The sequence below is a fragment of the Streptomyces sp. NPDC030840 genome, assembly GCF_055572015.1.
The window spans coordinates 56777-220500 of sequence record NZ_JBVIEE010000016.1; the positions used below are offsets into that span (position 1 = coordinate 56777).

The 163724-nt window shown below is 72.1% G+C and carries 137 protein-coding genes and 3 pseudogenes (1 of these 140 cut by a window edge); 69 read left to right on the plus strand and 71 right to left on the minus strand.

Features of this window, described 5'->3' with window-relative positions:
• Positions 1 to 148, minus strand: the start of a protein-coding gene (locus ACZ49J_RS29665) for an aminoglycoside phosphotransferase family protein (protein WP_467453419.1). Its footprint begins 752 nt before the window's first position; 148 of the gene's 900 nt are visible here — the first part of the coding sequence; its start codon is at positions 146 to 148; its stop codon lies beyond the left edge, outside the window.
• Between the two features lie 391 nt (positions 149 to 539).
• Here ACZ49J_RS29665 and ACZ49J_RS29670 point away from each other — a divergent pair, with 391 nt between their 5' ends.
• From ACZ49J_RS29670 to ACZ49J_RS29700, 7 genes are all read left to right on the plus strand, one after another.
• Positions 540 to 1547 (plus strand): hydroxyacid dehydrogenase, encoded by a 1008-nt coding sequence (locus tag ACZ49J_RS29670; RefSeq protein WP_467453418.1) that lies wholly within the window; start codon positions 540 to 542, stop codon positions 1545 to 1547.
• A 334-nt stretch (positions 1548 to 1881) separates the two neighbouring features.
• Positions 1882 to 3201 carry a radical SAM protein gene (locus ACZ49J_RS29675; RefSeq protein WP_467453417.1) on the plus strand — a complete coding sequence of 440 codons (1320 nt, stop codon included), beginning with the start codon at positions 1882 to 1884 and terminating at the stop codon, positions 3199 to 3201.
• Between the two features lie 306 nt (positions 3202 to 3507).
• The gene (locus ACZ49J_RS29680) at positions 3508 to 4998 is read left to right on the plus strand and encodes a cellulose binding domain-containing protein (RefSeq protein WP_467453416.1); all 1491 of its coding nucleotides are present in this window, start codon (positions 3508 to 3510) and stop codon (positions 4996 to 4998) included.
• Between the two features lie 148 nt (positions 4999 to 5146).
• A complete protein-coding gene (locus tag ACZ49J_RS29685; RefSeq protein ID WP_467453415.1) occupies positions 5147 to 6955 on the plus strand; it encodes a glycoside hydrolase family 15 protein in 1809 nt (602 codons plus the stop codon).
• Between the two features lie 330 nt (positions 6956 to 7285).
• A complete protein-coding gene (rsgA, locus tag ACZ49J_RS29690; RefSeq protein WP_467453481.1) occupies positions 7286 to 8350 on the plus strand; it encodes a ribosome small subunit-dependent GTPase A in 1065 nt (354 codons plus the stop codon).
• 221 nt (positions 8351 to 8571) lie between these two features.
• A complete protein-coding gene (locus ACZ49J_RS29695; protein ID WP_467453480.1) occupies positions 8572 to 10017 on the plus strand; it encodes a DNA-3-methyladenine glycosylase 2 family protein in 1446 nt (481 codons plus the stop codon).
• A gap of 1 nt (position 10018) precedes the next feature.
• Entirely contained in the window at positions 10019 to 10516 is a 498-nt protein-coding gene (locus ACZ49J_RS29700; protein ID WP_467453414.1) for a methylated-DNA--[protein]-cysteine S-methyltransferase, read from the plus strand.
• A 206-nt stretch (positions 10517 to 10722) separates the two neighbouring features.
• On the opposite strand, the gene ACZ49J_RS29705 is transcribed toward ACZ49J_RS29700, so the two are convergent.
• Positions 10723 to 10929 carry a hypothetical protein gene (locus ACZ49J_RS29705; RefSeq protein ID WP_467453413.1) on the minus strand — a complete coding sequence of 69 codons (207 nt, stop codon included), beginning with the start codon at positions 10927 to 10929 and terminating at the stop codon, positions 10723 to 10725.
• A gap of 10 nt (positions 10930 to 10939) precedes the next feature.
• On the opposite strand from ACZ49J_RS29705, the gene ACZ49J_RS29710 reads away from it, so the two are divergent.
• The 6 genes from ACZ49J_RS29710 to ACZ49J_RS29735 all read left to right on the plus strand — a co-directional run bounded on the left by ACZ49J_RS29710 (position 10940) and on the right by ACZ49J_RS29735 (position 15677).
• Entirely contained in the window at positions 10940 to 11197 is a 258-nt protein-coding gene (locus ACZ49J_RS29710) for a hypothetical protein (protein ID WP_467453412.1), read from the plus strand.
• A gap of 308 nt (positions 11198 to 11505) precedes the next feature.
• Entirely contained in the window at positions 11506 to 12066 is a 561-nt protein-coding gene (locus ACZ49J_RS29715) for an RNA polymerase sigma factor (protein ID WP_467453411.1), read from the plus strand.
• Positions 12063 to 12881, plus strand: coding sequence for a zf-HC2 domain-containing protein (locus tag ACZ49J_RS29720; protein ID WP_467453410.1), 819 nt, complete (start codon positions 12063 to 12065; stop codon positions 12879 to 12881). Before ACZ49J_RS29715 ends, ACZ49J_RS29720 begins: the two co-directional genes overlap by 4 nt.
• A complete protein-coding gene (locus tag ACZ49J_RS29725) occupies positions 12878 to 13711 on the plus strand; it encodes an ABC transporter ATP-binding protein (protein ID WP_467453409.1) in 834 nt (277 codons plus the stop codon). Before ACZ49J_RS29720 ends, ACZ49J_RS29725 begins: the two co-directional genes overlap by 4 nt.
• Positions 13708 to 15105 carry a hypothetical protein gene (locus ACZ49J_RS29730; RefSeq protein ID WP_467453408.1) on the plus strand — a complete coding sequence of 466 codons (1398 nt, stop codon included), beginning with the start codon at positions 13708 to 13710 and terminating at the stop codon, positions 15103 to 15105. The genes ACZ49J_RS29725 and ACZ49J_RS29730 overlap by 4 nt, the downstream gene beginning before the upstream one ends.
• The gene (locus tag ACZ49J_RS29735; RefSeq protein WP_467453407.1) at positions 15102 to 15677 is read left to right on the plus strand and encodes a hypothetical protein; all 576 of its coding nucleotides are present in this window, start codon (positions 15102 to 15104) and stop codon (positions 15675 to 15677) included. Before ACZ49J_RS29730 ends, ACZ49J_RS29735 begins: the two co-directional genes overlap by 4 nt.
• A 10-nt stretch (positions 15678 to 15687) precedes the next feature.
• Here ACZ49J_RS29735 and ACZ49J_RS29740 read toward each other — a convergent pair whose 3' ends face one another.
• The 3 genes from ACZ49J_RS29740 to ACZ49J_RS29750 form a co-directional block, all read right to left on the minus strand.
• Positions 15688 to 16230, minus strand: coding sequence for a hypothetical protein (locus ACZ49J_RS29740; RefSeq protein ID WP_467453406.1), 543 nt, complete (start codon positions 16228 to 16230; stop codon positions 15688 to 15690).
• A 208-nt stretch (positions 16231 to 16438) separates the two neighbouring features.
• A complete protein-coding gene (locus ACZ49J_RS29745) occupies positions 16439 to 18853 on the minus strand; it encodes a glycosyl hydrolase family 95 catalytic domain-containing protein (protein ID WP_467453405.1) in 2415 nt (804 codons plus the stop codon).
• Positions 18854 to 18978: 125 nt separating this feature from the next.
• The gene (locus ACZ49J_RS29750) at positions 18979 to 19461 is read right to left on the minus strand and encodes a DUF456 domain-containing protein (RefSeq protein ID WP_467453404.1); all 483 of its coding nucleotides are present in this window, start codon (positions 19459 to 19461) and stop codon (positions 18979 to 18981) included.
• A gap of 1359 nt (positions 19462 to 20820) precedes the next feature.
• Here ACZ49J_RS29750 and ACZ49J_RS29755 point away from each other — a divergent pair.
• Positions 20821 to 21855, plus strand: coding sequence for a protein phosphatase 2C domain-containing protein (locus ACZ49J_RS29755; RefSeq protein ID WP_467453403.1), 1035 nt, complete (start codon positions 20821 to 20823; stop codon positions 21853 to 21855).
• 339 nt (positions 21856 to 22194) lie between these two features.
• Entirely contained in the window at positions 22195 to 22677 is a 483-nt protein-coding gene (locus tag ACZ49J_RS29760; protein ID WP_467453402.1) for an ATP-binding protein, read from the plus strand.
• Between the two features lie 154 nt (positions 22678 to 22831).
• Here the strand turns inward: ACZ49J_RS29760 and ACZ49J_RS29765 are convergent, their stop codons facing one another.
• Both ACZ49J_RS29765 and ACZ49J_RS29770 read right to left on the minus strand, forming a co-directional pair.
• Positions 22832 to 23875 carry a DUF2637 domain-containing protein gene (locus ACZ49J_RS29765; RefSeq protein WP_467453401.1) on the minus strand — a complete coding sequence of 348 codons (1044 nt, stop codon included), beginning with the start codon at positions 23873 to 23875 and terminating at the stop codon, positions 22832 to 22834.
• 351 nt (positions 23876 to 24226) lie between these two features.
• Positions 24227 to 25069 carry a (2Fe-2S)-binding protein gene (locus ACZ49J_RS29770; protein ID WP_467453399.1) on the minus strand — a complete coding sequence of 281 codons (843 nt, stop codon included), beginning with the start codon at positions 25067 to 25069 and terminating at the stop codon, positions 24227 to 24229.
• A gap of 178 nt (positions 25070 to 25247) precedes the next feature.
• Between ACZ49J_RS29770 and ACZ49J_RS29775 the strand changes: the two genes are divergently transcribed.
• A complete protein-coding gene (locus tag ACZ49J_RS29775) occupies positions 25248 to 26126 on the plus strand; it encodes a GntR family transcriptional regulator (RefSeq protein ID WP_467453398.1) in 879 nt (292 codons plus the stop codon).
• A 200-nt stretch (positions 26127 to 26326) separates the two neighbouring features.
• On the opposite strand, the gene ACZ49J_RS29780 is transcribed toward ACZ49J_RS29775, so the two are convergent.
• Both ACZ49J_RS29780 and ACZ49J_RS29785 read right to left on the minus strand, forming a co-directional pair.
• Entirely contained in the window at positions 26327 to 27085 is a 759-nt protein-coding gene (locus ACZ49J_RS29780; RefSeq protein WP_467453397.1) for a hypothetical protein, read from the minus strand.
• 179 nt (positions 27086 to 27264) lie between these two features.
• Positions 27265 to 29022 (minus strand): PucR family transcriptional regulator, encoded by a 1758-nt coding sequence (locus ACZ49J_RS29785; RefSeq protein WP_467453396.1) that lies wholly within the window; start codon positions 29020 to 29022, stop codon positions 27265 to 27267.
• Positions 29023 to 29344: 322 nt separating this feature from the next.
• On the opposite strand from ACZ49J_RS29785, the gene ACZ49J_RS29790 reads away from it, so the two are divergent.
• The 4 genes from ACZ49J_RS29790 to ACZ49J_RS29805 are packed head-to-tail and all read left to right on the plus strand — an operon-like array spanning position 29345 to position 34438.
• Positions 29345 to 30235 carry an FAD binding domain-containing protein gene (locus ACZ49J_RS29790; protein ID WP_467453395.1) on the plus strand — a complete coding sequence of 297 codons (891 nt, stop codon included), beginning with the start codon at positions 29345 to 29347 and terminating at the stop codon, positions 30233 to 30235.
• Entirely contained in the window at positions 30235 to 30840 is a 606-nt protein-coding gene (locus ACZ49J_RS29795; protein ID WP_467453393.1) for a (2Fe-2S)-binding protein, read from the plus strand. The genes ACZ49J_RS29790 and ACZ49J_RS29795 overlap by 1 nt, the downstream gene beginning before the upstream one ends.
• 3 nt (positions 30841 to 30843) lie before the next feature.
• Positions 30844 to 33249: a xanthine dehydrogenase family protein molybdopterin-binding subunit gene (locus ACZ49J_RS29800; RefSeq protein WP_467453391.1), complete on the plus strand. Its 2406-nt coding sequence runs from the start codon at positions 30844 to 30846 to the stop codon at positions 33247 to 33249.
• A gap of 10 nt (positions 33250 to 33259) precedes the next feature.
• Entirely contained in the window at positions 33260 to 34438 is a 1179-nt protein-coding gene (locus ACZ49J_RS29805) for an XdhC family protein (RefSeq protein ID WP_467453390.1), read from the plus strand.
• 112 nt (positions 34439 to 34550) lie between these two features.
• Here ACZ49J_RS29805 and ACZ49J_RS29810 read toward each other — a convergent pair whose 3' ends face one another.
• Both ACZ49J_RS29810 and ACZ49J_RS29815 read right to left on the minus strand, forming a co-directional pair.
• Entirely contained in the window at positions 34551 to 35003 is a 453-nt protein-coding gene (locus ACZ49J_RS29810; RefSeq protein ID WP_467453389.1) for an SRPBCC family protein, read from the minus strand.
• 49 nt (positions 35004 to 35052) lie between these two features.
• The gene (locus ACZ49J_RS29815) at positions 35053 to 36408 is read right to left on the minus strand and encodes a Gfo/Idh/MocA family protein (protein WP_467453388.1); all 1356 of its coding nucleotides are present in this window, start codon (positions 36406 to 36408) and stop codon (positions 35053 to 35055) included.
• A gap of 66 nt (positions 36409 to 36474) precedes the next feature.
• On the opposite strand from ACZ49J_RS29815, the gene ACZ49J_RS29820 reads away from it, so the two are divergent.
• The 6 genes from ACZ49J_RS29820 (at position 36475) to ACZ49J_RS29845 (ending at position 43173) form a co-directional block, all read left to right on the plus strand.
• Positions 36475 to 37770 carry an ABC transporter substrate-binding protein gene (locus ACZ49J_RS29820; RefSeq protein ID WP_467453386.1) on the plus strand — a complete coding sequence of 432 codons (1296 nt, stop codon included), beginning with the start codon at positions 36475 to 36477 and terminating at the stop codon, positions 37768 to 37770.
• Positions 37767 to 38705 (plus strand): carbohydrate ABC transporter permease, encoded by a 939-nt coding sequence (locus ACZ49J_RS29825; protein WP_467453385.1) that lies wholly within the window; start codon positions 37767 to 37769, stop codon positions 38703 to 38705. Before ACZ49J_RS29820 ends, ACZ49J_RS29825 begins: the two co-directional genes overlap by 4 nt.
• Complete coding sequence (locus tag ACZ49J_RS29830; RefSeq protein ID WP_467453384.1) at positions 38702 to 39571, plus strand: carbohydrate ABC transporter permease; 870 nt, start codon at positions 38702 to 38704, stop codon at positions 39569 to 39571. Before ACZ49J_RS29825 ends, ACZ49J_RS29830 begins: the two co-directional genes overlap by 4 nt.
• A gap of 5 nt (positions 39572 to 39576) precedes the next feature.
• Positions 39577 to 40179 (plus strand): hypothetical protein, encoded by a 603-nt coding sequence (locus tag ACZ49J_RS29835; protein WP_467453383.1) that lies wholly within the window; start codon positions 39577 to 39579, stop codon positions 40177 to 40179.
• A gap of 86 nt (positions 40180 to 40265) precedes the next feature.
• Complete coding sequence (locus tag ACZ49J_RS29840; protein WP_467453382.1) at positions 40266 to 41993, plus strand: hypothetical protein; 1728 nt, start codon at positions 40266 to 40268, stop codon at positions 41991 to 41993.
• Positions 41994 to 42186: 193 nt separating this feature from the next.
• Complete coding sequence (locus tag ACZ49J_RS29845) at positions 42187 to 43173, plus strand: glycosyltransferase family 2 protein (protein WP_467453381.1); 987 nt, start codon at positions 42187 to 42189, stop codon at positions 43171 to 43173.
• A gap of 206 nt (positions 43174 to 43379) precedes the next feature.
• Here the strand turns inward: ACZ49J_RS29845 and ACZ49J_RS29850 are convergent, their stop codons facing one another.
• Genes ACZ49J_RS29850 through ACZ49J_RS29860 form a run of 3 tightly spaced genes read right to left on the minus strand, consistent with a single transcriptional unit; the run spans position 43380 to position 46076 of the window.
• Complete coding sequence (locus tag ACZ49J_RS29850; RefSeq protein ID WP_467453380.1) at positions 43380 to 44276, minus strand: polysaccharide pyruvyl transferase family protein; 897 nt, start codon at positions 44274 to 44276, stop codon at positions 43380 to 43382.
• Positions 44277 to 44332: 56 nt separating this feature from the next.
• The gene (locus tag ACZ49J_RS29855) at positions 44333 to 45586 is read right to left on the minus strand and encodes a cation:proton antiporter (protein WP_467453379.1); all 1254 of its coding nucleotides are present in this window, start codon (positions 45584 to 45586) and stop codon (positions 44333 to 44335) included.
• A 4-nt stretch (positions 45587 to 45590) separates the two neighbouring features.
• Complete coding sequence (locus ACZ49J_RS29860) at positions 45591 to 46076, minus strand: cation:proton antiporter regulatory subunit (RefSeq protein ID WP_467453378.1); 486 nt, start codon at positions 46074 to 46076, stop codon at positions 45591 to 45593.
• Between the two features lie 374 nt (positions 46077 to 46450).
• On the opposite strand from ACZ49J_RS29860, the gene ACZ49J_RS29865 reads away from it, so the two are divergent.
• Entirely contained in the window at positions 46451 to 46891 is a 441-nt protein-coding gene (locus ACZ49J_RS29865) for a hypothetical protein (protein ID WP_467453478.1), read from the plus strand.
• A 21-nt stretch (positions 46892 to 46912) separates the two neighbouring features.
• Here the strand turns inward: ACZ49J_RS29865 and ACZ49J_RS29870 are convergent, their stop codons facing one another.
• Both ACZ49J_RS29870 and ACZ49J_RS29875 read right to left on the minus strand, forming a co-directional pair.
• Positions 46913 to 50188: an AfsR/SARP family transcriptional regulator gene (locus ACZ49J_RS29870; RefSeq protein ID WP_467453377.1), complete on the minus strand. Its 3276-nt coding sequence runs from the start codon at positions 50186 to 50188 to the stop codon at positions 46913 to 46915.
• Between the two features lie 124 nt (positions 50189 to 50312).
• Entirely contained in the window at positions 50313 to 51320 is a 1008-nt protein-coding gene (locus ACZ49J_RS29875; RefSeq protein WP_467453376.1) for an alpha/beta hydrolase, read from the minus strand.
• A 276-nt stretch (positions 51321 to 51596) separates the two neighbouring features.
• Here ACZ49J_RS29875 and ACZ49J_RS29880 point away from each other — a divergent pair, with 276 nt between their 5' ends.
• The 3 genes and pseudogenes from ACZ49J_RS29880 to ACZ49J_RS29890 all read left to right on the plus strand — a co-directional run.
• Complete coding sequence (locus ACZ49J_RS29880) at positions 51597 to 51812, plus strand: hypothetical protein (RefSeq protein WP_467453375.1); 216 nt, start codon at positions 51597 to 51599, stop codon at positions 51810 to 51812.
• Positions 51813 to 51841: 29 nt separating this feature from the next.
• Positions 51842 to 52504 (plus strand): hydrolase, encoded by a 663-nt coding sequence (locus ACZ49J_RS29885; RefSeq protein ID WP_467453374.1) that lies wholly within the window; start codon positions 51842 to 51844, stop codon positions 52502 to 52504.
• A 42-nt stretch (positions 52505 to 52546) separates the two neighbouring features.
• Positions 52547 to 52917, plus strand: a pseudogene (locus tag ACZ49J_RS29890) (DoxX family protein); the annotation flags it as partial.
• Positions 52918 to 52943: 26 nt separating this feature from the next.
• Here the strand turns inward: ACZ49J_RS29890 and ACZ49J_RS29895 are convergent.
• The 3 genes from ACZ49J_RS29895 to ACZ49J_RS29905 form a co-directional block, all read right to left on the minus strand.
• The gene (locus ACZ49J_RS29895) at positions 52944 to 53864 is read right to left on the minus strand and encodes a helix-turn-helix domain-containing protein (protein WP_467453372.1); all 921 of its coding nucleotides are present in this window, start codon (positions 53862 to 53864) and stop codon (positions 52944 to 52946) included.
• A 118-nt stretch (positions 53865 to 53982) separates the two neighbouring features.
• Complete coding sequence (locus ACZ49J_RS29900) at positions 53983 to 55986, minus strand: AfsR/SARP family transcriptional regulator (RefSeq protein ID WP_467453371.1); 2004 nt, start codon at positions 55984 to 55986, stop codon at positions 53983 to 53985.
• Positions 55987 to 56081: 95 nt separating this feature from the next.
• A complete protein-coding gene (locus ACZ49J_RS29905; protein ID WP_467453370.1) occupies positions 56082 to 57188 on the minus strand; it encodes a sugar ABC transporter substrate-binding protein in 1107 nt (368 codons plus the stop codon).
• Positions 57189 to 57718: 530 nt separating this feature from the next.
• Between ACZ49J_RS29905 and ACZ49J_RS29910 the strand changes: the two genes are divergently transcribed.
• Positions 57719 to 59935 (plus strand): alpha-L-fucosidase, encoded by a 2217-nt coding sequence (locus ACZ49J_RS29910; RefSeq protein ID WP_467453369.1) that lies wholly within the window; start codon positions 57719 to 57721, stop codon positions 59933 to 59935.
• Between the two features lie 57 nt (positions 59936 to 59992).
• Here ACZ49J_RS29910 and ACZ49J_RS29915 read toward each other — a convergent pair whose 3' ends face one another.
• Positions 59993 to 61162, minus strand: a complete 1170-nt coding sequence (locus ACZ49J_RS29915) for a hypothetical protein (protein ID WP_467453368.1) — start codon at positions 61160 to 61162, stop codon at positions 59993 to 59995.
• Between the two features lie 155 nt (positions 61163 to 61317).
• Here ACZ49J_RS29915 and ACZ49J_RS29920 point away from each other — a divergent pair, with 155 nt between their 5' ends.
• Positions 61318 to 62631: a metallophosphoesterase gene (locus ACZ49J_RS29920; protein WP_467453366.1), complete on the plus strand. Its 1314-nt coding sequence runs from the start codon at positions 61318 to 61320 to the stop codon at positions 62629 to 62631.
• Between the two features lie 88 nt (positions 62632 to 62719).
• Positions 62720 to 63325: a GOLPH3/VPS74 family protein gene (locus ACZ49J_RS29925; RefSeq protein WP_467453365.1), complete on the plus strand. Its 606-nt coding sequence runs from the start codon at positions 62720 to 62722 to the stop codon at positions 63323 to 63325.
• 37 nt (positions 63326 to 63362) lie between these two features.
• Here the strand turns inward: ACZ49J_RS29925 and ACZ49J_RS29930 are convergent, their stop codons facing one another.
• Positions 63363 to 64421 (minus strand): L-idonate 5-dehydrogenase, encoded by a 1059-nt coding sequence (locus ACZ49J_RS29930; protein ID WP_467453364.1) that lies wholly within the window; start codon positions 64419 to 64421, stop codon positions 63363 to 63365.
• A gap of 27 nt (positions 64422 to 64448) precedes the next feature.
• Entirely contained in the window at positions 64449 to 65219 is a 771-nt protein-coding gene (locus ACZ49J_RS29935; protein ID WP_467453363.1) for an SDR family oxidoreductase, read from the minus strand.
• Positions 65220 to 65411: 192 nt separating this feature from the next.
• Here ACZ49J_RS29935 and ACZ49J_RS29940 point away from each other — a divergent pair, with 192 nt between their 5' ends.
• A complete protein-coding gene (locus tag ACZ49J_RS29940; RefSeq protein ID WP_467453362.1) occupies positions 65412 to 66179 on the plus strand; it encodes an IclR family transcriptional regulator in 768 nt (255 codons plus the stop codon).
• Positions 66180 to 66186: 7 nt separating this feature from the next.
• A pseudogene (locus ACZ49J_RS29945) lies at positions 66187 to 66648 on the plus strand (potassium-transporting ATPase subunit C); the annotation flags it as partial.
• A gap of 101 nt (positions 66649 to 66749) precedes the next feature.
• Here ACZ49J_RS29945 and ACZ49J_RS29950 read toward each other — a convergent pair.
• Genes ACZ49J_RS29950 through modA form a run of 3 tightly spaced genes read right to left on the minus strand, consistent with a single transcriptional unit; the run spans position 66750 to position 69600 of the window.
• Complete coding sequence (locus ACZ49J_RS29950; RefSeq protein ID WP_467453361.1) at positions 66750 to 67898, minus strand: ABC transporter ATP-binding protein; 1149 nt, start codon at positions 67896 to 67898, stop codon at positions 66750 to 66752.
• Positions 67895 to 68785, minus strand: a complete 891-nt coding sequence (modB, locus tag ACZ49J_RS29955; RefSeq protein WP_467453360.1) for a molybdate ABC transporter permease subunit — start codon at positions 68783 to 68785, stop codon at positions 67895 to 67897. The genes ACZ49J_RS29950 and modB overlap by 4 nt, the downstream gene beginning before the upstream one ends.
• Positions 68782 to 69600, minus strand: coding sequence for a molybdate ABC transporter substrate-binding protein (gene modA / locus ACZ49J_RS29960; protein ID WP_467453359.1), 819 nt, complete (start codon positions 69598 to 69600; stop codon positions 68782 to 68784). Before modA ends, modB begins: the two co-directional genes overlap by 4 nt.
• 220 nt (positions 69601 to 69820) lie before the next feature.
• Here modA and ACZ49J_RS29965 point away from each other — a divergent pair, with 220 nt between their 5' ends.
• Complete coding sequence (locus ACZ49J_RS29965; protein ID WP_467453358.1) at positions 69821 to 70510, plus strand: M24 family metallopeptidase; 690 nt, start codon at positions 69821 to 69823, stop codon at positions 70508 to 70510.
• A gap of 6 nt (positions 70511 to 70516) precedes the next feature.
• Here the strand turns inward: ACZ49J_RS29965 and ACZ49J_RS29970 are convergent, their stop codons facing one another.
• A complete protein-coding gene (locus ACZ49J_RS29970) occupies positions 70517 to 72214 on the minus strand; it encodes a PucR family transcriptional regulator (RefSeq protein ID WP_467453357.1) in 1698 nt (565 codons plus the stop codon).
• Positions 72215 to 72477: 263 nt separating this feature from the next.
• On the opposite strand from ACZ49J_RS29970, the gene ACZ49J_RS29975 reads away from it, so the two are divergent.
• Genes ACZ49J_RS29975 through ACZ49J_RS29985 form a run of 3 tightly spaced genes read left to right on the plus strand, consistent with a single transcriptional unit; the run spans position 72478 to position 78070 of the window.
• A complete protein-coding gene (locus ACZ49J_RS29975) occupies positions 72478 to 73746 on the plus strand; it encodes an aspartate aminotransferase family protein (RefSeq protein WP_467453356.1) in 1269 nt (422 codons plus the stop codon).
• Positions 73743 to 76634, plus strand: coding sequence for an FAD-binding and (Fe-S)-binding domain-containing protein (locus ACZ49J_RS29980; RefSeq protein ID WP_467453354.1), 2892 nt, complete (start codon positions 73743 to 73745; stop codon positions 76632 to 76634). The genes ACZ49J_RS29975 and ACZ49J_RS29980 overlap by 4 nt, the downstream gene beginning before the upstream one ends.
• A complete protein-coding gene (locus ACZ49J_RS29985; protein ID WP_467453353.1) occupies positions 76631 to 78070 on the plus strand; it encodes an NAD-dependent succinate-semialdehyde dehydrogenase in 1440 nt (479 codons plus the stop codon). The genes ACZ49J_RS29980 and ACZ49J_RS29985 overlap by 4 nt, the downstream gene beginning before the upstream one ends.
• Before the next feature lie 25 nt (positions 78071 to 78095).
• Here ACZ49J_RS29985 and ACZ49J_RS29990 read toward each other — a convergent pair whose 3' ends face one another.
• Together ACZ49J_RS29990 and ACZ49J_RS29995 are read right to left on the minus strand one after the other, a co-directional pair.
• A complete protein-coding gene (locus ACZ49J_RS29990) occupies positions 78096 to 78839 on the minus strand; it encodes an IclR family transcriptional regulator (protein WP_467453351.1) in 744 nt (247 codons plus the stop codon).
• A 318-nt stretch (positions 78840 to 79157) separates the two neighbouring features.
• Positions 79158 to 79904, minus strand: coding sequence for an IclR family transcriptional regulator (locus tag ACZ49J_RS29995; protein WP_467453476.1), 747 nt, complete (start codon positions 79902 to 79904; stop codon positions 79158 to 79160).
• A 276-nt stretch (positions 79905 to 80180) separates the two neighbouring features.
• On the opposite strand from ACZ49J_RS29995, the gene solA reads away from it, so the two are divergent.
• From solA to ACZ49J_RS30085, 18 genes are all read left to right on the plus strand, one after another.
• On the plus strand, positions 80181 to 81317 hold the full coding sequence (solA, locus tag ACZ49J_RS30000; protein ID WP_467453349.1) for an N-methyl-L-tryptophan oxidase: 1137 nt from the start codon (positions 80181 to 80183) through the stop codon (positions 81315 to 81317).
• Between the two features lie 2 nt (positions 81318 to 81319).
• Complete coding sequence (locus ACZ49J_RS30005; RefSeq protein ID WP_467453347.1) at positions 81320 to 82396, plus strand: succinylglutamate desuccinylase/aspartoacylase family protein; 1077 nt, start codon at positions 81320 to 81322, stop codon at positions 82394 to 82396.
• A gap of 79 nt (positions 82397 to 82475) precedes the next feature.
• Positions 82476 to 83582 (plus strand): ABC transporter substrate-binding protein, encoded by a 1107-nt coding sequence (locus ACZ49J_RS30010; protein ID WP_467453346.1) that lies wholly within the window; start codon positions 82476 to 82478, stop codon positions 83580 to 83582.
• Positions 83575 to 84714, plus strand: coding sequence for an ABC transporter ATP-binding protein (locus ACZ49J_RS30015; RefSeq protein ID WP_467453345.1), 1140 nt, complete (start codon positions 83575 to 83577; stop codon positions 84712 to 84714). The genes ACZ49J_RS30010 and ACZ49J_RS30015 overlap by 8 nt, the downstream gene beginning before the upstream one ends.
• Positions 84715 to 84717: 3 nt before the next feature.
• Complete coding sequence (locus tag ACZ49J_RS30020) at positions 84718 to 85614, plus strand: ABC transporter permease (protein WP_467453344.1); 897 nt, start codon at positions 84718 to 84720, stop codon at positions 85612 to 85614.
• Positions 85614 to 86477, plus strand: a complete 864-nt coding sequence (locus tag ACZ49J_RS30025; RefSeq protein WP_467453474.1) for an ABC transporter permease — start codon at positions 85614 to 85616, stop codon at positions 86475 to 86477. The genes ACZ49J_RS30020 and ACZ49J_RS30025 overlap by 1 nt, the downstream gene beginning before the upstream one ends.
• Positions 86474 to 87856, plus strand: coding sequence for an aminotransferase class III-fold pyridoxal phosphate-dependent enzyme (locus ACZ49J_RS30030; protein WP_467453343.1), 1383 nt, complete (start codon positions 86474 to 86476; stop codon positions 87854 to 87856). The genes ACZ49J_RS30025 and ACZ49J_RS30030 overlap by 4 nt, the downstream gene beginning before the upstream one ends.
• Positions 87857 to 87879: 23 nt before the next feature.
• Complete coding sequence (locus ACZ49J_RS30035) at positions 87880 to 88833, plus strand: succinylglutamate desuccinylase/aspartoacylase family protein (RefSeq protein WP_467453342.1); 954 nt, start codon at positions 87880 to 87882, stop codon at positions 88831 to 88833.
• The gene (locus ACZ49J_RS30040) at positions 88830 to 90287 is read left to right on the plus strand and encodes an aldehyde dehydrogenase family protein (protein ID WP_467453340.1); all 1458 of its coding nucleotides are present in this window, start codon (positions 88830 to 88832) and stop codon (positions 90285 to 90287) included. The genes ACZ49J_RS30035 and ACZ49J_RS30040 overlap by 4 nt, the downstream gene beginning before the upstream one ends.
• Positions 90284 to 91222: an aldo/keto reductase gene (locus ACZ49J_RS30045; protein ID WP_467453339.1), complete on the plus strand. Its 939-nt coding sequence runs from the start codon at positions 90284 to 90286 to the stop codon at positions 91220 to 91222. Before ACZ49J_RS30040 ends, ACZ49J_RS30045 begins: the two co-directional genes overlap by 4 nt.
• 53 nt (positions 91223 to 91275) lie before the next feature.
• Positions 91276 to 91941 carry a haloacid dehalogenase type II gene (locus ACZ49J_RS30050; RefSeq protein ID WP_467453337.1) on the plus strand — a complete coding sequence of 222 codons (666 nt, stop codon included), beginning with the start codon at positions 91276 to 91278 and terminating at the stop codon, positions 91939 to 91941.
• A 48-nt stretch (positions 91942 to 91989) separates the two neighbouring features.
• Positions 91990 to 93273 carry an NAD(P)/FAD-dependent oxidoreductase gene (locus ACZ49J_RS30055; protein ID WP_467453335.1) on the plus strand — a complete coding sequence of 428 codons (1284 nt, stop codon included), beginning with the start codon at positions 91990 to 91992 and terminating at the stop codon, positions 93271 to 93273.
• Between the two features lie 132 nt (positions 93274 to 93405).
• Positions 93406 to 94818, plus strand: coding sequence for an aspartate ammonia-lyase (gene aspA / locus ACZ49J_RS30060; protein ID WP_467453333.1), 1413 nt, complete (start codon positions 93406 to 93408; stop codon positions 94816 to 94818).
• 143 nt (positions 94819 to 94961) lie between these two features.
• Positions 94962 to 96479: an ABC transporter substrate-binding protein gene (locus ACZ49J_RS30065; protein ID WP_467453332.1), complete on the plus strand. Its 1518-nt coding sequence runs from the start codon at positions 94962 to 94964 to the stop codon at positions 96477 to 96479.
• A gap of 6 nt (positions 96480 to 96485) precedes the next feature.
• The gene (locus ACZ49J_RS30070; RefSeq protein ID WP_467453331.1) at positions 96486 to 98300 is read left to right on the plus strand and encodes an ABC transporter permease subunit; all 1815 of its coding nucleotides are present in this window, start codon (positions 96486 to 96488) and stop codon (positions 98298 to 98300) included.
• Between the two features lie 264 nt (positions 98301 to 98564).
• Positions 98565 to 99161 carry a hypothetical protein gene (locus ACZ49J_RS30075; protein WP_467453330.1) on the plus strand — a complete coding sequence of 199 codons (597 nt, stop codon included), beginning with the start codon at positions 98565 to 98567 and terminating at the stop codon, positions 99159 to 99161.
• A 1-nt stretch (position 99162) separates the two neighbouring features.
• Entirely contained in the window at positions 99163 to 99588 is a 426-nt protein-coding gene (locus tag ACZ49J_RS30080; RefSeq protein ID WP_467453329.1) for a phage holin family protein, read from the plus strand.
• Complete coding sequence (locus ACZ49J_RS30085) at positions 99564 to 100271, plus strand: DUF3618 domain-containing protein (protein ID WP_467453328.1); 708 nt, start codon at positions 99564 to 99566, stop codon at positions 100269 to 100271. Before ACZ49J_RS30080 ends, ACZ49J_RS30085 begins: the two co-directional genes overlap by 25 nt.
• 83 nt (positions 100272 to 100354) lie before the next feature.
• On the opposite strand, the gene ACZ49J_RS30090 is transcribed toward ACZ49J_RS30085, so the two are convergent.
• The 7 genes from ACZ49J_RS30090 to ACZ49J_RS30120 form a co-directional block, all read right to left on the minus strand.
• On the minus strand, positions 100355 to 100630 hold the full coding sequence (locus ACZ49J_RS30090; protein ID WP_467453327.1) for a hypothetical protein: 276 nt from the start codon (positions 100628 to 100630) through the stop codon (positions 100355 to 100357).
• 100 nt (positions 100631 to 100730) lie between these two features.
• Positions 100731 to 100889, minus strand: a complete 159-nt coding sequence (locus ACZ49J_RS30095) for a hypothetical protein (RefSeq protein ID WP_467453326.1) — start codon at positions 100887 to 100889, stop codon at positions 100731 to 100733.
• 5 nt (positions 100890 to 100894) lie between these two features.
• A complete protein-coding gene (locus ACZ49J_RS30100) occupies positions 100895 to 101374 on the minus strand; it encodes a DUF3618 domain-containing protein (protein WP_467453324.1) in 480 nt (159 codons plus the stop codon).
• Positions 101371 to 101742: a phage holin family protein gene (locus ACZ49J_RS30105; RefSeq protein WP_467453322.1), complete on the minus strand. Its 372-nt coding sequence runs from the start codon at positions 101740 to 101742 to the stop codon at positions 101371 to 101373. The genes ACZ49J_RS30100 and ACZ49J_RS30105 overlap by 4 nt, the downstream gene beginning before the upstream one ends.
• 197 nt (positions 101743 to 101939) lie before the next feature.
• Positions 101940 to 102494, minus strand: coding sequence for a phosphatase PAP2 family protein (locus ACZ49J_RS30110; RefSeq protein WP_467453321.1), 555 nt, complete (start codon positions 102492 to 102494; stop codon positions 101940 to 101942).
• A 90-nt stretch (positions 102495 to 102584) separates the two neighbouring features.
• Positions 102585 to 103649, minus strand: a complete 1065-nt coding sequence (locus ACZ49J_RS30115) for a YihY/virulence factor BrkB family protein (protein WP_467453320.1) — start codon at positions 103647 to 103649, stop codon at positions 102585 to 102587.
• 133 nt (positions 103650 to 103782) lie between these two features.
• On the minus strand, positions 103783 to 104055 hold the full coding sequence (locus ACZ49J_RS30120) for an XRE family transcriptional regulator (protein ID WP_467453319.1): 273 nt from the start codon (positions 104053 to 104055) through the stop codon (positions 103783 to 103785).
• 192 nt (positions 104056 to 104247) lie between these two features.
• Here ACZ49J_RS30120 and ACZ49J_RS30125 point away from each other — a divergent pair, with 192 nt between their 5' ends.
• Positions 104248 to 105003, plus strand: a complete 756-nt coding sequence (locus ACZ49J_RS30125) for a ZIP family metal transporter (RefSeq protein WP_467453318.1) — start codon at positions 104248 to 104250, stop codon at positions 105001 to 105003.
• A gap of 52 nt (positions 105004 to 105055) precedes the next feature.
• Here the strand turns inward: ACZ49J_RS30125 and ACZ49J_RS30130 are convergent, their stop codons facing one another.
• The 6 genes from ACZ49J_RS30130 to ACZ49J_RS30155 form a co-directional block, all read right to left on the minus strand.
• Positions 105056 to 106264 carry an ROK family protein gene (locus tag ACZ49J_RS30130; RefSeq protein ID WP_467453317.1) on the minus strand — a complete coding sequence of 403 codons (1209 nt, stop codon included), beginning with the start codon at positions 106262 to 106264 and terminating at the stop codon, positions 105056 to 105058.
• 13 nt (positions 106265 to 106277) lie between these two features.
• Positions 106278 to 107558 (minus strand): sugar ABC transporter permease, encoded by a 1281-nt coding sequence (locus ACZ49J_RS30135; RefSeq protein WP_467453316.1) that lies wholly within the window; start codon positions 107556 to 107558, stop codon positions 106278 to 106280.
• Positions 107555 to 108331, minus strand: a complete 777-nt coding sequence (locus ACZ49J_RS30140; RefSeq protein ID WP_467453314.1) for an ATP-binding cassette domain-containing protein — start codon at positions 108329 to 108331, stop codon at positions 107555 to 107557. Before ACZ49J_RS30140 ends, ACZ49J_RS30135 begins: the two co-directional genes overlap by 4 nt.
• Positions 108332 to 108440: 109 nt before the next feature.
• Positions 108441 to 109535, minus strand: a complete 1095-nt coding sequence (locus tag ACZ49J_RS30145; RefSeq protein WP_467453312.1) for a sugar ABC transporter substrate-binding protein — start codon at positions 109533 to 109535, stop codon at positions 108441 to 108443.
• Positions 109536 to 110288: 753 nt separating this feature from the next.
• Positions 110289 to 113264, minus strand: a complete 2976-nt coding sequence (locus tag ACZ49J_RS30150) for an aminotransferase (protein ID WP_467453311.1) — start codon at positions 113262 to 113264, stop codon at positions 110289 to 110291.
• 366 nt (positions 113265 to 113630) lie between these two features.
• Positions 113631 to 114071: an Lrp/AsnC family transcriptional regulator gene (locus ACZ49J_RS30155; protein ID WP_467453472.1), complete on the minus strand. Its 441-nt coding sequence runs from the start codon at positions 114069 to 114071 to the stop codon at positions 113631 to 113633.
• Between the two features lie 548 nt (positions 114072 to 114619).
• On the opposite strand from ACZ49J_RS30155, the gene ACZ49J_RS30160 reads away from it, so the two are divergent.
• Positions 114620 to 115588, plus strand: a complete 969-nt coding sequence (locus ACZ49J_RS30160) for an NAD(P)-dependent alcohol dehydrogenase (protein ID WP_467453309.1) — start codon at positions 114620 to 114622, stop codon at positions 115586 to 115588.
• A gap of 169 nt (positions 115589 to 115757) precedes the next feature.
• On the opposite strand, the gene ACZ49J_RS30165 is transcribed toward ACZ49J_RS30160, so the two are convergent.
• Genes ACZ49J_RS30165 through ACZ49J_RS30185 form a run of 5 tightly spaced genes read right to left on the minus strand, consistent with a single transcriptional unit; the run spans position 115758 to position 120279 of the window.
• Complete coding sequence (locus ACZ49J_RS30165) at positions 115758 to 116966, minus strand: phytanoyl-CoA dioxygenase family protein (protein WP_467453308.1); 1209 nt, start codon at positions 116964 to 116966, stop codon at positions 115758 to 115760.
• Between the two features lie 10 nt (positions 116967 to 116976).
• Positions 116977 to 117486: a flavin reductase family protein gene (locus ACZ49J_RS30170; protein WP_467453307.1), complete on the minus strand. Its 510-nt coding sequence runs from the start codon at positions 117484 to 117486 to the stop codon at positions 116977 to 116979.
• A 27-nt stretch (positions 117487 to 117513) separates the two neighbouring features.
• Complete coding sequence (locus ACZ49J_RS30175; RefSeq protein ID WP_467453306.1) at positions 117514 to 117960, minus strand: hypothetical protein; 447 nt, start codon at positions 117958 to 117960, stop codon at positions 117514 to 117516.
• Between the two features lie 26 nt (positions 117961 to 117986).
• On the minus strand, positions 117987 to 119024 hold the full coding sequence (locus tag ACZ49J_RS30180; protein WP_467453305.1) for an NAD-dependent epimerase/dehydratase family protein: 1038 nt from the start codon (positions 119022 to 119024) through the stop codon (positions 117987 to 117989).
• A 34-nt stretch (positions 119025 to 119058) separates the two neighbouring features.
• A complete protein-coding gene (locus ACZ49J_RS30185; RefSeq protein WP_467453304.1) occupies positions 119059 to 120279 on the minus strand; it encodes a class I SAM-dependent methyltransferase in 1221 nt (406 codons plus the stop codon).
• Between the two features lie 295 nt (positions 120280 to 120574).
• Here ACZ49J_RS30185 and ACZ49J_RS30190 point away from each other — a divergent pair, with 295 nt between their 5' ends.
• Positions 120575 to 122440 (plus strand): AfsR/SARP family transcriptional regulator, encoded by a 1866-nt coding sequence (locus ACZ49J_RS30190; protein WP_467453303.1) that lies wholly within the window; start codon positions 120575 to 120577, stop codon positions 122438 to 122440.
• Between the two features lie 51 nt (positions 122441 to 122491).
• A complete protein-coding gene (locus tag ACZ49J_RS30195) occupies positions 122492 to 123691 on the plus strand; it encodes an MFS transporter (protein WP_467453302.1) in 1200 nt (399 codons plus the stop codon).
• A 7-nt stretch (positions 123692 to 123698) separates the two neighbouring features.
• Here ACZ49J_RS30195 and ACZ49J_RS30200 read toward each other — a convergent pair whose 3' ends face one another.
• The 14 genes from ACZ49J_RS30200 to ACZ49J_RS30265 form a co-directional block, all read right to left on the minus strand.
• Entirely contained in the window at positions 123699 to 124760 is a 1062-nt protein-coding gene (locus ACZ49J_RS30200; protein ID WP_468350879.1) for a Gfo/Idh/MocA family protein, read from the minus strand.
• A gap of 182 nt (positions 124761 to 124942) precedes the next feature.
• A complete protein-coding gene (locus tag ACZ49J_RS30205) occupies positions 124943 to 126541 on the minus strand; it encodes an amino acid adenylation domain-containing protein (RefSeq protein ID WP_467453301.1) in 1599 nt (532 codons plus the stop codon).
• Entirely contained in the window at positions 126504 to 127310 is an 807-nt protein-coding gene (locus tag ACZ49J_RS30210) for a 4'-phosphopantetheinyl transferase family protein (RefSeq protein ID WP_467453300.1), read from the minus strand. Before ACZ49J_RS30210 ends, ACZ49J_RS30205 begins: the two co-directional genes overlap by 38 nt.
• 43 nt (positions 127311 to 127353) lie before the next feature.
• A complete protein-coding gene (locus ACZ49J_RS30215) occupies positions 127354 to 128811 on the minus strand; it encodes a condensation domain-containing protein (protein WP_467453299.1) in 1458 nt (485 codons plus the stop codon).
• The gene (locus ACZ49J_RS30220; protein WP_467453298.1) at positions 128811 to 129884 is read right to left on the minus strand and encodes a glycosyltransferase family 2 protein; all 1074 of its coding nucleotides are present in this window, start codon (positions 129882 to 129884) and stop codon (positions 128811 to 128813) included. Before ACZ49J_RS30220 ends, ACZ49J_RS30215 begins: the two co-directional genes overlap by 1 nt.
• On the minus strand, positions 129877 to 131202 hold the full coding sequence (locus ACZ49J_RS30225; protein ID WP_467453297.1) for a DegT/DnrJ/EryC1/StrS family aminotransferase: 1326 nt from the start codon (positions 131200 to 131202) through the stop codon (positions 129877 to 129879). Before ACZ49J_RS30225 ends, ACZ49J_RS30220 begins: the two co-directional genes overlap by 8 nt.
• 267 nt (positions 131203 to 131469) lie before the next feature.
• A complete protein-coding gene (locus tag ACZ49J_RS30230; protein ID WP_467453296.1) occupies positions 131470 to 132384 on the minus strand; it encodes a LysR family transcriptional regulator in 915 nt (304 codons plus the stop codon).
• Between the two features lie 147 nt (positions 132385 to 132531).
• Positions 132532 to 132783 carry an acyl carrier protein gene (locus tag ACZ49J_RS30235; protein WP_467453295.1) on the minus strand — a complete coding sequence of 84 codons (252 nt, stop codon included), beginning with the start codon at positions 132781 to 132783 and terminating at the stop codon, positions 132532 to 132534.
• Positions 132759 to 133931 (minus strand): 3-dehydroquinate synthase family protein, encoded by a 1173-nt coding sequence (locus ACZ49J_RS30240; RefSeq protein ID WP_467453293.1) that lies wholly within the window; start codon positions 133929 to 133931, stop codon positions 132759 to 132761. The genes ACZ49J_RS30235 and ACZ49J_RS30240 overlap by 25 nt, the downstream gene beginning before the upstream one ends.
• A 9-nt stretch (positions 133932 to 133940) precedes the next feature.
• On the minus strand, positions 133941 to 135554 hold the full coding sequence (locus ACZ49J_RS30245; RefSeq protein ID WP_467453292.1) for an AMP-binding protein: 1614 nt from the start codon (positions 135552 to 135554) through the stop codon (positions 133941 to 133943).
• Positions 135555 to 135579: 25 nt separating this feature from the next.
• Positions 135580 to 136560: a DUF4158 domain-containing protein gene (locus tag ACZ49J_RS30250; protein ID WP_467453291.1), complete on the minus strand. Its 981-nt coding sequence runs from the start codon at positions 136558 to 136560 to the stop codon at positions 135580 to 135582.
• A gap of 15 nt (positions 136561 to 136575) precedes the next feature.
• Entirely contained in the window at positions 136576 to 137736 is a 1161-nt protein-coding gene (locus tag ACZ49J_RS30255) for an acyl-CoA dehydrogenase family protein (protein WP_467453290.1), read from the minus strand.
• Entirely contained in the window at positions 137733 to 138014 is a 282-nt protein-coding gene (locus ACZ49J_RS30260; RefSeq protein WP_467453289.1) for an acyl carrier protein, read from the minus strand. Before ACZ49J_RS30260 ends, ACZ49J_RS30255 begins: the two co-directional genes overlap by 4 nt.
• Before the next feature lie 21 nt (positions 138015 to 138035).
• Positions 138036 to 138905 (minus strand): hypothetical protein, encoded by an 870-nt coding sequence (locus ACZ49J_RS30265; RefSeq protein WP_467453288.1) that lies wholly within the window; start codon positions 138903 to 138905, stop codon positions 138036 to 138038.
• A gap of 230 nt (positions 138906 to 139135) precedes the next feature.
• Between ACZ49J_RS30265 and ACZ49J_RS30270 the strand changes: the two genes are divergently transcribed.
• The 4 genes from ACZ49J_RS30270 to ACZ49J_RS30285 all read left to right on the plus strand — a co-directional run bounded on the left by ACZ49J_RS30270 (position 139136) and on the right by ACZ49J_RS30285 (position 144488).
• The gene (locus ACZ49J_RS30270; protein WP_467453287.1) at positions 139136 to 140518 is read left to right on the plus strand and encodes a KamA family radical SAM protein; all 1383 of its coding nucleotides are present in this window, start codon (positions 139136 to 139138) and stop codon (positions 140516 to 140518) included.
• Positions 140515 to 141795: a pyridoxal phosphate-dependent aminotransferase gene (locus tag ACZ49J_RS30275; protein WP_467453286.1), complete on the plus strand. Its 1281-nt coding sequence runs from the start codon at positions 140515 to 140517 to the stop codon at positions 141793 to 141795. The genes ACZ49J_RS30270 and ACZ49J_RS30275 overlap by 4 nt, the downstream gene beginning before the upstream one ends.
• On the plus strand, positions 141795 to 143249 hold the full coding sequence (locus ACZ49J_RS30280; RefSeq protein WP_467453285.1) for an acyl-CoA dehydrogenase family protein: 1455 nt from the start codon (positions 141795 to 141797) through the stop codon (positions 143247 to 143249). Before ACZ49J_RS30275 ends, ACZ49J_RS30280 begins: the two co-directional genes overlap by 1 nt.
• A gap of 279 nt (positions 143250 to 143528) precedes the next feature.
• Positions 143529 to 144488, plus strand: a complete 960-nt coding sequence (locus ACZ49J_RS30285) for a hypothetical protein (protein ID WP_467453284.1) — start codon at positions 143529 to 143531, stop codon at positions 144486 to 144488.
• Positions 144489 to 144492: 4 nt separating this feature from the next.
• On the opposite strand, the gene ACZ49J_RS30290 is transcribed toward ACZ49J_RS30285, so the two are convergent.
• Both ACZ49J_RS30290 and ACZ49J_RS30295 read right to left on the minus strand, forming a co-directional pair.
• On the minus strand, positions 144493 to 145416 hold the full coding sequence (locus ACZ49J_RS30290) for a histidinol-phosphatase (protein WP_467453283.1): 924 nt from the start codon (positions 145414 to 145416) through the stop codon (positions 144493 to 144495).
• Positions 145409 to 145768: a hypothetical protein gene (locus ACZ49J_RS30295; protein ID WP_467453282.1), complete on the minus strand. Its 360-nt coding sequence runs from the start codon at positions 145766 to 145768 to the stop codon at positions 145409 to 145411. Before ACZ49J_RS30295 ends, ACZ49J_RS30290 begins: the two co-directional genes overlap by 8 nt.
• 213 nt (positions 145769 to 145981) lie before the next feature.
• Between ACZ49J_RS30295 and ACZ49J_RS30300 the strand changes: the two genes are divergently transcribed.
• Entirely contained in the window at positions 145982 to 147142 is a 1161-nt protein-coding gene (locus ACZ49J_RS30300; protein WP_467453281.1) for a glycosyltransferase family 4 protein, read from the plus strand.
• A 5-nt stretch (positions 147143 to 147147) separates the two neighbouring features.
• Here the strand turns inward: ACZ49J_RS30300 and ACZ49J_RS30305 are convergent, their stop codons facing one another.
• A complete protein-coding gene (locus ACZ49J_RS30305; RefSeq protein WP_467453280.1) occupies positions 147148 to 148116 on the minus strand; it encodes an LLM class flavin-dependent oxidoreductase in 969 nt (322 codons plus the stop codon).
• A gap of 92 nt (positions 148117 to 148208) precedes the next feature.
• Between ACZ49J_RS30305 and ACZ49J_RS30310 the strand changes: the two genes are divergently transcribed.
• Positions 148209 to 149111, plus strand: a complete 903-nt coding sequence (locus tag ACZ49J_RS30310) for a glycosyltransferase family 2 protein (protein WP_467453279.1) — start codon at positions 148209 to 148211, stop codon at positions 149109 to 149111.
• A gap of 59 nt (positions 149112 to 149170) precedes the next feature.
• Here ACZ49J_RS30310 and ACZ49J_RS30315 read toward each other — a convergent pair whose 3' ends face one another.
• Both ACZ49J_RS30315 and ACZ49J_RS30320 read right to left on the minus strand, forming a co-directional pair.
• A complete protein-coding gene (locus tag ACZ49J_RS30315) occupies positions 149171 to 150061 on the minus strand; it encodes a fructosamine kinase family protein (RefSeq protein WP_467453277.1) in 891 nt (296 codons plus the stop codon).
• Between the two features lie 54 nt (positions 150062 to 150115).
• Entirely contained in the window at positions 150116 to 150403 is a 288-nt protein-coding gene (locus tag ACZ49J_RS30320) for a hypothetical protein (protein WP_467453276.1), read from the minus strand.
• A gap of 203 nt (positions 150404 to 150606) precedes the next feature.
• On the opposite strand from ACZ49J_RS30320, the gene ACZ49J_RS30325 reads away from it, so the two are divergent.
• The gene (locus ACZ49J_RS30325) at positions 150607 to 150795 is read left to right on the plus strand and encodes a hypothetical protein (RefSeq protein WP_467453274.1); all 189 of its coding nucleotides are present in this window, start codon (positions 150607 to 150609) and stop codon (positions 150793 to 150795) included.
• 1063 nt (positions 150796 to 151858) lie between these two features.
• On the opposite strand, the gene ACZ49J_RS30330 is transcribed toward ACZ49J_RS30325, so the two are convergent.
• The 3 genes from ACZ49J_RS30330 to ACZ49J_RS30340 are packed head-to-tail and all read right to left on the minus strand — an operon-like array spanning position 151859 to position 155521.
• Positions 151859 to 153217, minus strand: coding sequence for a thymidine phosphorylase (locus tag ACZ49J_RS30330; protein WP_467453273.1), 1359 nt, complete (start codon positions 153215 to 153217; stop codon positions 151859 to 151861).
• Positions 153214 to 154491 carry a DegT/DnrJ/EryC1/StrS family aminotransferase gene (locus ACZ49J_RS30335; RefSeq protein ID WP_467453272.1) on the minus strand — a complete coding sequence of 426 codons (1278 nt, stop codon included), beginning with the start codon at positions 154489 to 154491 and terminating at the stop codon, positions 153214 to 153216. The genes ACZ49J_RS30330 and ACZ49J_RS30335 overlap by 4 nt, the downstream gene beginning before the upstream one ends.
• A complete protein-coding gene (locus ACZ49J_RS30340) occupies positions 154397 to 155521 on the minus strand; it encodes a Gfo/Idh/MocA family protein (protein WP_467453271.1) in 1125 nt (374 codons plus the stop codon). The genes ACZ49J_RS30335 and ACZ49J_RS30340 overlap by 95 nt, the downstream gene beginning before the upstream one ends.
• 1091 nt (positions 155522 to 156612) lie before the next feature.
• Here ACZ49J_RS30340 and ACZ49J_RS30345 point away from each other — a divergent pair.
• Positions 156613 to 157222 (plus strand): annotated as a pseudogene (locus tag ACZ49J_RS30345) (transposase); the annotation flags it as partial.
• A 648-nt stretch (positions 157223 to 157870) separates the two neighbouring features.
• Here the strand turns inward: ACZ49J_RS30345 and ACZ49J_RS30350 are convergent.
• The 3 genes from ACZ49J_RS30350 to ACZ49J_RS30360 all read right to left on the minus strand — a co-directional run bounded on the left by ACZ49J_RS30350 (position 157871) and on the right by ACZ49J_RS30360 (position 163173).
• Positions 157871 to 158884 (minus strand): magnesium and cobalt transport protein CorA, encoded by a 1014-nt coding sequence (locus ACZ49J_RS30350; RefSeq protein ID WP_467453270.1) that lies wholly within the window; start codon positions 158882 to 158884, stop codon positions 157871 to 157873.
• A 389-nt stretch (positions 158885 to 159273) separates the two neighbouring features.
• Entirely contained in the window at positions 159274 to 160065 is a 792-nt protein-coding gene (locus ACZ49J_RS30355) for a S1 family peptidase (RefSeq protein WP_467453269.1), read from the minus strand.
• A 282-nt stretch (positions 160066 to 160347) separates the two neighbouring features.
• Positions 160348 to 163173 carry an ATP-binding protein gene (locus tag ACZ49J_RS30360; RefSeq protein ID WP_467453268.1) on the minus strand — a complete coding sequence of 942 codons (2826 nt, stop codon included), beginning with the start codon at positions 163171 to 163173 and terminating at the stop codon, positions 160348 to 160350.
• Positions 163174 to 163724 lie beyond the last annotated feature (551 nt).

A 163724-nucleotide genomic window follows, 5' to 3' on the forward strand; every position in this document is an offset into this window, starting at 1 on the left:
CCACCATGTCCTCACCCAGCCGGTACATGGCGTTCTGGGTTCCGGCGGAGCCGACTCGCTCGACGGGCAGGCCCGCCCACCGGGGAAACTGCGCGGTGAGCAGGCGGCGTACGAGGCCGGTGTCCGTGCGGGAGGCGGTGGTGTGCATCCGGTCATGGGAGCGGCCGGGCGCCGCGGACGTCAACCGGTTTGATCGGGTGGATGCTCGTCCGCGTCCTCTCCTGACCGGAGTACGAGGTGGCGGACAGCGGGGGACATCTGACACCCCCCTACGGCATCCGCGGCCCTCGTAGTCGCCGGCCGCCGGCGAAATTTCTGTTATCGGGCACCGGCTGCCGCGTCTCCGGTGCGGATGACGGATTTACCCCACCCGTCGTCCGCAGCACCCCCGGCTCTCTTCTCCCCCTCCGCCGGGGGTGCTTTCCTGTCCGCGCAAGGGCCGACTCCCCGGTGTGCGAGGCGTTGACCCCGTCACACGCCGCCGCCTACGTTGGGGCCGACTTGCTGTCCCTGTGCCGACGAGCCGGAAGGCCCCTTCCTTGCCCCAGCGTCCCGTGGCCCTGTTCGCCATGACCGCCGAGAACGTTCCCCGGGTCTTCCCACCGGACGTGATGGCTCGCCTGCGAGACGCCGTGGACATCGACCCCACTCTGGTCGCCGAGGACTTCGCCGACCCGCGGGTACGGGACGCGCTCGCCGGTACGGAGGTCCTCGTCACGGGCTGGGGGTGCCCCGCGGTCGACGGGGCGGTGCTCGACGCGGCACCGAAGCTGCGTGCGATCCTCCACTCCGCGGGCTCCGTGAAGGGCTTCACGACACCGGCGGTATGGGAACGCGGGATCAGGGTCTCCTCGGCGGCCGGCGCCAACGCGCTGCCCGTCGCCGAGTACACGCTCGCCATGATCCTGCTCGCGGGCAAGGACGTCTTCGTCAGCAGGGAGCGCCTGCGGACCGAACGCGTGCACCCCGGCTGGGAGGTCGTCCCCGGCATCGGCAACCACGGCCGGCGCGTCGGCATCGTCGGCGCCTCCCGCATCGGCCGCCGCCTCATCGAGCTGCTGCGCCCCTTCGACCTGCGGCCGAGCCTGACCGATCCGTACGTCGACGAGGCCGGGGCCGCGGCGCTCGGCGTCCCCCTGGTGCCGCTCGACGAACTCCTGCGCACCTCCGACATCGTCACCCTCCACGCCCCGGACACGCCCGAGACCCGGCATCTGGTCGGCCGTCGCGAACTCGCCCTGATGCCGGACGGATCGGTCCTCATCAACACCGCGCGCGGCGCGCTCGTCGACCACGACGCGCTCGCCGACGAGCTGCGCGCCGGGCGCCTCAGCGCGATCCTCGACGTCACCGACCCCGAGCCGCTGCCCGCCGACTCCCCGCTCCTCGACCTGCCGAACGCCTTCATCACCCCGCACCTCGCCGGCTCGCAGGGGAACGAGGTGGCCCGCCTGGGAGTCGCCGTCGTGGAGGAGGCGGAACGGCTGGCCGCCGGGCTGCCGCTGGCGCACGGGATCGAGGGGGCCGTGCTGGAGCGCATGGCTTGACGGGGTTTGCCTCGCCCCCGCCGCCCCTGCCCTCCCCCACTCTCGGCTTCGCTCGAGCGGGGGGACCCCCACCATCCCTGGGGGCTGCGCCCCCAGACCCCCGCGTATCGGCCTTCGGCCTCGTCCTCAAACGCCGGACGGGCTGGAAATCCAGCCCTACGGGGGCACCTCCCAGCGGTAGCTGGGGGAGTTTGAGGAGCGGGGTCCGGGGCGGAGCCCCGGGATGGGACGGGCAGGGGCGACGGGGGCGAAGAAGGACCCCCTCACCACCCACGCCCACCCCGGGGCATACCGTGAGGAGTGGAGCACCGAGCAGGGAGCGAGGAGAAACGGGATGGGCAGCCGCACCGCGCTGGTCGAGGATCTGATGGAACGGTTCCCGCACGTACCGCGGGAGGCCGTCTTCAAGGAGGACCTGCTCAGGGGCGGCGTGGCCTTCGACGCGTCGGCGCTGAGCGACAACGAGGACGGCGAGGTCAAGCCGAAGTCGTACTTCATCTTCTCCTTCGACCACGGCACCCTGCCCGAACTCGGCGAGGCCGCGCTGAGGCGCCCCCCGGAGGAGATCATCCTCACCGGAGGCCCCTACGACCTGCGCCGCACCGTCGTGTCCGTGCGCGTCAACCCGTCCTCGCCGTACCGGGTCGCCGCCGGAGAGGACGGGGTCCTCGGGCTCTACCTCGACGGGAAGCGCATCGCGGACGTCGGTGTGCCGCCGATGCCCGAGTACTACCGGCACACGCTCGCCAACGGGAAGTCCGTGATGGAGGTGGCTCCGACCATCCAGTGGGGCTACCTCATCTATCTGACAGTCTTCCGCGTGTGCCAGTACTTCGGCGCCAAGGAGGAGTGCCAGTACTGCGACATCAATCACAACTGGCGCCAGCACAAGGCGGCCGGGCGCCCGTACACCGGCGTCAAGGACGTCGAGGAGGTCCTGGAGGCGCTGGAGATCATCGACCGGTACGACACCGCGAAGGCGTCCACGGCGTACACGCTCACCGGTGGTGCCATCACCTCGAAGGTCGCCGGGCGTGACGAGGCCGACTTCTACGGGCACTACGCCAAGGCCATCGAGGAGCGGTTCCCCGGGCGGTGGATCGGCAAGGTGGTGGCCCAGGCGCTGCCCCGCGACGACGTGCAGCGCTTCAAGGACTACGGCGTCCAGATCTACCACCCCAACTACGAGGTGTGGGACCGGCGCCTCTTCGAGCTCTACTGCCCCGGCAAGGAGCGGTACGTCGGCCGTGACGAATGGCACCGGCGCATCCTCGACTCGGCGGAGGTGTTCGGCGCGCGCAACGTGATCCCCAACTTCGTCGCGGGCGTGGAGATGTCCGAACCCTTCGGCTTCACGACCGTGGACGAGGCCATCGCGTCGACGACGGAGGGGCTGCGCTTCTTCATGTCCCACGGGATCACACCCCGGTTCACCACCTGGTGCCCCGAGCCCACCACCCCGCTCGGCAAGGCGAATCCGCAGGGCGCGCCGCTGGAGTACCACATCCGGCTGCTGGAGGCCTACCGCGCCACCATGGACGACTTCGGGCTGTCGTCCCCGCCCGGATACGGCCCGCCCGGTCCCGGCCGCGCGGTCTTCTCCGTGAGCTCGTTCATGGACAGCCTGCCGGCCGACGAGCGCGTGGGCGCGTAGGCGCGGCGCCTTCCGAGGCTCACGAGCCCCCTTGCACGCCCCAGGGCGTGCAAGGGGGCTTGCTTTATCGAGTAACTTCTGTGGCGGGTGAGTCGATCGGTGCCGCCGTACGTACAACCCACCAGCCACGACCGGCGGTAACCACATTTGAACATGTGGCTTGTCAGTTGTGTGAGAACCGTGAAAAGCTCGGGGCCTGTCGTGAGACACCCCCAACTCCCTTGGTTCTAAGGCGAGTTGTCCTTTGCATTGTGGATGCGCACCGTTTCAGACGAACGCCCTTTGCTCTGTGGATGCAGGAGAACCATGCCCGACCTGCCGAAGCCCCAGGACGCCACCGAAGCCGCGCTGCTCTCGGAGTGCTGGGACGCGGTCCTCTCTTACGCCGACCTGTGCACCTCCGGGTCGGCCTCGGCCACTCAGCTGGCGACGGAGGCGTTCACGCACGGCATCCAGGAGGCCCGCGCCGACGAGGCCAGAGCCGGGCGGAGTGCGGGCCGGCGGGCGATGCGGCTGCCCAGGATCCCGTTCCTGCTGAGCTCGGTCCGCAGCACGGCCGCCTCCTGGGAGGCGCACGGGCGGGGCCCCCGCCTCGACCCCGACCTGCGGCTGTGGCTCAACTCCGACAAGGCCGCCCGCTACACCGGACCGCCCCTGCACCGGCCGCTCGCGCTGCGCGGCCTGAGCGACATGCAGGAGCCGGACGCCGCCCTGCTGTGGCTGGCCGAGGTGGAGGCGCTGCCGCTGCCCGTCGTGGCCCGGCGGCTCGGGCTCGACCCGGCGAACGCGGAGGGCGAACTCGCCCAGGTGCGGTCGCTGTTCCGGGAGCGCTGCCAGCGCGACCACCTCGACACGCCCATGGACGCGGAATGCCGCACCTACGCCCGGCTGCTGGACGCCGTCACCCGCTCGTCCGGCACGGAGACCCCCGAGGACCTCTCGCGCCACCTCGCCGTCTGCGTCGAGTGCGCCGAGGCCGCCGCATGCCTCCGGCTGCAGGGCGGCCAACTCGCCTCCGCGCTCGCCGGCGGCGTGATCGGCTGGGGCGGACACGCCTACCTGGAGCGCCGCCGCCGGGCCGCCGAGGCCGGGCTGATCCCGGGCCGCGCCGACCTGTCGGGAGCCGACCGGGGCCTGTCGCCGAGCAGGGAACACAAGCCCCGCGTCGGCCGCACCGGCATGCTGGTGGCCGCGGGAATCGTCTCCGTCCTGGCCCTCGCCGTCTCCCTCATGCCCTTCGACTCCGAGGGCGGCGAGCTGGCTCAGGGCGACCCGTCGAGCCGTCAGCCCGTCGCGGACCCGGACGTCTCGCTGCCGACCGTCGCGCCCCTGCCGTCCGACACCACGGGCGACCCCTCGGAGGCGCCACGCGCCGACGCCAGCCGCACGCCGTCCGGCGTCTCCGACCCGGCGCCGCAGGGCGAGGGCTCCTCCCCGGCACGAATATCCCACCGGCCGGTCGAGCCCGACGAGTCGGAGTCCTCCTGCCGCCTGCGCTATGAGATCGTCAACGAGTGGCCCGACGGCTTCCAGGCGACCGTCACGGTCACCTCCGCCAAGGCCCTCGACGACTGGCGCATCGGCTGGACCTTCAAGGACGGTCAGCGGATCACCCAGATGTGGGACGGCTCCTACGACCAGGACGCCGCCCGCGTGACGGCTACCGCCGCGGACTACAACCGGTCCGTGGACGCGGGGGGCACCTTCGGGGTGGGGTTCCTGGCTTCGTGGGAGGGGGACAACTCCGCGCCGGGTGACTTCACGTTGAACGGGCGGAGCTGTACGAAGGTGAGCTGACGCGCACCTGCCGCGTTGCTCCGGTCCTGCGGCTGCGGGTTGTCCGTGGGCGGTCGCGCAGTTCCCCGCGCCCCTGGCGGGGTGCGGCCCTCACCCCGAACGCCCCGTCCCGCATGCCCGCCCCCGCGTGCGCCCCGACACTGGGCCCATGCCGGGACGCATCGAGGACTACGCCCTCGTCGGGGACCTCCTCACCGCGGGGCTCGTGGGGCGGGACGGGAGCCTGGACTGGCTGTGTCTGCCGCGGTTCGACTCGCCCGCGTGCTTCGCCGCGCTGCTGGGGGGCCCGGACAACGGCCGCTGGCTGATCGCCCCGGCCGAGCCGGACGGCCCACGCGCCCGCCGCCGCTACCGCGGCGACACGCTCGTCCTCGACACCCAGTGGGAGACGGGCACCGGACAGGCCCTCGTCACCGACTTCATGCCGCCCCGCGAGGACGCCCCCTGCGTCGTCCGCGTCGTCGAGGGCCTGTCCGGCAGCGTCGACATGCGGGTGGACCTGCGGCTGCGCTTCGACTACGGGCGCGTCCTGCCCTGGATGCGCCGCGCGGACGGCGCCCTGACCGGGATCGCCGGACCGGAGTCGGTGTGGCTGCGTACCCCCGTGCGGCTCACCGGGCGCGGCGAGGCCCATACCGCCCGCTTCCGCGTCCGCGCCGGCGAACGGATCCCCTTCGTGCTGGCCTGGCACCCCTCCCACCTGCCCGCCCCCGGCCCCGTGGACGCCTTCGAGGCGCTGCGGGTCACGGAGACGTACTGGAGGGACTGGCTGCGCCCGCTGACGTACGACGGTCCCTACCGCGACGCGGTGGCCCGCTCCCTGATCACGCTCAAGGCCCTCACCTACGAGCCGACCGGCGGGATCGTCGCCGCCCCCACCACCTCCCTCCCCGAGGAGATCGGCGGCTCGCGCAACTGGGACTACCGCTACTGCTGGCTCCGCGACGCGGGCCTCACCCTGGAAGCGCTGCTGCGCAGCGGCTTCACCGCGGAGGCCGACGCCTGGCGGGGCTGGCTGGAACGGGCGGTGGCCGGGCGGCCGGGGGACGTCCAGATCATGTACGGCCTCGCGGGCGAACGCCGGCTCACCGAGTGGGAGGCCGACTGGCTGCCCGGGTACGAGGGCTCACGCCCCGTACGCATCGGAAACGCGGCCGCCGGACAGCGACAGCTCGACGTCCCCGGCGAGCTGATGGAGACCGTCCACCTCACCGTCCGCTCCGGACTGCGCCCCCGGCACCATCTGGTCTCTCTCCAGCAGCTCCTGCTCGACCACCTGGAAAGGGTGTGGACCGAACCCGACCAGGGGCTGTGGGAGATGCGCGGTGCCCCGCGCCACCACGTCCACTCCAAGGTGATGTGCTGGGTCGCCTTCGACCGTGCGGTCCGCCTCGCCGAGGAGCACGGGCGTCCCGGGCCCACAGGCCGCTGGCGCCGGGTCAGGGACCGTATCCGTGCCGAGGTGTGCGAGCGCGGCTTCGACCCCGCCCGCGGCACCTTCACCCAGGCCTACGGATCGGCCGGACTGGACGCGGCCCTGCTGCTCATCCCCCAGACCGGCTTCCTGCCCGCGGACGACCCCCGGGTCCTGTGCACCGTCGAGGCGGTACGGCGCGAACTCGCCGCCGACGGGCTGGTGCTGCGCTACTCCGCCGGCCGCGGCCTCTCCCCGGACGGGCTCGCCGGGCCCGAGGGCGCCTTCCTGGCCTGCTCCTTCTGGCTCGCGGACGCGCTGCTCCTGATCGGCCGCGAGGACGAGGCCCGCGAACTGTTCGAGCGGCTGCTGTCCCTGCGCAACGACGTCGGCCTGCTCGCCGAGGAGTACGACCCCGTGGCCCACCGCCAACTCGGCAACTTTCCCCAGGCGTTCACCCACGTCCCCCTCATCCGGGTGGCGTACGAACTCGGCGGGCACGCCGCCGAGCACCGGCGCGGAGTGCCGCGGAAAACCGGTTGACGCCGGTCCGTACGGCCCCGCTAGGGTGAGGCGCGAACCGCACGAGGAACGGAGGTGTTGACCGATGGCTGTCATTGCGATGGGCGCTGCCCACACTCAGGAATCCATCAAGTCCACCTCCGTGGTCACCGGCTGACACCTCGACGACTCCCGCGACTTCTCCGCGCGTGCGCGCGCCCGCCGGGGCCACCCTGTGAAGGGTCTCCCTTGACTTCCTCTGCTTCGCCCTCGTCCACTCCTTCGTCCTCGTCTGCGTCTACGGCTTCGTCTGCAGCTTCGTCTGCAGCTTCCTCTTCTCCCGCGGCTCACTCCTCCGCCGCTTTCCCGGCCCTGACGCCCTACGGCTGGGACCAGGCGTGGGCGGACGAGTTCGCCCCGTACGACGCCGAAGGGCTCGTCGCCGGGCGGGTGATCCGGGTCGACCGGGGGCAGTGCGACGTGATCACCGCCGACGGGGTCATGCGCGCCGACACCGCGTTCGTGACCCCGCACGATCCCCTGCGCGTCGTGTGCACCGGCGACTGGGTCGCCGTCGAACCCTCGGGCAGTCCCCGCTACGTACGCGCGTATCTGCCGCGCCGTACCGCCTTCGTGCGCTCCACCTCCTCCAAACGGTCCGAGGGGCAGATCCTCGCGGCCAACGTCGACCACGCGGTCGTCGCCGTGTCCCTCGCCGCGGAACTGGACCTCGGCCGCGTCGAACGGTTCCTGGCGCTCGCCTGGGAGTCGGGCGCGCAGCCCGTCGTGGTGCTGACCAAGGCCGACCTCGTGCCGGACGCCGTCACCCTGGCCCACCTCGTGCAGGACGTGGAGACGAGCGCGCCCGGAGTGCCGGTGCTGCCCGTCAGCGCCGCGCTCGGGGAGGGCCTGGACGTCCTCGCCGCGGTCATCTCCGGTGGGACGTCCGTACTGCTCGGGCAGTCCGGCGCCGGCAAGTCGACGCTCGCGAACGCGCTGCTCGGCGAGGACGTCATGGAGGTCCAGGCCACGCGTGACGTCGACGGCAAGGGCCGCCACACCACCACGACGCGCAACCTTCTCGCGCTGCCCGGCGGGGGCGTGCTCATCGACACGCCGGGGCTGCGCGGGGTGGGGCTCTTCGACGCCGGCACCGGGGTCGGCCAGGTGTTCTCCGAGATCGAGGAGCTGGCCGCCGAGTGCCGCTTCCACGACTGCGCGCACGTCGCGGAGCCGGGGTGCGCGGTCCTGGCCGCCGTCGACTCCGGCGGCCTCCCGCAACGGCGCCTCGACAGCTACCGCAAGCTGCTCCGCGAGAACCAGCGGATCGTCGCGAAGACGGACGCCAGGGTCCGGGCGGAGATCCGCCGGGAATGGAAGCGGAAGGGGGCGGAGGGACGCGCGGCGATGGAGGCCAAGAGGGGGCGCTGGATGTAGGTGGCCCGTCAATTTCAGCCCCTCCGGCGTTTGAGGAGCGGGGGTCCGGGGGCGGAGCCCCCGAAACGGGGCCAGGGGCGGTGCCCCGAGCGGGGTGGGCGGAGCCCCTGGGGGATGGGACGGGTGGGTAGGGGGCGGGGGCGAGAAACCCTCCGCCCCCCAACGTCGCGTCCGAAACCCGCCAGCCCCGCTGCGGACGATCCCGCAGACTGGACGACGTGATCGACGAAGAGACCAGGTACGAGGCCGTGCGCAGCAGGGACGCCCGGTTCGACGGGGAGTTCTTCTTCGCCGTGCGGACGACCGGGATCTACTGCCGCCCGAGCTGCCCCGCGGTGACGCCGAAGCGGCGCAACGTGCGGTACTACACGACCGCCGCGGCCGCCCAGCGCGCCGGATTCCGGGCCTGCCGCCGGTGCCGGCCGGACGCGGCGCCCGGCTCCGCCGAGTGGAACGTACGCGCCGATGTCGTCGGTCGTGCCATGCGCATGATCGGCGACGGCGTCGTCGACCGGGAGGGCGTCGCGGGGCTGGCCGGGCGCCTCGGGTACAGCGCCCGCCAGGTGCAGCGGCAGCTCACCGCCGAGGTCGGCGCGGGACCGGTGGCGCTGGCCCGCGCACAGCGGGCGCACACCGCGCGGGTGCTGTTGCAGACCACGGATCTGCCGATCACGGAGATCGCGTTCGCGTCCGGGTTCGCCAGCGTGCGGCAGTTCAACGACACGATCCGCGCCGTGTACGCCGCCACACCCACCGCGCTGCGCGCCGCGGCGCCGCGCCGGGGCGGTGCGGGCAGTCGGGCCGCCGCCCCGTCGGCGGGAATTCCGCTGCGGCTCGCCTACCGGGGACCGTACCGGTCCGGCGCCGTCTTCGATCTGCTGGCCGAGGAGGCGGTCGCGGGCGTCGAGGAGGTCAGCGGGCCTCCCGGGCGCCGCACCTACCGGCGCACGCTGCGACTGCCGTACGGCCACGGGGTCGTCGCGGTCGACGAACGGCCGGGCGGCGGGTCCGGCGGGGGTGGGAGTGACGGGTCGGGCGGGGGCCAGGAAGCCGGGCACGGTGGCTGGCTCGACGCGCGGATCCGGCTCGGCGACCCCCGTGACCTCACCACCGCCGTGCAGCGGCTGCGGCGGCTGTTCGACCTCGACGCCGACCCCTACGCCGTGGACGAGCGGCTCGGCCGCGACCCCCGGCTGGCCCCGCTGGTCGCCGCGCGCCCCGGCCTGCGGTCACCCGGCGCCGCCGACCCGGAGGAACTGGCCGTTCGTGCCGTCGTGGGCGTGGCGGAGGCCGAGCGGCTGGTACGCGGCTACGGGAAGGCCCTGGACGCCCCCTGCGGGACGCTCACCCATGTCTTCCCCGAGTCCGCCGCGCTGGCGGAGGCGGAGGGCGGCCGCGGCCTCCTCGGCGCGCTCGCCACCGCGCTGGCCGACGGGTCGCTGCGGCTCGACGCCGGGGCCGACCGGGACGCCGCGCAGGACGCGCTGCTCGCGCTCCCGGGCATGGACGCCGGGACGGTCGCCGTGATCCGTACCCGCGCCCTCGGTGATCCGGACGTCGCGCCCGCGGGTGTGGACGTCCCCGAGAACTGGCGTCCCTGGCGTTCGTACGCCCTCCATCACCTCAGGACCGCGCACAGTCCGGAGCGAGAGGAAACCGGAGTCTGACATGTCCGAGCTCACCTACTACACCGAGGTCGACAGTCCCGTCGGCCGGCTCCTCCTCACCGGTGACGGCTTTGGGGCCCTGACGTCCCTGTCCGTACCCGGGCAGAAGGGCGGGCGGGCCGTCCAGCCCGGGTGGCGGCACGCGCCGGGTGTCTTCCGCGCGGCGGAGGAGCAGCTCGGCGCGTACTTCGCCGGTGAACTCAAGGACTTCCGGCTGGAGTTGCGCGCTCGGGGTACGGCGTTTCGTGAGCGCGTGTGGGCTGCGCTGGACGAGGTTCCCTATGGGGCGACCACGACGTACGGGGACATCGCCGCGCGCATCGGGGCGTCCCGGGCGGCGGTTCGGGCGGTCGGCGGGGCGATCGGGGCGAACCCTCTGCTCATCGTCCGGCCGTGCCACCGGATCATCGGGGCGAGCGGTGCGCTGACGGGGTACGCGGGCGGCCTGGAGCGCAAGCTGCGGCTTCTGAGCCTTGAGGGTGGGGTTCCGGGCCAGTAGTGGGGCCAGGGGGATTCGCCCCCCGCCGCCCCTACCCGTCCCATCCCCGGGGCTCAGCCCCCAGGCAGCGGTGTGCATCGTGAAGTCGCAGGTCACGGGTCTGGTGTGAATGGCGAGTGGGGTACTCGTGCCGGTCGGCGGCTGATGACCATGGCGTAGATCATCGGGCAGGTCCGGCTCCGGCGGGATGCCGTGTTCGGCTGCGCTCACGACCGGCCCCCGCCTACGTCCGTCAGCAGGTCGACACACCGTGAGAACGCGGGAGGGCGCGGGGGATGCAGGAGCGGCAGTGGATCACCACCCGCCGGTGCGAACTGGACGCCCTCGCCGAGGAGTCGGCCAAGTAACTCCAGGAGGTCCAGGCCGAGCGGGATGAACTGGCGATCGCTGTTGGCGATCGTGGTGTCGCGCACGGAGCGGGTGTTGAACCGTCTGGCCGAGCAGGCCCTCGCCGGCGCCGGGACTGTCGCTCCGGTGCCGGCGAAGGTGGCCGGGCGGGCAGTCCTGCTCATCCCGCACCGCGGCGACACGGCCGACGAGGGCGCGCTGCCTGACGGCTACGGCAAGATCCTGGCGATCGTGCGTGAGCCGACGGCCCGGTGCAGGTCAGGGCGGTCGGCGAGCGGCTGGGCCTGGACGCCTCGGGGCGCGGCAAGCTGGAACCTCTGCGGGCGAAGATGACCAGGCTCGCCGACCGCGGCCGGCTGCACAAGCGGGGCGACGGGCGGTTCACGGCACGTCGGTAGTCGCGCGGGGCGCCCATAACTGACGGGCCCCCGACGGCAGTTGAGTTTGGCGTGAAGAAAAACAACAGTTCCGTCGAGGGCCCTGACGGCCTTGTCTGCACCGTGTTCCGGTTCGGCAAGGCATGAGCCGGACGTAGAGGAGTCGGCGAGGTGGCCGCTCGCGGGAGGCGCGGCCGCCGGCTTCATGTGGCGGGGATCACGTCGGGGAGAAAACCCGCGGGACGGCTCGGGCGTCTAGCGGGTGTGAGATCAGTCAGAGCAGCGCTGCACGAGTTGGACGAGGAGCGTCTCGTCCGGCTGGTGGCCAGAGGCGACTGTGCCGCGTTCGAGGAGCTGTACCGGCGGACGTCGCCGTGGATGGCGGTGCGGCTGCGGCGCCGGTGCGGGGACGAGCAGATCGTCGCAGAGGTCATGCAGGAGACCTACCTGGCGGTGTGGCGGGCGGCGGGGGCGTTCGCCGGGGCCGCGGTCGGAGGGTCGGCCACTGGCTGGCTGTGGACGATCGCGGCGCGCCGTCTGGTCGACGCGTTCCGCCGCAGGGCTCATCACGCGGAGCCGCCGCCCGCCGCCGCCACGGCCGAGGCGGCGCCCGCCGCGGAGGAGGAGGCGCTCGCGGCGACCGTCGGCGGTGATGTCGGGGACGCGTTGCGATGCCTCGCGCCGGAACTGAGACAGGTACTGCAGGCCATGGTGCTCGACGGGCTGTCCGTCCGGGAGACCGCGGTCCTGCTCGGGCTGCCCGAGGGCACGGTCAAGACCCGTGCGCGGCGGGCCCGGACCGCGATGCGGAGGGCGCTGGCATGAGTGGGGAACACGCGTCGAGGCGGATCATCGAGGGTTACGCGCGGGGCGGCGCCGACCTCGCCGCCGACGAGGTGTGGGCCGTAGAGGCCCATCTGGAGACGTGCCGGGGGTGCCGTGACCGGCTGTCGGCCGCTGTCGATGCCGGGGCGCCCGCCGTGGCAGCGCTGGTCGACACCGTGTGGTCCGGTCTCGAACCGCAGTTGGCGGTCACCGCCCCGATGCCGCACCGACCGCCCTGGTCGGCGCGTCTGTCGAGGTGGATGACGCCCACCATGGTGCCGTGGCTGGCCATGGTCGTGGCCGTGACGCTGCTCGCGCTGCTGCTCGACCTGGTCGGCACCGGTTCCGGCGAGGTGTCGCCGGTGCTGCTGCTGGCGCCGGTCCTGCCCGTGCTCGGTGTCGCGGCGTCGTGGTCCCGCGGTCTGGACCCGGCGTACGAACTGACCGCCTCGGTGCCCAGGGCCGGTCTCCGTCTGGTGCTGCGGCGCACCGCGTCCGTGCTCGCCGTGGTCGTCCCCGCGCTGCTGGTGGGCGGATGGGCGACGGGGGTGATGGTGGCTCAGTGGCTGCTGCCCTGTCTGGCCTTCACCTCGACGACCCTGGCTCTTGGGGGTGTTGTCGGCGTGACCCGCGCCGCTGTCTCACTGGCGGCCGTGTGGGCCGCCGTGGTCGTGGCGCCGACCCTCGCCACCAGCCGTACGACCTTCGCGCTCCAGACGGGCGGTCTGCCCGTGTGGGCGCTGATCCTCGCACTCGGCATCGGTGTCGTGATCGCCCGAAGGGGCGCCTACACCGTGCTGGGAGCCCATCGATGACCACAGGAAAGGAACACCACATGACGTCCGCGGTGAACGCGCCCGACATCGCACCGACGGCCTACGCCTGGGAGATCCAGGCCACCGGGCTGAAGGTCAGGGTCGGCAGGAAGCGAATGGCCGTCGACGGCCTCGACCTGTCCCTGGGCACCGGCGTGCACGGACTCCTCGGCCCCAACGGGGCGGGCAAGACCACCCTCATCCGGACGCTGGCCACCGTGCTGCGCCCCACCGAGGGCGCCCTGGAACTGCTCGGCGAGTCCGTGGGCGGTACGGGCGAGCTCCGTGCGCTGCGCCGCCGGATCGGCTATCTGCCGCAGGAGTTCGGCTACTACAAGCGCTTCACGGTGCGCGAGTTCGTGGAGTACATGGCTTGGCTGAAGGAGGTGCCCAAGGCGGAGATCCCCGCGGCGGTGCAGCGCGCCGTGGAGCGGGTGGGTCTGGCGGACCGCGCCGACGACAGGATGAAGGCGCTGTCAGGCGGCATGGTGCGCAGGGTCGGCATCGCGCAGGCCATCGTCAACGACCCGACGATCCTGCTGCTGGACGAGCCGACGGTCGGCCTGGACCCGGCACAGCGGCTGCGCTTCCGCGAACTGCTGCAGGAACTGGGCAAGGACACCTGCGTGGTCGTCTCGACCCATCTGGTGGAGGACGTCGCCGCCGCCTGCACCGACGTGGTGCTCTTCGCCGAGGGCCGGCTGGTCTTCCAGGGCACCCCGGACGAACTGGCCGCGGCGGGCGGCCCCGAGCACGTGGGCGACAGCCCGCTGGAGCGCGGCTACTCGGCGCTGCTCCTCAAACCCCAGCAGGAAAGGGGTAGTTGGTGAACGTCCGCGTCCTTCGCACCGAGCTGAAGCGCTCGGTCGCCCCGTGGGCCGGCGTCGTCGTCCTGACGACCGCGCTGACGTTCCTGTATCTGCCCAACGCCGCGTGGTCGCTGGGCACCACGGCCTGGACGGCCCAGTGGACGTCCCTGGCCATGTGGACCCGCGGCCTGCTGTTCTATCTGTGGCCACTCGCCGTGGGACTCGGCGCTCTGCAGGGCCTGCGCGACCACCGTTCGAAAATGACCGAGCTGCTCACGACCACATCGCGTCCCGCCTGGCACCGCGCGGCCAAGCCGGCGGGCGCGACGGCGATCACGCTGGCGTCGGCCTATGCACTGCTCGTCCTCGTGGGCGGGGTTCAAGTGCTCGCCCACACCGAGTACATGCACCTCGGGTGGCTGCCGATCTCGCTGGTGGGGGCGCTCTTCCTGGTCGCGGGCGCCGTGCTGGGCATGGGCGCCGGGCGGGCCCTGCCGTCCGTGCTCACCCCGCCCGTGCTGGCCATGGTCGCCTTGGTGTTCACGGCCCTCATGCACATGTCGTTGGGCCGGACCCGGACGACCACGGGGGACGGGGTGACGAGCACGGAGCCGAATCTGCTCTCCCTGCTGTCACCCGAGGTGGAAGAGGTCAGCAACGTGCTCGTCACGGTCTCCGCCTCCGTGCACGTCGGGCAGACGATCTGGCTGCTCGGGATGGCCGCGACCGGGTTCGCGCTGCTGGTCGCCGCGACCCCACGCGCCCGGCTGGTCGCCCTGACGCCCGTCCTGGCGGGCGCCGCGCTCGCCTTGCTCGTCCTGCCCTCCGACCCGCGCCGGATGTACGTCGTCGACGAGGCCGCCGCCGAGTTGGTGTGCGACGGCCCGGTGTGTGTGACCAGTGCCCACCGCGACCGACTCGCCGACCTGGAGGGCCCCGCCAAGGAGGCGCTGCGACTGCTGCACATCGCCCTGGGTGACCGGGCACCGGACTCGGTCCGCGAGAACACCGCCGTACTGCCGAAGGGCGCCACGCCGCAATGGTCCCGCAGGACTGTGCTCCTCGACTTCGACGACGACATCATCGCCGCCGCGAAGGGCGAGGAGCTGACCCGGGCGCTGATCGCCAAAGGCATGGTGCCGGGGTGTGATCCTGTCGGCTGGACCAGCGTGGGAGGAGACCTGTACGCGCAGACCGTCGCGGCCGGCTGGGTCCTCGGCGACCTCAAGCCACTCCCCGGCACGCTGTCGGCCGTTCTGCGCCGCGAGGTCGACGCAGAGAGCCGCTCGGTGTGGAAGGAACTCAAGGCGCTTCCGCCGGCCGAGCAGCTCACACGGATCAATACGATGCGCACAGCCGCGCACTCCTGCAAGGGCGACGCGTTCGACGCGCTGAGCGGCGGTGCGTCCCGGTGAGATGGCTGACGCTGTACGCGCGCTCGCGGCAGGTGCCCGCGTCGCTCGCCGCTGTCGTGATCAGCGCGGTGGCGGTCTGGGCACTCGGCCGAGGCGGGGATGAGGGGCCCGCTGACCCGCGGCTCCCCGTGCTGGTCCTCGCTGCGGGGGCGATGGCGGCCTCGACCGGGCTCGGCGGGCAGGACCCGGCGCTGGACCGGACGGCCGCGATCCGCTGGGTGCCCCGCAGGGCAGGGCATGTGCTGCTCGCGGGCGCTGTCGTCGCCGCGGTGCTGATGGCCGTGCAGACGATGGGCGAGGACATGGCCACCACCGCGTTCGTCGTCCGGGACGCTGCGGGCCTGATGGGACTGGCCGCCCTGGGCGCGGCGCTCTCAGGCGGCCCGTACGCGTGGACGCTGCCGTTCGCCTGGGTCTCGTTCTCGTTCTTCGCCCCGCCGGTGACGAGTACGCCGATGCAGGTGGCGACCTGGATGCTGCTGCCACCCGGCACGGCGGCGGGTACCTGGACGGCCCTGGGCCTCGCGGCCGCCGGGACGGCCGCCTATGCGGTCGCGGGACCGAGACGGTGAGCGGACCCGCTCAGGGTCGGGTTGTCGTCGTTCGGAAAGGCCATGCTCCGCCGCCCTGGCGATCTCGGCGCGCAGCCCGCCACAGTCGGCCATCGGTGGTGCCCTGTGCGGTGTCGTGGAAGTACGCGTTCTTGACGGAGAGGTTGTAGCCCATGAGGCGGACGGCGGCGGCGACGTTGGGGTCGGAGGCGGAGTAGTTGGCGCTGCCTTCGTTGATCTTCCAAGTGGTGTGCTCGAGTTCGACGCAGGCCTTCAGGTTGTCCACGGCACCCGAGCCGCCCGGCCAGTTGTTGAAGGCGGTGGACTGGATCTCGGGCCGGACTTCGCCTCCCATGAAGGCGGTGGTCCACCGGTTCTCCATCCCGTGCTCCAGGGCCTTCTGCAGCTGAGCCCAGGACGCTCCGCCCATCGACTGAGGGAGCGTGACGCCCTGTGCCGGGTCGCCTTCGCGGTAGCAGAAGGAGTCGTCGTGGTAGCCGATGGCCGGAAGGTTGTCTGCGGCGCCTCCGGCGGACGCCGGGTACCCGGTCGTGAGCGCAGCCGAACACGGCATCCCGCCGGAGCCGGACCTGCCCGATGATCTACGCCATGGTCATCAGCCGCCGACCGGCACGAGTACCCCACTCGCCATTCACACCAAACCCGTGACCTGCGACTTCACGATGCACACCGCTCAGGGGACGGATGGGGGTCCCCCCCGCTCGAGCGAAGCCGAGAGCGGGGGAGGGTGGGGGCGGCGGGGGCGCAACAACCCCGGCCACTCACCCCTCCGCCGGCAACCCCCACCTCGGCGCGTCCTCGTTCGGCCGCACCGGCGCGACCGTCAGGTCCGGCCGGTCGCCCCGCGCGGTGATCAACGCGGACTCACCCTTTCCCAGAGCGATACGGATCGCACCCTCACCCGCGTCCGAGTAGCGCAACCGCCGCCCCGACCCGTCCCGCACATCGACCGCCCCCTCGATCCCGTGCCGCACGACGCACGGCGCCCCCGCCTCACTGGTCAGCCGGATCCAGCGGGTCACACCGCCCTTCCGCACCGCGGAGAGCAGGAAGGCACCCTGCGTGCGGAAGTCGTGGACGGTCAGGTCCGCCCACGCGGCCGGCAGCGCGGGGAAGACGCGGATGACGCCGCCCCAGGACTGGCAGATCATGTCGTGCAGGGACTGCGCGGCCGACAACGGTGTCTCGATGACCGGGCCCGACTCCTTGTACATGGTGTTGGGCTGGATGAAGCGGGACATGAGCTGGCCGAGATAGCCCAGCGCGTCCTCACCCTTGCCGAGCAGCGCCGACATGGAGGCCGCGCCGGTGAACGTGTACCCCTGGAGCGCGCCCTCGAAGCCCACCCAGTGAGCCAGCGACTTCTCGATCAGGGCCCGTTCGTCGGGGGTGCGGCCGGTCACCTCGTACAGGGGGTACACGGCGAGCAGATGCGAGTAGTGGCGGTGCGACTTCGCGAAGGGGATGTCCGCGCCGATCATGTACCCGTTCGCGTCGGTCGGATACGGCGCCCGCTTGGCCAGCACCTCGCGCCAGCGCGGCGCCAGCTCGTCGTTGATGCCGAGGATTTCGGCGGAGTCCAGCAGCGTACGGCAGCCCCAGGTCAGCAGCATCAGGTCGTAGTTGCAGTCCCGTGAGTTGCCGCCGTACTCGGGGGAGAAGGTCGCGGGCAGGTGCAGCCTGCCGTCCGGGCCGGGCTCCAGGAAGTGCAGGTAGTAGTTGACCGCCTTGCGGAGCAGGGGGAAGAGCACGTCCCTCAGGATCGACCTGTCCATGGTGTGGCGGTAGCTGAGCCAGACGTTGTGCAGGGCCCAGGTGAGGTTGCCGACCTCGGGGGTCGGCGGGTCCTGGCCGGGGATGCCGACGCCGTACCCCATGAGCGTGCTCTGCGCGCCGTTGACCAGGTGCGGGTCCGTGGTGCGCGGAATGCCCATCGAGTCGGCGTCGTACGGGGCGGCCACCTCCTTGACCAGGTTCTCCCGGAACTCGCTGAGCGACCGGGTGATCGCGTCGAGTTCGAGGTGGTTGGAGCCGTGGATGAGCCAGTACTCCAGCTGCGCGTTGAGGTTCCACCAGGTGTTGGGCCACGGCGTGGACTCCAGCCAGGGCCCGCAGGTCGCCATCACGGGTGCGTCGCGGCGCGCGGCGGACGCCGTCTTGTACAGCTGGATCCAGTAGAAGCGCTGGATGCGGGCGTCGGGCAGCGACAGGAAGCTCTTGCGGTAGTAGGCGTGCCACCAGGCGCGGTGCGTCAGCGCCGTCTGCGCGTAGGGGAGCTTTGAGGCGTCCCGGACCGTGCGCACCGCCTGCCGCAGCGCCGTGCTCCGCGGGTACGAGTACGCCACGTTCACGTACAGCGTCCGGCCGGCGCCCCACGTCCGCTCCCGCCACGCCGTCACGTGCTGCCCGCCGGACAGCAGGGGCTGTACGGACGTGGAGACGCCGTCCTGCTCGCCGACCTCGGCGGGCGGATTGCCCTGGTAGCCGTCGGGCAGCGGCCTGAACGCGGCGCGCGGGCTGATCGCCTCCGCCGGATGGAACACCCACTGGAAGCCGCGCTCGCCCGCGCTGGGCGTCACCTCCACGGCGAGCACCGAGCGGGAGGTGTGCACCAGGGCCCGGATCGTGAGGGTGCCCCGGTCGGTGGTGAGCGTGCCGGTGAGCTCCGCGTCGCGCAGCCGCAGCCGCCAGTCCAGGCCCGTGATGCGGCCCACGGGCTCCAGCGTGAAGTGGCCGATCGGGAGCCGGGCCAGCCCGAACAGCGAGCCGAACTCGGGGCGGTGGTCCTGGACCTCGGAGTGCTGCACGTTGAAGCGCACCGCCCGGAACGTGCCGTCCTGCTGGTCGTCGCCGGGCTCCGCGTAGATGCCGGAGCCGAGGAAGCCGTTGCCGAGGAACGGGCCCTCGTACCAGGTCGTCGGCATACGCTGCCAGACCAGGTCGGCGTCGTCGAGGACCGTGCGCCAGGGGTCGGAAGGGGAGAGTTCCGGGGCGGAGGGTCCGGAGCCGGACGGTTCGGGGGCTTCGGGAGCGGCCGCGCTCGCCGGGGCCGGGAGCCCTCCGGCGAGAAGTGTTCCGCCGAGGGCGGTACCAGTGGCGAGGACAGTACGTCTGGAGGGGCTGGGCAACGCGTCGGACGGGCGGGGCATGGTGCCTCCCGGCGGCTCGAACGGCATGATGCGTACGGTGATTGGCGATGATTCATCGGAGCTATCCCGCGAGGCAACGTAGAGAAGGTGCGTGTGCTCGTCAACAGGGAGAGAGAGATCCGATGTGTGAAGTAGCCCTGAACGGCGGGTCGTCAACCCCAGATCACCGCACACATCCAGGTCATCGCGATCAGCAGGCAGGCGAACAGTTCCGTCAGCACGCTCCAGCCACCGGACCGCATCGCGGTGCGCAGCGCCGCCCTGGCCTCGCGGTGGCGGCCGAGCCGCAGCCGTTCGGAGAGGTAGATACCGGCCATGAAACCGGGTATCGCCCCGACCACCGGTATCAGACAGAAGCCGAGAAGCGCTCCGGCCCCGGCGAACACCGCCATGCGGGGGGTGGCGCCGCTCGCCCGCAGCCGCCGCGGTGGCAGGATCCACCGGACCGCCTGGGAGAGCAGCATGACCACGGTGGCGCCCACGAGCACGAACCAGGCGAGACCACTGGTGTCCTCCAGCGCCCACCACGCGACCGCGGCCCACACCAGCCATGATCCCGGTACGCCGGGCACCAGCACTCCGCAGAGGCCGAGCAGGAGCACCACCCCGACCAGGAGGAGTTGCCACGCTCCCATAAGCCCAGGGTGCTGGAGCGGGAGGGGAGACGCAGGTCGCGAGAGCCCGGACCGTGGTCAGTCCCGTGTCTCTCAGGAGAATGCCTCCGCATCACAGGGGAACCCCAGGAGCGTGGGTCACACTCAGGGCGAACGCCGGGGCCGCTCACACGCCGCCGGGCGGTTCTCCTGTGGGGGGTGGGACCGCCCGGCGGTACGCCGCGCCGGACGGTGCGCCGGGGTCTGGAATCACCGGAGGTCGCACGGCAGTTCGAGACTGTCTCCCAGGTGTCGTTCCGGGTCAGCCGCCTGGCCGGTTTTTCCGGAAGCCCCGTTTTCATCCGGCTCCCGCGGTGGACAATTACGGGCATGAGCCAGCAGGGGGAGAGGCCCACCGGTCACGATGACGACTGGTGGGGGCAGTTGTACGACGACTCCACCGACGACACGGGGCCCACGGCCGCGGCCGATTCCCTCGACGACCGCTTCGCCTCGGCGGCGGGCACGGTGGGGCAGGGCCCGGAGCCCTCACCCAGCGGTGCCCCGCCTCCGGGCGGAGAGGCGCCGACGGTGCCCGGTCAGCGCACCGCGACCTCACCGGACACCCCGCCCCGTCCCGCCTCCGGCTCCACCGGGCCGACGGGAAGCCGGGGCCCGTCCGGGCACGACGAGCGTCCCCGGACGGAACGGGAGCCCCGTTTTCCCGAGCCGGGCGAGCGCCCCGCATCGGGCGAGCGCCCCGCACCGGACGACCGGCGCGAGGCGGGCCTCCGGCCTGCCGCGGGTGACGGGCGTGAACCGGGTGATGGGTCTGTCGCGGGTGATGGGTCTGTCTCGGGTGATTGGCGCGGGTCGGGTGATGGGCCTGTCTCGGGTGATCGGTCTGTCTCGGGTGATTGGCGCGGGTCGGGTGATGGGCCTGTCGCGGGTGATCGGTCTGTCTCGGGTGATTGGCGCGGGTCGGGTGATGGGCCTGTCGCGGGTGATCGGTCTGCCACGGGTGATAGGCGTGAACCGGGTGACCGGCCCGTCACGGGTGATAGGCGTGAACCGGGTGACCGGCCCGTCACGGGTGATCGGCGTGAGCCGGGTGACCGGTCTGCCACGGGCGGGCGGTCCACCGCGGGCGGACAGCCGCCCCATTCCGGTGACGGCGACCGGGCGGTTCCCCACAACAGGGCCACCGAGGCCGCCCGCACCGACCCGCACGAGGCGTCCGCCTCCGGCGACCGCTCGGCCCTCTATGCCGAGGGGCGGGCCGCGTGGGGCGCGTCGGCCGGTGATGCGACGGCGACGGGGCCCGCGGTCTTTCCGCCCGGGCCCAAGCCGCCGGGCTTTCGCGCGGAGGCGTCACCGGGCGGTGGCCCCGCACGCCCGGACGTGCCGGAGGCCCCCGTTCCCGCAGCGCTCCAGCCGCAGGACGTCACCTTTGTCACCCGCTCCGAACCGGCCGACATCGCTTACGTCGGTTCCGGGCCACCCACGTACGACGCGGAGCCCACCGCGTTGCCCGCCGCCGACCCGGAGGACCTGCGGGACCTGGTCGCGGACACCGTGCTCGACGGGGCGCGCTACGGGGCGTGCACGCTGCGGGCCGCCTCCGTGCGCGGCGACTCCGCCCGGTTCCGGGGCGAGCCGCGCCGTGACTCGCTGCTGACGGCCCGGTTCGGCTCGGGCGAGGCGGCACTGGTGCTCGTCGCCATGGCGACCGGCGCCCGCGCCACACCGGGGGCGCACCGGGCGGCGGCCGAGGCGTGCGAGTGGATCGGGCAGGCCGTCGGACGCAGCCACGCCCGGCTCGCCGAGGACATCCGGGCCGCCCGGCGCGGCGAACTGAAGTCGGGGCTGCACCGGCTCACCGACCGCAGCCTCGGCAAACTCCGGGCCAGCGCCGCCGCACAGGGCATCGAGCCCGAGGAGTACACGGCCGGCCTGCGCTGTCTGCTGCTTCCGGCCGACCCACAGTGCCGTACGCGCGTCTTCTTCGGCGTCGGCGTCGGAGGCCTGTTCCGGCTGCGGGACGGTGAGTGGCAGGACATCGAACCCCGGGTCGCCGCGACCACCGGCGCACCGGTCGTCGGCTTCGGCTCGCAGCCCCACGAGACCCCCGAGGGGGACCGCCTGACCATGGACCTCGGCATCGCGACGCCCCCGAGTCCGTACGAGCCGGCCCCAGCACCGCCCCAGGAGCCCTTCCGCTTCCGCGCCTCCGTGGCCCGCCCCGGGGACACACTGCTGCTGTGCACGGCGGGCCTCGCCGACCCCCTGCGCGACGAACCCCGGCTGGCGGAACACCTGACGGATCGCTGGGCGACCGGGGAGCCCCCGGGGCTCGCCGCATTCCTCGCCGACACCCAGGTGCGGGTGAAGGGATACGCCGACGACCGCACGGCAGCGGCCGTCTGGGAGGCGTGACCGGGCGGTGCCGGTGGCCACATCCCGTGGCCACGAGCGGCTGGTCGGATACGGCCGGATCGGCAGGCGGGCGTGGACGGTGGGGACCGCGGCGCGCGGTCGGGTTTCGCGCCCCGCGCGCGGGTATGGGGTGTCCGTTTCGTTGCCCTGCGTGATGGTTTCGCGCTGGTGGTGAGGGGGGCCGGCTCCTTCACCAGCGTGGCTTGACTGTGTGCGTTTGAACGCCTACCGGCGGTGCTTGACGATTCAGCATGACTGTCGCCTTCCGGACGGGGGCATGGATCCCCGTGAGGGTGTTCGAGCAGGAGGGGAATCGTCATCGGCGTGCGGGCGGGGGTCATGAAGAGGCAGGCGCGAGGCGGCGGTCCCGTGGCGATCGGGGCCACCTCGGCGAAGACGGTGGAGGAAGCGACCGACAGTGCTACGGAGCAGGCGGGGGCGGGGGAGCTCAGGCGCAGGCTCGGACGGGCCGACCTGCGGGCCGTGCCCGAGACCCGGAGGGCGCTCAGGGAGTTCCTGCGGCACTGGGGGCGCCCCGGGAGATCGGAGATAGCCGAGCTGCTGACCAGCGAGCTCGTCACCAACGCACTCATCCACACCGACCGTGACGCGGTCCTGACGGCGACTGTCTCGCCGCAGGAACTCCGCGTGGAAGTAAGGGACTTCGTGGGCGGCAGGCCCCGGTTGCGGGCGGTGGCCCCAGACGACGGTACGCACGGCAGGGGCCTTGTCCTCGTGCAGTCCCTCGCGGACTCGTGGGGTGTGCAGGCCCACGGGGTCGGCAAGGCGGTGTGGTTCGAACTGGGCGCAGAGGCCGCCTGATCGCCCGAACGCCGGACGCCCCGGGCGGACTGGGACGGGCCCGGACGGACGCGGGACGGACACGGGAACGGGGCGGGGGCGCGGCTCGTGCGCCGCGCCCCCGCCCCGTTCGGCTCGTGAAGGCGATGCGGGCCTGCACGAGCGGGAGTGTGTTCTAGCCGAACTGCTGCTCCAGGTCCTTGAGCTTGCGCTCCAGGGAGTCGAGCCGGGGCAGCGCCATTGTGTCGTCCTCCGCGGTGAGGTCGACGGTGATCTGCTTGTCAGAGCTCCCGCGAACGGGCTGCAGGGAAGGGCGCGTACGGACGGGCAGGGGTTCCGCCGCGGATATGGCAGGCTCCGCGGTGGCCTGGGCGGGGGCGCGTTCCACGGTGGTCACGTCCACCTGCCGGCCGCCGCCGCGGCCGGGCAGACCGCGGTGGCCGCGGCTGATCGCCTTCAGGTGGGCGCGCTCCAGGCGCTCCTGCTCGCGCTTGCGCGTCCGCGTCTCCTCCTTGATGCGCTTGTCCTCGCGCACCTCCTCCACGGCCTCGTCCAGGCTGCGGACGCCTTCGAGGAGCATCAGCGACCAGGCCTTGTAGGTCTCGCGGGGGGCGCGGAGCCAGCGGACCACGCGGATCTGCGGGAGCGGGCGCGGGACCAGGCCCTGCTCGCGCAGCGCGGCACGGCGGGTCTGCTTGAGCGCGCGGTCGAACAGCACGGCGGCCGAGAGGGACATGCCCGCGAAGAACTGCGGGGCACCGTCGTGGCCGAGGCCCCTGGGCGCGTGCACCCAGTTGAACCAGGCCGCCGCGCCCGCGAACGTCCAGACGAGTATCCGGGAGCCGAGTGCCGCGTCACCGTGGCTGGCCTCGCGGACCGCGAGCACGGAACAGAACATGGCGGCGCCGTCCAGGCCGAACGGAACCAGGTACTGCCAGCCGCCGGTGAGGCCCAGGTTCTGCTCACCGAAGCCGACCAGGCCACGGAAGGAGAGCGCGGCCGCGACCGCGGCACAGCAGAAGAGGAGGACGTAGGAGGCCGTGCCGTAGAGGGCCTCCTTGCGGCGGCGGCGCTCCTCGCTGCGCTCCCAGGAGTCCTCGGTCTTCGCGTGCTCCCCGGACCGCTTGCCGCGCGCGAGCACCGCCACCGCCGCCAGCATGCCCAGGAGCAGTACGGCGCCCGGAAGCAGCCAGTTCAGCGATATGTCGGTCAATCTCATCAGGGGTCCCTTGCATTGGGATAGGGCGTAACGCCCGCCATATTGGCCCAATCCCCACTGCCCTCAGGGGGTTTCGGGGCAAGAGACCGCCAAGGAAGTGCAAGAAGATGCGCAAGGCGGCATTCTGCTCGAACTACCGCGCGAGGGACGGGAGTTGAGTGCGAGCAACACTACCCGTACGGGTGGTTCCTCGGAAAGTTCCCGTGACGAGTGAGGAAGTTGTGAATCTCCTGTAACCCGCGCACGGTCCGCACCGCGAGTGGATCTTACGGCAGGAGTCGCGCCCTGTTGCGCCTGGCGGGTTGCGGATCGGTTACGGATGCGCTGAGGGGCGCCCCTGGGGAGGGGGTGTCAACTGGTGGCTGCGGCCGTCAGCTTGGCGACGCGCTCCGCGTCGCAGACGCGCGGGCAGCTGGGGCAGGTGTCCTCGGGGCGCAGTGTGTAGAACATGCAGCAGCTCACCCGGTCCCGGGTGGGCAGTGACTGGCCGTCGGGGCCCGTCAGTTCGCGGAAGGCCGCGGAGCCCACGTACGGCTTCGTCGTACCGGGCAGCAGCAGCTCCAGCTCGCGCTGGGCGCGCTCCTCCTCGCCGAGCAACTGGGCGACGTACCAGACTCCTTCGACGACCTCGTCGGTCGCCATGCCCCACAGGGCGCGCCCGCGGCGCCGCATCCGCGGGCCGAAGCCGGCGAGGACCGGTTCGATGTGCTCGGCGACCGCCGCCCGCAGCTCGGCCCGCAGGGCCTCCTCGTCCGGTACGACCCGCGCGCCGGGCAGGCCGCCCGCCGGGTCGCCCGGAAGGCACGCGAACGTACCGACGCGGACGGCCAGGCGGCCCTCGGTCCGCTGGAAGGCGACGTGCTCCACGGGGAGGCGCGGCACCCGGCGCGCCAGGAACCACGGCACCGTGAACAGCAGGCAGGCCGACCAGGCGTACCGGTGCAGACCGAAGCTCGCGATGACGTCCGGGCGCCCCTTCTGGCCGTAGTCGCGCAGCACCTGCTCGTCGTCCCAGGCGAGGAACGCGTCGAGGTCGGCCCCGCCCTCCGCGAGCCGCGCGGCACGGACCCAGCCGTCACCCCGCGGTGTCGCGTCCGTGGGAGAGAGTTCCGTCACGCTCAGATAGGGATACACGTCGGTGAGCCGGGTGTACGCGTCCTCGACCGGCGACGTGGCCGGTGCAGGGAGCGGCATGGGGGACCCCCGTTTCGCGGTCGTCGAGCCGGGCGGTGATCGACAGGTAAGGCTTACCTTACCCGAAGCGGTCGATATTTGAACTGACGCTCGGTGCGCTTATGGTGCTTTACGACCGGTAACAACCCCGGCGGCGCATGTGAGCACCTCGCGCACCAACGACCCCTGAGGAGAACCCGTGGAGCAGGCCGGACCGCGCCCGCGCGACCCGCGGGGCTCCACCGGGGCCGCCTCCGGAGCCGGGGCCGGGTTCCCCGAGGCGCGCGGCCGGGCCGCCCGGGTGCCGCAGCAGCCCGGGGTGGCTGACGTCAACCGGGAACGGGGAATCGCCCCGGGCGCGCCTCGCCGCGGGGGAGGTGACGCGGTACGAAGTGACGCGGTACGAGGTGACGCGGTACGGGGTGAGCACACCCACAGTGAGGCGCCGATCCCGCGTCCGGTCGTGCAGCGGGCCTCCGTCCGCGGGCAGATCCTCGACGCCCTGCGCGCCGCGCTCGTCGCGGGGGACCTCACGCCCGGCGAGGTGTACTCGGCGCCCGCGCTCGGCGAGCGCTTCGGGGTGTCCGCCACTCCCGTACGCGAGGCCATGCAGCAACTCGCCCTGGAGGGCGCCGTCGAGGTCGTGCCCAACCGCGGCTTCCGCGTCGTCGAGCGCGGCGCCCGGGAGCTCGCCGAACTCGCCGAGATCCGGGCGCTGATCGAGATGCCGGTCGTGCTGCGGCTGGCGCGCACGCTGCCGGCCGAGCGCTGGGACGAGCTCAGGCCCCTCGCGGAGGAGACGGCGCGGGCGGCGGCGTCCGGCTGCCCCGCGGCGTACGGCGAGGCGGACCGGGCGTTTCACCGCGCGGTGCTCGGGCTTGCCGGCAACGAGCAGCTCGTGCGGGTCGCGGACGACCTGCATCGGCGGTCCCAGTGGCCGTTGGGGGGTGAGCCGGTGCGGTGCCGTAGCGGGATGATGGCGGACGCGGCGGTGCATCTCGCGTTGCTCGACGCGCTGGTGGGGCGGGACTTGGGGGCGGTGGAGGGGTTGTTGCGGGAGCACTTCTCCGGCGCGTAGGCGCTCTGCGGGGCCCGCCGTCGGGGTTCGGTCGATTTCCGGGTGCGGGTTGTGTGTGGTTGCTCGCGCAGTTCCCCGCGCCCCTTGTCGGGGCGTGTCGTGGGGCTTTCGGATCGATTCCGGGTGCGGGGTGGTTGTGGCTTGTCGCGCAGTTCCCCGCGCCCCTTGCCGGGGTGCGCCCTCAGGTGTTCAGTTGCCGCTCATGCCGTTGCCGCCGGTGGGGCCAGTTGCCTGGCCAGCCATGTCGGGACGCCGCCCAGGAGGCGGAAGAGGCGGGTGGCCTCTGCTCGGAGGCGGGTGGCTTCCGGGTCTGTTTCCGTGTCTGCCAGGGACGCCAGCGCCGGGGCCGTGCCGACGAGGTAGCCCAGCTCCTCGCGGATGCGGAGGGACTCGGTGAAGCCGTGGCGGGCCTCGGCCAGTTCGCCCTCACGGAGGGCGAGCCCGGCGAGGTGGCGCCAGGTGAACGAGAGCAGCAGCAGGTCGCCGTGGGCGGTGGCGCCCGCGTGGGCGCGGCGGTAGGCGGCGCGCGCGGCCTGCGGGGAGCCGGTCAGGTTCTCGGCGAGCAGGCCGCGGCGGAAGTCCAGCAGGGCCCGGGCCGGTGCGCCCGGAGGGATGAGGGCCGCCGCCCGGCCCAGGGCCGCGCGTGCCTCGTCCGCGCGGTCCCGCACGTGGAGCAGCGTGGCCGCGTACGCCAGTTGCCCGCGCTCACAGGCCGCCGCGCCCCGCTCGTCGTCGCTCTGGGCCTGCGCCTCGGCCGTGCGCAGGGCGTCCTCGGCGTCCTCCCAGCCCTTCTCGGTGTAGAGACAGCGTTCGACGAGGAGCGAGGCCCGCTGGAGCGACGCCGCCGGCGTGACCGGCTGGAGCAGGGCGGCCGCGTCGGCCCAGCAGGCGCGCGAGCGCAACCGCCATACCGCGGTCTGGAGCGGATCGTCACCTGCGGTCGTTCCCGTACCAGACATGGCGGGATGCGCCACGTTGCCCTCCCCTAGCGCGCCTTCGAGCTGTTGAGTGGTGGCCGCATCTCAGCACGGATCTCCGTACCCGGCCAAGGGGTCGGGTGAAGGATTTCACAAAGTCATGGGGTGAGACGGGGCGCACGGAAGGCACCGCGTGCCTCCCCCCGCGCGACTCCGTGACCTCAGCTCATGCGCAACGCCAGGAAGAAATCCAGTTTGTCCTCGAGACGCGAGAGGTCCCGGCTCGTCAACTGCTCGATTCGGCCCACCCGGTACCGCAGCGTGTTGACGTGCAGGTGCAACCGGGTGGCGCAGCGCGTCCAGGAGCCGTCGCAGTCGAGGAACGCCTCCAGGGTGGGGACCAGTTCGGCGCGGTGGCGGCGGTCGTAGTCGCGCAGGGGGTCGAGGAGGCGGGCCGTGAACGCCCGGCGCACGTCGTCCGGGACGAACGGGAGCAGGAGCACGTGCGAGGCCAGCTCCTGGTGGCCGGCCGCGCACACCCGGCCGGGTCGCGCGGCCGCCACCCTGCGTGCGTGCCGCGCCTCCTCCAGGGCCCCGCGCAGCCCCTCGGCCGAGTGGACCGCCGCGCTGACACCGAGCGTGAGCCGCCCGTCGTCGTGCAGACCGGCCGTCAGCGGGTCCCGCACGGACCGCAGGAGGGTGTCGGCGAGAATGCCCGACTCGGAGCCGTCGTGCTCGGAGGAGACCGCCGGGAGCGGGACGAGGGCGACCGCCTCGTCACCGGTGTGGGCCACGGCGATGCGGTCGGAGTGCTCGGCTCCCGCCGCCTGGGAGTGCAACTTGCCCGGAGACCCCGGAGGGCCCGAGAAACCCGGTGACCCCGGTGACCCCGGTGTCCCCGGAGTCCCCGGAGAAGGATCGACGAGGATCTCCTCCAGCAGCGCCTGAGCCACCGGCCCGCCCTCGATCTCTCCGTCGTCCCACTCCACCCGGGCCACCACCACCTGCCAGTGCGGGGCGGCGCCCAGGCTGGGGAGCAGCACCGGGGCCGCCACCCGCAGCCGGGCCGCGATCTCGGCCGGCGCGGCACCCGCCTGCACCAGCTCCAGGACCTCCTGGGCGAGCCGCCGCCGCACCGTACGGGCCGCCTCCCGCCGGTCCCGCTCGACCGCGATCAGCTGGGTCACCCCGTACAGCAGGTCGAGCCGCTCCTCGGCCCAGTCCCCGGCGTCCGCCTCGACCGCGAGCAGCCACTCGGAGAGCACGCTCTCGCGCACGTCGCGGGCGGCTGCCGTGGTCCGGCCGGTGCTGCGGACCGGGAAGAGCGAGTACGTCGTCGTGCCCACGGTCACCCGGTGCGGTCCGCGCCGGCCCGTGCGCGTGGCCGCCAGGTGCTCGGCGGCCAGGGCGGCGCGTACGTCGGCGGTCAGGGCGGTGCCGCCGGCCTTCGGGCCCGCGACGAGCCGTCCGGCGGGGGAGAGCACCCAGGCGCGCAGGTCCAGGTCGGAGCCGAGCAGGTCCAGGACCACGTCCGGGCCGCCGCCCGCCGGTCCCGACGTCATCATCCGGCGGTGCCGGTCGACCACGGCCGCCAGGTCACCGGCCCGCTCACCCGAGACCTGCCGGACGACGTGCTCGGTGATCGTGGCGAAGGCCACCGACTCGTTGACGGCGAGCAGGGGCAGCCGGTGCCGGGCGCAGGCCACGATCAGGTCCTCGGGCACGTCTCCCAGCTCGGCCTCACCGGCGGCGAGCGCGGTGACCCCGGCGCCCACCAGGATCCGTACGAAGGGCTCGGAGTCCGCGGCGTCCCGGCGCCAGGCGAGCCCGGTGAGCACCAGCTCACCACCCGAGAGGTAGCGGCTGGGGTCGCGCAGGTCCGTGGTCATCACCCCGCGCACCGTGCGGTCCAGCTCGTCCTCGCCGCCTAGCAGCCGCAGGCCCAGCGCGTCGGTGTCCAGCAGTGCGCGCAGCCGCATGTGTCCTCGCCGCCGTTCTTGTCGGGTCGTCGTGTCCGGGTGTCCGGAAAACTACGTTCGGTCGGTGTCCTGGGGATTTCGTGGCCGTGCTCACTGTTTCCAACGGGAGACGGAGGGGTTACCGATGCCCTCCGTTCATACGAATCTACAAGATGAGTGTCCTGGCCAGCCAACTCCTTCATGTTTTCGGTGACTGACCTCGTTGGAGTACGGCGCTGTGTACTTGGCTCGACCCACGTGTACAGCTCAGATACGAGCCGGGCCGCCCGCACCCGATCTGGCTCAAACGGAACGACCCACGAGACGAAGAAGAGAGCCGGTCATGGACTTCCTTCGCCCCGCCAGCTGGGAGGAGGCGCTCGCCGCGAAGGCCGAGCACCCCACCGCTGTGCCGATCGCGGGCGGCACCGACGTGATGGTCGAGATCAACTTCGACCACCGCCGGCCCGAGTACCTCCTCGACCTGACCCGCGTCGGCGACCTCTACGAGTGGGAGGTCGGCGAGGACGGCGTCCGCCTGGGGGCGTCGGTCCCCTACACGAGGATCATGGAGAACCTACGGGCCGAACTGCCGGGCCTCGCCCTCGCCTCCCACACGGTCGCCTCCCCGCAGATCCGCAACCGCGGCGGCGTCGGCGGCAACCTCGGCACCGCCTCCCCGGCCGGCGACGCCCACCCGGCCCTCCTCGCGGCCGGTGCCGAGGTCGAGGCCGAGTCCGTACGGGGTTCGCGGCGCATCCCCATCGACGACTTCTACACCGGCGTGAAGCGCAACGCCCTCGCGCCCGACGAGCTGATCCGCGCCGTCCACATCAGGAAGGCGGACGGCCCGCAGCAGTTCTCGAAGGTGGGTACGCGCAACGCGATGGTGATCGCGGTGTGCGCCTTCGGTCTCGCGCTGCACCCTCAGACGCGCACGGTCCGCACGGGCATCGGCTCGGCGGCTCCCACGCCCGTCCGCGCCACGGCCGCCGAGGAGTTCCTGAACGCGGCGCTCGACGAGGGCGGCTTCTGGGACAACGGCCGGATCATCACCCCGTCCGTCGCCCAGCAGTTCGCCGAACTCTGCTCCGCAGCCTGCAACCCCATCGACGACGTCCGGGGCACCGCGGACTACCGCCGCCACGCGGTCGGCGTCATGGCCCGCCGGACGCTGATGTGGACTTGGGATTCGTACCGCGGCACCGCCCGCGTCTCGGAGGGAGCCGCGTAATGCGTGTCAACTTCACGGTCAACGGCCGTCCGCAGCAAGCCGACGACGTCTGGGAGGGCGAGAGCCTGCTGTACGTGCTGAGGGAGCGGCTGGGACTGCCCGGCTCCAAGAACGCCTGCGAGCAGGGCGAGTGCGGGTCGTGCACCGTACGGCTGGACGGCGTGCCGGTGTGCTCGTGCCTGGTCGCGGCCGGGCAGGCCGAGGGACGCGAGGTCGTCACGGTGGAGGGGCTGGCGGAGTTCGCCAGGCAGCGGGCCTGCGGGACCGGCGGATGCGACGCCTCCGCGGAATGCGGCCCATCGCAAGGTGGCACATCGCCGGCCGAGGCCAAGCGGTGGTCGGCGCGGGGCACGGACTCACAGACCGGCGAGGGCACCGAACTGGCTCCCGTCCAGCAGGCCTTCATCGACGCGGGCGCCGTCCAGTGCGGCTTCTGCACCCCGGGCCTGCTGGTCGCCGCCGACGAGATGCTGGAACGCAACCCCAACCCCACCGACGCGGACATCCGCGAGGCCCTCTCGGGCAACCTCTGCCGCTGCACCGGCTACGAGAAGATCATGGACGCGGTCCGCCTGGCGGCCGCCCGGCAGCAGGAGGCGGTCTGAGCCATGCCGACGAACGGCGCTCCCACGAAGATCACCCAGGGCTCGCGGAGCAGGGGCGGCATCGGCGAGTCCACGCTCCGCCCGGACGGCACCCTCAAGGTCACCGGTGAGTTCGCGTACTCGTCCGACATGTGGCACGAGGACATGCTCTGGGGCCAGCTCCTGCGCTCCCCGGTCGCCCACGCCGAGATCGTCTCCATCGACACCGGCGAGGCCCTCGCCACACCGGGCGTGCACGCCGTCCTGACGTACGACGACCTGCCGGCCGAGGTGAGGAACTACGGCCTGGAGATCCAGGACACCCCGGTTTTCGCCCACGGCAAGGTCCGCCACCACGGCGAGCCCGTCGCCGTCGTCGCCGCCGACCACCCGGAGACCGCCCGCCGTGCCGCGGCGAAGATCAAGGTGGAGTACCGGGACCTGCCGGTCATCACGGACGAGGCGTCCGCGACCGCGCCCGACGCGGTCCTCGTCCACGACGACCGCACCGACCACCACGCGGCGCACGTCCCGCACCCCAACATCGTCCACCGCCAGCCGATCGTCCGCGGGAACGTGGCGGCGGCCCGTGAGCGCGCCGACGTGATCGTCGAGGGCGAGTATGTCTTCGGCATGCAGGACCAGGCCTTCCTCGGCCCGGAGTCCGGTCTCGCGGTGCCCGCCGAGGACGGCGGCGTCGACCTGTACGTCGCCACCCAGTGGCTGCACGCGGACCTGCGTCAGATCGCGCCCGTCCTCGGCCTGCCCGAGGACAAGGTCCGTATGACGCTCGCCGGCGTGGGCGGGGCCTTCGGCGGCCGCGAGGACCTGTCGATGCAGATCCACGCCTGTCTGCTCGCCCTCCGCACGGGCAGGCCCGTCAAGATCGTTTACAACCGTTTCGAGTCCTTCTTCGGCCACGTCCACCGCCACCCGGCGAAGCTGCACTACGAGCACGGCGCGACGAAGGACGGGCGGCTCACCCACGTCAGGGCCCGCATCGTCCTCGACGGCGGCGCGTACGCCTCCTCCTCGCCGGCGGTCGTCGGAAACGCCGCCTCACTCGGCGTCGGCCCGTACGTGGTCGAGGACGTCGAGGTGGAGGCCCTCGCCCTCTACACCAACAACCCGCCCTGCGGGGCCATGCGCGGCTTCGGGGCGGTCCAGGCGTGCTTCGCGTACGAGGCGCAGATGGACAAGCTGGCCGCGAAGCTGGACATGGACCCGGTGGAGTTCCGGCGGCTGAACGCCATGTCGCAGGGGGCCGTGATGCCCACCGGCCAGATCGTCGACTCCCCGGCGCCGGTCGCCGAACTCCTGCGCCGCGTCAAGGCGATGCCGCTGCCGCCCGAGCGGCAGTGGCTCAGCGCGGGCGAGGACGCGGACGTGCGGCAGCTCCCGGGCGGCCTGTCGAACACCACGCACGGCGAGGGCGTCGTCCGCGGGATCGGCTACGCGGTGGGCATCAAGAACGTCGGCTTCTCCGAGGGCTTCGACGACTACTCGACGGCGAAGGTCCGCATGGAGGTCGTCGGCGGCGAGCCCGTCGCGACGGTGCACACGGCCATGGCGGAGGTCGGCCAGGGCGGCGTCACCGTCCACGCGCAGATCGCCCGCACGGAACTGGGCGTCGCACAGGTGACGATCCGTCCGGCGGACACACAGGTGGGCTCGGCGGGCTCGACCTCGGCCTCCCGCCAGACGTACGTCACCGGCGGCGCCGTGAAATACGCCTGCGAGCTGGTGCGCGAGAAGGTCCTCGACATGGGCCGCCGCAGGTTCGGCACCTACCACCCGGCCTGGGCGACGGCCGAACTCCTCCTGGAGGGCGGCAAAGTCGTCACCGACGGCGGTGAGGTCCTCGCCGACCTGGTGGACGTCCTCGGCGACGAGGCCGTCGAGGTCGAGCAGGAGTGGCGCCACAGGCCCACCGAACCCTTCGACCCGCGCACGGGACAGGGCTTCGGTCACGTCCAGTACTCGTTCGCGGCGCACCGGGCCGTCGTCGAGGTCGACACCGAGCTCGGCCTGGTCAAGGTCATCGAACTGGCCTGCGCCCAGGACGTCGGCAAGGCACTCAACCCGCTCTCCGTCGTGGGCCAGATCCAGGGCGGCACCACCCAGGGCCTGGGCGTGGCCGTGATGGAGGAGATCGTCGTCGACCCGAGGACGGCGAAGGTACGGAACCCCTCCTTCACCGACTACCTCATCCCCACGATCCTGGACACGCCGACCATCCCCGTCGACGTGCTGGAACTCGCCGACACGCACGCGCCGTACGGACTGCGCGGCGTGGGCGAGGCCCCGACCCTGTCGTCGACACCGGCCGTCCTCGCGGCGATCCGCGACGCGACGGGACGGGAACTGAACAGGACGCCGGTGCGGCCGGAACACCTGACGGGCCTGACAGGCCCGACGGGAACGGCGTAGGGGAGCAGCCATGCTGGACCTCGCCGAGGAGCTGGACCGGTGGGTGGCGCAGGGCCGGGACTTCGCCGTCGCCACCGTGGTGGCCGTCAGCGGCAGCGCACCGCGCGGGCCCGGCGCGGCCCTCGCCGTGGACGCCGACGGCACGGCGATCGGCTCGGTGTCCGGCGGGTGCGTGGAGGGCGCGGTGTACGAGCTGTGCCAACAGGCGCTCGTGGACGGCGAGACCGTTCGGGAGTGCTTCGGCTACAGCGACGACGACGCCTTCGCCGTCGGCCTGACCTGCGGCGGCGTCATCGACGTACTCGTCACTCCGGTCCGCTCCGGCGACCGGGTACGCCCGGTCCTCGCGGCCCTGCTGTCCGCCGCCGCGCGGGGCGAGGCGGCGGCGGTGGCCAGGATCGTCTCCGGACCGACCGAACTGCTGGGCCGCGCGCTCCTCGTACGGCCCGACGGCTCGTACGAGGGCGGCTTCGGTGACTCTCCCGAACTCGCCCCTCCCCAACTGGACCGTACGGTCGCGGCCGAGGCGGGCGCCTTCCTGGACGCGGGCCGCACGGGCACCCTGGAGATCGGAGAGCAGGGCTCGCGCTGCGGCGCACCGCTCACGCTGCTGGTGGAGTCCTCGGTCCCGCCGCCCCGGATGATCGTCTTCGGCGCGATCGACTTCGCCGCGGCCCTCGTCCGCGTCGGGAAGTTCCTCGGCCACCACGTGACGGTCTGCGACGCCCGCCCGGTGTTCACGACCCGGGCCCGCTTCCCCGAGGCCGACGAGGTGGTGGTCGAGTGGCCGCACCGGTACCTGGAGCGCACGCCGGTCGACGCCCGCACGGTCCTGTGCGTCCTCACCCACGACGCCAAGTTCGACGTCCCGCTGCTGAAGCTCGCCCTGCGGCTGCCGGTGGCCTACGTCGGCGCGATGGGTTCCCGCCGCACCCACCTCGACCGCGACGAGCGCCTGCGCCAAGCCGGCGTGACGGAACGGGAGCTGGCCCGCCTCCGCTCCCCGATCGGCCTGGACCTCGGCGCCCGCACCCCGGAGGAGACGGCCCTGTCCATCGCCGCCGAGATCGTCGCCGTCCGGCGAGGCGGCAGCGGGGTGCCACTGACCGGGGCGCATACGCCGATCCATCACGACGTCAGGCCGACCGCGACAGCGGCCGCGGCGGGGCGGGACGGGTCGGTGACCTGACCGGGAAGGGCGCGGACATCGCCCGTGAGGAGCCGCACCTCGTGTGCGTCGGCGCGACGGAAGCCGTGGCCCGCCGCGAAGCAGGACTCGTGATCGGCCCGTTGAGGAGCCGTCAAGAGGCCTGCTCCCGCCCCCCCAGCAGGCGGTCCATCGCCCGCCCGAACATCCAGCGGGCCGCCCGCCTCAGGGGCGGGTCGAAGGCGTGGGGCAGGAGCCGTACCGACAGGTCCTCGCGCCAGACCGCCCGGGATCCTCCGTCGCCGTGCGGGTGGACCTCGATCTCCGCCCAGCCGGTGACGAAACGCCCCCGCTTGGCCAGGCGGCACACAGCGGCGGTGTGCTCCGCGGGTGGTCGCCAGGTGACGACCTCCATGGGGTCGTCGAACGCGAGGGGGCCCGCCCCGGAGCGGGCCACGAAGACCGTGCCCTCGCGGGTCGGCGGAGGTGTGCGCACGGTGACGCGGGTCAGGGGGACCACATCGGCGTGGCGCTCCCAGTCCGTGAGGCGCAGCCAGGCCTGGTCCACCGGCAGCCGGGTGACGCGTTCCAGGAGAAAGAGGACCACGCGGCGATCGTAGTCAGTCGTGGGGGCAGCCGCCGCTCACCGCCACGCGTCACACGTCCAGCACGTCCCGCACCACCACCGGCATCCCCGTCTCGAACGACCGATTCGCCGCCAGCCCCGTCACCAGCGACCGCGCCCCGTCCACCCCGTCCGCCGCACGACCCAACGGATCGCCGGCCGTGGGCCGTTCGCCGAACAGATCCGCCAGCATCCGCACGTCACCGCCCCCGTGCCCGCCCTCACCGGTGGGGACCTCGATCTCGCGCGGGCGTTCCCAGGAGCGGCGCACCAGGAGTTCCGTGCGTCCGGCCTCGTCCCCGACCGCCGCCCCGTGCATTACCGCGCTCGCGCCGTCCGTCCGCACCTCGGGCCGGGTCCACGTCGACTCCTCGACCAGGAGCTCGATGCGGCCCTCGCTGCCGTTGAAGGCGATGCGGTAGCCCTCCCAGGGGGCGTAGGCCGTGAGGTGGTACGTCAGCGTGGCCCCGGACGCGTACCGCACGAGGACCGCCATGTCGTCCTCGATGGTCACGCCGGGGGCGAAGACGTTCTGGTCGCGGTGGTAGCCGTCCTCGTGCTCGGCGTCCAGGTAGAGCGAGGTGAGGACCGAGGAGTCGGCGAGGTGGACGGCGAAGGGGTCGTCCTTGGCCGCCGCGGAGCCGTGGGCACGGTCGTAGTCACGGGCGAGGCCACGGCGCCGGCCCGCCTCGTCGCCGTAGAAGAAGAGGCCGCCCTGGGCGTAGACCGTCTCCGGGCGCGAGCCGAGCCACCAGTTGACCAGGTCGAAGTGGTGGGTCGCCTTGTGGACCATGAGGCCGCCGGAGTTGGCCTTGTCGCGGTGCCAGCGGCGGAAGTAGTCGGCTCCGTGGCGCAGGTCGAGCAGCCACTCGAAGTGCACCGAGCCGACCTCGCCGATCTCACCGGCCGCGATGAGCTCCCGTACCGCCGAATGCACCGGGTTGTAGCGGTAGTTGAAGGCCACCCGCACCGAACGGCCCGTGCGCCGCTGCGCGTCCAGGACGCGTCGGGCGCGTTCCGCGCCGATGGTCATCGGCTTCTCGGTCACCACGTCGCAGCCCGCCTCCAGGGCGCGCACGATGTAGTCGTCGTGCGTGCGGTCCACGGTGGTGACGACGACGAGGTCGACGCGTTCGCGGCGCAGCATCTCGTCGAAGTCCTCGGCCGCGTACGCCGGTACGGGCGCCCGGCCGGGGTGCGCCGCCGCCAGCCAGTCGTTGTGGACGGCCATGCGGTGCGTGTTGACGTCGCAGAAGCCCACCAGCTCGATCCGGTCCGCGTAGGGGCCCGCCAAGGCGTTGGTGAAGAGCTGGGCGCGGGCGCCCAGCCCGATCACGGCCGCGCGGCGGTGTCGTGGGGATGCGGTGCAGGGGGCTTGTTGTGACATCCGGATCTTCCCTAGGGTCGAGCGGGCGTGGTGGAAGCGCTTTCTACCGTAAGGGGTGACCCACTCATGCCCGGAAGCAGGACAACGAAGTCCTTCAGGCCCCGAGCCGCGGCCACGGCACTCGCGCTCTGCGTCGTGCTGGCCGGCTGCTCCGACGGGGGCGGATCGAGCAGCGCCGGCGGCAAGGTCGTGCTGCGCTACACCTGGTGGGGCAACCCGGACCGAGCGGCCAGGACCCAGGCGGCCGTCGACCTCTTCGAGAAGAAGAACCCGGGGGTCGAGGTGCAGACCAGTTTCTCCGGATACGACGCCTACAAACAGAAGCTCGCCACCCAGGCCGCCGGCGGCGACGCCCCCGACGTCATGCAGCTCGACTACCGCATGATCGACCAGTACGCCTCCGGAGGCGTGCTCATGGACTTCGCGAAGCAGCGAGGAACCCTGGACACCAGCGAGTTCGACAAGGGGCTCCTCGCCACCGGCGTGGTCGACGGCAAGCAGTACGCCATCCCGCAGGCCCGCGGCACCGAGACCGTCGTGTACGACACCGAGCAGTGGAAGGCCACCGGGGTCCCGCTTCCCCGCGACGGCTGGACGTGGAGCGAGTGGGCCGACGCCATGCGCGCCCTCGCCGAGAAGACCGGCAAGCCCGGCGCCATCGACCCGGGACAGAGCGAGGACGCCTTCGAGGTGTGGCTGCGCGGCCGGGGCAAGGCGCTCTACACGAAGGACAGGAAACTCGGCTTCACCGCCGACGACCTGGCCCGCTACTGGACCTTCACCGACAAGCTGCGCCGCGAGGGCGCCGTCTCGTCCGCCGAGCAGACCACCCAGTTCGACGGCACCGTCGAGAACACTCCGCTCGGACGCGGCACGGCCACCGCCGACACCAACTGGGACGCGCCGTCCAGCGGCTTCCTCGCGCTCATCCCGGGTGGGGTCACCCTCGCCCCGATGCCCACCGGCGAGGACGGCACGCCGGGGCAGTACTTCAAACCCTCGATGTTCATGGGCGTCGCCGCCAACACGGGTCACCCCAAGCAGTCCGTCGAGCTCATCGACTTCATGCTGAACGACCCGGAGGCCGCGAAGATCCTCGGCGCCACCCGCGGCATCCCCGTCAACGAGACCCTCCGCGACGCGATCGCCCCCGACCTCCAGGACTTCGACAAGACGATCTACGACTTCCAGGCCTCCCTCGAAGGCAAGCTCAAGGCCCCGCCCCAGGCGCCCCCTTCGGGCGACAGCGCGCTGCAGACCACCTTCCAGCGCGACTACGACCAGGTGTCCTTCGAGCGCATGTCGCCCCGTGAGGCGGCCGAGAACTACATCACCGAGGCGAAGGCGGAGCTGAGGTCATGACCACCACGCAGATACCGACGGCCGCACCCGATAGGCGAGTCGGCAGGCCGCAGAAGCCCGCCCGGCGCCGTCGCGAGGGCGCCGCCTGGGTGTTCCTCTCGCCCTGGGTGCTCGGCGCCTGCGTCCTGACCCTGCTGCCCATGGCCGTCTCGCTCTACCTCTCCTTCACCGACTACGACCTGTTCAACTCGCCGAACTGGGTGGGCCTGCGCAACTACACGCAGATGTTCACCGAGGACCCCCGCTACTGGCGTTCGGTGGTCGCGACCCTCACGTACGTCGTCCTCGCCGTGCCCCTGCAGCTCGTCCTCGCCCTGATCGTCGCGCTCGCCCTGAAGAACATGAGGCGCGGACGGGCCTTCTACCGCTCCGCCTTCTACGCGCCCTCCCTGCTCGGCGCCTCGATGTCCATCGCCCTGGTCTGGCGGGCGATCTTCAACGACGGCGGCACCGTGGACAACCTCCTCGGCACCGGCGGCTGGGTCAACAAGCCCGGCTGGGCGCTGTTCGCGGTCGCCCTGCTGACGGTGTGGCAGTTCGGCGCCCCCATGGTGATCTTCCTCGCCGGACTCCAGCAGATCCCGGGGGAGTTGTACGAGGCGGCCGAGGTGGACGGGGCGAGCCGGTGGCGCCAGTTCCTGTCCATCACCGTGCCCATGCTGTCCCCGGTGATCTTCTTCAACCTGGTGCTCCAGACCATCCAGGCCTTCCAGGTCTTCACCCCCGCGTTCGCGGTCAGCGCGGGCAAGGGCGGCCCCGCCGACTCCACGCTCTTCTACACCCTCTACCTCTACGACCGCGGCTTCGTCGCCTCCCACATGGGCTACGCCTCCGCCATGGCCTGGGTGCTGCTGATCGCCATCGGCGCGGTCACCGCCGTGCTGTTCCGCACCTCGCGCTCCTGGGTCTTCTACGCCTCCGAGGGGGACCGATGACCACCACGACATCAACTCCCGCCGCCCGCAGGCCTATCGCCTGGCGCCGGGTCGCCCTGCACGCCGGCTGTCTGGCCGCGCTCCTCGTCATGCTGTACCCGCTGGCCTGGCTGCTCGCCACCTCACTCAAGCCCGCGAGCGAGGTCATCGCCAGCCTCGACCTGCTGCCGGGCAAACTGGAGTGGTCGAACTACGAGACCGCCCTGGAGGGCGTGAACGACGTCTCCGTCACCCGCCTGCTCACCAACTCGCTGCTGATCGCGGGCGGCGCGGTCATCGGCAACGTCATCAGCTGCTCGCTGGCCGCGTACGCCTTCGCCCGGCTGCGGTTCCGTTTCCGCGGGCCGCTCTTCGCGTTCATGATCGCCACGATCATGCTGCCGCACCACGCCGTGCTGATCCCGCAGTACATCATCTTCAACCAGCTCGGCATGGTGAACACGTACTGGCCGCTGATCCTGCCCAAGTTCCTCGCCACGGAGGCCTTCTTCGTCTTCCTCATCGTGCAGTTCATGCGCGGGCTGCCGCGCGAGCTGGAGGAGGCGGCACGGATCGACGGGTGCGGGCCGTTCCGCAGCTTCTTCAGCGTCATCCTGCCGCTGACCCGCCCCGCCCTGATCACCACGGCGATCTTCACCTTCATCTGGACCTGGAACGACTTCTTCACCCAGCTGATCTACCTCTTCTCACCCGAGAAGTTCACGCTGACGCTGGCCCTCAGGTCGTTCGTGGACGCCTCCAGCACCTCGGCCTTCGGCCCGATGTTCGCGATGTCGGTGATCGCGCTGCTGCCGATCGTGCTGTTCTTCCTCGCCTTCCAGCGGTTCCTGGTCGAGGGCATGGCGAACTCCGGGATCAAGGGGTGAGAGGGATGCGGACGACGAGGGAGGCGGGCGAGCTCTTCGGGCCCCGCATGACGCTGTTCGCGGACGTCCTCAGCGTCGGGCTCGCCACGGCCTTGGCCTGTCTGCCGCTGGTCACCGCGCCCGCCGCGCTGTCCACGGCGTGCGCGGTCCTGCGGGGCGTACGCGAGGACCGGCCGGCCACCGCCGGACGGTACGTCGCGCTGCTGGGGCGGCGGTTGCGCGCGGGTGACCTGGCCGCCGGAGCCGTCGCCGTGGCGGGCGGGCTGCTGGCCCTGGCCGACCTGGCGCTCGCGCGCGCCGGGCTGCCCGGCGGCCCGGCCTTCGCGGTGGTCGCCGGGGCCATCAGCGTGTTCGCCGTCGTGGTCGGTCTGCGCGCCTGCGGCCGTCCCGAGTCCGTCACCGACTGGCCCGCCGCCGTCTCCGCGGCCGCGCGCGACACCGTACGGGACGCGGGCGGCAGCGGACTCGTCCTGCTCGCCCTGGCCGCGGCCGCGCTCTGCGCGTGGGCCCTGCCGCCTCTGCTGTTCCTGGCGCCGGGCCCGCTGGCCATGGCGCTGACCGCCGTCCACGTACGGGACACTGGAGCGAACACGCGGGAGAGCACGTGATGGGCCGAAGGTCCTTCCTCGCCACGACCGCCACGACCGCGACGACTGCCGCAGGGGTGGGCGAGGCCCCGGAGAGGACCTTCCGCGTGACCGACACCGAGGACCATCAACTGGACGCCGACTTCCTGGAGTTCCTCACCACGGCGGCCGACACCCGCGCCGCCGCGCTCCTGACCGGCTACCACGAGCACATCACCGAGCTGAGGGAGAGGGGCAGGGCCCGCTCCACGGCCCGCGCGCTGCGCACGCTCACCTCCGTCCACGTCCACGACGGCTCCGCGTACCACCACTCGGCCGGACTCCTCGCTCCCATGGCCGAGCTGGCCGACGCGCTCGCGGACGAGCAGGAGGACGGCCTGTGGGACCACGGCACGGACGGCTCGCCGCCGGACACCGCGTTCTCCATCGTCGACCTGAACATCACCCACCACCTGCTGGACGCCGACGGCCACCGGTCCACAGCCGCGCTGCGCGAGGTGATCGAGCGGATCCTGCGCGCGGCCGGCCCCGCCCTCGCCACCGGCGGACTGCACACCGCCAACCACCGCTGGCTCGTGTGCGCGGCCCTCGCCCGCATCCACCACAGGTGGCCGCACCCCTCGTACCGCAAGCGCGTCGACGACTGGCTGGCCGAGGGCATCGACCAGCTGCCGGGCGGCGAGTACAGCGAACGCAGCCCCACCTACTCGGCGGTCGTCACGAACCCGGCGCTGCTCGTGCTCGCCCGGCACCACGGACGGGACGACCTGTACGAGAACGTACGCGCGAACCTCGCCGCCACGCTGTACGTCATCGAGCCCAACGGTGAGATCGAGTCGGTCCATTCTCGGCGCCAGGACCAGACGGCGCTGCGGTACCTGCCCGAGTTCTGGATGCAGTACCGGGAGATGGCGATCCGCGACGGCGACGGGCGGTTCGCCGCCGTGGCGCGGCTGCTGCGGGAGCGCGGCGCCGGGCAGACCATGGGGGAGACCCCGCTGGGCGACCGGCTCGCCCAGGTCCTCGACCAGCCCGAGCTGGCCCGGCGGCTTCCCGCCACCACCGAGCCGCCCACGGACTTCGAGCACCACGACGAGGCCTGCGGGCTGGTGCGCGTGCGCCGTGGCGCGCGCACCGCGACCGTCTTCGGCGGCACGGACTTCCCCCACGTGCGCGCGATCTCCTCCGGGCTGTCCTCGAACCCCACCTTCTTCAAGCTGCGCAAGGGTGCGGCCATCCTCGACTCGGTGCGGCTCGCCCCGCAGTTCTTCTCGCTCGGGCATTTCCGGGCGGAGGGACTGGAGCGCACCGACGAGGGCTGGCGGCTGTACGCCGAGATGCGCGGCGCCTTCCACCACCCGCTGCCCCCGCAGCACCGCCGCGAGGACGGCATCTACCCTCTCACCGACGACGGCCGCTTCTGGTCCGCGATGGACTTCCCGCACCGGCCCAAGGACTACCGCACGCTGCGTACGGAGATCCTGGTGAAGGAGGCCGGTGACGGGGCCTGGGACCTGGACGTCGAGCTGTCCGGGGCCGCGTGCCCGTTCGCCCTGGAGCTGTGCTTCCGGCGCGGCGGCACCCTGAGCGGGGACGGGCTCGAACCCGTCGGCGGGTCCCCGGACACGTACCAGCTCGTCACCGGCGAGGCCTCGTACACCGTCGGTGACGACCGCATCACCTTCGGCCCCGGCAACGGCAAGGGCGGACGGCAGCCGGCGATCGTGGACGCCGGGGAGCGGTACTCCTGGATGAACGGGTCGAACACCCCGAACGGTGTCCGCGTGCTGATCACGGGCCGGTCGCCGCTGTCGTACCGGCTGGGACTGCGCTGAGCGGCCGCGGAGCGGGTGGCGCTGCCGTCACACAGGGTGAGAGGCCAGGGAACGCGCGGGTGATGCGTGGGTGCTTCGCCGGCGATTGACGGGCGATGCGCGGGTGAAGGGGCCTGGCGGTGTTTGAGGCGGGCTCGGCGGGGCGACCCGTGTGAGCCCAGGGTCCCCTACGCCGTCCGGGACGGAGCCCCCGATGACCCCCTACGCCGTGGTGATCCCGACGCTCGTGCGCGACACGCTCGCCGACTGCCTCGCCGCGCTCGCCGCCGCGATCGGGCCGGCGCCCGCCGAGATCGTCCTCGTCGACGACCGTGCCAGGGCCGTACCCGGGCCACTGGAGCACCCGTTGAGCGTGCTCGGGAACCTGCGGGAGCGCACGACCGTGGTGAGCGGCGGTGGCCGTGGCCCCGCCGCCGCGCGGAACGCCGGGCTGTGGCGCGTCGCGTCACCGTGGGTCGTCTTCCTCGACGACGACGTACAGGTCGGACCGCACTGGTGCGAACAGGTGGTCGCGGACCTGGACGAGGCGTCGCCCGACACGGCCGGGGTGCAGGGCGTGATCTCCGTGCCGCTGCCGGCCGAGCGCCTCCCCACCCACTGGGAGCGGTCCACGGCGGGGCTGGCCCGGGCGAGGTGGAGCACCGCCGACATGGCGTACCGCACGGACGTCCTCAAACAGGTCGGTGGCTTCGACGAGCGTTTCCGGTACGCCCACCGCGAGGACACGGATCTCGCCCTGCGGGTCCTGGACGCGGGCTGGCGCGTCCGGCGCGGCGGGCGGAACACCCGGCATCCCGTGCGGCCCACCGGCCGCTGGGCGTCGGTACGGGCCCAGCGCGGCAACCTCGACGACGCGTTGATGCTGCGGCTGCACGGGCCGGGCTGGCGGGCCGGGGCGGCGGCGCCGCGTGGACGGGTCCGCCGCCATCTGGCGATCACCGCGGCCGGGGCCGCCGCGTGCGTCCTCGCGGCGAGCGGGCGGCGGGCGGCTGCCGCCGTCGCCGCGGTGGGGTGGGCGGTGGGGACCGGTGAGCTCGCCTGGGGGCGGATCGCGCCGGGGCCGCGGACGCGGTACGAGGTCACTACCGTGCTGGCTTCCAGTGTGGTCATTCCGCCGGTGGCCACGGGGTACTGGCTTGTCGGGTTGTGGCGGCATCGGGGGGTGGAGGCTTGGCGGTGAGGGCGGGGCGGTGAGGGCGGGGGCCGCCGTTGGTGGTTCGGTTTCAGGGCGGGTGCGCGTTCGTTGTGGCTGGCCGCGCCCACGCGGCGGAGCCGCGCAATGTCACAGTCCCGCGCCCCTGAGGGGCCGCTGCGCGGCCCCTCTCGCTGGTTGCGCCCACGCGCGGAGCCGCATGTCAATACAGCCCCGCGCCCCTTCGGGGCGCTCTAGCCGCCCAGGGCCGTGAGGAGCTGATCCGCGCTGTCCGGGACCGCTCCGGCCGTGAAGTCGGCGCGGACTCGCAGGGCTGCCGCGCGGCCCGGGGCCGAGCGGCACCAGCGCCACCAGCGTTCCAGCTGCGCCTCGTCGAGGTGTTCCGCGGGGATGACCGCGGGCCAGCCGCAGGCCCGTGCCTGGGCGCTCAGCTTCGCGCCGCCCGCCACGGGGTCGACGGCCAGCACGGGCACCCCGGCCCGCAGGCCGAGCACCAGACCGTGCAGGCGGTCGGTGACCACGAGGTCCAACCGTGCGAAGACGGACTGGAGTTGGCCCGGCGTGGCGCTCAGGTGCCAGTCGTGGGTGTCGAGACGTGTGTCCAGCTCCAGGCGCGCGCAGTCCTTCCCCGCCAGCCACCGCGTCACCTCGTCGGCGACCTGTCCGTGTCGCCGGAGGGCCCCGTACTCGCCCTGCCCCTGTGTCAGGACCACACCGACGACGGGTGTCGCGGGCATCGCCGGTGCCCGGGCCGCCAGGTCCTCCACCGGCTCGGCGCCCGGCGCGTCCCGGGCCAGGACCTGGTGGAACCCGGTGACCGCCGGGTCGTCCGCGTCGATCACCGAGACGCCCACCGCGATCCGCACACAGTGCCGGAACCGCCGGTGCAGGTTGGTGATCTGCTTCCCGTGCAGAGGGCCGCACACGAACACCAGGTGCGAGTAGGCCCGGGGCCGTACATGGTCCAGATCCAGGTCGCCCGGCCGGAACGCGGGGCTCCAGGCCACGTCGTACGCCAGACCGTCACGGCGCAGTACGTCCTCCACGCGCCGCAACGCCAGGACGTCTCCGGCGGTGGCCTCACCCTCAAGAAAGCTGAACCATCCGGTCAGCAGAATCCGCTGTCGCACAGTGCCCGACGAGTTCCCCGTGTTCACCGAGTCAGTCGGCGGGCGTCGCCGGCGGCTCACTTGCGGCCGCCCACCGTGCCCTGGCCGTCGAGGGCCTCGTGCGCCCCCTCCGCCGCCCGGGTGCCGTCCGCCGCCGGGCGCGTGGACCGGTGACGGCGGGCGGTCAGGCGCAGGGCGACCGGTTCGGTCCAGCGGGCGGTGAGCGGGCCGAGGATCACCAGGATCAGGACGTACGCGGTGGCCAGCGGGCCGAGGGAGGGCTCGATGCCCGCCGTGACGGCGAGCCCGGCGATGACGATGGAGAACTCGCCGCGGGCGACCAGGGTGCCGCCCGCCCGCCAGCGGCCCTTCGCGGAGATCCCGGCGCGGCGGGCGGCCCAGTAGCCGGTGGCGATCTTCGTGGCCGCGGTGACCACGGCCAGGGCCAGCGCCGGCAGCAGGACGGGCGGGATGCTGGCGGGGTCGGTGTGCAGGCCGAAGAAGACGAAGAACACCGCGGCGAACAGGTCCCGCAGCGGGGCGAGCAGGCCGTGCGCGCCCTCGGCGACCTCACCCGAAAGGGCGATGCCGACGAGGAACGCGCCCACGGCGGCCGACACCTGCAGCTGCTGGGCCAGTCCGGCGACCAGCAGGGTCAGCCCGAGCACGACCAGCAGCAGCTTCTCCGGGTCGTCGCTGGAGACGAACCGCGAGATGTGCCGCCCCCAGCGCACCGCGATCAGCAGGACGAGTCCCGCCACCCCGAGGGCGATGGCCAGGGTGAGGCTGCCCGCGGCCAGACCGGCCCCGGCCAGCAGCGCCGTGACGATCGGGAGGTAGACGGCCATGGAGAGGTCCTCCAGGACCAGGATGCTCAGCACCACCGGGGTCTCCCGGTTGCCGAGCCGCCCCAGGTCGCCTAGCACCTTGGCGATGACACCGGAGGACGAGATCCAGGTGACGCCGGCCAGGACGACGGCGGCGACCGGACCCCACCCGAGCAGCAGCGCCATGGCGGCGCCCGGCAGCGCGTTGAGCGCGGCGTCGACGAGACCCGCCGGGTACTGGGTCTTGAGGTTGGAGAGCAGTTCGCCGGCCGTGTACTCCAGGCCGAGCATGAGCAGCAGCAGGATCACGCCGATCTCGGCGCCGATCGCCACGAACTCCTCACTCGTGCCCAGCGGCAGCAGCCCGCCCTCCCCGAAGGCGAGTCCGGCCAGCAGGTACAGCGGGATCGGCGACAGCTTGAAGCGCCCGGCGAACCGGCCGAGCAGCCCCAGACCCAGGATGATCGCGCCGAACTCGATCAGGAAGATGGCGGAGGAGTGCATCCGTTCACTCCCGCCCGAGGATCGCCGCGGCCGTCTCCACGCCCTCGCGGGTGCCGATCAGGATCAGCGTGTCGCCGCCCGCCAGCCGGAAGTCCGGCGCGGGGGAGGGGATGGCCCCGGCGCGGCGCAGCACCGCCACGATCGAGGCCCCGGTCTCGGTGCGCATCCGGGTGTCGCCGAGGACGCGGCCGTTCCAGTACGAGGCAGCGGACAGCTCGACGCGCTCCGCGACCAGGCCCAGCTCGGACGTGTACAGCAGGTTGGGGCTGTGGTGGTCCGGCAGCAGAGCGTCCACGAGCGCCGCCGACTCGCCCGCGGTCAGCCGCACGGACAGCGCGCACGCGTCCGGATCGTCGTCGCGGTACGCGTTGACCGTCCGCGCCCCGTCCCGGTGGGCCACCACCGACAGCCGGCGCTGCTCCCGTGTCGTCAGGTCGTAACGGACCCCGATCCCCGGCAGGGGCGTCCTGCTCAGGCGTGGCGCACCCACGACTGTCCTCCTGTCTGGCCGGCGTTGTCCGGCCGGCGTTGTCCGGCTCGTGCTGTCTGGATCGTGTGTGTCCCGGCGACGCCGGTAGGGACAACCGGGAGCGAGGGCCCCGCCGGCGGAGCGGCACACCCGGCCGCCCCAGGGCCGTCGGACCGTTCGGCCGCGGTCTCCGCAGAGGTACCGCGGATCCTCCGTGGCAGTCCTCGCGGGCCGTCCGTCGGACCACCCTAACCGGGGCCGACTCCGCCCGCGGGGGCGCCTCCCGGCGAGGAGGGTGGGAGAATCCGCTTGCGGGAGGCGCGGGTTGTGGCCCTACGGCGGTCGGACCGTGACCACCGGTGGACGGGCAGGCGGGCAGGCAAGGGGGCGTGACCGTGGTCGAGTGGGTGCGGGTCGGCAGCGGGGCGCGGGCGGTTCCGGAGCCCGTCGCCACACCGTTCGTCTGGTCGGCGGCCTTCGGCGGCGCGCTGCTGCTGATGGCGGTCTTCACGCTGCTCGGAGGGATCGGGCGCCCCACGCCCGCCCTGGTGGCGCTGTCCCTGCTGGCCGCCCTTCTCGGCCTGTGCGCGCGGTTCGTCGCGGCTCCCGGAACGGCCGTACTGTGCTGGCTGTTCCTCAACGGCTTCGGCATCCCGCCCGCGGGCACCCTCAGCTGGGCCGGTCCGCGAGACGCGTTCTGGCTCGGCTGTCTGCTCGCCGCGGCCCTCACGGGCACCGCCGTCGCCCGCGTCGTCAACGCCCGCGCCGCGTACCGCCGCGTCACCCCGCAGCACGGTCCGTCGTACCGCACGCCCATGGACGGGGACTTCTTCTGATGGACGGGGACTGCTTCCTGCTCAGGCGAGCCCGCGTCGTTCGTCCCGCCCGTGGAGCCTGGCCATGACCTGGGTGGCGTCGGGGTGACCGAGGCCGACGAGCAGGGTCAGGGCGCGCCGCCAGGCGGTGCGGGCCGCCGCGTGGTCGCCCGTGACGCGGTGCGTGTCGCCGATGCCGGTGAGCGTCGTCGCCTCCAGGTAGGGCACGCCCAGGTCCTGGTAGAGGGTCAGGGCGTTGCGGTAGCCGATGAGGGCCTGGGGGTGGCGGCCGAGGTGGTGGTAGGAGTGGGCGACGCTGTGCCAGGTCGCGGCCTGACCGTAGCGGTCGCCGATCTCCCGCAGCGTGTCCAGGGCGTCCAGGCAGTGGCCGAGGGCCTGTTCGTACTCGCCGAGCAGAGCGTGGTACCAGCCCACGGAGTTGAGGACGCTGGCCTGTGCGGCGCGGTGGCCGACGGCCCGGAACAGCTCCAGTGCCCGCTGGTTGTGGCGGAGGGCGCCGGGGAGGTCACCCTGCTGTTCGCTTTCCCAGCCGAGGCTGCGGTGGGTCTGCGCCCGGCCGATGTCGTCGCCGAGTCCGGTGAAGAGGTCCAGGGCGCGGTGGAGGCGGGCACGGGACGCGTCGTGCAGGCCGAGCCGGCCCTCGGCGCGGGCCAGTCCTCGGAGACCCCGGGCTTCCATGGCGGGGTCGGACAGGCGCAGTGCGGCGTCCAGGGCGGTGCGCTGGGCGGCGGCCCAGTCGTGCCAGTGGCCCCGGCGGTCGAAGTACGGCTCCAGGGCCCAGGCCAGCAGGCAGGCGAGGCGGTCGTGACCGGAGTGCGCGGCGGTGCCGATGACGGCGAGCAGCACGGGGTACTCGGCCGTCAGCCAGGTCAGGGCCTGCCGGTCGTCGGCGAGCGGTACCGCGGCGGCCTCCGCCGCGGCGGGCGGGGGCTGCATCAGGTCCGCGTGCGGGGCGAGCAGGAGTCCGGCGGTGTGCGCGGTGTGCAGGTGGTGCGCGTACAGCCGCTCGGTGGCTGCCCGGCGCTCGGTCTCGGGGTGGCGGTCGTGGACGAGTTCGGTGGCGTGGGCGCGCAGCAGGTCGTGGAAGGCGTACCGGCCGGGGACCGGCTCGCTGATCAGGTGGCCGTGGGCGAGTTCGGCCAGCCGCCGCCGCACCTCGCGCACGGGCAGGCCCGCGAGGGCCGCCGTGGAGGCCACGGAGAAGTCCGGGCCGGGATGCAGGGACAGCAGGGGGAACAGCCGCGCCGTCCCGGGGGAGAGGGCGCGGGAGGACCAGGAGAAGACCACCCCGACGTCGGCGGACGCGTCGGCCCTGGCGAAGGCGTCGAGGCTGCCGTGGGCCTCGCGCAGTTCGGCGGCGATGGCCGACAGCGCGAACCCGGGGTGGGTGGCGGCCCGTGCGGCGACGCACGCCAGTGCCAGAGGGAGACCGGCGCACAGTGCGGCGATCTCCGCGGCCGCTTCCGGTTCCGCCTCGACGCGTGAGGCTCCCAGGCGGCGGGTGAGGAAGTCCCGTGCCTCGTCGGTGTCGAGCGGGTGCAGGGTGAGCGCGCGGGCGCCGTGCGCGGCCACCAGCCCGGACAGCTGGTCGCGGCTGGTGACGATGGCGAGACAGCCGGGTGAGCCCGGGAGCAGCGGACGTACGTGCTCGGTGTCGCGCGCGTTGTCCAGCAGGACGAGGAAGCGCCGCCCCGCCAGCAGGCTGCGGTAGAGCGCGACCTGGGCGTCCAGGCCGTGCGGGACGCGCTCCGGCGGGACACCCAGCGTGTCCAGGAACCCCCGGACCGCCTCGCCCGGACTCATCACGGCACCGGACGGGTCGTACCCCCGCAGGTTGACGTAGAGCTGCCCGTCGGGGAACCGGTCGGCCACCTGGTGGGCCCAGTGAACGGCCAGCGTGGTCTTGCCGATCCCGGCCATGCCGCCGATCGTCTGGATGGCCACGGTCCGGGCCGGCGGGCCGGCCGCCGGGTCGGCCAGCGGTCCGGGCGCGGGGTCGGGTGCCGGGTCGGCCGCTGTGTCGCCCACGGTGTCGGCTGCGGGGGCGTTCGTCGTGTCGGCTGGTGTGTCGGCCGCGGTGCCGGCCGGTGTGTCGGCCGCGGTCTCGGTCACGGTGTCGCTCGTCGTGTCGGCTGCTGTGTCGGCCACGGCCCCGGCTGCGGGGCCGGCTGGGGGGTCGCTCGGCGTGTCGGCCAGTGCGTCGGCCACGGCCCCGGCTGCGGGGTCGCTCGTCGTGTGGGTCGGTGCGTCGGCCAGGGTGTCGGCCGGTGCGTCGGCCGCGGTCCCGGCCGCCGGGTCGCTCGTCGTGCCGGTCGCGGGGCCCTTCGGGCGCGCGTTGCCCAGCAGAGGGGCCAGCGCCTCGTCGAGTTCGGTGCGTCGGCCGGTGAACGTCGACAGGTCCGGCGGCAGTTGGGCGGGCACGGGCAGGCGGGCCGCCTCCGGGCCGTCGGTACCGGTGCCGCAGAACGCCGTGCTCCGCTCGGAGGGCACCCCTCCGGTGCCCTCTCGCATACCGCGCGGTGCCTCACGGCCGGTGTCGACCAGCATCGTCCGCCGGGCGTCGCGCAGTTCGGGGCCGGGGTCGATGCCCAGTTCGTCGGCGAGCCGGGAGACCGCCGTGTCGTACGCGCGCAGCGCCTCGGACGCGTGACCGGTGGCGGCCAGCACGTGCACCAGCCTGGCCAGCAGCGGCTCGTCCAGCGGATGGTCTCCGGCCGTCTCGCGCAGCTCGCCCAGGACCGCGCCCGGCAGCCCGGCCCGCAGAGCGGCGTCGGCCGCTTCCTTCACGGCCTCGACCCGCTCGCGCGAAGCCGCGGTGAACGTCGCGTGCGCACGCACCCGTTCGGGAAGCCCGGCCGCGACCGGCCCCTGCCACAACGACAGCGCCCGGGTCAGCGGGGGCACGGCCCGAGCATGGTCCCCGGCCGTGGCGGCCCGCCGTGCCTCGTCCCGCAGCTCACGGAAGCGCAGCAGGTCCAGGGAGCCGGCATCACTCGCCAGCCGGTATCCGCCCGGACCCCGGACGATCCACCGCCCCACCGCCCGTACGGGCAGCCCCGGCTCCAACAGCCGCCTCAGGGCGCCTACATGACGGCGGATCACATTGGCCGCGCTGTCCGGCGGACGCCGCCCCCACAGAACCTCGACCATCTCGTCCACGGCGACCGGCTGCCCCGCCCGCACCAGCAGCAGCGCCAGCAGCGCCGTCTGTTGCGGGCCGCCCAGCCGCAACTCCGTTCCCGCCCGCCAGGCCCGCACCGTGCCGAGCACGGCGAACCGCACCGCCTCCGGTGCCAACGCGCCCCCCTTGACTCCCGCCCCTCCCCTTCACTCTATGTCACGGACGGGGGTACGCGGCGCTACGCGGACCGCTCCGGGGCACCCGGGCGGAACGGGGGCCCCGCACATGGACCTCGGTGTCTCAGCGACCGTGGAGCGCGGTGCGCAGCGTGCCGGCGGCCATCGTGATCGCGGCCTCGGCGGCATGGGTCTCCCGCAGGGCGTTGAGCATCACGAAGTCGTGGATGATGCCCTGGAACCGCACGGCGGTCACCGGGACACCGGCCTCCCGCAGCTTGTTCGCGTACGCCTCGCCCTCGTCGCGCAGCACGTCGGCCTCGCCGGTGATGACCAGGGCCGGCGGCAGCCCGGCGAGCTGCTCCGTGGTCGCTCGCAGCGGGGACGCGGTGATCTGGGCGCGCTCCGCCTCGTCGGTCGTGTACTGGTCCCAGAACCACTGCATGCCGTCGCGCCGCAGGAAGTAGCCCGTGGCGAACTGGTGGTAGGAGCCGGTGTCGAAGTTCGCGTCCGTCACCGGGTAGAACAGCACCTGCTGGACGAGGGGGACGTCACCGCGCCGCTTGGCCATCAGCGTGAGCGCGGCGGTCATGTTGCCGCCGACCGAGTCGCCGGCCGCCGCCAGCCGGGAGCCGTCCAGGTTCTTGGTCGCGCCCTGGTCGACGATCCACTTCGCGACCGTGTAGTTCTGCTCGATCGCGACCGGGTAGCGGGCCTCGGGCGAGAGGTCGTACTCGGGGAAGACCACGGCGGCGTTCGCGCCGACGGCGAGTTCGCGCACCAGCCGGTCGTGCGTGTGGGCGTTGCCGAACACCCAGCCCGCGCCGTGGATGTAGAGGATCACCGGCAGGGTGCCCCCGGCTCCGGCGGGCTTGACGACGCGCGCCCGGACGCTGCCGGTGGGACCGCCCGGGACGGTGACCCACTCCTCGTCGATCCGCGGCTTGCCGATCTCGCCGGACTGCACTTCGTCGACCGCCTTGCGGCCCTCGGCGGGCGGCAGTTCGAAGAGGTAGGGCGGGTTGGCGGTGGCCTTGGCGAACGCGGCTGCCGCCGGCTCCAGGACCGGCTGAACGGGCTGAGCGGGCTGCACCGGCTGAGTGGGCTGCACCGGCTCGATGGTTTCGGACATGTCAATCTCCTGGGCTTCACGGGATACCGGTGGGCGCGACGTCCGGCCCGCCTCGCCGCACGCTAAAACCGTGCGCACGGCGGGAATTGCCCGTCAGCGCACCGATACCGGTCCCACCGTGCACGGAAGAAGGGGCATTGCGCTGTCGGTGCGAAACCAGTGCGCTGCCGGAGCGGAGAGCCCTGGCGGGCCGCAATAGTGTGACGGCAGGCAGTCGCGAGCGGGAGGCAGTCGCGAGCGGGCGGTGCGCACCGCGCATCACGTGTACCGCATCACGTGTCGTCATCAGGTGTCGTCAGCCCGGCGTGGAGCCCGGCGGCCCACTTCGGCGGCTACCAGGCCGCACCCCGTACGGGCCTGTCGGGCGCCCGGCAGGCCGAGTCGGTCGGCGAGGCCGTCGCCGAGGCAGAGCAGCACCGCCAGTGGCGCGCCCGCCGAGGACTCGCCCCCGAAACCGCGGGCACGGCTTTCGACCCGTGCTTCGTGCTCTGACTGATCACTTCCTGCAGAAAGGCACACCCATGGTCGACATCACCGAAGTCACCGCTGTCCCCAGCCCCGACCTCCTCACGCCCGACAACTGCGCGGTGCTGTTCGTGGACCACCAGCCGCAGATGTTCTTCGCCACGACCAGCGGCGACCGCGCCGCGATCATCAACTCGACCGTCGGCCTGGCCAAGGCCGCGAAGACCTTCGACGTGCCCGTCGTGCTGAGCACGGTGGCCGCCGAGTCCTTCTCGGGTCCGCTCCTGCCGCAGCTCGCGGACGTCTTCCCCGACCACAAGGTCATCGACCGCACCACGATGAACGCCTGGGAGGACGTCTCCTTCGTCGAGGCCGTCAAGGCGACCGGCCGCGAGAAGCTGGTCCTCGCCGGGCTGTGGACCGAGGTGTGCGTGGTCCTGCCCGCGCTGTCCGCGCTGTCCCAGGGCTACGAGGTGTACGTCGTCACGGACGCGTCCGGAGGCGTCAGCCCGCAGGCCCACGAGCACGCCGTCCAGCGCATGATCCAGGCCGGTGCGGTCCCGGTGACCTGGGTGCAGGTGCTGCTGGAACTCCAGCGCGACTGGGCGCGCGCGGAGACCTACGGTCCTGTCACGGAGGTCGTGAAGGAGCACGCCGGCGCCTACGGACTCGGAGTCGTCTACGCGCAGGCCGTCATCGGGGCGCACGCCGCGGGCTGAGGCTTCGCCATCCGCTGAACGTCAGGAACGGACAGGAACAGAATGGACACCGGACTGTTGGTCCTCCGGCTGGTGGTGGGGCTCCTCATCGCCGGCCGCGGAGTGCAGAAGGTCAGTCGCCGGCTGGGCGGCAGTGGCCTGGCGGGCGGAACCGAGGAGTTCCGGCACGACGGCTTCCCGGCGGCCGGCTCACCGCGCTCACTGCGGGCGGCAGCCAGATCGGTGCCGGTCTGTTCCTGGCGGCCGGGTTACTGACCCCGGCGGCGGCGACGGCCGCGATGGGAGTGATGACGGTCGCCGGCACCGTCAAGTGGCCCAACGGGCTGTGCGTGCAGCACGACGGCTACAAGTACCCGCTGGTGCTCGTGGCCGTCTCCGGCGCCCTGGCGCTCACCCCCGACGCCACCTGGGCCAGACAGGAGCCCTGCACCCGCGGGGCCTACCGGAGGCGGGACCGTGCGCCCCGGCCCGCCGTGTCCCGCCACTCGCTGGGCGACATGCCGTACGCGGCCCGGAACACCCGGCTGAAGTGGGTGGCGCTCAGGAAACCCCAGCGGGCCGCGACCGCGGCGATGGTCTGCCGGCCGCGGACCCGGTGCATCAGGTCGCGCCGGCACTCCTCCAGACGGCGGCGCTGGATCCAGCGGCCGACCGTCGTCCCCTCGTCCTGGAACAGCTTGTGCAGATACCGCACCGAGATGTGATGGGCCCCGGCGATCCTCTCGGGTGACAGGTCCGGGTCCGCCAGATGCAGGTCGATGAACTTCATGATCCGCGCCACCATCGGCGAGCAAGCGCCGCCCCCGGATGCCGGCGTGCCCGCGCCGTCCCTGCCCAACTGGTCCGTGGCCAGCGTGGCCAGGAGGTTCACGGCGTTCCACGCGAGCATCTCGCCGACCGACGGCTGGGAAGAGGTGACCGTGTCGGCGAGCTCGGACAGGAACGGCGACAGCAGGGCGCCCAGCCGGGACGACCGGCCGACCGGAGCCGCCATGACCCTGTGCACGTCACGCTCCTGGAGCCCCAGCGCCTCGCGCTGCACCAGGAAGACCTTCAGCCGTGCGGCCCCGGGGACGTCCAGTACCGGTGGGTGGTCGGCGGCGTAGAAGCAGAGGTCCCCCGGGTCGAGGAGCACCTCCCGGGCCTGGTGCGTTCCGGAGGCGCCGGGCATGCCTCCCCGTATGCCCACGAAGAGGTACTCTCCGCCGCCCCGCGCGACCAGGCGATCGGCCCGAGCCGAGGGCCACTTCCCGGGTAAGCGCGCGGACGCCCCGTGGGTGATGAGGACGTCCAGTCCCATGGGCGTCCGGCACACCGTCCCGTCGTACTCGGCCGCGAGCGTGCCCGTGTCGTGCGTCATCCGTTCGTCGCCTCCGAGGCCAACAGAGCAGAACCGTCTTCCACTTCCCTCGGAGCGTAGGAACGTGGATGTGCAAAAGAAGTGACGACGGAGTGACCGCGGTGAAGGGCCTGTGTTCCTAGGTGTTCCCGGCGCCCGCGAGCCGCTCGTGCAGGCGCCGCCGCGCGGCCTCCCGCTCCGCCGGAGAGTCGTGCTCCTCCGCGAGTTCGGCGGCGTACACGCGTAACAGGTCGTGCAGGGCGTAGCGGCCCGGAGCGTGTTCGGTGACGAGGTGGGCGTCGGCGAGTTCGTCGAGGACGATCCGCGCCCTGCGTACGGACAGTCCGGTGAGCGCGGCGGCCGCGGCCGCCCCGAGGTCAGGGCCGGGGTGCAGGGACAGGAACCGGAACAGCCGGGCGCTCCCGGGCGGCAGGAGCCGGTAGGAACAGGCGAACGCGGTACGGGCGTCGGTGGCGCCGTCCGGCCCGGCGAAGGCGTCGAGACGGTCACCGGAGTCGCGCAGCTCGGCGGCGATGACCGCCAGGGGGGAGCCGGAGCCGGTGGCGCGGGCGGCCACGTTGGCGAGGGCCAGCGGGAGCCGGCCGCAGCGCGTGATGATCTCGTCGGCCGCCTTGGGTTCGGCCGCCAGGCGCCCCCGGCCGACGCGCAGTTCCAGCACGGCCCGCGCGTCCGCGCCGGACGGCAGGTCCAGTCGCAGGGAGCGGGCCCCCGACGCGATCAGGCCCGGCAGGCCGTGACGACTGGTGACCACGGTCAGACAGCCCGGAGAGGCCGGGAGCAGCGGCCGGACCTGCTCGGTGCCGACGGCGTCGTCGAGCAGGACCAGGAGCCGCCGGCCGGACACCACGCTCCGGTACAGGCCGGAGAGTGCGTCCAGACCATCCGGCAGCCGACGGGCCGGCACCCCGAGCGTGGTGAGCATCCCGCGCAGCGCCTCCGCCGGTTCCCGGGGCGCCCGGGAGGGATCGGAACCCCGCAGTCCCACGGAGAGCTGACCGTCCGGGAAGCGGGGGGCGGCCTGGTGCGCCCAGTGGACCGCGAGCGTGGTCTTCCCGACGCCGGCCATCCCGCTGATCAGAACCGTCGCTGCGGGCCCGGCGGGACCGTCCGTCACGGCCTCGGCGATCGCCAGAAGACCGGCGAGTTCGGTCCGCCTGCCGGTGAACACCCCCAGATCGGGCGGCAACCGGGCGGGTCGTACGACGGGCTCCGGAACGTCCTGCCGGGCCGCCTCCGGCCGTACGGCGTCACTCCAGCGGCCGACGGCCGACCCGGCCGGCCGTGGTACGACGGGCCCCGTCGCGTCCTGCCGGGCAGTCTCCAGCCATGCGACGTCCCTCCAGCGGCCGCCCGCCGTCCCGGCCGGCCGCAGTTCCTGCCGGAGTACCCGGGTGTGGGCCGTGGACAGCTCCGCGCCGGGCGGGACCCCCAACTCCTCGGCCAGTGACCGCCGTACGTCCTCGTACGCGGCCAGCGCCTCCGCCTGCAGCCCGGCCGCGGCCAGCGCCAGGACCAGCCTGGCGTGCAGCGACTCGTTCATGGGGTCCAGCGCCACGGCCTGGCGGAGCCGCGGCAGCACCCGCTCCGTCCCGCCGCACAGCAGCGCCGCGTCGGCCGCCATCACGGTCGTCCGTACGAACTCCTGCTCCACCGCGGCGAACACGGCGTGTTCCCGTACGAGTGCGGGGATGCCCGTCGCCACCGGGCCGCGCCATTCGCCCAGGGCCCCGGTGAAGTGCCGCAGCGCCACCTCGGGCCGTCCGGTCGCCGCGGCTCGCTTGCCGCGCCGGGTGAGGGCGCGGAACCGCGGCAGGTCGGCCTCGTCCTCGTCCACGTCCAGCAGGTAGCCCCCGGCGCGGCGGAGCAGCCGGCGGCCGGGGGCCCGCGGTGGCAGACCGGGTTCGAGCAGGCGCCGCAGTGAACCGGCGTACCGGCGTATCACGTTCATCGCGCTGGCGGGCGGCCGCTCGGCCCAGAGCACGTCCACGATCTCGCCCACCGGAACGGACCGGCCCGCCCGCACCAGCAGCAGAGCCAGCAGGGCGCGCTGCTGGGGGAAGCCGAGATCGAGCTCGCTCTCCCCACGGCACACCCGCAGGGGGCCCAGTACCTCGAACCGCATCAGCGTCGTCGCCCTCCGCCCTGCCACCGCGCACGAGGGCGCCCCCACCTCCGGTCGCCCCAGCCCGGCGCACCCCGCCCGCCCTGTCCGGGCCCTTACTTGAGGCCGATCGCCTCGCAGTCGGCCTCGTACGCCGGCGTACAGATGTCGTCGACCGTGTAGACGTCGTCGCGGAGCACCGTCTCCTTGATGTTGTCCTTGGTGACGGCGACCACCGGCACCAGCATCGACGGAATGTTGTCCTGCGTCGGACTGTCCACCTTGTCGCGGGTCAGCGCGTCGAACTCGATGGACCGCCCCTGCACCTTGGCCACGGCCATCTCCGCGGCGTTGTTCGCCTCCAGCAGGAACGACTTGTACACGGTCATGTACTGCTCGCCCGAGACGACCCGCTGCACCGCGTCCAGGTTCGCGTCCTGCCCGGTCACCGGCGGGACCTTGCTGACGCCGGCCTCCTTCAGCGCCTCGATGGCGGCGCCCGCCAGGCCGTCGCTGGCGGTGTAGACGGCGGCGATGTTGTTCAGCCCGATGGCCTTGATCGCCTTCTCCGTGTTCGCCTTCGCGACCGCGGGCGACCAGTCCTTGGTGTAGTAGGACTTGGCGACGACCACGCTGTCCTGCAGCTCGCTGTCCGCGCCCTCCTTGACCAGCGCCGTGTTCGGGTCGGTGAGCGAGCCGTTGATCATGACGACCTTGCTGGTCGCGGCCTTGCTGCCGAGCGCCTGGACGATGGCACGGCCCTGCACCTGGCCGACGAGTTCGTTGTCGTGCGAGATGTACGCGTCGATCGGGCCCTGGGCGAGCCGGTCGTACGCGATGACGGGTATGCCCGCGTCCTTGGCCTTCTGGATGTCCGGGGCCACGGCCTTGGCGTCCAGGGCGTCCACGAGGATGACGTCGACCTTGGCGTCGATCATCTCCGCGAACTGCTTGCTCTGCTTGGCCATGCTCGCCTCGGCGTTGCGGTAGATGACCTTGCCCTTGTTCTCGGTCAGGTCGGCGACCCGCTGTTTGATGAGGGGATAGTCGAACTTCTCGAAGCGGGACGTGTCCTTGTCGGGCAGGAGGAGACCCACTGTGATGTCGTTGCCCTTCTTCGGGGTCGCGGCGTCACTGCTGGCGCCGACCTCGTCCATGACCCCGCACGCGGCGAGGAGGAGAGCCGCGTTCGACGCGGCCAGGGCCATGGCGAAACGACGCACAGCGCTTCTGCGGGGGGAATGAGCGTTCACATCAGGTGCCTTCCAGGGGGGAGAGCGGCAGCATGGCAACCAGGTGACTGCACAGCCAACGCGGCCAGGGTACGAAGCGTCAAGCAGCGCTGGTGAAGGGGGTGTCCACAGGTGCCCGCGGCGCCGCGAGGAAGGTCCCCAGTTGCTCACGCGAAGGGGTCGGCGTACGCCACCGAGAGCTGCGTCGGCGCAAGTCCCCCCTGGATGCGAAGAGATGACGGGCAGTCGCCCGGGCACGGGCCCGGCGGACCGTCGTACGGGGAACGCGCATGCGGCCAACGGGCGCCGCAGCGGAGCCGTTTGTGACTCATCACCGCGATACATGTGATGTCTCCCCAAGAAAAAAGGGGACTTCACGGGCGAACAGCTCAACTTCGCAGTCCTGCCGGGGTCATTCATCCCTGCGCCCCCGTTGACAGTGACGCGTCCCATGCCCGACCTTCGTCCGTAACACCAGGCACTCAAGCCCCCTGAGTACCGCGTTGCCGGAGGTATCCGCAGTGTCGCAATCGATCAGCAGGCGCAGGTTACTGGCCGGTGCCACGGCCGTCGCGGCGGCCGCGGCGGCCACCGACGCAGGGGCCTCCGGCCGTGCCCTGGCAGCTCCGCGCACCTACACACCCACCTGGGATTCGGTGAACCAACACCCCGCGGCTCCCGAGTGGTTCCGGGACGCCAAGTTCGGCATCTACTTCCACTGGGGCGTCTTCAGCGTGCCCGCGTACGACAGCGAGTGGTACCCGCGCAACATGTACGTCCCCGACAGCAAGGCCAACAAGCACCACACCGCCACCTACGGCAGCCCGGCCGACTGGCCGTACCACAACTTCATCGACGGGGCGGAGGACCTGGCCGGGAACCACAAGGAGTTCGCGCCGAAGCTCAAGTCGGCCGGCGGCGGCTTCGATCCCGACGAGTGGGCCCAGCTGTTCGTCGACGCCGGCGCCAGGTTCGCCGGGCCGGTCGCCGAGCACCACGACGGCTACTCCATGTGGGACAGCCAGGTCAACGAGTGGAACTCCGTGAACAAGGGCCCACACCTGGACCTGCTGCGGCTGTTCACCGACGCCATCCGCGCCCGGAAGCTGAAGCTCCTGGTGGCGATGCACCACGCGTACAACTACACCGGCTACTTCGAGTACGCGCCGGGGCAGTCCGACCCGAGCCTGAAGAAGCTCTACGGACAGCTGAGCCCGGAGCAGGAGAACCAGCTCTGGTACGACAAGCTCAAGGAAGTCGTCGACCGGGCCCGGCCGGACATCCTGTGGCAGGACTGGCGGCTGGACCACGTCGACGAGACGCAGCGGCTGAACTTCCTGGCGTACTACTTCAACCAGGCCGACAAGTGGGGCAAGGAAGTCGTCGCCACCTACAAGGACGGGTTCAACAGCCACGGCGCGGTCTTCGACTACGAGCGGGGCGGCCCGGCCGACCTCACCGCGCCCTACTGGCTGACCGACGACAGCATCTCCAACTCCAGCTGGTGCTACACCGAGGGCATCGGCTACTACTCGCTCGCGCAGATGCTGCACTCGTTCATCGACCGCGTCAGCAAGAACGGCAACGTGCTGCTCAACATCATGCCGAAGGCGGACGGCACCATCCCGCAGGGCCAGCGCGACCTCCTGCTCGGCATCGGCGACTACCTGAAGAGGTTCGGCGAGTCGGTCTACGGCACCCGGGCCTGGACCGCGTACGGCGAGGGGCCGACGAAGATGGGCGGTGGCTCCTTCACCAGACCCACAGCCGGCACCGCGCAGGACATACGGTTCACCCGCGACAAGGCCGGCACCGTCCTGTACGCCACGGTCCTGGGCTGGCCCGGAGGGCCGCTGACCATCAGGACGCTCGGCTCCGACCGGATCGACCTGCGCTCGCTGTCCTCGGTGAAGCTGCTGGACTCGACGGCCGGCACGTACATCGACCTCCCCGCCCCGGCCCAGGAGGCGACCGGTCTGAAGGTGGCCCTTCCGCGGACCGCGCCGTTCGACGCCCCCGCGTACGTCCTGAAGTTCCGCTTCTCCGGCCGGATTCCCACGCTGCGGCCTCTCACCGGAGCCCTGGTCTTCGAGGACGCCCACTACCGGGGCGACAGTGCGGTGCTCGCCCTCGGCAGCCACACCGGCGAGGAGCTGACCCTCGCCGGGATGCCGCCGGGCACCCTCTCCTCGCTGAAGCCGGCCCCGGGCTACCAGTCGGTCGGCTACTCCGGCGACGACTTCACCGGCACCGCCTGGACCTTCACGGCCGACACCCCGCGGATTCGGCACAAGATCAGCTCACTGAAGGTCGTGTTCGACCCCTCGGCGTACTTCCGGATCACCAACGTCACCAACGGCCTGTCCCTGGACGGCGGCGGCGACGTCCCCGGCGGCTCCGACCTCAAGCAGGGGACCTGGAACGGTCACGCCGACCTGCAATGGCACGCGGTCGAACTAGGCAACGGCTACTACAAGCTGCACAACCGCACCAACGGCATGGTCGCCGACGGCGGGGGCGCCACCGGCGACGGCACGACGGTCGGGCAGCAGCGGTGGAACGGCGGCACCGACCAGCAGTGGCTCATCACCCACCGCGGCGACGGCCGGTACTCCGTCACCAACCGCACCACCGGCCTCGCCCTGGACGGTGGGGGCGACGTCTCCGCGGGCTCCGCCGTCAAGCAGTGGACCTGGGGCAACAGCACCAACCTGCTGTGGACGTTCACCGCCCTGTGACCGACGGGCCTGCCGGGGCGCCCGGCAGGCCCGCGACGCGCTCCCGTCCGGCTCCCCCTACGCGGTGGCGCGGCCGCCGGTGACGGTCAGGGCTCCCCGGGAGGCGCGCGCGCCGAAGAGGGCCGCGGTGCCGTCGGCGATCTCCCCCACCCCTATCCGTCCGCCGGGGGAGTGCGCGTGCAGCCAGGCCGCCAGGTCCGCCGAGTCCAGGGGCCCGTCGAGGCCGGTCACGGTCCACGCGGCCGGTCCCTGGAACACGGCGTCCTCGATCCGCCGCAGCCAGCGGGCCAGACGGCGACGCTCACCGGCCGGAACGGCCTCGTGCACGGCGGGTTCCAGCAACGGGGCGGCCCACCGGGCGAGTTCGGCCGCCGGGCCCCGCACGATCGCCTCGCTCATCCCGTTCCGGCGCACCATGAGCGTCGGCGCTCCGTGCTCGACGGACCACACCTGGGCACGGCTCATGGGCGGCATCGGCGTCGCCCCCGCCCGCCTGCCGGGCTTCGGCAGCGGCACGGCCCGCCACGCCCCGGCGAGCCGGTCCAGCCAGGAAGCCAGGTCGGCGATGGTCTCCACACGCCACGTCTGCACCACGGCGCGCTCCCCGAGCAGACGCGCGTGGCCGGGCAGCCGTGTGACGTCGGAGCGCAGCAGTACCTGCCGGGTGGCGTTGCCGCCCAGTCGGCGCCCCGACTCCAGGGGATGGACGCACACCAGGACCTCGTCACGCCGATGGACGAACACAGCCGACAGCGGCACGCCCAGCGCAACGCCCGGCCACCCGGGGTCGGGCAGGGCGCTCGGCAGCAGCGGGGACAACTGCCCCAGCCAGGCGCCCAGATCGGCGAGGGAGCGGACCTCCGCCGACAGCCGGACCCGCCCGGCGGACGGACCCAGGGGCACGGCCTCGGCGACCCGGACCGGACTGTCCTGTCGATCGCGCTCCTGCCACACCAGGGGCTCGATCCACACCCTGCCCGTGCCGGGCGTGGGACCGTAGTGAGTCAGTGCGCACAGGGCGTCGACGCCCTCGGCGGCGAGCGCCGCCGCCAGGCCGGGAACATCGAGACCCCGGTGGATCTCACGACCGTAGGGCTGATCGGGCCAGTGGACTTCGCCGCGGACCGCGTAGCCGTCGGGCTGCGGACCGGCGAGCAGGTCCAGCACCCGCTCCAGCCACCGCACCAGCGGCCCGTCACCGGCCCGCCACACGAGCACGCCCTCCACCGTCCGCCCCCTCCCACCCACGGCTGCCGAGCGTACAACCGGCACCGGCCACGACAGGACGCCCGGAGCGAAACCATCTGACGGGCCCGGAGGGCACGGTGCGAGGATGGAGCGAGTCAACGTGTGGTGTCGCGAGCGGATGGGGAGCACCGGCCGTGCTGGACGATCAGTCGACGAAGTCCGCGGAACACAGTCCCGCCGAGCCTGAGTTCGGGCCCGCGCCCGAGTCCGGGCCCGAGTCCGGGCCCGAGTCCGGGCCCGAGTCCGGGCCCGAGTCCGGGCCCGAGGCCGCGCCCGCGGGCCCCGCCGCGCGGGAGCGCTCCGCGGCCCGGCGCCGGTGGGCCGGTGGCCTCGTGGCCGTCACCGCGCTGGTGTCGCTGTTCGGTCTGCCGTGGTGGCTGCTGCTGGCGTCCGGCACCCACTGGCCGTCCCCGGTCGTGCTGATCGGAAGTGCCCTGTTCGGGGCCGCGCTGCTCGCGTTCCCGGTGCTGATGGTCCTCGGTCACGGCCACCGGCAGCTGGACTGGGCGGCCCGCACCGGCGACACCCTCCTCGGCGTGGTCTGGGTGCTGTTCGCCTGGTCGGCCCTCGGTGGTGTGCTGCGGCTCGCCCTGGCCGCCTTCGGGGCCGACGGCCGGGGCCCGGCCAGGGGTGTCGCCGTCGCTGTGGCGGCGGTCGCCGTGCTGCTCCTGGCGTGGGGTTGCGCCGAGGCCATGAGGGTTCCCCGGATCCGGCGGGTCGAGGTAGCGCTCCCCCGTCTGGGCCCGGGGCTGGACGGGACCCGTGTGGTCGTCCTGGCCGACACCCACTACGGTCCCATCGACCGGTCCCGCTGGTCGGCACGGGTCGCGGACGCCGTGAACGCCCTGAACCCCGACATCGTCTGCCACGCGGGCGACATCGCCGACGGCACGATCGCCAAGCGCCGGGCGCAGGCCGCGCCCCTCGGGACGATCCGGCCGAACCTGGCGCGGGTCTACGTCACCGGCAACCACGAGTACCTCGGCGAGGCGCAGGGCTGGCTCGACCACATGAGCGGGCTCGGCTGGGAGTCGCTGCACAACCGCCACCTCGTCGTCGGACGCGGCGGCGACCGGCTCGTCCTCGCGGGCGTCGACGACCGCACCGCCGCCTCCTCCGGCCTGGCAGGACACCGCCCCGACCTGCCCGACGCACTCGCGGGCGCGGACCCCGGTCTGCCGGTTCTCCTGGTCGCCCACCAGCCCAAGCAGGTGGCCCAGGCCGTGGCCGCCGGCGTCGACCTCCAGGTGTCGGGCCACACCCACGGCGGGCAGATCTGGCCGTTCCACTACCTGGTGCGCCTCGACCAGCCCGTGGTGCAGGGCCTCAGCCGCCACGGCGACCGGACCCAGCTCTACACCAGCCGCGGTACGGGCTACTGGGGACCGCCATTCAGGATCTTCGCGCCGAGCGAGATCAGCCTGCTCGTCCTGCGGTCGTCCGCGTGACGTCCCAGGTGTTCGATGGAGAAGGACCGGCACAGCCGGTCGGACCCCCTCCCCACCTCCGAGACCACCTCTGTGACCTGGAGCCGTCATGACCACACCGCGGGACCTGCTGATCACCACGATGGAGGTCGCACCGGACCGGCCGGTCGAGCAGGGCGACCTCTCGCTGGCGCTCGCGGGCGCCGAACTCTGCGACCTCATCATCGCGGAGGCCCTCACCCTGGACGGCGACCGCATCGTGCCCGGCCTCCCGCCCGCCATGGACGACCGGCTGCTGGACGCGGCCTCGTCGTCCCTCGTCCGGGAGCCGCCGTACGAGTCCGTCGAGGACTGGCTGTGGCGCCGGGGCCGGGGCCTGTACGCGACCTACCTCGCCGACCTGGAGACGCGCGGAGAGGTCACCAGGCGACGCAACCGCTGGCTTCCCGTCCCGGCCGGCCCCACGGCACTGGCCGACTCACCCGCCCGCCGGCACGCGGCCGAGCGCCGCTCCTCGGGCGACCCCGTCCTCGCCGTCCTCACGGCCGCCGTGGGGGCCGGCCCGGAGCCGGCGGAGGATCTGGCGGATCTCGTCGACGACGCGCTGGTGACCGTACTGGCCGCCGTCAACGACGCGTTGCTGGAACTGGAGGCGGTACGGCAACGCCGGAGCATCGAGAAGGCGGCCTTCGACAACGTGTGGCGGGGGCTGTGAACCGCGTTCAGGCTCCGGAGTACCGCCCAGGACACGCCTAGGACAGGTCCAGCAGGACCTTGGAGGCGACCGTGCGGTCCTGGGCCAGGGCGAACGCGGCGGCCGACCGGCCCAGTGGGAAGGTGTGGGTGACGACGGGCTCCACGTGCAGGCCCTGGGCCAGGAGGGACAGCGCGTCGTCGAACTCCGTGTCGAAACGGAAGGCCCCGCGCAGGTCGAGTTCGCGGGTGACGGTGACATTGCCCAGCAGGCCCACCTCGCCGGGCGGCAGCAGGCCCAGCAGGACGACGGTGCCGCCGCGGCGTACCCGTTCGACGCAGGTGCGCAGGCCCGCGGGGGCCCCGGACGCCTCGACGGCGACGTCGAAGTCACCGGACCAGCCCGGATCACCGGGCCGGTCCGCGCGTGCCGTCGCCGTGGCGCCCACCTCGGTGGCGAGCCGCAGCGGCTCGTCGAAGAGGTCGCTGACGACGATCTCGGCGGCGCCGCCGTGCCGCAGCGCCGCCACCACGAGGCAGCCGATCGGACCCGCGCCGGTGACGAGGACCCGCTTGCCGCTCACGTCGCCGGCCCGGCGTACGGCGTGCAGCGCCACCGACAGCGGTTCGGCGAGGACGGCGCGGCGCAGGCCCAGGCCGGGCGGCAGCGGACGGACCTGCTCGGCGGGCACGCTGATGAGCTGGGCGAACCCGCCCTGGACGTGCGGGGTGTGGGCGGCGCTGCCGAGGTAGCGGGTGCGGGCGCAGATGTTGCGCCGGCCGCCGGCGCACTCGTGGCAGGTGCCGCAGGGCGTGGCGGGATGGACGGCCACGGCGGTGCCGACGGCCGGTCCGCGCGGGGCGTCGGTGCCGGGCCCGAGGGCGGCGACGTCGGTGCCGGGCCCGAGGGCGGCGACGTGGCCGACCACCTCGTGGCCGAGCACCATGGGCTCGCGCAGCGCGAAGTCACCCACCCGCCCGTGGTGGTAGTAGTGCAGGTCGGACCCGCAGATCCCGCCGAGCGCGACGGCGACGGCGATCTCGCCCGGTCCGGGGTGCACGGGCGGCCGCTCGTCGACCCGCAGATCGCCGGCTCCGTGGACAACACACGCTTGCACAACAGGCTCCTTGTGAGTCTCGGGGCGTCACAGGACGGAGAGCATGCCGCCGTCGACGTACAACACCTGCCCGCTCACGAAGTCGGAGGCCGGCGAGGCGAGGAAGAGCAGGGCGCCGACGAGGTCCTCGACGTCGCCCCAGCGGCCGGCGGGCGTCCGCTTCCGCACCCAGGCGCTGAACTCCTCGTCCGCCACCAGCGCGGACGTCAGCTCGGTGTCGAAGTAGCCGGGGCCGATGCCGTTGACCTGGATGCCGTGCGGGCCCAGGTCGGCGCACATGCCCTTGGTGAGCATCTTCAGGCCGCCCTTGGTCGCCGAGTAGGGCGCGATACCGGGACGTACCGCCTCGCTCTGCAGTGAGCAGATGTTGATGATCTTGCCGTGGCCCCGGGGCGCCATGCGCCGGGCGACCTCGCGGCCGACGAGGAAGGCGCTGGTGAGGTTGGTGTCGAGCAGACCGTGCCAGTCCTCGTCGGTGAAGTCGAGGAAGGGGGCTCGCCGTTGGGCGCCGGTGTTGTTCACCAGGATGTCGATGGGCCCGGCCCGGTCCTCGACGCGGGTGACGGCCTCGGCGACCGCGGTGGAGTCGGTGACGTCGAACGCCTCCGCGAGGACGGCGTCGCCGAACGTCCCGGCCAGCTCCTCGCGGGCTTCCTCCAGCGCGACGCCGTCACGGCCGTTGAGGACGACCGTGCAACCGGCTTCGAGCAGGCCCTTGGCCAGTGCCCGGCCGATGCCGCGGCTGGATCCGGTGACGAGGGCGACCTTGCCGGTGACGTCGAAAAGAGGGTGGCTCATGAGGGCCTTCCAGGCGTGGGCAGGGCGGTGGGAGCACACACCGCGGCATCGCCACCCCCCGTTCTTTTCCACTCAGTGGGAAATCTGTCTGCTGAACGGAAAACATCGTCGGCAGCGGCGGCGGGCACTGTCAACCACTGAGCGAGAATCCTTTCCGTTCAGTGGGAATCCGTTCAGTGGTAATTTGCCGCCGTGAGTACCAGCGAAGTGCCGACCGACGTCCTCGGCAGGGCGATCCGGCTGCTCGTCCTGGTCGGCGAGCATCCGCACGGCATCACGCTGTCGGTACTGGCCCGCGAGAGCGGCGTCCCCGTCAGCACCGCGCACCGGCTGGTGAACTCCCTCTGCCGGGAGGGCCTGGTGGAGTTCGAGGCCGGCGACAAGCGCTACCGCCCGGGCCTCAGGCTGTTCCAGCTCGGCCAGCAGGCGGGGCAGGCCTACGGATTCGCCGGTACCGCCCTCCCCGTGATGCAGCGCGTGACGCGGCAGACCGAGGAAGCCACCCTCATGTCGGTGCTCGACGGCGCGCGGCACCTCTACGTGCACTACGTGGACGGCCCCCTGCCGGTCGGAGTCCGCAGCGAGCCGGGCCGTCACGGCCCGCTGCACTGCACCTCGATGGGCAAGGTCCTGCTGGCCTTCGCGGCCGACGACGTGCGGGCCGACCTCCTGGACCGCGTCGAGCTCACCCCGCACGGACCCCACAGCATCACCGACCGCGAGGTCCTGCGCGCCGAGGTCGCCCGCGCCGCCGAACGCGGCTACGCCACCGCCGACGAGGAGCACCACGCCGGCCTGCGCGCGGTGGCGGTGCCGATCCTGCGGCCCGACGGCACCGTCTTCGCCGCCCTGTCCACCGCCGCGCCCGCCTTCCGCCGCAGCATGGACGATCTGGTCGCCATGGTGCCGCTGCTCCAGGCGGCGGCCTCCGAGCTGGGCGTCAGGCTGCCCGCGCGCTGACCCGGACAACCTGCCGCCCAAGCAGGGGCAGCAGACCCCGGACCCGGACCTGAGGTGGTTCCAGGGCCGCCCCGCAGGCGGACTCGGCAGCAACAGCGTCAACACCCGGTACAAGCTGCTGCTGTCCGGCGCCACCAACCTCGCCGCCGACAACAAGGACCTCGTCCAGCAGGTCAAGGACGCCAAGGCCGCGGTCATCAGGGACAACTCGGTGCCCGGCTGCACGGTCGAGGCGTCCGACGTCCCGGCTGACGCGGTGACGTCCTCCGCCTCCGGCCTGGACCCGGACATCTCCCCGGCCTACGCCGACATCCAGGTCCACCGGGTCGCCGAGAGGAACGGCCTGTTCGCCGGGCAGGTCCAGAAGCTGGCGGACGAGCACACCGAAGGCCGCACCCTCGGCTTCCTGGGTGAGCCCCGGGTGAACGTCCTCGAACTCAACATCGCGCTCAAGGACCTCCTGGCGAAGCGGTGCGGGCCTGACGCGGCCCGGACGGGAGCGGGGGCCGGGGAGCCAGCCGGCTCGTACGGCCCTCGCGCCCACCCTGCGGGCACGCCCCCGGCTTCCCTTCAGGCGGGGTACGCGTGCGTCTGGGCCGCCTTGACCGTGGCCCAGACCGTGGCCCCGGGATGGAGACCGAGTTCGGCGGCGGCGACCGTCGTCAGGTCCGCGACGAGGGCGAGTTCGCCGGTCAGCGCGGCGCGGATCTGGTCGCCGTGGGTCTCCATGCCGGCCACCTCGCAGCGCCACAGGTTGCGGGCGCTGGAGCCGGAGGGCCGGTCGCGGTGGAGGGTGACCGCGCTGGGCGGGAAGGCGACGAAGGCCGGGCCCGTGAGGTCCTCCGTCGTCGTGATCCCGGGTCCGCCGTCGACCCGGACCGTGTGCCCTTCGGCGGCGCCCCGGTACAGGTTGAGGCCGACCAGGTGGGCGATGTAGTCGGTGCGAGGGTGGCGGGCGATGTCGGAGGGCGCCCCCTCCTGGACGACGTGGCCGTCCTCGATGACGACGAGGCGGTCGGCCAGGACCATGGCGTCCAGCGGGTCGTGCGTGACCAGGACGGCGACGGCCTCGAAGTCGGCCAGATGGCGGCGGAGCTGGGCCCGCACGTCGAGGCGCGTGCGGGCGTCGAGGGCGGCGAGCGGCTCGTCGAGGAGCAGCAGGCGCGGATGGGTGGCCAGGGCGCGGGCCAGGGCGACGCGCTGGGCCTGGCCACCCGACAGGCGGCGGGGTTTGGCGCCGGCGTGGGCGGCGAGGTCCATGCGCTCCAGCCACTCGGCGGCCCGGGCGCGGGCCTCCGCCCTGGTGGCGCCGTGGCAGCGCGGCCCGAAGGCCACGTTGTCCAGGGCGGTCAGGTGGGGGAAGAGCAGGTAGTCCTGGAAGACGACGCCGACCGGGCGGGACTCCGGTGGGGTACGGGCCAACTCCGCGCCGTCGAGGCGCAGATGACCGCCACTGAGCGGGACGAGACCGGCGAGCGCGCGCAGGGCGGTGGTTTTGCCGGCGCCGTTGGGGCCGAGGAGGGCGACGACGTCACCCGGTGCCGCGGCCAGTGCCACGTCGAGGCGGAAGGAGCCGCGCTCGACCACCAGCCGGGCCTCAAGCCCTTCACCGGCCGGGGCGGGACCAAGTCCCTCACCGGCCGGTGAGGGAGCAGGGACGGCGTCCCGCGGGGCCTCCGTGCTTCCCGTGGTCTTCGTGGCCTTCCCCCTGGAGGTCATGAGGCGGTCATCCAGCGATCACGCAGCCCGGCCAGGACCGCGATCGACACGGCCAGCAGGACCAGACTGAGGGCGATCGCCGCCTCCGGGTCGCTCTGGAGGGCGAGGTAGACGGCGAGGGGCATGGTCTGGGTACGGCCGGGGAAGTTGCCGGCGAACGTGATCGTCGCGCCGAACTCGCCGAGCGCCCGGGCCCACGCCAGGACGGCACCGGCCGCGACACCGGGCGCGATCAGCGGCAGCGTGACCCGGCGGAACGCGGTGAAACGGGAGGCGCCCAGGGTGGTGGCGGCCTCCTCGTAGCGGGGATCGGCCGCCCGCAGGGTGCCCTCCACGCTGATGACGAGGAACGGCATCGCCACGAACGCCTCGGCCACCACGACCCCGGTGGTGGTGAACGGCAGCGTGATCCCGAACCAGGAATCCAGCCACTGCCCGACGACCCCGTTGCGGCCCAGCGCCATCAGCAGGGCCACACCGCCGACCACCGGCGGCAGCACCAGCGGCAGGGTGACCAGGGCCCGGACAAGGCCACGCCCCGGGAACTCGACCCGGGCCAGCAGCCAGGCCAGTGGCACCCCGAGCACCAGACTCACCGCGGTCGCCGCCGTCGCGCAGACGAGGGACAGCCGCAGCGCCTGCCACACCTCGGCGCTGGTCAGCAGGTCGGGCATGCTCCGCCACGGGGCCCGTACCAGCAGGGCGACGAGCGGGACGACGAGGAACGCCAGGCCGATCAGCGCGGGCAGGAGGAGGGGCAGTGGGACGCCCGGGCGGAGGCGGCGGCCCTCGGGGGACCCGCGGGCACGGCGCCGCCGCGGACCGCCGGTCAGGGTGTCCGCGAGGCCGGCCTTGGCCAACGGCGGGGGCGGGGACGGGGAGGTCACGGCTTGAGGAACCCGGCTTCGGTGAGGACCCTCTGCCCCTCGGCGGACCGCACGAGCGCGATGAACGCCTTGGCGGCCCCGGCGTTCTTCGAGCCCCTGAGCAGGGTGATCGGGTAGTCGTTGACGGCGTCGGCCGACTCGGGGAACTCCACGCCCTCCACCTTGCCACCCGCCGCCCGCACATCGGTCCTGTAGACGATCGCCGCGTCGGCCTCCTTCAGCACCACCTTGTTCAGGGCCGCCTTGACGTCCTCCTCGTAGGAGACAGGGGTGAGCTTCAGCCTGCTCGCGTCGAGGGCCTGCTGGGCGGCGGCACCGCAGGGCACCGCCCTGTCGCACAGCACGACCTTCAGATCCGGGTCGTTGAGGTCCCTGAGCGAGGAGATCCTGTCCGGGTTCCCCGGCGCGGTGGCGATCTCCAGCTGGTTGCGCACGAAGGTGGCGGGCGTGCCGGAGGCGTCTCCCGCGTCCGTGACGGTCTTCATGGTCTTCGGGCTCGCGGAGGCGAACACGTCGGCGGGCGCGCCACCCGTGATGCCGGCGGCGAGGGCGTCGCTTCCGCCGAAGCTGAAGGTGACCTTCGTGCCCGGGTGTGCCTTCTCGAACTCCTCGCCCAGCGTCGTGAAGGTCTCCTTCAGCGAGGCGGCGGCGAAGACCGTCACCTCACCGGACAGCTTGTCCGAACCGGAGCCCGACGTCTTGTCGCCGGAGGAGGAGTCGTCGGAGGAGGAACAGGCGCTCAGAGCCAGCAGAGCGGCGGCACCCGCGCCGGCCACCAGCGGCGTCCGACGGCTCCGGCGCACGGAACGGGTCATCACGGGTCCACTCCCTCTGGTCCTCGACTGGTCCTCGACGGACCCGGCCACGGTCTCCCGACCTGGTGTCCACTGCGCCGATGATAGTGCCGCAAACGCGAGGGGGAAGCCTTCTGCGCCATCGCAGGAGCAGGGTGCTGAATCTGTTCGCATGGCATGTGCGGCCCAGGGCGAACAAATGCCGTTGCCGCCGGCGATGCGCGTGGTTACGTTCGGCACCATGGCGGACGACGAACCGACGCGCGCCGCGCGTCTGCTGGATGCCCAGGCCAAGGCCGTGCGGCTCTTCGCCGAGATCGAGGAGCGGGGGCTCGTGACGCCGGGCGCGGGGGAGCGGGCGGTCAGCGACCTCGTCCGGGACCTCGCGAACGAACTGTTCGGCACCACCCGCCACTGGCACAAGCGGATCGTGCGCTCCGGGCCGAACACCCTCCTGCCGTACAGGGAGAATCCGCCGGACCGGGTGATCGGCGCGGACGACATCGTGTTCGCCGACTTCGGGCCGATCTTCGAGGAGTACGAGGCCGACTTCGGCCGGACCTTCGTGCTCGGTGACGACCCGGTCAAACACCGGCTGCGCGACGACCTGTCCGAGGTCTTCGCCGCCGGCAAGCGGTTCTTCGAGGCCGACCCCGGCATCACCGGCAAGCGGCTCTACGCCGAGGTCGAGCGGCTGGCCGACGAGGCCGGGTGGGAGTTCGGCGGCTGGCACGCGGGGCACCTGGTCGGCGAGTTCCCCCACGAGTGGATCGACGGCGCCGACGTCGAGTCGTACATCACCCCCGCCAACGACACACCACTGCGCCGCACCGACAAGGCGGGGCGCCGCTGCCACTGGATCCTGGAGGTCCATCTCGTCGACCGTGAGCGTGGCTTCGGCGGCTTCCACGAGGAGCTGCTCACCCTCTGATCGAATTCAGCGCACCCGCAGGACGTCGAGCGCTGTCAGTGCCACATGGAGTTCGGTGCGCTGTTCTCCGGACTCCAGGTCGCAGCCGAGTATCCGCTCGATGGTGCGCAGACGCTGGTAGACGGTCTCGCGGGACAGGCCGCCCGAGCGGGCGGCCGCCGTCTTGTTGCCCGCCCCGTCCAGGTAGTGGCGCAAGGTGGTCAGCAGGTCGGTTCCGTGGCGGGCGTCGTGGTCGGCGAGCGGGCCGAGCCGGCGTTCGGCGTAGTCCTGGATCCGGACGTCGTCGCGGAGCGCGAAGAGGAGCCGGCGCAGGCCGATGTCGGACCGTTCGTGGTACGAGCGCCCCGGCGGCAGCGGGCGGCCGGGCTCGGTGGCTTCGGCGACGCGGGTCGCCTCGCGGAAGGAGCGGGCGACGCCGGAGAGGCCGGTCGTCTCGCTGCCCGCACTCACCGTGGTCCCCGGCACCAGGTCGAGCGCGGTGCGGCTCAGGTGTTCGGCGGCGGGACGCCACGGCTGGTCCGGGCGCAGGCACAGGAGGATGCCGAGGCGGGTGGGGCCCACGACGCCGACGAGGCCCTGTGTTCCCTTCTTCCGGAGCTCCTCCCCGAGCAGTGCCTCGGCCTTGGGCGTGTCGTCCTCATGAGGGACGTCCGCGAGCACGGCGACGAAGCGGGAGTTCTTCGTGGGCAGGCCCAGCGCCGCGACCCGGGCGTCGGTGTCCGCGGGCGAGCGGTGGCGCTGTTCGACGAGGTCGCGCAGGAGGCCGCGGTGCGCGGTGCGTTCCCAGGGCGTGGGGTGGGTGAGGCGGGCGATGGTGAGGGCCATCGCGGTTCTCTCCAGGACCGTGACGTCCTCGGGACTGAAGGGAACGGAGGCCGGGGGATCGGCCGGGCCCGGCGCGGCCGGGAGCATGACCACCCGGCCCCAGCGTTCCCCCTGGTACTCCACGGGTGCCACGAGCCAGCCCTCGGGGCCGGAGACAGCGGGGTGGCCGGGGGCGGGCCGTGTCGCCCGGGACCGCTGATCCCAGCCCGTGAGAGCGGCCTCGACCGTGTCGCCGGAGGGCGCGCAGATGAGTGCCTGGTGGACCAGGTTCTCCAGTACGACGGTGTGGCCGCTCATCTCGGCGGCGGCACGCAGGACGTCCTCGGGTCCGGCCCCGCGCAGGGTGAGCGCGGTGAACGCCTCGTGGACGCGCTGGGTACGCCGCATCACCTCGGCCTGGTTGCCGAGGATGAGGGCGTGCACGACCTGGGTGACCTCCAGGAAGTTGACGTCCCTGGCCAGGGTGACCAGGGGGAGGCCGCGGGACCGGCAGGCGTGGACCAGGGCGTCGGGCGGGCGGTGGTAGCGGCGGACCAGTTCGATGACCAGGGCCGCCGCGCCGATGTCGGCGAGCTCGTCGACGTAGCGCCGTACGCCGGCCGGCTCCTCCGGCAGGGGCACGCCGGTGGTCAGGACGAGCTCGCCGCCCTTGAGGAAGGAGGCGGGGTCGGTCAGCTCGGTGATGTGGACCCACCGGACGGGCCGGTCGAGCTGGGACCCGCCGGTGACGACCAGGGGCCGGCCCGCGGCCAGCACAGGGAGGGCAAGGACGTCGGCTACCGTGAGCGGGCGGCCTGCTGTGGCCGTGTCCGGGCTCTGCGCGGAGGCGCCGGGGCCGTCGGTGGCAGGCCCCGGAGCCGTGTGCTGGTCATCGCTCACAGTGCCTCCATCGGGGTCCGGCGTTCGAGCGGAGCCCGAGAGCTCGGACAGTGCCCCGTCACTCTGGCAAGCGCCGCTGACCTGCGCAAGGGCGTTGAGAGCGCGTCCGGGAGGCGTACGGGCGGAGCACGGGGCCCGGGAGCGCCTGACACAACGTCCGGACACCGTGGGGCGGCTGGACAGATCGCGCGTTGGCGCCGTCCTGGTCCGCGGAGATGCTCGGGGGGACCGGAGCATACCGACGCACCCGCCGGGAGACGAACATGACCGCACTGTCGCCGCACCTCCGCCAGGCCACGCCCGTGGTGGCGGCCCGGGGCGAGGGCGTCCACCTCTACGGCGAGGACGGCCGCCGCTACCTGGACTTCACCGCCGGCATCGGCGTCACCAGCACCGGACACTGCCACCCCACGGTCGTCGCGGCCGCCCGGGAGCAGGTGGGCACGCTCGTCCACGGCCAGTACACGACGGTGATGCACCAGCCCCTGCGGCGGCTCGTCGAGAAGCTCGGCGAGGTACTGCCGGCCGGGCTGGACAGCCTGTTCTTCACCAACTCCGGCAGCGAGGCCGTGGAGGCCGCGCTGCGGCTGGCCCGCCAGGCCACCGGCCGTCCGAACGTCCTGGTCTGCCACGGCGGCTTTCACGGCCGTACCGTCGCCGCCGCGTCCATGACCACGTCCGGCACTCGCTTCCGGTCCGGTTTCTCCCCGCTGATGAGCGGCGTGGTCGTCACCCCCTTCCCGTCGGCCTACCGCTACGGCTGGGACGAGGAGACCGCGACCCGCTTCGCCCTGAAGGAGCTGGACTACACCCTCCAGACGATCTCCTCGCCCGCCGACACGGCCGCGGTCATCGTCGAACCGGTGCTCGGCGAGGGCGGCTACGTGCCCGCGACCCGCGCCTTCCTGGAGGGTCTGCGCGAGCGGGCGGACCGCCACGGGTTCCTGCTGATCCTCGACGAGGTGCAGACGGGTGTCGGCCGCACGGGCCGGTTCTGGGGCCACGACCACTTCGGTGTCACCCCGGACATCCTGGTCACCGCCAAGGGGCTGGCCAGTGGATTCCCGCTGTCCGGCATCGCCGCCTCCGAGGAGCTGATGAGCAAGGCCTGGCCGGGCTCCCAGGGCGGGACGTACGGAGCCAACGCCGTCGCCTGCGCCGCGGCCTGCGCCACCCTCGACGTCGTACGCGACGAGAAGCTCGTCGAGAACGCCGAGGCGATGGGCAAGCGGCTGCGCGCCGGCCTGGAGGCGGTGGCCGACCGGACCCCGGGCATCGGGGACGTGCGGGGCCTCGGACTGATGCTGGCCACCGAGTTCGTCACCGAGGACGGCAGCCCCGACCCCGAGACCGCCGCACGCGTGCAGCGCGCCGCCGTCGACGAGGGTCTGCTCCTGCTGCTGTGCGGGGCGTGGAACCAGGTCGTGCGGATGATCCCGGCGCTCGTGATCGACGAGACGCAGGTCGACGAGGGCCTCCGGGCATGGGCGGCCGCGGTCGAGGCCGGCACCTCGGGAGCGGCACGGCGATGACCGGCACCACCACGGCCCCCCTGGAGCCGCTGGTCGCGCGGCTCGCCGAGACCGCTCCCGGCCTGCGGGTGGAGACCGGCCCCGGCCCCTCGGGCCTCTACGCCTACGACGCCTCCAACTACCGGGTCCCGCCGCGGGCCGTGGTGTTCCCCCGCGGCGCCGACGACGTGGTCGCGGTGCTGCGCGCCTGCCGGCAGGCGGGCGTCCCCGTCACCGCGCGCGGCGGCGGCACCAGCATGGCGGGCAACGCCGTCGGGCCGGGCCTCGTCCTGGACTTCTCCCGGTACATGAACCGGATCCTGGACATCGACCCGGTGGCGCGCACCGCACGTGTCGAGGCCGGTGTCATCCTGGACGCGCTGCGCGACGCGACCGCCCCGCACGGGCTCACCTTCGGCCCCGACCCCTCCTCGCACAGCCGCTGCACCCTCGGCGGGATGATCGGCAACGACGCGTGCGGCAACCGTTCGGTACGGCACGGGCGGACCAGCGGCCACATAGAGGCACTGGAGATCGTGACGTCCGACGGCGTGCGGGCCGTCGCCGACCGCGGCGGCCTGCGCGCGGCCGAACCGGACGACGCGGACGCGGTCCGGGCTGTCGCCCGGCTCGAAGCGGACGTACGCGACCTGATCAACACCAACCTGGCGCCGATCCGCACCGAACTGGGCCGCATCCCGCGCCAGGTCTCCGGCTACCCACTGCACCACCTGCTGCCCGAGCACGGCTTCGACATGGCGCGTGCGCTGGTGGGCACCGAGGGCTCCTGTGCGGTCGTCACCGCCGCGACGGTCCGCCTGGTGGCGACCGCACAGGCCTCCACACTGCTGACGCTCGGCTACGACGACGTGGTCGACGCCGCCGAGGACGTTCCCGAGATCCTGCGCTGGGAGCCGACGGCCGTGGAGGGCATGGACGAGGCGATCGTCGCCACCATGCGGGCCCGCCGCGGCGCGGACTCCGTCACCGGACTTCCCGAGGGTCGGGCCTGGCTGTACGTCGAACTCGACGGTGACGACCAGACGGCGGTCGACGCCCGCGCCGCCGAACTGCTGGACGTGCTCAGGGCGCGGGGCCGGACGACCGGTGGGCGGGTCGTGCGGAGCGCGGCCGAGCGGCGCTCGCTGTGGCGGGTCCGCGAGGACGGGGCCGGGCTCGCCGCCCGGCTGGTCGACGGCGGGGAGTCCTGGCCCGGCTGGGAGGACGCGGCGGTCGCGCCCGAGAACCTGGCCGACTACCTGCGCGACTTCCGCAAGCTGCTGGCCTCGCACGGACTGACCGGTGTGCTGTACGGGCACTTCGGCGCGGGATGCGTGCACGTGCGCATCGACTTCGACCTCGCCACGGGCACCGGCCGGGCCGCCGCACGCCGCTTCCTCGGCGAGGCGGCCACGCTCGTGGTCTCCCACGGCGGCACGCTGTCCGGTGAGCACGGTGACGGGCGGGCGCGCGGTGAGCTGCTGGAGGTCATGTACAGCCACCGGCTGATCCGTGCGTTCGCCGCCTTCAAGGAGATCTTCGACCCCGGGGGGCTGCTCAATCCGGGCGTCATCGTGGCCCCGGCCCGCCTCGACGCCGACCTCGCGCTGCACACCCCCGAGCTGCTGCCCGTCGACACGCTCTTCACCTTCCCGCACGACGAGGACGGCTTCGCGGGAGCGGTACGCCGCTGTGTCGGAGTCGGCCGCTGCCGCAGCGACACGGGCGGCGTAATGTGCCCCAGCTACCGGGCCACGGGGGAGGAGAACGACTCCACCCGGGGCCGGGCCCGGCTGCTCCAGGAGATGGTGCGGGGCGACGTGGTGCAGGACGGCTGGCGCTCGCCCGAGGTGCGCGACGCCCTCGATCTGTGTCTGTCCTGCAAGGCGTGCTCCAGCGACTGCCCGGTCGGCGTCGACATGGCCACCTACAAGGCGGAGTTCCTGCACCAGCACTACAAGGGCCGGCTCAGGCCACGCTCCCACTACTCGCTGGGCTGGCTGCCCCTGACCTCCGCCCTCGCCGGACACGCGGCCCGCCCGCTCAACGCACTGCTGCGCGGACCGGTCGGCAGGCTGCTCGCCCGGCTCGGAGGCGTGACCACGAAGCGCCAGATCCCGGCCTTCGCCTCCCGGCGCGCGCTGCGCAGGGCCCTGCGCGCGGCGAGGACGGGCGAACCGGCGAAAGCCCTGCTCTTCGTCGACAGCTTCACCCGCGCCTTCCGTCCCGAGGTGGCGGGTGCCGCGAGCCGCGTACTCGCCGACGCCGGCATCCCCTGCACGGCGGAGGACGGCCTGTGCTGCGGCCTGACCTGGGTCAGCACCGGCCAGCTGTCCGTCGCGCGCCGCGTCATGGCCCGTACGGTCGACCGCCTCGACAACGGCGACGACCGGCCGATCGTCGTGGCCGAGCCCAGCTGCGCGGCGGCACTGAAGCGTGACGTCCCCGAACTGCTCGGCACCGACGCCGCCCGCCGCGTCGCGTCCCGCGTCCACACCCTCACCGGCGCCCTGACCGACCTGGCGGCACCCGACTGGACCCCACCGGGACTGCCGGACGACGTCGTCCTGCAGACCCACTGCCACGAGTACGCCACCTTCAAGGGCCGCCACCCCCGCGATCTGCTCGGCCGCCTCGGCGTACGGAAGGTGGTCGAGGCGGAGGGCTGCTGCGGACTCGCCGGGAACTTCGGTTTCGAGGAGCAGCACTACGACACCTCGATGGCCGTCGCCGACCTGGCCCTCAAGCCACGTCTGGACGACATCGACGCCGAAGGACGGACCGTCGTCGTGGCCGACGGCTTCAGCTGCGCCACCCAGATCGACCACCTCGCCGGTGACCGGGGCATCCGCGCCGTGCACCTCGCCGAACTGCTCGACCCCGCCGATCAACCAGGAGAATCCTCATGACCGACACACCCACGCAGTTGTTCATCGGCGGTGCCTGGGTGGACGCCGTGGACGGCGCCACCATGCCCGTGGACGACCCGGCGACCGGCGAGATCCTCTGCCACGTCGCCGACGCGGGACCCAAGGACGCGGCGCTCGCCGAGGAGGCAGCCGTCCAGGCACAGCAGGAGTGGGCCCGCACGGCACCCCGGGCGCGCAGCGAGATCCTGCGCCGGGCCTACGAGATCATCCTCGAACGCACCGACGAGCTCGCCCACCTGATGACGGCCGAGATGGGCAAGCCGCTCGCCGAGGCCCGGGGCGAGGTGGCGTACGCGGCCGAGTTCTTCCGCTGGTTCTCCGAGGAGGCCGTGCGTATCGACGGCGGCCTCGCCACCCTGCCGGACGGGCGCAACCGCATGCTGCTCTCCCGCCGCCCCGTGGGCCCCTGCCTGCTGATCACCCCGTGGAACTTCCCGCTCGCGATGGGCACCCGCAAGATCGGCCCGGCGATCGCGGCCGGCTGCACGATGGTGCTCAAGCCTGCGCCGCAGACCCCGCTGTCCAGCCTGGCCCTGGCCGCGATCCTGAAGGAGGCCGGGCTGCCGGACGGCGTGCTGAACGTCGTCACCACGTCCCGCGCGGGCGAGGTGTGCGAGCCGCTGCTGCGCGGCGGGCGCATCCGCAAGCTGTCCTTCACCGGTTCCACGGCCGTCGGGCGGCTGCTCCTCGCCCAGTGCGCGGAGACGGTCGTGCGGAGCTCGATGGAGCTGGGCGGCAACGCGCCGTTCATCGTGTTCGAGGACGCCGACCTGGACAAGGCCGTGGACGGCGCGATGGTCGCGAAGATGCGCAACATGGGCGAGGCGTGCACGGCCGCGAACCGCTTCTTCGTCCACGCCTCGGTTGCGGAGGAGTTCGGGCGGCGGCTCGCCGAGCGCATGGGCGCGCTCGTCGTGGGGCCGGGCACGCGGGACGGCGTCGATGTCGGCCCGCTGATCGACGCCGCGGGCCGGGCCAAGGTCGAGGAACTGGTCGCCGACGCGGTGGAGCGCGGCGCGCGGGTTCTCGTCGGCGGCCGCGCGCCCGAAGGCCCGGGCTGCTTCTACCCGCCCACCGTGCTCGCCGGCGTGGACCCCGGCAGCCGTCTGATGGACACGGAGATCTTCGGGCCGGTCGCGGCGATCCTCACCTTCGACGACGAGGACGAGGTCGTACGCCGCGCCAACGACACCCCCTGGGGACTCGTCGGCTACGTGTTCACCGAGGGCCTCGACCGCGCCCTGCGCGTCAGCGAACGGCTGGAGGTGGGCATGGTCGGCCTCAACACCGGCCTCGTCTCCAACCCGGCCGCACCGTTCGGCGGCGTCAAGCAGTCCGGGCTGGGCCGCGAGGGCGGCCGGGTCGGGATCGACGAGTTCCTGGAGTACCAGTACCTGGCGGTGCCCGTGCGATGACGGTGGCGACCCTGCCCAGTCGCCCTCAGCGCTGGTGGCGAGCGGTGATGTCCGCCGCGGTGTCGGTCACCACTCGCCCCAGCTCCGCGAGCCGGCCGGGCTCGAAGCGGGAGTCGGGCAGGGAGACGGCCACGGCGGCCAGCGGTACGCCGTCACCGTCCAGGACGGGCGCCGCGATGGCGCAGACACCCTGGAGGTACTGGTTGTGGTTGACGGCGTATCCACGGTCCCTGACGCGCTGGAGCTCTGCGCGCAGCTCCAGCGGGTCGGTGATGGTCTCAGCGCCGTAGCCCTCCAGGGCGCCCGCCGTGAACTCGTCGATCTCGTACTTCGGCAGGTGGGCGAGGACCGCGTGTCCGGTGGCCGTGGCGTGCAGGGGTGAGGTGTCGCCGATGGCGTGGTAGGTCCGTACGGCGTGGTCGCAGTCGACGCGGTCCACGACGACCATGCACTGCAGGGCGTCGGGCACCGACAGGTGGATGGTCTCGTTCAGCGTGTCGCGGAGGCGGATCATGGGTTCGCGGGCGGCGGCGAACAGGCTGGAGCCCTGCAGGGCGGCGGGCCGTACGGCGAGGACCCGGGCGCCGACCTCCCAGCGGGTGGTGTCCCTGCGGTTGGCCCGCAGCCAGCCCGCCTCGTTGAGTGTGACCAGGGTGCGCTGCACGGTCGATTTGGGCAGGCCGAAGAGCCTCGTCAGCTCTCCCACGGTCACGGGCTGGTGCTGGGCGACCGCCTCCAGGATGCGCAGTGACCTGGTGACGCTCTTCATTTCCACTTTCGGTGCCCCCCGTCAGTCGTGTGGCTTCGTCGTGCTCACTTGTGGACTCCCTTCCGGAGTCACTGCTCGATCGTGCCGGATTTTAGCACGGCATTCCACAATCCGGCATGCCGCGGTGGCGTGCGGGAGGAATGTGCGGCGTGGTGGGGTCCGAGGTGGGTGATGGGTGGCGTGTGGTGTGTGGTGTGCGCTGGGCGGCGCGGCGGTGGCGGTGCGGCGGTCCCAAGACGCACTGAGGGCCGGCTCCCACGCCGCTGCGTGCGAGCCGGCCCGTGGCCGGCGCGGTGCTCTCGGGCCGCAGCCTTCCGCTCAGGTGCCCGCCAGCCGCCCGGTGATCTCCGCGGCCGTGTCGGAGACGAGGCGGCCCCACTCGGGCACCCGGTTCGCGTCGTACCGGGAGTCGGGCATCGAGACGGCCACGGCGGCCAGCGGTGTTCCGCCCTCGTCGAGTACGGGCGCGGCGAGGGCGCAGACGCCCGGGCGGTACTGGTTGGTGTTGATCGCGTACCCGTCGGTACGGATGCGGTCCAGCTCGGCGCGCAGTTCGTGGGGGGTGGCGGGGGTGGTGTCGCCGAACCGTTCCAGTCCCTGCGCGACGAGCTCCTCCACGTCCTGCTTCGGCAGGTGGGCGAGGATGGCGCGCCCGACGGCGGTGGCGTGCAGCGGAGACGTGTCGCCGATGGTGTGGAAGGTCCGTACGGCGTGGTCGCAGTCGACGCGGTCCACGACGACCATGCACTGCAGGGCGTCGGGCACCGACAGGTGGATGGTCTCGTTCACCGCGTCCCGGAGGCGGATCATGGGTTCGCGGGCGGCGGCGAACAGGCTGGAGCCCTGCAGGGCGGCGGGCCGTACGGCGAGGACCCGGGCGCCGATCTCCCAGCGGGTGGTGTCCCTGCGGTTCGCCCGCAGCCAGCCCGCCTCGGCCAGTGTGACCAGGGTGCGCTGCACCGTGGACTTCGGGATTCCGAAGATCTTCGTCAACTCGCCGACGGTGACCGGCTGATGCTGGGCGACCGCCTCCAGGATGCGCAGCGACCTGGTGACGCTCTTCATTTCCATCCGGTTTCCCCCTGTTAATCCTCGGAATTCCTGCCGGACACCCTCTTGACTCCCCTCCGAGCCGCTGTCATTCTCTGTGCCAGATTCTAGCACAGCGTTCCACAATGTGGCACGACCCTTCAGGAGAGATTCCGGAGAAGTGGCCGGAACTCCGAGACGCGACGGTTGCGAGCCATGGGTCCCAAGGCCGGCCCCGTCCCAACCGCCTCGAATCGATCAGCCTCACGTCGGGGCCCAGCATGCGCCCCGGTGATACGAAAGGAAAGTCCTGTGTCAGCTGCCAGGAAGCGCGTCGCCGTGGTCGGCGTCGGAACGATGGGCAGCCAGGCCGCCTGGCGGCTGGCGTCCCGCGGTGCCGAGGTCGTCGGGTACGACCGGTTCGCCCCGGGCCACGACCGCAGTGCCGCAGGCGGTGAGACCCGGATCTTCCGCAGCGCCCACTTCGAGGACTCCCGGTACGTCCCGCTGCTCAAGCACGCCGACGCCCTGTGGGAGCAGCTCCAGCAGGAGACCGGCCGCGAGCTGCGCCGGCTGACCGGATGCCTGCTGATGGGGCCGACCGATCACCACCAGATGGCTACCGTCCTCGAGTCCATCGCCGAGCACGACCTCGATCACGAGGTGCTGGATGCCGAGTCCCTGGCGAAACGTTTCCCCCAGTACCGTATCGAGGACGGCGACGCGGCCGTGCTCGACCGCCGCGCCGGTTTCATCCGCCCCGAGCTGAGCATCCAGAGCGCCGCCCGCCGCGCCGAGCAGCTGGGCGCCGTCATCCACCGCTACACCACGGTCCGCGAGATCGTCCCCGTCGCGAACGGCGTGGAGATCCGCACCGACGCCGGCAGCGAGCGCTTCGACACGGCCGTCGTCACCCCCGGCCCCTGGGTGAGCGACCTGCTGCCCGACCTGCCGTGGGAGGTGGACATCCGCCGCCTCGTCAGCGCCTGGTACGTGCCCACCACCGACGCCTGGTTCGGCGAGGAGCGCCCCGCCTTCATCCGTACGGCCCCCACCCACTGCTACGGCCTGCCCTCCCCGGACGGCATCTCCGTCAAGCTCGGCCTCTCCCGCGCCCTGCACCGCCCCGCGGGCGACCCGAACCAGCTGGACCGGACCGTGCGACCGGAGGAGCTGGAGATCTTCAGCGAGCTGATCGGCCGCTACCTGCCGGACCTGCACCCGGACCCGACCCGGCTCTCCGTCTACATGGAGGGCTACACCGAGAGCAGCCGTCCGCTGGTCGGCCCGCTGCCCGGCGCCGAGAACGTCGTCCTGCTCGCCGGGTTCTCCGGCCACGGCTTCAAACTCGCTCCCGCCTTCGGGGACATCGCCGCCGACCTCGCGCTGGACGGCACCTCACCCCAGCCCATCGACTTCATCTCCACCGTCGGCCGTACGGAGGCATGACCATGACCGACACCACCGTCTCCGTCGGCTCCCTTCAGGCCCGGCCCGGCACCAAGGCCCGCGGCACCGTCCGGGCCGACCTCGGCACCCTCACCGCGGACATCCCGCTGACCCTGGTCAACGGCACCCGCCCCGGCCCCCGGGTCGTCATCACCGCGGGAGTGCACGGCGGCGAGTTCACCCCCATCGACGCCGCCGTACGCCTGGCGGGCCTGCTGGAACCAGGTGAGGTGCACGGACAGGTGATCGTCTGTCCGGTCGCCAATCCCAACGCGGTGTACGGGGGCCGGCTCAACGTCTCCCCGGTCGACGGCGTGAACATCAACCGTGTCTTCCCCGGCGACCCGGACGGCGGCCCCACCGAGCGGCTGGCCGCCTGGCTCTTCGCGCACCTGGTCGACGGCGCCGACGTCTACATCGACCTGCACTGCGGCGGCATCGACCAGGTCCTGCGGGACTTCGTCGGCTACCGCCTCACCGGAGACCCGGACCTCGACAAGGCGACGGCCGAACTGGCCCGCTCCTTCGGGATCGAGGACGTCATCATCGGGCTCAAGGCCGAGGGCGGCAACAGCCACGCGGCCGCCGCCCGCCGGGGGATCTCAGCCGTACTCGTCGAGGTGGGCGAACGCGGGCAGCGTGACGGGGCCACGGCCCGCCGCCGCGTCGACGGCCTGCTGCGGGCGCTGCGCCACCTGGGCGTACTGGACCCGGACGACTCCGCCCCGGCGCCGACCCGGGAATGGGTCTGGTCCGCCGGAGCCACGGCCGAGGCCGGCGGCCTGTGGTACCCGGAGTTCTCCTTCGACGCCGACGTCATCGGCGAGGTGGCGGAGGGCGATGTCCTCGGCCGCATCGTCGACCCGGCCGACGGCCGGGAACACACCGTCCACGCCCCGGCCGACGGGCGGATCTTCTACGGCATGCACGGCCTCACCGTCGCCCCCGGCACCGAACTGGCCGCCATAGCCATCCCGTGGGACCCCGACCAGGCCACGCGAGCCGACACCCTCCGGGCTCCCGGCATGGGCCGTGGATCCGACGAGGCAGACCCCGCCCCCGGACACCCCCGCCCCTAGACACCCCACCCCAGCAGCCCCCCTCATCACATCCCCAACCGCTCCCCTTCTCACGGCCAGCACCACCAGGAGGCACACGATGAAAGATGCCCGGATCGACCGCAGACTGTTCCTGCGCGGAATAGGCGGGGTCACGGCCGGCGTCGCCGCCACGACCGCCCTCAGCGCCTGCGGCACCGGCACCAGCCGGAACGTCGGCGGCAGCGGCGGCAAGAGCTCCAAGACGGTGATCGTCCGCGACAGCGGCGGTTCCTACGGCGCGGCCCTGCAGAAGGCGATCTACACGCCGTTCACCCAGGAGACCGGCATCCAGGTCAAGGTGCTCAACCTCGACGACGCCCCGCTGCTGGCCCAGATCAAGCAGGGCCGCCCGCAGTGCGACCTCATCAACAACTCGATGATGTCCCACACCAAGTACCTGAAGCAGGACGCCCTGGAGACGCTGGACCTGGACCGGGTCAGGAGCGTGAAGAGCGCGAAGATCCCCAAGGCCCAGATCACCGACCATGCCGTCGGCAGCAGCTTCTACGGCGCCTGTATGGCGTACCGCACGGACGCGTTCGGAGGTAGGAAGCCGGAGTCGTGGGCGGACTTCTGGGACACCAAGGCGTTCAAGGGCGATCGGGCGATGGTCCACCCGGACGGTGACCTGCCGGAGCTGGAGTTCGCGCTGCTGGCCGACGGCGTGCCGATGGACAAGCTGTACCCGCTGGATGTGGACCGCGCGTTCAAGGTGCTGACCGAACTGCGCTCGGACATCAAGAAGTTCTGGGACAGCGGCCCGCTGCCGGGTGTGCTGCTCAGCCGCCAGGAAGTGACGATGTCCACTGTCTGGGACGGCCGTATCGCTGATCTGCAGAAGCAGGGTGTTCCGGTGGAGCGCCAGCTGAACGGTATGCGCCGCCAGTTCCAGGGCTATGCCATCGCCAAGGGCGCGGCCAACGTGGACAACGCCTACAAGCTGATGGACTTCTCGCTGCGGGCGGAGAGCCAGGCCGCCTTGGCGAAGGCGTTCCCGTCGAACCCGTCGTCCCCGCTGGCTTACAAGAAGCTCACCGAGGAGGAGCGCAACGCGCTGGCGGGTGCTCCGAAGTACTACGACAAGGGTTTCGACGCGGATGTCGACTGGTGGCTGAAGAACGAATCGTCCGTCACCAAGCGCTGGTTGGAGTGGGCTCGTGGCTGAATTCGGTGTTGCCACACCGTCTGTCGAGGTGGCCGGCGGCAAGCCGGCCACCGCGACCGGCAAGGCGCTGTCGGTAGTGGCGTTGCGCAAGACCTACGGGGACGTCGTCGCCGTCGACGAGGCGTCCATGGAGATCGCGGCGGGGGAGTTCGTCACTTTCCTCGGCTCCTCCGGGTCGGGCAAGACCACGACGCTGATGATGATCGCCGGGTTCTGCGAACCCGACTCCGGCACCATCACCGTCGGAGGCCGCGACGTCACCCGCCTGGCCCCGCAGAAGCGGAACCTCGGGTTCGTCTTCCAGCAGTACCTGCTTTTCCCGCACATGACGGTCGCGGAGAACGTCGCCTTCCCGCTCACGCTGCGCGGGGTGGGCAAGGACGAGATCCGCCGCCGGGTGGGGGAGACGCTGGAGATCGCCGGTCTGTCCGGGTTCGGCGGGCGCAAGCCGCGTGAGCTGTCCGGTGGTCAGCAGCAGCGTGTGGCGCTGTGCCGGGCGCTGGTCTACCGCCCGCCGGTCATCCTGATGGACGAGCCGCTCGGTGCGCTGGACAAGAAGCTGCGCGACCAGCTCCAGGTGGAGATCAAGACCATCCAGCAGGAACTCGGCCTGACCGTCATCTATGTGACGCACGATCAGGAGGAAGCGCTGGTGATGTCGGACCGCATCGCGGTCATGCGCAACGGCCTGATCGAGCAGTTCGACACCCCCAGGGAGCTGTTCGAACGGCCGAGGACGCCGTTCGTCGCGGACTTCCTGGGCGCGGCGAACTTCCTGCCCGGCCGGGTGGAGAAGCAGGACGGCGAGCACACCCTGGTCCGCCTGGACAACTCCGGCGGCCTGCTGAAGGCACGCCGTCACGACCTGGCCTCCGGCACTGAGGTGAAGGTGGCTGTGCAGCCGGGCCGGCTGCGGGCCTGCGCCGCCGATGACGGGTTCTGTACCGGCACGGTGGAGACCGCCACCTATGTGGGCACCCTGGTCCGCGCCGGGGTGCGCGTCGACGGCGGTGACGCGCCGCTGCTGCGCCTGGAGGTCCCGGCCGGCCGGGGCCCGGTCGCCGGCGAGCGGGTCGGGATCAGCGCGGACCCCGAGGACGTCAACCTCTTCCCTGTCGAACAGGGAGGGTGAGTCATGGCCGCCACCCTCACCGCGCAGGCTCCTGCCCGTCCGCGCAAGCTGCTGGCTTCGCGCCGGACGCGGGTCGGGATCCTCTACGCGCTGCCGGTCGTCGTCTATCTGCTGGTGCTGTTCGTCTACCCGATCTTCTCCACGCTGCTGCTCAGTCTGAAGGACGCCGACGGTTCGTTCACGCTGCACTGGTACGCCGACGCGCTGACCGGCGTGAACCTGTCGGTGCTGTTCACCACGCTGCGGATCTCCGCCGAGACAGCGGTCCTCAGCCTGGTCTTCGGGTTCGTTCTGGCCCAGGCGATCTCCCGGCTCAAGCCCATGCTGGCGGGTTTGGCGATGCTGGTCGTGGTCGTGCCGCACTTCGTCAGCGCCCTGGTGCGCACGTATGGCTGGATCATCATGCTCGGTGACAAGGGCCTGGTGAACGAGACCCTGGCCGCCATGTCGGTCCCCGGCGCCCCGTTCCAGCTGCTCTACAACGAGCTGGGTGTGGTGATCGGCACCACCTCCATGATGCTGCCCTACACGGTGCTGCTGCTGTACGGCGTGATGCGTGGGGTGGACCGGCGTCTGCTGGCGGCCGCGGCCAGCATGGGCGCGGGCAAGGTGACCATCTTCCGCCGCGTCTATCTGCCGCTGGTCGCCCCGGGCCTGGCCAGTGCCGGACTGCTCAGCTTCATCCTGTCGCTGGGCTACTACATCACCCCGGCCCTGATGGGCGGACCCCACCAGACGATGATCGCCACCCTCATCAACCAGCAGGTCACCAAGGAGAACCAGTGGAACGGGGCGGCCGCGCAAGGCGTCATCCTGCTGGTCCTCACCCTGGCCGGACTGCTGCTGGTCAAGGTCGTGACCTCGCTGGGTGCCAGCCGTAGGAAGAGGAGCGCGTCGTGATGGAGCTGCGCAAGTCCCTCGCCGGGCGGATCGCCCTCACGGCCGTGGCCACCGTGATCCTGCTGTTCCTGGCGCTGCCGATCGTGGTCATCCTGGTCACCTCCTTCAGCAACAACGCCTTCGCCTCCTTTCCCCCGGAGGCGTGGACGCTGAACTGGTACAAGGCCCTGTTCGCCGACGGCAGCAAATGGCCCGCCGCACTCTCCCTGAGCGCCCTGGTCGCCGCGCTGAGCACCGTGTTCTCCCTGATCATCGGGGTGACCGCGGCGACCGCCCTGGTCCGCAGCGAACTCCCGCTGCGCTCCGCGGTGTTCGCGCTGGTCCTGGGACCGCTGGTCATCCCCCAGATCGTCACCGCGCTGGGTCTGTTCCTGCTCTTCGAGCCGGCCGCGATGCTGGGCAGCCCGATCGCCATCGCGCTCGGCCACACCGTGCTGGCCTCACCGATCGCGGTGCTGATCCTGATCGCGACCCTGCGCGGGATCGACGAACGCCTGGAGGACGCAGCGGCCAGCATGGGCGCGGGCCGGCTGACGATCGCCCGGAAGATCACCTTCCCTCTGGCGGCGCCGGGCATGATCGCGGCGGCGATCTTCTCCTTCATCACCAGCTTCGACGAGTTCTACATCTCCCAGTTCCTCTCCTCGGTCGACACCGTCACCCTGCCGGTGCGGGTCTACAACTCCCTCACCTTCGAGATCGACCCCAGCGTCACCGCCGTCAGCGCGCTCCTCACCGCCTTCGCCATCCTCGCCCTGGGCCTGGTGGCCCTGGTGCGCTGGCTCGGCTCCGGACGGCAGGGTTCCCTGCTCTCGGTCGAGAACACGGCAGGGGTCGCCAACCCCGGAGGCGAGGCCGTATGACCACCACCACCGCTCAGCCGACCGCGGCCACCGCTCAGCGGCACCTGCTGCTGAACATGACCGCCAACGGCTCGCTCGGCCCGGACGGCGAGGACCTCCTCGTCGTGCGGCGAGGGGAGGGCCCGTACGTCGACGACGCGGACGGCAGACGCTACATCGACGGACTGTCAGGGCTGTACTGCTGCCAGCTCGGCTACTCCTACGGTCCCGAGTTCGCCGAGGCCGCCGAACGGCAACTGCGCGAGCTGTGCTACAGCCCGCTGTGGACCGGCTCGGCGCACCCGGCGGCGATCGAACTCGCCGAGCGGCTGTCCCGGATCGCCCCCGTCGACATCGAGCACACCTTCTTCTCGAGCGGTGGCGCCGAAGCCGTCGAGACCGCCTGGAAGATCGCCCGCCGCTACCACGCCCTGCGCGGCGAGCCGGGCCGCACCAAGGCCATCGCCCGGCGCGGCGCCTACCACGGGCTGACCATCGGCACCCTGTCGTTCACCGACGACCCCGGCCTGACGGAACCGTACGGCCCGCCGGCGGTCGACACCCGGTTCGTGTCGAACACCAACCGCTTCGGGCTCGCACCGGAGTTCGCGGACGACGAGGTCCACACGGCATGGCTGCTCGCCGAGCTGGAGGCCGCGATCCTGGCCGAGGGCCCGGAGACCGTAGCGATGCTCATCGCCGAGCCGGTGCAGAACCGGGGCGGCTGCATCACCCCGCCCGAGGGGTACTGGCAGGGGTTGCGGGCGCTGGCCGACCGGTACGGCTTCCTGCTCGTCGCCGACGAGGTGATCACGGCCTTCGGCCGGGTCGGGGAGTGGTTCGGCGGTGACCTCTACGGGGCCCGCCCGGACATGGTCACCGTCGCCAAGGGCATCACCGCCGGATACGCCCCGATGGGCGCGACCCTGGTCAGCACCAAGGTCACCGAGGTCATCAACCGGCCCGGCGCGGTCCTCAACCACGGCTACACCTTCGCCGGTCACCCGCTGAGCGCGTCCATCGCCCTGCGCAATCTGGAGATCATGGAGCGGGACCGGATCCTGGACAACGTCCGTGCTCTCCAGGGCGATCTGGCCAAGCGCATGGCGGCCCTCAAGGACCTGCCGATCGTCGGCGACGTCCGCGGCACCGGGTTCTTCTACTCGTGCGAACTCGTCGGCGACCTCGACGGCGGCGGCTTCAGTGACCTGGCCCGCGCCGAACTGATCGTCGAGCTGATCCCGCGCCGACTGCGCGAAGCCGGCCTGCTCGCCCGCGTCTACAACCGCTCCGCGCCGCTGGTCCAGATCGCGCCGCCGCTGATCAGCGACCGCGCCGTCCTCGACCGGCTCGCCGCGATCATCGCGGGCGTCCTCGCCGAGGCGTCGGCCCGCATCTGATCCACGTATCGGAAAGGATTCACATGTACTCCATCGGTCCGCTGACCGTCGCCCCCGGCGAACGCGCCCAGGGCCTCATCCCGGTCGGCACCAGCAGCTACGGCGTGGAGCTCGGTATTCCGCTGATCGTCGTCAACGGGGCCCAGGACGGCCCGGTCCTGTGTGTGGACGCGGGCGTGCACGGCGACGAGTACGACGGCCAGGAGGCCATACGGCGCGTGCTCGCCGAGATCGACCCGGCCACCCTGCGCGGCACCGTCGTCGGCATCCCCTGCCTGAACACCCCGGCCTTCGAGGCGGCCGCCCGCGCGAGCGGCATCGACCACCTCAACCTCAACCGCATCTTCCCGGGCGACGCGGAGGGCTCGTACTCCCAGCGCCTGGCCGCCACCTTCGTCGAGCAGGTCGTCCCCGTCGTCGACGCCGTGGTCGACCTGCACACCGGTGGCGCCTATGGCGAGATCGCCCCGCTGGTCATCCTCCAGGGCGGTTACGAGGACCTGGCGACGGACATCGCCCTCGCCGCCGGGCACGAGCTGGTCTGGAAGGGCGGCAAGTGGGGCGGCACGGTCCGCCACCCCGTCCTCGAGGCCGGCAAGCCCGCCATCACCATCGAGTGCGGTGGCGCCACGTACCGCGAGGCCAACGTCGAGCACCACATGCACTCGATCCGCAACATCCTGCGCCGGCTCGGGATGATCGAGGGTGAGGCGGAGCTGCGCGAGAGCTACACGACCGTCTCCGGCACCTTCGCCCGGTCCGCCGCCGGCGGCTTCTTCGTCGCTCACGCCGAGCCGGGGGAGACCTGCAAGGAAGGCGACAGAATCGCCACCATCACCGACCACTACGGCAACACGCTGGAGGAGGTCACCGCACCGCAGGAGGGCATCGTGCTCTGGGTGCGCCGGATCCGTACGGTCCGTCCGGGCGACGAGGTCGTCATCTTCGGTGAGGTGCAGGGGGAGATCCGGCCATGAGCGGCGAACTCGAGCTGACCGAGCTGCTGATCGACGGCAAGCACAGACCTGCCGCCGACGGACGCTCCTTCACCGTCCTGGACCCGTCCGACGGCACGGTCATCGCCCAGGTGGCGCTGGGCGGCAAGGCGGACGTGGACCAGGCGGTGGCCGCGGCGAGAGCGGCCCTCACCGCCCCCGAGTGGGCCCGGATGCGGGCCGCCGACCGGGGCAGGATCCTGTACCGGATCGCCGAGGCCATCCGCTACCAGGGTGAACGGCTGGCCCGGCTGGAGAGCCAGGACGTCGGCAAGCCGCTCCGCCAGGCCAAGAACGACGTCGAGGCGGCGGCCCGCTACTTCGAGTTCTACGCGGGCGCCGCCGACAAGCTCGGCGGCACGACGATCCCTCTGGGCCCCGGCCTGATCGACTACACGGTCCGTGAGCCGATCGGTGTCTCCGGCCAGATCATCCCGTTCAACTACCCGCTGCAGAACACCGCGCGCGGCTCCGCCCCCGCGCTGGCCGCGGGCTGCACGGTGGTGCTCAAGCCGTCGCCCGAGGCGCCGCTCACCCCGCTCGAGATCGGCAGGATCGCCCTGGAGTGCGGTCTCCCGCCGGGCGTGCTGAACGTGGTCCCCGGTGACGGCGAGACCGGAGCGGCCCTCGCCGGCCATCCGGACATCAACCAGGTCACCTTCACCGGCTCGGTTCCCACGGGGATCAAGGTCGCCCAGGCCGCCGCCGCCAACGTGGTGCCGTCGGTCACCGAGCTGGGCGGCAAGTCGCCGGTCGTCGTCTTCGCCGACGCCGACTTCGACCTGGCGCTGACCGCGGTCGCGGCCTCCGCCTTCGGCAACGCGGGCCAGACCTGCTCGGCCGGTACCCGGCTGCTGCTCCAGCGCGGCGCCGAGGAGTTCCTCGAGAAGCTGGTCGCGCACGCCGCGTCCCTGCGCGTCGGCCCGGGGCTCACCGACCCGGACGTCGGCCCGCTGGTCGCCGCCCGGCAGCGCGACCGGGTGCTGGGCTACCTGGACGTGGCCCGGCAGGAGGGCGCGACGATCCCCGTCGGCGGCGCTCCCTCCGACCCTGCCCTGGCCGACGGCTACTACGTCGCGCCGACCGTCATCACCGGCCTGACGAACGACGCCCGGTGCGCCCGCGAGGAGATCTTCGGACCCGTCGTCACCGTCATCGAGTTCGACGACGCCGAGGAGGCGCTGGACATCGCCAACGACAGCCCGTACGGCCTGGCCTCGTACGTCTGGACGCGTGACATCGACAAGGCGATGCGGCTGGCCGAGGGCATCCGGGCCGGTCAGGTCTACGTCAACGCGACCGGGGTCGGCACCGGTGTCGAGCTCCCCTTCGGCGGCTACAAGCACAGTGGCTGGGGCCGGGAGAAGGGCCTGGCAGGCCTGGACAGCTACCTGCAGACCAAGAACGTCTGCATCGGGTTCGGGAGCCGGTCATGAGATACCGCACCCTGGGCGAGCGTGGCCCGGCCGTCTCCGTGGTCGGCGTCGGCGGCAACAACTTCGGCTCCCGCCTCGACGAGGAGGGGACGAAGGCCGTCGTCCACGCGGCCCTGGATGCCGGGATCACCCTCTTCGACACCGCCGACATGTACGGCGGGTTCGGCGAGAGCAGCAGCGGGCGCGGCGACGGCGAACGGCTCCTGGGTGCCGCCTTGAAGGGGCACCGGGACGATGTCGTCCTGGCCACCAAGTTCGGTATGGAGATGGGGCCCGAGGCCGACCTGTACGGCCGGCGGGGCGCCCGCCCCTACATCCGGTACGCCGTCGAGGCGTCTCTGCGCCGCCTCGGCACCGACCGGATCGACCTGTACCAGTACCACGAGCCGGACGGCGTCACCCCGCTGGACGAGACCGTCGCCGCGCTCCAGGAACTGGTGGACGAGGGCAAGATCGGCTACATCGGCTGTTCCAACCTCGCGGCCGACCGCCTCACCGACGCCTTCGTGTCCACCCAGGCCCGCTACCACCTGCTCGACCGCGGTGTGGAGCAGGACCTGATCCCCGCCTGCCTGCGCCACGGCGTCGGCCTGCTGCCCTACTACCCGCTGGCCAACGGCCTGCTCAGCGGCAAGTACCGGCGCGGCGAGCAGCCCCCGTCCGGCAGCCGTCTGTCCTGGCGGCATGGCTGGCTCACCGACGCCGCCCTAGACAAGGCCGAGGCGCTCACCGAATACGGCGCCGAACGCGGCCTGACCCTCCTCCAGGTCGCGATCGGCGCACTGGCGGCCCTGCCCGCCGTCGGCTCCGTCATCTGCGGCGCCATGACCCCCGAACAGGTCACCGCCAACGCGGCGGCGGCCGACTGGATCCCCGACGCGGCCGACCTGGCCGCCCTGGACGCGATCGTCGCCCCCGGCGCGCGCGTCGTCTGAAGTCCCACTCCGTCTGGAAACTCTGCAAACCCGCGAGACTGAGGCTGAACATCATGCGAGAGATCGTCACCTTCGACGCCTATGCGACCCTGATCAACTTCGAGCTCGGTCCCACGACCCTGAAGGTGCTCGAGGACCGGCTTGACCTGGACAACCTGGACGTCGACGAGTTCCTCGACGACTTCCGCGTCATGCGCTTCCAGGCCGTCCTGGAGGCCTACCGCCCCTACCACGAGATCCTGCACTCCAGCCTGCGCAACGCCATGCGCCTGCACGGACTTGAGTACCGCGAGACCGACGGCGAGGCCCTCGTGGACGCCGTCCCCACCTTCGGCCCCTGGCCGGAGGTCCCCGCGGCCCTGCGGCAGCTGAAGACCAAGTACGAGATCGCCATCATCTCCAACACCGACGACAACCTGATCGCGCGGAACGTCGAGAACATCGGCGTCGATTTCGACTACGTCATCACCGCCCAGCAGGCCGGTGCCTACAAGCCGGACCGCCAGGCCTTCAAGCACGCCTTCCGGACCATGGGTGTCGAGCCGTCGCAGGTCATCCACGTCGCCCAGGGCTGGGAGTACGACCACATCCCGACCCGCGACCTGGGCCTGAAGCGCCGGGTGTGGATCAACCGCTACGGCCGCAAGGGCAGCGCCGACTACCAGCCCTACGACGAGCTGCCCGACCTGTCGGGCCTGCCGAAGCTGCTCGGCTGCTGACCGACGGCTCACCGGCGAAACAGAGCGAGAAGACAGAGGACGCACGCCATGAAGCAGATCCCCTACTGGATGGACACAGCCCCCGCCCTGCCCGACCGTTCCGGGAAGGACCTGCCCGACGAGGCGGACGTGGTGGTGATCGGCGGCGGCCTCACCGGCCTGTCCACCGCTTACCACGCCGCCCGCAAGGGTGCCCGGGTCGTCCTCGTGGAGAAGGACCAGGTCGGTTCGGGCGCCTCCGGGCGCAACGGCAGCCACTGCAACCCCGGCATCACCATCAGCCCGGCCCAGGCCCGCCAGCGCTACGGGCAGGAACGTGCTCGCGAGCTCTACGACGCGTTCCGCGTCGCTGTGGACCTTGTCGAGGAGATCGCGGTCAGGGAGGAGATCGACTGCGACTTCCACCGTGCCGGGCGCCTCGGCTTGGTCTGCAAGCCCAAGCACCTCGAGGGCATGCACGCCAAGCAGCGCGACCTGGCCGAGAACTTCGGCCACGAGACGGTCGTCCTGAGCAAGAGCGAGCTGCGCGCCGAGCTGGGCTCGGACCACTACCACGGCGCCCTGCTCGACCCGCTCGGCGCAGCCCTGCACGTGGGCAAGTTCGTCGTCGGCCTGGCAGACGCCGCCGAGCGTGCCGGTGCCGAGATCCACGAGCGCAACGCCGCCACCGGCCTCACCCGCCTCCCTGGCGGCGGCTTCGTGGTGGAGACCATGCGCGGCACCATCCGTGCCAAGCAGGTCATGGCGGCGACGGATGCCTACACCGACAATTCGATGCCGTGGTTCCGCAAGCGGCTGATCAACGTCGGCAGCTTCATCATCGTCACCGAGCCGCTGGGGGAGGCGCGCGCCAAGGAGCTCATCCCCAACGGCCGCCTGCTGGTCGCCCATAAGAATGTCGGCAACTACATCCGTCTCACGCCGGACAACCGCCTCGCCTTCGGCGGCCGGGCCCGATTCGCCCCCTCCAACCCGGCGTCCGACGTCAAGAGCGGTGACATCCTCAAGCGGGAGATGACCGAGATCTTCCCGCAGCTGGCGGGGGTGCGCATCGACTACGTGTGGGGCGGCATGGTCGGCTTCTCCTGGGACCGCATCCCGCACGCGGGTGACGTCAACGGCCTGTACTACTCCATGGGTTACTGCGGCCACGGCGTCCAGATGGCCACGTACATGGGCCGCGCGGTCGCCGAGATGATGGACGGCAATCCCGAGGCCAACCCGATGCGCGGCTTCGGCTTCCCGAAGGTGCCCGTCCCCTTCTACAACGGCACACCCTGGTTCCTGCCGTTCGGCGGCGCCTACTACAAGGCGAAGGACAAGCTGCTCTGAGCCGACGCCGACGGCGGTGACACCACGGGGACTTCCCACGAAGCGGTCGTGGGAAGTCCCCGCCGTGTCACCGCCGCTTCCCCACTCCGTACCCCATGCCCCGACCCGTTCCGAGAGAAGGCCCGCACCGCCATGACCGCCCCAGCCACCCGCAGCGAGCACGACCTGCTCGGCGACCGCGAGGTCCCCGCCGACGCGTACTGGGGCGTGCACACCCTGCGCGCCCTGGAGAACTTCCCCATCACCGGAACGCCGATCTCCGCCCACCCCTACCTGATCGAAGCCCTGGCCGCGGTGAAGGAGGCCGCCGCCCTGGCGAACGAGGAACTGGGCCTGCTGGAGCCGGGGAAGGCGGCCGCGATCGTCGCGGCCTGCCGGGAGATCCGCGCCGGAAAGCTCCACGACCAGTTCGTCGTCGACGTGATCCAGGGCGGCGCCGGCACCTCGACCAACATGAACGCCAACGAGGTCGTCGCGAACCGGGCGCTGGAACTGCTGGGCCGCGAGAAGGGCCAGTACGCGTACCTGCACCCCAACGAGGACGTCAACCTCGGCCAGTCGACCAACGACGTCTACCCGACCGCGATCAGGGTCGCGACGGTGTTCGCGGTACACGGTCTGCTCAAAGCCATGTCTGTGCTCCAGGACGCCTTCGCCGCCAAGGCGGTCGAGTTCCGCGACATCCTCAAGATGGGCCGCACCCAGCTGCAGGACGCGGTGCCGATGACGCTGGGTCAGGAGTTCTCCGCGTACGCGGTCATGATCGAGGAGGACCGCGGCCGTCTCGCCGAGGCCGTGGAGCTGATCCACGAGATCAACCTCGGCGCCACCGCGATCGGCACCGGCCTCAACGCCCCCGCCGGATACGCCGAGTCCGCGCGCCGCCACCTCGCCGCGATCACCGGGCTGCCCCTGCTCACCGCCGTCAACCTGGTCGAAGCGACCCAGGACTGCGGCGCGTTCGTGCAGATGTCGGGCGTGCTCAAGCGGATAGCGGTCAAACTCTCCAAGAGCTGCAACGACCTGCGCCTGCTGTCCTCCGGTCCGCGCGCCGGGCTGGGCGAGCTCAACCTGCCGCCCGTGCAGGCGGGTTCGAGCATCATGCCGGGCAAGGTCAACCCGGTCATCCCCGAGGTCGTCAACCAGGTCGCCTTCGAGGTCATCGGCAACGACGTCACCATCACCATGGCCGCGGAGGCCGGACAACTCCAGCTCAACGCCTTCGAGCCGGTGATCCTGCACTCGCTCTCGGAGAGCATCACCCACCTGCGGGCGGCCTGCCTGACACTGGCCGAGCGCTGCGTGGACGGCATCACCGCCAACACCGACAGGCTCCGCGCGACCGTGGAGAACTCCATCGGCCTGGTCACCGCCCTCAACCCGCACATCGGGTACACGGCCGCCACCGACATCGCCAAGGAAGCCCTCGCCACCGGCCGGGGAGTGGCCGAACTCGTCCTGGAACGAGGCCTGTTGCCCGCCGGGACGCTCGCCGGCCTGCTCCGGCCCGAGGCCGTCGCGGGAGCAAGGCAGGCCTTGGCCTGACGGTCTGACGGTTGGAGGGTCTGAGGGGTTGAGGGTCTGACGTCGATCTCATGGACTGAGATCTCACTGACCTGGGTGAAGTTAAGTAAGGGTTACCTTATATGCTGCGATCAACCCTCCTTCACCCGCACGACAGGACCCCCATGCGTACGACCTCCCGTGGCCTCTTCGCGGCGCTCGCCCTCACCCCGCTGCTGGCCGGCTGTTTCGTATCCGGCGAGCAAGGCACGGGCCCTGAAGGCGGGTCTGCCGGTCGGCTGAGGGTCGCGCTCGCCCGGCCGCCGGTGCAGGCGCTGTCCCCGTACAGCGACGACGCGACCTTGCTGGGCAAGCTTTCCGTGGTCGAAGGACTCACCGCCCTGGACAAGAACGGCGCCGCAGCCCCCGCGCTGGCGAAGTCCTGGAAACAGAACAACCCCACGACCTGGACCTTCGAACTGCGCAAGGCCACCTTCCAGGACGGCACGCCGGTCACCGCCGAATCCGTGGTCAACGCCCTCGACCACGCGGACGCCGCAACGCCCAAGCCCCGCGTCCTCAGCGACGTGACCCTCACCGCGAAGGCCGACGACGCCGACACGGTCACCATCAGCACCAAGGCCGCCGACCCGGTGCTCCCGCTGCGGATGGCCAGCCCGGTGCTGGCCATCCTCTCCGCCAAGGCGTACGCGAAGGACGGCACCGCCAGCCCGATCGGCACCGGAACCGGCCCCTTCAAGGTCACGAAGCTGACCGGTAAGTCCAAGGCCACGCTCGACCGTTACGACGGCTACTGGGGCGGCAAGGCCAAGGCGCCCGGCATCGACGTCACCTGGATAGCCGACGGCACTGCCCGCGCCAACGCCCTGCGCAGCGGCGACGTCGACATCGCCGAATGGATCCCCACCTCACAGGCGAAGCTGCTGGACGCGAAAACCCGTCACGAAGTGCCCTCAGTACGAACCGACAGTCTCATCCTCAACACCGGCAACGGCCTGTTCACCGACCCCGCGCTGCGCGCGGCGGCCCGCGAGGCCGTGGACGGCTCCGCCCTCGTCGACTCGATCTTCGGCGGCTACGCCGACCCCGCGCAGGGCCTGTTCGGACCCGCCGTGTCCTGGACGGTCGACAAGCGCGTCGACGTCACCGGCCGCGCCAAGGCCGCGACACCCGCACAGGTCAGGTCCAAGACGAAGGGCAAGACCCTGCGTCTGGCCGCCTTCACCAACCGCGCGGAACTGCCCGAGGCCGCCACCGTGCTGCAGCAGCAGCTGGAGCAGGCCGGGTTCACCGTGAAGCAGGACGTCCGCGAGTACACACAGATGGAGGCCGACCTCCTCGCCGGCAAGTACGACGCCCTCGTCATGTCCCGGGTGGTGCTCCTCGACACCGGCGACGCGGTCGCCTACCTGGCCAGCGACTACACAAGCAACGGCGTGTACAACATCGCCCGCCTGAAGGACCCGAAGGTGGACCAGGCCATCAAGTCCGCCGCCGGGGAAAGCGACGTGACAAAGCGGCAGCAGAAGATCATGGCCGCCGAGGCGCAGATCCTGCGCACCGACGCCGTCGTCCCGCTCGTCCACGAGAAGGTCATCCAGGGCATCGCCACCGACGTCGAGGGCGTGCTCCTCGACCCGCGCGAGCGCTCCCTGATCGACGTCGACACCCACCTGAAGTAGAGGCCGATGAGCGTTACGTCGGCCGGTACCGAGGCCCGCCCGTCCCGGTGGCACGCGGGTCTGGGCCGCCTCACCGCCGGGGCCGCGCTGCTGACGGCCGTGGCCATGCTGCCCTGGCTGTCGGGGAACGACCCCGCGCTGACGGTCCTGCGGGCCCGCTCCGCCGACCAGGACCCGACCCCCGCGCAACTGGCCGCCGTACGTGAGCAACTCCGCCTGGACGAAGGGCCGTTCACTCACCTCGCAGACTGGCTCGGTGGACTGCCGCAGGGCGACGCGGGCACCTCCTGGGTGTCGGGCGAAGCGGTTCTCCCCCAGGTGACGGCGGCCTTCGCGGTCTCCCTCACCTTGATGCTCGGCGCGCTCGTGGTCACGATCGCCGTGGCCGCACTGGTCGGCGCCCGCACCCTGTACCTCGGCTCCCGGCGACGGCTGCACCGGGGGAGAGGGGGCGCCGGGGCCGCCGTCCTCGCCGCGCTGCCCAAGTTCCTGCTCGCCTCCCTGCTCGCCACCGTGTGCGGAGTGTGGCTGGGCTGGTTCCCGTCGAGCGGCTGGGAGGGGCCGCCGTCCATGGTGCTGCCCGCGCTCGCCCTCGGTGTCCCGTCCGGGGCGATGATCGGCGGTCTGCTCGACCAGTCGCTGCCCGCCGCGTTCAACGAGCCGTGGGCGCGGACCTGGCACGCCTACGGGTTCGCGCCCGGCCACATAGCCCGGCACGCGCTGCGCCGCACGCTGGCCGGCGTCCTCCCGCAGCTCCTGCCGACCGTGGTGGCGCTGGTCGGCGGTGCCGTCGCGGTGGAGAAGATCTTCAACATCCCGGGGCTCGGCCGGCTCGCCCTGGAGGCCGCCATCGCCCAGGACTTTCCGCCCCTGCAGACCGTGACGCTCGCCCTCATTCTGCTGGGCATCGCCGCGGGCCTCCTCATCCAGGCCCTGCGCCGCGCTCTCCTCGGCCCGGCCCTGCGGGACGGGGCCCTGCCCGCCCTGCACGCGCCGGCCCTCCCCCGGGGGCGCTCCACCCGCTGGGCCGCCGGAGCCTGTGCCGTCGCCCTGCTCACCCTGGTCGTCGCCGGACTGCTGCGCGACCCCCTCCACGTGGACACGGCGGCCCGGCTGCTCCCGCCCTCGGTCGCACACCCCCTGGGCACTGATTCCCTCGGCCGTGACCTGCTCGCCCGCCTGGGCCACGGTGCGCTGCGTACGGTGGGCACGGCCCTCGCGGTGACGGCGGTCTGCACGGTCACCGGGCTCCTCCTCGGCATGGCCGCACAGGTGGGCGCGGGCCTGACGGAAGTGGTCGCGACGCTGCCGGTGGTTCTCGCCGGACTGCTGACGACCGCGGTGACAGGGCCGTCGGCCTGGAGTGCCGCGTGCGCGGTCTGCCTGGTCGGCTGGACCCCCTACGCGGCCCAGGCCTCGGCCCTGCTCGAACAGGAACGGGCCAGCGGGCACATGCTCGCGTCCCTCTCCTTCGGCGCCGGCCCGACGTACCTGCTCCGCCACCACCTGCTGCCCGCCGTACTGCCCGCCGTACTGCGCAACGCCCTCCTGCGCCTGCCCACCACGGTCCTCGTGCTGGCCTCCCTCGGCTTCCTCGGCCTGGGGGAGCAGCCGCCCACCGCGGAGTGGGGCCGCCTGCTGTCGGAGAACCAGCCGTACGTGGAACTGGCGCCCTGGACCGTACTCGGCCCGGCCTGCGCACTCGTCCTGCTCTCCGTCCTCGCCGTGTCCGGTACGGCGTCGGCAGGGACCGGACACCGACCGCGGCGCTCGCCCTCCGCCATGTCCCCGGTCGTCGGGGTGAGTTCGCCCGGGGAGTGAGGCGAAAGCCCGGCGGCCGCGCGGGCCGGTCGTGGTCCTCGTCGACGGTGCGGGCAGGACGCTGAGCGATTTGTGGCGATATTTTCTGTTTGGCCGATCGGGTGAGGGTTAGTCGACGGGGAGAGAGGGCCGCACCTGCCAGGGGCAGGCGGTTCCGGTCTCGGCGCCCGTGGGGGCGGAGCGCGGTGGGGTGCGTACCGATGCCGCGGACGGTCGGGGTCCTGACCGAGATCCATGGGCGGCGTCCCCGAGATGGAGGAACTCATGAGTGACATGGCGAATGAGGGTGCCGGGCGTGCTCAGCAGGCCGGGCAGACGGCGAAGCAGGAGGCGTCGGCCACGGCCGGCCGGGCGAGGCAGGCGGCGGGCGAGGTCGCCGGAACGGTCACCGAGCAGGCGAGGGCCGTAACCGGTGAGGCCCGGGAACAGGCCGGCGCGGCAGCTCGTGAGCTGCGCGGGCGGGTCACCGAGCAGGCCGAGAGCCAGACCAGGCGTGGGGCGGAGGCCCTGCGGCAGTGGGCGGACGACCTGTCCGGCCTCGCGGACAAGGCGGACGGCGAGTCCTCCGCGAGGACCCTGGTGACGCAGATGGCCGACCGCGGTCACCGTGCCGCCGACTACCTGGACAAGCAAGGTGCGGAAGGCCTGGTCCAGGACGTGCAGGACTTCGCCCGGCGGCGGCCGGGAGTCTTCCTGGGCGCGGCTGCCCTGGCGGGGCTGGCCGTCGGGCGGCTGGCCAAGGCCGGCAGCAAGGCCGACGGCTCTCGTCCACGGCCGTCGGCGCTGCCTCCGTCCCAGGGTGAGCAGGGCCTGCCCGCGGCGGGCGTGCCACCGGAGCTGCCGGGCCACCGGGGGGTCTGAGATGTCGTCGTTCTCGCCGCGGTCCCCGCAGTCGGCGGGCCAGGTCGACCAGGACAGCTCGGTGGGTGAGCTGCTGTCGTCGGTGACGTCGGACGTGCAGCACTTGTTCCGGCAGGAGGTGAAGCTGGCCAAGGCCGAGGTTCAGGAGGAGGCCACCAAGGCGGGCAAGGCCGCCGGGATGTTCGGCGGGGCCGGGTTCGCCGGTTACATGGTGGCCCTCTTCGTGTCGCTGGCGGCGATGTTCGCCCTGGACAACGTCATGGACCTGGGCTGGGCCGCGCTGATCGTCACCGCGGTGTGGGCGCTGGCCGGTGCTTTTCTGTACCGCAGGGGCCGTGACCGGATGCGGACCGTCTCGCCGAAGCCGGAACAGACCATGGAGACACTGAAGGAGGACATGCGATGGGCACGGCACCCGACCAGGTAAGGGCCGATATCGAAAGAACCCGGGAACGACTGTCCGAGGACGTCTCCCGGCTCGCGGACCGCGCCCGGCCGCGCAAGATGGCACGGCGTCGGGCCCGGCGTGTCCGGGGCGCGCTGTCGGGGATGACAGAGCGGGTGATGGGCACGGCGTCCGAGGCGACCGGTCGGGCCACCGACCGGACGCGGCAGGCCGCTCAGTCGGTTCAGGAGTCCACCGGGCAGGCCACGGACACGGCACGTCAGGCGGCGGGTGAGGTCACGGACACCGCGCGTCAGGCCGCCCAGCAGGCGGGTGAGGCCGTACGGCAGGCCCCTGAGCAAGCGGTGCGGCAGACGCAGGGCAATCCGCTGGCGGCCGGTCTGATCGCCTTCGGCGCCGGACTGCTGACCGCGTCCCTGCTGCCCGCCTCCGAGGCCGAACAGCAGGCCGCGAGCCGGCTAGCCGACCGGGCCGGAGAGGCGGTCGAGCCGGTCAAGCAGGCCGCGCTGGACTCCGCCCAGCAGCTCAAACAGGACGCGACCCAGGCCGGCCGGCAGGCGGCGGAGGAGGTCAAGGGCACTGCCGGCGAGGCCGCCCGCAGCACCGCGGAACAGGCCAAGGACCAAGCCGGGCAGGTCACCGACCAGGCCCGCCAGTCCGCCCGGACCACGGCCGACGAAACACGCAGGCAGTCCGGTTCGTAGAACGCCGCCGCACGGACAACGTCAGTCGGCGCGGCGGGCGCGGTGACCAGATGGTGACCCGAAGGCGCCACCACGTCGCGTCGTCACTGCCAGTCGAGAGGGTCGCGCCGTGTCTGGAGCCGCTGCCAACAGCGGTGGACGTGACGCTCGGCGTCCCGGACGGCGAGGAAGGCCGCGTCATCCGGCACCTCGGCCGCGGCGGACGCTGTCCCGTCCGCACGGTCGTCCCGGCGGCGGTCGCCGCGGTGACGGCGCCGAAGCGCTGGGCCGGCGCCATGTCGGTGGCGCCGGCGGGTGGCGATCCATGGGGCGGTCAGGAGGATGCCGATGGCCGCTGCCGCGGCCAAGACGGAGATCACGTGCTGAGCGGACACGGTGGTGTGGGTCTTTCCGTGGGGGGAGCGATGCGGACGAGGGGTGCCGGTACCAGGTGGTACCGGCACCCCTTGGCGTGTCGGGTCAGCCGGGCCGCGTGGCGGTCGGGTGACGGCCGGCGGCGGCGCCGGGGGTGTCCTCGTCGAGGCCGAGGACCTTCCCGGCCTGCCCGAACGCGGCGCCGGCGAGCACGCCGCCGGCGCCGAGAGCCGGACCAACCGGCTTGAAAGCCGGAGCCTTCACGGCTCTCACCGCTTCCGGCGGCAGGCCAGCCACACCACGACGGTCACGCCGACGGCTGTCAGCAGCACGCCGCGGTTGTCCCGTGCCAGCCGCGCCCCGTGAGCCGTCCTGTGCCGTACCGGCTCCGGCGCCTTGTCCTCCCACAGCCGGCCGGCTTGAGCCGCTTTCGCGCGGGCCTGCCCGGCGACGCGGACGGTCCTGTCCTTGACGGGATCGGGCACGTTGTCCTGCGCCTGGTGTGCCAGGTCGGCTGCCTTGGCCTTCAGCTCGCCGGCCTTGACGGCGACCTGTTCCTTCAGCTCGCCGGCCTTGGCGGCGGCCTGCTGTGTGACTTCGGTGGCCTTCACCTGGGCCCGCGCCTTGACGTCGGTCCGGGCCGCGAGCGCCCCGACTGTCCGACCGAGCTCTTCGCGGGTCTGCTCGACCTGCTCGCGCAGCTCCTCGGGGTCGGAGGCGGTCTTCTCGTCGTGGGGCGGCTGGGTCATCGGTGAGCACTCTCCTTGATTGCGGCCACGTCGGCCTTCACGTTCTCGATCGTCTGCTCGGGTGCCGGCGGAGCGGCCTGGCTGACCTGCTTCCTTCCGTTCAGGGTCAGCACCGCGGCGATCACACCCAGCACCGCGGTCACGATCAGTGCCGCCGCCCACACCGGCAACGGCACGGCCAGCGCGGCGATCGCGGTGGCCACCAGGGCCTGCGAGGTGAGGAAACCCACCAGCCCGGCACCGTCGAACAGCCCCCCGCCCTTGCCGTAGCGCCGGCCTTTCTCCTTCATCTCCGCCTGTGCCAGGCGGAGTTCGCCACGCACCAGCTCCGTGAGCTGGTGCGACGCCCGCTGCACCAGCTCGCTCACCGGCTCCTGGTCGGGGCCGGGCGCCCCTGGGCCAGGCCCGGTGTGCTGCGGCCGCGTACTCGACACGGCGATCACCTCCCATCCGTCTCGTCCAGCCCGCCGGCCCGCCCTCCTGCGGTTCCGGCACTCGGGCAGCCACGCGAGTACCCAGGACAGCCCAGCTCAGGGCAGTTAGGCGCGGCTCCTGCACAACTCGTTCACCACCGAAGCCGGTGCCTCAACAGCAGCACGGGAGCGCGGCGGGTGAGCCAGGCGCTGGTCAGGCCGATGGCGGCGCCGGTGGCCACGTCGCTGGGGTAGTGGGCACCCGACTGCACCCGCTCGACGGCCACCGCGGCGGCGGGCACCGTGCACAGAGCACCGGCAAGCGGCCAGGAGGGCGCGACGGCGGCGGTGAAGGCGACCGCGGCGGCCGTGTGTCCGGAGGGGAAGGAGGACGAGTCGGGGCGGTCGTCGACATCGTCGTGCGGGATCCAGTCCTTGGGCGGCCTGGGCCGGTCGGCGACCTGCTTGCACAGGCCGTTCGACAGCAGCTGGGCCACTGCCAGGGCGGCCAGACCGGCCGCCGCGGCCTTCCGGCCGCGCAGGCCGCCCAGCCACGCCATCGTCGCCGCGGCGCCGCACCACAGTTTCGTGCTCTCCGCCGCCTCCTCCACCGCGGACAGCACCCTGCCGATCCGCGGCGGGATGCGGGAGGCCGCCTGCTGCGTCAGAACCCGGTCGGCGTCGAGCGCCCCCGTCAGCAAACTCATGTACTGCGGGTATCCCGAAGTGCCACGACTCAAGCGGGGAGGCCCCCTGCGCCGCCTCTCGTCTGCCTCTCGTCCGCCTCTCCAGGGTGATCACGGCTCGTCCAGCCGGCGCAGGTCCTCCTCGTCCCACGTCCTCGTGTCGCGCGGTTCGGTGTACGGCTCCTGGTCCGACGGCAGGCCACCCGCGACAGCCCGCTGCCGTACGGTCTCCGCGTCGAACTCCAGCCCCAGCAGGATCGCCAGGTTGCTGATCCACAACCACACCAGGAAGACGATGACGCCCGCCATGGTCCCGTACGTCTTGTTGTACGAGGCGAAGTTGGCCACGTAGAAGGCGAACCCGGCGGAGGCGACCATCCAGATCACCAGGGCGAGGAAGCTACCCGGAGTGATCCACCTGAAGCCCTTCACCCGCGCGTTCGGGGCCGCCCAGAACAGGAGGGCGATCATGCTCGTGACCAGCAGCGCGAGGACGGGCCACTTGGCGATCGACCAGACCGTCAGCACCGTGTCCCCGATCCCGAGGGCGGTACCGGCCTGACGGGCGATGCCGCCGGTGAAGACCACGATCAGCGCACTGGCCACCGCCAGCAGCATCAGCACGACCGTCAGCCCGACCCGTACGGGAAGGATCTTCCACACAGGCCGGCCCTCGGGCATGTCGTAGACCCGGTTGGCGGCGCGGATGAACGCCGCCACGTACCCGGATGCCGACCACACCGCGAGCGCCACGCCGACGATCGCCATGACGGAGCCGGTGCCGGCGTTTCCCTGCAGTTGCTCCACGGCCCGGCTGAGGATGTCGCGCGCCGAGCCGGGGGTGAGCTGCTTGAGGTTGTCCAGCACCTTGTCGGTGGCCGACTTGCCGGTGAGGCCCAGCAGTGACACCAGGACCAGCAGTGCCGGGAACAGCGACAGCACCCCGTAGTAGGTCAGCGCCGCCGCGCGGTCGGTCAGCTCGTCGTCCTTGAACTCCCGCACCGCGCCCTTGAGCACCGCACGCCAGGCACGCTCCGGCAGCTTCGTCGGCGCGTCCGGGGCCCGCCGCTCCACCTCGGGTCCGGGTCCGGCCTCCTCGGGGGCCGGCACCCCGGGTGCCCGGGTCTCGTTGACGCCTTGGGGGTTCTTACGCCCTGGAAGATGCAGCCTTGCCATGCACCCCCGGGTAACCCGGGACCGATGGCCTACGCCACCGGGCCGTCGGCGGGGCGAGGCGGTCACCAGCGGACGACCGCGGCCACGAACAGCCGCGGTCTCGTGCCCCTTCCGGGCTGACGGCGAGAGCCTCTCAGGCAGCCGTTGCGCCGACCGTGCCACGCCGGTGAACACCGGCTCCCTGAACGGCCGGGCGGCCCGCCTCCAGCACCGCCGCCTGACGGAGGGACAACACCCGTGCCAGTTCGACGAGTTCCTCCGCGGTCGGCCGGACCGGGCCGGCGGCCCCGTCCGCGACGAAGGCCCTGACACGAGGCCCTCGGATGTCGGCGGCGTACGCGACAGCCGCCACACTCCGGTGCTGCCGGCGCATCGCGTCGCGAAGTATCCGGGCCAGCCCGTCCATCTCCTGTCTCCTTCTCCGTAGAGGTGCCGACTCTCCGTGGCTGTGCCGAGCGGTGCTCGGGCGGGGCGCCCGCCCCGCGACCGCGGCACCAGGACCGTCTCATCCGTGTTCCCACACCCGTCGGCGCCATGACCTTCCCACTCGCCCCCACACGAGGTGAGCGGCGACAGGCGGGCGGGTAGACGGGGCCGCATGACGGAAGTGGTACAGGCGGGACTGTGGGGACTGGTGGCGGGATCGGCGTTGCTGATCGGTGCCGTGCTCGGTTACGGGCTGCGGGTTCCGCAGAAAGTGATCGCCGTCGTGATGGCGTTCGGCGCCGGAGTGCTGTTGTCGGCGGTCTCCTTCGAACTGGTCGGAGAGGCGTACGAGCAGGCGGGGTTGGCTCCGGCAGCCGTCGGCACGCTCGCCGGCGCCGTGGCCTACACGGTGGGCAACGTATGGCTGGCCCGCCGGGGAGGCCGCCACCGCAAGCGCTCCGGCCACCAGCAGGCCCAGCCGTCCGAAGCCCAACACGGCGGTTCCGGGACGGCACTGGCGCTCGGCGCGCTGCTCGACGGTGTTCCCGAGTCCGCGGTCATCGGCGTCAGCCTGCTCGACGGCGGCGCGGTCAGTCTGGTGACCGTGGCAGCGGTGTTCATCAGCAACGTCCCCGAAGGACTGTCCAGTTCCGCGGGCATGAAGAAGGCCGGGCGGGGCAGGGCGTACGTCTTCGGTGTGTGGGGCGCGATCGCGGCGGCCAGTACCGTCTCCGCCGTCCTCGGTTACGGCGTGGTCGGGAACTTCTCGCCGTCCGTGATCGCCGCCGTGACAGCGGTCGCCGCCGGAGCGATCCTCGCCATGATCGCCGACACGATGATCCCCGAAGCGTTCGAGGACACCCACCTCGCCATCGGCCTGATCACCGTCTGCGGCTTCCTGGTCTCCTTCGCCCTCTCCCACACCTGACCGTCACGGTCACGCGGCCACCGCCGGGTGTCGTCCGCGGTCTGACGAGGTACTACTGGGCGCTGGTGCGGGCCAGTGCCTCCAGTGGACCCGCGAGGACGGGGGAGAAGGCGAGTTCGGCGGCGCCGATGAGCACGGCGTCGTCGCCGAGTCCGCCGACGCGCAGTCGCAGGTTCTCGCGGGAGGCCGTGAGGGCATGGCGATTGATGCGGCTGCGTATCTGGGCAGCCGACCCGAGATACACCTCGCGGAGCGTCCCGCCGAAGATGACGGTGCGGGGGTTGAAGATGTTGACCAGGGTGGCGACGCCGATGCCGAGCCAGTCGCCGATGTCCTGCAGGGCGGCGCGGGCGGTGATGTCACCCCGGTCGGCGGCCTCGACCACCGCGCGTACGGCCTCCCGGCCGGTGGGCGAGGGATCGCGCTGTGCGGCCTGGAGCAGGGCCTGCTCGCCGGCCTCGGCTTCGAGGCAGCCGTGCGCACCGCATCCGCAGCGTCTGCCGCCGCGCGGGTTGACGACCATGTGCCCGACCTCGGCGCCGTATCCGCTGTCGCCGCCCAGGAGTTGGCCGCCAGTGATCACGCCGCCGCCTATGCCGATGTCCCCGTGCAGGTACACCAGGTCCTGGCAGCCGGTGCCGGCACCGCGCAGGTGCTCGGCGAGGGCGCCGAGGCTGGCCTCGTTCCCGACCGAGACGGGAAGACCGAGACCCAGCCGACGGGTGAGATCCTCGCCGAACTCCTCGTGCTCCCAGTCGATGTAGGGCGCGGCACGGACCAGGCCGTCGGGGCGGCGCACCATCCCGCGAACGGCGGCGCCCACGCCGACGCAGACGGTTCCCTTCCGCGCCGCGTCCACCAGGTGCCGGGCGAGGCCGGCGAGGATCTCGGCCACGTCACCGGCGCCGCGACGAACCGGATCCGTGCGGGTCTCCCTCCGGTCGAGGAAGACTCCGCCGAGGCCGATGCGCGCGGCGGCCAGCCGGTCCACGCCGACGTCGAGGGCGAGCACGTACACCTGGTCGGTCTCGGGCCGTACCACCAGGGACGGCCGGCCCGCCCTGCCGGTGTCACGGGGCAGTTCCTCACGGACCAGGCCGACCGAGGCCAACTCGCTGACCAGGCCGAGGATGGTGCTGCGGTTCAGGCCCATGCGGTCGGCCAGGACCGCCCGCGACATGGACCCGCCGATGTGCACATGGCGGAGCAGGGTGCCGAGATTGTGCCGGCGGATCTCCTCCTGTGAGGGACCGGCTTTCATGCTGCTAGAGACCTCATCGTTGTACGGCCCGGCGACGGGAGAGGGCATCCACGCCTGCGGCCACCAGCAGAACCGAGCCCGTGACAGCGTACTTGACCCCTGAGCTGTACCCCATCAGTCCCATGCCGTTCTGGATGACCGCGACCACCATGCCGCCGAGCACGGCGTCCACCACCCGGCCCCGTCCGCCGAACAGGCTGGTGCCGCCGATCACTGCGGCGCCGACCGCCAGCAACAGCACGTTGCTGCCACCGGTGTTGGGGTCGACCGAGTTGCCCCGGGACGCGGCGATGATGCCGCCGACCGCGGCCAGGGAGGAGCAGATGACGAACGCGCAGATGCGGATGGCGGCCACGTTGATGCCGGCCCGGCGGGCCGCCTCGGCATTGCCGCCCACCGCGTAGATGTGCAGGCCGAAGGAGGTGCGCTGGAGCAGGAACGTGCCGGCCACGAGCAGGACGGCGATGACCGGTACCACGATCGGCACGCCCTTGAGCGAGTCGACGATGACGTTGCGGCTGCGCTCCTGGTTGAGCAGGTGGACGGCGATCGCGCCGAGCACCGCCAGGCCGCCGATCCTGACCGCGATCAGGGCGAGTGGAGCGGTGGCGAGGCCGCGCTGCCGGCGGTTGCGGTTCTGCCGGAGCAGTATCGCCGCGTACGCCCCGACGCTGACGGCGAGAAGCACCCAGCCCAGCGCGGGGGAGAGGTTGTTGTTGGCGACGGCCAGGATCGTCTGGTCCCGGATGGAGATGTTGGTGCCTTCCTTCAGCAGCATCAGCACGATGCCCTGGAAGCCGAGGAAGGCGGCCAGGGTGACCACGAAGGAGGGAATGCCGACCTTCGCCACCAGCACGCCGAGCAGCAGGCCGATGACCGTGCCGGTGAGGATCGCCGCACCGACGGCGCCGTACCAGGGCCATCCGTGGTCGGTGAGCAGGATGGCCAGGACGGCGGCGCAGACCCCGCTGGCGTACCCCGCGGACAGGTCGATCTCGCCGAGGAGGAGGACGAAGACCAGCCCCATGGCGATGGCGATGCTGCCCGCGCCCTGGGTGAGCAGATTGGCGAAGTTCAGCTCGGACAGGAAGACCGGTCGCAGGGCGGCGAAGAACACGCAGAGCACGATCAGGCCGAGGACGGCGGGAAGGGCCCCCAACTCCCCGCCTCGAACCCGCTCGACATAGTTTCGGGCGACCGAGCGCAGACTCGCGGCTCCAGCCGCTCCGTCCCTCTTCGACGTGCCGGGGCTGTCCGGCGACTCTGGCTTCTCGGGGGCGACGGCGGCGGTCATGCGGTGGCTCCGTTGGTGGTGGCGAGGCCGAGATCTCCGCTGCGGCCTGAGGTGATGAGTTCGACGACCTGGGCGTGCGTGACGTCGGACGTCCGGATCTGGGCGGCCATCCGGCCCAGGTAAAGGGCGGCGATCCGGTCGGACACCGCGAAGACGTCGTTCATGTTGTGCGAGATCAGGACCACGGCGAGGCCGTTGTCGGCGAGTCGCCGCACCAGCTCGAGGACCTGCGCGGTCTGCGCCACACCGAGCGCGGCGGTCGGCTCGTCGAGGATGACCACCTTGCTGTTCCACAGCACGGCCTTGGCGATGGCCACGGTCTGCCGCTGGCCGCCGGAGAGACTGGAGACCTGCTGGCGGATGGACTTGACGGTGCGGACCGACAGCCCTTCGAGAGTCTTGGCGGCCATTTCCTCCATCGTGGCGTCGTCCAGGACCAGGCCCCGGCGCTTCTCGCGACCGAGGAACATGTTCTGCACGATGTCGAGGTTGTCGCAGAGCGCCAGGTCCTGGTACACGATCTCGACACCCAGGGCCGCCGCGTCGCGCGGGCTGTGCACCTGCACCTGCTCGTCCTCGAACCAGTACTCACCGCCGTCGATCGGGTGGATCCCACCGATGCACTTGACCAACGTGGACTTGCCCGCTCCGTTGTCGCCGACCAGGGCGGTCACCTCGCCCGGGTGGACGTCGAAGGACACGTCGTGCAGCACCTGCACCGGGCCGAAACTCTTGTCGATCCCGCGCAGTCGGAGGATCGGGGTCGCTGTCATGGGGGACGGCTCCTTACGGTCGTGAGGTCGCGGGCCCCGGGGGCAGGGCCCCGGGGCCCGCGGACGGCCGGTCCGGACCGGAGATCGGTTAGGACCGGCAGGTCAGGGACTACTTGATGCCGGCCTTGGTGCACAGGGCGGCGTACTTGCCCGTGCACAGCTCGTCCTTGGTGACGAAGCCGTCGTCCACGACGTCCTTGACGTTGTCCTTGTAGATGGCCACCGGTGTCTCCAGCACGGCCGCGACCTTGCGCTTGCCCTCCGGGTCCTCGACCGTCGCGTTCGTCTCGCCCTTCTCGCCCTTGGCGAGCGAGATGGCGAGCTTGGCCGTGGCGTCCGCCTCCTTCTTGACCGCCTTGTAGACGGTCATGCACTGGTCGCCCGCGAGGATGTTCTGCAGGCCCTGCACGGTGGCGTCCTGGCCGGTGACGGGGACCTCTCCGTTGCGGTTCTGCTTGCGCAGCACGGCGATGGCCGCGTTGCCGAGACCGTCGTTAGCGGCGAGCACGCCGCCTATCTTGCGCTCGCTGGTGAGCATCTGCTCGAAGATGGTGCCGGCCTGCGCGTTGTCCCAGTCCGGGACGGACTGGTCCGGGCCCTTGACGTACTCGCCCGACTTGTACTTCGGGTCGAGCACGCTGTTGTAACCCTTCGCGAAGAGGGTCGCGTTGTTGTCGGTCGGCGAGCCGTTCAGCGTGGCGATGACCGGCTTCTTGGCCTTCATGTCGCTCAGGCACTTGCTGAGCCCCTCGCCCTGCAGCTTGCCGACCTCGGTGTTGTCGAAGCTGACGTAGTACTGGGCGGAGCCGCCCAGGGTGAGCCGGTCGTAGTCGATCGTGGCGACGCCCTGGGTCTTGGCCTTGTCCAGTACGGCCTTGCCGGTGCCGCTGTCCAGGTTCACGATCACGAGCACGTTGACGCCGCTGGTGATCATCTGGTCGGCGATGGTCTGGAACTGCTGCTTGTCGCCCTGCGCGTTCTGGATGTCGTAGTCGACGCCCGCGGCCTTGAACGCCTCGGAGAGGTACTTGCGGTCCGCGGTCTCCCAGCGAGCCGACGACTTGCTGTCCGGGAGGATCACGCCGATCTTCGGCTTCTTGGCGTCGGAGCCGGAGCCGTCGGCACTGGACGAGGAGCCGCCACAGGCGGTGAGCGAGCTGACCAGTGCCACCGAGGCAGCGGTGACGAGGAGTCCCTTGCGCATGGGCAGGGTCCTTTCTGGGGTTACGGCCGGACGACCGGACGCACGAGGGTGGTGAGGAAGGAGGAGAGACGCGCTCTCGAGGGAGTCGCCGGGTCCGGATTGTCCGTCCGGCTGAATGTTGTGAGCGGGAACTTACGACGCTTCCGAGCCCGTGCGCCAGAGGTGGGAGCCGAGAATTTGTTGGTCGCGATAACAATCAGGTGACGTGGCTGAAACGGAGGGATGCCTGTCCGTTCTGCCTGGAAGGTGGCTTCCGGCGCGGTCCACGGCGCCTGCGGCTCGGGGGCGGCCGGTCCGTCGGTTCGGCTGTCCGGGCCAGTCGATCAACCGCCCTCATGGGCACACGTGCCCTGGGGGCGCGGACGGCGCGGGGCCGGGCGGGAGGAGGGACGCGACGGCAGCCGGCCGGACAGGCCGCCGTCCACATCGCAGTCCAGCGGTGTGGACGGCCAGCCGCTGAAGGAACTCAATGTCCTTGCGGGCAACGCGCGGGTCACCTGATGGCCGGCCTTCGGCATGGTCGGGGTGATGTGACCGTCCGCGGGCCCTCGATGTCCTCCCCGGTGATCCTGCCGCTGGACACCGGCTCGCACTCGCCGAGAGACGCCGCAACCCGGGCCTTGGTCCGGTGGACCATCCGCCAGTGCCTGGAACGACATGGCGACGAGCAGTACACGGCGCCCGGGGTGGATACCTGGCAGCACGACGACAACTTCGGTCGATCCTGGCCGCGTACGGCGGGATCCCCGTGGGTCAGTGGGTGTGATCACCTCCGTCGTGGTGGCCCAGTTCGGTGAGCGCGCGGTCGAAGGTGTCGGTGAAGAAGTCGACGGCGGTGGAGTCGATGCACAGCGGCGGCTTGATCTTGAGGATGTTGAGGTGGTCGCCGGTGGGCTGGACGATGACGCCGAGTTCGAGCATGCGGTCGCAGATCTCGGCTGTCTCCTCGGTCGCGGGTTCCAGGGTGGCGCGGTCGCGGACCAGTTCGACGCCGAGGTAGAGGCCGGAGCCGTGGACGGCGCCGATGATGCTGTGGCGGTGTGCGAGGGTTTCGAGCCCGTCTTTGAGACGCATGCCGGTGCGTACGGCGTTGCCTTGGAGGTCCTCGTCACGGAGGGCGTCCAGGACGGTGAGTCCGGCGATGCTGGAGACGGGGCTGCCGCCGGTGGAGGAGAAGAAGTAGCCCTGGTCGCGGTATCTGGCGGCGATGTCCTGTGAGGTGATCACGGCGCCGAGGGGGTGGCCGTTGCCCATGGCCTTCGCGACGCAGACGATGTCGGGGACGACCCGCTGTTGTTCGAATCCCCAGAACCAGGCGCCAAGGCGGCCGTAGCCGACTTGGATCTCGTCGGCGATGGCCAGGCCGCCGTGGCGGCGCACCGCCTTGTACACCTGGTGCAGGTATCCGTCGGGCAGGGCGACGCCTCCCGCGTTGCCGTAGTAGGACTCGCTGATGAAGGCGCCCGGCGGCCGGCCCGCTGCGGCGAGGTCGTGGATGGCCTGGACGGCCTCGGGCGCGTACGCGGACGCCTCTTCTCCGCGGTGGCGTCCCCGGTAGGGGTTGGGTGAGTCCAGGGTGTGGACCCAGCTCGGCCGGGTGGTGAGGGCGTTGGGGTTGTCAGCGACGGAGGTGGAGACGGCGTCGGATGCGTAGGTCCAGCCGTGGTAGGCCTCACGGAGGGCGAGGACGTCGGTGTGGCCGGTGGCGCCGACGGCCAGGCGGATCGCCAGGTCGACGGCTTCGGAGCCGGAGTTGACGAGGAAGACGGCGTCCAGGGGGTCGGGCAGCAGTGCGGCCAGCCGCTCGGTGAACTCCACGACGGCGGCGTAGTGGAAGCGGGAGTTGGTGTTGAGCCTGCGCAGTTGCCGTGAGATCGCCTGTTCCACGCCGGGGTGTGCGTGGCCGAGGGGGGTGACGTTGTTGACCATGTCCAGGTAGGACCGTCCGTCCGTGGAGATCAGGTGGTGCCGCCAGCCGCGTTCGATGCGGGGCGGGTCGTCGTAGTAGTGCTCCTGGACGGTGGCGAAGGAGGCGTCGCGGCGGGCGAGCAGGTCCGGCTGCGGCGGGGCGGCGGTGGCGGGCGTGCCGATGAGCGGGGAGGGATCGGCGGTGAGCGCGAGCCAGCCGGCGGCGTACTCGGGTCTGACCAGCGGCGGGACGTCGGGGCAGCCTGGCCGCCGCAGGGAGAGGTGGACGTGCGCGCCCGCGGGCAGGGAGACCAACTGGTCGCCCGCGCGTATCGGTGTGCCGGCGGAAAGGCTGGGCTGGACGGCGTCGTTGAAGGCCAGGTGGAGCACGTGCGACCGGCAGGTCAGTACCGCATGGCCGGGTGCGGCGCGGAGCAACTCGGCGTCGCAGGGCGCGCGCAGGGTGGTCGGCCGCGGGAGCCAGAGGTCGATGCCGGTGGCGACGGTCGCGGGTGAGCTCTGGGACAGCGCCGTGGCGGCGCTGAGCTGCGGCTGGGCGTACCGGGTGGCCACCGCGGCAGTGCCCTGTGCGAGGAGAGAGGCTGCGAGGCGGTCCGCGGCGCTCTCGTCCAGCCAGGCTCCGTGGTCCATGGCGTCGGCCTCGGTGGAGAGGTCGAGTACGGCCACATCGGTGGGCTCCGGCTCTGCCAGCAGGGGTTTGACCGGCGGCGGGGCGGGGGTCCGGCCTTCGGCCAGGCCGAGGGTCTCCTTGATGAGACCGGTCATCACCGCGGACGGCACGTCGACGGCCTGCTCGAAGATCCGCCACTCGTGGTCGAGGTTGGCGTGCACGTAGGCGTTGTCCGCGTCGACCGCGGCCTGGTGCCGCCCGCTGACGACGAGGGTGGCGGCCCGGAGCACGGTGAGCGGCCACAGGGCCGCCGCCTCCTCGGCGGACAGCGGGCGGACGTCGTGAAAGGCGCGGATCGCGGGGAGCACGTGGTGCGGTTCCATGCCGTCGTGGTGCAGTGTCGAGGACAGGGTCACCGCGAGTTCGCACACCGCCCAACTCACCGTCACGTCCCCGAAGTCGATGATCCCGTCGGGCAGGGGGAGCCGACTGCCGGGTGAGCGGACCAGGTTGTCGTCGGTGAGGTCCAGGTGTACGGCCTGCCGCGGCAGTTGGTCACCGACCTTGCCCACCTCGGCCCACGCCTCGTCCGTCGCCGCCCGGACAGCGGCGCGGCGGGCAGCTTCCGGGATGTGCTCGAGGAGTCGGCCGACGACGCGGTCCGCGTACCGCAGGTCCCACTGCAGCACGCGCTCCAGCCCGGGGTGGCGGAAGGTCCTGAGCGCGGTGCTGACGCGGCCGGCGACGCGTCCCATGGCGGCGACCGTGCGGGGGGAGAGGTGGCGCCGCCCCGAGAGGGTCCCGCCGTGCAGATAGCGCAGCAACCGCGCCGTGGCGGGGCCGTCGTCGGTGTGCACGGTGGCGATCCGCGGGGAACCGTCCGGCGCCCGCAGGACCGTGGCCAGGCGCAGGTCCGGGTGAGCGGTGGCGATCAGGTCGGCGGCGGTGTCCTGGGCGTCGATCTCGGTGTCGCCGAACGCCGGATTCGCGATCTTGAGCACCGCCGCGGGCGTTCCGTCGTCCTGACGGAGCAGGAAGTTGGCGTCCTGCTGGCTGCCCAGCGGCTCGGCACGCGCGGTGATCTCGAAGCTCGCGGCGGCGATGCGCTGGGCCTGGTCCGGTGTCACCCGAGGGGCTGCGAGGGCCCCGCGTGCGAAGAAGTCGACGGTGCGCGGCTGATGGTGCGTCATGACGTGTCTCCTCGGCTGTCGGGTGATGAGGGGTGCGGTGGCATGGCCGGGACTGTGCGCGTGACGCGTACCGTCCGTAGCCCGCGCGTGAGGGCCGGGTTCGTCTGCCGTGGTCACCGGGGCGCTGCGGTGGCGTCACTTCTCGTCCTGATCCCCGTGGGGAGTCCGTCCGGATGTGACGGGGGCGATGCACACGGGCCTGGTCGGGCCAGGTGACTCGGGGCAGCACGGTCAGGGCGGGCGCCGGGCCGTTTCAGCCCGGACGGTCGCTTCCGCGCTGCCGTGATGTGCTGACGGACACGACGGTTCGGCCGGCAGGCACACGGGTGGGTGGACAGACCTCGAGCGACGTGAACACGGCGCTGCTCAGCCGACGTTCCAGAGGAACCGGTGCGTGTGAATGCCGAAGTAAGGGAAGCTCTCCACCGTTGTCACGCCCTCGATGGGACGCACGACGTCGTTGATGAAGTCCAGCAGGTCCCGCGGACGCCGGCAGACGGCTTCAGCGAACAAGTCGAAGGTGCCGGCGGTCAGGACGGCGTAGACGACCTCATCGTGGCGTGAGAGCTCGTCGGCCACCGCTCGCGGATCGCCGTCGACGCCCAGCCCGAGCATGGCCATGGCCTGCCCGCCCATGGCCATGGGGTCGGTGACGCCGACGACCTGTACCGCCTTGGTGTCGATCAGCCGCTGCAGCCGTTGCCGGGCGGCCGACGCCGACAGGCCTACCTTCGGCCCGAGATCGGCGTAGGGGATGCGACCGTCGGTCTGCAGTTCGCGCAAGATGGCCCGATCGATGTCGTCCAGGACACTCACCTCCTAGGTGCGCGAACAGCTAAGCACTCGATCGATTCACGCGCAATGCACCCCTGACGCATTTGATTTACTCGCCACTGGAACAGAATCGATCGTTCGGATCTTGGGTCGCGTGGAACCGGACATCGAACCCGCCCCGCCTGCGGTGTCGCTCGTCGACAGCCCTGCCGAAGCCCCGGCCAGGAGGCGACGTTCGAGGGCAGCGACTGGCGCGGACGACCCAGGGCGGTCAACTCCACGACTGGTACATCCAGTGGGCGGCAGCCAGCCGATTTTCGGACGGGTGATCGCGACGCCGGGCCCGCTGTCCGAAGATGTGCGGCGCCGTGGGTGCGCTGTCCTCGTCGTAATGAACCGCTCCGGGTCCGCCGGTTCGTCGATCGGTAGGGCGTACGTCGTAGGAAAACTCATCGCGGCCGGCCCAACGACCGTACTCAGGAATCTGGTCAGACGGGAGATCCGTCGGGATGCTCGGAAACGGGATGCTCGGCGCAGCGCGGGGTGTTCGGTGTCGGAGACCACAAAGGGGGGCCACGGTCATGAAGGCGATCGTTCAGGATGCGTACGGGTCGGAGGAACTCCTGGACATGCGTGACATCGACCGTCCCGTACCGGGCGACGACGAGGTGCTCGTCGAGGTACGTGCCGCCGGTGTTGGGCCCGAAGTGTGGCACCTGATGACAGGTAAGCCGTACGTGGCCCGGGTCGCCCTCGGACTTCGTAGGCCCAAGAACCCCGTCCGGGGCTGGGACGGGGCCGGGCGGGTCGAGGCGGTCGGGGCGAAGGTGACCGACTTCAAGCCGGGGGACGAGGTGTTCGGCAACTGCGAGGGGTCCTTCGCCGAGTATGCGCGTGCCAGGGCCGACAGGGTTGTGCTCAAGCCCGCCAACCTCACGTTCGAGCAGGCCGCCGCCCTGCCCGTCTCCGGTATGACCGCCCTCCAGGCCCTCAGCGGCACGTCCCGCCCCCAGCCGGGTCAGCGGGTCCTCGTCATCGGCGCGTCCGGCGGCGTGGGAACGTACGCCGTCCAGCTCGCCACGATGTACGGCGCCGAGGTCACCGGCGTCTGCGGGCCCGCCGGCGCTGACCTCGTCCGGTCCCTGGGCGCCACCCACGTCATCGACTACACGCGCGAGGACATCACCGACAGCCCGCACCGCTACGACGTCATCGTCGACAACGCGGGACTTCGGCCGCTGGCCGTACTCCGCCGAGCCCTCACGCCACGCGGCACTCTCGTTATCGTCGGCGGCGAGGGCGGGAGCGGCTTCCTTGGCGGTATGAGCCGTGGCCTGAGGGCCGTCCTGCTCTCCCCCTTCATCGCCCAGAACCTCCGCAACCTCGTCTCCCTCACCCGCCGCGAGGACCTCCTGACCCTGAAAGACCTCACCGAGAAGGACCAGATCACCCCGGTCATCGACCGTACCTACCCCCTCGCCGAGGCACCCGCAGCCATCCACCACCTGAGGCAGGGCCACCCCCGGGGCAAGCTCGTCGTCACCATCTGATGGCTGTCCGCCGCAGCCCGGTCAGCGGGCCGGAATTGCGGCTGAGGCGCTCGGCGTGGCCCCGGCGGATGAGGCATCCCAGCAGGGCAATCGTCGTGGTGTCCGGTTCCCGCACGTCACCTCCCCTTCTCTGCAGAGTTCCCAGCACGGTTCTCAGCCCAAGTCGTCCTCACAGGACCCGGTCCGTGGCGGTGTCGGGCCGGCTCCGGCGCCGGTGCGCCGCCGCCGCCAGGTCCGCGCGGAGCGCACCGGCGCTTCGGCCGTTGTCCAGCGCCCGCCACACGAGGTCCGCCTGGGACGGCGGGGCGAGCCCGTCGACCGGCGCGTCCAGATCCAGGTTGGTGGGGAAGGCGTAGCCCTCGGCGCAGGCCGCCACGACGCACCGCAACCAGTGCGGTGGGGCTCCCTCGGCCCTGCGCCGCAGCAGCACCGGATACACCGCGTTCACCATTGCCTCCCGGTCGACGGTCTCCATGGACCGGCCGAACGGCGAGGACACCTGGAGGAGGTTCGCCATGCGCCGCACGCCGGTCGTGCGGTTGGCCCCGGCGGCGTGGAAGAGCGCCGGGCTGAAGAAGACGACGTCCCCCTTCTCCAGCGGCATTTGGACGTGGTGGTCGTCGAAGTACGCCTGGAACTCCGGCCGCTGCCAGGCGAGGTAGCCGGGTTCGTACGTCTGCGAGTACGGCAGGTACAGCGTGGGGCCCGTCTCGACCGGCATGTCGCAGTGCGCGACGGCGCCCTGCAGGGTGAGCGACGGCGCGGCCCGGTGGACGTGGGCCGGGAACGCGGCGGCGCCCTCGTCGGAGAAGAAGCCGAAGTGGTAGTCACGGTGCACGCGTTGGGCAGGGGCGCCGGGGTTGACGACATTGACCTGCGAGGTGAGCTGGTAACCGGGCCCCAGCCACGCCGACGACACCAGATCGGTCACGCCCTCGCCGTGGTACTCGGCGAACGCCTCCGGGTCGCGCAGCGCCAGCTTCTCGACCGCGTTCCACACCCGGTCGTTGGTGCCGGGCCTGGCGTAGTGGTCGCCACGGGCCGAGCCCGCCGCACGCTGATCCGCGATCATCTCCTCGAACACCCCGGTGACCCGGTCCACGACCGACGGATCGGGATAGGAGCGCTTGCAGACGACGATGCCCGGCCCGTCCAGAAGCACCCGGACCAGCTCGGCCTGGATCTCGCGTCGCCCCGCCGGCGTACCCGCCCGCCGGCGCAGCAGTTCACCGTCGTACAGCGGGACGCCGTGGACGACGTCGGTGGCGGAGGGGACCTCCGCCGGATCCGTGGTGCGCTCCACATGGGCGCGGAAGTCGGCCAGATCGCAGTCGGACGGACTGAGCCAGGTCCGTGGACGGTCATGGATGGTGGGCATGGTGCTCCTCTCAGGGCATGACACCGGTCGTCGTGGCCGCCGGCACGGGAACCGGCCTGGTGAACGTGCGGTCGCAGTAGGCAAGAGGGGGACGGTCGCCGATGTGGGTGGCCTCCACGAGCCCGACGATGATGCTGTGGTCCCCGCCGGCGAGGATGTCGTACGTGCTGCAGGCGATCCGGGCCGCCGCCTCCTGCAGCCCCGGCAGCCCCTTCTCGCACGGCGCGAGCCCGCCAGCGGCCACCTTCTCGCTGCCCCGCGTGGCGAAGTGCCGCGCCAGATGGGCGTGTTCGGCGGCCAGGACGTTGACGAGGAAGGCGCCGGCCTGGGTGAAGGCCGTGTGTGATCCGGCGTCCCTGGCCAGGCACAGCAGGACGAGCGGCGGATCGAGGGACAGCGAACAGAAGGAACTCGCGGTGAACCCCCACGACCGGCCGTCGCGCGTCGTGGTCGTCGCCACCGTGACCGGAGCGGGGATCCTGCTCATGGCCTCGGTGAACACCCGGGCGGATACGGCCATCTCACGGGGTCCTTCCCTGGGTTCGGCTCATCGGCCCAGCCCGTACCGGGACAGGTCCAGCCGCTCGTTCAGCGGCGGCACCCGGACCACCTCGTCCTCGTACCGACGGCCGGTGCGGTCGGCGTCGGAGAGGACCACGATCACCGAGTCCTCAAGGAAGACGGTGCAGTGCGCCCGGCCCCTCGGACTGACCACCGCGTCCTTGGGACCCATTTCCAGGGTGAACAGCTCGCCGTTCTCGTCCTCCTCGAGGTACAGCATCCGCCCGGACGCCACGTACATGAGATGGCTCTCGTGCGCGTGCCAGTGATTGCCGCGCACCGCCGTCCGGTGGGAGTTGATCACCATCACCCCGACCGTGGGGAAGGGCGGCAGGCTGATGATCTCGCCCCGGGCGTCCCGGTACACGCCCTGGGGCGGCAGGATGCCCTCCTGGCCGGTGAAGAGGGAGCCGTTCTGCTGCTGCGATGCCATGGTTGCCTCCGGTTGCCTGTCAGGATTCAGACGCGTACGCCGCGAGCCGTCTCGGCCGGTGCCCAACGGAAGGACTGCGACACGGACCCCTCACCGCACAGCCGCTGCAGCCACAGGCTCCGGTCGCTGCGCCCCCACCCGTCCCGCCACTCGTGCTGGCCGTCCACCTGGACGGCGTCCAGGGCGTCCTCCAGCTCCGTGATGCCGGCGGGAACGGTCATCGACGGCCGCCACCCGGGGACGGCCTGCCGGAAGGCGTCGAAACGCACGCGGTAGCTGCGGCGGTCGTCGTTCGTTCCGACAGTGCGCACCCGCGCCGTCGGGCGCTGCTGCCGCACCAGTTCCGCCACGTCACGGACCTCGTAATTCTCACCCTCCCGGCCCACGTTGAACGCCTTGCCCTGCACAGTCGCTCCGTCCGCCGCGAGACACTCGGCGATGGCCGTCGCCGCGTCCCGCACGTGCAGCAGCGGACGAGCGGCCCGGCCCTCCCCGTGGACGGAGATGGTGTCCCACCGCCAGGCGCAGCTCACCATGCGGTTGACCAGCAGGTCGCTGCGGAAGGAGGGGCTGAGGCCGTACAGCGTGGCGAAGCGCAGCGCCGTCGTACAGAAGGACCCGCCGGACAGGCTGCGGATCGCCGCCTCGGCGTCGACCTTGCTGCGGGCGTAGGCGGTGAGCGGGTTGACGGCTGCGTTCTCGTCCAGGCCGTCGGCCGCCGCCGCCCCGTAGATGCTGCACGAGGAGGCCAGCACCAGCCGCTCCACCCCCGTGCTTCTGGCGACGCGCGCCAGGTTTCCCGCCGCCCGCCCGTTGATCTCGTGCGTCGCACCCGTGTCGAGCGCGCCGCAGGCGTCGTTGCACAGTGCCGCCAGGTGGACGACCGCATCGAAGCCCAGCAGGTCCTCGGGCGCGATGTCCCGGATGTCCCGCATGGCCGCGCCGCGTCCGGCCGGGTCGAAGTACCCCGCGTCCCAGCCGGTGACCGAGTGGCCGCGGGCGCGCAGGACACCTGACAGGACAGAACCCAGGTAGCCCCGGCTTCCGGTTACCAGTACGCGCATGCCGTGCTCCTTCCTTTCGGGGACGTTGGGGGCGTCACGTGATGGTGAGCTCGGGCAGGGGCGCGACGAAGGCCCCGCCGAACCGGGCGTGCCGGCGCCGGATGTCGGAGGCGTAGTTCCAGGCGAAGAGCACGCAGTAGTCGACGTCCTCCTCCCGCAGCCGGACGGTGTCACGGACCTCGATGCCGTCACCCGGCGTGTAGAGCCCGACCTTGCGCGCGTTGTCGTCCACGATCCACGGGATGTGCTCGCCCGCCCCCGACTGGGCCAGCAAGGTCACGGCGCGCGCCGAGGCGCCGTACCCGCACACCCGGCGGCCGAGGCGGGTGAGCCCGGCGATGACATCGTTCAGACGGCTCGCCGCCCGCCCCACCCGGGCGGGGAACTCGGCCAGGAAGCTGCCGTCCGGTACGCCGGCCGCCGCCTCCTCGGCCAGCAGGTGGTCCACGGCGGCCGTCCGGGCGGGTCGCGGCTGCCCGTCGCTGCGGCGCAGCCAGCAGCGCAGGGACCCGCCCTGCGTCGGGATCTGCTGCACGTCCACGACCGTCAGCCCGTGCTCCTCGGCCACCCGGGACAGCGCGTGCAGGGAGAAGTAGGACAGGTGCTCGTGGTAGACGAACTCGAACGCGCCCTGGTCGGCCATCGGCAGCACGTGCGCCACCTCGACCACGGCGTGACCGTCTGGCTCCAGCAGGATGCGGATCCCGTCCAGCACCCCGCGCACGTCGTCGACGTGGGCGAGGACGTTGTTGGCGACGACCACGTCCGCGCTGCCGTGCTCCTGCTGCACCTTCTCGGCGACGGAGGCGTCGAAGAAGGCTGTCAGGCTCGGCAGGCCCTGGCGGCACGCCTCCTCGGTGAGGTCCGCGGCCGGATCAATGCCCAGCACGCGCATTCCCGCGTCCCGGAAGCAGCGGAGCAGCGTACCGTCGTTCGAGCCGATCTCGACCACGCGGTCGCCGGGTGCCAGACGGCAGCGCCGGACGACGTCCGCGGTGAGTGCGGCACAGTGGTCGAGGAGGGCGGGGACCGCCCCCGTCGCGTACCGGTACGCGGAGAACAGTTCCGCACGCGGTACCTCGTCGGCGAGCTGCACATGGCCGCATCCCGCGCAGCGCGCGAGGTCGAGCGGGTACCGCTGCAGCTCGCGGGCGTCCCGCGCGGAGCCGGTCAGGGCGTTCGCCGGAGGAGTGGGCCGGAAGGAGAAAACCGTTTCGAGTGAGGTCGCATCGCAGGTCAAGCAGCCGTTGCTCATGAGTCACCGTCCGCGCCGCTCGGAGTGAAGGCTGGCCGTGGCAACACTTGTCCGAGCCGATATAGGCGGGCTACGTGATCCGTACACGCCCGCCGAACGCCAGGTCACGGCCCGCGGGAAGAGTGATGCGAAACGCATGGGCATGGCACCTGTGAAAGGTGGGTAACCGGGGCACCTGTACTCCTTGCTCGACCTGTCCCTGGCATCTGCCCGTGGCGACACCACCCCGTTGCGCAGTGCACGGGCCGGTGCCCCGGCTCCGCCGATGGTTGTACGGCTACACAGGGGAGAAGAAGTGGATTTCCGACTGCTGGGCCCACTGGACGTTCAGAGCGGAGGTCGCTCCCTGAGACTGGGCGGCAGACGATTACGGGCCCTCCTGGCCGTCCTGCTGCTGCACCACGGACGCACCGTCCCCATCGACACGATCACGGGCGCGGTCTGGCCGGGCGAGCCGCCCAACTCCGCGCTGGCCAACATCCGCACCTATGTGCACGAGCTGCGTCGCCAGCTGCGCCGACTGGAGGACGGCGCACAGCGTCTGACCAGCCAGCCGGGCGGCTACAGGCTACTGGTCCGGCCCGGCGAACTGGATGTGCTGAACTTCCGGGCCCTCGTCGGCGCGGGCGAACGGGCGGTCCGCAACGCCGATCACGAGGGCGCCGCCGAGTGCTTCGGCCGGGCTCTGCGCATGTGGCGGGGGAGTCCCGCGGAGGGGCTGGACGTGGGGCAGACCCTCACGGCGAAGCTGACCGTCCTGGAGGAGGAGCGATGGTCCGCGGCCTCCGCCCTGATCGAGGCGCATCTCGCTCTGGGCCGCCACGAGCAGGTCATCCCGCGGTTGCGGGAGATGCTCGCAGAGCGGCCGCTGTGCGAACGGACCTGGGGCCGGCTGATGACGGCACTCAGCGGCGCCGGACGCGCGGCCGAGGCGCTGGAGGTCTACCAGCAGGCCCGCCGCCGTCTGCTGGAGGAGTTGGCGGTGGAACCGGGCGGGGAACTGCGCAACTTGCACTCGGCCATACTCAACGGCTCGGCCGACCCGCTGCCTCCGTCCGCTACCGCCGCGGGCGCGGCACGGGTCCGCGCGACGGCTCCCGCCCCCTGCGACCTGCCGACCCGGCCCCCCAGCTTCGTCGGCCGCGAGAACGTCCTCCGGGAACTGCACCGGATCGCGGCGTCCCAGAGCGACGCGGACGCCGAGCGGGCCAACGCCACCGTCGTCTCCGTCTTCGGGCCCGCCGGGGTCGGCAAGACGGCGACCGTGGTGAACGCCGCCTACCAGATGCGTCACCTGTTTCCCGACGCCCAGCTCTTCGTATCGTTCCGCAGTGCCACGGGCGCTCCCCGCGCCACCGGCGAGGTCATGGTGGAACTCCTCGCCGCCCTCGGGCTGCCGCAGTCGGCGATCCCGGCCGACGAGCACCAGCAGACAGCGGTGTACCGCGCGATGGTCGCCGAGCGCACCATGCTCATCGTGCTGGACGACGTGGCCGACGCGGTGCAGATCCGCCCGTTTCTTCCGGGCGCCGGACGCAGCATCGCCCTCATCACGAGCCGGCCGCCGCTCGTGGAGCTCGACGTCCACGAGCGTCTCGCTCTGCCTCCGCTGAGCGACACCGAGTCCCTCCAGCTCCTCGCGGCGCTGGCCGGCCGGGGGCAGGTCGAGGCGGAACCCCAGGAGGCGGCCAGGGTCGTCGAGGCATGCGACCGGCTGCCACTGGCCCTGCGCATCATCGGGGCCCGGCTGACGGCGGGGGCGACGGCATCGTTGTCGGCGATGGCGCACCGCCTGGCGGACCACAGCAGGCGGCTGGACGAACTGGTCGTCGGCGACCTGTCCGTCCGCGCCCGGCTCACGGAGAGTTACCGCGCACTCGATCCGGCGGCCCAGTCGGCCTTCCGACGGCTCACCTCGTCCGACACCTGCCGCGTCTCCTCCGGCACACTCAGGACGGAGCTGGGCATTCCGGAGACGGCCGCCGACCGTGTCCTGGAGGAGCTGATCCACCACCACTTCCTCGTTCCTGAGGACACCTCCGGCCCGGGACGGGGTCACCGGATACCGGAGCTGCTTCGCGCATACGGCCGTGCCCTGCGGCGGCGGGAGACGGCGGTGGTCCCGGTCCGCGGGGGCAAGGACACGGTCCTGCTCGTGTGAGCCGGTCCGCCCCGGCCCTGGTGGAGCCCGTCGTCCAAGGAGCTGAGCCACGTGAACGAAACCGGTGTCAACACCGTGCGGTGTGCCGGTGCACCGGCGCCCTCCCGTGAGGCCGTGCGGGCCCGGATCTCCGTCTGCCTGGTCTTCATGATCATGGGATCGGCCATCGGAGGATGGTCGGCGCGCGTCCCCGAGGTCCGGCACGCCGTCGGCATGGGGGAGGCCGCCTGGGGGCTGGCCAACACCGCATCCACGGGCGGCGATCTGGTCGCCCTGGCCCTGGTCACCGTACTGATCGGGCAGACGGGCATCCGCCGGATGAGCTGGGCGGGGGCCGCCCTCCTGCTGGTCAACGCCCCTCTGATGGCGTCGGCCTCCACTCCGGTGGCCCTGATCACTGGCCTGGCGACCTGGGGGTTCGCCGCGAGCCTGCTGTCCGTCCCCATGAACGCCCAGGCGGTCGAGGTCGAACGGAGCTACGGCCGCCCCCTCCTGTCCGGCTTCCACGCCTGTTTCAGCATCGCCGTGCTGTGCGGGGGGCTGCTGGGCACCCTGGCCGCCGCGCTGGGCGTCACCCCCACGACGCAGATGGCCGTGACCAGCCTGGTGCTCGGCGCGTCCCTGGTGGCGGTGGGCCGCTGGTTGCCCGATCAGCGGCCGGCCCCTCGTGAACGGGGCGAGGAAGGGCCGATGCGGCGCATCCGGCGACGGGTCACCCCGCGCCTGCTGCTGCTCGCGTTCATCGCCTTCCAGGCGTCGTTCATCGAGGGCGCGGTGACGCAGTGGAGCGCCATCTACGCCGCCGACTCCCTGGGACTCGCCTCCGCGTCGGCGGCCGCCGTGTACACCACGTACGCCGTGGCCGTGGCGGTGACACGGCTGCGGGGCGACTGGCTGACCGAGCGGCTGGGGCGGCGCAGGATGCTGTGCCTGTCCTCGCTCGCGGCCGGGCTCGGTGCGGTGGCCGTGGTGGCCTGGCCGCACCCGGCCACCGCGTTCGGCGGGTTCGCCCTGCTCGGGCTGGGCATCGCCTGCGTCACCCCGACCGCCTTCGCGGTGGCCGGCAGCCAGCCCGGGCTGACCGCGGGGGAGGGGGTGTCGGTGGCGGTCGCCGGGCAGTGGCCCGGCTTTCTGCTCGCGCCTCCCGTGATCGGCGCGCTAGCCGGTCAGTGGAGTCTGCGCGCGGCCCTGGCGACGCTGCTCGTCGCGGTCCTGGGTGTGGCGGTCGCCGCCCGCGCGGTGCCGCGGTGAGCGGTGCTCAGGCCGTGGGGTCGATGGGGTGGGTGAGGCCTGGGGGCGAGCCCATGAGGCCGGTGGGGTCACGGGGGTCCGCCGGCTCCGGGGGGTCCGCGGGGCAACGGCGCACGGTGGGCCGGTGCGCCGTGGCCCCCACCTCCGACAGCAGCCGTGCCCGGCTCACCGCCCCCTCCGCGGGAGACAGGTCCGGCTCCCGGACCGACCGTGCGAAGGCCGCCACCGATCCGCGCACCTGGTCCCACGGCGGCACGAGGAGCTCCTCGGTCCGTCCGTCCCGCTCCACGCGGACGGCCGACACCCCGCTCACCGGAGCGAAGGCCCGCTCGACGACGATCCGCCCCTCCTCGCCCCACAGCTCGTACGCCCCCCGGTAGGAGACCCCGTAACCGAAGCCCAGGGTCGCGAGGACACCGTCCGCCGTGTGCAGCAGCGCGGTGCCGGACACGTCCACACCGGTATCCGCGTCCTCCTCGACGCACGCTCCGGCGACCCGCAGCGGCCCGTCCGCGAAGAGCTGCGCCGCGCGGACGGGATATACCCCGACGTCCAGGAGCGCCCCGCCCCCCAGCTCGGGACGGTGGCGTATGTCGCCCGGCGGGGGCATCGGGATGCCGAAGACCGCGTGGATGCCGCGGAGCCGTCCGATCCTCCCGCCGTCCAGGAGTTCCCGTACCCGCCGGTGTCTCGGGTGGTGCGGGAACATGACGTTCTCCCGCAGGACGAGGCGCCGGTCGGCGGCCAGGGAGACGAGGTCCGCGACCTCCGCCGCAGTCACGGCCATCGGCTTCTCCACCAGCACATGCTTGCCCGCCCGGAGCGCGGCCGACGCCCAGTGGTGGTGGAGGCCGTTGGGCAACGGGATGTACACCGCCTCGATGTCGGCTCGCTCGAGCACCTGCTCGTAGCCCGCGGCCGACTCCGCGCCGAAGCGTGCCGCCACGCGCTCCGCGCGCACCCGGTCCCGGCCGGCGACCACGACCAGGTCCACCTCGGGGCAGGCACACATCGCGGGCAACAGCCGGCGACAGGCGATCGACGCACATCCCAGCACACCGGTACGCACCGGCGCGGAGCGGTCCAGTCAGACCACCTCCCGAGCCGGGACGTCCGCCCGGACGCATCCGACCGGCCTGGCGAACATCCCCGCAGGACGGCCCCGCCTCGCGGCAGATGCCGGGCGCGCGGTACGTGCCGGGCCGCCCGCTGCCCGGGTACGCCGTCGCGTTCGGGCCTGCACGGGCGCGCTCATCCTCGGGTGCCCGTCAGCGGGACGGGGCCCGGGGTGCGTTCGGTGGCCATGTGGGCCATGCGGCGGCGGTCGATCTTGCCGTTCGGTGTCGTCGGGAAGCCGTCGACACGCGAGAAGCGGTCCGGAAGCATGTACGGGGCCAGGGCCCCGGCGGCCCAGTCGCGCAGGTCCGGGGCGTCGCGGTCGTCGTCCGTCAGGTAGAAGGCGTGCAGGCCGGTCGTCTGCGCCGTCCGCACGGGCAGGACGACGACCTCCCGTACGCGGGGGTGCCGCCGCAGGGCCGCTTCGACCTCCCCGGGCTCCACCCGGTGTCCACGTACCTTCACCTGGTCGTCCAGCCGGCCCAGATGGACCAGCTCCCCGTCCTCGTAACCGACATGGTCACCGGTGCGGTACCAGCACTCGGGGCCGGGCGCGCCCTCCACGGGCACGCCACCCCCGGCGTCAGGACGCAGGAAGACACCGCGGTCGTCCCCCTGGTCCACGTAGCCGTCGAACCGCTGCGGTCCACGGACGCACAGCTCGCCGGCGCGATCCTCGCGTCCGTCCGCGTCCACGACGAGCACGTCCACGTGCGGATGCGGCCGGCCGATCGGGACGGTGCCGTTGGACGTGCGCGGCCACCGGCGGCGGTCGGCGGGCAGACGGTACCCGGTGCACGTGACGGTCAGCTCGGTGGGTCCGTACAGGTTCTCGACGGTGCTCGCCGGCGCGGCGGCCTGCCATACCTCGGCCTGGTCGAGGGTGAGTTGCTCCCCGGCGAAGAGGCTGAAGCGGAGGTCGGGCATGGCGTTCCCGGGCAGCGCTCGCATCCTGCGGGCGAGGGAGATGACGGAGGGCACCGAGAACCAGTGGCTGATACGGCCGCGGTTGACGAACTCCACGGGGCGCAGGACCTCGTCGCGCTGGGGCACCACGAGAGTGGCTCCCGACGTCCAGCTGACGAACATGTCGAAGACCGAGGGGTCGAAGGTCAGGTCGAACGTCTGGGAGAGCCGGCTGCCCGGACCGATCGCGTACCGCTCGGCGTGGGAGGACAGATAGGCCGCGAGATTGCGGTGCCGGATCGGGACCCCCTTGGGCCGACCCGTGGAACCGGAGGTGAACAGGACGTACGCGACGTCGTCGGGCCGGGCGGCGCAGGCGTCGGGCCACCGTGCGCCGGACGCGGCACCGTCCGGGTGCTCCGGATCGTCCAGTGGCAGCAGCGCGCTCCCGGTGGCCCGGGCCAGCTCCGCCGCCCCGGGCGTTCGCCCGGTGTCCACCAGGACCTCGACTCCGGCGGCGCGTGCGGCGTACTCGTTGCGGCCGGCGGGGACGGCCGGATGCAGCGGTACGACGATCGCGCCGATCCGGCAGATCGCGAGATAGGCCACATACGCGGCCGGCCGGCGCGCAGCGAGCAGTCCCACGGCGCGCGGTGGCCGGCCGGCGGCGCGTACGAGCGCGGTCGCGGTCCGCTCCGCGAGCTCGTGCAGCCGCTCGTAGGTGAGCGTGTGCGCACCGACTTCGAGTGCGTTCTCGTGGGGGAAACGCTCGGTGGTGCTGCGGAACCAGTCAAAGAGCGTTCCCTGGGACAGGGGGTTCGGGGACACGGGGTTCTCCCCTCGGTCGGGCTGAGCGCGGACGGGTGACGGGGTCGGCTCCCACCGGGCCGACGGCATAGGCGAGGGGGACGGGGGAGAGCCCGCGCAGTGTGCGCCAGCGCAGGTGCCGCCAGTTCCCGGACCGTTCCCCCGGCCGGACCGGGATCGTCCAGGGCCGGCCGGCCAGCCCCAGTCCGGTCGCCTTGACGCAGGCTTCCTGCGCGGTCCAGATCCAGGCGAACTCCCGGGCGAGCTCCGCGGCCGGCAGCGCGGCCAGCGCCCGAGGCACGGTCCCCTGGCAGCACCGCCGGACCAGTCCCGGGCTGGGCGTACAGGGCGTCTGGACATCCACGCCGATCTGCGGTGCCCGGCCGCCCGGGGCCGCGGTGAGCACCGCCGCGGCGACCCACTCGCCGCTGTGGGACAGGCTGACGGCGGTGCCCGGGGCGCCGGGAAGCAGCGGCCGGCCCCGAGGCCCGGCGACGATCGGCTCGCGGGTGGCGAGCGGGTGGCCGCCCTCGGCCAGCAGGCGGCGCAGCAGGGTACGGGCCGCCACGTACTGTTCGGCGCGCCAGGCGGGCATGTGCCGTGCCGCAGCGCGGTCGACGGAGGCGGACGGCGCGTGGGCCAGGGCGCGCAGCGGGGCCACGGCCAGGCGCGCCCCGCTCGCCGCGTCGACGGCCTGCAGCGTGCCGCCGCCGCGGTCCGGGCCGGTCAGCACCGTGACCGTGTCCACGACCTCCCGCACCGCCCCCGTCATCGGTGTCATCGGTGTCATCGGTGAAGCTCACTCCAGTCGGCGGCGCACTCCGGTCGTGCGCTCACTCCAGGCGGACCGGGCCGGGCAGGGCGGCGAGCACGTCCCGCAGCGTCCGCTCCGGCTTCGCGGCGACGGCGGCCACGAACCACCGGTAGGCCTCGGCCAGTTCCGTGACCATGCCCGTGTCGTAGACGTCCCGGTTGTAGACCAGCACGCCGCCCCTGCGGTCGTCGTCGACGATGACGACGGGAACCCCGCGACGGGCCCACACCGGCAGACTGTCGCCCACCTCCCGGGCCCTGAGCAGCGGGACCTCGGTGTCCAGGGCGCCCCCGCCCCCGGGGCCGGTCTGACGGACCGCCAGTTCCGGATGCGACAGGTCGGGCGCAGCCGGCGCGGAGGACTGGAACCAGTAGTCGAACAGGCGCAGGAACGGCCACGGCCGGTCACGGTCGAAGGCCGGGTGCACCGCACGGGCGATCTGGCAGAACGACGAGGTGTGGGCGACCGCCTCCGTCATGGTGGCGTGCGTGGCCCGGACCGCGTCGAGGAAGCAGGACGCCTCGGACGTGGGGATCTCCAGGTAGACGTTGTTGGTGAACTGGCCCACCACCCGGCGCCAGACGTCGGCGCCCCGGCCGAGCGTCGTGGTGCCCGCGACCAGCCGCTCGCGCCGGGTGAGGTGGCACAGCAGCACGTGGTACGCCGCGAACAGCGCGAGGAACGGTGTGGTCCGCGCCCGCCAGGCCACCTCGCGCAGCGCCCCGACCGTGCCGTCGCCGAACGAGAACGGCAGGGCCACCTCGGCCGTGAGGTCCGCCTCAGGGGAGCTGACGCGCGGCGGGAACACCGGCCGCGTGGGCAGGGGCAGCAGACGCGCGCGCCAGTAGGCGTCGTGGGCGTCGCTCACCGGGAGGTCGGCGCGCTGCCGGTCCGCGACCTTCCGCAGCGAGACGTCCAGGTGCTTCTGCGGCGCGCACCGTCCGAGGCGCGCCCGGTATGCGTGCATCCAGTCCTCGAAGAACACACTGCACGCCCAGCCGTCCGAAATCACGTGGTAGAAGCTGACCATGGCCAGGTACTCGTGTGCCGACGTACGCACCAGGTGCACCCGCCACAGCGGGCCGCGGGCCAGGTCGAAGACGGCGAACCTCTCCCGGTGCACGAGGGCGTCCAGCCGCCGCGACCGCTCCGCCGGGGGCAGCCCGGACAGGTTCACATGGCGCAGCGGCACCTGCGTCTCGGGCCGGACGTGCAGCACCGGCTCGTCGCCGGCCGAGGCGAAGACGGTCCTGAGCGCGTGGTGCCGATGGGTGAGGTCCTCGAGCGCCCCTTCCAGAGCGGCCAGTTCCAGCTCACCGCTCAGCAGCCGGAAGTCCACCACGGGCAGCCGCGCCGCACCCGGGTCGCTCGGTGCCAGCGCCCTCATCAGCTCCCACAGCGTCTCCTGGCCGGCGGCCAGGGGCACGTGTTCCTCGCGGGCCTGCGACGGGCGGTGTGTGTGGTCGGCGAGACGCATCACTGCTCCCCGGTACGGAGGTGGGCGGTGTCGTCCGGCCAAGCGAAGCCGGCGAAGAGCAGCCCGGGACGGCGTTCGCGCACGGCTCCGACGACCGCGCCCAGATCGAAGATCCACTCCAGCATCGCGCAGCCGGCGGAGTCCACCAGCGCCCGCACCGACCTGTCGTCCCCGAGCAGCGGCCGGACCTGCGCCGCCAGCAGCACCCCGAAGACGGCCGACACGGCCGGCAGACCGCGTCCGCGTGAGCGGCGGCTCGTGGCCAGGGCCGCCGCGGTGGTCAGCGCGAGCGTACTGACCGGGTTCACCCGGAAGCGCCGACGCTCCGGCCGGACGACGCACAGCCACTGCTCGGAGCGCCCGTAGTTCGTCAGCCGCCGGAAGACCGCGCCGAGGGTGTCGCTGCTGGCGCTGTCGTGCGTGACGACGGCCGTCGGCTCGCACGCGGTCACGTAACCGGCGTCGATCAGCCTCAACCCGAACTCGACGTCCTCGCCGCCGGTCGGATGCGGGGAGTCCTCCGGGAACCCCCGTACCGCCTGGAACACCTCACGCCGCACGGAGAGGTTGCAGGTGGCCCCGCTGGTGATGCGGGTGTAGCGCCGGGGGTCCTCGTGGTGACCGTTCAGCAGCCACGACCGGCGCATCAGGCGGTACACGACCGTGTCGCCCTCGGCGAGCACGGCGGGTCCCGCGACGGCGGCCACCTCGGGGGGAGCGGTACGCAACGCCTTCACGTGCCGGTCGAGCAGCTCCGGGTCCGCCCGGCAGTCGGAGTCGACGAAGCAGACCAGGTCGTACCGGGCGAGGCGGGCGCCCAGGTTGCGCTTGGCACCGACGTGGGAGGGCCCCTCGACGTACCTGGCGCCGTAACGACGGCAGCTCGCGCGGTGCTCGGCCGCCTCGGCCGCCGGTGAGTCGTCCACCACGACGACCTCGGCGGGCTCGGCGCAGTACGGGACGGCGGCGGCGAGGCTCTCCAGCAGCCTGCGCAGCAGTTCCACCCGTCCCTTCACGGGCACGACCACGGAGATGCCCTGCCGGATCTCCTCGTCGGGCTGCCGGTCACTCATCTCCGGCCTCCAGGGTGGCCGCACCGACCCGTGGGCGGGCGGTCCGGGAACGGATGCGGTCCGAGACCTTCTCGACGGCCGCCGCGATGTCGTCCATGTCCCGTTCGCCGCCCAGGAAGGCGCTGTGGTGGAGCACAACCGCGTGGGAGGACAGGTACTCCGCGCCGGGATAGGTGCGCCCGCGGTGGGCGGCGACGAAGCGGTCGGCGAGCGGGGTGACGGCCGGCTTCGTCCACGGGCGCAGCAGGGGGCTGCGCGACAGCGGAACGCGCGGGGTGTAGACGTGGACGCCGAGCTCGGCGGAGAGCGCGTCGGCCACCCAGGCGTTGCCCATGTCCCGCGGCAGCGGGTCGAAGACGATCGGCACCTCGTACAGCGACAACCGGTCCTGCTCGGGCCGATGGCGCAGCAGCCGTACCCCGGACGTCCCGGACAGCGCGGCGGCCAGCCGCTCGTAGTTGCTGTTGCGCACCGCGTGCTGCCGGTCGAGGACGCGCAGCTGGGAGCAGAGCAGGGCCGCGGCGAACTCTCCCAGGCAGTAGTTGGAGCCCATGGTGGAGGCGGTATCCGTCAATTCGAGGGCGCCTTCCCGGGGCACCGGCCGGTAACGCCGCGAGTCCGCGCGCAGTTCCTCCAGGACCGGGGCGAGCGCGTCGTCGTCGGTGACGACGGCTCCGCCCTCGCCGCACGTGAGGACCTTGGCGTGCTGCATGCTGAAGCAGCCCAGCCTGCCCAGCGATCCCGCAGCGCGGCCCTGCCACCGTGCCCCGTGCGCCTGGGCCGCGTCCTCGATCACCGACATACCGAGCGGGTCGGCGACCGAGGACAGGGCCGGTACATCGGCCATGCCACAGGCCCAGTGCACGACCAGCAGCGCCCGCGCGTCCACGGAGGGATCCACCGCGTCGGGACCCACGCACCCGGTCCAGGGATCGACATCGACCAGTACCGGCACAAGACCGGCCCGCAGCACCGCGGTGGCCGAGGCGGTCCAGGTCAGCGCCGGTACGAGCACACGCTCACCGTGCTCCAGGCCGAGGGACTCCAGCGCGATCACCAGGGCGCTGGAGCCGTGGTCGGTCGGGACGCAGTACCGCGTCCCGGTGTACTCGGCGAACATCGCCGCGAACCGGCGCTCGGCGAGTTCACCGCGGTAGGGGCTGCTGATCGCCCACCTTCCGCTGTCCAGGACGGACAGCAACGCCTGCTTCGCGTCGTCCGCCGGCTGCGGCCACTCGGGCCACGGCGTGCGCGTGTCACGGACCGGCGGACCGCCGTCGATGGCGAGACGAGGTGCCGAGAGCTGAGGTAGAGCCATGACGTCTCCCCGCTTCAGTGGTTTCCCGCCCGTGGATGGCGGCGCGCGCACCGTTGCTGGAACCGGTGAAACGGCCGGGCCGGGCGGCACATGCCGAGCTTTTCCCGCGGTGATACAGCGCCCGTACGCCGCCGCTACAAGCCGCCCGAGTCATACGGGGGCCCGGTACGACGGACGGCCGGGAACGTACTTACGATGCGTCAGAACGATGGTCACGGCGGCCGTGGCCAACGGTGGGCGACGCCCGCCGGGCGCGGCGTCGCCGGTTCAGCCGGTCGCCGGCAGGCGGTCCGACAACTGCTCCTCCACCACCCGCGCCGCGGCCTGCACCAGCACGTCCAGCGCCGGGTTGCGCGGGTTGTTCCGCCGCCAGGCCACCTGGGTGCACGTTTCGAACGGCGGGGTCCAGGCGACCCGGCGCAGGTCGCCGGCGAGGAGTTCCTTCTCGACGGCGACCTCCGGCACCAGGGCGACGCCGATGCCGTTGGCGACGCTCCGCTTCACGGCATCGAACGAGTCCAGCGCGAACAGCCTCAGTTCGGCGGGCCGCGACACCCCGATGGCCTGCTCGAACCGGCGGTGGTACGCGGCGTACTGATCGGAGCGGACCAGCGTGGCACCGCGCAGGTCCTCCGCCGTGACGCGGTCCGGCGCGGTGAGCGGGTGGTCCTGTCCCGCCACGAGAACCAGCGGTTCGGGGCAGAGGACCCGCGTCTCCAGGTCCTTGTGGCGGCGTACGCAGTCCACTAAGAAGGCGCAGTCGAAGCGGCCGTCCCGGACGTGGGACAGGGCGTCCCCGTCGGTCGGGGAGCACATGGAGATCTCCACGTCCGGGTAGCGCAGGTACACGTACTCGATGAGGGGCAGCAGCCGGTGGCCGGTCAGACTGCCGAGGGTGCCGACCCGGACCGTGCCGCAGGGCCGGTCCCGCGAGGCGACGACGCGCAGCGCGCGCGTGGTCAGTGCCAGGATGTCCCGGGCGTACGGGACCAGTTCGCCCCCGGTCGGGGTCGGTGTGACGCCGTGGGGAAGTCTCCTGAGCAGCTCGGTCCCCAGGCTCTGCTCCAGACCTCGCACTCTGTTGGTCACCGTGGGCTGCGACAACCCGAGCCGGGCGGCCGCTCTGGTGAAGCTCCCCACGTCGACGACGGCGAGGAACGCCTCGAGCTGCGGCGTGTCCATATCCGTACCTCCCCCGGGCCCCTGATCATGAAGCGCTGTGTGTCGCGCGGGTGCCCCGGTCCCTGTCCCGCGCCGGGAAACACCCCATCAAGTGGCCGTATACGCCCGGTACGGAGGACATACACGCGCCGCGACACCGGAGGCGGGTCAGGCGCTCCGGCTGGCCAGGGAGCTCAGGTGGGTGCTCAGGGACCGTACGGTGCACGGCTGGGTGTCGAGCACCTCCGGCCGCAGCTCGACCCGCAACGCCTCCTCGACGCCGAGAAGGAACGCCACGGCCTTCAGGGAGTCCAGGCCGTAGTCCCTCAGATCCGTGTCCGCCTGGATGTCGGCGGCCCGCGTGCCGTTGTCGAGGACCTGTGAGAGGACGGTCTTCACGACAAGCTGGACTTCTTCCATCGCGCACTCCTTTCCTCCGGGACGTGCTCCGTCACCGTGCGCAGCGCCGACAGCAGGGTCCGGCGCCGGACGGGGACGAGCGGGTATCCGCTCCTCTCGGTCGCCAGGGGGTTGCCCAGCGATGCCAGGAGCACCATGGCCACCTCGTCGTCGGCGCAGCGGAGGTAACCCCGTTTGTTGTCCGTGGACAGCAGCGCCTCCAGCGCCGCCGGGTCCATCGTGCCGATCCGCGTCCGGGCCTGCGGCAGCTCCAGCCGGTCGATGATCCGGTAGTGACTGCGCAGGTCCTCGCCGGTGAGGAAGCCGAGCCGGTGACTGACCTCGGCGGCGACGAGCATGCCCCAGGCCACGGCCTCGCCGTGCTTCATGGCGCCGCGCGAGGCGAGTTCCAGGGCGTGGCCCATGGTGTGCCCGTACTCGAAGACCAGTGCCTCCTTGCGTTCGCGCGGGTCGCGGCGGAGAAAGGGCACCTTCGCCGTCACCCCGATGTCGAAGAGGTGGGGCAGCGCCTCCGTGGTGCGCCCCTCGGACACGGCGGCCAGGGCGTGCATCAGCGTGTCCCGCTGCTCCGGCACCACCGCGAGCACGTTCTTCGCCATCTCCGACAGGCCGGTGCGCAGTTGCTCGGGGGGGACCGTCTCCAGCCAGCGCAGGTCGCAGGCGATGAGCGAGGGAGCGTAGTACGTCCCGCTCAGGTTCTTCCCGCCGCGCAGGTTGACGGCCTGCTTCACCGACACCACCGAGTCGAACGCGGCCACGGGCGTGGTCGGCAGGTGGATCAGCCGGGTGCCGCGGAAGAGCAGCGCCGCGGTCAGTCCGGCCACGTTCCCGACCATTCCACCGCCCATGCCCACCACGACGGAACCGCGTGTGACGCCCCGGCTGACGGCGAACTCCGCGATGTCTCCGACCAGGGACAGGGTCTTGTTCGACTCGGTCGCCACGACTTGCACCGTCTCGGTCCTCACGTGCTCCGAGAGGCGGCTGATGACAGGGGCCGCGTGGGAGGCGACCGCGCCGTCCATGACGAACAGTACGGAGTCGGCGGCGCCGGCACCGGCTGCGAGAAGCTCGGCCACGGTGTCCGCACAGTCGATGCCGCACATGTAGGGGACGTCGTGCCCGTCCAACGGTATCTGCTGTTTCAACAAGGTCTTCTACCCCTTCGATGTCGTCGGCCGTGCGCTGCGGCACCACGCCGCCAGTTCCTTGCGGTCGGTCTTTCCGTTCTGGGTGCAGGGCAGCTCGCTGACCACCTCGAGGCGCTGGGGGATCATGTAATCCGGCAGGGCGTCGCGGCAGTGAGAGAGCAGTACGGTGTCGTCCACGCTCCCGTCCGCGGGGTCCGGTACGACGACGGCGGCCAGCAGCGGAACGCCGTCCGGTTCGTCCACGACGAGGGCGACGGCGTTCGCCACCCCGGGACACGACAGCAGCCGGTGCTCGATCTCCCGCAGTTCCACGCGGTTGCCGTGGATCTGCACCTGGGAATCGACGCGCCCGCAGAAGTAGAAGTCGCCCCGGTCGTCCCGGTAGGCGAGGTCACCGGTGCGCAGGACCTTCTGTCCCGTCCAGGGCGCCACGGGATCGGGCACCAGGGCCCTGCGTGTGGCCCGCTCGTCGTCCCAGTAGCCCAGGAACAACGCCGGGCCGCGGAGATGGAGTTCGCCCGGCACGCCCGCACCCTCCACGGGGCTGCCGTCCTCACCCACCAGCATCAGCTCGGCTCCCGCGTGGGCGGTGCCGATCGACAGCCTGCTCTGGCCGTCGGGAAGGGGGCGGGGGACCTCGGCGAAGGAGCACGCCATCGACTCGGTGCTGCCGTAGCAGTTGGTCAGGCGCGCCTCGGGAAGCAGTTCCTGCAGCCGCCGTACCTCGTGCGGGGGGAACTCCTCCCCGCAGAACAGCACTCCCCTGATCTGCCGCAGCTCCGCCAGCATGGCGGGTTCTCTCAGCAGGGGCTGGCGCCAGATGGACGGCACGCCGTTGACCTGGGTGGCGCCCGTCTCGGCCAGGACGCGCAGGAACCGCCGCGGCCAGGGCAGCAACGCGCGAGGCACCGGCACGACGGCCGCGCCGCTGCCGAGCGCCAGGCCGATGTCCAGCAGGGAGAAGTCGAACTGCAGGGGAGAGGTCGTGGCCACCCGGTCGGTGGTGTCCACCAGGCCGTATCCCAGCATGCCCCGGTAGAAGGCCACGACGCCCCGATGGCTCATCACGACGCCCTTGGGGTGACCGGTCGTGCCGGACGTGAAGATGACGTAGGCGGGATCGGTCTCGACCCCGTGCCGCCATCCGCCGCCCCGGCCCGTCGTGGGCCGGCGTTCGAACCGTATGCCGTCCTGCCCGAACACAGCGGAGGCGACCTGCGGCGGTCTCTGACCGGGCGGCGTGTCTTCGGCTCGCAGGTGCAGGGCCGGCCGGACGGATCCGGTGATCCACTCCAGCCGGTGCGCGGGGGTGCGTGGGCTGACGGGTACGAAGGCCGCGCCGAGCGACGAGCAGGCGATGAGCATCGCCATCGCCGAGGACGAGGTGTCGGACTGCAGGATCACCCGGTCACCCACCCGCAGCCCCGCCCCCGCCAGGGCATCCGCGTACTCCTCGGCGAGCCGCGCCAGTCGGCGGTAGCTCGTCGTGCGGATGTCGCCCGGGCCCGCGTACTCGACGACGGCGGGCCGGTCGGGGCCGGTTCGTACGGCCGCCAGCAGGAACTCGTGCAGCCGCTCACCCGCGGGGTGCGGCACTCGCTGGGCACTGACGTCTGCCACGGTCTGCCTCCGTCGTCATGGGCCGTCACGGGTGGGTCACCGCACGGCGCGTCGTCGCCTCGATCAGGTTGCCGAAGGCACGCGCCACCACGTCGGGGCGTGCCCGGCCGCGGGCCGCCGACAGCGCGGCGAAGCGCAGGGCCCGGGGCAGTTCGGCCCAGCCGCGGTCCGTACCGGGGTCCTCGGGCACGAGCCCCGCGGCGGACAGCACGGCCGCGCGGTGGCGCAGATGCCGGGAGGCCGCCCACAGGTCGTCCGCGTGCACGGTAAGCGCCCGTACGTCCTCGGACAGCCGCTCGGCCAGGTAACACAGCACCTCCGCCGGATCCGTCAGCCAAGTGCCCGGCCCGGGCGGCTCGGTGAGCCGGGTGCCTGGAGCCGGAGGCCTCGCGGTCCGCTCCTGCCGTACCAGCCACCGGTAGTGCGTCGGCGGCGGCAGGGACACCGGGACACCGAAGGCGTGCACGTCACGCAGCACCATCTCCGGCGGCGAGTCGGGGACGGGGGTCAGCACGGCACGCAGTTCGGCGTCGGTGAGCCGGGCCGTGTGCGGCCGGTGCTCCCCTTCGGGGAGAAGGGCGGAGAAATGGTCGGCCAGCCGCCACCCGCCGTCCTCCGGGCCTTCCAGCAGGCACCAGTGGGGCACGGCTGTCCTGCCGAACTGCGGCGACCAGGGCATCATGCGGGTGTTCCCGACGGCCAGCACCGAGCCCTGCGCGGCGGTCTCCTCGGCCAGCCGGGAGCGGGCGTCACGCCAGTGGGCGCTGCTGCGATAGGCCAGTTCCCAGCCGCCGCCGTCCGCGTCGCCGCCGCCCGCGGCGTCTCCGTCGAACCGCGTGTGGTGCGAGAAGGCGAGAAGCCCGCCGGGAAGATCCGTGCGCACCGCGAGGCGGACCGCGTCGGCGAGACGCCGGGCGGCGCCGGGGGTGCCGCGGTCGAGATAGGCCACCAGGTTCGTGGTGTAGCAGCTCAGTTCGGGAACGGCGCCGCTCGCGGCTGCGGCCATGGTCACTCCTTCCGGTCAGTCGGCGAGTTCCGCCAGCACGGTGTCGGCGGCGTCCCCGACCACCGACAGCATCAGCTCCCTGGTGCCACCGCCTATGCCGAACAGCGCGGCCTGCGCCCGCAGGTGCTGGACCCCCCCGGCGGCGAACCCCTCCGCGCCCTGGAGTTGGGCGCAGTCGGCGAGCACGCGTTCCACGGTGGCGGCGGCGCTGCTCTTGAGGAGCGCCGCCGCCGTGGTGTCGTGGTGGACGGCGACGCGGTCGCCGAGTTCGGCGGTGAGCGCCCGCAACTGCCGCACCAGGATCAGTGCGTCGGCGAAGCGCTGCCGCACGCCCTCCAGGTGCCACAGGGAGCCGTCGCCGTAGGGACGGGCCGCCAGGCGCCTCTTGGTGTCCGCGAGGACGCGCCGGCACAGTGCCACGCCCCACAGCGCGCCGGCCAGCCGTTCGACCGCGATGTGTTCGGCGAACGAGGCGAGAGCCATGCCGGGACGGCCCACGACGTGGCTGCGGGGGAGCCGCACCCGGTCCAGCCGGATGTGACCGGTGCCCGAGCCGTCGAACAGCTCCGTGTCCGCGGCTTCCACGGTCACTCCGGCCGCCGTCATCGGCACCAGCACCCACGTGAAGCTGGTGAAGTGGCGGCCGGGCCGGTGCCGGGCGAGCACCAGGGCGGCGTCGCACTGGGTGGCGTTGGTGATCCAGCGTTTGGTCCCGGTGACCTCGATCTCCTCCGCGTCCAGCCGCACCGTGGTGGACAGCGCCGACAGGTCGGACCCGGTCGCCTCGTCCGTCGCACCGAAAGCCACGACGGCCTCACCGGCGACTGCCGCCGCGGCCATGCCCTGGGCCGGTCCGGGCGCGGACGCGGCGGCCAGCAGCGGCAGGGACGAGGCGATCTGGACGCAGACGGCCAGGGTCGAGCCGATTCCCACGCGCGCGTCCACCGCGGCCAGCAGGGCACCGAGCCGTGCGCGGTCGACGCCGGCCGCCGGGGACCGGGCGCGGTAGGTCTCGCCCAGCAGTCCGGCCGAGCCGAGGCCGGCCCAGACCTGCCGGCCCGTGGCGTGCCGCCCCATCGAGCCGAGCACGTGCGCGCACCGCGCGGAGAACTCCCCTGCGGGGGTGCCGGCCGACGCGCTCCGTGCCCCGGTGGCCTCCTGGGCCGGCGCGGTCACGTGCCGCTGCCGGCGGTCTCGGCGGTTCCAGCCGCTCCGGCGGCCGTCCGTGCCGCGTTCAACGCCTGCCACAGACTGCCCGCGGTGGCGAAGGTGGCGTCGTTGAGGTCCTCGTCCGGCAGGGAGGTCCCGAAGGTGTCCTCGAGGGCGAAGAGCAGGTCGATCGAGCGCATCGAGTCCAGGCCGAGCTCCCGCAGCGACGAACTCGCGGTCAGCGCGCGGCCGTTCAGGAAAGGCAGGTGGCTGGCCACCACCTCGACGAACTCCCGGTCCATCATGGGGCTCCTTCCACGGGCGACTTACGGATGGGCGACGGCGGACGGTGTCAGGCGGAACACGTCATGGTCGGCGGCGAGAGCGGTGGCCAGGCGCGCGAGGAGGCCGTGGAGGTCCACGGGTCCGCGTCGCAGTCGGCGCAGGGTGATGAAGGCGTGCGCCGCGAGGTCGTCCCAGCGTTTGAGGTGTTCCCGTACGCGGGGGTTCTCCTCCGTCTGCTCGCGATCGGCGCGGAACGCGGCGTGCAGCCGGCGGGAGCGCGTCAGCAGCCAGGTCTCTACCGTCAGTTGCCCGACCGCCCGGTGCTGGTCGGGACAGCGTTCGAAGGCGGTCAGGTACGCCGTCGGATCGCCGAGTTCCAGCGTGGGCCCGAGGGTCGGCGGGCCGTCCGCCGCGGGACGGACCACTCTCGCGTACCGGACGGCGGGCAGTTCCTCCCACCTCATCTGCCACTGGCCCGGAACGGCGGCGCCCCACCGTGTCTCGTTGCGGTAGGCGTCCGTGACCACGGCCCCTCGGTCACCGTGGCCCACCAGGAAGCTGTGGAGCATGTGCTGCTTGCCCGCGTACGGCAGCCAGGGCATGTCGTGGGCGTCCCCGACGGCGTACACGGAGCCGGTGTCCGCGAGCGCGGCGACGTCCGGACCCGCGAGGTCGTCCGCCGTCCCGGTCACGACCAGCCCGAGCCGCGCACACGCGTCCTTGATCTGCTCGCCCGGGAGCGGTTCGACCGAGGGCAGCCCGTCGGGACGTGCGCGCGGCCGGAACAGCAGCGCGGCCCCCAGCGCCAGATGTGTGCGGCGACCGTGCCACCGGTCGGCCAGCACGGCGAGGTTGACCTGGATGCAGTCGAGCAGCTCGGTTCGCACGGATTCCGGAATTGCCGTCCCCATAGGACCCTCCACCCTTTAGGTCACTGGAATGCTTCGAAGGCGCGGAAGCGGCGTTCCTCAGCCTATGGCCGGACGGGCAGCGCGGGTCAAGGGAGATTTCGAGGGCTTCCATAAGACCGGTCTATAGGGCGATACCGGCCGGTTTCCCGAGGCGTCGAGGCCGGGGATACCGTGGCGGCTGCTCCTTGTCCCGCTGCGGCTCCACTTTCCAGACACCGGAGGATGGTCGCATGACTCTTCTGCTCGACAGCCCGGCAGAGGCGAGCCGTTTCCGTGCCTGGGGGCCACGGCACCTGGACAGAATCGCCGAACGATTCGGAATGGACCCGCAGTTGCGGGAATCCATTCGTCTCGCCGCCCGAGTGCTGCCGTTCCGGGTCAACGACTACGTCCTGACGCGTCTCATCGATTGGGACCGGGCCCCGGACGACCCGATGTTCCAACTCGTCTTCCCACAGAGCGAGATGCTGCGCGACCATGAACGTCACCGGCTTGCGCGGCTGATCGCGGCCAACGCCTCCGAATCCGTCATACGCGACGCCGTGGCCGGAATAAGGGCCGGTATGAACCCGCACCCCTCGGGCCAGCAGGAGTTCAATGTGCCGAGCCTCGACGGCCGGCGGCTTCCCGGTATGCAGCACAAATACCGGGAGACCATTCTCTATTTTCCCGGCCAGGGTCAGACCTGCCATTCCTACTGCACCTACTGCTTTCGCTGGGCCCAGTTCATCGGCGACCAGGATCTGCGGTTCGCAACTCCCGGCCCGGATGACCTGATCGCCTATCTGCGCCGGCATCCGGAGGTGAGCGACGTCCTGGTCACCGGAGGAGATCCGCTGGTGATGTCGGCCGAACGGCTGCGGCAGCACGTGGAGCCCCTGCTCGGTGTCCCGAGCGTCCGGACCATCCGTATCGGCACCAAGGCGGTGGCCTACTGGCCGCAGCGGTTCGTCACGGACCGGGACGCCGACACCACCCTCCGGCTGTTCGAGCAGGTGACGTCGACGGGCCGTCAGCTGGCCGTGATGGCCCACTTCAGCCATCCCCGGGAGATCGGCACCGACCTCGCCCGCACGGCCGTCGCGCGCATCCGCTCCACCGGAGCCTCCCTGTACTGCCAGGCCCCGCTGATCGCCCATGTCAACGACGACGCCGCGGTGTGGGCCGAGCTGTGGCGGGCGGAATCCGCGGTGGGAGCCGTTCCGTACTACCTGTTCGTCGAACGCGACACCGGCCCGCACGGCTATTTCCGCGTGCCGCTGTCCCGGGCGGTGGACCTCTTCCACGACGCCTACCGCCGGCTCCCCGGACTGGCCCGTACGGTCCGCGGCCCCGTCATGTCCGCCACCCCGGGGAAGGTGGTCGTCGACGGTGTCCAGGACGAGCCGACGGGGCGTTACTTCCAGCTCCGTCTCCTGCAGGCGCGCGACCCGGCACTCGTCGGCAGGCCGTTCCGGGCCCGGTACTCGCCGTCCGCCTGCTGGCTCACGGACCTCGTCCTCGACCCGGCGACCCCGGGCGACCTCGTGCGGGCGCTGCGCTCGGGCGGGGCGGACGTCCCCGGCGCCGAGCGGGGCGCGGTGACCGCCGCCGTGCGAGAGGGGCAGCGGTGAGCCGGGTCAGGGCCGTGTCGCCGAACCTGGCCCTCAACGAACTCGTAGCCCGGTCCGGCCGAGGCGACCGGCCCCTGGTCCACCTGGGGTTCGGCGAGGCGCGGCTGCCCGTGCTCGCCTCCCTCCGGGAGCGGTTGGCCGCCGGCGCGCGGCACCACGGCTACGGTCCCGTCGCCGGTTCGCCCGCGGTCAGGGCCGCGGTGGCCGGCTACTTCACCCGGCGCGGCATCCCTACGACACCCGGCCAGATCGTGGTCGGGCCGGGCAGCAAACCCCTGCTGATGGCACTGCACCTGGCCGTCCCGGGCGACGTCGTCCTGCCCGTGCCGTGCTGGAACTCCTACCCGGCACAGGCGGACATGGCCGGCAGGCGGGTGATCGGGGTCCCGATCCCCGCCGAGTACGGAGGAGTCCCGGATCCGTCCGCGCTCAGGGACCGGATCCGGGCGGCCCGAGCCGCCGGACACGACCCCCGGATCCTGGTCCTGACGCTCCCGGACAACCCGACGGGCACACTCGCGCCACGAGAGGCCGTCTGGAGCGTGTGCGGCGTCGCGGAGGAGGAGGACCTGCTCGTCGTCTCCGACGAGATCTACCGGGACACCGTGCACGACCCGGCCACCCGCCTGCTCAGTCCCGCCGAAGTGATTCCCGAGCGCACCATCGTCACCACCGGACTCTCCAAGAGCCTCGCCATCGGCGGCTGGCGCATCGGGGCGGCTCGCTTCCCCGAGGGGCCCCGGGGCCGGCGGGCCCGGGACACGGTGGTGGCCGTTGCGAGCGACGTGTGGTCATCCCTGGCCGGGCCGATGCAGGAGGTCGCCGAGTACGCCTTCGGCGATCCGCCAGAGATACGGCGCCGACTGCGCGACTCCGCACGCCTGCACGGCGCAGTGGCCCGCGAGGTCCACGCGCTGATGGTGCGCGCCGGGGCCCACTGCCGGCCCCCGACCGGGGCCTTCTACGTGTACCCGGACCTCGAGCCGCTGCGTCCCCGCCTCGCCCGGCGCGGCGTCACGGACTCGGACACGCTCAGGCGACACCTCTTCGACCGGTACGGCATCGTCGTCCTCGCCGGTCACCATCTTGGCGACCACCCTGGGGCGCTGCGCTTCAAGGCGGCGACCAGCATGTTGTACGGGGAGACGGAGGAGGAGCAGGAGGAGGCGCTGTCAGCCGCGGATCCCCTGCGGCTCCCGCACATCAGCGGGGTCCTCACCCGGATAGAGGAGAGTTTCGCCGACCTGAACCCGGCACGTGACGAGAGGACCGGCTGATGACCGCCACCCAGCACACGGCACTTCCCGGCACGAAGGTCCGCGACGCGGTCGTCGCCACGGCAGCCGAGATCCTGGGCGCGGACACCGACACGCTGCGGCACGACGGCCGCCTGCACGCGCTACCGGCCTTCAACTCCTTCCGCATGGTCGAGATGCTGGAGCAGCTGGAGGAACGACTCGGCGTGGAAGCGGATCCAGCACACCTGACGCCTCAGACCCTGCGTACGGTCGACGGGCTGTGCCGCCTGTTCGCACACGCCCAGGAGCCGCCCGCCGCGGAACCGCCCGCCGCGTCCCTGGACGAGCGGCTGAGCCAGGTCCGTCCCGTGGTGCGCGAGCACGCCGCCGCGACGGACCGGGAAGCCTCCTTCCCGGAAGCCGCGCTGGAGGCGCTCCGCTGCAGCGGCCTGCTCGGACTCCTCGTCCCGAAGGAGTACGGCGGCCTGGGAGGAACCACCGCCGACATGATCGACGTCGTCGGCGAACTGGCTCGCGACTGCCTGTCCGTGGCGATGATCTACGTCATGCACTGCCAGCAGGCAGCGGTGCTCGCGGAGCACGCGGACGAGGAACTGCGCGCGGCACTGCTGCCCCGGGTCGCCGGCGGCACGCTGTACCTCGGCTCGGTCACCACCGACCCCGGCAACCGGGGACGCCTGCTTTCGGTCTCCTCCGGCCTGCGCGGCGACGACACGACACTGCACGTGGACCGGGACGCACCCGTCGTCACCGGCGGCACGCACGCCGACGGCTTCCTCATCAGCATGCGGGCCCTCGGGGCGAGCTCACCGGAGAGCCTGACGCTGGTATACGCCGACCGGGAGCAACTGCGGATCACCGTCACCGGGGGCTGGGATCCGCTCGGGATGCGGGCCACGCACAGTGTCCCGATGCGCCTGGCCGGGGACGTCCCCGCGCGCCAGACGGTCGGCCGCCCCGGCGGATTCCGGGACATCGCGCTGGCCACGATGGCGCCCCTGGCCCATCTGGGCTGGGCGGCATGCTGGCTGGGCGCGGCGGACGGCGCGCTCGCCCGGGTGGTCCGGCACCTGCGCACCCAGCGCGACCGCGTCGACCTGCACTCCGATCTCCTGCTCCACCGGCTCTCCCGGGTCCGCCAGCGCCTGGACACCGTGGACGCCCTGATCCGGCACGCTACGCAAGCCCTGCCGGAAGAGCGCCGCGACCTCACCTCCGCGCCGGTTCAGCTGCTGCTCAACGCGGTGAAGCTGACCGCGTCGGAGCAGTGCCCGGCCGCCGTGGACGACCTGGTCCAGCTCATGGGCATGTTCCACGGCTATCTGCGCGACTCGCCCCTGGCGCTGGAACGTACGCTGCGGGATCTGCGTTCCGCTCCGCTGAACTACAGCAACGACCGGCTGCACGCGGCAGACGGGGCACTGGTGCTGATGGACCAGGAGGTGCGCCACGTGTCATCGCGACTCACGTGAGCACACCCGCATCACTTCTCCCCAGAGGCTCCCCGAGGACGGCCGCTGTCCGGACACGGTGACCTGCCAGACAGTTTCGGTCGAGGCGCTGTCGTAGCCACGCCCTCACCGGCACGGTCCGAGCCACGATAATCAGGAGGTCGTCCGGTGTCGTCCACTCTCGAAAGGCTGGACAGTTGCCCGAGCGGAACTGGCGGTTATCCATCGCGGTCATGACCCACGAGTGGCGGCGGGGCATGGCCGGGCGGCTGCGGGACGTTCACCCGCACCTCGACAACCGTGTCGTCTGCGACAGCGGTCCGCAGGGCGTGGGCCGTGGCGGCGCCCTGGGCGACCCATCATCTGGTGCTGCAGGATGATGTCCGGTTGACCGGCAACTTCCTCGGCGTCGTGGGCGAGTTGATCGAGCACCGCCCGGACGGTGTGTCCCTCTTCGTCGAGTGGGGGTCCTGGACAGCCTCCGTGGCGCGCGTCGCGGCGCTCTGCGGGGCGGGCTGGGCCGAGGTCGTCGACAACTACGTGCCGACGCAGGCCGGCGTGATGCCGGTGGCCCTCGCGAAGGACGTCAGCGCCTGGTTCGAGGAGGCGCTGGGCAGGGACGAGCCCGACGACGTCACGCTGCGCCGCTACCTGCGTTCGGCCGGCCTGCCCCCGCAGGTCGCCGTGCCCAACGTGGTCGGGCACCGGGACGCCGCCAGCCTGACCGGCAACAGCCGTCACGGCATGCGCTGTGCCACCTGCTGGACCGCGGGCGCCACCTCCCTGTCCGGGGTCGACCTGCGGCGGTCGGTCACGGGCGTCGACGCGGTTCCCGTGCTGGCTTGGTGGGGCGAGCCCGGCGCCTACTTCCGGTTCCGCGACCCGACGGCGGACGAGGGCTGGCGCAGGATGCCGGCCCTGGCGGCGCTCGCGGATCTCGGCTTCGACCCAGACCGCGTCCTGCGGCTCGCCGACGACGCCCTGAGCCGGGAGCTCGATGCCGAGCGCGCTCGGCGGCTGATCGGTGAACTCCTGCTGTCGGAGCTGTGGCTCGCGGCGTACGGACTCGGCGTCTGTGCCGCCGCTGCCGGGGCATCCGCGGCGGCGGAAGGCATGGAGACCCGTGTGGGGCGCCGCGCGCTGGGCACCATGGCGCTGGGCGCGCTGCGCAACCGCGTACCGCGCCCCCTGTTCGCCACGGCCGCCGCGGTCCTGACGCCGGTGGTGCGCGGCGCCGTCCGCGTGGGACTGGCCGCCTGACGGCTCACGCACCGTCCGGCGGCGGCCAGTCGCGGTCGTCGTCCGGGTCGGGCAGGGGCACGAGTTCCTGCCCGCCCCCGGTGCCGAACCTCAGCCGGCTGCGGTATCCGGCGGCCCGGGCGTAGCGGACGAGAGTGCGGAACCGGTCCGCCGCCTGGTCCGGGTAGTGGGCGTCGCTGGCCAAGGTGATCGGCACGCCGCTCTCGTGGCACATCCGCAACAGGGTCGGCGCCGGATAGGGCTCCATCGCCTCGTACCGCAGACCCGCGCTGGACACCTCGAACGCCACGCCCCCACGCCGTGCGGCGTCGACCACGCGGCGGTACAGGTCGACGGGCTCCTCCTCACAGCGGTGACCGAACTTCTTCACCACATCGGGATGGGCCAGCACCTGGACGATGCCGGACTCGGCGAGGTCCGCGACCAGCCGGAAGTAGTCCTCGTACGAACGCCGCACCCCGCGGCGCTCGAACTCGTCCGTCATCCCGTCGTGGTCCACGGCCCAGGAGCCGATCCAGTGCACGGACCCGATGAGATAGTCGAACGGGTACGAGGCAAGGATGTCGAGGATCTTCTCCATCCGGCCGGGCAGGAAGTCGACCTCGAGCCCGAGCAGCACAGGAAGCCCCCGGTCCCGGGCGCCCAGGACGGCCTCGGTGTAGCGGTCCAGCCGGAGATTCAGCTCGTCGTAGTAGTAGCGGCGGGACCGTTCGGAGAGATCGGCCGACTCGCCGGTGTTCCAGAACCCGGCGGCGACGTGCTCCAGGTCCACAAAGCGGTGCATGTGCTCGGTGAAGCCCACCTCGGTCGCGCCGCGCGTCAGGGCCCGGTCCACGTACGCGTCGACGTGCCCCTTCGGATACACGCCCGGCGGCGGGCTGTCCGGGCGCGGCGTGTGCGGATGGAGATGGACGTGGTAGTCACCCATGCCGCTCGGCAGCCCTCCCGGCGAACCGCGCCTCGTACCGGTCGAGCGTCACGGCGAACTCGGCGCCCGCGTCCAGCCCGGCCGCGTCCGCGAAGCCGAGCAGCGCGAACAGGACGTCGCCGAACTCCGACCGCACCTGGTCCGAGGGCGAGGCGCCGGCGGCCGAGGGCGCGTAACCGCAGTTCTTCAGATAGGCGCCGGTCAACTCCCCCAGTTCGGCGCACGCGTCGAGCAGGGCGACGTCTGCGGTGATCGGCATGTTCGCGCGCCGGCGGAACGCACCGGTCAGCTCCTGGCACTCGGTGAGGGTCGCGCCGGCCGGCCCTCCGGCGGGAAACGCGTCGCTGATCATCGGTGGTGACCTCGCCTTCGTACGGGAAGGGCATGGCGGAACACGCCGCTCGGCGGCCCGTACATCAGTACCACGTGGGCCCGGACGCGGTAATCCGAATATGCGAACCGGCTGATCGCGAAGGGCCCGGCGACTCGGCGTAGGGCCAGGGGAGAAGGGGCATGGATCGGTGCGGGATGATGCCGGCGGTAACGGAGTGACATGAGACTGTTGATGATCGCTTCCAGTTTCCACCCCACCATCGGGGGTGCGGAGACCTATGCGCACGTGATCTCGGAGGGGCTCGCCGGTCGCGGTCACGACGTCATGCTGGTGACCGACGCGCCGCGGGAGGACCCGGCCGGGCGGATCGTCGAGGGGGATCCGAGGGAGGTGACGGTCCGCCGGCTCACGGCGTACCGGGAACTGCTCGCGGACCCCAGCAAAGTGCTGTGGGAGCAGATGGCCTTCTCGCTGGCACCGGAACTGGCCGCCTGCGCTGAGGAGTTGCGGCCGGATCTGGTCTTCACCAACACGCTCGACGCCGCCTTGGCCGGCAAGTGGATCGCGGTGGACCGGGACATACCCTGGGTGGCGACCTTCCATGAGCACGAGCCGGAGGCGCAGCCCCTGGGCAGCGCCCGGCTGCGGGTCGTCCACGAGATCCTGCGCCCCTCGCTCGTGCTGGCCTGCGCGGAGAACTACGCCGACCGCGCCCGCCGGCACGGATCGGCCGCTGTCACCCGGCTGATACCGCACGGGGTGGACACGGACAGATTCCGCCCGGACCGGGACACGGGCCAGGTCCGCCGGCACTACGGTTACGGCCCGGACGACCTCGTCGTCGTCTGCGCCGCGCAACTCAAGCCGCGCAAGGGAATCCTGGAGCTCGTCCGGGCCTTCGCGCCGGTGCACGCCCGGCTGTCCCGCACCCGGCTGCTGATCGCGGGCGCCGTCAGTTCCTCCTCGGGCGACTATCCGGGAAAGCTGCGGGAGGAGATCGACCGGCTCGGGCTCGGTGAGGTGGTGCGCATCGACAGCGACGTGACGTACCACCGGATGCCGGACGTGCTGGCCCTGGCCGACGTCGTCGCCCAGCCCAGCACCGGGGAAGGGCTGAGCCTGGCCATGCTCGAGGCCATGAGCTCCGGACGGCCGCTGCTCACCTGCGACTTCCCGGGCATCGGCGAACTGGTACGGGACCGGCGGTCGGCCTTCCTCGTGCCGTCCCCGGATCCCGCCCACCTCGCCGACGCCCTCGTCGAGCTGCTCTCCGACGAGTCGCTGCGCGGCCGCACGGGCGAGCTGGCCCGCGAGCAGGTGCTGACGCACTTCACGCTCCAGCGGATGGCCGAACGGACGGAGGAGGCTCTGCTCGCCGCCCTCGACCGGTAGGTGCCTCAGCCCCGCAGCCGGGCGGGCACCTCGCTCAGCCGCCTCAGCGCTTCGGCGCCGTCGACGGCCGCCACCTGCAGGGCCAGTACGTCGGGGGCGATCCCGTCGATGATGCCCCGGCACAGCTCCACCACTCGGGAGACGTCGTCGTAGCGGGGGAACCGCTGGAGGACGGCCTCGCGGCCCATCGCGTCGGCGTCCTCGCGCAGCCGGCGCGGGCTGCCCTCCCGGAGCCGGCGCGGGGTGCGCATACCGCGCCAGGGCCGCAGGGCCTCCCATGCCTCCGCGTCGTTGCGGGCGAAGACGAGGAAGCAGGTGAGGACGACCCGCGGCGGCCGACGGCCGACCGCCGCCGCGGCCTTCCGCGCCACGTCGACCACAGTCCGCCGGGTATGGCCGACGTCCTTCACCGACGAGATCACGCCGTCCGCCAGCCGCCCGGCGGCCTCGGCCGACCTCGGCCCCGACGCGGCCAGCAGTACGGGGACCGGCCCGGGGGGCGGACTGTGCAGCCTGATCGGCGACACGGTGTAGTACGGCCCGTCGGAGCTCACCTCGTCGCCCGCCAGCAGCGAATCCATCAGCCGCAGGGCCTCCTCGGTCCGCGCGAGCCGCTCGCGGTACGGCGGCAGGGGCCCCCTCAGCGGCTGCTCGTTGACGGCCTGTCCCATACCGACGCCCAGCTCGAACCGGCCGTCGCAGATCCGCCCGACCGTCGCCGCCGCCTGCGCCGTGAGCACCGGATGCATCCGGAACAGCGGGCACACGGCCGCCGTCATCAGCGTCGCCGTCCGCGTGGACGCGGCCAGCGCGCCCAGAGTCACCCAGCTGAACCCCGCCGCTCCGCCGGCGTCCGTCCAGGGCTGGAGATGATCGGACACCAGGAGTGCGTCGAAGCCGGCCGATTCGGCGAGTATTCCCTGCTGTATCAGCGCTTCGGGCTGCCATTCCTCGTGCGCCAGAAACCATCCCATTCGGGTATTCGAGCTCATACATCTCCTCACCGCACGAGCCGTCGCGGCGTACGGCACCACCTTGACAGAATGCCCGGGCCGCCCGGAAAGTAATGGGCGTGACTTTACGCTTCGTTTCCGTGGTGGGTGGCGACATATCTTTGCTGCCCTATTCACTGGGTCATTACCGGGAGCTGGGAGTCGAAAGCTTCCATGTGATACGCCATGTCGAAAGCCGTGCGGACCCGACGCTGGATCCTTCCGTGGAAGTGATGCGGGAGGCCGGGTACTGCTTCGCCGATGTCTGCGTGGCCCCGTGGCACGAGGATCTCAACGCCGCGCTCATCCGGAAACAGATGAGCACCTGGCCGGACGACTGGTGGATCGTCGCCGACCTCGACGAATTCCATGTCTACGACAGATCGCTCGCGGAGGTCACCGCCTACTGCGAGGAGCACGGATTCGACTTCGTGGAAGGCGCCTTTCTCGACCGGGTCAGCGCCGACGGCCGGCTCGCCGGGCCGCTGCCGTACGGCGAGGAGCCGCTGTGGCGCCAGTATCCGCTGGCCGGCCAGCTCACCGTCGGGCTGCTGGACGGGAGGCCGACCAAGGTGACCCTCGCCCGGGGCACCGTGGAACTCGATCTGGGCCAGCACTGCGCCTGGACGGGCAGGGGTGTTCCCGCCGAGGAGATCTACGCCCAGGTTCACCACTTCAAGTGGACCGCCTCCGCACGGGCGCGCCTGACCAGGCGGGTGGCGGCCTACTCGTCGGGGGAGTGGCGCCTGCTGCACCGGTCGATCGTCGGGGAGTCGCAGCGGTTCCTCGACCATCTTGAGAAGAACGGCGGCAGGATCGACGTGGGCGACCCCGGTTTCCGCTTCGCGCGCTGTTCCTTCGACTACGCGGACTACCCCGGCTGGGAGGGTACGGGGCCCGCGCTGCGCCGCCGTTTTCGCGCGTACGACGCCGCCCGCCGGGAGAAACGGCGTACCGCCGGGGCGGCCCTGGAATAGGGCGGCGACCCGCGGCCACCGGGCTTCTCCCGGCACGGGGCCCGGCGGCGGGACGCCGGTCACACCGTCGCCGGGCCACCGTCGCGCCGAAACGGGGCGATGATCTTCCGTACGGCTTCCGCGGCCCCCCAGTCGTCGTCGTCATGGGCGATGACACTCAGGAGTTCCCGGAGATGGAACAGGTCCATCCGGTCCCGCCAGCCGCCGTCGATCCCGGTGATCTCCTCGTACACGGCGAAGAAGCGGTCCGAGGCGGGCGGGCGCGGGGAGCACCACAGCATGCTGAGGTCGATTTCCGGCCAGTTGTAGGACACGGCGGGGTCGATGAGTACGGGCGCGCCGTCGGCGGTGGCGACGATGTTCTCCTGCCACAGATCGCCGTGGGTCAGGCACGGGGGCCGGTCCGGCACGAGTTCGGGAAGGGTGGCACAGAGCCGTTCCAGGGCCTGCCGCTCCGCGGCGTCGAAGGCCGCCTCGACCAGAGGTTCCGACAGCCAGCGCAGGATGCGCCGCTCCGCGAGGAACGCGTGGCCGTCGCTGTCCCACGTGTTGTCCTGGCGCAGCCGGCCCAGCCAGCCCGGACGGTGCCAGCCGAACCGCTCGGCGGTCGTGGAGGTGTGCAGGGCGGCGACCGCTTGGGCGAGCCGCTCCCAGAAACGCTCGTCGTCGCGGCGTGGCCGCATCTTCTCCAGCACGAGCAGCCGGGGCGAGGCGCACAGCACCTCCGGCGTGGTCACCCCGCCGGTTTCGCGGAGCTCCGTCAGGCCGGCGGCTTCGACGGGGAAAATGTCCCGGTCCGGCCCGAGAAGCGTTTTCGCGAATATCTGGGAATCATCCTGGAGGGTTACCAGACCGGCAATTGCGACCACTCCGCCGGTGGCCTTCTTCACCTCTCTGGCTGCGTATCCCGCTTCCTGGAGACGCTTGATGAGTATCTCTTCGTCAGACACCCAGAAATCACATCATATTTTTCCCGGACACACCAGGGACCCGTTCGGCCACATTCATCGGTAGCCGCGGGCCTGAAGCGTGTACAGCTCCGCGTAGAGACCGCCGCGCCGCAGCAGTGCGGCGTGGCCCCCGGCTTGCGCGATCCGGCCGTCCTCGACCACGACGATGAGGTCGGCCATTCGCACCGTGGAGAAACGGTGGGAAACCAGCAGCGTGATCCCGCCGTCGGCCGCTGACCTTTCGGCCTGCGCGGCACAACGCTGGAAAAGGGCGTGTTCCGCCTCGGCGTCGAGGGCGGCGGCCGGTTCGTCCAGAACCAGCAGAAGCGGCCGGTCCCGCATGAACGCGCGGCCGAGCGCCGGTTTCTGCCACTGGCCGCCGGAGAGCTCCGCCCCGTGAGGTGTAACTCCTGCCGAGCCGGGTGGCCAGACCCTCCGGCAACGCGTCGAGCACACCGGCCGCCCGCGCGCGTGCCAGAGCCGTCCGCACGGCCTCCTCGGAGCCGGCGCGGGGCAGATCGCCCACGCCGACGGCCTGCCGGACCGTGAACTCGTACCGGACGGCGCCGACGATCGCCGTGCACTTCCCGGCCTCGATCCTCAAGGCGAGGCCCTCGAAGACGCGCCGCTCCCGGCCGGGGTGGCCGAAGGAGACCCTGGAGAAGGCGATCTCCCGCCGGGGGGCGGGCGGCGGCGTCCGCGGGGTCTCCGAGGTGTCCGGCTGTGCCGGGTGACGGGCCACGCCCTCCTCGAACGCGGTCAGCGCGTCACGGGCGTTCATCCCGAGGATCGTCTGCATGTCGGACTCCGGACAGAACTCGCCGAGCCGGACGCCGATCAGCACGGCCTGTGTTGCCAGCGCCAGCCCGGTGAGAGTGGCCCCGCCCGCTCCGGCTGCCGCGACCGCCGCCGGCACCGCGGCCGTGATCACCAGGCCGACGACGGTGTACCGCGGATGGGGCCACAGCAGCAGTCGGCGGCGCTCCGCCCAGGCCGGTGCCATCCACTCCAGGGCCACCACCCGGTGCCGGTCGCGCAGCCAGCCGGCCAGCCCGAAGATCCGGATCTCCTTGCCCGCCGCGGCGCGCGTGGCCAGATCCCGCAGATAGCGTTCTTCCCGGCGGCGCCCCAAGAGTGACGACCAACTCGCCATGTGGCCCCGCAGGCCGCGGCGGAGCGAGCGGCACATCGCCAGTACGGCGACGCAGACCGCGAGCCCGGCAAGCCAGGAGAAGCAGAACCCGATGACCCCCACGCAGCCCGCCAGCTGCACCCACCGCGCCAGCAGATGCAGCAGACCGGCGCACGCCTTCCCGGGGCTGTCCACGCCGGTCTCCAGCTCCCGCCGCGCCTCGCTGAGCCGCTCCAGCAGCCGGGGTCCTCCAGCGGACCGATGCCCGGTCCGCGCAGTGAGGCCGCGATGACCCGGTCGAAGAGCGCCCCGTCCACCCGTCTGGCGACGAGCTCACCCAGCGCCCCCTGCAACGGGGCGAGCACCTGCTGCGTGGTGAACGCGGCGGACGCCACCGCGAACGCCGTCAGCACTCCCGACCACCGTGCCGAGCCGGTGCCCGCGGCCGGCGCGCCGGGCACCCGGCCCACCATCACACTGCTGCTGACCACGAATATCACGGGCAGTACGCCCAGCAGCACGTCGCAGGCGATCGTCGACGCCACCGGACCGCGTCCGGCCGCGGGCAGCAGCCCTGCGATCCGCCGCAGCCCGGTCCGCTGCGCGGGGCACGCCGCCCGGCCGGAGCCGGTCAGGCGATGCCCCATCGGGCACCTCCGCACATCTCAGGCCGCTCCCGGCTCGAAGACCCGCTGTACGGTCGCCGGCGCGTCGACCGCCGTGTCACCGAGCCGGAACGCCGACTCCACCAGCGACCGGGCGGCGGCGACGTCACCAACGTCGTAGCACAGCTCCGCCAGGACATCGCCCTGGTCGACGCGGTCCCCGACCCGGCGTCGCAGCAGCACACCGGCGCCGTGGTCCAGGGGCGCGTCGTACGTCAGCCGCCCCGCTCCGAGCAGCAGGCTCGCGTTGCCCACGGACCGGGGCTCGATCGCGGTGACCCAGCCCGATTCGGGCGCCGTGACCGTCAGCCGCCGCCCGGCGGACGGCAGCCGCTCCGCCTCCAGCGCGGCGACGTCCGCCCCCTGCGCGACCGCCCACCGCACGAACGTCTCGTACGCCGTCCCCTCGTCGAGGACCCGGTCGATCCTGGCCATGGCCTGTTTGTCGGTGAGCGCGGCGTCGACGCTCTGCAGCATCAGCCGGCAGACCGCCGCGCACAGGTCCCACAGTCCGGGGACGCGCTCCCCGCGGAGTACGGCCAGCGCCTGGCGGATCTCCAGCGCGTTGCCCACCGCGGGCCCGAGCGGCTGGCTCATGTCGCTGAGCACGGCCCGCGCGTTCAGTCCGAACTCGGCGGCAAGGCCGAGCATCGTTCGGGCCAGCTCGGTCGCACGGTCCTGTTCCCGGATCAGCGCTCCGGCGCCCGTCTTGACGTCGAGGACCAGCCCGTCGGCCCCCACGGCGGACTTCTTGCTGATGATGCTGGCCGCGATCAGCGGAATGCTCTCCACGGTGCCGGTGACGTCGCGCAGCGCGTACGTGGCGCCGTCGCCCGGTGTCAGATCGGCACTCTGGCCGGTGAGGACCATGCCGACGGAGGTGAGCATCGGCACGATCTCCTCGATCGGGATCGTGGTCCGAAGCCCCTTGATCGACTCCAGTTTGTCGAGCGTGCCCCCGGTGAAGCCGAGGGCCCGGCCGGTCATCTTCGCCATCGGGACCCCGCACGCCGCGACCACCGGCACCACGATCAGCGTGGTGGTGTCCCCCACGCCGCCCGTACTGTGCTTGTCCACGACCGGGCCGTCCACCCGGCTCAGGTCCAGCTGGCCGCCGCCGATGGTGTGGGCCCGCGTCAGGGCCACCAGTTCCGCCGTGGACAGCCCGCGGCAGGCGACCGTCGCGAGCCAGGCCGCCATCTGGTAATCCGGGATCCGGCCGTGGACGTAGTCCGTGACGATGCCCTCGATCTCCCCGGAGTCCAGGACCGCTCCGGCGCGTTTGCGGGTGGTCGACCCGACGACCCGGGCGGATGCCGCGGTGTCGCCGAGGTCACCAGCCGGCGGGACGGGACTCATCCGGACTCCTTGCGCGCTCCGGACGCCAGATGGGCGGCGACCTTGCCGACGACGGCCCGTACGGCAGCCAGATACCGCTCGTCCTCCTCCTCGAAGCCCGCCGGGGCACAGGGAACCGAAATCTTCAAGGTGCGCGCCGCGAGGCGCTCGGCCACCGGGAACTCCGTCCGCACACAGGCCCGGTCGTACGTGGTCACCGGCGACATCGGATGCCGGAACAGATGCAGCGTGTGCAGCGGCGACGTCGCCTTCGGGATGTCGACGTCGTCCAGCCCCTCGGCGTTGCATGCCGCCACCAGCCGGTCCCGGCCGCCCGGAACCCGGTCCGGATCGACGTCGAAGAGCAGCGCGTAGTGGGCCGAGGTCCGCTCAGGCGTCGACAGCGTCAGCGGCGTGACCCCCTCGATCCGCGTGATAAGCCCCGCGATCTCCTCCGCGAACGCCTGCTTTCCCTTGATCCACGACGGCAGTTCGGCGATCTGGCCCACGGCGAAGGCGACGCCCAGCGGATGCGCCCGGTACTTCAGGCCCAGACCCGTCACGGCGTACGGATAGAGCGGCCCCTGGGGGTCCATCTCCTTCATCGCCCGTTTGTTGAAGTGCCCCAGCAGCTGCGCCCGGTCGTACACCTCCCGGCTGCGGGTGGCCAGTACGCCGCCCTCGCCGGCTGCGACGAGCTTCTGGGTCTGCAGACTCCAGGCCGCGGCCGCGCCGAAGGTGCCTACCGGGCGCCCGCGGTAGGTCGCGCCGTGCGCGTGGGAGCAGTCCTCGACCAGCGCCAGCCCGTGCTCCTCGGCGAAGGCCGCAATGACGTCCATGTCACACGGCAGACCCCACATGTGCGTGATGACGACCGCTTTCGTGCGCTCGGTTACCAGCCCCGCCGCAGCCTCTGGGTCGAACGAGCCGTCGGGCCGGCAGTCGGCCAGCACCGGCAGCGCGCCCAGCTGGAACAGCGGCGCGGAGGTGGCGAAGAAGGTGTACGACGGGCAGAGAACCTCGTCGCCGGGGCCGAGACCGATGCCGTAGAACGCCGAATGCAGCGCGGCGGTACCTGAGTTGGTCACCAGACTGTACGGAAGGTCATGAGCGGCCGACCAGGCGTCCTCGAACTCCGCCACCACACCGGAGCGGTCGTACAGCGACAGCCTGCCGCTCTCCAGCTGCTTCAGAACGCGCTCAGACCACTCCGATCGCCGCTTCGGCCACGGATACGCCGTCGGTCGGCTCAGTACCGGCTGTCCCCCGTCGATGGCCAGATCCGAAACGGGCATCCTGGGTCTCCTCGTGCAGCGGTCGTACGGAGGTCTGTCGGGAAATGGAGCGGTAGAGCGACTCGATGGTGGCGGTGACGCGTACACCGTCCTGCACCTCGCGTTCGGTGACGTCCGGGTCGCAGAGATGGTCGAGCGTGTTCACCAGCACGCCGGACGCCGAATCCCAGGGACGTTCGCCGGTCACCCGCTCGACCGGACGGTTCGATCGATCCAACCGCTCGAGACGGTCCCGGGTGAGCTCGATGTGCCCGCCGGAACCGTAGACGCGTATCAACTCGCTCTTCTCGGACTCACAGAGCGACAGGCGGAGTACGCCGGTAACACCGTTCGGATAGGTCAGTGTCGACAGTGTGGTTTCTTCGACGTCGTAGGCGGCGTCCGGATTCAGCTTGGGCGCCGCACTCGCGTAGACGAGTGACGGCATTCCGAAGAACCAGTGGAGCAGATCGATGATGTGGTAGCCCATGTCGATGATGGCCCCGCCGCCGGAGGTTCTCGTCTCGGCCCGCCAGCCGGCCTGGTAGGCATCGGTACTGAGCTGGTAGGTGGCGTCGAAGTGCCTGATGGCGCCGATCCGCCCCAGCGCGTCCTTTGCCCTCAGATACAGCGGGTGATGGCGCCGCTGGACACAGAGCCTCAGGTGGCCGTCGTGTTCCCGGACGGCCGCAGCGAGGTCGCGGGCCTCCGCCGGCGACAGGGCGAAGGGCTTCTCCTTCAGCACGGGGATGCCGCGGCGGCACAGCTCCAGAGTGATCTCGTGGTGGGTGTGGTGCGGCGTGGCGACGATGACGAGGCCGGGGTCCACGGCGTCCAGCAGGGATGCGTGATCGGGGAAGAACCGCGGACGGGGGACGTGTCCGTTCCTGGCGAGTGCGTTGATCAGACGCGCTTCCGCTGCCGGGTCCACATCGCATGCCGCGACCAGCTCGATGCGCGACGACAGACCGACGAGGGCGGGTACGTAGTCGTCCAGGGTTCTGCGGCCGACACCGATGACCGCACAGCGAATGACAGGTAAGCCTGACAAGTTGACCGACCCTTTCCAGCGGCTCCTACGGATTTACGGGGACTCTTCAGCCGGCGAGCCGGCGAGCCGGTGAGCCGGAGAGGACGGGGCGGTCGGGCCCTGGCCCGCTTCGGTCAGCCGGAAGCGGCGACGGTGGAGAGGACGGCGATGCTGTCGTGGAGACGGGCGGCCTCCTTCCTCGCCGATCCGGTGGGGGAGGAGAAGGCCGGAGAAGCCGGGCTCGTCGCCGAACGCCCCGACGGGGGCGCCCGATGTCCAGCCCACCCGGGCCCGCCCCTCCTCGTGGACCGCCCTCACGGCCGCACGACGGTGGCAGCGGCCTCCGGTTCGTCCGCACGCGCGACCGGCATCCTCGCCGTGGTGCGGATGGCTGACGAAGGCCGGTCCCGGGCGCCTTTCGCCGTGTGCGTGACCTGGGTCATCTCTGGTTCCCTTCTCACGGAACGGTGTCGCGTACATCTCGTGCGTGAGTGAACTCATGCCGGGCAGGCGGCAGCCGCACCGCGGCCGGTCCGTCTCGGCGGTCACCGGGTGGAGGTGCAGGTGAGTGCGAGACGGCAGGAGCAGCCGTGCGCCGATGGCACGGGCATACCCGGTCCCGAGGCGAACTGCGCCATCGGCCGGTCCGGATCGGGGCGCACATCAGCGTCCACCAGGACTGCTGAGGGATCGCCCGGTGCCAGCGCGTGAGGGTGACGGTCAAGGACGACGGGCGGACGCGCCTCTGAGGCGTGGCGTCGCCCGGGTGACAACCGGCGTCAGAGGACACTGGGCCCGTGCCCGGGGTGTACGGAAACCCACGGTGACGAGATGATCGGGATGTTCTGGAACGGCCATCACAGCGCTCAATTCCCCCGTAGACAACCCAGGGCGACGATACGTCAGCACGCCGACCTCGATGCGGACGCAGAACATGCTGCTCCCCGCCACCTCCGGCCCGACAGCGCTCCCATGAGCTTGACATGGTCATGTTCCTGCGTCAACAGATCATGGGCAAGCCTCTGCCCGGCCACCCCGCTGGGCGAAGCCCTCGAACCCGGAACATCCCCGGTCGGAGACCTTCGCACAGCACCCCGCACACATCGGCGGAGGCGGACGCCGGATACGGCGATGCCGCCGCGTTCCGGCACGGACTGCAGGAGCCCGGCCTGAATCAGGTGGTGGCGATTTCCACCAGGCTCTCCGCCCAGCCCGGCGACGCGGTGCCGGTGGCCGAGCCGTACTCCGGGAACGGACGCCCGCCGGTGGCGAAGTGTCCCGACAAGCCGCGGTCTGTGAAGGAACTGGTCATCGCGGCGGGGCGGAAGGCTGCCCGGCCAGTGCAGTGGCGCCAGGGCTCCCGGCCCGGCACCGGCCGCTCCGGCCGCAAGCGGATCTACTCCCGTTTCTTGGCCCTGCGCATCCGGCCTGCCGGACGCGAGGTCGAGATGGCCGACGGACCGGAACTGCCCGTGTGCTGGCTGCTGGCCCAATGGCCCGCCGACGAGAGCGAGCCGGTGCAGTATTGGCTGTCCGACCTGCCCCTGACCGCACTGGTCCGCCTCGCCAAACCCCGCTGGCGTATCGAGCACGACAACCGGGAGATTGAAACAGGCCCCAGGACTGGCCCACTTCGAGGGACGGACCTTCAACGGATGGCACCACCACGTCCCCCTCGCGCACGCCTTCTGCACCCTGCAACGACTGGCCCGAGCGCCAAAGACGCGGGGCCGGCCTGAGCCTCTACCAAGTCGTCCGCGAGTTGCAGACACTCCTCGCCCTCTGGACCGGCGCCTGCCCCACCTGCCACCACGACATACCCACACCCATACGGACCTGACCAAGCCCTACCAGTCGTGCCGGTTGATAAAGCCGGAAGTCCGAGAAGAGTCCCAGAGGACTCCCACGGCTGATGGATGCCATTTCGGTTCTACTCGACGTAGGGCAGCGCGGCGGGGCAGGGGCTGTGCGCTGGAGCTCGGCCTTGTTTCCTCCGTGGCAATGGGCGGCTCACCTCCGCTCGCGTGGAGTGGAGAGCGCGTCTGCAGAGTTTGGGGGCGCCTGTGGCCGCATGGCTGTCACTGTCTGTGATGTGCCGTGGGTCGGCGACATCGTGCGGGCAGTGCCGAGTGGGCAGCCAGGTGGGCTCGTTGCGGCAGGCGCGAAGCGTGGGTTGCCAATCGTTTCTCCCCAGTTCCTCCCCAACGCTCGCCGACGCCCGAAAAGGGCAGGTCAGGGGCCCGCCGCCAGCAGGGCGAGGAGATCACCCGCATCACTTCTCCCCAGAGACTCCCCACGGCCGATTCCGGCTCGATCCGTGACTGATGCGAGAGCAGAGCGCGAAGAGTAACTGATCGTGATGCGAGGTGCTTAGAGCCAGTCTCGTCGCTTGAAAATCACATACAAACTTACGCAAACCACCCCCATCAGGCCGATCGCGAAGGGGTATCCGAAGCTCCAGCCCAACTCAGGCATGTCTTCGAAGTTCATGCCGTAGATAGTTCCAACCAGCGTGGGAGCAAACAGAATCGCCGCCCACGACGAGATCTTCTTGATCTCCTCGTTCTGCTCGAACCCCGCCTCCGCCAGTGCCCGCATCTCCGCGTTCTGCTGTTGCGTGACCAGGGTCGCGTTCACCGTGAGGATCTCGGTGAGGGCCTGGCGGAAGCTGTCGACGCGCTCGCTGGTCTGGGTGACGTGGTCGGCGACGTCGCGGAGGTAGCGCTGGAGTTCCTCGTCCGTGCCGTACTTCGCGAAGCCCGCCATGAGGCCGTGCAGCATGCCGACGAGCGGGCGGGTGGCGCGCTGGAACTCGACCATCTCGCGGGAGAGTTCGTAGATGCGGCGCGAGACCTCGGGGTCGCCGCTGAAGACCTCGGTCTCGATCTCGTCGATGTCGTTCTGGACACCCGCGACCACCGGGGCGTAGCCGTCGACCACCGCGTCCAGGATCGCGTACAGGACCGCCTCCGGGCCCCGCTTCAACAGGTCCGGGCTCTTCTCCATGCGGTGGCGGACCGCGGACAGGTCGGGGGCGGCGCCGTGGCGGACGGTGATCACGAAGTCCGGGCCCACGAAGACGTGCAGTTCGCCGAAGTCGACCTCCTCGGGGGCGTCGAGATAGCGGGCGGCGCGCAGGACGACGAAGAGGGTCTTGCCGTAGCGCTCCAGCTTCGGGCGCTGGTGGGCCTCCATCGCGTCCTCGACGGCGAGTGGGTGGAGGTCGAACTCGGCGGCCAGCGACAGCAGTTCCTCCTCCGTGGGGCCGGCCAGACCGATCCACGCCATGCCGTTCGCCGTGTCGCGCAGCTCGCGGAAGGTGTCGGCCAGCGTCGCGGGGGAGGAGACGCGTACGCCGTCCTGGTAGAGGGCCGCCTGGACCACGCTGGCCGGCTCCGCCGGGTGCGGCGCGGGCTCGGCGGGGGCGGGCGTGGACCGCGTGGGTGGGGCGGGCGGCGACGGCAGGGCACGGCGCCAGACGGACCTCCTGGCGCCCCCAGTCCCCTTCGGGTTCTTCGAGGCGATGGGGCACCTCCCTGTGTACGTGCGCGTGTGCCGGCGCTCGGGCGTGGCACGTGCGCGTGACCGGCCGGATCGACCGGCAGGATATACGCGGCACACGACGTGGGGGTGCGTGGAGGGCATGGAGCCGGTAAGTGTTGCCGAACGTGGATAGGGGGCGTTGCGGACCGCTCGTGGTCGGTCCGCAACGCCCCCCGGCAATCACCTGAGGGGGTGCCTCAGGAGTTCATCGGGCGTCGTACCCCTGGGGTCTACGACTCGATCTGCTCGGTGACGTCGGCCGAGAAGGTCGTCAGCCGGGTGTAGACACCCGGGTACCCGGCCAGGGCGCAGCCCTCGCCCCAGGAAGTGATACCTGCCAGGACGCCCCCGATCATCAGGGGACCGCCGCTGTCGCCCTGGCAGGTGTCCACGCCGCCGGAGGTGTATCCGGCGCACACCATGTCGCTCGCTATGAAGGACGAGCCGTACGAGCTGCCGCAGCTGGAGTTGGAGACGATCGGCACCGTGGCGGTGCGCAGCTGGTTGGAGGAGGAGCCACCCGAGGAGGTGGTGCCCCAGCCGAGGATGCGGGCGGTGGTGCCGGCCGCGTACACGGAGGTGTCGGACGAGCCGACGTACGGCGCCGTGGTGTACGGCATCGACGTCGACAGGGTCAGCACGGCCACGTCGTTGCCCTCGGTGGCGTCCGTGTAGTCGGGGTGGATCCAGATGTCGCTGACTCTGCTGACGGTGCCGTTGGTGCCGTTGCGGTAGGTGCGGCCGCCCACGACACGGACGCTGCTCGTGGTCTCGCCGACCATGCAGTGCGCGGCGGTGACCACCTTGGTGGCCGAGACCAGGGTGCCGCCGCAGAACTGGCTCTGCGACGAGTCCGTGATCTGCATGACGTACGGGTACGCGCTCGCGGTGGTCGTCGTGCCGCCGACGATGGGGTTGGGGGCGGCGACGGCGGAGGGGGCGCTCAGGAGTGCGGTCGCGGCGGCGGCAGCGGCGGCCGCGCCGAGAGCGGCGGTTTTCTTGGCACGCTTGAACCCGAACAAGGGGGGACTCCTTCGTGGGGGTTGCACCGGTGGGGGACGCGCGGGTGGGGGAGGTGCACCGGGCCGGCGGGCCGGCTCGGTGTGCCCTGGCGAGCGGCACGTCCTCAAGCTAGGAGCGGCAGCGATCAGCCCCCAATTGGGGAACCCCCTAAGGGAGTTGGGGAGGGAAAACCCTCGATGACCGCACGCGGGCGGGAACGTAGGCTGGCACCCGGGGGGAGCTCGTACGTATCGCTTCGTAGGTATCGCTTCGTACGTCTCGGCTCTTACGTATCGGGGAGGTCAGCTCGTACGGTGTCCCGCCGCCAGCCGCACGATGTCCACGCGCGACCGGATGCCCAGCTTCCGGTAGACCCGGGTGAGGGTCGCCTCGACCGTCTTGACGCTGATGAACAGCCGCCCGGCGATCTCGCGGTTCGTCGCGCCCTCCATGACGAGTTCGGCGACCTGACGTTCCGTCGTGGCGAGGACGGCGAGGGCGTCCAGCGCGGCCGGAGCGGGAGCCGGGACCGCGGGCGGCTGCGGGGCCGGGGCGGCCGCCGCCTGCTCGGCCTGCCTCAGCCAGGGCAGGGCACGGCAGCGGCGGAAGAGCCGGGTCGCCTCGTCGTACGACGTCGGACCGGGACGGGGCGTGCGCAGCCCCGCCAGGGCGTACGCGGCCCGGGCCTCCTCCAGGCCGTAGCCGAGCTTGGCCAGCCGGTCCTGCACGGACGTCAACTGCCGTACGGCGGCCTCGTGGTCGCCGCGCGCGGCGCGCACCAGCGCCTCGGAGCGGTCGAGCACGGCGAGCACGCTCTCGCGCCCCAGCCGCAGCGCTCGTTCCCGTGTGGCGACGATGACGTCCTGTGCCTCGGCGTACTCGCCCACCCGCACCAGCGCCTCGGCCAGGTCCCCGTGCCAGCGCCCGCGCGCGGGATCGGTGACCCCGAGGCTCTCCTCCAACTCCCGTACGCGACGCAGGGACTGGACCGTGCCCGCCGCGTCCCCGGCCACCAGCTGGGCGTACCCGAGGGAGCCCAGGGCGCGGGAGAGGTACACCAGGTCGCCGTCCGCCTCGGCGTGCTCCGCCGCCTCCCGGGCCAGCGCCAGCCCGCGGTCGACCTCGCCGCCCGAGGCCTCCGCGAGCGCGGTGAGCATGGCGGAGGCGCCCTCGCCGATCCCGGTGTCCCGGGCCAGGCGCAGGCTCTCCCGGGCGAGGTCCAGTGCGCGGCCGCAGTGGCCGGAGCGCAGTTCGGTCTCGGCGAGGAAGCGCAGGAAGTGCACCTCGCTCTCGACCATGCCGCGCCGGCGGGCCTCGCGCAGCAGCGCGGTGACCGTCTTGCGGGCCTCGGGGAGCTGGTCGCTCATGAGCAGCCAGCGGAACCGGGCCGAGCCGGCGCCGTTGTGGTGGCAGGCCACCTGGGGGTCCTGCGGCTCCCTCAGCGCGCGCTTGATCGTCGCGGGCGCGTCCGGGTGGCCCATCAGGGTCTCGATGTGGGCCTGGAAGGCCAGCGCGAGGAGCTCGGTGCGCCGGTCGCCGGCCCGTTCGGCCAGCCGCGCCGCGTGGGCCGCCTCGGTGCGGCCCTCGGCGAAGTCGCCCTCCACGACCAGCGCCCGCCAGGCCAGCTGGTAGCGGACCAGGGCGAGGAGCCGAGGGTCGTCGCCCGCGTCCGCGAGTGCCTGCGGGTAGGCGGCGTCGACCTCGGCGATGGACTGGCCGGCCGCCTCGATCACCACGATCCAGGCGCGCACCCGGTCGGCGGGCTCGGTGGCCCGGCCGAGCACCTCGCGGGCGATGTCCCGGGCGAGGTCGTTCTCCCCGGCGGTCACCGCGTCCTCGGCCGCCTGCAGCCGGCGCTCGTCGGGGTCCGGCTCGGCGTCGGCCGGGGTGTGCCGGGCCGCGAGCAGCCCCAGCTCGGCAGCGACCGAGGGAGCGCCCCGGTCCCGGGCCACGGCCGCGGCCTCACCGAGCCGCGCGGCGACCGCCGGGTCCGTGCCGGTGGTGGCGAGGGCGAGGTGGCGGGCGCGTTCGATGGGGTCGGAGGCCGCGGTGGACAGGGCGGTGTGGGCGGCACGCCGCTCCTGGGCGCCCGCCTCGGCGTACAGCGCGGCGGACACGAGGGGGTGCGCGAACCGTACGCCGGGGCCCTCCCGCTCGGGGGCGAGCAGGCCGAGCGCCGCGGCCTGCGCGGTCTCCGCCTCGGCGTTGTCGCGCCCGGCGGCGTGCAGCAGCGCGAGGGTGGGCCGGGCGCCGGCACTGGCGACGAGCAGGGTGCGGCGGGCCTCCACGGGGAGCATCTCCAGCCGGTTCAGGACCAGGGCGCGCAGCGAGGTGGGCACGGGCAGGGGCTCGCCCGGGCGCGGTGGGGTCGGGCTCTCGGCGAGGGCGCGGCCGAGCTCCAGCGCGAACAGGGGGTTTCCGCCGCTGGTGCCGTGGATGTCCCGTACGGTCGAGCGGGGCAGCCCGGTGTAGCCGCGGTGTCCGAGGAGCTCGGCCACCTGGGCCTTGGTGAGCGGGCTGACCCGCACGGCCAGGGTCTCGGGGGGCAACGCGCGTAGATGGCGGTCCTGCTCCTGGCCCCGCTGGTCCGTCGCGGTGCGTGCCGCGCACAGCATGCGGACCGGCATGCCGCCGAGCCTGCGGGCGGCGAACCCGAGCAGTTCGGCGCTGGCGGAATCCAGCCACTGGAGGTCGTCGGCGACGATCAGGACGGGTCCCTTGGCGGCCAGCGCCCGCAGGACCGACAGCACGGCGAGCCGCAGGGCCAGGCCGTCGCGCTGGAGGGTGGACTCGCCGCGGCCGGTGAGCGCCGACTCCAGGGCGTCGCGCTGCGGGGCGGGAAGCCGGTCGGACACCTCGTCGATGACCAGGCCGAGCAGGTCGGCCAGCGCGAGGAACGGCAGGTGGGATTCGGACTCGGTGGCCGAGCAGCGCAATACGGTACGTGCCGATTCGGCGTATTCCGCGGCCAATGTCCGCAGAATGGTCGATTTCCCGATCCCCGCGGGGCCGTCCACCAGCACGCTGCCGCCGCGCGCGAGCTGCTCGCGCGCGGCGACGAGTATCTCGTCCCGCCCAACGACCAGGTCGGGGCGCGGTCTGCCAGGCTCCTTGAAGTCCCGTCGCACGGTCCACCGCTCCCCTCTGGTCGTGTCCTGGCCAATATTAGGCAACGAATCTTTGAATTTCGGACCCAAGACGTGGTGAGGGAAATAACAGGAGCGCCACGAGAGGCGCAAGAGCCCCAGGCAGAAAATATTTCACTGTCCTCGCCAATGAATAACCAAGGGCCACGGTAGCGGGTCCGCCCCACCAGGGGCGCGGGACTGTGCCGAGTATGCGGCTCCGCCGCGTGGACGCGCCCCGCCCGGCCAGGTGCGGCGGCACGGACCCGCGGCGGCCCGCCCCGCCACCAAGGGGCGCGGGGAACTGCGCGCTCAGCCCCGACGAACGCGCACGCACCCACCGCCCCGTGGGGCAGACGCCGACGCCCGGCCACGCGGCGGCACGGACCCGCGGTGGCCCGCCCCCACTACCAAGGGGCGCGGGGAACTGCGCGACCAGCCACAACGAACGTGCACGCCCCCACCGCCCCGTGGGGCAGACGCCGACGCCCGGCCACGCGGCGGCACGGACCCGCGGTGGCCCGCCCCCACTACCAAGGGGCGCGGGGAACTGC

Bases quoted from the DNA above. Each gene is read 5' to 3' on its own strand.
- ACZ49J_RS30005 (WP_467453347.1), top strand. From the start codon at position 81,320: ATGACCGACACCACCGTCTCCGTCGGCTCCCTTCAGGCCCGGCCCGGC.
- ACZ49J_RS29995 (WP_467453476.1), bottom strand. From the start codon at position 79,904: ATGAAGAGCGTCACCAGGTCGCTGCGCATCCTGGAGGCGGTCGCCCAG.
- ACZ49J_RS29825 (WP_467453385.1), top strand. From the start codon at position 37,767: ATGACCACCACGCAGATACCGACGGCCGCACCCGATAGGCGAGTCGGC.
- ACZ49J_RS30290 (WP_467453283.1), bottom strand. From the start codon at position 145,416: ATGGGTGACTACCACGTCCATCTCCATCCGCACACGCCGCGCCCGGAC.
- ACZ49J_RS29680 (WP_467453416.1), top strand. From the start codon at position 3,508: ATGCCCGACCTGCCGAAGCCCCAGGACGCCACCGAAGCCGCGCTGCTC.
- ACZ49J_RS29875 (WP_467453376.1), bottom strand. From the start codon at position 51,320: ATGTCCGAAACCATCGAGCCGGTGCAGCCCACTCAGCCGGTGCAGCCC.
- ACZ49J_RS29675 (WP_467453417.1), top strand. From the start codon at position 1,882: ATGGGCAGCCGCACCGCGCTGGTCGAGGATCTGATGGAACGGTTCCCG.
- ACZ49J_RS29750 (WP_467453404.1), bottom strand. From the start codon at position 19,461: ATGGGAGCGTGGCAACTCCTCCTGGTCGGGGTGGTGCTCCTGCTCGGC.
- ACZ49J_RS29760 (WP_467453402.1), top strand. From the start codon at position 22,195: ATGAAGAGGCAGGCGCGAGGCGGCGGTCCCGTGGCGATCGGGGCCACC.
- ACZ49J_RS29965 (WP_467453358.1), top strand. From the start codon at position 69,821: ATGGCGGACGACGAACCGACGCGCGCCGCGCGTCTGCTGGATGCCCAG.
- ACZ49J_RS29770 (WP_467453399.1), bottom strand. From the start codon at position 25,069: ATGCCGCTCCCTGCACCGGCCACGTCGCCGGTCGAGGACGCGTACACC.
- ACZ49J_RS30165 (WP_467453308.1), bottom strand. From the start codon at position 116,966: ATGCCCACCATCCATGACCGTCCACGGACCTGGCTCAGTCCGTCCGAC.
- ACZ49J_RS29895 (WP_467453372.1), bottom strand. From the start codon at position 53,864: ATGACGCACGACACGGGCACGCTCGCGGCCGAGTACGACGGGACGGTG.
- ACZ49J_RS30070 (WP_467453331.1), top strand. From the start codon at position 96,486: ATGAGCGTTACGTCGGCCGGTACCGAGGCCCGCCCGTCCCGGTGGCAC.
- ACZ49J_RS30160 (WP_467453309.1), top strand. From the start codon at position 114,620: ATGAAGGCGATCGTTCAGGATGCGTACGGGTCGGAGGAACTCCTGGAC.
- ACZ49J_RS29835 (WP_467453383.1), top strand. From the start codon at position 39,577: ATGCGGACGACGAGGGAGGCGGGCGAGCTCTTCGGGCCCCGCATGACG.
- ACZ49J_RS30010 (WP_467453346.1), top strand. From the start codon at position 82,476: ATGAAAGATGCCCGGATCGACCGCAGACTGTTCCTGCGCGGAATAGGC.
- ACZ49J_RS29980 (WP_467453354.1), top strand. From the start codon at position 73,743: ATGACCGGCACCACCACGGCCCCCCTGGAGCCGCTGGTCGCGCGGCTC.
- ACZ49J_RS29985 (WP_467453353.1), top strand. From the start codon at position 76,631: ATGACCGACACACCCACGCAGTTGTTCATCGGCGGTGCCTGGGTGGAC.
- ACZ49J_RS29975 (WP_467453356.1), top strand. From the start codon at position 72,478: ATGACCGCACTGTCGCCGCACCTCCGCCAGGCCACGCCCGTGGTGGCG.
- ACZ49J_RS29720 (WP_467453410.1), top strand. From the start codon at position 12,063: ATGAGTGGGGAACACGCGTCGAGGCGGATCATCGAGGGTTACGCGCGG.
- ACZ49J_RS29935 (WP_467453363.1), bottom strand. From the start codon at position 65,219: ATGAGCCACCCTCTTTTCGACGTCACCGGCAAGGTCGCCCTCGTCACC.
- ACZ49J_RS30300 (WP_467453281.1), top strand. From the start codon at position 145,982: ATGATCGCTTCCAGTTTCCACCCCACCATCGGGGGTGCGGAGACCTAT.
- ACZ49J_RS30045 (WP_467453339.1), top strand. From the start codon at position 90,284: ATGAGATACCGCACCCTGGGCGAGCGTGGCCCGGCCGTCTCCGTGGTC.
- ACZ49J_RS30020 (WP_467453344.1), top strand. From the start codon at position 84,718: ATGGCCGCCACCCTCACCGCGCAGGCTCCTGCCCGTCCGCGCAAGCTG.
- ACZ49J_RS29900 (WP_467453371.1), bottom strand. From the start codon at position 55,986: ATGCGGTTCGAGGTACTGGGCCCCCTGCGGGTGTGCCGTGGGGAGAGC.
- ACZ49J_RS30180 (WP_467453305.1), bottom strand. From the start codon at position 119,024: ATGCGCGTACTGGTAACCGGAAGCCGGGGCTACCTGGGTTCTGTCCTG.
- ACZ49J_RS30110 (WP_467453321.1), bottom strand. From the start codon at position 102,494: ATGAGTTTGCTGACGGGGGCGCTCGACGCCGACCGGGTTCTGACGCAG.
- ACZ49J_RS29950 (WP_467453361.1), bottom strand. From the start codon at position 67,898: ATGACCTCCAGGGGGAAGGCCACGAAGACCACGGGAAGCACGGAGGCC.
- ACZ49J_RS29990 (WP_467453351.1), bottom strand. From the start codon at position 78,839: ATGAAGAGCGTCACCAGGTCACTGCGCATCCTGGAGGCGGTCGCCCAG.
- ACZ49J_RS30170 (WP_467453307.1), bottom strand. From the start codon at position 117,486: ATGGCCGTATCCGCCCGGGTGTTCACCGAGGCCATGAGCAGGATCCCC.
- ACZ49J_RS30295 (WP_467453282.1), bottom strand. From the start codon at position 145,768: ATGATCAGCGACGCGTTTCCCGCCGGAGGGCCGGCCGGCGCGACCCTC.
- ACZ49J_RS30035 (WP_467453342.1), top strand. From the start codon at position 87,880: ATGTACTCCATCGGTCCGCTGACCGTCGCCCCCGGCGAACGCGCCCAG.
- ACZ49J_RS29685 (WP_467453415.1), top strand. From the start codon at position 5,147: ATGCCGGGACGCATCGAGGACTACGCCCTCGTCGGGGACCTCCTCACC.
- ACZ49J_RS30230 (WP_467453296.1), bottom strand. From the start codon at position 132,384: ATGGACACGCCGCAGCTCGAGGCGTTCCTCGCCGTCGTCGACGTGGGG.
- ACZ49J_RS30140 (WP_467453314.1), bottom strand. From the start codon at position 108,331: ATGACAGCGACCCCGATCCTCCGACTGCGCGGGATCGACAAGAGTTTC.
- ACZ49J_RS30210 (WP_467453300.1), bottom strand. From the start codon at position 127,310: ATGACACCGATGACACCGATGACGGGGGCGGTGCGGGAGGTCGTGGAC.
- ACZ49J_RS30220 (WP_467453298.1), bottom strand. From the start codon at position 129,884: ATGAGTGACCGGCAGCCCGACGAGGAGATCCGGCAGGGCATCTCCGTG.
- ACZ49J_RS30135 (WP_467453316.1), bottom strand. From the start codon at position 107,558: ATGACCGCCGCCGTCGCCCCCGAGAAGCCAGAGTCGCCGGACAGCCCC.
- aspA (WP_467453333.1), top strand. From the start codon at position 93,406: ATGACCGCCCCAGCCACCCGCAGCGAGCACGACCTGCTCGGCGACCGC.
- ACZ49J_RS30320 (WP_467453276.1), bottom strand. From the start codon at position 150,403: ATGCGGGACCGGCCGCTTCTGCTGGTTCTGGACGAACCGGCCGCCGCC.
- ACZ49J_RS29700 (WP_467453414.1), top strand. From the start codon at position 10,019: ATGTCCGAGCTCACCTACTACACCGAGGTCGACAGTCCCGTCGGCCGG.
- ACZ49J_RS29815 (WP_467453388.1), bottom strand. From the start codon at position 36,408: ATGTCACAACAAGCCCCCTGCACCGCATCCCCACGACACCGCCGCGCG.
- ACZ49J_RS30265 (WP_467453288.1), bottom strand. From the start codon at position 138,905: ATGGGGACGGCAATTCCGGAATCCGTGCGAACCGAGCTGCTCGACTGC.
- ACZ49J_RS29830 (WP_467453384.1), top strand. From the start codon at position 38,702: ATGACCACCACGACATCAACTCCCGCCGCCCGCAGGCCTATCGCCTGG.
- ACZ49J_RS30330 (WP_467453273.1), bottom strand. From the start codon at position 153,217: ATGAGTCCCGTCCCGCCGGCTGGTGACCTCGGCGACACCGCGGCATCC.
- ACZ49J_RS30235 (WP_467453295.1), bottom strand. From the start codon at position 132,783: ATGGAAGAAGTCCAGCTTGTCGTGAAGACCGTCCTCTCACAGGTCCTC.
- ACZ49J_RS30225 (WP_467453297.1), bottom strand. From the start codon at position 131,202: ATGGCTCTACCTCAGCTCTCGGCACCTCGTCTCGCCATCGACGGCGGT.
- ACZ49J_RS30150 (WP_467453311.1), bottom strand. From the start codon at position 113,264: ATGACGCACCATCAGCCGCGCACCGTCGACTTCTTCGCACGCGGGGCC.
- ACZ49J_RS30080 (WP_467453329.1), top strand. From the start codon at position 99,163: ATGTCGTCGTTCTCGCCGCGGTCCCCGCAGTCGGCGGGCCAGGTCGAC.
- ACZ49J_RS30085 (WP_467453328.1), top strand. From the start codon at position 99,564: ATGGGCACGGCACCCGACCAGGTAAGGGCCGATATCGAAAGAACCCGG.
- ACZ49J_RS29925 (WP_467453365.1), top strand. From the start codon at position 62,720: ATGACCACACCGCGGGACCTGCTGATCACCACGATGGAGGTCGCACCG.
- ACZ49J_RS30030 (WP_467453343.1), top strand. From the start codon at position 86,474: ATGACCACCACCACCGCTCAGCCGACCGCGGCCACCGCTCAGCGGCAC.
- ACZ49J_RS30075 (WP_467453330.1), top strand. From the start codon at position 98,565: ATGAGTGACATGGCGAATGAGGGTGCCGGGCGTGCTCAGCAGGCCGGG.
- ACZ49J_RS30040 (WP_467453340.1), top strand. From the start codon at position 88,830: ATGAGCGGCGAACTCGAGCTGACCGAGCTGCTGATCGACGGCAAGCAC.
- ACZ49J_RS30145 (WP_467453312.1), bottom strand. From the start codon at position 109,535: ATGCGCAAGGGACTCCTCGTCACCGCTGCCTCGGTGGCACTGGTCAGC.
- ACZ49J_RS29795 (WP_467453393.1), top strand. From the start codon at position 30,235: ATGCGTGTCAACTTCACGGTCAACGGCCGTCCGCAGCAAGCCGACGAC.
- ACZ49J_RS30065 (WP_467453332.1), top strand. From the start codon at position 94,962: ATGCGTACGACCTCCCGTGGCCTCTTCGCGGCGCTCGCCCTCACCCCG.
- ACZ49J_RS29805 (WP_467453390.1), top strand. From the start codon at position 33,260: ATGCTGGACCTCGCCGAGGAGCTGGACCGGTGGGTGGCGCAGGGCCGG.
- ACZ49J_RS30025 (WP_467453474.1), top strand. From the start codon at position 85,614: ATGGAGCTGCGCAAGTCCCTCGCCGGGCGGATCGCCCTCACGGCCGTG.
- ACZ49J_RS30260 (WP_467453289.1), bottom strand. From the start codon at position 138,014: ATGATGGACCGGGAGTTCGTCGAGGTGGTGGCCAGCCACCTGCCTTTC.
- ACZ49J_RS29785 (WP_467453396.1), bottom strand. From the start codon at position 29,022: ATGCGGCTGCGCGCACTGCTGGACACCGACGCGCTGGGCCTGCGGCTG.
- modA (WP_467453359.1), bottom strand. From the start codon at position 69,600: ATGACCCGTTCCGTGCGCCGGAGCCGTCGGACGCCGCTGGTGGCCGGC.
- ACZ49J_RS30120 (WP_467453319.1), bottom strand. From the start codon at position 104,055: ATGGACGGGCTGGCCCGGATACTTCGCGACGCGATGCGCCGGCAGCAC.
- ACZ49J_RS30130 (WP_467453317.1), bottom strand. From the start codon at position 106,264: ATGAAAGCCGGTCCCTCACAGGAGGAGATCCGCCGGCACAATCTCGGC.
- ACZ49J_RS29820 (WP_467453386.1), top strand. From the start codon at position 36,475: ATGCCCGGAAGCAGGACAACGAAGTCCTTCAGGCCCCGAGCCGCGGCC.
- ACZ49J_RS30310 (WP_467453279.1), top strand. From the start codon at position 148,209: ATGGGCGTGACTTTACGCTTCGTTTCCGTGGTGGGTGGCGACATATCT.
- ACZ49J_RS29780 (WP_467453397.1), bottom strand. From the start codon at position 27,085: ATGTCTGGTACGGGAACGACCGCAGGTGACGATCCGCTCCAGACCGCG.
- ACZ49J_RS29855 (WP_467453379.1), bottom strand. From the start codon at position 45,586: ATGCACTCCTCCGCCATCTTCCTGATCGAGTTCGGCGCGATCATCCTG.
- ACZ49J_RS29845 (WP_467453381.1), top strand. From the start codon at position 42,187: ATGACCCCCTACGCCGTGGTGATCCCGACGCTCGTGCGCGACACGCTC.
- ACZ49J_RS29885 (WP_467453374.1), top strand. From the start codon at position 51,842: ATGGTCGACATCACCGAAGTCACCGCTGTCCCCAGCCCCGACCTCCTC.
- ACZ49J_RS30125 (WP_467453318.1), top strand. From the start codon at position 104,248: ATGACGGAAGTGGTACAGGCGGGACTGTGGGGACTGGTGGCGGGATCG.
- ACZ49J_RS29745 (WP_467453405.1), bottom strand. From the start codon at position 18,853: ATGCCGTTCGAGCCGCCGGGAGGCACCATGCCCCGCCCGTCCGACGCG.
- ACZ49J_RS30115 (WP_467453320.1), bottom strand. From the start codon at position 103,649: ATGGCAAGGCTGCATCTTCCAGGGCGTAAGAACCCCCAAGGCGTCAAC.
- ACZ49J_RS29740 (WP_467453406.1), bottom strand. From the start codon at position 16,230: ATGCCGTGTTCGGCTGCGCTCACGACCGGGTACCCGGCGTCCGCCGGA.
- ACZ49J_RS30250 (WP_467453291.1), bottom strand. From the start codon at position 136,560: ATGGCCGCAGCCGCGAGCGGCGCCGTTCCCGAACTGAGCTGCTACACC.
- ACZ49J_RS29800 (WP_467453391.1), top strand. From the start codon at position 30,844: ATGCCGACGAACGGCGCTCCCACGAAGATCACCCAGGGCTCGCGGAGC.
- ACZ49J_RS30175 (WP_467453306.1), bottom strand. From the start codon at position 117,960: ATGGCATCGCAGCAGCAGAACGGCTCCCTCTTCACCGGCCAGGAGGGC.
- ACZ49J_RS30335 (WP_467453272.1), bottom strand. From the start codon at position 154,491: ATGCCCGTTTCGGATCTGGCCATCGACGGGGGACAGCCGGTACTGAGC.
- ACZ49J_RS29765 (WP_467453401.1), bottom strand. From the start codon at position 23,875: ATGAGATTGACCGACATATCGCTGAACTGGCTGCTTCCGGGCGCCGTA.
- ACZ49J_RS30215 (WP_467453299.1), bottom strand. From the start codon at position 128,811: ATGCGTCTCGCCGACCACACACACCGCCCGTCGCAGGCCCGCGAGGAA.
- ACZ49J_RS30305 (WP_467453280.1), bottom strand. From the start codon at position 148,116: ATGGGATGGTTTCTGGCGCACGAGGAATGGCAGCCCGAAGCGCTGATA.
- ACZ49J_RS30100 (WP_467453324.1), bottom strand. From the start codon at position 101,374: ATGACCCAGCCGCCCCACGACGAGAAGACCGCCTCCGACCCCGAGGAG.
- ACZ49J_RS30185 (WP_467453304.1), bottom strand. From the start codon at position 120,279: ATGAGCAACGGCTGCTTGACCTGCGATGCGACCTCACTCGAAACGGTT.
- ACZ49J_RS30280 (WP_467453285.1), top strand. From the start codon at position 141,795: ATGACCGCCACCCAGCACACGGCACTTCCCGGCACGAAGGTCCGCGAC.
- ACZ49J_RS30050 (WP_467453337.1), top strand. From the start codon at position 91,276: ATGCGAGAGATCGTCACCTTCGACGCCTATGCGACCCTGATCAACTTC.
- ACZ49J_RS30270 (WP_467453287.1), top strand. From the start codon at position 139,136: ATGACTCTTCTGCTCGACAGCCCGGCAGAGGCGAGCCGTTTCCGTGCC.
- ACZ49J_RS29790 (WP_467453395.1), top strand. From the start codon at position 29,345: ATGGACTTCCTTCGCCCCGCCAGCTGGGAGGAGGCGCTCGCCGCGAAG.
- ACZ49J_RS29725 (WP_467453409.1), top strand. From the start codon at position 12,878: ATGACCACAGGAAAGGAACACCACATGACGTCCGCGGTGAACGCGCCC.
- ACZ49J_RS30055 (WP_467453335.1), top strand. From the start codon at position 91,990: ATGAAGCAGATCCCCTACTGGATGGACACAGCCCCCGCCCTGCCCGAC.